We start from the raw sequence: 226,723 nt of genomic DNA, 5'->3' as shown, positions 1-226,723 counted from the left end.
ATGAAGCGAGATGCAGCAGCTACGGCTTCCGCCGCGGCACTGAGAATTTCGCCAACTGCCTGATGAATCAGGACCTAAGCCGGCGCGCCGATCAGCGTGCTTTCATGGAAAGCAATGATGATTTCTTCTGGGGGCCGTCCGTCGTGGTCGGGCCGGGATACTATCACCGCCGTTGGTATCATTGACCGCTTCGCTTCTCCCGGCGACGAAAGCTATGCCTTGCCTCTGATCGCCGCCTGCGCTGCCGCAAGCCTTGCGATCGGCACGCGGAAAGGCGAACAGGACACATAATCCAGCCCGATCTCCTCGCAAAAGTGGATCGAGGCCGGATCGCCGCCATGTTCGCCGCAAATGCCGAGCTTCATATCATTGCGCGTGCGGCGCCCGCGCTCCGCAGCGATACGGATCAGCTCTCCCACGCCATCGAAATCGAGCGAGATGAAGGGATCATGCTCTATGATCCCCTTGCGCTGATAGGTGGGGATGAAGGCGGCGGCATCGTCGCGCGACATGCCGAAGGTAGTCTGCGTCAGGTCGTTCGTGCCGAATGAGAAGAATTCGGCCGCCTCGGCGATGATGTGCGCGCGCAGGGCAGCGCGCGGCAGCTCGATCATCGTGCCTACGAGATAATCGATCTTCATCTTGGCTTCCGTCATGACAGCGCGGGCCACCTCATCGATACATGTCTTGACGTAATCAAGCTCCGAGCGCAGGCCGACCAGTGGCACCATGATCTCCGGCACAACCGCTGCACCTGTCTCCTTTGCCGCGGAGACCGCCGCCTCGAAGATGGCGCGAGCCTGCATTTCGACGATTTCGGGATAGGAAATCGCCAGGCGGCAGCCGCGATGACCGAGCATGGGATTGAATTCATGCAGCGCATCGACGCGCTGGCGCAGCATGGCCGGCTCCATACCCATGATGCCGGCCACTTCGGCGATTTCCTCGTCCGTCTTTGGCAGGAACTCGTGCAATGGCGGGTCCAGCAGACGGATGGTCACCGGCAAGCCGTGCATGATGGTGAACATGCCGGTGAAATCGAGGCGCTGCATCGGCAGGAGCTTGGCGAGTGCGGCACGCCGGCCCTCCTCGCCTTCCGCGAGGATCATCTCGCGCATGACATGGATACGGTCGCCTTCGAAGAACATATGTTCGGTGCGGCAAAGGCCGATGCCTTCGGCGCCGAAGGAACGGGCAGCACGGGCATCTGCCGGCGTATCCGCATTCGTGCGCACCGTCATGCGGCGCGAATGATCGGCCCAGGCCATGATACGGCCGAAATCGCCGGACAGTTCCGGCTGGATCATCGGCACCTCGCCCTTCAGCACCTGACCGGTGGAGCCATCGATCGTGACGATGTCTCCCTTTTTCAGGGTGACTCCGATGCCGATCAGCTTTTCGTTGCGCATGTCGATGCGCATGGTGCCGGCGCCGACGACGCAGGGAATGCCCATGCCGCGGGCAACCACCGCCGCATGGCTGGTCATGCCGCCGCGCGTGGTGAGAATCCCTTCCGCGGCATGCATGCCGTGAATATCTTCCGGGCTCGTCTCGATGCGCACGAGAATGACCTTGCGGCCTTCCTCTTCGGCAATGATCGCCTCCTCGGCGGTGAAGACGACCTCGCCGGTCGCTGCCCCCGGCGAGGCGGGCAAGCCGGAGCCGATGACCTCGCGGTGCACGCGCGGATCGATCGTCGGGTGAAGGAGCTGGTCAAGAGTCGAGGGTTCGATGCGCGAAACGGCCTCCTCCTGGGTGATCACACCTTCGTCGACCATGTCGACAGCGACCTTCATCGCCGCCTTGGTGGTGCGCTTGCCGGCGCGGGTCTGCAGCATCCAGAGCTTGCCGCGCTCGATGGTGAATTCCAGATCCTGCATATCGCGATAATGCGATTCCAGCTCAGCGCAGATGCGGCGGAATTCGCCGAAGGCTTCCGGCATCAGCTTTTCCATCGACGGTCGGTCGTAGCCGGAGGCGATGCGGGCCGCCTCTGTGATGCTCTGCGGGGTGCGAATGCCGGCGACGACATCCTCGCCTTGCGCATTGACCAGGAATTCGCCGTAGAGTTCCTTCTCGCCCGTCGAGGGATTGCGGGTGAAGGCAACGCCGGTGGCAGACGAATTGCCGAGATTGCCGAAGACCATGGCTTGGATATTGACCGCCGTGCCCCAGGCCTCCGGAATATTGTGCAAATGCCGATAGGTGACCGCGCGCGGGTTCATCCAACTGGAAAACACCGCACCGACGGCGCCCCAGAGCTGCACCTCAGGCTCCTGCGGAAAGGCCTCGTCCAACTCGTCTTCGATGACGGCCTTGTAGAGCGAGACAACATGCTGCCATTCGACGGCGGAAAGATCGGTATCGAACTCGTGGCCGAGGCGGGCCTTTTCATCCTCCAGGATTTCCTCAAAAATCTCGTTGTCGAGACCCATGACGACATCAGCATACATCTGGATGAAGCGGCGATAGCTGTCCCAGGCGAACCGGGCGTCGCCGGCATCATGGCCGAGCGCCTGAACCGTGTCGTCGTTGAGGCCGAGATTGAGGACGGTATCCATCATGCCGGGCATGGAGGCGCGTCCGCCGGAGCGCACGGAAACGAGCAACGGGCGAGCCGTATCGCCAAACTTGCGCCCGGTGATCGTCTCCATCTGCTTCAGCCCTTGCATTACCTGCGGCTTCAGATCTTCCGGAACGTTGCGACCGTTCTTGTAGTAGAAAGCGCAGGCTTCGCTGACGATCGTCAAGCCAGGGGGAACCGGCAGGCCTAAGCTGCACATTTCAGCAAGATTGGCGCCCTTCCCCCCGAGCCGCTCATAATCCTTGGCGCGACCCTCGGCCTTCCCGTCGCCGAATGTATAAACCCACTTCGTCATTTTCCCCCGTCCAACTCCCAAGGTTGAACTTAATTCATTGAGGCGGAAATGAAAATCGACAAATGCGGCAAAATGTTGCGTCGCACAATAAATATCGGATCACAGCGTTGAAAATCACGCCATCGCAATGGATGCGTAAAGCGGCACCTGACGCAAGACACCCGCCCCACTAACTAAAATCATGAAGATCAGAAACGTGATTCATAAGGGGCTGCGCCGGTTCATCGATGAGGATGATGCCTCCGGCTTGCAACCGGCGTTCGTGCCGAAACTGCGACGAATTATTTCGTTCCTCCAGGACATGGAACAGGAGGAGGAATTGCGGACGGTGCCGAGTTGGAAAGCGCATCTGCTCACCAGCGACCGCAAAGGCACCTGGAGCCTCTTGTCACGAAAAACTGGCGGCTGACGTTTCGGATAGACCGGATAGAAATTGAGATCATCGACCTCGATTATGAAGATTATCACTAGGAGGCGGCAATGAACGCTGCACAGGGCATCCGCATGAAAAATCCAGCCCATCCGGGCGGGTTCGTCAAAAGCGAGATTATTGAAGCTCTTGAGCTTTCCGTCACCGACGCGGCCAAGGCGCTAGGCGTTACACGCCCAGCCTTGTCCGCGCTTCTCAACGAAAGAGCCCACCTATCGCCAGAAATGGCGCTCAGAATCGAGAAGGCGTTTGGCGTATCTATGGATACCCTGATGCGGATGCAGAATAGCTACGACATTGCTCAAGCCCGCAAGCGGGAGGGAGAAATCAAGGTGGCACCATTCAAAGGCAAACCAAACGATCCGCCATCGACCGCGACCTAACGGCCGGATACAGGCGACTAAGCCCCCGCCTCCCGCTTTGCCAGAATCTTGTCAATCCGCATGCCGTCCAGATCGACGATCTCGAAGTGCCAGCCATCGAATATGAAGCTCTCGCCGACCTCCGGGATATGGCCAAGCTGGTAGAGGGCAAAGCCGGCGAAGGTATGGAAATTGCTGTCTTCGGAGCGCTCCCGCAGGCCGAGCCGCTGGAAGGCGTCATAGGCTGGCATCATGCCTTCGATCAGCAATGAGCCGTCGGCACGCTCGACGATATCCGGCCCCTCGTTCTCCATATTCGGCAAGTCGCCGGCGATGGCTTCCAACAGGTCCGTCTGCGTAACGATACCCTCCAGGCTGCCATATTCATCGATGACCATGGCGAGACGGACGGGCGCGCGCTTGAAGCTTTCGAGCACCTTGAAAACGGCCGTCGCTTCGTGAACGATAAGGGGCTGACGCATGACCGCTATCGGATCGAGCGATTGGCCGTTCAGGAGCTGATCGAGAAGATCCCTCTTCAGGATCATGCCGATCGGTTCGTCGATCGTCCCGCGACCGACGAGGAGCTGTTCGAACCGGCTTTCGCGAATGGCCTTCAGCATCTCCTCCGGCGTGTCTTCAGCGTCGATCCAATCGACCTCCAGCCTCGGCGTCATGATATCGGAGACATCGCGATCGCCGATGTTGAAGACACGTTCGACCAGTTCCTGCTGCGCCTGTTCCAACAGGCCTGCCTCCTGGCTTTCGGCCACCAGCATTTTAATTTCGGCAGGGGAATGCAGCGAGCCTTCGCCGGCGCCCGGCCGCAGCCCGAAGAGGCGCAGAACCAGATTACCGAGACCATTCAGCACCACAATCGCCGGGCGCAGCAGAAATAGGAACAGGCCAAGCGGCCGCACGACGCCGAGCGCGGTGCCTTCGCTGCGCTGCAATGCCAGGCTCTTCGGCGCCAGTTCGCCAAGAACGATGTGCAGGGCGGTGATGATAACAAAGGAAATCGCGACGGCGACGGCGTGCGACCCGGCAGCAGCCCAGGTGCCAGGCAGAAAATCGAGAAGCGGCTGCAACAGATGGGCAAGCGCCGGCTCACCCACCCAACCGAGAGCGAGCGAAGATATGGTGATGCCGAGCTGAGTGGCCGCGAGGTTGGCGTCGAGATTGTCGACCGCCCGTTGCAAGGCGGTTGCGTTCGTCCGCCCTTCGGAGACCAGTTCGGCCACGCGGCTGCGCCGAACGGAGACAAGCGAAAATTCGGCCGCAACGAAGAAACCATTGGCGGCGACGAGGAACAACACGGCGAATATTCCGAGGAAATCGAAAATACCGCCATCAAATCCAGACATGCTTCCCTTCCGGGCGGATTAGCGCCACGTATTATTGATCGAAAAGAAATCTAACACGCTTTCCGGCTGTGCGGCAGCCGAAGCAGCAATTTCTTGTCGATATGGAAATAGTTTTTCTTTTTTCCAATCGGAAAAAGGCGCCTCAAGCGATTTCCCGCAGCTGCTCCGCAGTCTGCAAATCAACGGAAACAAGCTGTGAGACACCCTGTTCGGCCATGGTCACGCCGAAGAGGCGGTCCATGCGCGCCATGGTAATGGGATTGTGGGTAATGACCACGAAACGCGTCTCGGTCGAGGCGGCCATCTCGTCCATGAGATTGCAATAGCGCTCGACATTGTGATCGTCGAGCGGCGCGTCCACTTCGTCCAGCACGCAGATCGGCGCCGGGTTGGTGAGGAAGACGGCAAAGATCAGCGCCATCGCCGTCAGCGCCTGTTCGCCACCGGAAAGCAGCGTCATGGTCTGCGGCTTCTTGCCCGGCGGGCGGGCGAGGATTTCGAGGCCCGCCTCCAGCGGATCGTCGGATTCGATCAGTTGCAGCTCGGCCGTGCCGCCGCTGAAGAGATGGGTAAACAGCCGCTGGAACTGCACATTGACCACGTCGAAAGCTGCGATCAGCCGCTCGCGGCCTTCGCGGTTGAGGCTCTGGATCGCACCGCGGAGCTTACGAATAGCGTCGATGACATCGTCGCGCTCCTTGATCAGGGCGCGCAGCCGCTCGGTCAGTTCCCTGCTTTCCTCCTCGGCACGCAGGTTGACGGCACCGAGGCGCTCGCGTTCGATCCTCAGCCGCTCCAGCTCGCGCTCGACCTCACGCAAATCAGGGACGTTTTGCCCCGCCGACAGGCCGGCAAGCCGCAACACCTCGTGCGGTTCGACATTCAGCGCCTGACGGATGCGCAACTCGCTTTCCTGGCGACGCTCGCGGGCAGAAACCAGCCGCTCCTCGATGCGGCCGCGCTTTTCACGGCTTTCCGCCAGTTCTGACAGTGCTGTGGCCGCCTGGCGATCGGCCTCGCGCTGAACGATTTCCGCCTCGACCAAGCGGTCGGCCGCGGCGCGGCGTGCCTCCTCGGCCCTCTGCAATTCATTCATCAGGCCACGACGCTTGTCATCAAATTCATCCGGAGCGAGGTCCAGCTCGGCGGCCTCATCACGCGCCTCTTCCTCGCGGTCGCGCAAGGTCTGGATATGCTCTTCGGCACTGGCGGCGCGCTGGCGCCAACCGTCACGCTCCTGCCGGATCGCCAGGATGCGGCGCTGCCGCGCCTCGTTTTCCCGATTCAGCCCTTCGTAACGGGCACGCGCCTCGGCGAGCGCGCCGCGATCTGTCGCGACATCCACCTGCTGATCGCGCAGCCTGAGATCGATGGCCGCCAGATCGGGTGCATCCTCCAGTTCGATGCGAGCATTTTCATCCCGCACCGTTACCTCTTCCATCTGCGCCTGCAGATGGCTGGCGGCTTCCGAAATGACGTCGCGACGGCGGATGAGATCGCCGGAGGCACGCTCCGCCATCGCCAATGCTTCGCGAGCCTCCGCGAGCTGGCGGGCAGCAAGCCGGCTGGTATCGCGAGCGGCAACAAGACGGCCTTCCTCGGCTCGGATCGCATCACCGGCAATCGCCAAGCGCTCCTCGGCCTCGGCCAGGACATCGCGCGCCATTTCGGCTTCGGCCTCGAGCTCAGCAAGACGATTTTTCTGTGCCAGCCGCAAAGCCGCCGCGCTGGGGGCGTCTGCCCCGGTCACATGCCCGTCCCAACGAAATACGGCGCCGTCCTTCGTCACCAGCCGCTGGCCCGGCTTCAACGCCGGCATGAGATGCAGGGCATCTTCGGCAGCGACAAGGCCAATCTGGCGAAGACGTCGCGTCAATGCCGCCGGTGCCCCAACATGCGAGATCAGCGGCACGACGCCTTCCGGCAAGGCGGGATCGGTTGCGCCGCTGCCATTGTCGGACCAATAGACCGGCGCCTGCGGATCCAGCGGCGATTCCAGATCGTCGCCAAGCGCTGCGCCGAGCGCGATCTCGAAGCCACGATCGACGCGCAGCTCTTCCGCAACAGGTGCAAATGTGGCCGCGGTAGCTCCCGCCGCCAGCATATTGGCGATCGTACGCGCTTCCGTCTCCAAGGCATTCAACCGCGAACGGGCTTGATCGACCGGCGTGCGCGACAAAGCTTCGGTTTCACGGGCCCTGGAAAGGGCCGCCTCGACGAGCTGGATCGCCGCCTCGGCATCGACCACGACGGTTTCGGCAGCTTCGACCACATCGCGCTTTTCGCCGGGGTCCGGCAGGGCAGCTATCTTTTCCTCGATCGCGTCAAGCTCGCGGCTGGCCTCGTCCATCTGGCGTTCCAGCCGCATCTTGCGGTCGGCGAGATCGCGGATGGCGCGCTCGAGCTGATTGCGGGCGGCAGCGGCCTCGGCGCGCTCGGCAGTCAGCGTGGCAAAGATACGCTCGCTGTCGGCCAGCTTGGCGGCTGCCTCATCGAAAGCCTCGCGTGTCTCCTCGGCAAGCCGACCGGAATCGGCGAGGATGTCGGCAATATCGGCTTCCTCCGCATCGAGCCCGCCCAGAATCTCCGCATTGTCGGCAACAAGGCGCTCTTCACGGCTGATATCTTCAGCCAGTTGCGCCAACCGCCGGGTCAGCTCGTCTCGACGGCGCAAAATGCGGTTGGCATCCTCTTCAAGCTGGGTGCGAGCGATCTGCAGACGCTGCAATGCGGCAGCGGCTTTCGCCTCCTCGTCGCGCAGATCCGGCAGCTTGAAGCTGGCGATACCCTGCGCCTTTGCCGCCTCCATCTGTATCTGCGCCTTTTCGGCGACCAGAACAGTTGCCTGGTTGAGGGCGCTGTCAGCCTCCGCTTCCGCTTCCTTGGCCTGTTTCCAGTGGATATGCAGGAGCATGGCCTCACGGGCACGGATGTCGGCGGAGAGCATCTTGAAGCGGTTGGCCTGACGCGCCTGGCGTTTCAGGCTCTCGATCTGGCTTTCAAGCTGCGAGGTTACGTCGTCGAGACGCTCGAGATTGCCCTCGGCAGCGCGCAAACGGAGTTCCGCCTCATGCCGGCGCGAATGCAGGCCGGAAATGCCGGCCGCTTCTTCAAGAAGCTGCCGGCGCGCCTGGGGCTTGGCCTGGATCAGCTCGCCGATACGCCCCTGCCCGACCATCGACGGCGAACGCGCTCCGGTCGAGGCATCGGCGAACAGCAGTTGCACATCCTTGGCGCGGGCCTCTTTGCCATTGATGCGATAGAGCGAGCCCTGCTCGCGCTCGATGCGACGGGTCACCTGGATTTCGTCGCTGTCATTAAAGGCGGCGGGCGCCGTGCGGTCGCTGTTGTCGAGATAGAGCCCGACTTCCGCGGTGTTGCGCGCCGGGCGATTGCCGGAACCGGAGAAGATGATATCATCCATGCCGGAAGCGCGCATGTTCTTGTAGGAATTCTCGCCCATCACCCAGCGCAGCGCTTCGACCAGGTTGGACTTGCCGCAGCCGTTCGGCCCGACGACGCCGGTCAAACCGCGCTCGATGACGAATTCCGCCGGCTCCACGAAGGACTTAAAGCCGACCAGACGAAGCCTGTTGAACTTCATGGGTCAGACCTCCTTCTCCCCGAGCGGGAGAAGGTAACAGGCGGGCACAAAAAGGCGGGCGCGCAGGTTTCCCCGCCGCCCGCCGTTTCTAAAAGGCGCGGATCAGAGAAGGCTATCGATGAGCTTCGACATGGCACCAACCGACATGTCCCCTGCATAACGCTTGCCGTTGATCAAGAAGGTCGGCGTAGCATTGACGCCGAAGTCTTTGGCTGCACGTTCCCTAACTGAGTTGACATCATCCAGAAGCTTCTGGTTCGTCAAGCATTTCGTAAAGCTATCCTCAGTAAAACCGGCAAGTTTCGACATTTGCAGCAGTGCGGCGCGACCATCGACATCCGGCGACGCCCAGGCGATCTGCTGCTTGAACAGCATATCGACCATCGGCAGGTACTGTTCCTGCGGCGCGCAACGGGCCAGCATGAAGGCAGCAGCAGCGCGCGGATCGAAGGGGAATTCGCGGATAATGAAGCGGGCCTTGCCGGTGTCGACGTATTTCTGCTTGATCGCATCGAAGGTGGTCGTGGCGAAATGCGCGCAGTGCGGGCAGGTCAGCGACATGTATTCCACGATCTTGACCGGGGCGTCTTCCTTGCCGAGCGCGATTTCCGGCAGCGGGCCGGGCTTCAGCACCTCGTTCATGTCGACGTTGCCTTCCGACGACGGAATTGCATCCTCCGGCGAAGCAGCGCTGTTGGTGGTCTCCTGGGCGCCGCCGACCGTAGTGGCATTGGCGGCGGATGCGGTGTCGGCAAAGGCAGCGAACGCCAGGGAGAGGGCTGTGACGGCGGTGCCGCCCAGCAAGTGGCGTTTGGTCAAGAGCATGTCAGACATCGGCATAAAGTCACCCGTCGTTTAAGAGGTCTTTGAATGGTTCACTGCGATATAACGGCTAGTTGCTACTAACAAGGCACGCTTGGCCAACTTTCTTCAAAGAATTGTGACCTACCGAAGACAAAGAGATTAAATTATCGTCAGAATTGACGGGGATGAGCGGTCGATCCTGAAGATGAACCGCTATGTGAGACTATCTTCGATAAACCTCGCGGCGATTTCCGACTCGGACAATCAGAATTCGTATGGCGCTATCTTCGATGTGCGCTATGACTCGGCAGTCTCCGACCCGATATTTCCAGAAATCACCGAGATCAGAACCCTTCAAAGCCTCTCCGATGGAGCGCGGATTGTCCAGCTTAGCAACACGCTCATGAAGAAATTTAAGAATGCGGCGCGCAGTCTCATGTCCAAGCTTTTCGAGTTCGCGCTCCGCAGATCGCTGAAACTCAATCGTCCACGCCATAGCGTGCCATTAACTCAGCCAGGGAAACGGTATCGCTCTCGCCCCGGCGAAACTCTTCCAAGCGCTTCTCCGCGAGATAGATATCCTCAAGGTCGTCCAGGTGCTCCAGGATCGCCTCACGGGCATAAAAGCTTTTACTACGCCCGGTACGCTTGGCGAGCTCATCGAGCCTTGCTTCAATTTCCGGCGGAAGCCGTAGGGCCAACATCATCTTCTCTCCAAAGTGCTATACAAATATAGCATTCCGGAACCCACCGACCAACCGCTTTCGTCATTACAATAGAACTATCTCTTGCCCCGCTTCCACGCCATCACGGTGCCCAACCTCTGAATTGCCGCACGCAGCTTGTCGTCCTCGATGCCGTCCATCATGTCTTCCAGCTTTCGCGCCGCCTCGCCCTTCAGCGGCGGCGGCGTGCGCGAGCGTTTGGAGGCAATGGAGACCGGCTTCTGAACGATGCGGATTTGGCTGACGGCGTGGAAGCCAAAGAAACCATTGATGCGCTGGATGAGTTCGCCCTGCGCATGGGTCAGAAACAAGGCGCGGGCGCCCTCGCAGGCTATGGTCAGCACACCGGGCTGGTAACCGCCATCGTCGCCCGAGCCGCCACGCTTGGCCCAGGCGATCTTTTCCGGCCGCGTACATTCGGCGAAATCCTCGCCGGCGATCTCGTCCCAGGAACCGAGCAGCGCGGTATTAATTCCCGCACGCTTCGCCAGAACGGGATCAATGATACCGTTGGTCAGCTCGGAAATCTGTTTTTCGCCGCGACGCGGCATTTTTGACAGACGATATTCGCTCATTTTGAGGTTATAGGTCGCTTCCCAGCGTCAGAACGAAGCATTGGCGCGGCAGGAATGTCAAAGAGAACTGCCTTTTCTGTTTTGCAAAAGAGCACGAAATAATCTCCACTCTTTCACTGCATTGTTGCGCATCAGTTGCGTTGCAACAAGACCAAGAAGGAAAAATCCCAAGGCCAGTAGCTGTAGGGGAAATGCGCCCTTCTCACCTGTGTGCCAAGCTGCAACGAGCAACACAACCGACGACGCGGCGTAGACGCTTAGCGCCATTACAAAGAAGATGAGCGCACCGAAAGCATGATAAAGCATTTAAGAGCGATCCGAGCGCTTCTCTTGCTGCGGCCGCAATTCTTGTTTGAGATAAGCGATGACAACCTTAAATGGTTGTGTGTGCGATAACTTCCACATCATACAATAGACGAGCGACAAGAAAAGAATTTCTAAGACGCAGATATTCAGAAGCCCCAGGTTGGGACTCGCATTCAATAGACGATCGAAAAGCTCGATAAGCATGGTGAATTCTCCTTCATCTCCAGCGTTTAGGGGGTCTCATATTTTCCGACTTTCACTTCTCGAGCAATTGCGTCTAGAGAGTTGGATGTAATCGCTTCACCGATAGGAAATTATGGATATTTTACCGCAGATATCGTCCCTGAGCGGAGAGCTTCTTTCCTGGTACGACCGTCATCACCGCGACCTGCCCTGGCGGATTTCGCCGCCGATGGCTGCGCGCGGCATCCGGCCCGATCCTTATCATATCTGGCTGTCGGAGGTGATGCTGCAGCAGACCACGGTGCCGGCGGTCAAAGCCTATTTCGCCAAATTCCTGAAACGCTGGCCGACGGTTCGTGATCTTGCGACGGCGCCTACCGACGATGTCATGGCCGCCTGGGCCGGGCTTGGCTATTATGCCCGCGCCCGCAATCTCAAGAAATGCGCGGAGGCCGTGGCGGCAGAGCATGGCGGGCAGTTTCCTGAAACCGAGGATGGGCTGCGGGCCTTGCCGGGGATCGGCGACTATACGGCTGCGGCGGTCGCGGCCATCGCATTCAACCGGCAAGTGGCTGTCATGGACGGCAATGTCGAGCGCGTCATCTCCCGCCTTTACGCCATCGCCACACCCTTGCCGGCCGCCAAACCATTGATGAAGCAGAAAGTGGCGCTGCTAACGCCAGCCGATCGCCCCGGTGATTTCGCGCAGGCGATGATGGATCTGGGCGCGACGATCTGCACCCCGAAACGGCCGGCCTGTTCGCTCTGTCCCTTCAACAATGCCTGCGAGGCATTGCGGCTGCATGATCCCGAACATTTTCCGGTCAAAGCGGCAAAGAAGGAAAGGCCGGTACGCCAGGGTGCCGCTTTCGTGGCGGTGAATGGCGATGGCGAGATTTACCTGCGCCGGCGCATCGCCAGCGGCCTTCTCGGCGGTATGACCGAAGTGCCGACGACCGGCTGGACGGCACGTATCGACGGCGAGACCAGCGCCACCGCCGCTCCCTTTCCGGCTGATTGGCAGGTAGCAGGCACCGTTACGCATGTCTTCACCCACTTCGAATTACGGCTATCGATCTATCGCGCCCAGGTGGCATCGAAGATTGCCAGCAATGACGGATGGTGGGAGCCGGTTACAAATCTTGAAGCGCAGGCCTTGCCGACCGTCATGAAAAAAGCGATCGCACAGGCTATTCCACGCGCATTCAGTAAAGCCAGCACTTACATATCAGGGCATAATTCATGACCACGGAAATCCGGCACATCGTCTTCGACATCGGCAAGGTGCTTGTTCACTACGATCCGAGCATCCCCTTTAACCGCATCATCCCGGATGACGCGGAGCGAGCCTGGTTCCTCGCCAATGTTTGCACAAATGAATGGAATATCGAGCAGGATCGTGGCCGGACGTGGGAAGAGGCCGAAGCGTTGCTGATTGCTGAGCATCCCGAGCGGGAAGAACATATCCGCGCCTTCCGCAAGAATTGGCACGATATGGTGCCGCATGCCTACGACGATAGCGTCGCCATCCTGGAGAAGCTGATTGCCGAGGGCCGTGACGTCACGATGCTCACCAATTTTGCCTCCGACACGTTTCGCGAAGCGCAGACACGCTTTGATTTCCTCTCCAAGCCGCGCGGCGTCACCGTGTCCGGCGACATTGGCCTGATCAAGCCGGATGTTGCAATCTACGAGGCGCATGTGAAAAGTTTCGGTCTGGACCCGGCCTCCACCATTTTTATCGACGATTCGCTCGCCAACGTCGAAGGTGCAAAAGCCGCGGGTTGGAATGCAGTCCATTTCACCGGCGCCGAGAAGTTGCGCGGCGATCTCGCCGCCTACGGCATCGAGGTTTGAGCTATGGTTTTCGATCCGGCAGAACGCATCACCCTCTTTCATGACGCGATCAACAGGCTCGACTACGAAGCAATCGAGAACTTCTTCGAGGAGAATGCCACCTATGTCTCCAACGGCGTCGGCAGCCTTGCCGGCCGCGAGGCGATCATGGAGGCATTTCGGGGATACTTCGACACCTATCCGGATCAAACCGCCGTCAATTCCTTGGTGGAAACGCTGACGCCGCTTTCCGGCCGCTCTGTCTGGTCCGTCCGGGCGACAAACAGCAAGACCGGCAAACCACTCATCCGCGAGGGCGAGGAGACGATCACTTTCGATGAAGACGGACGCGTCATCCGGGTCGAGGTGACGGACTATCAGGAATTCTGAGCCAGAAGGCCCAAAAAAGCGCCCAGAGTTCGTAAACTCTGGGCGTCTCGCCTTCCTCCCTAACTGGAGGTACTCGACGGAAGAAGGCGGATGTGCGGATCCGGCTGCGGCATGATTCCGAAAACCGGGAAAGGCTTTCGGATAAGATCATGCCGCGCAAATAGTTGGGATTATTCAGCCTTGGCCAGATCGTTGCGGACGATCGAACGCAGCTCGTCGATCGGGCGCAGAGACTGCCCGTCGTCGAAGTGCCAGAACGTCCATCCGTTGCATGCATCAAGGCCCTGGACTTTCGCACCGAGGCGATGAATGGAGCCGGCCTCGCCGCCGGAGGCGACCGTGCCGTCGGCGCGCACGATGGCGCTATAGCGGCGCCTCGCATCCGTCAGCACCTGGCCGGGCTTGATGAGGCCGCTTTCGATCAGCACGTTGAAGGCGACGCGAACTTCAGCCTTCTTGCCGGTCATGACGGTCAGTTCCGCCTTGCCGAGCGGCTCGACAGCGGCGATGCGGGCGCTGGCCGCATCGATGTAATCCTGCTCACGCTCGATGCCGACGAAGTGGCGGCCAAGACGCTTGGCAACGGCGCCGGTGGTGCCCGAGCCGAAGAAGGGATCGAGAATGATGTCACCGGGTTTGGAAGACGCCATGATGACGCGGGCAAGCAGGGCTTCCGGCTTCTGTGTCGGATGGGCCTTCTTGCCATCCTGATCCTTCAAGCGCTCGCCGCCGCTGCAGATCGGGAACAGCCAGTCGGAGCGCATCTGCACATCGTCATTGGCTGCTTTCATGGCATCGTAGTTGAAGGTGTAGCCCTTGGCCTTGGCGTTTGGGCTCGCCCAGATCATCGTTTCATGGGCGTTCTGGAAACGGCGGCCCTTGAAATTCGGCATCGGATTGGTCTTGCGCCAGACGATGTCGTTGAGGATCCAGAAGTTCAGATCCTGCATCGTCGCGCCGACGCGGAAGATATTGTGATAGGAGCCGATGACCCAGATCGTGCCCGTCGGCTTCAGCACGCGACGGCAGGCAAGCAGCCAGGCGCGGGTAAAGGCATCATAAGCTTCGAAGGAGGCAAACTGGTCCCATTCGTCATCGACGGCGTCGACCAGCGACTGGTCGGGACGATGCAGCGTGCCGCCGAGTTGCAGATTGTACGGCGGGTCCGCGAAGATAACGTCGACGGAATGGGTGGGCAGTGCTTCAAGAGCGGCCACGCAATCGCCCTTGATGATCGTGTCGACCCAAGAGCCCGGCGTTGCGGAAGTCCTGAGGTCGGCAAGCGGGAAAACTGACGCCATGTGATACTCGCTGTTACACTTACTCGATACGATTAACTGAGTGTTATGGTTACCTAAGTTGGTTACCAAAGGCTAAAGCGAGCACCACATTTTGCAAATTCTCAAGCTTGCGCCGATTGTCCGTCGTCGCTTACGGTCCCCGATCCGTCATGTACCGCCCTGCTGTCCGCCGGTGCCTCGTCCCGCTCATTCATCCCGTAATCGCGCACCACATGCGCTATGCGCAGCCGATAGTCGGCAAATATCGCCCCTCGCCCGGCCTTCTGTGCCGCACGATGAGCTTCGCGATTGCGCCACTCCTTCACCGCCGCCTCGTCGCGCCAGAAGGACAGCGAGAGAAGCTTGCCGCGTTGCGTCAGGCTCTCGAAGCGCTCGATGGAGATGAAACCGTCGATCGTTTCAAGCTCCGCGCGCAGCTTGCCGGCAAGATCGAGATAGTGATGACGCTCGCCGAGATAGGGAACGACCTCGAAAATGACAGCGATCATGGCGTCACCTTCGGACCGTGCGGCAGCGACACGTTTTTCAGGAAGATGCGATCTTCCCTGAGGATGAAGCGTTCGCGGCAGGAGAAATCGTAGTTCGCCTTGCCGAGCGGGTCGGCTGCGAGGCGCGCGCGATAGGCTTCGTAAGCAGCCAGGCTTTCGATGTTGTAGACGCCGTAAGCGGTCGTCGCCGAACCCTCATGTGGGGCGAAATAGCCGATGAGATCAGCGCCGTTGCGTGGAATGACCTGGCCCCAGGCCTTGGCGTATTCGGCAAAGGCCTCCTTCTTGAACGGATCGATTTCGTAGCGGATGAAACAGGTGATCATGGTTTTCTCCTTTCGTGATGAAGATGTTCTCGCATATTGCGTGACGTCGATGCTTCGGTTACGATCGAAGTATGAAGGAAGGTCCTGACATAGCGCAGATCGGCGCACTCATCGGCGACCCGGCGCGGGCGAACATGCTCACCGCGCTGATGGGCGGCCGTGCTCTGACGGCAACGGAGCTGGCGGAGGTCGGCGGCATCACGCTGCAGACGGCGAGCACGCATTTGTCGAAACTCGAAGCAGGCGGGTTGCTTGCGCAACGAAAGCAGGGCCGACACCGCTATTTCGCGCTGGCCGACGATGGCGTCGGCAAGCTGCTCGAAAATATCATGGGCTTCGCCGCCACGCGGGGACACCTGCGCCATCGCCCCGGTCCGAAAGAACCGGCGCTGCGCAAAGCGCGCATCTGCTACGACCATCTTGCCGGCGATTACGGCGTGCGCATGCTTGACAGCCTGATCGCATCCGGCGCGATCTCGGCGCTTGATGACGGCTTGAGCCTGACGGAACGCGGCGAAACACAGCTTACCTCGATCGGCATAGACGTGACCGGGCTGCGCTCGACGCGGCGTCCGCTCTGCCGCTCCTGCCTCGACTGGAGCGAACGCCGAGCCCATCTCGCCGGCAGCCTTGGCAAGGCGCTGCTTTCCAATTTCTTCGACAAGGGCTGGGCGCGACGAACGGAAAACAGCCGTTCGATCCTGTTTACCTCGGAGGGCGAACGCCGGTTTCTGGCGCTATTTCCGATCGAAGCCGGCGAGATGGATAGAGGATAGGACAGCGCCTGCCTCTAGCCGCCGGAATGGTCACGTACCGGCGCATGGCTGGCACCGAGGGCAAGTGCAACTGCAACTTGACTTAGTGCATATGCACAAGCATAGTGTACCCATGCAAACCGAAGACGATCTTGGTCCCCTTGCGTGCCATTGCCTGATGACTAGGCAACTGGCGAGGCACGTCTCGAAACTTTACGAGCGGCATATGGCGCCGACCGGCATAACCAGCACCCAGTTTTCGCTCCTGAATTTCCTCCACCAGAATGGCCACCTGACCATGAACGAACTGGCGGCCGCGATGCTGATGGACCGCACGACCCTGCTGCGGGCCGTGAAGCCGCTGCAGCGACAGGGACTGATCATCAGCGTGCCGGAAACGGAAGGGAGTCGTCGGCTGATGTTGGAGCTATCGCCGGCGGGGCAAGGCAAGATCGCGGAGGTAGAGCCTTTCTGGCAGGCGGCTCAAGAGGAATATGAGGCGCAGGTCGGCCCATTGCATGCCAAAAGCCTGCGCAGCGACTTTTTCAACATGACCCATCACGGCTGACTCATTCTCAGTGAGGCCGGATAGGCTGTCGGCGGAATTGGGAGCAGATTCGTCCCGATAACCTCCCCGGAAGCCGACTTCGGGCCTTAAACTTTGGCCTATCCCTTCCGTCAGCGCACTTCTGCCATGCCTGCTGATTGGTTGAGCTTTGCCGGAGCATCGTGTAAAGCCGCACGATCCTTTTCAGAGCAGGCCCCAAAAGCGCTAAGCGGCTTTTGGATAAGGCATGCCAAATCCAGAGCTCCTTCAAAGGCAGTGTATTCTTATGGGCAATGGCTTCGACCTCATCATCTTCGACTGCGACGGCGTTCTGGTCGATTCGGAAATCATCGCGGCGGAAGTTGAATCCAAGCTCCTGACGGAAGCGGGTTACCCGATCAGCGCCGAAGAAATGGGCGAGCGTTTTTCCGGCATGACCTGGCAGAACATTCTGTTCGAAGTCGAGCGTGAGGCGAGCATTCCGCTGTCGGCATCGCTGCTCGACAAGTCAGAGAAGCTTCTGGACCTGAGGCTCGCCAATGACGTCAAGGCTATCCCGGGCGTTCCCCTCGCCCTGTCGCGCCTGCCGATCCCGCGTTGCGTCTGCTCGAACTCCAGCTCCGCGCGGCTCGAGATGATGCTCACCAAGGTCGGCTACAAGGAACTCTTTGCACCGCATATCTATTCCGCCAAGGATCTCGGCGCCGATCGCGTCAAGCCGAAGCCGGATATTTTCCTGCATGGCGCCAAGCAGTCGAACGTTTCGCCGGCCAACGTTATCGTCGTCGAAGACTCGGTCCATGGCGTCCAGGCGGCGCGCGCCGCCGGCATGCGCGTCATCGGCTTCACCGGCGCTTCGCACACCTACCCTTCACATGCCGACCGGCTGACAGATGCGGGTGCGGAAACGGTCATCTCCCGGATGGCAGATCTGCCCGGCGTGGTCATGGCGCTGGCGGAGTGGGAAGGCGTTTTGTGAGGCAATAGGCTCGGTCTTGCCTAGCTTCGTGCGAACGACTTTTTGTCGTTTTGAATCCTTAACGAGGCCAAATGGTATAAGAACGCGGGTTTACCAAAGGTGTTTTCGCCCCTGCTAGAAACAGGCCCCGTACGCACCGTATAGCGAGCCAAGCCAATGGCACGTAGCCTGCAAAGGTGGTGAAGACCAACCAAGTCCGAAGGCTCGTTACTTCGGCGGAAATTTTTCCGTGCATTAGGAATAACGTCGCCGCCTTGATGCCGAATACAGCGGCTTCTATCACCAGATAGGCCGCTGCACTGCGATACTGCATTTGATAATGAGACCTTTCCCAGTCATCTCCTTCGTGGAGCCTCCTCTTGGCGAAGAGCATCGCGACTATCTGAATAGGAAAGAAAAGTAATCCGAACAATATGATAGCGTAGTTCGATGGGACTCCACCCGTTTTCTTGACTACCGCTTCGATCATAAGCAGGGAACTTTCTTAGTTTTGGTCAAGCAATGCAGTTCAATATAACTTCGAGATCAATTTTAAATATTGGTATCTAATTTCAGCGAAGTTGCCCTCGCTAAATCACAGCTCGCGGTATCTGTTGCCGAAATCCGCAGACTTGAAACCAAGCCTGCAATCCTACTGCCTAAATCTCAGCCTTACTTATGCTTCTTATGAACAGGCTTCTGGCCTTTTTCCGGCTTCTGCGGCCCTTGATCGAATCCGACCTGGACCACGGTGAAACCGCCGGAGCCGCCAGCGACGTTGATGTCGTCATCGGTGAAGAGGAATTGCGTCGTGGTTTCGCCCGGCGGGATTTCGGCGGTGAAATTGACGGTCTTGCTATAGAGCGCGGTGCTGTTGTCCATGACGGCGACATGGATCGGTATGGTCACCTTGCCAGGGCCGCCCATCGGGCCGGCAACAAGGCGGCCCTGCGCAACGATATGGATGCTAAGGCTGGTGCCATCGGTCGTGCACTGGCGCGTCGCCTGGGCGAGCGATGCCTGATAGGTCAACTGGTTCGGATCATCCTTGGCGCCCTTGGCGTAGGTGCGATAGCTGGATGCCTCGTCGCGGATTACGACTTGCGGGCATTTGCCGGCGATATAGGCCTGGCCACCGGTCACCTGTGGCGCGGGGCTGGCAGATGACGCGTTGGCCGCCGTTGCCTGCGGCGCTACCGTCACATCCGTTCCGGACGGCTTGTCGCTACCGCCAAAACCAAGAGAATTACAACCTGCCAACAATGCCATAAGCGAAGCGGAGAAAAGACGACGCGAAACCTTGCCAAACACTATTATTCCACCCTCTGCAATAATTTACATTATCGGCCTGCAGCCTGTTCGACGGGCCTTTTATGACACTTGGCGATGGTCTATACCAGCGGCGCAGCGAAAAATCGATTGGGTAGGCACCGTTTTGGCTCACTTTTCGACGTCCACAGATTGGCGCAAGCCGCCGCCCGCCAGACTGAGCTGGGCGGGCATTGCACAAACGCGAAAACCACGCGGCTGATCCGACGCAAAAAGACGGGCTGCCATCGCTTCGTTCTTTTATTCTCTCACCCCACCACTCCGGCAATTTTGCGACCAAAGGAATTATAGACCGTGGACTATATCTCAACGCGGGGAGAAGCCCCTGCCCTTGGCTTCTGCGATGCCCTTCTGGCCGGCCTTGCGCGCGATGGCGGGCTCTATGTGCCCCGTGAATGGCCGACTCTTACGAAAAAAGAGATCCGCGCCTTCCGCGGCAAGAGCTATCAGGACGTCGCCTTCGCCGTGCTGTCGCCTTTCACCAACGGCGAAATTCCGGACGATGTCTTCCGGGGCATGATCGACGAGGCCTATGCCACCTTCCGCCATCCGGCCGTCGCGCCGCTGGTGCAGACAGGTCCGAATAGCTTCGTGATTGAGCTGTTCCACGGCACGACGCTTGCCTTCAAAGATGTCGCCATGCAGTTGCTCGCCCGGCTGATGGATTATGCGCTGGAAAAGCGCGGGCAGAGGGCGACCATCGTCGGCGCGACCTCGGGCGATACCGGCGGCGCGGCGATCGACGCCTTTGCCGGACGCGGACGCACCGACATCTTCATCCTCTTCCCGCATGGCAAGGTCTCGCCGGTGCAGCAACGGCAGATGACCACCTCAACGGCGGCCAATGTGCATGCGCTGGCGCTCAACGGCAATTTCGATGATTGCCAGAACCTGGTCAAAGCCATGTTCAACGACACCGCTTTCCGCGACCGCGTCAAACTTTCGGGCGTCAATTCCATCAACTGGGCGCGCATCATGGCGCAGGTGGTCTATTACTTCACCACGGCCGTCGCCCTCGGCGGTCCGGACAGGAAGATTTCCTTCACCGTTCCGACCGGCAATTTCGGCGATATTTTCGCCGGCTACGTCGCCAAGCGCATGGGTCTGCCCATCGACCGGCTGGTGATCGCCACCAATGAAAACGACATTCTCGCACGCACCTTGAAGACCGGCCGCTACGAGATGCGCGAGGTCAAGGCCACTACCGCGCCGTCGATGGACATTCAGATCTCCTCCAACTTCGAGCGGCTGCTGTTCGAAGCCTATGGCCGTGACGCATCGAAGGTGCGCGCAGCGATGGAAAGCCTGAAACAATCGAAGGGTTTTTCGATCGGCGAAGATGCCCTGAAGTTCATCAAGAGGGATTTCCGCGCCGGCCGCGCCAGCGAGAAGCAGGTCGCTGCGACGATCCGCGAAACACTCGACAACACCGGCTATCTCATCGATCCGCACACGGCCATCGGCGTCTTCGTGGCGGAGAAAAACGAGAAGTCATCAAGCCCGATGGTGACGCTTGCGACCGCGCATCCGGCAAAATTCCCCGCGGCAGTAAAATCCGCATGTGGTATTGACCCGGCGCTTCCGACGTGGCTTGCTGGATTGATGAACAGGGAGGAGCGTTTCGATGTCCTCGATCCCGAGCTGAAAGCCGTTGAAACTTTTATCGGCAAGCATGCCCGGGCCGGGGAATGATAGACGCAGAAAGACAGACGATGACAGTGGAGTGCACCCGGCTTGCGTCCGGGCTGACAATAGCGACCCAGACGATGCCACACCTCGAAAGCGTGGCACTCGGCGTCTGGATCAAATCGGGTTCGCGCAACGAAACCGAAGCGGAACACGGCATCGCGCATCTGCTCGAACACATGGCGTTCAAGGGTACGGCCCGTCGCACGGCGCGTGAGATCGCCGAGGAAATCGAAAATGTCGGCGGCGAAGTCAATGCCGCCACATCGACCGAGACGACCTCCTATTATGCCCGCGTGCTGAAGGATCATGTGCCGCTCGCCGTCGATATCCTCGCTGATATCCTGACCGAATCCGCCTTCGACGAAGATGAGCTGCAGCGCGAAAAGCAGGTCATCCTGCAGGAAATCAACGCTGCGAACGACACGCCCGACGACGTGGTCTTCGACAAATTTTCCGAAGTCGCCTATCGCGGCCAGACGCTCGGCCGGGCGATTCTCGGCACGCCGGAGACCGTCGTCTCCTTCTCGCCCGATCAAATTCGCGGTTATCTCAGCCGGAATTACACGACCGACCGCATGTTCGTGGTGGCCGCCGGCGCCGTCGATCATGAAAGCTTCGTGCGCCAGGTCGAAGAGCGCTTCTCCTCCCTGCCGACCAAACCGTCGGCGCCGCCCGTCATCGAGCCAGCCCGCTATATCGGCGGCAATATCCGCGAGACGCGCGACCTGATGGATGCACAGATCCTGCTCGGCTTCGAGGGACGCGCCTATCACACCCGCGATTTCTATTGCTCGCAGATCCTCGCCAACATCCTCGGCGGCGGCATGTCCTCGCGGCTGTTTCAGGAAGTGCGCGAGTTCCGCGGCCTCTGCTATTCCGTCTATGCCTTCCATTGGGGCTTTTCCGACACCGGCATTTTCGGCATCCATGCCGCGACCGGTGGCGAGAACCTGCCGGAACTGCTGCCGGTCATCGTTGACGAGCTGCATAAGTCCTCGCACAAGATCGAACAGCAGGAAATCGAGCGTGCCCGCGCCCAGATCCGCGCGCAGTTGCTAATGGGGCAGGAAAGCCCGGCGGCCCGCGCCGGCCAGATCGCGCGGCAAATGATGCTTTACGGCCGGCCGATTCCAAATCAGGAGATGCTGGAACGGCTGCAGGGCATTACCATCGACCGGCTGACCGATCTTGCCGGCCGCCTGTTCTTCGACACGGTGCCGACGCTGTCGGCGATCGGTCCGCTGGAGCAGTTGGCGCCGATGGAAGATATCGTCACATCCTTGTCATCGTCGACCCCCGCCTCCAAAAGCGCGAGTGGCTAAGACCGCATCGCGAGCCGATGGGTTCAATCTTTTGGGGAGTACTGGGCGGAATGCAAAAATCGGTCTTTCGGTTTCTGTCACGTCATCCGGACGCGGTCGAACTCGAAAACGCGACCTATCTGCTGCGTCTGCCGCGCTATTCCGACTTCAATCAATGGCACCGGTTGCGGGCCGAAAGCCGGCGCTTCCTGGAACCCTGGGAGCCTACCTGGCGACATGACGAACTGACCGAGGGCGCCTATCGGGCCCGTGTCATCCGGGGAAAGCAGGAATACAGTTCCGGCCAGGCGATTCCCCTTTTCATTTTTCTTAAAGAGAATATGACCTTGCTCGGCGGCATTACCATCGGTTACATCCGTCGTGGTGCTGCACAAAGCTGCATGATTGGCTATTGGATGGGCGAGCGGCATTCGGGCCAGGGCCATATGTTCGCCGCACTTCAGTTGGTTATACCCTATATCTTTTCGGGACTTGAGTTGCACCGTATTGAAGCAGCCTGTATTCCGGATAATGAGCGTAGCATGCGGCTTTTGGAAAAGGCCGGTTTCCAACGGGAAGGTCATTTGCGCGGTTATCTAAAAATTAACGGTCAGTGGCGTGATCACGTGATGTTTTCCCGGTTGGCGTCCGACGTCGACCCGAGCAGAAAATCCGACAAACGATGACCGCCGATCTCACGCCGACCCCGCCATTGGCCAAATGGTTGTCCGCGATCCTCGCGACGCTCACGGCTGTGCTGTTGTTCTTCCTTGCCGGCATGGCGCACGCAGCCGAACCCGTGAAGATTTCGCGCGACGACACCGCGCTTGACCTGACAGCGACGACCGAGATCTACACCAATCAGGGCGAGGCCTTTCAGGTTTCCACCGCAGCCGGCGCCGACGGCATTCGCCGCCGTATTGAGGTACGCTCTTCTTCGCCGAACCATCAGGGCGACTGGGCCGTCTTTGCACTCGCCAATGTCTCGGAAGAGCAGCTCGAACGCGTCATCGTCGCGCCCCACTTCCGTCTGGTGAACTCGAAATTGTTCTGGCCGGATCTCGGCTCGCAACGCATTATCGCGATCACGCCGAGCGAAGGCTTTGCCCTCGACCGGCAGCCGAGCGACGAGGCGGATGTTTTCCGCATCACGCTGAACCCCGGCGCGGTCGTGACTTTCGTCGCCGAACTCTCCTCACCCAGCCTGCCGCAGCTCTATCTCTGGGAGCCGAATGCCTACAAGGATACGGTCAACGCCTTCACGCTCTATCGCGGCATCGTGCTTGGCATTGCCGGTCTGCTGGCGGTGTTCCTGACCATTCTCTTCGTCGTCAAAGGCACCTCGATGCTGCCGGCGACGGCCGCGCTTGCCTGGGCGGTGCTCGGCTATATCTGCGTCGACTTCGGTTTCCTCGGCAAACTTATCAGCATCACTTCCAGCGATCAGCGAATATGGCGCGCCTGTGCGGAGGTGGCGCTCGCTTCGAGCCTGGTGATCTTCCTATTCACCTATCTGAACCTCAATCGCTGGCATGCGCATCTGGGCTATGTGACCCTTGCCTGGGTACTCGGTCTCGCCCTTCTCTTCGGCGTCGCGATCTATGATCCGTCGATCGCGGCCGGTGTCGCGCGGCTGTCGTTGGCACTGACGGCAACCGCGGGCCTGCTGCTGATCATCTATCTCGGCTTCAGCCGCTATGACCGCGCCATTCTGCTGGTGCCCGCCTGGGCGCTGATCCTGGTCTGGCTGTTCGGCGCCTGGATGACGATCACCGGCAAGCTCGACAACGACATCATCCAGCCGGCGCTCGGCGGCGGCCTCGTTCTGATCGTGCTGCTGATCGGGTTTACGGTGATGCAGCACGCCTTTGCCGGCGGCGCATTTCAGCAGGGCCTGTTTTCCGATCTCGAGCGGCAATCCTTGGCGCTCACCGGCTCCGGCGATACGGTTTGGGATTGGGACGTGGCACGCGACCGCGTGGTGACGACACCGGATATCTCGATGAAACTCGGCCTGTCGCCCGGCACCATGCATGGCGCGGCGCGCAACTGGCTGCCGCGCTTGCACCCCGACGACCGCGACCGCTTCCGCGCGACGCTCGACGTGCTCCTCGAACACCGCCGAGGCCGGCTGAACCATGAGTTCCGGATTCGCGCCGAAGACGGGCATTTCCACTGGCTGTCGATCCGCGCCCGGCCGGTGCTCGGCTCGAACGGCGAAATCATCCGCTGCGTCGGCACCGTCGTCGACGTCACCGAGCAGAAGAATTCGATCGAGCGGCTGCTGCACGACGCGCTGCACGACAATCTGACTGGCCTGCCGAACCGCCAGGTCTTCATCGACCGCCTGCAGGCCGTTCTCACCTTGGCACCGGAAGGCAATCAGGTGCGTCCGACTGTGATGGTGATCGACATCGACCGCTATAAGCTGGTTAACGATACACTCGGTGTCGCTGCCGGCGACAATATCCTGATCGCGCTGACGCGGCGCCTGCGCCGCCTGATGAAGCCGCAGGACACGCTGGCGCGGCTTTCCGGCGATCAGTTCGGCCTTATTCTAGTTTCCGAACGCGACCCGGCGAAGGTTGCCGATTTCGCCGATGCGATCAGCAAGGCGATCATGGTGCCAATCAATTTCGCCAATCGCGAAATCATCCTGACGGCTTCGATCGGGCTGACCTCCTGGGTCGACCAGCAGGAGAGCGCGACCGGTCTCATGAGTGACGCCGAGCTTGCCATGTACCGCGCCAAGCGCGCTGGCGGCAATCGCGTCGAACCTTTCCAGCCTGCGTTCCGCAGCTTCGGTACCGACCGCCTGCAGCTTGAAACGGACCTTCGCCGCGCCGTCGAGCGCAAGGAACTGTCGCTGGTTTATCAACCGATCGTTCGGCTGGAAGATGCCGAAATCGCCGGTTTCGAGGCGCTGATGCGCTGGGAGCATCCGAAACGCGGCAATATTCCGCCGTCGGAATTCATCCCGATCGCCGAGGCTTCCGACATTATCGGCCCGCTCGGCATGTTTGCGATGGAGCAGGCGACCAATGACCTGATGGGCTGGCAGCGCCAGACCGGCGACCTGCCGCTCTTCGTTTCCATCAACCTGTCCAGCGTGCAGCTCCTCAACAATGAGCTCTATGACGATATCCGCGCCCTGCTCGCCAAAACCCATTGCGAGCCGAACCGCATCAAGCTCGAATTGACGGAATCGCAGGTGATGGAGAATCCGGAACAGGCCCGCCTTGTGCTGGGCAAGCTGCGCGAAGCAGGCATCGGCCTGGCGCTTGACGATTTCGGCACCGGTTACTCCTCGCTCTCCTATCTCACCCGCTTCCCGTTCGACACGATCAAGCTCGACAAGGCGATGGTGCGTGATGAAAGCGACAAGAAGGCCGTGCTTCTGCGCTCGGTGATTTCCATGGCGCGCGAGCTCAACATGCGTGTCGTCGCCGAAGGCATCGAGTCGGAAGAGGATGCGCTCGAACTCGCCAAGATGGGCTGTGCCTATGGCCAGAGCTTCATCTTCGGTCCGCCGATGGGCTCGGATTCAGTGGTGCGCCTGCTGAAGGAACGCTTTCCGCTGACGAAGCGGGCGTAGCCGGCGCCCTCGCCTATCAGTGAGAGGCCTGTACGGCGCTTGCGCTTCGGGCCTCCTTTCCTCGTTTGCAGAGAAGGCAGATCATGCCTCTGCAATCACCTGTCGGATATATTCCAGCTTGGTGACGACCGGCGGCGACAGGATGAAGGGATAGGAATCCGGCTGCCCCATGCTGCGCTGGATGGAATTGATCGCGACGCTCAGCGGAATCCAGGCGCTGACGAGTTGTTCGGCGCTCTCAGCTTTATAGGGATTGAAATCCACCTCCGCCGCCATTTCGTGATAGCCGCGAGGATCGACCGCAAGACCGAAGGAGCGGGCGGTCTCAAGCGTGTCGACGATGTGGAGGTAATGCGCGAAACACTCGGCAAAATCTTCCCAGGGGTGGGCACTCGCATAGGCGCTGATGAAATTGTCCTGCCAGTTTGGCGGCGGGCCGTTGTCGTAGTGTTGCTGTAGCGCCGCGCCGTATTCCACCCGCTCATCGCCGAACACGACGCGAAAGGCATCGAACCGATTGCGGTCGCGGATCAACTTGTTCCAGATGAAGTGGCCGGTCTCGTGGCGGAAATGGCCGAGCAGCGTGCGGTAGGGCTCGTTCATCGACGTGCGGGCCTGTTCGCGCGTCACATCATCGGCCTCGGCGGCGCGGATGGTGATCAGCCCCTCCTCGTGGCCGGTCCTGGCCGGCACAACAGTGCCGCCCTGCACCTCGTCCTCGAGGAAGTCGAAGACCAGGCCACCCTCGGGATCCTGCCGGCAATCGGGGTGCGGCAGATGCCAACGCAACAGCGAATAGAACAGATGCCGCTCGGCCTGGCCGATGCGCCGCCAGCGGTCTACGCCTTGCCGCGTGTCGGTATTCGGCACCAGCCGGTTGTGACGGCAGGCGATGCAAAAGGGTTCTGGGTCACCGGCCTCAACCATCCAATTGCAGATATCGAGTGCGGCATTGGCGCAGAAGCGGACGAGACGGGTCGGGTCGGCGACTAGGCGCCAATTCGATCCATCCGCCTCCAGCGCATACATCGCAAGACGTTCGGGAACAAAGCCGAGCTGATAGCCGCAGCGCACGCATTGCCGGTTATCGAAATGGACCGGCTGGCCACAATGGTCGCAGGCGAAAAGCCTCATGCAAAGCGCTCCAAAACTTGGCCATGACGAACAGAAAAAGAGCCCGTCGCGAGTTTCGTGACAGGCTCTTTCACTGCGCCGCGCATGCGACAGCACGCGAAAGGACGCAGCACTTAACTTGGCGCGTAGCGAACTATCGGATCAAATCCGGTGTGCCGCGCCCTTGGCTTTCTCCTTGGCCTTGCCAACGGCCACTTGGGCCTTACCTTTAGCCTTCTGGGCCGTGCCTTCGGCGTGCATGCTCTTGCTCTTCGTGGCCTTGCCGGCAACCTGTTTGGCCTTACCAGCGGCCTCGTTGGCTTTGCCGGATACCTTGTCACTCATGCTGCCCATAGCGAACGCCTCCTCATTCGGCACCGGCGGGCTTGCCGGTGCGGTGACAGGGAAACGTCACTATCAATATTTCGTTCCACAAGGGCGTGGACGGCTCAGGCGTGCCCCGCATGCGGCGACAGCATGGCGGCGTTGATGCCCATCAATGCCAGCGCTCGTTCATACTTGTCGTCGAGGCTGCGGTCGAAGATCAGCTCTTCATTGGCTGGGCAATTGAGCCAGCCGTTATTGCTGATTTCCGCCTCCAACTGACCTGCGCCCCAGCCGGCATAGCCGAGCAGCATGGTGGCGCGCTTCGGCCCGCCGCCCTTGGAAATGGCGCGCACGATATCCAATGTCGCCGTCAGGCTGATATCGTCGCTCACCGGAATACTGCTGTCGCTGATGTAGTCGTCGGAATGCAGGACGAAGCCACGGCCGCTTTCGACCGGCCCCCCCGTTTGGATCGGGAAATCACGGGCGACCGGCGGCAGAAGAATAGCATCGTCATCCTTGATCATTTCAAGATGCAGCAGCACATCGGTAAAGGTCAGGTTCTGCGCGCGGTTGATGACGAAGCCCATGGCGCCGGCAGCGGAATGAGCACAGATATAGATCACTGTGCGATGGAAATTCCGGTCTTCCATACCCGGCATGGCAATCAGGAACTGGCCGTCGAGAAAACCTCTTTCGCTCTTATTCTTCAGCGTCGATAGGGACATCGTACCTCCTGACTGCAGTCTGTAACTGCGCCCCTCGAAGAGAAGATGGGGCAATGTCATAAATCAATCAACTGAAAATGATCATTTCTTTTTCGCGTCGTTCTGGCACAGGCCTGCGCCATCCGGTAAATCCTTGTTCCATGATCGGAAAACTCTTTTTTATCCCACTGTTAACAACACTGGCCGCCGCAACACTGGCTGGAGGCACCGCCCATGCCGCCATGAGCGACTGGGCAAACAATGAGGGCGGTCGCATGCGGCTGGTGGCGCTGGCGCCGGATGCTCAGGGTCATATCCGCGCCGCTCTGCAGATCGAGCCTGCACCCGGCTGGATCACCTATTGGCGCGAGCCCGGCGAAAGCGGAATTCCGCCGCAGGTGAGCCCGACGCCCGATAGCGGCGTTGCGCTGGAAAAGACGAGCTTTCCCACGCCCAAACCGATCACCGTCGGCGCGATCCAGGAAATCGGCTATGATGCGCCAGTGACATTGCCGCTTGACTTCCGTCTCACCGGCAAACAGCCATCGACACTCCACCTCACCGCCTTTATCGGGCTCTGCAAGGACATCTGCATTCCCTTCCAGGCCGAATTTTCGCTGCCGCTATCGGCGGCCGGCCAATCGACGCCGCATGAACAAGCCTTGCTGGACGCTGCCAACGCCTCGCTGCCGCAGGCTCCTTCTGCGGATTTTGCCGTCGAAAATCACCGACTTTCGCCCGATGCGAAGACCCTTTCGCTGCGCCTGACGCTGCCGGAGACAACAGGAAGCGCTCCATCGATCTACGTGACCGGCCCGACCGGCTATGTCTTTTTCAAACAGGCCAACGGCACACGCGACGGCAAGACTTTTGCGACCGACATCGCGATTGGAAAGCTTCCTAAAAATTACGATATCAAGGGCAAAAGCTGGGGCATCCTTGTCATCGACGGTGAACGCGCCATGGAAACCACGCTTGCGTTCGAATAGCGCGGATCTATAGTTTCGCCCAACCATTTTCATTCAAAGGGCGGCGGTTCGGCCGCCTAAATTGTGACCCAAGGAGAATGCCATGACCATCGCTGTTGGCGATAAACTGCCTGCCGCCACCTTCAAGGAAAAGACCGCCGACGGCCCGGTCGAGATCAGCACCGAGCAGCTTTTTGCCGGCAAGCGCGTCGTGCTTTTCGCCGTTCCCGGCGCCTTTACGCCGACCTGCTCGCTGAACCATCTGCCGGGCTATCTGGAAAACCGTGACACCATTCTCGCCAAGGGTGTCGACGACATCGCTGTCGTTGCGGTCAATGATTGGCATGTCATGGGTGCCTGGGCGCAATCCTCAGGCGGCATGGGCAAGATCCACTTCCTTGCCGACTGGGACGCCTCTTTCGCCAAAGCCCTCGGCCTCGACATCGACCTCTCCGCCGGCGGCCTCGGCATCCGCTCCAAGCGCTATTCCATGCTGGTGGAAGACGGCGTGGTGAAGTCGCTCAACATCGAGGAAAGCCCCGGCCAGGCAACGGTTTCCGGCGCGGCAGCGATGATCGAGCAGCTTTAGGTTTCGACAGAGGGGCAAAGGAGTGCGAGGAGCGCTGCTTTGCCTCAATCATCATGATGAAAATGGCTGTCGAGATCGCGATGGCCTTCGAGTACCTTTAAGACCTCAAAAACATCGCCGACATAGTGAAAGAAGATTACGTAGCCCCGGAAGGCATAGCTACGTATGTCATGCCGGAGTTCTGGTCTGGGACGTCCCATATGGCCAGGTAGCGACGCAAGATCAGAGCACTTACCGCGCAACGCGGTCGTAAATTTCAGAGCTATTTTCTGACTGCCGCTCTCATGTGCGATGAATGTCAGGATATTGAGAATGTCGTTTTGCGCGTCTCTCGTGTAACGCAGCCGAGCCACTCAATACCCCTCTTTGGCGAGTTCTGCAGCTCTAGCATCCAAAGCGGCCCCGAGCTCCTCATCGGAGATGTCGCCGCCTGCAGCAATCGACGCCTCCAAAGTGCGGCGTAGCGAAGCAAGTTTTGCTTCGCGCTCCTCGACGAGTCGCAAACCTTCGCGCACCACCTCGCTCGCAGAACTGTAGCGCCCTTCTTTAACGGCTTTCTCCACGAACTTTTCCAAACGCTCTCCGATAGAGACATTCATGAGTTTGCTCCGGTAATCTCGATATCCGATAACAATATATGCCCTATATATAGCATTCCTGCCAGATTTCACAGTTTCGGATTGCGTTGCAACGGCTCGAACCCTGTCATCGCCACTTTTTTGCCGTATTCCCTTCGCAACAAGACGTAATGTTATTACATTATGCGAGTTGCCACATGCCTTTCCGAAATAATCCCTTTGCCTCCTCCTTAATTGGCCGTTCTGCAATGACGCGTCTCGCGTTCGTTGCGATCGGTATCGCAATCCTCTGGGCGACGATCGGCTGGGCGGTGGCGCTGGCATGAGTGCTTCGATCCGCCTCAACAATCTCACCGTGACCTATGATCGCCATCCCGCCGTGCATCACGTTTCCGGCGCCTTCCAGGCCGGCAGCCTGACGGCGATTGCTGGGCCGAACGGGGCCGGAAAATCGACGCTCTTGAAGGCGATCATCGGCGAATTGAGACCGGCGGAAGGGACTATCGATCGTGGTGGGCTGACGCGCAACGATTTCGGCTATCTGCCGCAGGCGGCTGACATCATCAGGCGTTTTCCGATCTCGGTCGCCGATACCATCATGCTCGGCGCCTGGAAAAATTCCGGCGCCTTCGGCCGCTTCTCGCGTGCGGATGCGGAGCACGCCCGGGATGCGCTCGCGGCGGTGGGGCTCACCGGCTTCGAGCGCCGGCATATCGGCTCGCTTTCGGCCGGGCAATTCCAGCGCGTACTCTTCGCGCGGCTGCTGCTGCAAGACGCCCGCGTCATCCTTCTCGACGAGCCCTTTACCGCCATCGACCAGCGCACGACACGCGACCTCCTCGACATTGTCCTGCGGTGGCATGGCGACGGGCGCACGGTGATTGCCGTGCTGCATGATTTTGATCAGGTGCGCGCGCATTTTCCGCAGACGCTGCTGATCGCGCGCGAACTCGTCGGCTGGGGCCAGACAGAGGACATCATGAGCCCTGACAATCTCATCAAGGCGCGAGCCATGGCCGAGCGTTGGGACGAGGATGCTGAGGATTGCCTGCCGGAGCGGGGGCTTATCCAGCGGGAATTGGCGAAGCGGGAGCCCGCCGAATGACGGCTTATGATATCTTCCTCGCGCCCTTCGCCGACTATGGCTTCATGCGGCGCGCACTCATCGCGTGCCTTTGCCTCGGGCTTGGCTCCGGACCGATCGGTGTCTTTCTGATGCTGAGGCGGATGAGCCTGATGGGCGACGCCATGAGCCATGCCGTACTGCCGGGGGCGGCCATCGGCTATCTGATCGCCGGTTCGCTGTCGCTGACGGCCATGGGGCTTGGCGGGCTTGTGGCCGGCCTGTCGGTGGCACTGCTCTCCGGGCTCGTCAGCCGCATGACGGTACTGCAGGAGGATGCGAGTTTCGCCAGCTTCTATCTGACCTCACTCGCGCTCGGCGTACTCATCGTATCGCTGCGCGGCTCCAATATCGATCTCCTGCATGTGCTCTTCGGCACCATCCTCGCGATCGATGCCCCTGCCCTCTTCCAGATCGGCGCGATCACCACGGCGACGCTCCTGGCGCTCGCCGTCATCTACCGGCCATTGGTGATGGAGTGCTTCGATCCCGGTTTTCTGCGCGCTGTGGGCGGTCGAGGCCCGGTCTATCATTTCCTCTTCCTGCTGCTGGTGGTGCTCAATCTCGTCGCCAGCTTCCAGGCGCTCGGGACGCTGATGGCAGTCGGGCTGATGATGCTGCCGGCGGCGATCGCGCAACTCTGGTCGCGCAGCCTGCCCGCAATGATGGCGATCGCGGCGGCAACCGCGACCGCGTCGGGCTATATCGGGCTCATCGCCTCCTATCACCTCGAATTTGCTTCCGGCCCGACCATCATCATCACGGCGAGCCTGATCTACGGCTTTTCCATTCTCTTCGCACCTTCGGGCCTGGCCCGACGGTTTATTCCCCATCCCCATCTTAGGGGCTAATTTGATCAAGGAGATTTTTATGATCAGACGCAGACTGCTTCTCTCGGCGGCGCTGCCGGCCTTCATCGCCTTCGGCATTGCGGCGCCCGCTTCGGCCGAAACCTTGGACGTCGTCGCCTCTTTCACCGTGCTGGCCGATGTCGTCAAACAGGTCGGAGGCGACCATGTGAAGGTGTCGAGCCTCGTCGGCCCGAACGGCGATCCCCATGAATTCGAGCCCTCGCCGACGGACGCCAAGAAGCTCAATACGGCCAAGGTCACCTTCGTTAGCGGCGAAGGTCTGGAAGGCTGGATGGATAGACTGATCAGCGCTTCCGGCTATAAGGGCACGCCGGTCGTCGTCTCCGAAGGCATCAATACCCGCACCATGGTCGACGACGGCAAGACCGTCACCGATCCGCATGTCTGGAACAGCCCGGTCAATGTGAAGATCTGGGTTGCCAATATCGAAAAAGCGCTTTCCGCCGCCGATCCGGCCGATGCCGCCGATTTCAAGGCCAATGCCGAGCGCTATACCAAGACGCTGACCGACCTCGACGCCTATGCGCACAGCAAGTTCGACAAGATCGCCGGGGATCGCCGCAAGATCCTGACCAGCCATGACGCTTTCGGCTATTTCGGCCGCGAATACGACGTCACCTTCCTGTCGCCGCTCGGCGTTTCCACCGAAACCGAAGCTTCGGCCGCCGGCGTCGCCAAGCTGATCGAGCAGATCAAGGCCGAGCATGTGAAGACTTATTTCTTCGAGAACTCGAACGATCCACGCCTGGTCAAGCAGGTCGCCAAGGCAACCGGCGCCGAGCCCGGCGGCGAACTCTATGTCGAGGCCCTCTCCAAGGCCAACGGCCCGGCTCCGACATATGAAAAAATGTTCCGTTATAACGTTGATCAGCTTGCCGCCGCGATGGCGAAGTCGAGCTGAGGAAGCCGTACAAATATGGCCGTGGGCATGTGCCTGCGGCCTTTTCATTTAGAGATCGAGAGCGAAAACCAGCGGGCAGAATTGACAGAATTTACATAATAAGTTATATAATGCATTATATAAACAAGGACTGGAAAGCGCTGTGGTTGAAGATATCGTGAAATCGCTTGGTTTCCTCTGCCTCGGCAGCCGCTTCCGCCGTATCGGCGAACGCCTTCAGGCCGATACACAGCAGATTATGGATGAGCTTGGCGTCTCTCTCCAGTCCGCTCAATATCCCTTCCTCGCGGCGATCGATCGCGCCGGTCCGCTGACCATCGGCGAACTTGCCCAGGCAGTCGGCATCACCCAGCCGGGTGCCACGCGCACTGTTTCGCAGCTTCTGGAACTGGGTTACGTCAACATGCAGGCCTCACCGGAGGATCAGCGGCGAAGACTGGTCTCGCTGACGCCGAAAGGGCAGGAACTCGTCGATTATTCGAAACGATCGGTCTGGCCGCGCGTCGAACGGGCGGTTATCGAACTCTGCGGCGAAATATCCGGGCCGATCCTGGAACAGCTCGCTGCAATCGAGAATGGGCTTGCCGAAGCGCCGCTTGCCCGTCGTGGCCGTCTCGACAAGGAGCAGACACCATGAGCCATATTCTCGACCGTCCCGCCTGGAACGCCCTTCGAACTGCCCACGCGACGTTGGCAGAAGGCAGCGAGCGCGCCCGCCGCTATCTGCCGTCCATCGTGCCCTTCGCAGCCCCCGCCGATGATACGGCTGAAAGCCTCGAGGCTCTGGCGAGCCTGCCGGTGGCCGACGAGGTCATGGCCCTCGTCGAAGTCAATCCTTTCTCGATCCCTGAAGGACTGGCGATCGTCACTGAAGGCAGACTGGTGCAGATGATCGCCGAACGGCCCTATGAGCGCATCTCGGACAGCCGGATCGAGCCGCTGACGGAAGCCGATGCAGCGGAAATGCTCGCGTTGGCTACGCTGACCAAACCCGGTCCCTTCACACTGCGCGCCCAGAGCCTCGGCACCTTTTGGGGCGTGAAGATCGATGGCCGCCTCGTCGCCATGGCCGGCCAGCGCATGCGGCAGCCCGGTTTTACCGAACTCAGCGGTCTCTGCACCCATCCCGATTTTCAGGGACGCGGCCTTGGCACCCTGCTCTTCCGCTTCGTTGCCGGCGAGATCTCGGCGAGAAACGAAACCGTCTACCTACACGCCTACGCCACGAACACACCGGCCATCTCGCTTTACAAGACGATGGGTTTCCGCTTGCGCTCGGAGATGAATCTCCGCGTCGTTACGCGCAGGCGACCAGTATAACGAGGCCTACGGGTGTATGTCAGCGGCCCTTTAAAGATTGAGATCGAAAACCAGCAGGCCGGCAAGGCCACCATCGGTCGAGGACACGATGCGCCCCCCAACGGCAACGTGTTCGGGATGCACGAGATAGGCATCGCGCACTTCAGGGCTCTCGAACGTCACCACGAAGCCATCGACGAAGCCACCATGCAGCCCCTCCGGCGAGACATTCGGCCCATATTTGACATCGATGATGCCGGGGATGACCTGCTGCAAGGCGGCGATGGATTCGAAAAGCGCTTTCTTCTCGTCCTGTGTCATGGCGGATTTCAGCCGCATGAAAACGCAATGCAGGATCATATTCATCTCCCTAGCTGTTTTGGCGCAGCATAGAGGGAAAGGGGGATGGGGCAAGATGCGGGGTTGCTATGTTTGGGCTTTTTGGTGAGCACCTACCATGACGCCTTTCGGCTCGAAGCGGTCCTCGCCGCAGCGCATTCTATCACGGGCTAGCAGGAACGGCAGTCGTTGCTACCGAATTGCGGACGCCTCGCGAGAAACGTGTTATGTTACCTTCCAGCAGCTATAGCGATCGGTCGCCGCAGTCCGCGTGGCTGCATATGGTGGTGGCTGAGCGCCTAATCGACTTCGTTAGGCCGTAAAGAGGCGATTTCCCGCATCTTTGGGTCAAGTCATGCGCTCAGCGCGTAATACTCCTTGGTAAATCGCATGCATCGTCCCGAGGGGGCGAACTTGACGTTGGTTGCGGATTTGAGGGACCGCGGTCCGGCTATCGGCGCTGGCGTATGTGGTGGCCATCACAGCGAGCATGCCCAATTCACAAACCATGCTCGCCCAACAGAGGGAGATTAACATGAACTGGAGTAGTTTGGCGCGCCAACTGCTTGGCGCTTCCTGTGTCGGATTATGTTTTGCGGCGTCGCCGGCAATCACGCCTTCGGCCTCCGCGCAGCAGCCACAAAAGCCCAATATCGTGTTCATCATGGGCGACGATATCGGTTGGTTCAATATCGGCGCCTACAATCAGGGCATCATGGCTGGCAGGACGCCGAACCTGGACCGACTGGCATCTGATGGCATGCGGTTTACCGACTATTACGCTGAGGCGAGCTGCACGGCGGGTCGAGCGAACTTCATCACCGGCGAGCTGCCGATCCGTACCGGGCTGACGACCGTCGGACAGGCCGGTGCTACCCTTGGCATGCCCGACGAGGCGCCGACAATTGCCACCGTGCTCAAATCGATGGGATACGCCACCGGCCAGTTCGGCAAGAACCACCTGGGGGACCTCAACCAGTTCCTGCCCACGGCGCATGGATTTGATGAATTCTTCGGCTACCTCTATCACCTCGATGCGATGGAGGACCCCTGCCATTCTACATACCCGCCGGCGGTGAAGGACATGGTCGGTCCCCGGAACATGGTTCATAGCTATGCGACCGACGGGGATGATCCAACCGTACAGCCGCGCTGGGGCAAGATCGGGAAGCAGAGAATCGAGGATGCCGGCGAGCTTTGCCCGGACCGCATGACGACAGTTGACGATGAGATACTGGCGAATGCCCTCAAGTTCGTCGACAAGGCAAGGCAGGACGATAAGCCGTTTTTCCTCTGGCTCAATCCCACGCGCATGCACGTGGTTACGCATCTCTCGGAGAAGTACGAGAAAATGCGAACACCCGAGAACGGCTGGTCTCTTGAGGAAGCCGGCATGGCGCAGCTTGACGACATCGTCGGTTCTGTCATGAAGTACCTGAAGGACAACGGACTCGAGAACAACACGATCCTTGCCTTCTCCACTGACAACGGCACCGAGAACTTCACTTGGCCTGACGGCGGGCAGACCCCGTTTGCGGGTGGCAAGGGAACTGTCATGGAAGGCGGCTTCCGCGTACCGATGATCATCCGCTGGCCCGGCCACGTACCGGCAGGCAAGGTGGAAAATTCGATTGTCTCAGGGCTGGATTGGTTTCCAACTTTCGTCGCTGCTGCCGGCGATCCGAACATCGTCGGCGAGCTCCAGAAGGGCAAGCAGATCGGTGATCGGACTTACAAGGTGCATCTCGATGGTTATGACCAGACCGACCTCATCACTGGCAAGGGCCCGTCGCAACGGCATGAAGTCTTCTATTTTGCCGAGTCCACGCTAGGTGCGGTGCGCATCGACGACTTCAAGTACCGGCTTACAGATCAGCCGAATGGCTGGTTCGGCGCCACCGTCAAGGTCGACTGGCCGATCCTCCTTAACCTCCGCTTGGACCCGTTCGAGCGCACGGGCCTCGGCCAGTCGCTCTTCGCGAAGGATTGGTGGGCTTACGAATTCTGGCGCTACGTCTTCCTGCAGCAGGAGATGGGAAAAGCCGCCCAGACCTTCCTCGAATTCCCGCCCATGCAGAAGGGCGCAAGCTTCAATCTGGAGGCTTTGAAAGAGGAGCTGGACAAGAAGATGGCCAGTCAAGCTGCTCATTAACTGGCGATTGTGCGCGCTAGATCGAGGCGGACGCCATTAAGGCGCCCGCCGTTGGCGTAGCGCGACCATCCAACCATCGGCCCACAGCCACCCCCTACTTCCTCTTAAACGGCTCCATGCCCTTGCGCGCCAGCTCGTCGGCGCGTTCGTTTTCCGGGTGTCCGGCATGGCCCTTGACCCAATGCAGGGTCACCTGATGCCGGCTGCGGGCTTCTTCCAGGGCTTGCCAGAGTTCGGCGTTTTTCACCGGCTTTTTGTCGGCAGTTTTCCAGCCGTTTTTCTTCCAGCCGAAAATCCACTTGGAGATGCCGTCCTTGACATAGACGCTGTCGGTATAGAGATCGACTTCGCAGGGCGTTTTCAGGGCGCCGAGCGCCGAGATCGCCGCCATCAGCTCCATACGATTGTTGGTCGTCTCCTGTTCGCCGCCGAAAAGCTCCTTTTCGACATCGCCATAGCGCAGCACCGCCCCCCAGCCGCCGGGACCGGGATTGCCGGAGCAAGCGCCGTCGGTAAAGATATCGACGTGTTTCATGCCTTCAGCCCATATTCGGCGCTAGAGGCGATCTGGCGATGGAAGCGCAGCTTGCGCAGATATTCGAGCGGGTCTTTCTTGGTGACCAAGGCGCCGGCTGGCGTCGTCAGCCAATCATAGAGGCGGGTCAGGAAGAAGCGCAGCGCCGAGCCGCGCGACAGTGTCGGCAGCGCGGCGATTTCGGCGGCGTCCAACGGCCGAACGCTCTGATAACCTTCCAGAAGCGCCATGCCCTTGGTGATGTTGTAGGCGCCGTCCTTCTCGAAGCACCAGGCGTTGAGGCAGATCGAGACATCATAGGCGAGCAGATCGTTGCAGGCGAAATAGAAGTCGATCAGCCCCGAAAGCGCGTCGCCGAGAAAGAAGACGTTGTCCGGAAACAGATCCGCATGGATGACGCCATCCGGCAAGCCCTTCGGCCAATGGCGCTTCAGGAAATCCAGTTCGCCGCGGATCTCGTCCTGCAAGCCTGGTTCAACCTCGTCGGCGCGCGCTTCGGATTTTTCCCAAAGCCCCTGCCAGCCTTCAAGCGACAGCGCGTTCGGCCGCTTGATGGCGAAGTCTTCGCCGGCGACATGCATCGCGGCCAGCGCCTTGCCGACTTCGCGGCAATGTTTTGCCTCGGGCTTGCGCAACCACATCCCTTCGAGAAAGGAAATCAGCGCGGCCGGACGGCCCGAGAGATGGCCGAGCAACGCGCCATCCTTGCGCGGCAATGGCAGCGGGCAGGAAAGGCCGCGGCTTGCCAGATGCTGCATCAGGCCGAGGAAAAACGGCAGGTCGCCCTTCTCGACGCGCTTCTCATAGAGCGTCAGGATCAAAGGCTCGCGCGACGTGTGCAGCAGGAAGTTGGAGTTTTCGACGCCCTCGGCGATGCCCTTGTAGGAGAGCAACGTGCCGACATCATATTCCGTCAGGAACCACTTGAGATCGTCTTCGGTAATATCGGTATAAACGGCCACGAATTATTCCCTTTGATACATGCCGGCCACCGCAACCACCCGCCCTCGCCCTTCGAGGGCCCTTTGGGCCACCTCAGGGTGGGGACTGATTTTTGGCACCTGGCGACGAAACTCTCTCCACCTCATCCTGAGGTGCCTTGTCGATGCAGCGTCAGCGCAAGCGGCAAGGCCTCGAAGGACGAGGTGGCCCTTCAATCTCCATTGACGAAGGCCATGTCGGCCACCGTCAGTTCGATATTGCGCAGCTCGCGATTGACGAGGAAATTCTCGGTCTCCTTGACCGTTTCGGCAAGCTCCACCACGGCATTGTAGCGCGCGCGGAAGGCTTCGATGATCTCGTTGACGATGACCTCCGGCGCCGATGCGCCGGCGGAGAGGCCGACGGTTTTGATATCGCCGATATCGTCCCAATCGATTTCCGAGGCGCGCTGGACAAGCACGGATTTCTTGGCCCCTGCTCTCAGCGCCACTTCGACGAGACGCTTGGAATTGGACGAATTCGGTGCGCCGACGACGATGAAAAGATCGCAGCCCGGAGCGGCTTCCTTTACCACTTCCTGGCGGTTGGTGGTGGCGTAGCAGATCGAGTCGGCGGCCGGCGCGGTGAGATTCGGGAATCTCTGCTGCAGCCGCGCGATGACGCCGGCGGTGTCGTCGACCGAGAGCGTCGTCTGCGTGACGAAACCGAGATTGTCCGGGTCAGCAGGTTCATAGGCGTCGACATCCTCCACCGTCTCGATCAACGACACCGAACCCTCCGGAAGCTGGCCCATGGTGCCGATCACTTCCGGGTGGCCGGCATGGCCGATGAGGATGACGTGGCGGCCGAGACGGTTATGCCGCATGGCCTGCTTATGCACCTTGGACACCAGCGGGCAGGTGGCATCGAGATAGAAGAGATTGCGCGCGTCGGCATCTGCCGGCACGGACTTCGGAACGCCATGGGCGGAAAAGACGACAGGCTGGGCGCGATGTTCCGCCGGGATCTCGTTGAGCTCCTCGACGAAGACGGCACCCTTGGCCTCCAGCCCTTCCACGACATAGCGATTATGCACGATCTCATGGCGGACATAGACCGGCGCACCATAGGCTTTCAACGCCAGCACGACGATCTGGATGGCGCGATCGACGCCGGCGCAGAAGCCGCGCGGGCCGCAGAGCCGGATGGTCAGGTCAGGTTTGGAAACCGCTATGTTCATGTCTCTTCCGAAATTCGGGGCGATGGCAAGGCTACAGATATAGGTTCGCCCCGCCGCTTGCTCCATTTAATGCATGTCGCGCAAAAGTGTGCGGCGGTTTTGCGAAAACGACATGCAAAAATAAAGAGCTAAAGCGTGGGAGCGAATCTGAAAGATCCCGACGAGCTTTAGTCCGCATGATCTTATCCAAAAACCGCTGCGCACTTTTTGGGACCATGCTCTAGCCGAATATTCCATCGAAATGAAGCTATTCTATTGCGCGAAACTATTGCCGGGGTGCGTCCGGATGACGTTTGCGCCACCAGGAGATAGCGACGATGGCAACCAGCGCCGCCGCAAGGCCATACCAGGTCACGGCATATTGCAGATGGTTGTTCGGCAGATCGACGATGGTGACGCCGCCGATCGGCAAGCCGGCAGGATTGAGCGTCTTGTCGGCATCGACGAAGAAGGGCAGCACCTTATCCCGTGGAAGCCCATCGCTGTCAGCCATGGCGTCCAGGTCTTTCCAATAGAATATGTTCTTCGCCAGATCATTGTCCGGCATGCCCGAGGGCTGGCCGGCGAGCTTGGCGCGGGCAAGGCCGGTGACGGTCTGTTCGTCCGTCAACTGCCCCTGCACGCGCATTTCCGGCTCCTTGGCGTCGTAGGGCACGAAGCCTCTGTTGACGAAGAGATAGCGCCCGTCCGCAAGCTGCAGCGGCGTATAAATATCGAAGCCGGAAGCGCCAGCGAAAGTCGCGAAGAAATGCCGTTCCTTGTTGTTGAGATATCGACCCGTCGCGGTGACGACGCGATATTCGATATCGCCGCCGGATGCGGCCATGGTCTCGATCGTCGATAGCGGCACGGGCGCAGCGGCCTGACGCTCGGCTATGTCGGCCAGCAAGCCTTCCTTCCAATGCAGCCGTTCGACCTGCCAAGTGCCGAGGACCAGCAGAATGCCGAGCGCCGTAAGCAGGATCAGCGCCTTGCCGATCTGCCAGAAAAGATTGGCGCGGCGAGCGGGCATGATCGCCTCAGTCACGATGAATGCGCCCTTCGCTGGCATTGTTGCGGTATTGCAGCGCGATCAGGATGCCCTTGCACCAGCGTAGCGACAGAAGCGACAGGATGATGGTCAGAGGGCCGAACAGCAGGATATGCACCCAGATCGGCGGCGCATAATTGACCTGCAGCCACAGCACCGAGCCAATCACGATAAAGCCGACGATGAGGATGACGAAGACCGCAGGCCCGTCACCGGCATCGGCAAAGGCATAATCGAGATTGCAGGCAGCGCAGCGCGGTTTCAGCGACAACAGCCCATCGAAGAGCTTGCCGTTGCCGCAGCGCGGGCAGCACCCCTGAATGCCGACCTTGAACGGATCGACGGGTGGAAAGAGGGCGTTGTCGCTGTTTGCCTCTTGATTCGGGCCTGTCCCGTGACCTTCGGGGCTGTCTTGCTCTGGGCTCAAAGTTTGATCTCGATCGATTACCATTCACGACGAGCGTCCGGATCTCGTCCTGTCATCATCAGTAGCCGCGATGCAGCCATCCGTCCAATCGAAAAGCATGGTGACCGCCGCGCCGCGAGCGAACATTGCCCGCAGCATGATGTCGCGGCCGATTTTTCCGTGCCGCTTGAAAATCGTGATCCCGGCCATAGAAAGAGGGTATGGACAATCATCAAGATACGAAGGTCGGTCAGATCATCATCCTGAACGGTGCACCGCGATCCGGAAAATCGAGCATTGTCGAAGCAATTCAGGCCAGTTTCGACGGGCCATGGATGAATCTGGGCGTCGACGCCTATGTGCGGCATATCACTCCGCAGCGTTACCGGCCGGGGATCGGTTTGCGGCCCGGTGGCGAGCGGCCTGATCTGGAGCCGCTGGTTCAGACATTCTATTCGGCGCTCTATGCCTCGATTGCGGCCCACAGCCGTCTTGGGCTCAACGTGGTAGCTGAATTCGGCCATCATGACGCCCATTCAAGGCCGCTCGGAATCCTAGCGGATTGCGCTCGCCAACTCGCGGGCCTGCCCGTTCTTTTCGTCGGGGTGCGCTGCCCGATCGAGACCGTCATTCAGCGGCGTTTGGCGGAAGGCGCTGAAAGGCGCAATGATTATGTCAGCGTTTCCGCCGATGCCCCGATTCCCGCACCGATATCAGCCTGGCAGGCGCAGGTGCATCGGCCCGGTATCTACGATCTCGAGGTCGATACCTCGGTCAAAACCGCGCAAGCCTGCGCCGAGGAGATCAGGCAGCTCATGGATCGGGGTGTTCCGCATCCGACGGCATTCGAGCGGCTTGCGGCAAGCGCTTGAGAGGCCCTTCTCACAATGAAAAAGGCGGGCGCCGAAGCACCCGCCTTTGATATTTCTGCGTCTGCCGCTTAGCCGGCCGCGACCGGCGCGCCCCAGCTTCCCCAGATGTAGATGCAGAAGAACAGGAAGAGCCAGACGACGTCGACGAAGTGCCAATACCAGGCGGCCGCTTCGAATCCGAAATGCTGCTTCGGCGTGAAGTCACCGCGAAGCGCGCGGATGAGGCAGACCAGCAGGAAAATCGTTCCGATCAACACATGGAAACCATGGAAGCCGGTCGCCATGAAAAAGGTTGCGCCGTAGATCGAGTTTTTGAACTCGAAGGGCGCATGCGCATATTCATAGGCCTGGACGCAGGAGAACAGCGCGCCGAGCAGTACCGTCAGGACCAACCCCTGGATCAGGCCCTTGCGGTCATTGTGCAGCAGCGCGTGGTGCGCCCAGGTGACTGTCGTGCCCGAGAGCAGCAGGATGATGGTGTTATAGATCGGCAAATGCCAGGGATTGAGGACTTCAATGCCCTTCGGCGGAAACTGGCCGCCAAGGAAGGCCGTTCGCGAAGCCTGTATCGCCTCGTTCGGAAAGAGGCTGACGTCGAAATAGGCCCAGAACCAGGCAACGAAGAACATCACCTCGGAGGCGATGAACATGATCATGCCATAGCGCAAGTGCAGCGAGACAACGCGGGTATGCGCGCCCTCATGCGCTTCCTTCACCGTATCCGACCACCAGCCGTACATGACATAGAGGATGATGGCCAAACCGATGAAGAACAGCCAAGGCTGCGCCCAATTCAGGCCGAACAGATGCACGGCGCCACCGTTCAGGTAGCGCATGAAGCAGACGCCGCCAAAGGTAATGACAAAGGCACCGAGGGCCGCTGTGATCGGCCACGGGCTGGGGTCGATGATGTGGTAATCGTGTTTCTTCGTATGCGCCTCTGCCATGTCAGCAATTCCCCGAATGACTTTTCCCATATCGCCTCCGGCTGAGCCGGAGGCACTCTCCATCAAAGTTTCTTTTCCGCCACCTTCGCTGCGTCGTTGGAAGCCACAGGCTTCGCGCCGTCGCGCGGATAGAAGGTGTAGGATAGTGTCAGCGCTGTGATCGTCTTGGTTTCTTCCGCCTTAGTGATCTCAGGATCGACGTAGAAAACCACCGGCATCTCGCGCTTTTCCCCCGGTGCCAGATCGGTCTCGTTGAAGCAGAAGCACTGCACCTTGTTGAAATAGGCGCCTGCTTCCACCGGCGAAACGTTGAAGATAGCCTGCCCGCGCGTCGGCTGGTCGGACTTATTTTCGACAAGGAACTTGATCTCGACCGTTTCACCGATCTTGGGGTCAACTTCCTTCTGCATCGGCTTGAAATCCCAGGGCACGCCCGGGGCAACATTGGCGTCGAAGGAGACCTTGATCGGCCTGTCGAGAATAACGCTGGACGCCTGATCGACGCGCTGCGTCGTGCCGTTGAAGCCGGTCACCTCACAGAAGATGCGGTAGAGCGGCACGGCAGCGGCGCACATGGCGCTCATGCCGATCACGAAGCTCAGGCACATGGCAACGACCAGACCGTTGTTGCGGCCGGCACTTCTTGCCTTGTTCGTTGTCCCCTCCTCCATCACGCCTCCTCAAACGTGTCCGGTGCCGACCTTGATGATGGTGATCGCGTAGAACAGGATCACCAGGCCGGCGAGCACCAAACCAAGCGCGATGTTGCGCCCTCGCCGTGATTTCTTTTGCGCTTCCGTGAGCTTGACGAGTTCGATCACAGCCAGCCTCCCGCACCGCCTGACATCAGCACTGCAACGAGCCGGTCGATCAGCAATGCCGAAAAGATTGCAAAGAGATAGAAGATCGAGAAGGCGAAGAGTTTCTTCGCCGGGATCATCTTGATATCGCCATCCGGCATGCGCCGAACAGCGATGGAACAGTATATGAAGACCGCGCCAAGCAGGGCGGCGACAACACCATAGCCGAAGCTTGCCAAACCGATGAACGCCGGCACGACGCCGATGAGGGCCGTCAATACGGCATAAGCGACAATCTGGTTCTTGGTGGTCGGCACGCCGGCGACATTCGGCATCATGGGTACGCCAACGGCTTCGTAGTCGCGCATTTTGAACAGCGCCAGCGCCCAGAAATGGGCCGGCGTCCAGAGGAAGATGATCAGGAAGAGCACGATGCTCTCCATCGTCACGCTACCGGTGACACAGGCCCAGCCGATGACCGGCGGGAAAGCGCCGGCAGCGCCGCCGATGACGATGTTCTGCGGCGTCGAGCGCTTCAGCCACATCGTGTAGATGACGGCGTAGAAGAAAATGGTAAAGGCGAGGATCGCGGCTGAAAGCCAGTTGACGGCCAGACCGAGGATCGTCACCGAAAAGCCCGACAGAACCAAGCCGAAGGCAAGCGCTTCGGAAGCCTTGACGCGGCCGGCGGGGATCGGACGGCGTGCCGTACGGCTCATGACCGCGTCGATATCGGCGTCGTACCACATATTCAGCGCACCGGACGCACCGGCGCCGACGGCAATACAGAGAATGGCGATCAGGCCGAGAACCGGGTTGATATGGCCCGGCGCCAGCACCAGTCCGGCAAAGGCGGTGAAGACGACCAGCGACATGACCCGCGGCTTCAAAAGCTCGAAATAATCGCGCGCACTCGCTTCCGACAGGCCAATTTCGCCTTTCTTCGCGAGCACTTCGTGATTGTCGATGACCGTCATTCTTTCATCCAATGTCCGTTAAGCCGGACGCCGCTTATCACGGCGTCCGGAAATAAGCTACTTGATGCGCGGCAGCTCTTCCCACTGATGGTACGGCGGCGGTGAAGGAAGCTGCCATTCCAGAGTGGTCGCACCCTCGCCCCAGGGATTGTTGCCAGCGACACGCTTCTTCACGAAAGCATCGATGACGCCCCAGAAGAAGAAGCAGAGGCCGACGGCTGCAACATAGGACCCGATGGAGGAAACATAGTTCCAGCCAGCAAAGGCATCCGGATAGTCGATGTAACGGCGCGGCATGCCGGCACGACCGAGGAAGTGCTGCGGGAAGAACACCATGTTGACGCCGACGAAGGTGATCCAGAAGTGCCAGTTGCCGATCTTCTCGCTGTACATGTAGCCGGTCATCTTCGGGAACCAGTAATACCAGGCAGCGAAGATGGCGAAGACGGCGCCGAGCGACAGAACGTAGTGGAAATGCGCGACAACGTAGTAGGTGTCCTGCCATACGCGGTCGAGACCGGCATTGGCGAGCTGCACGCCGGTAACGCCGCCCACCGTGAACAGGAAGATGAAGCCGATCGCCCAGATCATCGGCGTGCGGAACTCGATCGAGCCGCCCCACATCGTCGCGATCCAGGAGAAGACCTTCACGCCGGTCGGAACGGCGATGACCATCGTCGCGAAGACGAAGTAACGCTGCGTGTCGAGCGACAGGCCGACCGTGTACATGTGGTGGGCCCAGACGACGAAGCCGACGGCGCCGATTGCGACCATGGCATAGGCCATGCCGAGATAGCCGAAGATCGGCTTGCGCGAGAAGGTCGAGATGATGTGGCTGATCATGCCGAAGCCCGGCAGGATCAGGATGTAGACTTCCGGGTGACCGAAGAACCAGAACAGATGTTGGTAAAGGATCGGGTCACCGCCGCCTTCCGGCGCGAAGAAGGTCGTGCCGAAGTTGCGGTCGGTCAGCACCATGGTGATGGCACCGGCGAGAACCGGCAGCGACAGGAGCAGCAGGAAGGCCGTGATCAGCACTGACCAGGCAAACAGCGGCATCTTGTGCAGCGTCATGCCCGGAGCGCGCATGTTGAGGATGGTGGTGATGAAGTTGATCGCGCCGAGGATTGACGAGGCGCCGGCGATATGCAGCGCGAAGATCACCAGGTCGACCGCCGGGCCGGGATGGCCGACGATGCCCGACAGCGGCGGATACATCGTCCAGCCGCCGCCCGCGCCATAGGCACCAGCCGGGCCTTCGACGAACATCGACAGGATCAGCAGCAGGAAGGCGGGAACGATCAGCCAGAAGGAAATGTTGTTCAGGCGCGGGAAAGCCATGTCCGGCGCGCCGATCATGATCGGCACCATCCAGTTGGCAAAGCCGCCGATCATCGCCGGCATGACCATGAAGAAGATCATGATCAGCGCGTGGGCGGTGACGAAGACGTTGTACATCTGCTTGCCGCCATCGATGGAGGCGTCGCCCGAATAGCCGTAGACCATGGAGGCCAGACCGCTGAAGATCTGGATGCCCGGCTCCTGCAATTCCATGCGGATCGCGATAGAGAGCAGGAAGCCGACGATACCGGCAAAGATCGCAAAGATCAGATAGAGGGTGCCAATGTCCTTGTGGTTGGTCGAGAAGAACCAACGGTTCACAAAAGTGGGCGTATGAGAGTGATGGTCGTCATGCGCGTGAGCATCATGAAGAGCGTGCGAATGATCGTCGTGTGCCGTAGATCCAGCCATTATCCCTATCCCTCTTACTGAGCCGTGTTTTCAGCGACGTTGACAGTAGCCGGCTGATCGACGGCGGCCATCAGGGCCTTGTTTGCCTTGCTCAGGTCGCCGGCGGCGGTGGTCAGCCACTGCTGGTATTGATCCTGGGAGACGATGTGGATGGCGATCGGCATGAATGCATGGTCCTTGCCGCAAAGCTCGGAACACTGGCCGTAGTAGATGCCTTCATTGTCGGCCTTGAACCAGGTTTCGTTCAAACGGCCGGGAACGGCGTCGATCTTGATGCCGAAGGACGGCATCGCGAAGGAATGGATGACATCTGTCGGTGCGGCGGTAACAAGGACGCGCACGACCTTGCCGACGGGCAGCACCAGCTCGTTGTCGACGGCGAGAAGCCGCGGATATTTCGACCTGTCTTCCTTGCCGGCGGCGGCGCGGTCCTGATCCTTCAGCAGGAAGGAATCGAAGGCCAGCGGTGTGTTACCGCTGTTTTCATATTCATAGTTCCACTGCCACTGCGTGGCGGTCACCTTGACCGTAACGTCAGGATTTGGGGGGAACGTGAGCTGCGTGGTCAGAAGATCGAAGGACGGAACAGCCAGGAACAGAAGAATGAGAACCGGGCCGACGGTCCAGATAACCTCGATCAGCGTATTATGGCTCGTTCTGGAGGGCACCGGATTCTTCGATGCCCGGAACTTGACCATGACGACGATCAAAAGGACGAGCACCAGCAGCGTAATGGGAACGATAAACCAAAGCGTGTATGCTTCGAACCACCGTATTTGATGCATATTGCCGGTGGCTGCCTCTTGCAGGCCGGTTTCCCATGGTTTTGGCTGATCGGCATAGCTGCCGGTCGCAAAAAGCAGACAGGCGATAGCCGCCAGAGCTGCGTAAGCCCTCTTAATCACGATGTCTCTCCCTCCAGCGTTTGATCCCAGATCAATCTCAAACGCAGTATCCCTACATTCCATTGCGCTTCAAACCACAGTTTGGAGCACTCCGCAACAACTCACAACAGTTGTTCGTGCGGCATTTTTGCGCGAAGTGTAGTCCCCCGGCCCGCCGAAACATGGCAAGCATTTCATCATCATACGAAAAATTGCATCACGGTCCATCGCATTGCCGGGGCAAAATGGGATAGAGGTCGTATTTCCGCCGCAGTCGGTTGGAATTCAGCACGCGGGGCTTTTCATTTGCCGGCGTGGGCTTCAACAATAGCGGCACTGATTCGAATCTAGAGGTTTCCATGGGTTTTCGTTCCCTCGCCCGGCTTTGGTTTGTCAGCGCCAGCATCGCTGCCGCGGCCGCAGCACCCGTTCTGGCGCAGCAGGCACAGCAAACACAGCCGGCGCCGCAGGCTCAGCAACTGCAAACCCAGCAACCGCAGCAGCCGGGCCAACAACCGCCGGCGCATACCCAGCAGCTTCCGACCAGCCAGGTTCCACAACCGCCGGGTACGGTGCGTTCGAGCCATGGCGCATGGTCCGTGGTCTGCGACAAGCCGGCGGGCGCATCGACCGAACAATGCGCGCTGATGCAGAACGTCATCGCCGAGGACCGACCGGAAGTCGGTCTTTCGGTTGTTGTGCTGAAAACCGCCGATCGCAAGTCGAAGATTCTTCGCGTGCTGGCGCCGCTCGGAGTGCTGCTGCCGAATGGGCTCGGCCTCAATGTCGACGGCAAGGATATCGGCCGCGCCTATTTCGTGCGCTGCTTCTCGGACGGTTGCTATGCCGAAGTGGTGCTTGAGGACGAGTTGCTGAAAACGCTGCGCAGCGGTGCGACCGCCACCTTCATCGTCTTCCAGTCGCCGGAAGAAGGCATCGGCATTCCCGTCGATCTCAAAGGCTTCGCCGAAGGCTACGACGCGCTTCCGTAAATCGATAGGGCTTGCTCTCTCGTCATCCGAAACCTACATCGGCTCTGAACGGAGCACTTGATCCATGAATACCGATCTCCTTACCTTGTTCGATACCGACGAAACCAAGCTGCGCGGCATCGTCGCCGATGCGCTTTCCGGCGCCGACGACGGCGAGCTTTTCGTCGAGCATGTCCAGGCGGAATCGCTGACCTTCGACAATGGACGCATGAAGGGCGGCAGCTTCAACACCGAGCAGGGTTTTGGCCTGCGCGCCGTTGCCGGCGAAGCGGTGGGCTATGCGCATGCGGGCGATCTCTCCGAAGCGGCTCTCAAGCGCGCCGCCGATGCGGTGCGCGCCGTCACCAGTGGCTATGCCGGTTCCTACGCCGCCGCGCCTCAGCGCACCAACAAGGTGCTCTATAGCGACGAGAACCCGATCGGCAGCCCGAGCTTCGAGGACAAGGCGAAGCTTCTGCAGGAGATCGACAGCTATCTGCGCGACAAGGACAGCAAGGTCCGTCAGGTAACGGCTTCCATTGCTGCGAGCTGGCAGGTGGTCGATATCCTGCGTGCCGACGGTCACCGCGTCCGCGATATCCGGCCGATGACGCGCATCAATATCTCGGTGATGGTCGGCGAAGGTGACCGGCAGGAATCCGGTTCCTTCGGCACTGGCGGCCGCGTCGGCTTCGGCGATTTCGTCACGCAGGAAAATTGGCGCCGCGGTGCCGACGAAGCTTTGCGCCAGGCAATGGTCAATCTCGAGGCAATCGATGCGCCGGCCGGCACGATGGACGTCGTTCTCGGCTCCGGCTGGCCGGGCGTCATGCTGCACGAAGCTGTCGGCCACGGGCTGGAAGGCGATTTCAACCGCAAGAAGACCTCGGCTTTCGCCGGGCTTCTGGGCCAAATGGTGGCCGCTCCCGGCGTCACCGTCGTCGATGACGGGACGATCGAAAACCGCCGCGGTTCGATCACGGTCGACGACGAAGGCACGCCCTCGGCCTACAATGTGCTGATCGAAAATGGCAAGCTGGTCGGCTACATGCAGGACCGGCAGAATGCCCGCCTGATGGGCATGAAGGCAACCGGCAACGGCCGCCGCCAAGGCTATGCCCACACGCCGATGCCGCGCATGACCAACACTTATATGCTCGGCGGCGACAAAACGCCGGAAGAGATCATCGCCTCGGTGAAGAAGGGCATCTATGCCGTTTCCTTCGGTGGCGGCCAGGTGGACATCACCTCCGGCAAATTCGTCTTCGGCTGCACCGAAGCCTACCTGATAGAAGACGGCAAGGTCGGCGCGCCGATCAAGGGCGCCATGCTGATCGGCAATGGCCCGGATGCGATGAAGCGTGTCTCCATGATCGGCAACGACATGAAACTCGACACCGGCATCGGCAATTGCGGCAAGGGCGGCCAATGGGTCCCCGTCGGCGTCGGCCAGCCGCATCTGAGGATGGATCAGGTGACAGTCGGCGGGACGAAGGCGTAGCGGTTCCGACTACGTAGCGTTGCCTTCTTCCGGCCGGAACAGCCATTTCCGCTCTACCGCTGCAGCGAGATCGAGACCGTTGCGGTGGGCAAAGAGAAGGATATGGCCGAGCACGTCAGCCGTCTCGTCGGCGAGCGCGGTCGCCAATTCCTCATCGGTCATGCCCTTGCGTCTTCCCCGACCGGTCGTCTTGTTCCAGATCTGGGTGAGCTCGCCCATCTCTTCCTGCAGCTTCAGAACAAACCAGTCGGCGTCGCGCTCCAATCCATTGGCGGCGGCATAGGTGGCGGAAGCCTTTTCGAACTGCTGGATCAGACCTGACAACATCAATATCGTTCCCTGTATGTTCCTTACAGAAGTGAACGATTCTGCCGGAAATAGCAAGACGGCGGAGTTTATGGCCCCGCCGTCTTGATAGTTTCAAAACTTGATTTCCGCTCAGCCCTTGTTCGGCAGCAGCATGCAATTGAAATCCTTGCGCTTCAGTGCAGCACAGGCGGAATTCGCGTCATCGCGGCTGCCGAAGCCGACAAAGCGGGCGCGATAGACCGTGTTGCTGCCCTTGCCGACGGCTTCGGTATAGGGCGAAGCGTTGGCAAGCGCGCCGCCCGCCTTGGATTGAGCTTCAGACAGCAGGTCCTTGGCCGCCTGCGCCGTCGGAGTAGCCGCAATCTGCACCTGCCAACCGCCGGTCGCCGGCTTGCCGGCATTCTGGATTTCATCCATCGCCATCGGGCGATCCATCGGCACGGTCACATTTGTCGTGGCAGCATAGGCGAGTGGAGCTGAAGAGGGAGTGAACTCGGCCCGTTTGCGTGTCGTCGCCGTGGTTTGCGCATCGACGTCAACATCAACATCATCCTTCGCCGAAGCGACCTGCTTTGCACCGCCAACGCTTGCCATGAGACGCGACGATTCGGCGGAGGTCGCTTTCGGCACATAGCGATTGAGAAGCGAAGCCATGAAGGCATCGCGGCCGCGGGCAGTCGCTCCGCCCATCACAACGCCGATAACGCGGCGGTTACCCTGGCGCACGGCGCTGACGATGTTGAAACCGGAGGCATTGGTGTAGCCGGTCTTGATGCCGTCCATGCCCTCGTAGCGATACATCAGATTGTTATGACCACGAATTCGGCTGCCGCGATAGGTAAAGCCCGACTGTGAAAACAGCCGATATTCCTGCGGATAGTTGTTGATGAGCGCGACGGCGAGCGTGGACATGTCGCGCGCGGTCGTCACCTGCTCCATGCTCGGCAAGCCCGACGGATTGGTGAATACGGTGCGGCGCATACCGATTTCGCGTGCCTTCTGCGTCATCATGCGGGCAAAGCCGCTTTCGCTGCCGCCCAGCGCCTCGCCCATGGCAGTGGCGGCATCGTTGGCGGACTTGACGATCATGCCGTTGACGGCATCGCGGACGGTAATGGTGCTGCCCGGTTTCAGGCCGAGCTTGGTCGGGCTCTTACCGGAGGCGTTGCGCGAGACCGGAACCTCTGTGTTCCAACCGATCTTACCGCGATGGATCGCCTCGAAGGTCAGATACAGCGTCATCATCTTCGTCAGCGATGCGGGATGGTTGAGATCATCGGCATTATCGGAAGCCAAGACCTTGCCGGATTTCGCATCCATAATGAAATAGGCGCTGCCCGCAAAGCTCGCCACCGGTGCGCTCAACAGCAAGACGGCCGCAGAAAGGGCCATCAAAAGTTTTTTCATATTCGTCCCCAACTGAAACAAATGCCGATACACCGCATCAACCCAATGTACGCATTTGCGACAAAAGCCTGATTTCGGTGCGATATTGAGGCAACACCCTCGACAGAATTCCCAATTTTGCCTTTGCTGGTAAAATAACGGTTAACGTATTGAAAAGATGATGCAGATTCAGCAAGACTTAACGGCGGATGGGCTACAGCATGGTCATTCGTCAACCGGTTAAATCCCATGGAACAGGGCATCAGAATCCGTCTCAAGCGCGCGGTAATCTCCGGCGGGCTGGAAACCGCCGCAATTCTGAAAAACCTCGGCTTGATGCGCGACGTCGCCGGCCTAGGCGCCATTTTCACCCTGCATCATGTCCGTCCTCCCTTGTGCCGAACCTTCGCACCGAATGCGCATCTGGAAATTTCGCCAGAATTCCTTGACCGCGCGATCAGCCGGCTGAAACGGGATGGTTATGATTTCATCGCCCTCGATGCGCTGCCGGACCGTATCGCAAGTGATCGCAACAAGCCACCCTTTGCTGTTTTCACCCTCGACGACGGCAATCGCGACAATCTCGATCATGCGCTGCCGGTCTTTGCCCGGCACGGTATTCCCTTCACAATCTTCGTCACACAGGGCCTGTCGGAGCGGACACATAGTATTTGGTGGGAAACACTGGCCGACCTGCTCTGCCGGTTGGATCGCCTGACCTTCGATTTCGGGATAGGCCCGGAGAGCTTCGACCTCGACAAAGCCAGCCAGCGGCAAGCCGTCTTTGCCCGCTTCGCCGCCTATGTTCATGCCCATGATGAGACGGAGGCCGTTGGCCGGATCGACGAGCTCGCCCGAACGAACGGCCTGGAGCCACTCGATCTCGTGCGCTCAGCGATCATGGACCGGGAGGAATTGAAGCAGCTTGTCCGTCACCCGCTTGCCTCGCTCGGCGCCCATACGGTCAGCCACCGGGCGCTCGCTCGTCTGCCGGAAGCGGAAGCGGCTGCGGAAATGGCTTTGTCGGCGGATTATGTCGCTGACATCATCGGCGGGCGGCCAGCAGCGATCGCCTATCCCTACGGCACGGCCGATGCCGTCTCTCCTCGCGAAGCCCGGCTAGCGGCGGAACTCGGCTTTTCCGTCGGCGTTACGACCCGGCCTGGGACGATCGGAACGGCGAGTGCCGCTGCCCTCACCCATCTGCCACGACTGTCGTTGAACGGTCACTACCAGAAGGCCCGATATGCCTCGGCGCTTGCCTCCGGCATCCCCATGCGGCTGATGGGGCGCTAAAGCGCATCGCGATCTTTCAGAGTCGCTTGTTGCGCTTTAGATTCTTGAATTTGCGCATGTCGTTATCGCAAAACCGCTGAGCACTTTTGCGCGACATGCTTTGGGCATCGGCATAATCCGTTACGGATACATCCGCACCTTTTCCCAGGCGCCCTCCGGCACGTCACGGCGAAACTCGACGCGATCGTGCAGGCGGAACTGGCGATCGTGCCAGAATTCGATCGACAGCGGCCGGATGCGGAAGCCGGACCAATAGGCAGGGCGTGGAATTTCGCCGATGGCGTAGCGGGCCGTATATTCGGCGACGGCCTTTTCCAGGGCAAAGCGGCCTTCGAGCGGGCGCGACTGCTTCGACGCCCAGGCGCCGATGCGGCTGCCGCGGGCACGCGTCTTGAAATAGTCGTCGGCTTCCTTGTCGCTGACGACTTCAACCAGACCGCGCAGCCTGACCTGCCGGCGCAGCGATTTCCAGTGGAAGCACATCGCCGCTTTCTTTTGGGAAAGAATTTCTTGGCCTTTCCGGCTCTCGAAATTTGTATAGAATACGAATCCCTGGCTATCGAAACCTTTCAGAAGAACCATGCGGACATTTGGCAATCCATCCTTATCAACCGTTGCCAAGGCAACCGCATTCGGATCATTCGGCTCATTGGCTTCAGCGTCGCGCAGCCAGGAAGCGAAAAGCGCGAAGGGCTCGTTCTGCTCGGTGAAGTCACCGCTTGTTAACTCGTTTTCCGACATATTAGCTCAAATTCTCCGCATTTCCTAAAATCGCCAGCCCCAACACTGGCCAAGATACTCGGGTGGAAGTCATAGCAAAGTCGACGGTTCATACAAAGCGCAAGCTTGCAAAAGGCGCGACGATGGCGATTGCCATTCTCTCCCTTGGCGGCTGCGTCGGCGGCGGCATGGACATGCTGAGTTCGACGAAGGTGGATCGGAGCGTTTCAACCGGCACCATCCCGACTGCTCCTGTGACAACCGACAGCGTTTCCGACGAGACGACGGTGCGTAACGCGGTGACTTCGGCAGATCTCAACAAGTTGAACGGACGGTCCGTTCCTTGGGCGAACGCCTCGACGGGTAGCGCCGGCGTCATCGACACGATCGTTGAAAACAACGCCTCGGGACAGGTCTGCCGCCAGTTCCGCACCACTCGCCATTCCTATGACGGCATCGCCAACTTCTTCGGCAAGACCTGCCTCGTTGGCCAAGGCGAATGGCAATTGCTGAGTTTCCAGCAGGACGGCTGATAACCGTCTCTCTTTCTCATTTCATCGTCAAAAGCGGGCCGATCAGCGTGCCCGCCGCAATGCAATCGGCAAGCGCGTAGATATCGTTGCTGGGCGAACGGTCCACCTCGAGCGGCGGCACGATGGAGCGGATGACGGTAAATAGCGTCTCGGCCCTGTCGCCCAGCTTTATTGGACCACGCAGGTCGATGGCGCGGGCGGCTACGATCAGTTCGATCGCGGTGAGGTATCGTAGCTTCTCAACCAGCCGTCCGGTCTTGTCGATCACCGACATGGCAAGCGACGCATAGTCCTCCACACGATCGGCAACCGGCGTCACCGTAAAGGGCATGGGCATCGCCAGATGGCCGATCTCCGCCGTCAGCGCCGCGACGGTCTTTTGCAATGCGCCAAAACCGTTGGCGCCAGCACCTTCCGGTGCGAGGAAACGCGGCAGATCGGAAAAGCCCGGCGACAGCAGCTTCATGATCCGCTCGGCTGTCATGGCGGCAAGACGGGCGAGCGCGAGCGCCAACGTGTCGAAGGCCAGCACCATGTGGGTCGGATCGAAATTGCCCGTCGGCAGCACGACATCTTCATCGGCAAGAACCGATGGGTTGTCGTCACTGGAGTGCAGCTCGAGTTCGGTCGCCGACCACGCCGCTCTCAGCGCATGCAAGGCAGTGCCGGAGACCGATGGCACGCAGCGAAGGCTGAGCGGATCCTGAAGGCGCCGCGCGGCCCCTTGTTTCGTCAGATCGCCCCCTTCGAGCAGCGAGCGAACCGCCGCCGCGACATCGCCTTGTCCGGGGCCGGGCCGCAGGCGTATCGCCAGCGGGTCGAGCGGATCGAGGCTCGCGCGAAATCCTTCGTAGGACAGCGCTGCCGCACCGACATGCGCGTCGAAAATACGCCTGATGTCCTGCAGCAGCAGGCAGGCAAGGCCAACGGAAGCAGCGTTGGAAGAGATCAGCGACAATCCATCCTTAATACCGAAGGGCGGCTGTGCGAGCCCGGCGACCGCCAATGCTTCAGCGCCGGAGACCTCACGGCCGCCCGGCAGAATGGCTTTCCCCTCCCCGACCAATACCAGTGCAATATGTGCAAGCGGCGGAAGATCCGCCTCGCCGATCGAACCGGTCATCGGCACCTTCGGATGAACGGCGCAATTGAGCATGCCGGCAAGCGCTTGCGCCACCTCGGGCGAACCCCCCGAATAGCCTCGGCAGAAACGGGCCAAACGCGCCGCCATCATGGCGCGGACCTCGTCCGCTTCGGCAAAGCGCCCGACGCCGACGGCGCGGGGGCGTGGAATACGGTGTTGCCCTGAATCCTTCGTGGGATCGAGGCGCGTATCGACGGCCGCGCCCAAGCCGGTGCTAACCCCATAGATCGCCTTGCCCTCGCCGGCATGGCGGACGAGACAGGCATAGGCGGCTTCGATGCCGGCGAGCGCATCAGCACCGATTGTCACCTCTGCGCTGTCGCGGGCGATAGCGCAGATCGCATCGATATCCGCGCCGGACGCATCGAAGATCACCTTAGCGTCGGCACCCATCCGTCTGTCCATTTCTCAAACCGAACGTTTTCAGGCGAAGCGCAGGCGCTGGCCGATATTCATCCGCTTCGCCTTGTCGACCATGGCCGCGCCCAGCGCAACATCCGTGGTGCTGAGACCGCGATGCCAGAAGAGAATGGTCTCGTCGTCGCTCTCGCGGCCGGGCCGTGCGCCGCAGACGATCTGGCCGATTTCGGCATGCAGCGTCTCCGCCGTCACCTTGCCCTCATCGACATGCCGGCGCAATGCGCCATAGGGACGGCCGGGGCCGCATTGGCCCCAATCGTCGACGACAACCTTGTCCATGATGTCGGTCAGATCGAATTCCAACACGCTCATCGTGCCATAGGGAACGACGAAGGCGCCCTTCTTGACCCAGGCTGTCTTGAAGAGTGGCGTCGGCTCCGGCAGACGACTGGCCTCGACCATGATGTCGGCGTCCTTCAGGCAGTCTTCCCAATTGTCGGTGACGATGATCTTCTTGCCGAGATCCTTTTCCAGCCGGGCGGCGAAGGCGTCGCGGCTTTCCGGCCGGCGGGAATGGATACGGATTGCCTCGAAATCGAAGAGATGGTCGAGCAGGCGGACATTCCAATAGGCGGTGCCGCGCGCGCCGATATGGCCGAGCACCTTGCTGTCCTTGCGAGCCAGATGGCGAGCGCCGATGGCCGTGACCGCGCCGGTGCGCATATCGGTGATCGCCGTGGCGTCGATGATCGCCTTCGGCATGCCGGTGCGCGGATCGAAAAGGTTGAGCACCGCCATTTCAGAAGGAAGGCCCTGCTTGTAGTTATCGACGAAATCGCCAACCACTTTGACGCCGGCATAGTCGAGCGGCTTCACATAGCCGCGGAGCACGTTGAAATGGCCCTTGTCCGAACTTTCAGGCACGAGGTGCACGCGCGGTTCGATCACCGTTTCGCCACGTCCCTGTGCGTCGAGCGCCCTGCTGACGGCAGCGAGAATTTCGTCGTTGGTCAACGCCAGCGCCCTGGTATCGATGGCGTTCAGATAGTCGATCCAAATTTCCTGCATGGGATGCCCTGGCCTTCCGCTGGTCGCATGCTCGCGTCACTATGAAATGAGTTGTCTATACTTATTGTCAAGGCAAATCCCGCCTGGAAACCGTGCCGTTAGCTGGGCCGGGCGTGGCTTCCCAGGCGATATTTCGCATCAAAGTTTAGTGAACGGCTAACCATTGCGGTAGATCGAACCGTGCGGCCAGCCCGGCGTAACAACTGATTAGCAACTGCTCCCGCAGGATCACACCATATGCGCGTCAACCTTTCTTGCTTCCGGGGAGCGAAAGAGGCGGCGCGATCCATATGTTTTTCTTTCTTTTGGGGCGCCACAACGAGGCCGGGCACCCTTCAAAACGGTGGTTATGATGATGCGCGATCCTTACAAGGTGCTTGGCGTAAAGCGGGATGCCGGGGCGGACGAAATCAAGACGGCATGGCGCAGCCTGGCCAAGGCCGTGCATCCCGATCACAATATCGGCGATCCCACGGCAACGGAGCGTTTTGCCGAGATCGGCCGTGCCTATGAAACGCTGAAGGACCCGCAGAAGCGCAGCCGCTACGATCAGGTGGCGCGCATGGCCGAGGCGAAAGGCCAAAGCACCGAGCAGACCATCATGCAGCAGCGCCAGGCAGCCCGCGAAGCCGCGGAGCGCGCCAAGGCCGCACGCGCCAACGCCGAAAAGATTATGGAAGAACTCGCCCGCGCCAAGGCCCAGAAGGCGCAGAAGGCTGCCGCGGCCGCCAACCCACAGGCCGCCGGAAGCGAGTCACCCGAGGATATGGTCGAGCGCATTTTCGGCGCCAAGGCCGCCCGCGCCGCACCGAACCAGGCAGAGACTGCCGCCAGTGCCGCGGAGACGGAGAAGCAGCGCGAACAGAGCAGCGGCGAGACCGAAGAGACCTTTGCAGAGGAAGAGCAGCTTGCAACGGGGACCGGGCCGGCCGTCTTCCGCTCGCGCTTCGGCATTCTCGGCTCGCTTGTGCGTCGCATTACGGGCGGCAGCACTCAGGATAAGGCGCCGGAAAAGACGCCCGAGATCGCTGCCGAAGCGACTGTCACCCTCGAAGACATGCTGAAGGGAAACTGGATCACCGTACCGCTTTCCGACGGACGGGAAGCGCGCTTTCAGGCAACGACGGATATCAGCAACGGCCAGGTCGTGCATCTGAAGGGCCAGGGGCTGAAATTGCAGGGCATGCAGCGCGGCGATGTGGCGATCACCATCCATCTTTCCACCGACAGCCGCTTTACCCTCAATGGCCTCGACGTCCATACGACACTTCCCGTAACCATCGAAAATGCTGTGCTCGGTTATGAGACAATGGTCGAGGGATTGAACGGTCCGGTCAAGCTTACAGTCCCGCCCTGGTCCGGTTCGGATCAGGTCATCCGAATCTCCGATCAGGGACTGCCGGACGGGCACGGCGGAAAAGGCAATCTCGTGGTTGAATTGCGCTTAATGCTGTGGGAAAAACCGGACGACAAAGTTACCGATTTGATGCGCAGCATGCGCGAGGGGCTTTTTTTGTGAAATTTCAGTGACAACCGCACCCTTTGTTACGATCCCTAACAGTTGATGATCTTTCCAATGCTTGAACAGGGGATCGGCCTATGCCATAGGCAGGATCATTCGAAAGTTCAAGGGAGCAGAATATGGCTCAAGCCACTGGCCTCATGGCAGGCAAGCGCGGCGTCATCCTCGGCGTTGCAAACAACCGTTCCATAGCGTGGGGTATTGCCAAGGCCTGTTCCGAAGCCGGTGCCGAAATCGCGTTGACGTGGCAGGGCGACGCTTTGAAGAAGCGCGTCGAGCCGCTCGCCCAGGAGCTCGGCGCCTTCATGGCCGGCCATTGCGACGTTACGGAACTGGCAACGATCGATGCCGTCATCGACACGCTGGAAGCGAAATGGGGCAAGATCGATTTCGTCGTCCACGCCATTGCCTTCTCCGACAAGGATGAGCTGACCGGACGTTATGTCGACACCAGCCGCGATAATTTCGCGCGCACGATGGACATCTCCGTTTATTCGCTGATCGCCGTCGCCCAGCGCGCCGAGCGCATCATGAACGACGGCGGCTCGATCATCACGCTGACCTATTACGGTGCAGAGAAGGTCATGCCGAACTACAACGTCATGGGCGTTGCCAAGGCTGCTCTCGAAGCGAGTGTCCGCTACCTCTCCGTCGATCTCGGCGGCCGCGGCATTCGCGTCAACGCCATTTCCGCCGGCCCGATCAAGACGCTCGCCGCCGCCGGCATCGGCGACTTCCGCTACATCCTGAAATGGAATGAATATAACGCGCCGCTGAAGCGCACGGTTTCGATCGACGAAGTCGGCAACTCCGCGCTTTATCTGCTCTCCGATCTTTCCACGGCTGTCACCGGCGAAGTGCACCATGTCGATTCGGGTTATCATGCCATCGGCATGAAGGCCGTGGATGCGCCTGATATCGCCGTCGTCAAGGATTGATCAACAGGAAGCCTGACCGTGCCGCCTCTCTATGTGATACGCCACGGTCAGACGGACTGGAATGCCGAGCGCCGGCTGCAGGGGCAGAAGGATATCGATCTAAACGCTATCGGCCGCGCGCAGGCGCGGCAGAATGGCGTCGAGCTTGCTGAAATCCTCGCTTTCGAAAACCAGCCGTTCGACTTTGTCGCAAGCCCGCTCAGGCGCACCCGCGAGACCATGGAGATCGCGCGCGAAGCCATGGGCCTGCCGCCCAAGGACTATCGCACCGACGAGCGGCTGGTCGAAGTCTCCTTCGGCGCTTGGGAAGGTTTCACCCTTAAGGAATTGAAGGCGACCGAGGCCGATCGCCTCGCCGAGCGCAACGCCGGCAAGTGGGATTTCATCCCGCCCGGCGATGATGCAGAGAGCTACGAAATCCTCTCCTGGCGCGTCGGCTCCTGGCTGACTTCGGTCGATCGGCCGACCGTCTGCGTCACCCATGGCGGCGTCATCCGCTCCATGTTCCGGCTGATCGCCGATGTCTCGAAAGAGGATGCCGCTGAAGCGGAAATCCCGCAGGACCGCATCCTGAAGGTCGATCTGAGCTGGAAGACTATCGGCTGGCTGGAATAGGTCTTTGGTTCGAACCTATTTGGGATCGTCGATATCAGCAGTGGTGATGGCGTGCGATGTCAGCGTCCCGTTGGCTATCACCGCAACCGATGTCGCCCCTCCCGCCAAGCGCAGCCAGAATTCATAGTCCGCTGTCCGATCCCCAAAGGCCGAAGCTTCGTTGTCGGTGAGCCAACGCGCCAACTTCTCAGGTGTGGCGAAGGAAGGGGAGATCGGCGACCCCTCCGTCGTCGTCTCATACATCATGAGATGCGTGCATTCGTTGGCCGGCCAGACCGGCATGAAGTTTTTCGGATCGGGGCGTGGGCCAGCATAGTCGGCGAAAGATTTCTTTTCGCCCTCATAAGGTTTCCAACCGCCATTTCGAAGGTCTTCGACAAGCGGCCATTTTTCGGCGCGCTCGTCCCATCTTGCAACCGCCCCTGGGTAGTCCGCGAGCAAACAGCGTATGGTGCCGATCCAAGGCTCATCGGGCGCATCTTCGATTGTATATCGGGGATGCTCCCAGTTCGCCGGAACCCGTCTCACTTCCCGTCCCATCAAGTCGCCTCCTTGGACATTTTGGCAAGGGCGAAAATAGACTCTAACCGCGGTACTGTCTTGATGGGCGCCAGCCTACAACTCATTTGGGCACAACTTATTTGTGTCGTGCCAAATGACGAATTGAGGCCCTGCAACTCCTGAAAATGTTCGGCAGCGGGCAAGCCCGCAATCGACAATCAGTTGACGATATCGAGATCGTTGATGACGCGCTTGCCGTCGACCTCGGTATAGAAGACGACAACCTTCACGCCTGCCTTCAGACCAGTGAAATCGAAATCCTGGGGCGCCTGATAATTCTTGCCGTCGTCCAGCGTGATGCTGGAATTCTTCTCGTCGACCTTTTTGATCGTGGCCTCGACGTCGGCGCTTTCGGCAAAGCCGGCGACGGGGGCGAGGAGGCTTGCCGTGGCCAGGAGCGTCGCAACAAAGAAGCGCATCGGAGGACCCTTTTGATTTCATTATTGGTGCTGATTTGATTGGTCACAAGTAACGCTTTGAATATGGCGGAAGTTGCCCGCAACAATGGCTTTCGTCGCCCAATTGATGAATGTGTTTTCACAATCCACAGCATGGATTAATCTTCGTTTACCATAACAGGCGCTGGCAGGTTCCAGCCCGCGCGGCCACAACGGAAAGAAAGATTTGCCTCGGCAGCTTTTTGGCCTATGAGTGTGCCGCAATTCCAAGAGATAAAGGCGCGGCCGCCGCCGGGCCGCAGCAATCCGGTCGTTTCCCATGTCGTACAATACATTCGGTCATCTCTTCCGCGTCACCACCTGGGGCGAAAGCCATGGGCCGGCGCTCGGCTGCGTCGTCGATGGCTGCCCTCCAGGGCTGCGTTTCAAGCTCGAGGACATTCAGGTCTGGCTCGACAAGCGCAAGCCCGGTCAGTCGCGTTTCGTGACGCAGCGGCGCGAAGACGATCTCGTCAAGGTGCTGTCCGGCGTGATGCTGGATGAAGACGGCGAGACGATGATTTCAACGGGCACGCCGATCTCGATGCTGATCGAAAACACCGACCAGCGCTCCAAGGATTACGGCGAGATCGCGCGGCGCTATCGCCCCGGCCACGCCGATTATACCTATGATGTCAAATACGGCATCCGCGACTATCGCGGCGGCGGACGTTCATCTGCCCGCGAGACCGCAGCGCGCGTCGCTGCAGGGGGTATTGCCCGTCTCGTCGTGCCCGGCGTCACCGTGCGCGGCGCGCTGGTGCAGATCGGCAAGCATAAGATCAACCGCGCCAATTGGGATTGGGCACAGGTCGATCAGAACCCATTCTTCGCCCCGGATCCGGAAATCGTACCGGTCTGGGAGGAATATCTCGACGGCATCCGCAAGGCCGGCTCTTCGATCGGCGCCGTCGTCGAAGTCGTCGCCGAGGGTGTACCCGCCGGTCTCGGCGCACCGATCTATGGCAAGCTCGATCAGGATATCGCCTCGCTGCTGATGTCGATCAACGCCGTCAAGGGCGTCGAAATCGGTGAGGGCTTTGCTTCCGCTGAGCTGACCGGCGAGGAAAACGCCGATGCGATGCGCATGGGCAATGACGGCAACCGCATTTTCCTGTCCAACCATGCCGGCGGCATACTCGGCGGCATTTCCACCGGCGAGCCCATCGTCGCGCGCTTTGCCATCAAGCCGACCTCCTCGATCCTGACGGAACGCCAGTCCATCGACGCGGATGGCAACAATGTCGATGTGCGGACCAAGGGCCGCCACGACCCCTGCGTCGGCATCCGCGCCGTGCCGATCGGCGAGGCAATGGTGGCCTGCGCCGTTGCCGATCATTATCTCAGAGACCGTGGCCAGACCGGCCGGCTGAAATAAGGACGTTTTCATGCCCTATGACCAGAAGCGCGTCGTGGAAGCCATCCGAGCCTTCGAGGCCGGCGAGATCGTCGTTGTCATGGACGATAACGACCGTGAAAACGAGGGTGACCTGATCGTCGCCGCCGTCCATTGCACGCCCGAGAAGATGGCCTTCATCGTCCGCCACACGTCGGGCATCGTCTGCACGCCGATGCCGCGCGAGGAGGCGAAGCGCCTCAACCTCAACGCCATGGTGGCGGAAAACGATTCGGCACATACCACCGCATTTACCGTTTCGGTCGACTTCAAGCATGGCACGACCACAGGCATTTCCGCCGACGATCGCACGCTGACGGTGCGCAATCTCGCCAATCCGAATGTCGGCCCGACCGATTTCGTGCGTCCCGGCCATATCTTCCCGCTCGTCTCCCGCGAAGGCGGCGTGCTGATGCGCTCCGGCCATACGGAGGCCGCCGTCGACCTCTGCAGGCTCGCCGGCCTGCCACCAATCGGCGTCATCAGCGAGCTCGTCAATGACGACGGCACGGTGACGCGCGGCCAGCAGGTGGTGGAATTCGCAGAGCGGAACGGGCTGAAGCTCATCTCCGTCGCCGACCTCATCGCTTATCGCCAGCGCAAGGAAACACTGATCGAACTCGGCGACAGCTTCGATATCGAAACGCCGTTCGGCAAGGCGCGGGCGCATACCTATTCGCTGCCGTGGGACCCGATGCAGCATCTCGCCGTCGTCTTCGGCGACATCCGTGACGGCATCGACATTCCGGTGCGCCTGCATCCGGAAAGCGTGGCCGAAGACCTGTTCGGCAAGCGCCGCCCGGTCGATTTCTACATGAAGAAGATCGCCGATGAGGGCCGCGGCATCATCGTCTATCTCCGGGAAGGTTCCGTGGGCGTCGGCCATTTCGAAAATGGCCGCAAATCCCGCCAGGCCGGCCACGAGATCCATGCCGAGGCCCAGGCCCGCGACAGCGAATGGCTGGAAATCGGCCTCGGCGCGCAGATCCTGAAAGATCTCGGCGTCAGCTCGATCAAATTGCTCACCAGCCGCGAGCGGCACTATGTCGGCCTGGAAGGGTTCGGCATCAAAATCACCCAGACGGAGATTTGCTGATTTTCACCCTCCCCTTGAGGGGGAGGGTCGGAGCGAAGCTCCGGGGTGGGGTGATATCTCGCCGCACTCAGGGGCACCCCCACCCGCGCGTTCCGCGCGACCTCCCCCTCAAGGGGCGGTGACTAAGCTCGCCATCCCTCCAGAAATACCACCTTCTCGACCCCGGCGAATCGCGCCACCCTATCCAGCTCGGCTTCCAATTTTTCCAGCCGTCCGGCAGATGCCCGGACACCGGGCTCCAGCCATAGGCGTTTGACGTCCAGCGTACCCGCCTTGCGGTCGGCTTTCATATCGATCCGGCCGACCAGCCGGTCTCCTTCCAGAAGCGGGAAAACGTAATAGCCATATTCACGCTTCGGCTCCGGCACGAAGACCTCGATGCGGTAGAAAAAGCCGAAGAGGCGTTCGGTGCGGTTGCGGTCGCGTATCGTTGGATCGAAGGGGCTGAGCACGCGCATTCGAGCAGGTGCTTCGGGGAAGCTGTCGAGCGTAGACGGAAAATCGACGAAGGCGAAGGAAGGGCGTGGCTTGCCGTCCACGGCGGGCTCGATCAATATTTCCGTCAGTTCCGCGCGATGCGCCTCGACCCAGGCCTTTGCCTCCTGTGGCGTTACCAAATCCCAGAAGGCGCCGATTTCGCCTGATGTGGCGAATCCCAGGCGTTGCAGAGCGCTGCGGCAGGCCCAGTCGACGAATTCGTCATGGCCGACTTCGGGCGCATGGACATTTTCCGGCAATACGCGCTCGACCAGATCGTAGACCTTTTGGAAATTGGTGCGTCCAGCGATCGCGAATTTGCCGGTGCGCCAGAAATATTCGAGTGCCGTCTTGTTCGGATGCCAGTTCCACCAGCCGCCGGATGTATGATTTTCATCCTTGATCTCACGGGCCGTGATGGCGCCGTTTTTCAGGACGCGCTCATAGGTCTCGTCGAAAGCGGCTTCGAAACCCTCGCCCCGCCATTTGCGCCAGCGCTCGACGATCGCCAGTTCCTCGCGGCGAAACCGGTGCTTCCAATAAACGAAGAAGGCGCTCGGCAGGATGGAGGCATCATGCGTCCAGTTTTCGAACAGCGCGCCATCCTTTTCCAAGAGCTCGGTCAGATGCTCGCGCCGATAGGTCTGATTGCGGGAAAACAGAATCTGATGGTGCGCCCGCTCCACCGTCGAGATGCTGTCGACCTGCACGAAGCCGATATCGTGGATCAATTGCAACAGCCCCGCCTTGGTCAAGGCACGGTTCGGCGGATTGGAAAGTCCCTGCTTGGCGAGGAAGACGCGGCGAGCGTCGCGGTTTGAAAGCAGATTCGTCATGCATGGATCATAGGCATAAATTCCCATGCTTTCAAACGGGCGTTGATTTGATAATTCGCCGCGATGGGCTATAGGACCGCGATATCACAGAGGAACAGGGCCAGCAGCTTGGATATCCGCTTCGACAATGCCGGCGTGAATTTCGGCGCGCGGCTTGCGCTTTCGCCGCTCAGCCTAACGCTGAGCGAGCGGCGCATCGGCGTGATCGGGCTCAACGGTTCCGGCAAGACGACATTTGCACGGCTGATCAACGGGCTTGCCAAGCCGACGACCGGTCGGGTCACCGTCAACGGGCTCGACACCGTCACCGACGCCAAATCCGTGCTCGGCAAGGTCGGCTATATCTTCCAGTCGCCGCAGAACCAGATCATCCTGCCGATCATCCGCGACGATATCGCCTTCGGCCTCAAGGCGCGCGGCCTCGGCAAGAGCGACATCGAGGCGGCAGTGGATGGCATTCTCGATCGTTTCAACGTCCGCCACCTAGCGGAGCGACGGGCACACGAACTTTCCGGCGGCGAGCTGCAGATGGCGGCTCTCTGTTCGGTGCTCGTCACCGGCCCCGACATTCTCATCCTCGACGAACCGACCAATCAGCTCGATCTCAAGAACAGGGCTCTGGTGCAGACAACCATTGCCGGCCTGCCGGAACATGTCATCGTCATCAGCCATGACCTGCCGCTGGTAGAGGATTTCGACCGCGTGCTGCTGTTCGATCAAGGTCGCTTGATCGCCGACGCGCCACCGGCCGAGGCCATAGCCCGCTACAGGGAGTTGGCCGCCTGATGCAGACGCTGTACGTCGACGCCAGCACTTGGATGCACCGGATGGCGCCGCGCCTCAAGCTCGGCGCGCTGGTTGTCCTCGGCCTTCTCTTGTTCCTGACCGACAATCTCGCGCTGCTCGGCCTCGCCGTCGCCATCGGCGCCCTTCTTTTTTTCAGTACCGGTTTACCGGCGAGCGAAGCATTGAAGCGGCTGAGGCCGGTCATTCTCACCATTGTCGTGGTGGCGCTGTTCAGCCTGATCTTCAATCCCGTCCATGTCGCTGTCGTCACCGTGTTGCGGCTGACCGCGCTTATGCTTTTTGCAGCCGTGGTGACGGCGACGACGTCGATCGCCGCCTTCATCGACGAGATTACGGCGCTTGCTGCGCCATTGGAAAAGGCCGGACTGCTGAAGGCCGCCGATATTGGGCTTGCGGTCGGTCTCGTCGTGCGCTTCGTCCCGGAAATTCTCGACCGTTACCGCGCCATCCGAGAGGCGCATGAGGCGCGCGGGATCAAAATCCGTTTTACGACAGCGCTGGTGCCGCTGATCATCCTGACCCTGCGCGATGCCGATAATATTGCGGCTGCGATTGACGCCCGTGGCATTCGGCGGCATTGAAAAGACACTATTTTCGAATGGAGCCGTCATGACCACCCGCGACCTCGTCCTCTCTGCGCTTTTTGCCGCCATCATCGTGGCGCTCGGCCTGTTGCCGCCGATCTCGATCGGCATCATTCCGGTCCCGATCACTGCGCAGTCGCTCGGCGTGATGCTTGCGGGCGTGGTGCTCGGCGCGAAGCGTGGCGCAGTCGCGGTATTGATCGTCGTCGTGCTGGTGGCAATCGGCCTGCCGGTGCTATCGGGCGGCCGCGGTGGGCTTCCCGTCTTTGCCGGCCCGACGGCCGGCTTTTTCATCGGCTGGATCTTCGCCGCCTATGTCACCGGTTATCTCTCCGAGCGGCTGGTGAAAGGCGAGCAGACGGCCCTTGCCCAGGGCATCGGCTTCTTCATCGCTTCGGTGATCGGCGGCGTCGTGGTTCTCTACGCTTTCGGCATTGCCTGGCTCGCGATCGCGGCCAATCTTGGCTTCGCCAACGCGTTCAAAGGGTCGATGGGCTTCGTTCCCGGCGATCTCGTCAAGGCTGTTGTCGCCGCCCTCGTCGGCCGCGCTGTCATGGTTGGCTATCCCCTGCTGCCGCAGCGGAGCTGAGCCAAAAGGTCAATCCAGGTACTTATAGAGCCAGTCGCGGGTATCTTCGGGCAGCGGCACGGGATCGTGTTCCTCGCCGCGCACGGCGAGCCAGAGGATTTCCACCTCCGCAGCCAGCTCGTTGCCGGTTTCGACCAGAACCATGAAGCCAATCGACTTGCCGCCGATCTTGTTGACGCTGACCGAAAAGCGGGCGAGATCGTCATAACGTAGCGCCCGGTGCAGCGCGCATGACGCCTTGGTGGCGATGTAGACCGGCTCGTCGCTTACAAGTGGCCGCGCGCGCCAAAAATTCGACAACGCCGTTTCCGCCTGGGAAATGTAGGAGGCGATGAACATCTGCCCCTGCCTGTCGACATCGCGAGGCGGTATTCGCATCTCGATGACATCAGATCGTTCGATACCCATCATAACGCAAAACCTCGGCCGGCCCGGCTTGCACCTTAATGAAAGCTTAACATCGCCCCTCAAGAAGTAAACGGTTGGTAGCCCAACGTGGTTAAGATGGATTGTTGACATTATGGTGATACTGCCCATGTCCGGTAGCAGATGTCATATCTCGTCTGTAGATTGGTTTTATGAGCACACGTCTTTACGAGCACCCGATTTTTCTGGAACATCTTACCCCGCCGGGTCATCCGGAGAGGCCGGACCGGCTGCGGTCCCTGAATATCGCGCTGGAGCATCCGAACTTCGAGAGGCTGGACCGGCGCAAGGCGCCGCTCGCCAGTGAGGACGCCGTGCTGCTTGCCCATCCGGAAGAGCACCTGAGCTTTGTCCTGCGTTCGATCCCCGACGGGGGTGACGAGGACGAGATCAACCAGCTCGAAGCCGACACCTATGCCAGCCCGAAGACGTTGCAGGCGATCATGCATGGCGTCGGCGGCGCGATGGCGGCAGTCGATGATGTATTTTCCGGCGCGGCCGACAACGTCTTCGTCGCAGCCCGCCCGCCTGGCCACCACGCCGAGAAGAACAAGGCCATGGGCTTCTGCTTCTTCAACAATGTGGCGATCGCCGCCCGCCATGCGCAGAAAGCCCACGGAGCCGAGCGCGTTGCCATCGTCGACTGGGATGTGCATCACGGCAATGGCACGCAGGACATCTTCTGGGACGATCCCTCGGTGCTCTTCTGCTCCACGCACCAAATGCCGCTTTACCCCGGTACCGGCAAAAAGGACGAGCGCGGCACGCATAACACCATCGTCAACGCGCCGCTTTCGCCCAATACCGGCGGCGACCATTTCCGCGAGGCCTTCAAATCGCGTGTGCTGCCGGCGCTCGATGATTTCCGCCCCGACATCATCCTCATCTCGGCCGGCTTCGACGCCCATCATCGCGATCCCCTGGCGCAACTCAATCTCACCGGCGAGGATTTCGACTGGGCGACCGGGCGCATTCTGGAAATCGCCGACCGCAGCGCCAAGAACCGGGTCGTCAGCCTGCTCGAAGGCGGCTATGATCTGGAAGGCCTCGCCGAATCGGCTGGCCTGCACATTCTGCGCATGATGAAGGGTTGATGATGAGCGAAAGCGCCAAAGTGGATGTCTCCGGCTATTCCTTCGAAAAGGCTGTGGCGGAGCTCGAAAGCATCGTCGCGCGGCTGGAACGTGGCGACGTAGCGCTGGATGAATCCATCGCCATCTATGAGCGCGGCGAAGCGCTGAAGAAGCATTGCGAGACCCTGCTCTCGGCGGCGGAAAACCGCATCGAGAAGATCAGGCTCGACCGCGCCGGCAAGCCTCAGGGCACGGAGCCGCTGGACGGGCAATAGGGCTTACGCGCGCAAAATTTGAGTTTCCGACACATTGCCGTTAGGTTGTCTTCAACCGAATGGAGCGCTCGTCATGTCCTTCTTCCCTGGAAAAGATCCGCTGCCCGGCGATGCCTTCGCCTGCGACGCGATCGAGCATCTCATCATTCCGCGCACCAGCGATCTCGGCGGCTTCTTCGTGCGACGCGCGCTTCCGAGCAGCCGGCGGCGGCTGGTGGGACCGTTCATCTTTTTCGATCGCATGGGTCCGGCGGTGCTGCGGCCCGGCGAAGCGTTGGATGTCAGGCCGCATCCGCATATCGGCCTGTCGACCGTCACCTATCTCTTCGACGGCGAAATCCGCCACATGGATAGTCTCGGGACAGAAAAAGTCATTCGCCCCGGCGATATCAACCTGATGACGGCCGGGCGTGGCATCGTGCATTCCGAGCGCACGCCGGACAATCTGCGCGGCCATCCGCTGGCGATGTCCGGCCTGCAGACCTGGCTTGCCCTGCCGGACGACAAGGAAGAGATCGATCCGGCCTTTACCCATACGGAAATGAGCGATCTGCCGCTGATCAACGACGGCGGTGCGACGGGCCGCGTGGTCATCGGCAGTTTCGAGGGCGTGACGTCGCCGGTCAAAGTCTTCTCCGATACGCTCTATGTCGATCTTCAGCTTCAGCCTGGCGTGAAATTCCCCTTCGGCGCGGGACATGAGGAACGTGCGGTCTATATTCTCTCCGGCTCGCTTGTCGTTGCAGGCGACCGTTTCGAGCAGGATCAGCTCCTTGTCTTCCGTCCCGGCGACGCGATTGCCTTAGAGGCGACTGAAAAAGGCTGTCATCTTATGCTTTTTGGTGGTGCGGCGCTCAATTCGAAACGCTATATCTGGTGGAATTTCGTGTCTTCTTCCAAGGAGCGCATCGAAAAGGCCAAGGAAGAATGGCGCACCGGGCGTTTCGACATCGTGCCGGGAGACGAGGAAGAGTTTATTCCTTTGCCGGAAAGCTAACGGGTTCATAACAATGCCAAATGTTTCTTGTTCAGGCAGTCCTTGAATTCGTCGCCTTCTGACGCAATCTGTTTTGACATAAAGGCGGGCCGCCGCCCAAGAATATCAAGAAAGAGGCTTCAGCCTTGACACACATGCCAGAGACGCCCCTGCTGGACCAGGTCCACTATCCTTCCGACCTGCGAAAGCTGGAGGACCGGGATTTGCCGCAACTCGCCAGCGAGCTCCGCGAGGAGATGATCGACGCGGTATCGCGCACGGGTGGACATCTCGGTGCCGGCCTCGGCGTCGTCGAACTCACCATCGCCATCCACAACGTCTTTGATACGCCGAACGACCGTCTGATCTTCGATGTCGGCCATCAGTGTTATCCGCACAAGATCCTGACCGGCCGCCGCGACCGCATCCGCACGCTGCGCCAGGAGGACGGACTTTCCGGCTTCACCCGTCGCGCAGAGAGCGAATACGATCCCTTCGGTGCGGCACATTCCTCGACGTCGATCTCCGCCGGTCTCGGCATGGCGGTTGCCGCCGAACTCGACAAGAGCGACCGCCGCGTCATTGCGATCATCGGCGACGGCGCGATGTCGGCTGGGATGGCCTATGAGGCGCTGAACAATGCCGGTGCCCTCGACGCCCGGCTGATCGTCATCCTCAACGACAACGACATGTCGATCGCTCCGCCGACCGGGGCCATGAGCGCCTATCTCGCGCGCCTTGCCTCCGGCCGCACCTATATGGGCTTCCGCGATTTCGGCAAGAAGCTGACCGCCTATCTCGGCAAGAATGTCGACCGCGCCATTACACGCGCCGTGGAGCATGCGCGGGGTTATGTCACCGGCGGGACGATGTTCGAGGAGATGGGTTTCTACCATATCGGCCCGATCGACGGTCATTCCTTCGACCATCTGCTTCCGGTGCTGCGCAATGTGCGGGACCATGCACAGGGGCCGGTGCTGATCCACGTGGTAACGCAAAAAGGCAAGGGCTATGCCCCTGCCGAAGCGGCGGCGGATAAATATCACGGCGTCAACAAGTTCGACGTCATCACGGGTGCACAGGCCAAGGTGAAGCCGAACGCACCGAGCTATACCAGTGTTTTCGCCGATGCCCTCGTGCAGGAAGCGATGCTGGACGATAAGATCGTCGGCATTACCGCCGCCATGCCGAACGGCACCGGCCTCGATAAGCTGCAGGAATTTTTCCCGACCCGCTGTTTTGACGTCGGTATCGCCGAGCAGCACGCCGTCACTTTCGCGGCCGGCCTCGCGGCCGAGGGTTTCAAGCCCTTCGCAGCTCTCTATTCGACCTTCCTGCAGCGCGCCTATGACCAGGTGGTGCACGATGTGGCGATCCAGGGCCTGCCGGTGCGCTTCCCGATCGACCGCGCCGGCTTTGTCGGCGCCGACGGACCGACGCATGCCGGCTCCTTCGATACCGCTTTCCTCGCCAGCCTGCCCGGCTTCGTGGTCATGGCCGCCGCCGACGAAGCAGAACTGAAGCATATGGTGCGCACGGCCGCAGCCTACGATCTCGGCCCGATCTCCTTCCGCTATCCGCGCGGCGAAGGCGTCGGCATCGAGCTGCCGGAACGCGGCGAAATTCTGCAGATCGGCAAGGGCCGCATCGTCAAGCAGGGGTCGAAAGTGGCGCTGCTATCCTTCGGCACGCGGCTCGCCGACAGCCTCGCCGCCGCCGAAGATCTCGATGCTGCCGGCCTGCCGACAACGGTTGCCGATGCTCGCTTCGCCAAGCCGTTGGACCACGACCTCATCCGCCAGCTTGCCAGCCATCACGAGGTGCTGATCACCATCGAGGAAGGCTCGGTCGGCGGCTTCGGCAGCCAGGTCATGCAGTTCCTCGCAACCGAAGGCCTGCTCGACAACGGCCTGAAGATCCGTACGCTGGTCATGCCCGATATCTGGATGGAACAAGCCAAGCCCGAAGTCATGAACGCCAAAGCCGGCCTCGACCGGGCCGGCATCATACAGACGGTGTTCAAGGCGCTGGGCCGCAGCCGGATGATCGAGGTCGCCGGATAAGCTCGGCTACCTCGCCATCAATCTACCGCTTGTCGGGGCGTCAAGCTTCCGGCACTTCATGTGACATACCTATTGGGGTTAGCCTGGGGCTTCTAGGCGCCCTATCTGGCGTTTGGCGTCCTTTACCCTTCGTCTCGCTGCAATCATTCATCCGACTGTCATGAACAAAGCGGAACTTGCAGCAATGCAGGGGCAGGCATGTTCGCGTTTTTTAAGAGCGATCATGCATTCGACTGCTATCATTAGCTGTCATAGAGAAGCGGAGAGAACCTTGAGCAATCCAGACAAAGAAAACGAGTATTCCGACTGGCTTGAAGCGGAATTGGCCGATACGCTAGATGAAGACTATGAGTTGGAACTCTCGGAACCGGCTCTCTCCGAAGAGATCCGAAAGATCTACCAGAAGGCGCATCCGGCTGCGATGCCGCGCATCGACTACTTCCGCGCCTTGCTGTCGCTGCAAGCCGAACTGATCAAGCTGCAGGATTGGGTGACCTATCACAAGGAGAAGGTCGTCGTGATCTTCGAGGGTCGAGATTCGGCGGGCAAAGGCGGGGCAATCAAGCGAATCACCCAAAGGCTCAATCCACGCGTTGCCAGGGTCGTCGCGCTACCGGCACCATCCGATCGTGAAAAGACCCAATGGTATTTCCAGCGCTACGTGCCCCATCTGCCGGCGGGCGGCGAGATCGTTCTCTTCGACCGGTCTTGGTACAATCGCTCCGGCGTCGAGCGCGTGATGGGCTTTGCGACGGAAGATCAAGTCCAGCAGTTCTTCCACGATGTGCCCGAGTTCGAACGCATGCTGGTTCGCTCCGGGATTCGGCTTGTCAAATACTGGTTTTCGATCACCGACGAAGAGCAACAGCTTCGCTTCCTCGTGCGCATCCACGATCCCTTGAAGCAGTGGAAGCTGTCGCCAATGGATCTGCAGTCCCGCGTGCGGTGGGAAGCCTATACGAAGGCCAAGGAAGAAACCTTCGCGCGCACCAACATTCCGGAAGCGCCCTGGCATATCGTCGAAGGCAACGACAAGAAGCGCGCCCGCCTCAACTGCATGGATCATCTGCTCAAGCAAATTCCCTATGAGGACGTGCCTCACGAGGACATCACGCTGCCGGAGCGTGTCTTCAACCCCGACTATGAGCGCAAGGTGCTGCCGCCGGAGCTTTATGTTCCGCCGAAATATTAAGGAACGGAGCGGGCCAAGGGGGGCATAGTCACCCTTGGCCATTGCCGCCAACTAGTATCTGTCTCGCCGCGAAATGAGCGAGACAGATCACCGATCAAAATGGTTCTTCTGCCCGAGCCTCCGCTGCTCGGAAAAGCATCAGGGGTTCGGCGTCATAAAGACGCCTGGCTCAGAATTCCTCCCACTCATCCTGGGCAACGGCCGCCGCAGTGGCCTTGCCGCTGAACGCCTTGGCGACCGTGCGGCCCAATGCCCTTGCGGGCGAAGCAGCCGGGCGCGACTGGGCGGTGACGGCCGCCGGTCGCTTGGATTCGCGGGGCATGTCATTCAGGCGGAACTGGTTCAGGAGTTCATTAAGGGAGGCTGCCTCGCGGGCAAGAGCGTGGCTCGCCGCCGTCTGTTCCTCGACCATAGCGGCATTCTGCTGCGTGCCCTGGTCCATGTTGTTGACGGCGGTGTTGATCTCCTGCAGGCCCGTCGACTGTTCGCGGGTGGCGATGACGATGGCGCCGACGTGGCGATTGATCTCCTGCACTTCGGAAACGATCAGCTCCAATGCCTTGCCGGTCTCTCCGACCAGGGACACGCCGGTATTGACCTGATCGCTCGACGTGGTGATCAGCGCCTTGATCTCCTTCGCGGCATTGGCGGAACGCTGTGCCAGCTCGCGGACTTCCTGGGCGACGACCGCAAAACCCTTACCGGCATCGCCGGCACGGGCGGCTTCGACGCCAGCGTTCAGAGCCAGAAGATTGGTCTGGAAAGCAATATCGTCGATGACGCTGATGATGTTGCTGATCTCGCCCGAGGACTTTTCGATCTGCTGCATGGCGGAGACCGCCTTCCGGACCACGTCGCCGGACTTCTCAGCACCCTGACGAGCGCGTTCGACGAGATGGCCGACATCTTCGGCGCGCTTGGCCGAATCGCGAACGGTCGTCGTTACCTGTTCGAGGGCTGCTGCGGTCTCTTCGACGGCGGCGGCCTGTTGCTCGGTGCGGCGAGCAAGATCGTCGGCGGCCGAGCGAATTTCGCCTGCGCCCGCATTGATTGCCGAAGCATTGCGGCCGACCGACTGCAGGGCAGCTTCCAGCTTTTCGGCAGCATTGTTGAAGTCGGCGCGAACAGCGTCGAACTGCGACGCAAAGGTGCGGTCGAGGCGCGCGGTGATATTGCCGGAGGCAAGGGCGGCAAGTCCGCCGGCCAATCCCTCCATGGCGAAGCGGATCTCGCCCTCTTCGCGGGCCTTCTGCTCGTCGCTCATCTGACGTTGACGCTCGACATCGCCGCGCATGCGGTCGGTTTCGCCCGCAAGACGCAGTTTCTCGATCGCCGCATCCTTGAAGACGAGGACGGCATCGGCCATGCGGCCGACTTCATCGCCACGGCCGATGGCCGGTACGTCGATATTATGCTCGCCGCCGGCCAGGCGGCCCATGGCAGCGGTCATGCCGACGATCGGGCGAACGATGGTGCGTGCGAGCAGCCAGGCAAGCACGGCAGCGGCCAACGAGGCGATGATGCCGCCGGCGATCAGCGTCATGCGAAGATCGCTGTTCGCTTCGTCCTGCGTGGCTGACAAGGTATCAGCCTTGGCGCGGGCAGCCTGCTTGATCTTGGCTGCCGCCTCACGGAAACCATCGAGCTGGCCCTTCGTCTCGTTCTGGCCGATCTTGACGACCTGGTCGAGCGGCATGTCGGTTTCCTTGCGCGCCTTCATCTGCGGCTCGGCGAGCTGATGGAAATAGAGGTCGGCGGCCTTCTGCATGCCGTCGATCGCCGAAAGCAGGTCCGGCTGATCGGCGGCAACCGCCTTGGCGGCCGCCATGCTCTTCAGCATGCGATCACGATTGGTGCCGACGTCGCGATAGGTGCTGTCGCTACGCAGCAGCAGGAAGCCGCGCAAGTTGACGGCCTGCTCCAGCATGGCCTGCAGGGAATCGTCGATCAGATTGACGAGCTCCTGCGATTTGACCTGTTCGGCGGCCGCCCCGGTGGATACTTCTTCCTTGGCGTAAACGAATGCCGAAACGCAGGCGAAGATAGCGATAAGTGCGGCAAAGGTGATGGCGAGTTTGCCATTCAAAGAAAGGTTCTTCGCAAACATGGGCGAGCGCCTCCTGAGCGCTGGTCCTGGAGCACATCGACGAACCCCGCTGGGAGTGCGCGGCCGGATGCTCGAAAATTCAGGGAAGAGGCATGATTGGGCGCGAGAGGCGCAAAGCCGTCATGGCAGGCGATTATCCCTGAAGAAGACAATCGCAATCCTCTGCATAAGTAGATGCTACCGCTTTAAAATCATTTAACTCTGTGCGGCGCAAAAAGGTGCAGTAAAAGCCTAGTTCTGAGATACTGCGTTGAGGATCAGAATATCGAGATCGTGCTCGGGAGAAAAATCCTCTGCGCTCATCTGAAAGCTCGTGGGGCCGATCTTCTTGACGCCGCTGCCGCAGAAACTGACGTAGTTGTCCGGGCTGCCCTTATCGACCGTTAGTTGGAAATGCTTGATCGGGCCGGACCAGTTGGCGCCCGTGCTCAAAACATAGGAAATCCAGCTTTCGGTATAGCCGCGGCCACCCTTGTCGGAGGCATCGGATAGTTTGCCGGCGGTTTTGACGAAAGCATCATCCATGCAATATTTGGCCTGATAAGTCTTGAGCTGCTCTTTCTTGTAGTCGCCGTCGCCGGCAAAGGTGATCGCGACCGTGCCGCCGACACTCGGCTTATAGCGATGCTGCACGCTGATCTTGGCGCCGGCTGGAAACTTGGTGCGCCACCAGTAGGTGGTGTGCAGAAGCCACATCGGCGTCGGGTGATGCTTCATGCCCTGGCTGTCATTGTCGTATTCGTCATCGGCGATGAGGCCGCGAGCGGTCCAGTCCTCGAGCACATCGGCCGGCAGCTTCGCAACCGCATCCAGCGTGGCTTTGCTGAGCGGCAGTAGCGGAATATTGTGCGCCTTCAGCTCCGCCGTCATATCGATACCGGCGACAGTGACGCTCTGCTGCAATGTCGGCGTGATCGACTTGCCGTCCTGCGTGACGGTGAAATCGAGGAAATTGTCGGCATCGGAGTCGGCGATGGACACGATGCTGTCGATGTCGCCCTGAATATCTGGCATCGGAAAGGCGACGACGCTTTCGACATCCTTATCCGAGGTGTTCTGGAAGATATAGTCGACCCTCACCTCGGTCGGAGAGATGAAGAGCTTTTCGTCCTCCATGCTGATATCGCCGGTGCGGACATAGGCGAGGCCACCGGTCTTGAGTTCGGCCATGCTATCATTTGCCAAGGCCGGCGTGGCGAGCATCGCCAGAGCCGTCGCATAACCGCAAATCCCGCGCATTCGAGCCCCCATCTACCGCCGGTTTGCGGCGATTATGGTCAGATACCGCATAGCGTCAACGCCGACATTCGCCGCCATCAACACAAAACGCTTGCAACGCAGACCATTGCCCGGCATGGACAGCCCATGTCCGAACCGCAACGCCTCGACCAGCTCCTCGTCTCCCTCTCGCTTTTCGCCAGCCGCTCGCGGGCGCGCGACGCTATTCAGCGCGGCACGGTAACGGTTGACGGCAAGGTGGTGAGCAAGCCGGGGGCACTATTTACCGAAGATGCCGAGATCTCGATCGACGATCCTGCTCAAGACTATGTTTCGCGCGCCGCGCTGAAACTGGTGGCCGCGCTGGATCATTTCCAACTGGACCCCAAAGACCAGCACTGTCTCGATGTCGGCGCATCGACCGGCGGCTTCACCGAAGTGCTACTGCAGCGGGGTGCAGCGCATGTCACAGCTATCGATGTCGGCCATGGACAGATGCATCCGCGCATTTCAGCCGACCCGCGCGTCACCAATATCGAGGGCCTGAACGCCCGCAACCTGACGGCTGAGGATATCGGCAAGCCCACAACCTTCATCGTCTCTGACGTTTCCTTCATCTCGCTGAAGCTGGCGCTGGCACCCGCCCTTGCACTCGCAGAGCCGGGCTCGCACTGTGCGCTGCTCGTGAAGCCGCAATTCGAGGCCGGGCGCGAGGCGATCGGCAAGGCCGGCCTGTTGAAGGACCCCTCCTCCGCTCCGACGGTTGCAGCGGAGCTGGAACGCTGGCTCGTCGAGGACATGGGCTGGCAGAGCCTCGGCCTCATCCCCTCGCCGATCGCGGGTGGCGACGGCAATCAGGAATTTCTTCTCGCAGGGATCAAGCCATGAGCACCGAAACCGTGACCATCCAGAAGCTCGGCGCCCAGGGCGACGGCATTGCGCAAGGCACTGACGGACCGATTTATGTGCCGTTCACGCTGCCCGGCGAGACCATTGCTATTGCCCGGGTGAAGAGCCACGGCACATTGATGTCGATTGCAACGGCCTCGCCCGACCGGCAGGAGCCGCACTGTCGGCATTTCGGCCCCGAGGGCGTCAATGGCGCCTGCGGTGGCTGCACGCTGCAGCACTATGCGGATCAGCCGTATCGCGCCTTCAAGCGCCAGCTCGTGATCGATGCGCTGCGCTCCAAGGGGCTGACGCCCGAAGTAGACGACATCATCGCGGCCCATCCCGGCGAGCGTCGGCGTGTCGTCTTCGCCGCGCGTAAGACCGAGAAAGAGATGCTGATCGGCTTCAACCAGGCCGAAAGTCATCACATCGTCGCCATTCAGGAATGTCCGATTGCGTCGGCCGGGATCATGTCGCGGCTGCCGGCGATCAGGGCGGTCGGCGCGGCTCTCGCCGTCAGCGCGGAAGCGTTTCGCATCTCCGTTCTGGAGACGCTCTCCGGCCTCGACATCGCCGTCGACGACATCAAGAAGCTCTCCGACAAGCAGCGCCGCAGCGCCATCGAGACCGTTCTCACCCTTCGCGGCATCGCCCGGGTCTCGTTGAACGGCGAGATCCTGGTCGAGCCGATGAAGCCGATGGTCGAGTTCGGCGGCATCCAGGTTTCGCCACCGCCGGGCGCCTTTACCCAGGCGACGAAACCGGCGGAAGAGGCCATGGCCGAGCTGGTCGCCGCCCATGTCGGCAAGGCAAAGCGCATCGCCGATCTCTTCGCCGGCAGCGGCACGTTTGCGCTGCGCCTGGCGCGCACCGGCCGCGTGCATGCCGTCGAAGGCGAAGACAAGCCGCTGGCAGCGCTCGACCATGCAGCGCGCAACACGCCGGGGCTGAAACCAGTAACGACCGAACGCCGTGACCTTTTCCGTCGGCCGCTGATGGCGCAGGAGTTAAAAGCCTACGACGCCGTCGTCTTCGACCCGCCGCGCGCCGGTGCGGAATTCCAGAGCAAGGAACTGGCTCGCTCCACCGTCAAAAAAATCGTCGCCGTCTCCTGCAATCCGCTAACGCTCGCGCGCGATCTGGCCCTGCTTGTCGAAAGCGGCTATCGCATCACGAAAGTAACCCCGATCGACCAATTCCTCTGGAGTTCGCATGTCGAGGTGGTGGCGGCGCTGGAGAAGTGAGATTTCCCTGCCGAAAGCCTGTGGCCGACCCTCGTGGTTCGAGACGGCCCTATGGGCCTCCTCACCATGAGGGCGGAGGGACACCCTCATAGATCATCCTGCGACACTCTCGGGGCTTCGCGCCTCGCAATGGGCGTGGAACGAGAATCACCTCGTCCCGCTTCCTTCGAAAAAGTTAGGATGTGGGATCTGCTGAGTTTTGAAAGGCCAGGAGACTAGCCCTCATGGTGAGGCGGGAGCAAAGCGACCCTCGAACCACGAGGGCGGATGAGGGAAAAGATTTGCTCGCTCAATACACTTAATGGTAGCGAGCAACTCGTTCCAATTTGAAAGCTCTGCCATGGAAGCCACCGTCTACATCCTTCGCTGCAGCGATGGCTCTTATTATACTGGTCTCACCAAACAGGAGATCGAAGCGCGCGTCTGGGAACACAATGCGGGCATCTACGATGGCTACACCGCTAAACGCCGGCCGGTCGAATTGGTGTTCCATGAAATCTATGACCGTATCATTGATGCCATCGCCCGCGAACGGCAGATCAAGGGTTGGTCACGCCGAAAGAAGGAAGCGTTGATTGCCTTGAATTACGAAGCGTTGCCTGCCCTGTCGCGACGCGGACCCGCCGGGCATAAACCGAGTGGAAATGACCGGGATTAAGGGGCCAACCCTCGTGGTTCGAGACGGCCCTGTGGGCCTCCTCACCATGAGGGTGGAGTGACCCGTCGGTAAAACACCCTTCGATAAACTCAGGGTGCAGAGCGATTTTCCAGCTTATATCGAAATACCCCGCTCCGCCCCAAATGTGTGGAAGGGCCAGCTTAATCTTCTTCAGTCGAGCACAAAGCCCAGCCCTCATCGTGAGGAGGCCCACAGGGCCGTCTCGAACCACGAGGGCGGATGAGGGAAAAGAATATCCCTCACCGTTTCATGAACGCCTCGAATGCCGCCCGAGCCTCCGCGCTCTTCAGTTGCGCCGCAAAGTGCCTTGCCTCTTCCTCGATACGGGCGAGAACGTCTTCGGGGGAGCTTCGCATCAAGTCACGAGCGATCCGTAGGGCCTCCGGCGGTTTGGCCGCAAGTTTGGCGGCGAGCGACAGGGTTTCGGCTTCCAGCGCTTCCGGCGTGGTGATTTTCCAGATCAGGCCGGCCTCTTTTGCTTCCGCGGCGGAAAAGCCCTCGCCGAGAGCGAGTAGAGCGAAAGCGCGTTGGTGGCCCATGACACGGGGTGCGAGCAGGCTGGAGGCGGCTTCGGGGACGAGGGCGAGATCGACGAAGGGGGTCTTGAACAGGCTGCGGTCGGAGGCGATCGTCAGGTCGCAATGGAGATGAATCGTGGTGCCGATGCCAATCGCCAGGCCATCGACGCCGGAGACGACGGGCTTTTTCGCGGTCGCCAGTACGGCCAGGAAGTCCAGAACCTCGCGGCCCATGGTGCCGCTCATGGCGAAAGCCAGGAAATCGGCAAGGTCGTTGCCGGCGGAAAAACAGCCTTCGCTGCCGAGGAAGGCGATGGCGCGGATATCTGAGGTCTCATCCGCTGCCCGCAGCGCGTCGGTCATTGCCTGATACATGGCGCGGGTGAAGGCATTTTTCTTTTCTGGCCGGTTGAAGCGGATCACCTGCACATGCGACGCGGTCTCTGGGCGTTCGATCAGGATGTGGTCGGTCAAATCTATATCCTTAGGCAAGAGCGATGCGCGCAGCTTCGAGGCTGGAAGCGCCGGCGACGATGCGATCGGTGAGCGCGGTGGTTTCGGCCAGCATGTTTTCCGCAGCAAAGCGGCAGAGGGCGATGCGCTTTTCCCCCTCGCCGTCCGCAACATCAGCCAGACCGCCCTTGGCGAGATAGCAGGCCGTCAGCACGAGACCGAAAAGCCGCTGATAGGGTGTGGCGCCTGACAGGGCCTCGGCGATACGGCCCTCCGCCTGGCGTGCCAGCAGCCATTCGCTTGCCGCTTCGAGATCGGTTATGGCGGCGTAAAGCCGAGCCGCCGTCTCGCCGAAGCCGTCCAGATTGGATTTCTCGACAGCATCGGCGATCTCGCGCAGCTCGTGGGTGAAGCCACGCAGATGGTCCCCGCCGGCGATTGTCAGCTTGCGCGTCACAAGATCGATCGCCTGAATGCCGTTGGTACCTTCATAGATCGGCGCGATGCGGGCGTCGCGCAGCAGGCGGGCGGCGCCCGTCTCCTCGATGAAACCCATGCCGCCATGCACCTGGATGCCAAGCGAGGCGACATCGACGCCGGCGTCGGTGGAGAAGGATTTGGCGATCGGTGTCAGCAGAGCGGCACGCCCCTGCCAATACGATGCCCTGCCCTCATCGCGATGCGACATATCGATCGCCTCGGCGCAGGCGTAGCAGATGGCGCGCGAACCCTGCGTCAGCGCCTTCATCGTCAGCAGCATGCGGGCAATGTCGGGATGTTCGATGATTGGGCTCATGCCTGTGGTCGTCGTACCCGGCGCCCGACCTTGCGTGCGCTCTTTTGCGTAAGCGATGGCCTTCTGTGTCGCAGCCTCGGCGATGGCCACGCCCTGGATACCGACGGCGAGACGGGCATTGTTCATCATCGTGAACATGCAGGCCAGCCCCTTGTTCTCCTCGCCGATGAGCCAGCCAACAGCACCCTTCTCGGATCCGTATTTGCCGTCGCCATAGATCATCGTGCAGGTGGGCGAGCCATGGATGCCGAGCTTATGCTCCAGCGAATGGGCGAAATAATCATTGCGGGCGCCGAGCGAGCCATCGTCGCCGACAAGGAATTTCGGCACCAGGAACAAGGAAATGCCGCGCGTCCCCGCCGGAGCATCCGGAAGGCGGGCAAGCACGAAATGGACGATATTCTCCGCGGCCTCGTGATCGCCCCAGGTGATGAAAATCTTCTGGCCGAACAGGCGGTAGGTGCCGTCGTCACGGCGTTCGGCGCGAGTGCGTAGCGCGCCGACATCGGAGCCGGCATGCGGCTCGGTCAGGTTCATTGTGCCGGCCCATTCGCCGGAAACCAGTTTTGCCAGATATTTGCGCTTAAGGTCTTCGCTGCCGTGGGCGAGCAGTGCCTCGACTGCGCCCATGGTCAAGGTCGGTGCGAGACCAAAGGCCATGGACGCGGAATTCCACATTTCCAGCGTCGCGATATTCAGCATATGCGGCAGGCCCTGACCGCCAAATTCCTCCGGCGCCGTCAGCCCATTCCACCCGCCGGCAATCCAGTCGCGATAGAGCTGCTCCCAGCCAGGGGGTAGCACCACCTTGCCATCGACCAACTTCGTGCCCTGCCGATCGCCGATCTCGGCCAGCGGTTCCATCACATCGCCTGCAAAACGGCCGGCTTCGGTCAGGATGGCGTCGACGACATCGCCGCTGAGATCGCCAAGACGTCCGTCTTCCATCGCCCGCCCCATGCCGGCGACATGCTTCAGCGTAAACGCGATTTCCTCGACCGGCGCCTTGTACATGGTATCTTCCTCCGCAATGACGATGCCAACAGTCTACCTCACCCAGGCTATTGGCCACATGACGTTTATAGCTAATTGATTTTTACGTAAACGTCAATTTTGAGGTTTCGTTTGAAAGCAAAATTGCGGCATATCCGCCTCTCTATAATCGCAGCCGGGACTTGCATAAACAACTGTCATGAACAATGACTATGGCAATTGCCTTATGGATACGAACAACCCGGCCATGAACACGATCACGTCAGCCACCACGATACCCGGCCTCGTCTGGGCTTATCGCCTGCGTCCCGGCGCGAGTAAGCCGGAGCGGCTGTCCGAAGATACCGAACGCGCCGCGCTGTTTGCCGAGGACGGTTTCCTGTGGCTGCATCTTAGTCTTGTCGATGCCCGCGTGCCCGCCCTTTTGGAGGATGCGCCAGGTCTGAACGAAGCTGCCCGCATGGCGCTCACCACGCATGAGACGCATGCGACCCTCACCGTCGACGAGCAGATGCTCTATGGCACGCTGGTGGATTTTCAGCGAGAGTTCGATCAGGACACGCGCGACATCGGCTGGCTGCATTTCGTGCTCACCGACCGCATGCTCATCACCACCCGGCTGCAGCCGCTGCGCAGCGTCGAGCGGGCGCGCATGCTGATCGAAAAAAACGCCGCCAAATTCACGGGGCCGCTGGATATCTTCGAACTGCTGGTCATCGAGTTCCAGCGCAGCCTGATCTCGCTGGTCATGGAAATGACCGAGGAGCTCAACCTCATCGAGGATTTCGTCTACGAGAACGCCCCGCGGGACGAACGCCGGCGGCTCGCGCCCATCCGCCGGACGATCGTGCGCCTGCACCGGCATCTACGCACCGTTTTGTCACTGATGCGGCGCGCTGCAGCATCCGATGACGAAGAGATGCCGCTCGGCTTCGAGGATGTCGCCGGCCGCTTGACCGGCCGCCTGGAGGCGGTTGATCACGATGTTTACGCGCTGCAGGAGCGCGCCAGACTGCTGCACGAAGAAATCGACTCGAAGCTTTCCTCCGAGATCAACCGCCATCTCTACATTCTATCGATCATGACGGCTTTCCTGCTGCCGCCAACGCTGGTCACCGGCTTTTTCGGTATGAACACGTCAAATTTGCCATTTTCAACCGGCGGCGGCGGCACGGAATATGCCGTCGGCCTTATCATCGCATCGATGGTGTTATCCTGGTGGCTGCTTAAGCGGGTCAACATTCTCTGACGGCATCATATCCATTCATAAAAAACCGCCCGGCGAATGACCGGGCGGTTTTTTATGGATGGACCAAATCTCTTGCTCAGAAGTAGGGCGAATAGCACTGCTGCCGGGGGCCGCGATTGGGCTGGAACGTATTGTCGTAAGCCCGGTAGGAGCGGTAGCGCGCCTCGCACCATTCGACATGGCGCGGGTTGATGTCTCCAGCCGGGGCAACATAACGAGGCTGGCTGGCAATCGCGCCGCCGATGATGGCTCCGGCGCCAAAGGCTGCCAACGGGTACCAATAGCCATCGTAATAGCGATAGCCATAACGATAGCCGGGATAACCGCGATAGCCGCCATACCAGCCACGGCGATAATACGGATAGTACCCGCCATGATAACCGCCATAACGGCGCCACTGAACCTGCTGAACGTCTGTTGGGGCGGCCTTGTCTGCCGCCGCAGCGGGCGCGGCAGGCATCTGCATTGCGAAGGACGGGGTGAAGCTCGTCAGAGCCACCGCGGCCGAAACAGCAATGGTCGCAATTCTTGCACGGAAACCAAGCATTTACATCTCCATTCCTGGCTTATTTTGTGCTCAGCAAATAACGTTCCGTATTGGGGAAGGTTCCCCAAGACAGGGTTCGAGTTACCTGCCGCGCGGCGCCTCCAATAAGGACGCGCCAAGACGCAGCGGTGGCGCATAGTTCTTCCTTAAATCACGACCAATTTAAGGGCTATGCGCGGACCCCACGGAGGTCAATCTATAACGATTTCATTCTTAACCAAGGATTAACCAGCAATCCTTACCATTATTTCATGAAGGGATACCGGCAGACTCACCCTCTGATTTGCAGTTTCCTGATGGTTCTGGCGCTGCTGGGACCGGCTTCCCGCCTCGCGGCCGCTGAAAACCAGCCCTGGAACGATCCCCAGAACGCCCTCATCGTCGATGCCTACGAGCTGAACACCATCGATTGGGATCAGCTTTTGCAGGACAAGCGCATCGCCGCCTTCATCTCGAAGGCTTCCGACGGCCTGCCAGAAAGCTTTAGCTGCACGGGCGATCATGCCGGCGACACCTTTGCGCACTGCAAGACGATGTGGCGTAAATATGCTGTTAGCCGCGAGCTATTTCAGACGCGCCGGATGCTGGCGAAGACGAACGGCCTGCTCTGGGGCGCCTACCACCTTGGACGGCCCGGCAACCCCGTCGACCAGGCCAATCATTTTCTGGATTATGCCGATCCAAAACCGGACGAGTTGATGGTGCTCGATATCGACGGCATGGACACGACCCAATTCATGTCTCTGGATGACGCACAGGTCTTCGTCGGTCACATCAAGGTCAGAACCGGCCGCTATCCCATCCTCTACACCAATCACAACACCGCCCGGTATATCGCCGATCATCGAGAGGACTATCCGATCCTGTCGCGGTTGCCGCTCTGGTATGCCCGCTACAAGCCGGATGTGACAGGCACCTTTCCGCTCGGCAATTGGGACAATTATGCGCTCTGGCAATTCTCCTCATCCGACAATTGCTCGGAGAAGACCTGTCCTTACCGGGTGCCGGGGACACTTACCGATATCGATGTCAACGTCGTTCAGATGACGAAGGTGCAGCTCGCCAAGATATGGCCACAGGGCGATCTGCTGCCCGCCAAACCGGAGCCGGCCCCCATGATCATAGCCAAGGGACCGAGCTGTACCGCACCGCTGCAGACGCTCGTCTCGCTGATGGTCGATCCCATCGTCACCGCAGCGACCACCCAGCCGAAGCCGGTCGAGATCAACGAGTTGAATTATCAGGATTTTTAGAGCGGTTGGAGAGCGCCTTCAATGCCGCCACGGCACGCTCGGCATCGGCGGACGGCACGAAGATATGGTCATGATAATAGGCCGCAATGACATTGGCGCTGATGTCCTCGTTTCCGAGCGCCGTGGCGAAGGCGGCTGTCAGGCCGACCGCTTCCAGCAAGGAGTGGACGTCGAGGCTGATCATTCGCATCGCGGGTTCAGCAGGAAGCTTCGCCTGCCGGGCGGCGTCGATCGGAAGGATCAGCGTCATCCCTTCCTTTTCCTGAAACATCCCGATCGGCTTCAAATGGGCGTAGTCTGACAGCGCTGAAGGCGGCAGGCTGCAAAAAACGAATTCGCCTTCGATGAGATTCGGTTCCATGCTGGAAATCAGCAGTTTGAGATCGGTGATACCCGGTATGGTTCTGATCCTCCTCAAACCGTGAGCGCTGGGCGCGCTTAAGCCCGGCTCAAGCTAGGCGATCTATCAACTTGTATCCATACCCAGACGTGAGTGCCGCATGGCCAAGCTCAGATATTTCGACGCCAAGAAGCCCGCAGAGCCGGAACCGGAATTGCCGGCAGCCGCGCATAGCGAATTCCTGCGCACCGGCCGCATCACCCGCGACAGGGCGCATTGGCTGGCCGAAGAACGGCGCTATCTCAGTTATGAGGAAGTGGCCGAGCGCACGGCGAATAAGCTGCGGAATGCCGGCGAAAAGACCCATGACCGGCTGAACAGCTTTCACCAATCGATTCGTTTTCCGAAGCTCATCTTCCATCACACACTGAAGGACACGCCGCATCTCGGCTATTGCCATGTCACCGCGGCGCGAACCCAATTCGCGCAGTATGAAGAGGTGAGCTGGGCCTTCTACATCGCCAACTTCTTTGCCCGCATCGGCCAAAACGACAATTTCTTCGAGAATATCAGCCTGAAATATTCACGGATGTATTTTGCCGTCGCCGTCCACCCGGATCAGGAATCGCCGGAAAAGAAACTGACGATCAATCGCGAGATCCGAGGCAACGGCGTACTCTTCCACACGCATGATCCGCAGATCGCCGTTCGCAATGTACTGCTGCTTGGCGCGCGAAACGAACAGCTCCGCGACATCATTCGCCAGCTTTGATCATTGATCCCCAAACTTGAAAAGCATAAGAACGGCCTGAATTGCAACCGGTCAGGCCATGGCGCGACACATAGACATTCTCCAACACCCTGAAACAGCAATAGCGGTGGCGTCGGCAACGCTCGCCGAGGGGCTGCCGATCGGGTTGCCGACCGAGACGGTCTATGGGCTTGCCGCCGATGCCACCAATCCCGCCGCCATCACTCGCATCTACGAGACGAAGGGGCGGCCGCGCTTCAATCCGCTGATCTGCCACATGAGCGATCTCGCCATGGCGGAACGATATGCGATCTTCGACCCGATCTCGCGGAAGCTTGCGGAGGCCTTCTGGCCCGGTCCACTGACCCTGGTGTTGCCGCTGCGGCCGGAAAGCGATATCCATCCGCTGGCAACGGCGGGGCTCGATACCATCGGCATCCGCGTGCCGCAGGGTTTTGCTGGCGATCTGATCCGCGCCTTCGGCCGGCCGCTTGCCGCTCCCAGCGCCAATACGTCCGGCAAGATCAGCGCCACCAGCGCCGATCATGTTCACGACGATCTCGGCGAGCGGATTTCCCTGATCCTCGATGCCGGCGCTTCGATCGTCGGCGTCGAATCGACCATCGTCAAGGTCGAGGACGGAGAGATGCGCCTACTGAGACCCGGCGGCCTGGCGGCGGAAGAGATCGAGCGAGTCGCGGGTCAGCCGCTCCGGCGAAAGAACGGCGCTTCGCCTGCCATTGAGGCCCCGGGTATGCTTGCCTCTCATTATGCGCCGGGCGCCGCTGTGCGGCTGGATGCGACGACTATTTTGCCGGGCGAGGCGCTGATCCGTTTCGGCCGGCCGGACATTGCCGGGGTGGAGAACGCGGCCATGGTGCTTGATCTCAGCCCGTCCGGCGATCTCTCGGAAGCCGCCGCCAATCTGTTCGACTTCATGAAACGCGCCGATGGCAGCGGCGCGGCAACGATCGCCTTTTCCAGCATTCCCGACGAAGGCCTCGGCGAGGCCATCAACGACCGGCTGCGCCGCGCAGCCGCGCCCAGAGAGTAAATCCGGTCAAAGACAAATCGGCAAAGGACACGCTATGAGCAGCTCCGCCCCCTCCCCCGCCCTTCTGGATCGCTTTACCGCGATCGTCGGCGAAAAGCATGCGTTGCGGGAGGAGGCTGACATCGCGCCGCACCTCATCGAAAATCGCGGGCTCTATCATGGCGCATCGCCGCTGCTCGTGAAGCCCGGCTCGGTGGAAGAGGTTTCGGCCATCCTGAAGCTTGCCAGCGAGACCGGCACAGCGATCGTGCCGCAGACCGGCAATACCGGCCTTGTCGGTGGCCAGACGCCGCGCGAAGGCGGCTCCGACATTATCCTCTCGCTGGAGCGCATGAACCGCATCCGCGACATTGATCCGGTCGGCAATACCATGATCGTCGATGGCGGCTGCATTCTGGCCGACGTGCAGAAGGCGGCGGAAGAGCATGGCCGCCTGTTTCCGCTGTCGCTCGGCTCCGAGGGCTCCTGCCGCATCGCTGGCAATCTCTCTACCAATGCCGGCGGCACGGCCGTCCTCGCCTATGGCAATATGCGCCAGCTCTGCCTCGGCCTCGAAGTGGTGCTGCCGACCGGCGAGATCTGGAACGGCCTCCGGCGGCTGAAGAAGGATAATACCGGCTACGATCTGCGCGACCTCTTCATCGGCGCCGAGGGAACCCTCGGCGTCATCACCGGCGCGGTGCTGAAGCTCTTCCCGCAACCACTCGGTCATCAGGTGGCCTTTGCCGGCATTCAGTCCCTCGAGGACGCGCTGACGTTGTTCAAGAATGCTTCCAGTCTCTGCGGACCGGCGCTGACCGGTTTCGAGCTGATGCCGCGCATCGGCGTCGAGTTCACCGTCCGCAATATTCCCGGCGTGCGCGATCCGCTGGAAACAGTGCATCCCTGGTATCTGCTGATCGATATTTCCACATCGGATTCGGCTGAAACCGCCGAGCGGATGATGACGACGCTGCTGGAACAGGGGTACGAGGCCGGCTTGGTTCAGGGCGCGACCATCGCCAGCTCCGAGGCGCAGCAGAAGGCGCTGTGGCACATGCGCGAGAGCATGTCGGACGCGCAGAAGCCGGAGGGCGGCTCGATCAAGCACGATGTGTCCGTCCCGGTCGCGCAGATCCCGAAATTCATGCACGAGGCGGAGACGGCTGTGATGGCGGCCATACCCGGCGCCCGCATCTGCGCCTTTGGCCATATGGGCGACGGCAATATTCACTACAACATCTCGCAGCCTGTCGGAGCGGACAAAGCGGAGTTCATTGGCCGTTGGCACGAGATGAACGAGATCGTGCACGGGCTGGTGCTGCAACATGGCGGCTCGATCTCCGCTGAACATGGCATTGGCCAATTGAAGCGCGACGAACTGGCCTCGATCCGCCCAGAAATCGAGATGGACCTGATGCGTCGGATCAAGATGGCGTTTGATCCGGCGGGGGTTATGAATCCGGGGAAGGTTTTGCGGGTTTAGAAAGAGGGGCTTCCGTCTGAAGATCAGAAAGCTCTGTGTATGCCGAGCCTCTGATACCCCCCTCTGTCACTTTCGTGACATCTCCCCCAAGGGGGAGATTGGCAACTCGCGGCATATATTTGCCTCAGACAAACATCGCATCCGCGGAGACCAAAGCATGATGGCATGGTAAAGCGGTCAGCGCACTCCCAACGATCTCCCCACTTGTGGGGGAGATGTCACGACAGTGACAGAGGGGGGTGGCGGAGGCACGGCATATTCGAAACCCCGCGTCCACCCCCCACTGGATCAATCAAAGTCTTCCTGGCTCGCATTGCCGCCACCATTGCGGTTGCCCGAGATGATCTCACGCTTGCCTACATGGTTCGCCGGGCCGACCAGGCCGTCCTTTTCCATGCGTTCCACCAGGGATGCAGCCCTATTATAGCCGATACCGAGGCGGCGCTGGATGTAGGAGGTCGAGCACTTCTTGTCGCGCATGACGACCTTGATCGCCTGTTCGTAGAGATCGTCGCCGTCTTCCGAAGCGATGGCGCCCTTGTCGAAGACAGCCGTATCTTCTTCCTCGTCTTCTTCATCCTCGTCGGCGGTGACCGTATCGAGATATTCCGGACGGCCCTGCAGCTTCAGATGTGCGACGACCTTCTCGACTTCCTCGTCGGAGACGAAGGGACCGTGAACGCGGGAGATGCGCCCGCCGCCCGCCATATGGAGCATGTCACCCTGGCCGAGGAGCTGTTCGGCGCCCTGCTCACCCAGAATGGTACGGCTGTCGATCTTCGACGTCACCTGGAAGGAGATGCGGGTCGGGAAGTTCGCCTTGATCGTGCCGGTGATGACATCGACGGACGGACGCTGGGTCGCCATGATCAGGTGGATGCCGGCGGCACGCGCCATCTGCGCCAGACGCTGGATCGCCCCTTCGATTTCCTTGCCGGCGACCATCATCAGGTCGGCCATTTCGTCGACGATGACGACGATGTAGGGCATCGGCGTCAGGTCCATTTCCTGCTGTTCTTCGATCGGGGCACCGGTGCCCTTGTCGAAGCCGGTCTGAACCATGAGGTGGATCCTCTCGCCCTTTTCGCGGGCCAAAGCGACACGGCTGTTATAGCCGTCGATGTTGCGGACGCCGAGGCGCGACATCTTCTTGTAGCGATCCTCCATCTCGCGCACCGCCCATTTCAGCGCCATGACGGCCTTCTTGGGATCGGTCACGACCGGGGTGAGCAGATGCGGGATGCCGTCATAGACGGAGAGTTCCAGCATCTTCGGATCGACCATGATCAGGCGGCACTGCTCTGGTGTCATGCGATAGAGCAGCGACAGGATCATGGTGTTGATAGCGACCGATTTACCCGAACCGGTGGTGCCGGCAACGAGCAGATGCGGCATCTTGGCGAGTTCGGCGATGACGGGCTCGCCGCCGATCGTCTTGCCGAGGCCGAGCGCCAGCTTATAGCCGCTCTTCTCGAAATCCGCGGATTCGATCATTTCGCGGAAATAGACGGTCTCGCGGGTGACATTCGGCAGTTCGATACCGATGACGTTGCGGCCGGGAACGACGGCGACGCGGGCTGATAGAGCCGACATGGAACGGGCGATATCGTCGGCGAGATTGATGACGCGCGAGGATTTAACGCCAGGAGCCGGCTCGAATTCGTAGAGCGTCACGACCGGGCCGGGACGAACATGGATGATCTCGCCCTTGACGCCGAAGTCCTCGAGCACGCTTTCGAGAAGACCGGCATTCTGCTCCAGCGTTTCCTGCGTCATGATCACGCCGGTCCGGGCGACCGGCTCCTGCAGCAGTTCGCGAGGCGGCGGTTCATATTCACCCTCACCGCTGGGGGCGATCGGCCGCCACTCCGGAAGAGCCAGGGCGTTAGCCCTGCGCGGTGTAATCTGCGACGGCGGCGGATCGATCAGGCGCTGCTTGGCGGCTTCGACAGCGGGAATAACCGGCTTCGCTTCGACGACAGGAGCGGCGGCAGCCGGTGCCGATGTCCGAACCGGCATCGGCGCGACGACCATGACCGGGGCCGGTTTGGCTTCGGCGACAGCCTCGGGTGCGATGGCGAATACTGCGGTGACGAATGCGGGCGGGATGAACGCAGCGGGTTCAGTCGGCTTTGATTCCACGACGGCCGGCGCGGCAGCTTCGACCGGAGCCGGCGCGAAGGGCGCCAATGCCAAGGCTTCCAGCGCGGCAAGCTCGTCCATCACGAATGTGCCGGCAGGGGCAGGCTCGACAGCCGGAGCAGGCTCGGCGGAGGCAGCGGCCGCTATAGCAGGCGAAACCCCGGTTTCCGGTGATGAGGCCACGGCAGGCGATGGGCGGCGGCATTCGACGACGCGGAATTTTGCGATGATCGATTCGACCCGGGACTGGATCTCCGGAACGACTGCCGGCTGGACCGGCTTGCCTCTGACGGCGGCAAGAAATTCGCTTTCGAAGGGCATGGCATCCCAGAAGGCGAAATCGGAGAGATTGACGAGCCGCGACTCGACCACAGGCGCGGCAACGGATTCTGCAGTTTTCGGCAATGACGGCGAGGCATCCAGCGCGATCGCTGGAGCTTTATGAAATGCGGTAGCGATGACGGTCATCTCCAATGCGTCCGGCTCCATCGCCGGAGATTTCTGAATTACGGTAGGCTTGTAGGTTTCAGCCGCGAACGGCATGTCCTCCCATGGCGGCAGTTGGAAATCGGCCGCCTGCTCCGTCTGTGAATTATCGATCGAGACATGTGATTCGATGATGACCGGCGGCTCAACGACGCGCATGGCGGCGTGGTTCACCGCCGCAGGCGCCAGGACGGGCGCAGGTTCCGCAGGCGGGCGCCGGCTGATGATCTCGGTTTCGCGCGTGCGGGTGAAACGGACGTTCGGTCCCATCAGGAAGGCGTTTTGCCAGCCGGGTGAGGCAAGCTCCTCGGCCGAAATCCCATGCGGCGTAACGGGCATGATGGGGCCGCCTGCCGCCGTGCTGGCTTGCAAGGCTTCGACGACAGGCTTTGGCGCCGCGGCGATCCGCAGGCGTGCCTCTTCGGCGAGCCGCAATTCTTCCTTGCGGCGCTGTTCTTCAGCGCGCTGCTTTGCCTCGCGGGCATTGCGGATCTTTTCTTCCAGGAAAGCGCGGCGAGCGGCGATCTGCTCGGCCCGGCGGGCTTCTTCCGCGACCTGCTCCGGGTCGAGCTCTCCCTCCTGCAGGAAGCCCGTTGCCGCATTCGAAATGTTCGTTCGAGAAAGACGCATGAGACCTGCAACCCAGTCATTGATATTGCCGTTGGCTTCTCAAATCGAATAGGGCAAAGACGGTTAATAAGTTCCTTCCGATTGATGTCGAATGCGCTTATTCCACGTCTCCGGAGCCTGTAGGCGCCTCATGCTGGCACGACTGCAACAGGCGCATCGACGGCTTCGCGCCGCACATTGAAGCGGCGCGAACCAACCATCATTTTTTTCGAAACGGTTCGCTATTTATTGGAAAGCTGGGCGATCGACAGCAGCGTATCGGCGCTGATGCCGACGGTCGAGGAACCCGTTAAGATCGACAGTGCGGGCGATGTCGACGAGGTCGTATTGTTCTGCATGTCGTACATGGCGGAGAACCGCTGCAGAAGCTTGGTGACCTTGTCCGGGTCCTTCAGATCGCTGACATCGATAACTTTGCCCAACACCTTGGCCTGCTGATCGACATCCATCGACGAGATCGAACTCGGCAGGCTGAAGGTCGTCGTGACGACCTGATAGAGCGCGGTGTCGCCCATGATATCGTAGATGGAATTAATGTCCGGCGCCTTGCGCTGGAAATAGAGAGCCAAGCGTACGCCGGGGTTGCTCTCTCCCTGCTGATCCTCGAGGGTTTGATGCAGGAAGAGGTCGTTCGTCTGGTCGATCGCGCCCTGGTTTTGCGTAGTGCCCAGTTTCGAGTCAGTCAGGTTTCCGGCTGTATCGAAGTTGAACGCTTCGACGATGCTCTTGAACTGAGAGCCATCATCCGTGTTGATGAAACTCTTGGAGTTGCTCGGATCGGAAGCGAAAGCCTTCTTCAGCGTCGCGGTGGTGACGCTCTTCGGGTCGATGCCATTGGCAGTCAGGATGAAATTGGTGAGCTTGCTGTCGGCCAGAAGATCGGTGACGCTGGTGACCTTGACGATATTGGTCGCAAAATAGGTGGCGGCATCCTTTGCATCGCTTGCGGCCTTTGTCTCCTGAGCACCCGTCAGCCCTGCAGTCACGCTGCTGGAATATTTGGAGATGTAGCTATTGATCTGTGTCTGGGACAAAGACTGAACGGGCGGCTTCAACTTGCCTTTACTATCGAAATTGAAGGCTTTGGCGAGATTGGTGAAACGCGTGTCCTTGAGCGAGCTGACATAGCTTTTCGAATCGTAGGGATCGCTTTCGAGAATCTTCTTCATCTGCGTCTTCGACATCTCGTCCGAGCTGATACCGTAGGCGCGCAGCGCCATTTGGTAGATCTCGGGAAGATCGTCATTGGACGTGTTGCTGTCGGCGGTGGCGTTGGTTTTGAAGAAGTCGTCGATCGTCTTCACACTGGCGATGCGGGTCTTGTAGTTGCTGACCGCATCGGTGGTCAGTGACGACTGCGACGTCGCGTAATTTTTCATATAGGCGGTCGATGCGGCGGTGATCTCCGCCTGTGACTGCGCCACGTCGCCTGACGCCAGTGTGCCATCCGACTGAAAGTTGAACGCCGCAACAACATTACTCAGGCCGAAAATGGAGGCGGTGGTGGAGTCCGAGAACGCGTTTTTGAATACGACGGCGGGGGTGCTCGCATCGATCCCATAGGCCGTCTTGACGTAATCGAAGAGCCGGGTGTCCGATGTCAGTTCGTCGATCGAGGTGATGGAGCCGATGTGGTCCTTATAATAAAGATCGTTATCCGTGGCGCCGACATCGGTCGTGAATGAGGGAACGGTGGAATTGTAAGCGCTCATGACGTCGGCCGTCTGACCGAGTGTCTGCGGGCCGCCCGGATAATTCGTCGCATAGGCTGACGTCGTCGTGCTGAGCTGGGTGGCGGTCTGCGCCTGCTCGCCGCTAGCGACCGTGCCGTCGGACTGGAAATTGAACTGCGCCAGCACACTGGTCAGCCCGTTGGACTTTGCAACGCTCGCATCCTCGGCCGAGGCATTGAATTGGGCTGCGGTGATGTAGGACGGGATATCGAAGGCCGTTTTGACATAGTCGAACAGCTTGGGATTAGAGGTAAGCTCATCGACGGAGGTGATCGAGCTGATCTGGCTCTGATAGTAGGTCGTGTCGGCGTCCGCGGTCGTCGTCTTCACGCTTCCATCGGCATTGAAATTGAACTCGGCGACGATCGCCTTGTCGGCGGCGCTGCCGTTCTGATTTACGAAGCTGCTGGAATCGCTGAGGTCGCTCGTCAGCATCTGCTTCAGGAATGTGTTCGACACATTCGTCGGATCGATGCCATAGGCCTGCAGCACATAGTTTCTCAAGCGCGTGTTACCCAGGAGATCATCCACGGTCTTAACGTCGCTGATATGCTGGCTGTAATAACTTGTTTCAGTCTCGGCGTTGGTCTCCTCAGTCGTAAACGACTGCTTGTAAAGGCCGACCAGATCGTCTTCCTGTTCACTGGATTGCGCCGAAGAGGAGCTGCTCGTGCCGAAATTGAACGCCGCTGCGAATTCCTTGTAGCGCGAATCCGTCAGCTTGTTTGCGAAACTGCTGGAGTCGCTGAGGTCGCTGGTCAGCACCTGTTTCATAAAGGCCTTGGCATAGGTCATGTCCGAAAGACCGTAGGCTTCCATAGCGTAGCTATAGAGCTGATAGTCGTTCATGAAGTCGTCGACGCTGGTGACCTTGCCAATATTGGCGTTGTAATAATCGATCTCGCGCTTGTTCTCAGGCTGCGTTGCCACCTGTTTGAGCGTCGTCGCCATGCTCCGGGTCGCGATCGAATAGCCAAGATAGGTGGATATCATCAGCGTGAACCCCAATAAGTCTCTAATATATGCAGGCGAATCTATCGGCAATATCGCAGGTAAACCTTACCTGAGACTTACAATACTTCCTCTACCGCCTGCGTCAGATCGGGACACGGACGGCCAGCCAAGCATTCATCTAATAGAAACCCTGCCACATTCGATTTTGCTAACCATTTGAGGACGCAAAGTTTTCTTAACCGCGATTTTTAAGCTGTCTGGAAGGGGGGCCGCCTAATCTGCACCCAACGAGAGGACATGAGGTTCTCCGTAAGAAGACCGGAAAACCGGCTCTCAGGTAAAGCAAGGGTAGAGATTTAGATGACTAATACCGTCCTGAAGCCCGACTGGGCTGGAACCACACTGCGGCTTGATCCGACGCGCTTTCCGCAACAGGTCAGCTATGCCATGCGCGGTACCGCGGGTGATGTCACCATCACGATCGACGAGCGTGGCGCAGTGCTGCGCAAGATATTGCCGTCCAGCGGTCTGCCGCTGTCGGTCGCATTACCAAAGCGTGCCTTCAAGGGCGTCGCCGCCCGTGCCATCGACCATGGCGACGGCGAAGTCACTGTGACACTGGAATTGCATCATGAGGACCCGGATCTCTGCATCCCCCTCCTCGTCGCCCATGATTTGAGCGATATCGCCGCCGACTGGCGCTCATGGTCGGAAGCCTTCCGCATTCCGATGATGATGATCGAAGCCGATGGCGTTGCCCGTCCGCTGGAAGAGCATCTGGGCGGCGTCGCCACCCGTGACCTCCAGCCCCGTCGCCGTCACGCCTATTTCGCCAATCGCCGCCCGCGCTTCCTCGTGCGCCGCACGACCGGCAAGCTCGGCGTTAAGATGAAGATCGAAGGCCGCGAGATCATCGCGCGGAGTTAAAATACCCGAGATCAAAATCGCAGCATATTGCCCATGATCGGCCGCAGGCATTCAGCCATGCGGCCGATATGGCTATTGCTCCAGCGAACGCTCCATAATGATCGTCCGTTCATCCCCGTGGAAGTTATCCCTCACGGCCTGATAGCCCAACTTCGCATAGAAAGCCTGCGCCGTGACGGACGACGGCACGGCAAGGGTCGTGATACCCTTACCACGCGCTATCAACTCTATTTCGGCCATCAGTTGGGTTCCCACTCCCTGTCCCTGCATCGATGGGGATACGAACACGGTGCGGATTACCGCGCCGTCGAGACTGGCAGTGCCTACGACATTTTCGCCGTTCGTCGCCACGCAAACAATCCGGCTTGCCAAGAGCTTTCGCACCGCGGCGGGAGTGAAATTCTGTGCGACGCGGGAGATTATGTCCTGCGAATAATCCTTCGCATTGGTTTCGCGAAGAGCGGACAAGACCACTGCGCTGATGGCCTCCACATCCGCTTCCTGAGCCAATCGGATGCTATATCCCATGCTGAGCACCCACCGCTTATAGCAAAACCGTAACGCGGCCGTCTTTCACATCACGGAACGAGAAATAGAAACGACAGGAAGAGGCCGGCGAAGATGATGAGGCCGACCTTGCCGTTGGATCTGAACAGGATCAGGCATTGTTGCCCATCGTTGATGTCGAGCACGGCAATCTGATAGGCGAACATGCCGCCGGCGACGAGAAGGCCGATATAGGAGAGCCACCCTGCTCCCGCCAGTGCAAAGGACAACAGCAGCAGCAGCAGCGCCGTACCGTAGAGGCCAACCAGCCAGAGGCGCGTCTTGTCGCCGAAGAGCCGGGCGGTGGAGCGCACGCCGATCAGCTCGTCATCCTCCTTGTCCTGATGGGCATAGATCGTGTCATAACCGATCGTCCACAGGATGGCGGCGGCATAAAGTACGATGGGGGCGAGCGACAGGCTGCCGAACAGTCCGGCCCATCCCATCAGCGCACCCCAGGAGAAAGCCAGCCCCAGGAAAAACTGCGGCCAATCGGTAAAGCGCTTGGCAAAGGGATAGAGCGCGACGATGGCGAGCGACAACACGCCGAGAACGACGCTGAACCAATTGAACTGCAGCAGGACCAAAAGGCCGACCAGCGCCTGCAGCGCTATGAAAACCTTCGCCTGCCAGCGCGTGACGCGGCCGGAGGGCAGCGGGCGTGAGCGCGTGCGGGCCACTTCCATGTCGATCTCATGATCGACCAGATCATTATAGGCGCAGCCGGCGCCGCGCATGGCAACGGCGCCGACGAAATAGAGAAAGAGGTGGTAGATCAGCAAAAAGCCGGGCGAGGCCTTGCCCGCCGCCAGGGCGGCATTGGCCGCCAACGTGGCCGACCAGAAGCACGGCCACATCAAAAGCTCCCAGCCGATCGGCCGATCCCAGCGCGCGAGCTGCGCGTAAGGCCAAAGCGCCGGGGGCAGGACGCGGTAAACCCAGTTGCCGGAGGACGCGTCTGCGACGCGCCCATTGATGTCGCCTGTCTTTTGCATAGACGACTAGTAGTGATATCCAGCGCCTGCGGTCAAGCGGCGGGGCTGAAGCCCCGCTCTTTTCAGTTCATCGTGAAGTTGAACTTGTAGCTGGCGGAAACGCCCACCAGCAACTGGTTGCGGTCGCCGCGCTCGCGCACGAGGCTGCTGTCGGCTGCCGGGCCGGTCAGGCGGCTGTATTCGACAAAGGCGCTCGTGGTCCAGTTCTGCGTCGCCTTCCAGGTCAGCGCGCCGCCAGCGCCGACGGACTTTATACCGCCGCCCGGATTGTAGCGGCTGAGGCCGGATGCCGCCGACTCCTTGGCGTTAACGCCGTAATAGGTGTCGAAATAATCGGGGGAAGCGAGCGTCATGCGCGGGCCGCCGGAAAGGCGCAGTTCCGGCGTGATATCGGTGAAGGCGTCGACAGCGGCATCGGCGACAACGCCGCTATGGGCGCGAATACCCTGGCGGACTTCGACGCGGGCACGCAGCCAATCGGTCGGATAGGCTTCGACGAAACCGCCGGCTTCCGCGCCCCACTTGACCTTCTTCAGGCCCTTCAGTTCGTGACCATCGCTGGAATCTCGGCTCGGCACAAATTTGCCGACGATACCGGCCCGGATACCGTCATTGTCGATGAACGCAAAAGAGGGATTGTCGTTGCGGGAGGAAAAACGCGGGCCTGGGCCCTGTTTGCCAACCGAGATCAACGGCGACCATTGCAGCTTGTTGTGTTTGCTACCTTCGAATTTCGGCGCCGTGAAACCGGCTGCACCGACGCTTAGATACCAATCACCCGACCAGAAATGCTGGCCGTCTCCGGCGAAAGCGGCGCCCGCCGAGGCGGAAAACAGGCCGAGGGTGAAAAATAGACGCGATTTCGCAAACACAACGCAACTCCATAATACGCAATACAAAAGGCCATACACACCCTCAGAGTGGCCGCAAATTATCCCGATCACGTTACCGCTCTCTTAACCAAACGCGCCTGAATTCGGGGAATAACGGCGAAACTTTAAGGGCGATTTCTTCGGATTCTAGCCTGCGCCGATGTGTCGCGGTGATTTAATTCCGGCATAGGATACTCAATCATGGGTATTACCTAAGGCATTATTCAGGAATAGACCGGAATGAATACTATCTCTTTGATTTCTCTCAGCGCATTTATCGGTATCGGCATGACGCTTTCAGGCTGCGTTGGCACGCCGCTTGATGGCGCCAAACAAAACCAATACTCCCACAGAGTGATCTCCGGCAAAAAGACCGCTCTTGGCATGGCCGCTTCCGTGAAGCGAGACTGCACGTTCAACTCCTATCCCTATACGGGGATCATTAAGCAACCCAGCCACGGCAAGGTCACTTTCGAACATGGCCCGGTTCGCGTGAAATACGACAAGGACAGCGATGCTTATATCTGCAGCGGCAAACCGGTTGAGGGAACGACGGTCTATTACACGTCCGATCCCGGCTTCACCGGCACGGATCAATTCGGCCTGCGCATGACCGTGTTGTATGCCAATAAAGTCAATGACGAGAATCTGACCGTTCAAGTGGTCAAGTAATACATGCCCGGCAGGGCCGAAATGAATGCGCCGGGTTACGGAAACTCATGGCTCGGCGCAATCTCAAACAGCAGCGGTCGCTTTAGAACGTCACCTTTTCCAGCGGCGCTCTGGTCGCCTCGAATAGTCTGAGTTTCGCTTCCCGCTCGGCGATGTAATTGCGGTTGTCGGGAACAGCGAACTGGTTCTTGGTAATCTGGAGCTGCATGATGAAGAGTTCATCCCAGCGGAAGCCCATTTCCGAGCCGGCCAGATAGAATTCCCACATGCGGAAGAACTTCTCGTCGTAGAGCGCGACAGCCTCCGCCTTGCGCGCCACGAAACGATTGCGCCAGTGCCGCAGCGTATGGGCATAATGCATCGGCAGGACTTCGACATCCTTGACCATAAGCCCGGCCTTTTCCAGCGGCGCCGTTGCCTCTCCAACAGAGGGAATGTAGCCGCCAGGGAAAATGTACTTCTCGATGAAGGCGTTCGTGGCGAAGCTCGGCTTCGGACGGGCGATGGAGTGCAGCACCATGACGCCGTTGTCGTCGAGCAATTCGTGGACCTTGCGGAAGAACTTGCCATAGTCGCCGATGCCGACATGCTCGAACATGCCGACCGAGACGATGCGGTCGAACTTCCTGCCTGTCAGATAGCGGTAGTCCTGAAGCTCGAAGCGCATGCGGTCGGACAGCCCACGCTTGGCGGCGCGGCCGCGCGAAACTTTGAGCTGCTCTTCGCTGAGCGTGATGCCGGTGAAATCGAGGCCGGGATTGGCTTCGGCAAGATACATGCCCATGCCGCCCCAACCGGAGCCGATCTCAAGAACGCGCTGACCTGGCTCGACCAGCAGCTTGGCGGCGATATGGCGCTTCTTGGCCAGTTGCGCTTCGTCCAGACTGATGCCAGGCGGCACGAAATAGGCGCAGGAATACTGCCAGTCATCATCAAGGAAGAGATCGAACAGCTTGGCCGACAGGTCATAGTGATGCGCAACATTGTATCTGTTGCGGTTGATCGGCGAGCGGCTCTTGATCTGCTGCCAGGCAATGCGGCCGATCAGGAGCGCCGCCATGCGCAGGTCAAAAATCTCGTTGGTGGTATTCTGCTTCACGAGCGAGAGGAATTCATAGATATCCCCGTGCTCCAGAATGAAGCGCCCCTCCATGTACATTTCACCGAGCTTCAGGGTCGGATCGCGCGCAACCGCGTCCTCCGCCTGTTGGTCGGCGACGCGGACGGCAACCATTTCGCCGGACCCATCGCCGATCATATGCGTCTCGCCGGACGCGAGTGTAAGTTTCAGAGAGCCTTTACGGACGATTTTTTTGACAATCGAGAAGAGTGCCGACGCCATGGACGCCTCGCCTATGATGACATGACATTAGCGCTGACTTTAACGCGTCACATCAATGTGGCAAGCGCACCTTTTCGCACTCGTTAGCGCTCCGGCAACAACTCTGCCAGAGTGTGACATTCTTGCACTGAGTCTCGCTAAGTCCTTATTTTCGTTTGAGCGCGTCCGCCAGAGCGGCGCCGAAGCTGCCCTGCTGCTCCGGTTTCGGACCACTGTCACGCCTACCGCCTGCGTTGTGCCCGCTATTTTTTTCGCGTGACTGCTGCCCAGGCGTTGCTGCCACGGCGCTGACATCCTTGCGCATGGAGAGGCCGATTCGTTTGCGTTTGACGTCTACCTCCACAACTTTCACTTTCACGACGTCGCCGGCCTTGACCACTTCATGCGGGTCCTTCACGAAGCGGTCGGCGAGCTGCGAGACGTGGACAAGGCCGTCTTGGTGGACGCCGATATCGACGAAGGCGCCGAAGGCAGCGACGTTGGTCACCGTGCCCTCCAGCAGCATGCCGGGCTTGAGATCGCCGATCTCGTTAACCCCTTCGGCAAAGGTCGCGGTCTTGAAGCTCGGGCGCGGATCGCGGCCGGGTTTTTCGAGTTCGGCAAGGATGTCGCGCACTGTCGGCAGGCCGAATTTTTCGTCGATGAACTGGCGCGGATCGACCGCCTTCAGCACGGCGGCATCACCCATCAGGCTGCGCAGATCACGGCCGCAGGCGGCCACGATCCGCTTGGCCACGCCATAGGCTTCCGGATGCACCGATGAGGCGTCGAGCGGCTCCTTGCCATCGGGAATGCGCAGGAAGCCGGCACATTGTTCGAAGGTGCGCTGGCCGAGGCGCGCGACCTTCAGGAGGTCGCGGCGGGTCTCGAAGCGTCCCTCCCCGTCGCGATGCTTAACGATCGCGTCGGCAATCGACGGGCCGAGACCGGAGACGCGCGCAAGCAGCGGCGCCGATGCCGTGTTGAGATCGACACCGACCGCGTTCACCGCATCTTCCACGACCGCATCGAGCGAGCGTGACAGCTTCTGCTGATCGACATCGTGCTGATACTGGCCGACGCCGATCGACTTCGGCTCGATCTTCACGAGTTCCGCCAGCGGATCCTGCAGGCGACGGGCAATGGAGACGGCGCCGCGCAGCGACACGTCGAGACCAGGGAATTCCAGCGCGGCCGTTTCCGAGGCGGAATAGACGGATGCGCCTGCCTCCGAAACAATCACCTTAGTCGGTTTCGGTGCCGGCAGGTCGGCGAGCATATCGGCCACCAGTTTCTCCGTCTCGCGGCTGCCCGTGCCGTTGCCGATGGAAATCAGCTCGACCTTGTGCTTGCGTACGAGTGCAGCCAACGTCGCCTGCGTGCCGCGCACGTCGTTTTTCGGCGGGAAGGGATAGACCGTCGTCGTCTCCAGCAACTTGCCCGTGCCGTCGACTACGGCAACCTTGACGCCGGTGCGGATGCCCGGATCGAGACCCATGGTCGCGCGCGATCCCGCCGGTGCCGCGAGCAAAAGATCCTTCAGATTGCGGGCGAAGACGTGGATGGCCTCCTCTTCGGCGCGTTCGCGCAGCTCTCGCATCAGGTCGAGCGACAGCGACATGGAAAGCTTGACCCGCCAGGTCCAACTCGCGACATCCATCAACCAGCGGTCACCGGGTTTGCTCGTGCCGATCTCGTAAGCCGACACAATCATCCGCTCGACCGGCTTGTTCGGCGAGACGGCATCGACGTCGACCTCGATGGTCAGGGTCAGCACTTCCTCATTCCAGCCGCGCAGCATGGCAAGCGCGCGATGGCCGGGAGCGGTTGCCCAGCGCTCCTGATGTTCGAAATAGTCGGCGAATTTCGCGCCCGCCTCCTGCTTGCCGTCGACGACCCTGGCCTTCAGCACCGCATTCGTTTTCATATAGGTGCGCAGCTTGCCGAGCAGATCGGCATTTTCGGCAATGCCTTCGGCGATGATATCGCGCGCGCCTTCGAGCGCCGTCTTCACATCGGGCACGTCGGCGGTGATGAAACCCTCGGCAAGGACGGCCGGCTCCTTGGAGCGATCGGCAAGGATGGTATCGGCAAGCGGGCCGAGGCCGCGCTCCCTGGCGATTTCGGCGCGGGTGCGACGCTTCGGCTTGTAGGGCAGATAAAGATCTTCCAGCTCTGCCTTGGTGGCGACCACGGCGATCTTGCGCATCAGCTCGTCGGTCATCTTGCCCTGGCCGGTAATCGACTCGACGATCGCCGCACGGCGGGCCTCCAGCTCGCGCAGATAGACGAGGCGCTCCGCCAGCGTGCGCAACTGACCGTCGTCGAGACCGCCGGTCACTTCCTTGCGGTAGCGGGCGATGAATGGCACCGTCGCGCCTTCGTCGAGAAGCTCGATCGCGGCCTTGGCCTGATCCGCACGCGAATTGATCTCAGTGGCGATGGTTGCGGCAAGGGAGCGAATATCGGCGGCCATATGATTCTCTGAACTTGATAGAAGTGCGGGGACCATAGTGCCACAAAAAGGCGTGGCAATGTTGTAGCCTGGGCCTCCACAGGATTTGCCGCTTGACCTTTGGTCCAACGGCCCTTAACCGCGCAAGTGGACCTAAGAGCAGTTCCAGGAAAAGTGTGAAGCGGTTTTTCGTCCGGAATGCGGAAAACAAATGGATAGAGCGGGAAAGCGATTCCGTGAAACGCTGACCACTCTACAGAAGGGCAAGCCATGAAAGTTCTGTTGATCGGATCGGGCGGACGCGAGCATGCGCTGGCCTGGAAGCTGGCGCAATCGCCGCTGATGACGGAATTCTACGCCGCGCCCGGCAATCCCGGCATTGCCGAACATGCGACGCTTGCCGCCATCGATATCGAAGACCACGGCGCGATCGTTGTCTTCTGCAAAGAAAAGGCCATCGACTTCGTCGTCGTCGGCCCGGAAGCGCCGCTGGTCGCCGGGCTCGCCGATCGCTTGCGCGCCGAGGGCATCGCCGTGTTCGGGCCATCGGCTGCAGCCGCGCAGTTGGAAGGCTCCAAAGGGTTCACCAAGGATATCTGCGCTCGCTACGATATCCCGACCGGCGCCTATCAGCGTTTCAACAATGCGCCGAAAGCGAAAGCCTATATTCGCGCGCAGGGCGCCCCGATCGTCGTCAAGGCCGATGGGCTTGCCGCCGGTAAGGGTGTTACCGTCGCCATGACGGTCGAGGAGGCACTCGCCGCTGTCGATGATTGCTTCGAAGGTGCATTTGGCGCGGCCGGCGCCGAAGTCGTGATCGAAGCCTATCTCGATGGCGAAGAGGCGAGCTTCTTCTGCCTTTGCGACGGCAAGCATGCGCTGCCTCTCGCCACCGCCCAGGACCACAAGCGCGTCGGCGACGGCGATACCGGCCCGAACACCGGCGGCATGGGCGCTTATTCCCCAGCTCCGGTCATGACCACAGAGATGGTCGAGCGCACGATGAAGGAAATCATCGAGCCAACAATCCGCGGCATGGCGGAAAGCGGCCATCCCTTCTCGGGCGTCTTCTTCGCCGGGCTGATGATCACCGCCAAGGGACCGGAATTGATCGAATACAATGTCCGCTTCGGTGATCCGGAATGCCAGGTGCTGATGATGCGGCTGAAGAGCGACCTGCTGCCGCTGCTTCTTGCCTGCACCAACGGCACGCTGGATCAGGTCAGTGCCGAGTGGAGCGACGACGTGGCGCTGACTGTGGTCATGGCCTCGAAAGGCTATCCCGGCTCCTATGCAAAGAATACGCCGATATCAGCCCTGCCCGCCGACAGCGACGGCGCCAAGGTGTTTCATGCCGGCACAGCGCTGCAGGATGGCGCGCTGGTCGCGACCGGCGGGCGGGTGCTGAATGTCACCGCGACCGGCAAGACCGTCGGCGAGGCGCAAAAGCGTGCCTATGCCCTTGCTGCCGAGGTGCAATGGCCGAATGGCTTTAACCGCACCGATATCGGCTGGCGCGCAATCGGACGCGAAAAGATTTGAAGTAAAAACCGCTCGTCTGTCCCGATTTCTGCGGTTCCGCTAAACTTTTAGCAAATCTTCTGACGGGATGGAAACAAAGGAACACTAATCTCTCCATCATGTAAGACGGAGTGGTTTTTTATGCGTCTCTTGTTCCTGACTTTGGCATCTGTGCTGGCCGCCGGCTCGGCCATGGCGTCGTCGATCCAGCCCATCGACAGCAAGACGGAAACTGACGGCGACAGCATCATCCAGCAGGTTTGCACGGATTGCCCGGCGCTTAAGCCGCAAACGGTCAAAAAGGATTATGTGGTGCCGGACCTGACGCCGGGCACACAGTCCATCGTCGTGCGCGATATCGATGGCCAGAAGAAGGTGGTGCGCACCGAAGCCTGGATGGGCGGCTCGCCGGTCGTCTTCATCTCCAAGCCGACGCCCGAGGCTCTCCAAGCTGCCGGCATTTCGAACGACGGCATCGACCTCACAGCAAAAACGGCTGCCCTGCCCGAATCCGCCAAGACGAAGGCACCCGTGCCGCTCGATGTCTCCGGCTTTGAACTTCGCCAGTAACAATAGCCGTTCGACCCTGTTCCCTGCCCCGCCCGGCCAAAGTTTCGGTCGACGGGGTCTGCCGCGAGGCGGACCAATGCGCCCCTGAAGAGAAGCAGGGGCGCATTCGTTTTGTATAGCAAAGCATAAAACTTTGCCGCCAATTCTGGATAAACTTGAAAGCCAGTTAGTATTATTTATTGCGATGCAACTAAGCGCTTGATTAAATCCGCTTAAATTCTGATCGCGCGGTTTGATTAAAACTTTCTTAGACATAAAGCGCGACTTTGCTTGCACCGGACAGCAGCATGTCATTTCGAGCAGCGGCAAGCGTATTGGGGGTCTCCCAGGCGATCGCACAGGCGGTAGAATACCGCGCCGGTATTCACCGTACCCTGTTGCGAGGCATTATGAAGAATCTCAAGATCGCCCATCAACTCTTCGCGCTTCTGGGCGTGCTTATGGCCGCTTTTGCCGTGGCGACCTATTTCCAGATCCGGTCGCAGGCAGACTCCATCTATGACGACCGTTTCGACATGCTCCGCACGCAGGTCGAGTCCGGTATTTCGGTGCTGAATCAATATTATCAGCGCGAAAAATCCGGTGAGATGACGCATGAGGCCGCCCAGGCCGAGGCCTTCAAGATCCTCTCGCATGTCAGCTTCCAGCCGTCGGGCTATCTCTTCGGCTTTGACTACAGCGCCATTATGCGCATTCATCCGAACCCGGCCAATGTCGGCAAGGACATGTCCGGCCAGGTCGACAAGAACGGCACACATTTCAGCAAGGAAATGGTCGAAAAGGGCATCAAGGGCGGCGGCCGTACAGTCTACTACTGGGGCAAGCCCGGCCATCCCGACGGCGAGCTTTTCCTGAAGGGCAGCTATTCACTAGCCTTTGAACCCTGGCAGATCGTTCTCGGCTGCGGCGTCTACCTGGACGACCTCGAGGTCCAGATTCGCGCAACCATGTGGAATGCGCTGCTGATCTGCGGCATCGTCTTCCTGGTCGGCATCGGTTCTGCCCTCTATTTCATCCGTGGCATCACCAAGCCGCTCGCCGACGTCCATACCGCCCTCAAGGCGGTGGCCGATGATGACGTGAAGATCGTCATTCCGCATGCCGATATGCGTAACGAAATCGGCCTGATGGCCAAGGCCACCCTGGCGCTGCAGGAGAAGGTCCGCGAACGCCATGCGCTGGCGGATCGTCAGGCCGCACAAGAGCTGGAAATCAGCAATGAGCGCGAACAGAACCTTCGCCAGCAGCAAGACGAAGCGCATGAGCAGGCGCGTGTCGTTTCCACCATCGGCCGGGCGCTCGAAGCGCTGGCCGCGGGCGATCTGACCGTACGCTGCGGCGATATCGGCATCGGCTATGCCGGCCTGCGCAACAACTTCAACGAGGCGCTGTCGCATCTGGAAGCCGCCATGGGCCGGGTCAATGCCAAGGGCAATGACATCGGCGTTTCCAAGGAAGAGATCCGCCGCGCCTCCAACGAGCTGTCGCAGCGCACCGAACGCCAGGCCGCAAGCCTCGAGGAAACCTCGGCGGCGCTGGACGAATTGACCGTCGCCGTGCGCCAGACCGCCGAAGGCGCCCATGAGGCCAGCAAGCGCGTGCATGCCGTCTCGACCGAAGCCTCGCGCAGCGACGCCGTCGTCGCCCAGGCGATCGATGCGATGAGCGGCATCGAAAAGTCATCGGAAGAGATCAGCAAGATCATCGGCGTCATCGACGAGATCGCCTTCCAGACCAACCTTCTGGCGCTGAATGCCGGCGTCGAGGCCGCGCGTGCCGGCGAATCCGGCAAGGGTTTTGCCGTCGTTGCCCAGGAAGTGCGCGAACTGGCGCAGCGTTCTGCCGCCGCCGCCAAGGAGATCAAGGACCAGATCGCCCGCTCCTCCGGCCAGGTCGACCAGGGTGTCCGCCTTGTCGGCGAGGCCGGCGAAGCGCTGAAGCGCATCTCCGACCAGATCAAGGCGGCCAACGAGATCGTCTCGAAGATCGCCCACAGCGCCTCCGAACAGGATACGACGCTGCGCTCGATCTCGTCTTCGATGAACCAGCTCGACGCCGCCACGCAGCAGAACGCCGCCATGGCCGAAGAGACGACGGCATCGGCCGAAACGCTCGCTGCCGACACCGAAGATCTGCTCGGGCTCATCCGCGGCTTCCGCGTCAATGACGGCCGTCCGGCCACACAGAACCGCCGCGCCGCTTAAGGCGGCAAGACAACGGTTATCTCAAACCGCCGGGCGCAAACCCGGCGGTTTTTCTTTGTTGGCTATGAATGGTTGCCTCAGTCGGCCGTCGCCAGCCGCTCGACCAGCCTGTCGATCTCGCTGTCAGAATAGACTTCGATGCCCGCCTGCTTCAGCAGAGCCGCCGTGACGCCATGACCCGCATGCCGGTCGCCGGAGAATGCGCCATCATAGATGAAGCCCGAACCGCAGGATGGGCTTCCGTCGATCAGTAAAGCGTAGCGACAGCCGGTTTCCCGCGCGAGCGCCAGTGCATTTTCGGCGGCCTGGAGAAATCCCTGCGTGACATCGCCGCCGGTGATCTCCATCACGCTTGCGCGGCCGGCAAGCACGTCCTCGCCGGTGGCGCCATCGGCAATTTCGGCCGGCGGTCGCGGTACCACCATGCCAGCGGACATTTCCGGACAGATCGTCACCAGCCTGCCCTCCTCGCGCCAGCGATCGATGGCCGGATGGAGAAGCGGCTTGGAACGGCCGTCATAGCGGACGGCATGGCCCATGAGACAGGCGCTGACGAGAATTTTTCCAGTCATCGCGCCCTCGCCTTACCCCGCGATCTTCGAGAAGTCCGCGACCGTTCCCGTCGCCTCGCGGATCAGCCGCAACAGCGCCAGACGATTGGCGCGGATGGCGGCGTCTTCATCGTTGACGAGCACGTCTTCGAAGAAGCGGTCAACAGGCGCGCGCAGCTTGGAAAGTGCTGCCATGGCCGAGCGGAAATCTTCCTTGGCGATCGCATCGGAAGCCTCGGCGGAGGCTTTGGTGATGGCGGCAAAGAGGTCCTTTTCCGCATCGAGCTTCAAGAGGTTTTCGGAGACGCCATCGGCAACGACGGTGCCCTTCTTCTCCTCGGCAGCGAGAAGCTGCGTGGCGCGCTTGGTGCCTGCAAGCAGGTTCTTGCCGTCTTCCGAGGTGATAAAAGCGGTGAGCGCTTCGACACGGCGAGCGACCATCAGGAGGTCGTCGGCTTCCGGCGTCAGCACGGAGTCAATGAGGTCGTAACGAGCGCCCTGATCGCGGAGATAGACCTTGAGGCGATCGTGGAAGAAGGCGAGGAGATCGACGTCCTTTGTCGTCGCCAGAAGCGGTAGGCGTACCTTGCGTTCCAGCAAAATCCTCACCACGCCCAAAGCCGCGCGGCGCAGCGCAAACGGGTCCTTCGAACCCGTCGGCTTTTCATCGATCGCCCAGAAGCCGATTAGCGTGTCCAGCTTGTCGGCGAGAGCGACCGTGATCGCCACCTTATCCTCCGGCACGCGATCGGATGGGCCCTGCGGCTTGTAGTGGTCTTCGATCGCAGCAGCGACGGACGCGTCTTCGCCCTGCAGCGCTGCATATTTGCGGCCCATGAGGCCCTGAAGCTCGGGGAATTCGCCAACGGCTTCGGTGCGCAGATCGGCCTTGGCGAGGATCGCGGCGCGATCGACCTTGGCCGGATCGGCGCCGGTAATTTTCGCAAGCTCGGATGCCAACGCACGAATGCGGGCAACACGTTCGCCCTGGCTGCCGAGTTTGGCATGGAAGGTGACGTTCAGCGCGTCGAGCTTCGCCATGCGCTGGTCGAGCGGCTTTTTCAGATCGAGGCCGAATTTGACCGCGGAGGCTTCCAGCGTTTCGAGATCCGGCAGGTCACCCTGGTCGCGCTTCCAGAAATGCAGTGCGTCGGAAAGGCGGGCGCGCACGACCTTGCCATTGCCGTGGATGATCTCCTTGCCGCCATCCGTCGCCTGGATATTGGAGACGAGGATGAAACGGTTGGACAGCGTCTCGCCGACCTGCGGTCGGGTGACGAAGCACTTCTGGTTGGTCTTGATCGTGAGACGGATGATTTCTGAGGGGATCGACAGGTAATCCTCCTCGAAGGAGCCCATCAGCACCTGCGGCCATTCCACGAGGCCGGAAACCTCTTCCAGCAGGCCCTCGTCCTCGACAAGCTCCAGGCCATTGGCAAAGGCGACATCACGGGCATCGTGCAGAATGATGTCCTTGCGGCGCTCGGCATCGAGAATGACCTTCGCCTTCTCCAGGCTGGAGACGTAGTCATCGAAACGCTTGACGGTGATCGCCTGCGGCGCATGGAAACGGTGGCCGTAGGTCACATTCGAAGCGATGATACCGTCGATCTCGAAGGGGATGACTGCGGTTTCTTCATGCTCGGTGCCGAAGAGACAGACGATCGACTGCAGCGGGCGCACCCAGCGCAGCGAGCCGGGCTTGGCCGACGCCTTGCCCCAGCGCATCGACTTCGGCCAGGGGAAATCGCGGATGATACCGGGCATGACGTCGGCGACGATCTCCTCGGCGGCGCGGCCGGGCTTGGAAATGACCGCAACGTAGAAATCGCCCTTCTTCGGGTCGCTACTTACCTGCGCTTCCGAAATGGAAGACAGGCCGGCGCCGCGCAGAAAGCCCTCGATCGCCTTTTCATTGGCATCCGTGCGCGGTCCCTTGCGCTCCTCGCGCACATCAGCCGAGCGCGCCGTCAGGCCGCGAATGTCAAGCGTCAGCCGCCGCGGCGTCCAATATTCGCGCGCACCCTCATAGGACAAACCCGCTTCGACCAGCGCGTCGGTGACGAGCTTCTTCAGGTCGCCGGCAGCCTTGCGCTGCATACGGGCAGGAATTTCCTCGGAGCGGAGTTCGAGAAGGAGATCGGGCATGTCAAGGTTCCTCACCCTCCCCTTGAGAGAGAGGGTCGGCACGGCGTGCCGGAGTGGGGTGAAAATGGTCGGCCTCTGCTAGCAAAATTTGTCGCTGCTGCACAATGGCAAATATCGTGTCCAGAACAGCCTCGATCTCATCCATGACTTCAGCATTCCAGAATCGGATGACATGATAGCCTTGGCTTTCAAGATATGCCGTTCGCTGAGCATCATAACGTCTTGCCGCATCTTCTGCATGCTGGCTGCCGTCAAGCTCGATAATCAAACCTATCTGATGACAGGCGAAATCAGCAAAATAACGCCCAATTGGAACCTGCCGCCGAAAATGCGTGCCTTCAATGGGGATGCGCCACAAATGCTTCCAGAGCTTGGTTTCCGCATCAGTCGAACCTGCGCGCAAGCACCGGCTATTGGCAACTTTAAAGCGATCCAGTTTGGAGGGCTTTTTGGGCACGGGATCTCCGATCTGCTGAAATACCGAAACTAATACATCGCGACAGACACCCTCCCCTTGAGGGGGAGGGTCGGCCGCAGGCCGGGGTGGGGTGATCGCGGCTAGCTCCGCAGCCAAGCAATTGTCACCCCCACCCGCCGCTTCGCGGCGACCTCCCCCCTCAAGGGGGAGGTGATCAACTACCACCCACCCCCGCCTCCGCCGCCTCCACCGCCGCCGGAGGAGCCGCCGCCATCGCCGCCGCCCGAAAAGGCTGAGGACGAGCTGGAGACCGGCGCGGGAATGGTGGAGGCGATGGTGGATGCCATGGAGGAGGAAAAATCGCCGATCGTGCCGCCGATATTGCCTGGATGGAAATCACCGGAATACCAGGCCGGCGCATAGGCGGCCGCGGCCGCACCCGCAGCGGTGGCGAGCCAGGTCTCGAAGGCGCTCGACCAAGGCTTTTCGACGCCGAGCGCGACCGCATAGGGCAACAGCTTTTCGAAATGCTGCGGCGACATCTGCGGCGCGCCCTGCATGTTCATCCGGTCGCGTTCGGCAAGCGTCAGATATTGCCGTAGCCCCGCGATGCCATCCATCATCTTGCGCCCGAGCGGCGTCGGCGCCCCCATCAGGAAAAAGAAGACGACGTTGAGCGCGAAAATGCCGACGATGCCGGCGAGCAGAGGCAGTTCACCCGCCTCCCACAAGGGGACGACGGCGGCAGCCAAGCCGCCGACCGCAGCCGAGACGAACAGAAAGCCAAAGAAAGCTGCGATCAGAACGGAAAGAATTCGCCGTCCAAGACCGGCATCATGACGGCGAAACCTGCGGCCGATCGTGCCGGCAAAGATCGTCACCACAATCGACAGGAAGCCGGGCACGATGATGAGAGGCAGCGCATTCTCGTGCAAGCGACCGAAAATCACGATCGCAGCAAGGATGAGGACCGACAAGGCAATGCCGGCAATCACGTAGAGCGCATTAGCTTTGTAATATTCGCCGCGATGATCGCGCTCGATGGCGCTGCGGAATGTCGAGCCAAGCTGCTTTACCGCCTCGCCATTCGCCTTGTCGATGACAAGCGGGGAAAATGGGCCGACGGCCTGCATGAGCACTTTGTCGCCGCCGCTGAGATCGCTGCCTGCCTTGCCGGTCGGGCGAATGACCACCTTTTCCTTCAGATTGTCGAGAATAACATAGCCGTGCACAGCAAGATCGATCGCCGTCGCCGACAGCGCCGTCCAGCCCGCACCGGAAAAACCTCTGTTGTCGATGTAGTTGACCAACGCCGGCGAAATACCGTCCGGCGGGTCCCAGCGCGGGACCATCACACCGCGTGGGGGATCACGGCCGACGGCGATCCAACTGCGGAGATAGTAGGCGAATACCAATATCAAACCGCCGATGGCGATGATCGCGTCTATATGATCGGTTATGAACCAATGCCATTGTTGGCTGCTGCTCGGCGCCGCAATCGCGTCCTTCGGCAGCCTGATGGCGATCGTCAAACCTTCGGCCGGGGCCAAGGGCCGCGTGGTGACGAACATGACCTTGTCCGCCTGCGCGCTGGCGCTCGCGTCCTGGCCGGTCGCGCCGATCGGCCCGGTATAATAGGCAAGCTGTTGCGGCTTCACGCCGTCCGGCAGCGTAGCGGTGGCCGAGACGTGAAGGATCGGAAATTGCCAGCCATTACCGGTGACGTTCCAATAGAGCTCGTCGTGATCGTCAAAATAGCGGATCTGGCGATCGGTGGTGTAGACGATGCGGTAGACGTGCTGGCCACGGTTTATGATCCGATCGGCATTTCCGATATAAATGCGTTCCCCGCCCTCGATCTGCTCCTTGTGCCAATCTTCCGGCTGTCCATCGCGTTCGACAGAGACAACATTAAAATCCACCTGCGCCTGGCGGCCCGCAGAATCGACAAAAGTCAGCGGAAAATCCCGGAATATGCCGCGACGGATGGCGCGGCCTTCCGCGTTCACCGTAATTGTCTCGGTGACACGCATTGAGCCGTCGCGATCGAGAATAATCGCCTGATCGAAAGCGTTGATGACTTCGGCGGCTGACGCGATCGATGCGGAAAACAGCAGGAGCAAGGCGATAGAGAGTCCGGAAAGCCAACGCGTCATCACAGCTCCTGCGATCCGACGGCACCCCATTCAGGATGCCGCACATGCCGATATATTTACGCGCCTCCCGTTGGGGCGGCATCAGTCGTCGCAGGCAACTCCCAGTGACGCAAGGACGTTCCAATAGGCCGGGAAGGTCTTGGCGACGCAATCGGGGTCGAGAATGGTGATGCCGTCGATCTTCAGCCCGGCCAGCGCAAAGCTCATGGCGATGCGGTGATCGGCGAAGCTGTCGATCTCGGCCGGCAGCGTCTTGCCGGCAAGGCTCGGGTCGGAGGCGACAATCAGATCGTCGCCTTCCTCGGTGCCGAGGCCGGGAACGATGCGCGACAGGCCGCTCGACAGCGCCCGGACGCGATCGCACTCCTTGACCCGGAGATTGGCGATGCCGACGAAACGCACCGGCGTTTCGTTGAAAGCGGCAAGGACAGCGAGCGTCGGAATGGCGTCCTGCATCTGCGATCCGTCGATGACGGCGGGGAGATGCGGAAACTGCGAGATCATGTCATAGGCGCGGGCGTCCGGCTGCGAGAATTCGCTCGCCGGCGTGCCGAGATCGATCTTCCCGCCGGACAGCACTTCCGCCGCCCAGAGATAGGTCGCGGCCGATGCATCCGGCTCGATATGGAAATCGGCTGCGTGATAGCCAGTCGGCTGAACCCGCCAGGCAACGGCGCTGACGCGCTCCACCTTGGCGCCGAAGGCACGCATGGCGGCAACCGTCAGATCGATATAGCCGAGAGCGCCGATATGTTCGCCAAGCAGCACGACATCGACCGGGCGATCGCCGCCGGCCGCCATCATCAGCAGCGCCGAGACATACTGGCTGGAGAGGCCGCCATCGATCTCAACCCGGCTCGCCTCGAAACGGCCCGTGCCGTTGACGGTCACGGGCGGGCAGCCGGTCTCGGCCGAGGCATCAATGCCCAGGGAGCGCAGGGCGTCAACCAGCGGGCCGATCGGCCGCTTGCGCATATGTGCATCGCCATCGACCACGACCTTCCCGTCAACCAGAGCAGCGGCGGCGGTCAGGAAGCGGGTCGCGGTGCCGGCATTGCCGAGAAACAGCGGCGCGGCCGGCGACTTGAGTTTGCCATCGCCGGTGACGATGAACGTGGTGTCGTCGGGCTCGTCGATCGCAACGCCCATGGCCCGCAGCGCTTCGGCCATATAACGCGTATCGTCGCTCTTCAGCGCACCCGTCAGCCGGCTGGTTCCCTTGGCGAGGCCGGCGAGCAGCAGCGCGCGGTTGGTGATCGACTTCGACCCCGGCGGCATGGCGCGTCCGATAAGCGGCTTGCCGGGGGGGATAATCGTGAGTTTGGCTCTACCCATCATCAATCTCTTTGGTCAGTCCAGAAAGCGGCCAATGGCCTGCGGTCGGCTTCCTTTACCGCCTGGAATGCAAAACCGATAGAAGGAATCTTAGAACTTGACCGATGGAACAGCACGGTCCGTCTCGTTGGTGATTTCGAAGAAGGCGCGCTTGGTGAAACCGAAAGGGCCGGCGAGCAGATTGTTGGGAAAGCTCTCGACCTTGACGTTGAGATCGCGGGCTGCACCGTTGTAGTAGCGCCGCGACATCTGGATCTCGTTTTCCGTCGTTTCCAGGGATTGCTGCAACTCGACGAAGCCGACATTGGCCTTGAGGTCAGGATAGGCTTCGGAGACAACCATCAGGCGACCGAGCGCCTGCCCGAGCACACCTTCGGCAACAGCGCGGCCGGCAACATCCCCTGCAGGCACTGCCTGAGCTCTGCTGCGTGCCTCGACAACTTCCCTCAACGTCTGGTTCTCATGGCCGGCATAGCCTTTGACCGTCTCGACCAGATTCGGAATGAGATCAGCGCGGCGCTTGAGCTGCACATCGATGCCGGACCAAGCCTCCTCGGCCACCTGACGCGCGCGAACGAGGCCGTTATAGGTGAGGACGGCGTAAAGCGCGATCAGAACGATGATCGCCAAAATAATATACATCGCGAACCCCGTGGCAAATGCAACCACGAGGCACATTATGTGGCTTGACGGGCGTTGTCATCCGCTTTTCGCCGCCAGGCCAATACCTTAGAGATTAGGAATGTGCCTTAAGCCGCCTGCTTGCCCCAGTTCGCACCACCGGCATCCGTGAGCAGGAATGCCTCGCCACAGGCTTTCGCCAGCGTGCGGACGCGCAGGATATAGCTCTGGCGTTCGGTGACCGAGATCACGCCGCGCGCATCGAGCAGATTGAAGACGTGGCTGGCCTTGATGCACTGATCGTAGGCTGGAAAGACGCATTTGTGCAGGAGCTGATTGGCATTGTCGCCCGGCGCGCCGGCGGCAAGCAGCGCTTGGCATTCCCGTTCGGCATCGATGAAATGGCGATGCAGCATTTCCGTGTTGGCATATTCGAAATTATGCCGCGAATATTCCTGCTCTGCCTGCAGGAAGACATCGCCATAGGTGATCTTCTCGTCGCCTTCGAGACCGTTGAAATTCAGGTCGTAGACGCTGTCGACGCCCTGGACATAGGTTGCCAGACGTTCGAGACCGTAGGTCAATTCGCCAGCAACCGGCGCGCACTCGATGCCGCAAATCTGCTGGAAATAGGTGAACTGCGACACTTCCATGCCGTCGCACCAGCATTCCCAGCCAAGCCCCCAGGCACCAAGCGTCGGGCTTTCCCAATCGTCCTCGACGAAGCGGATGTCATGCAGAAGTGGGTCGAGGCCGATGGCCGCGAGAGAGCCGAGATAGAGCTCCTGCAGGTTCGGCGGGTTCGGCTTCAGGATGACCTGATATTGATAATAATGCTGCATACGGTTCGGGTTTTCGCCGTAACGACCGTCGGACGGACGGCGCGAGGGCTGCACATAGGCAGCCTTCCACGGCTTCGGTCCAAGCGCGCGCAAGGTCGTCGCCGGATGGAACGTGCCGGCGCCAACTTCCATGTCGTAGGGCTGCAGAACCGCACAACCTTTGTCGGCCCAGTAATTGTGCAGCGTCAGGATCAACGCCTGAAACGAGCGCTTCGGATTCATGTTATCGGGCGGGGTCGCGGTCATGGAGATTGATTTCTTCGGGTAATGGATTGTTTGGCGGACAGGTGCCACGGCAGAACGGAAGGGTCAAGGCTTTCAAGCGCAAACTGTCATAGTCACCTTTTCGTATTTCCACGATCTATCGGAGGCTACTCATCCTCCCGCTTCACCCTATACTCCCCTGTCTTCGGGTCTTTCACCAGTGTGCCGATGGCGCCCGTGCGCCGTTCGCTTTCGGCGCGGCGTGATTTCTCGGTGAGTTTTCGGGCGTCGCGCAGGAAGCGTCGATAGAGAAGCCAAATACCGCCGACAGCAACGATGAAGAAGATGATCTGCGGCATCACGCAGCGCTCCCGATTACAATCCGTACCGCCCCCACAATGCCTTTTCCTCTGCCACCTCTGCAAGTCCGGAGGCGAGGCCGGCGCCGATGCCGTCCATGCCCGAAAGGGAAATGCCGGGTGCGCGGCGGCCGAAGAGGCTACGTGGCGTGGTGACCAGCTCGAGCTTGATCTTGTCGCCGTAACGCTTCTTGAGTTCCTGGCGCATATCGCCGAGCCCGTCGATCAGGCCGAGTTCGAGACCACGCCCGCCGGTCCAGAAGAGGCCGGAGAACACGACCTCGTCCGCCGCCAGTTTACCCGCCCGACGCTCACGCACCATATCGATGAAGACCTTGTGGATCTCGACCTGCAGGCTCTTCAGATATTCGATGTCCTTTTCCTTCTCCGGCTGGAACGGATCGAGGATCACCTTGTTTTCGCCGGCAGTATAGACCCGGCGCTCGACCCCGAGCTTCTTCAAAAGCTCCGGAAAACCGAAGCCGCCGGAGACGACGCCGATGGAACCGACGATGGAGGTGGCATCGGCAATGATCTCATCGCCGGCGAGCGCGATCATGTAGCCGCCGGATGCCGCTACATCCTCGACGAACACCAGCACCTTCTTCTCTTTCTCGCGGGCAAGATCGCGGATGCGGTTATAGATCATCCGCGATTGCACCGGCGATCCGCCGGGCGAATTGATGACGACCGCGACTGCCGGGGCAGCCTTCATGCTGAAGGCCTTTTCCAGCGCTTGCGAGACGCCCGCAAGATTGAGCGACTGCCGGAGAGGACCGCCGCCGGAGGCGATGACACCGCTCAGCCGGACAACGGGAATGATCGCCTTTTCCTTGCGAAACCGCTTCGGAAGCATGCGCCTAAAAAATCCAGCCATTCGTCGTCCCTGATTCATGATGTTTGCTGCGTGTGATGTATGCACGGAAACGGCAAACGCAACATCCAGCATCGCATTTCGCGCCCGGATTCCTCGAGCCGGCATACATTTTCATCGATATGAAGAGGGGATGGGGTGACGGGAGGACTGCCTTTTGCCGTAAACACGGCACCCGGGAAAAACATTTCTCCGCGTCCATCAGGATTGGGCCGCCGCTCTCCCTCTGCTCCCAGCAGATCGGATCACCCGAGGCTCTTTCCGCTCGTCTATTCGTCTGGCGCATGCCAAAGTGACGGACTGAGGCGGGTTCGGCTGCAACCAAGGTGAAGGTGGTCCATGTCGGCAATACAGGTCCCAGGACTGCTATCGCTTACCATTGCGATCCTCGTGTTTTTCATTGGTGCAAACCTCAACCGTTTCATTCCCCTCCTTGTTCGGTGGAGCATACCCAAAGCGGTGACAGGTGGCCTGCTTGCCGCCCTGATAACGCTGATCGCGTACGAATACTTCGGTTTGGACTACTTCTTCACCGGGGTCGGCCTTAACGCCAGGCTCTCCGACCTCATGGCTGGAGGCAAGCCGTTTCTTATCTTGTTGGCTGTCACGCTTGTATTTCTCGTCATCCAGAACGCAATCGCCATCGGCGTCAGCGACATGCTCGGCCTCCCCGATGGCGTGGCAATCTTACTTGGCTCCACGTCGCTAATCGGCGGTCACGGCACAACGATTGCCTGGGCACCGATTATCACCGGACGTTTCGGACTGACGAATGCGCTTGAAATCGGTATTGCGAGCGCAACGCTTGGCCTTGTCATCGCCAGCCTCATCGGCGGACCAATTGCGCAATACCTGATCAAACGCCATGGCTTGAGCGGCCCCGCCACCGAAGAGTTGGTGATCGGTGTATCGCGTGCTGCAGTCAGCAGCCATGAAGATGATGTCAGCTATGTCAGCCTGCTGCGAGCCTTGCTGGTAACCAATATCGCTATTCTCACCGGGTACGCCTTGCATGAGATCATCGTGGAGGCTGGCATCAATCTTCCATTGTTCGTCGTCTGCTTGCTGGTCGCGATTGTGATGACGAATACCGTTCCGCTGCTCGCACCGCGCCTCCCTTGGCCGACACGCACGCGAGCGCTTTCGCTCATCTCCGATCTCTCGTTGAACATCTTTCTCGCAATGTCGCTGATGAGCATGCAATTGTGGGCCCTCAGCGGGCTTGGCGCCGCGCTTCTGATCGTCCTCGTCGTGCAGACTGTTGCGGTTGTCGTTTATGTCCTGTTCGTCGTTTTCCCCGCGATGGGGCGGACATATGATGCGGCGGTGATTTCCGCAGGCTTTTTTGGTATCTCGCTTGGAGCGACCCCGACGGCAATCGCCAATATGACGGCGGTAACCAAAACTCATGGGGCCGCAACCATCGCATTCATCATTCTGCCGCTCGTCTCTGCGTTCTTCATCGATCTGGCAAACGCAGCAGCGCTTGGGTTCCTTGTTCGGTAATTGGTCCTGTTCAGCGGCGTCCAAGAACGGCGATGTCCTGAGATGGAATGAAGCCGAGATTGTCTATCGAGAAAGCCCATCGCCACTAAAGCTCGTCGCGATCTTTCAGATTCGCTCCCGCGCTTTAGCTCCTTGTTTGTGCATGTCGTGTTCGCAAAACCGCCGCACACTTTTGCGCGACATGCATTAGAGGTCGCAGATATCCGCCGTTATTGCAGATTGCAGGAATGCCACAGCCGATGCGAACGAGAGCGGGAACGGCTTTTCTTGTTGCGAATGAATTGCATTATCATTCTAAACCGCTAACTTCTCGCGGTATTGAAGCCTGCGGAAGCCCCATGGATCTTATGAAACCCAAGCCCGATGCCGGCTGGCGCCATGACCGAGAAGAAGCCACTCTTTCCGATGTCTATCGCTCGGTCGAAACCGCAAAGGGCGGTTCGGTGCTGCGTCGCGTCGCTGCCTTCGCAGGTCCGGGCTATCTTGTCGCGGTCGGCTATATGGACCCCGGCAACTGGGCGACCTCGCTCGCCGGCGGATCGAAATTCGGCTATGCGCTGCTAACCGTTGCATTGTTGTCCAACATTATGGCCGTGGTGCTGCAGGCGCTTTGCGCGCGCCTCGCGATCGCCACCGGCCGCGATCTGGCCCAGGCCTGCCGGGACGCCTTTCCGAGCTTCGTCTCCGTGCCACTGTGGGCGATGGCGGAGATCGCCATTATCGCGACGGATATCGCAGAAGTCGTCGGCACCGCCATTGGCTTAAATCTCGTTTTCGGCCTGCCGCTCGAACTCGGCGTGCTGGTGACCGCCTTCGACGTGTTCCTCATTCTTTTCCTGCAGCGGCTGGGCTTTCGCTGGGTAGAGGCGCTGATCATCACCCTGCTCGGTGTGATCGCCTTCTGTTTCGGCATCCAGGTCTTCCTTGCCGATCCAAATTGGGGCGACGTCATCAAAGGCTTTTTCCCGACGACTGAGATCGTCAGGAATCCGGACATGCTCTATCTGGCGCTCGGCATCCTTGGCGCGACGGTCATGCCGCACAATCTCTATCTGCATTCCGGCATCGTGCAGACGCGCGCCTTCGGCCATACGCTCTCGGAAAAGAAAGAGGCGCTGACCTATGCCACGCTCGATTCGACGATAGCGCTGACCTTCGCTCTGCTCATCAACGCTTCCATCCTCATTCTTGCCGGCGCGGCGTTTCACGCGCATGGCCACACTGATGTCGTGGAACTCGCCCAGGCGGAATCGCTGCTGGCGCCGCTTCTCGGCCTGGCGATTGCGCCGACGCTCTTCGGGATCGCGCTTCTCTGTTGCGGCCTCAACTCAACTGTAACGGCGACGCTTGCCGGGCAGATCGTCATGGAGGGTTTTCTGCGGCTCAAGGTGAAACCTTGGCTGCGCCGCCTAGTGACGCGCGGACTGGCGATCACTCCCGCCGGGGTCGTCACCATATGGTACGGCGATTCCGGTACGGCGGATCTGCTGATCCTGACCCAGGTCGTGCTCAGCCTACAACTTTCTTTCGCTGTCTTCCCGCTGGTCATGTTCACCGCCGACAAGACCAAGATGGGCGCTCTAGTCGCGCCGCGCTGGCTGAGTACCGTCGCCTATATCATCGCCATCGTTATCGCCCTTCTGAACGTCAAGCTGATCTTAGATGCGTTCCAAGGCATACACTGAATTCGGATGATCTTCCTAAAAAGCGCGTCATGCGTTCGGGATGACGCGCTACTTTCGGAAATAGGCAGCGCGACCATTGTTGAGGTCGTCGACGAAGTCGGAGAATTTGTGCGTCCCCTCGCCATGCATGATCAGCGGCGCGCGCAGCGCCAGCCGTGCGCGTGAGCCCTTGATGGCCGTCACCAGGATGCGAACGGCATTTTCACCCTCGCGCGGATGGATGGGCGTGATCTCGATGCCGCCGAAACGGCGGCCGCAGGCTGCAATGATCTCAGCGATCGATTGCGGCCGAGCGATCAACGACAGTTGCCCGCCGGGGATCATGATTGCGCCTGCCGTTCGCACCCAGCTTTCGAACAGGCCGTCGGTCATGGCATGCGCCTGCGCTTTCAATGCATCCGGCGTCAGCCTGTCGCTGGCATCGTTGAACGGCGGGTTCATGATGACATGATGGAAACTGTCATCGACCAGACCGGCGTCATTGCGGGCCTTCGCGGTCAAGGCGACATCGGCCTCGACAACGGCGACACGGCTGGCGAAGCGGGCATTTTCCGAAAGTGCCAGGCTCTTGCGGGCGAACTCGGCCATTTCCGGCGAGCGTTCGAACAATACCACCTCCGCCTGCTCCAGCCGCGAGGCCACCGCCATGCCGGCGGCACCCGCTCCCGCACCGAGATCGGCCACCCTGATGCTACGGTCATCGGCCACAAGAGCAGCAAGCAACATGGCGTCCATGCCGGAGCGATGGCCCCTGCCCTTCGGCTGGACGATATGGAACGCGCCGCGATGGAAGGCGTCGATGGTTTCGGAATGGGTATCGGCCATGGCGGAACTCAGCCGCGCGCCGGGCGCAGCTCGTCGCCGAGACCGGCATCGATCAGAATGCGCCGGGCCTGATCGGCGCGCTCGTCCTCGACCATGAAACGGCGCGGCAGCATGCCGAGAGAACCCTCGAGAATGCTCATGGCTTGATCCGCGACGAAACAATGAATCCCGGCGTCCTTCATCAGACTCTCGGCGAAGGAGAGTAAAACGGGATCGTTTGTGCGGATCAGCTCGTGCATAAGCCTTGGGTTTCCTGTCAAATTTGCGAGACGAGACAAATCGCCTCTTGCCGCCTCTTTCGCCCCTTCTTATTGTGCTTTGCAGAAAATGAACAGGAGTCCGGATCGTTGGGCGTCGTGATACCGCTTGAAGAAAGCAAGAATAAACTGGCCTCCATCAAGCCATTGGTGGACCTGACCAAGGCGGATATGGAACGCGTCAACCAGCTCATCCTGTCGAAAGCCGGCTCCGATGTGCAGATGATCCCGGAAGTTGCCGAGCATTTGATCTCTTCCGGCGGCAAGCGTCTGCGGCCGATGCTGACCATCGCCTCTGCCGCACTCTACGGCTATCAGGGCGACAATCACATCAAGCTCGCGACCTCGGTCGAATTCCTGCACACGGCGACATTGTTGCACGATGACGTGGTGGATGAAAGCGATCTGCGCCGCGGCAAATCCACGGCCCGCATGATCTGGGGCAATCAGGCCAGCGTTCTTGTCGGCGACTTCCTGCTTGGACAGGCTTTCCGGATGATGGTCGAAGTCGGTTCGCTGGATGCGCTCGACGTTCTGTCATCGGCAGCTTGCGTCATCGCCGAGGGCGAAGTGCTGCAGCTTTCCGTCTCCAAGAACATGGAGACCACCGAAGACGATTATCTCTCCGTCATTCGCGCCAAGACGGCTGCGCTTTTCGCCGCCGCCGCCGAAGTCGGCCCGATCGTCGCCAATGCCGGCAAGGCCGAGCGCAATGCGCTGAAGTCCTACGGCACCAATCTCGGCCTCGCCTTCCAACTGGTGGACGACGCGCTGGATTACGGCGGCAAGGCTGCCGATCTCGGCAAGAATGTCGGCGACGACTTCCGCGAGGGCAAAATCACCCTGCCCGTTATTCTCGCCTATCGTCGCGGCACCGAGAAGGAGCGCGCTTTCTGGCGCGACGCCATCGAGACCGGCAACAACAGCGACGAGAACCTGGAAAAGGCGTTGGGTCTGATCACCAAATACGGTGCGCTCACCGACACCATCGCCCGTGCCGTTCACTACGGCACCATCGCCCGCGACGCACTGGCGCCGCTACCGGAAACGCCGTGGAAATCTGCGCTCATGGAAGTGATCGATTTCTGCATCGAACGTGTGAACTGATCACAGCCGCCCGAATTTCTTGCAGGAGCGCTTCAAAAAAGCCATCCTGTTGTGAATCAATTGACACGAACGTTTTGTGCCGCCGGCGCTCTTCCGGCAAATCCCTTGATGAAAGGCTTTCTAATGCGGCAGAGACTTGCCATTCGTTTCCTCTCGGGCGCAGCTCTGGCGGCGGTCCTCTCGATGGGCGCGCTGAACAGCGCGCGCGCAGAGGATGCCCCGGCAACGCCGGAGGCCAGCGCCCTGGTGACCTTCGATGCGGAAGGCGTCGACACCTTCGCAGGCGCCTTCCTTGCCGCCCGGACCGCCGATGTCGACCATGACTATGAAACTGCGATTTCGCTTTATAAAAAGGCGCTGATGATCGAGCCGGGCAACCCGGAGATTCGCCAGCGGCTGATGATCTCATTGCTGCTCAACGGCAATCTCGAAGAGGGCGTGAAATACGCCAACGAGCTGAAGAACGATCCCTCGGTCGAACGCGTCACCACGATCGTGCGTGGCATGGACGCCATCCGCCGGCATGACTACAAGGCCGCGCAGGACATCCTCAAATATGACGGTCCGAACGATCTCGACCGGATGATGGCCGGTCTTCTGCTTGCCTGGGCGCGCGCCGGCTCCAATCATGGCAAGGAAGCAATCGCCATGATCGACAAGATGAAGGGACCGGACTGGTTCAACATCTTCAAGAACTACCATGCCGGCGCCATTGCCATCACCATCGGCGATACGAAGTCTGCCCGCTCGCACCTGAACGACGCCATTCTCGACAAGGCGGGCGGCGCTACGGCCCCAGACACATTCATGCGCGCTGTCATGGCGCTGGCGCGGCTTGAAGCCAAGGCCGGCGACAAGCAGAAGGCTCTGGATGCCGTTTCGGTCGGCGACAACCTGATTAACAATTACGCGCCGCTGAACGCGCTGCGCGACAGCATCAACAAGGGCGAAACGCCGGACCAGCAAGTGACCGACAGCACGCAAGGTGCAGCCTCGGTGCTCTTTACCGTCGGCGCGGCGCTCAACCGCGACGGCGCCGAAGATGTCGTCTCGCTTTACCTGCAGATCGCCAACACGCTCGATCCCAAGAGTGCCGACACGCTGGTTCTGCTGGGTGGACTTGCGGAAAAGCAGGAGCAGATGGATCGTGCCATCTCCTTCTACAAAAAGGTGCCCAACAACTCGCCCATGGCCCGCATCTCCGAGCTGCAGCTCGGCCTTGCGCTTGCCCAGTCCGGCAAGGTCGACGATGCGCGCAAGCATCTGAAGGCGCTGATCGATTCCGACCCGAAGGATATCCGCAGCTATCTCGCCTATGGCAGCGTTCTCTCGGACGCCAAGGACTTTCAGGCCATGGCGGACAATTACGATAAGGCTGCTGAGGTTATCGGCGCCGTGCCGAACCGCGGCGACTGGGCCGTGTTCTTCCAGCGCGGCATCGCCTATGAGCGGCTGAAGCAATGGGACAAGGCAGAGCCGAATTTCAAGAAGGCCTTGGAGCTGAACCCCGACCAGCCGCAGGTCCTGAACTATCTCGGCTATTCCTGGGTCGACATGAACATGAACCTCGACCAGGGCCTGAACATGATCAAGAAGGCCGTCGATCTGAAGCCGGATGACGGCTACATCGTCGACTCGCTCGGCTGGGCCTATTTCCGCCTCAACCGCTTCGACGATGCGGTGAACGAACTGGAGCGTGCCGCACAGTTGAAGGCCGGCGATCCCACGATCAACGACCATCTGGGCGATGCCTATTGGCGCGTCAACCGCAAGCTGGAGGCGGTTTACCAATGGAACCGCGCGCTGGCTTCCAAGCCCGAGGACGCCGATATTCCGAAGATCAAGGAAAAGATCGCCAACGGTCTGCCGGCGCTCGACAACGACCCAAGGACGGTCGACAAGACCAAGCAGCCTGATCCGGCGCCCGCGGTCACTCCATCGCCCAACACGACAACGCCACCACCGGCCGATAAGAAGTCCTAAGACTTTCGATGAGCGTGATCTTAGCGGCTGACGATTTCGACGTCTCGGAGGAAGCACCCGCCAAGATCAACTTGGCACTGCATGTGACGGGCCGGCGGGCCGATGGGTATCATTTGCTCGACATGCTCGTCACGTTTGCGCGGCATGGCGATCGTCTCGGTTTTCGCGCAAGCGCCCGTGATGAATTCAGCCTGTCCGGGCGCTTCTCTCCTCTTCTTGCCGAGGAGGGTGCGGGCGGCAATCTGGTGCTAAAGACGCGCGATCTGCTGCGACAAGCGGCTCATGCGGCGGGTTTCGTGGCGACGCCAGTCCACATCCATCTCGAAAAGAACCTGCCCGTCGCCTCCGGCATCGGCGGCGGCTCGGCGGACGCCGCGGCGACCCTGCGTGGACTGACGCGGCTCTGGGGCCTCTCCCTGCCCGCCGACACGGTGATGGCGATTGCGCTGAAGCTCGGTGCCGATGTGCCGATGTGCCTTGCCAGCCGTCCGCTGATCGCACGCGGCATCGGCGAGGCGATCGAGTTGCTGCCGGATTTTCCGTCCTTCGCCATGGTGCTCGGCAATCCCCTCGTCGGCGTTTCGACGCCCGAGGTGTTTCGCTTGCTTGCCCGAAAGGACAATCCGCCGCTCGCACTTCCCTTGCAGCTAACAAACGGCCGCATGCAATGGATCAAGACCATTGAGGGATTGCGCAACGATCTGGAGCCGCCGGCGCGGGCGCTCTGCAACGAGATCGCCACGCTCTCGCAATTGATCGAAAGCCAAGGAGCGCTCACCATTCGCATGTCCGGCTCCGGTGCCACCTGCTTCGGCCTGTTCGATAATCTTGAGCAGGCGACGGCTGCGGCGGCATCGCTTCACAGCTTGAAGCCGGACTGGTATTTCCAGGCGACGGAAACGATAAAGGGAGACGCATGATGGCCGGTGCAAGCGAAGCAAGATCCTTTATCCCGGTGGGAATCGCGGTGTTGACTGTTTCCGATACGCGCACGCTCGCTGATGACAAATCCGGCGACACGCTGGTTACCCGCATTGCGGAAGCCGGTCACAACTTGATTGCCCGCGCTATTGTTACGGACGACAAGGAGCGTATTCGAAGCCAGGTGGAAGCCTGGACGCGCGATGACGCCATCGACGTCGTCATCACCACCGGCGGCACCGGCTTTACCGGCCGCGATGTGACGCCCGAAGCGCTGGAGCCCTTGTTCGAAAAGCGGATGGACGGGTTTTCCGAGGTGTTCCACCGTATCTCCTACGACAAGATTGGTACGGCGACGATCCAGTCGCGGGCAACCGGCGGCGTCGCCAACGCCACCTTCATCTTCGTGCTGCCGGGCTCTCCGGGCGCCTGCAAGGATGCCTGGGACGGCATTTTGAAGCCGCAGCTCGACTATCGGCATATGCCCTGCAATTTCGTGGAGATCATGCCGCGGCTCGACGAACATCTAAAGCGCGGTGCCGGCTCAAAATAAGCGGCGCTTTGCTGGGGAATATCCCGGCTTTCCAATTCCTATGCCTTCGATCCGGGCAAAGCAGGAATTGATTCCCAATTCTGGCCCGTGAGGATCACGCAGCTTCGGCCGGAGATACTGGTGATCATCATTGTCCAACTGCCGCTTTCGGCGGCGAAGATTTCGATGATATTCTTTGGATCAAGCTGACCAATGGCCGAGAGCTTTTCGGAATAGTGCGCTTCCAGGAAAGCGACAATATCGCCGCGCTCTGCGCATGCAAGCATCGCCTGCGAAGCTGCTGAGTTCGGATAAAGGATTGCCGTTGCCAGAAGGGCCGTTCCGATGAGGCGGTAGAGCATCGTGCGTCCCATGACGCACCTCCTTTCGCCGGAAACCGGCAGAAGAGGAGAGTTCTGCTGACCTGCTCTGCCGCATCCCGGCATCTTCATGGTCGGCCGCCCGACGCGACACGCGAGGCGCGCCGCCACATGAAAATTATGACAGTAATTCCCTTATTTTCAAATGGAATCTGGATTGATCACAAAGCCGCGCTACCGCGCCGCGCGCGCGACCCAGGAGGGAATCAGTTCGCTCGACAGTTGGCGGCTTTTCTGCCCCTTGGCGAATTCGGCGAGCCGCATGCCTGTTTTGGCGGCGGCGATGGCTTGTCGTTTGGAGAGGAGCAAACCCAGTTCCAGAGGCGGCAGACTGCGGCCGATGCGCTGCAGCAAAGGCCGGCGATAGCCGCGCGACGCGGTGAAGCGCGCCGGCACCTTGTTGAGCGAGACATATTCGGCAATCTCATCGATCCAACCGGCCTGCGGGCGGGCACCGGGTTCGACGAAAAGCAGCCATTCGCCGCGCGCCGAACTTAATATGTCTTTGATATCCCATTGCGAATAGAAACGGCAGCCGGCAGCGTCGGCAACATGTGAGGTGCCGTCACGCGAGCCGTGATCAAGCACGACAACATCGCACACGAGCCCCTCGATCGCGCCGGCCACCAATGCCGCCAATGTCTGCGCCAGTTCAGGTTCCTGGTCCTGGCATTCAATGATTACCGTCAACATTGCCCATTTATAGAGCGACGCACAAATTATTGCCAGCGCATAAGCTTTAAAACCGGAAGGTCTAAAGTAAGGCTTTGATGGGGTTCAAAATGTCCCCACGACCTCTCGGCCAGACGGCGTAGCGGTGCGCAATCGCGCATTTTGTTCTTGCATTGTTCTCATTTGTCGGATAGGAATTTAATCATCTTAGACGCGGCATGCGACGCCATGAACCGCCCCGGAGTTACCGATGAACGAGCAGTCCCTTGCAGGGCAGGCCGCATTCGCGCCTGCCAATACGGCAGATGTTGCCAATGCTTTGATCGCCGACACCGGTCTCAGAGTCGAGATCGACCGCAGGCGCGGCCGCGGTGCCGGGCTGAACCCCAGCGGCCGATTCGAGGCCCTGAAGCGTGAGACATTCGATGACGGCTGGCAGACGCTAGAAGAGCTGCCGCCTTTCAAAACCGAAGTGCAGGTGGAGAAGCCGCGCACGGCAATCACCCGCAACGACTCTCCCGATATAGGCTTCGATCGTTCCATCAATCCCTATCGCGGCTGCGAGCATGGCTGCATCTATTGTTTCGCGCGGCCGACGCATGCCTATATGGGCCTGTCGGCTGGGCTCGATTTCGAATCGAAACTCTTCGCCAAGCCAGACGCGGCTCGGCTGCTCGAACGGGAACTGGCAAGGCCGGGCTACAAGCCGCGCGTCATCGCCATCGGCACCAATACCGATCCCTATCAGCCGATCGAGAAGGAATGGCGCGTCATGCGCCAAATTCTCGAAGTCCTGAACAAGGCGAACCATCCGGTTGCGATCGTCACCAAGTCGGCGCTGATCATGCGCGATATCGACATTCTTAAGGAGATGGCCGCCAAGAACCTGGTTCGGGTCGGTATTTCCGTGACCACGCTCGACCGCAAGCTGGCGCGCACCATGGAACCGCGCGCAGCGACGCCACAGCGGCGGCTGGAGGCGATCCGGGCGCTCAGCGAGGCCGGCATCCAGACAGCCGTCATGGTGGCGCCGATCATTCCGGCGCTCAACGACCACGAAATCGAGCGCATCCTTGATGCCAGCAAGGCCGCCGGCGCCATAGAAGCGAGCTATGTCATTCTGCGCCTTCCGCTGGAGGTCAGCCCGCTCTTCCGCGACTGGCTGCTGCAGAACTATCCGGATCGCTACCGCCACGTCATGTCGTTGATCCGCTCGATGCGCGGCGGCAAGGATTATGATGCCGAGTTTGGCAAGCGCATGAAGGGCGCGGGTCCCTATGCCTGGCAGATCAGCCGCCGTTTCGAAATGGCGATCAAGCGGCTGGAGCTCACCCGTCGCAGTATCGCGCTGCGCGACGACCTGTTTGTGCCGCCAGATGGCAGCGGCGTGCAGCTTTCACTGCTCTGAGCGGCTCAGCTTTTCACGGAATCTTAGAACCGCTCTCTCTTTTTGTTTTTCCGCAATTCCGGACGGAAAGCGGCTCACGCACTTTTCCTGAAATTGCTCTGACCCTTTCCCGCGGGTTTCCCTGCCCGCCGGAAGAGCCCCCAGGTTCGCCGCCTTGATCCACCGGGGGCTTGCAGGAGATCGGGTGGTGTGCGAGCTTGCCGCATGCCACGCAGCACACCATCCGATTCTCCCATGCTTTTCGACGAAGGCCCGATCGTTCCGACTTTCGAACTGGAGCTGATTGCTCGCCGCGCAGGTCACTGGCCCGTTGCCGGTGCCGACGAAGCGGGACGCGGGCCTCTGGCAGGCCCGGTCGTTGCGGCGGCTGTCATTCTCGACCCGGAGCGCATTCCTGAGGGATTGAATGATTCCAAGCAGCTTTCGGCCATGAGGCGTGAGGCGCTGTTTGTCGAAATCCTCGCGACCGCCACCGTCTCCATTGCTTCCTCGAGCGCGGCCCGCATCGATATCACCGATATTCGCAAGGCTAGCCTGGATGCCATGCGCCGCGCCATCTGCAGCCTTGCCGTGCCGGCAAGCTATGTCCTGACGGATGGGCTGGATGTGCCTGGCGGTCTCGCCTGTCCGGGAAAAGCCGTGGTCAAGGGCGACGCTCGCTCCTTTTCCATCGCCGCCGCCTCGATCGTCGCCAAGGTGACACGCGACCGGATGATGGCCCGCGCTGGCGACGTCTTTCCGGCTTACGGTTTTGCGTCCCATGCCGGCTACGGTACGCCGGAGCATCGCGCCGGTATCAAGAAGCACGGCCCCTGTTCGCTGCATCGTATGAGCTTTCGCCCCCTTCGAAGGGAAGAGGTCTGACAGCGCCTTTCCCACCCTTCAATCCATAAGACCGGCTATAATCTCGTCCCGATGTTCGCTGATATAGGCGACATCGCGCCGGTAAATGCGATCGTGGCCCTCTTCGATGTTGCGGCGATACCGTTCCACGCCATTGGCCGCCTCGCGTTCCATGAAGCCGACCAAGGCATTCAGACGGTCAATGATCATGCCGGGCAATACCGGTCGTTCCTTGGCGGGTAAGCCGTAAGCATCAAGAAAAAGGCGAGTGCGGAGAATTTGCGTATCCAGTCCGCCGAGATCTTCGATTGCGACGCCGGCGGACAGAGGCGCCCAGCGATAGATGGCATAAGCAATGTCCCAGTCACGCGGGCCAGGATGGGCAGTCTCAAAGTCGATGATATCGGTCACCTCGCCGCTATTCAGAACAACATTATAGGGTGCGAAATCGCCATGGCAGATCACTTCGAACGGTGGTCTCGGCGGCAATTGCCATGTCTGATCTTTCTCCAGCATCGGCGGCATAAACAGCGCAGTGCAATCATGATAGCGCCGCAGCAGCCGCGCCGCCGACCGCAGAGCGGTCATCGACCTCATATTCTCATTCTCATCCAGGTCGCCGGTCTCGCCCGGAAGAAAGCTCACCCTCTCCCAAGCCGCGTCATATCCGCCAGAAAATGGCGCGTTCACAAAGCCATGTGATTGAAGTGTGGAGAGTAAGGCGTGAACGCTCGCTGTCCAGGGACGGGTGCGCCTATAGATAAGATCACCATGGCGGAATGGTCCTTCGCCGCCGTCCACGCTCGGTATCACCAGATCACTCCTTAAAACGAGGCGGAAATCTAGTTTGGATTCGGGACCATCGTCAAATGCTGCCGCAGATGAGTGTGCCACAAACGCAAAAAGCCCGGCTGAAGCCGGGCTTTTCCTAGAGATCGATTGCTTGCGCTTAGTTCAACCGCGCCTTCACTTCGCCAACGGCGTTGCTGAAGAGTTCGGATTGAACCTGGCCACCGGCCTTCTTGGCGAGCACGGATTCGGCGGCAGCGATAGCCAGATCGACGGCAGCGGAACGGACCGCCTTCATCGCATCGGCTTCCGCCTGCTTGATCTTCTGCTCGGAAAGCGCCGTACGATTGGCGACGAATTCTTCCGTCTTCTTGCGAGCTTCCGTCGTCAGCATTTCAGCTTCGCGCTCGGCTGCCGCAACGATATGAGCAGCTTCGGCTTCGGCTTCCTTCCGCTTGCGCTGGTACTCGGCCAGAAGATGCTGGGCCTCTTCGCGCAGACGCTTGGCTTCAGCCAGATCGTTGCGGATCTGATCGGCGCGGTCGTCCAGCGACTTGGCCATCATGCCCGGCACCTTCAGATAGACGACAAGGCCGAGGAAGAGGATGAGAGCGACGAAGGCAAAGAAAGTTTCGTCGAGACCGAATTCCATGGATCAACCCTCCCGCTTGGCGGATGCTTCGGCAACAGCCGATGCGACATCGGCCTGACCGGCAACGTTGCCGACGAGCTGCTCGACAACGGCAGCCGCCGTTTCTTCAGCAATGGCGCCGACATCACCAAAGGCCTTCGCCTTGATCTCGGCGATACGAACCTCAGCGGCCTTCAGCTTCTCGGAAAGACTTGCTTCGATCGTCTTGCGATCTTCCTCAGCCTTTGCCTTGGCGGCATCGCGGGCGGTGGCACCGATCGAATTCGCCTTGGCGCGCGCTGCAGCCAATTCGCTTTCGTAGGTCGCAACAGCAGCATCGGCTTCGGCCTTCAGACGCGAGGCTTCGTCGATATCCTGGGCGATGCGATCGTGCCGGCTTTCAATGATGCTGCCGACGCGCGGAATAACGATCTTCTGCATGGCCACGTAGAAGATGACGAAGGTGATCACCAGCCAAAGAAGCTGTGACGGATACGTCGTATGGTCAAACGGCGGGAATACGCCTGCGTGATGGCCCTGATCGGGCGCACCCGTCTCCGTATGCACCGCGCCGGCTGCCGGCGGTGCTTCTTCAGCATATGCCGGGGTCACAAACATGCTCACCTCCAGGTGGTCTGCAAATATAAAGAATCACGGCCCGCTGTCCCGCGAACCGTGATCTATCATGCCGTTGATATCAGACGGCGAAGAGCAGGAGGAGAGCGATGAGCAGCGAGAAGATGCCCAGAGCTTCCGTAACGGCGAAGCCGAATACCAGACGGCCGAACTGGCTGTCAGCGGCAGACGGATTGCGAAGCGCGCCGGACAGGTAGCTGCCGAAGATGTTGCCGAGGCCGAGAGCCGTACCGGCCATACCAAAGCAAGCCAGACCTGCGCCGATGAACTTTGCTGCTTCCGCTTCCATGTTGAACTCCTTTGAAATGGTTGTTGCGGCGAATGACTGACGCCCTGCAGACGTCAATGTCGGTAATCCTTAGTGGCCACCCGGATGGATTGCGTCATTGATGTACATGCAAGTCAGTACCGCAAAGACGTAAGCCTGAAGGAAGGCGACGAGGAACTCGAGACCGGTCAGGGCGACGGTCATGATCAGGGGAAGAATGGCGCCGCCGATGCCAATCGCGCCAAGGGCTCCGAGCGAGGCAACGAAGCCTGCGAACACCTTAAGCGTGATATGGCCTGCCAGCATGTTGGCGAAAAGACGAACAGAGAGCGAAATCGGCCGGGACAGGAAGGAGATGATCTCGATCGTCACCACCAGCGGCAACAATACGCCAGGCACGCCCTCCGGCACGAAGAGCTTCAGAAAGCCGAAGCCATGCTTGATGGCGCCGTAGAGGATGACCGTCAGGATGACCAGAAGCGCCAGCGCGAAGGTAACGATGATCTGGGCAGTGACGGTGAAGAAATAAGGAACCATGCCGAGCAGGTTCGCCGTCAGCACGAACATGAAGAGCGAGAAGACCAGCGGGAAGAATTTCATCCCCTTGGTTCCCGCCCCTTCTTTCAACATCGAGGCGATGAATTCGTAAGCCATTTCCGCGATGGATTGGGCGCGGTTCGGAATCACGCTGCGGGGCGCCGTGGCAAAATAGAGGAAGCCAGCGGAGATCACTGCGGAGGCAACCATGAACAAGGAAGCATTGGTGAACGAAAAATCAATTCCGCCGATGTCGATCGGGATAATCTTGAAGATCAGGAACTGATGGGTAGGTCCGTTTGCCACCGCTTGTTCTCTTTCATTTTCCCGCTCGTCAAAGCGGATGCCTCTCACCAGGAAACCGCGCCGCAGCGCTGCTTCCGCCTCACTTCTTATCAAGCCCGTGCTTTTCAAGCATCGGCGTCGCCACCTTGCCTGCAGAGCGCAGAACATTCAGAACGCCGGCACAAAATCCGAGAAGCAGAAAAACAATCATGCCCCACGGCGCCGTGCCGACAAAACGGTCCAACAGATAGCCCAGAACAGCGCCGACGATGATGGCAGCAATGAACTCACTGGAAAGCTTCATCGCCTGAGCATAGCCTTTGCGGCTTTCCTCGGCGCGAACCTCCCCTCGTTCATCCTCTCCCAACGCAGAGCGCTTGTTTGCCAGTTCGGCTCCCAGTTGCTCCCGTCGCTTTTCCAGACCTTCGTCGCGGTCATCCACCATGGCGACGTCCTCCTATTTTCGCTGCGCGCAGCCCCATTACCCCGGTCAACGCGTAAACGAACAGCAGGTTTCGTCACCTTTTCGGCCCGTTTTGAAGTCGCGCGCAACATAGTTTTAGGAAAAAGCATAGTCAAGGCGTAGACGTCATCTGTCCAGCCATAAATTAGCCGAATTAAATCATGATCTTAGGCTGAATATGCGATGCGGGCGGAAAACTGGGCCGAAGAATCCTCTTCAGGCCGGGTTTTTCTGTGGCCTTTTTGTCGCGCAGCCCGCGCTTACGAAATCGGATTAGTCCCGCCGCGCAACAGGCCGTCAGCTCCAGCCGCCGCCATAGGTGCGATAGAAGATGTGCATGCCAATGCGGCCGACCTTTACCATTTCGGCCGCCCATTTCGGCCGGACGTAGACGGCGTGATAGTGCGTGGCGGAGCCGACTTCCGGCAGCCAGATCCTGCCGGCGGTCACGGCCATGGCGACCTGGCGGGCGACCTTCCAATGTTCGGGTGAGTTGACCCGGTCCTTGACGTTGTCGCAGGCAAAGGAAAACTGGCATGCATTGTGCCAATCGTCGTTCTGATAAACGACGCCGCAGATGGTTTTCGGATAGGCCGGGTTGCGGACGCGATTGAGGATGACCTGGGCTACGGCCGCCTGTCCCTTTACCGATTCCCCGCGCGCTTCAAAATAGATACCGGTGGCGAGGCATTGCTGCTCGTCCGAGGAAAAGACTGAGGGCGGCAGGACATTGGCGGCCCAGGCGTGATCCTGTGGACCGATCTGCGGCACGAAACGGCCCTCACCGTCCTGATCCTTGGCGAGAATCGAATCGAAGGGTGAAACGCGGGCATAATCCGGCGGCGGCGACGCGTAGGCGGCAGCGAGGACATCGGCATCCTGGCTTGTTACCAAGCTCGCAAGATAGGACGGCACGCTATTGTCGGGTTTCGGTGGCTCTTTCTTATAGAAGGCCGTAGCGATCTGAATTTCCTTGCCGCCGATCTTCGGCTTCAGGAATGCCGTCTTGTCCTTGTTATCCAGTTCGGGACGGAACAACAGGCTCTCGCGCTGCAGCACAGAGCCAGCGGAAAAATCCTTGGGCGGCTGCATGGGCGCGACCGCAACCACCCTGCTCTTCTTATCCTGGCGATTGATGCGATCTTCGTCCGGCTTGGGATCGCTCCCCTTTTGCTGCGACAGGAAAGCGACGCGACGGCCGTCGGGCAGGACGAGACCGCCATCGCCAATGGCAGCAGCGGTCGATGCGTCGCCAAAGGCAAGTTCGGCCTGATGCGTCGAGCCTGCCGGCGAATTGGTGATGACCATGCGCCAGTTGCTGCTACCCCTGTCGATACCCGCAAGCAGACCTGCAAGATCGGCATAGGCCACCGCCGAAGGAAAGATCAGCCATGCGCAAAGCCCGAAGACGGCTGGCGAAGTCCAGTTTTTCGGCAAAAGACCAAATTTACGAGGGACACGACGCGGGCGAGACAATACCGGACTCCACGGCACTCTGGGTTAGGAGCCGAAATAATCTCGCATTAACCTTGATGGATGGTTAATTCTGGCGGCCGTGCCATCACCATCTATTCACGAAGACGCAAGCAAAAGGCCCGGCGGATATTCACCGGGCCTTTGATGTAAACAAGCTGAACTGAGCTGCGTCAGATGATGACGTGCGATCCCAGTTCGACGACGCGGTTGGCCGGCAGGCGGAAGTAGTCTGAAGGATCGGTCGCGGCGTTGGCGAGCGCGATGTAGAGCCGGTCCTGCCAGTGCGGCATGCCGGATTTCGCGTCCGGAACCAGCTTACGGCGGCCGAGATAGAAGGAAGTCGACATGATGTCGAACTTCAGGCCGGTCTTGCGCAAGGTCGCCAGTGCCTGCGAGACGTTCTGCGATTCCATGAAGCCGAAGCGCAGCTCGACGCGCGAGAAGCGGTCGGAGACCTTCTCGACCGAGTAGCGGTCCTCCTGCACAACGCGCGGCTTATTGATGGTGCGGATCGTCAGGATGACGTTTTTGTCGTGCAGGACGTGATTGTGCTTCAGATTGTGCAACAGCGCCGCGGGTGCCGATTCCGGATCGCTGGTGAGGAAGATCGCCGTACCGGGCACATGCGCCGGCGAATGGTCGCTCTTGCGCTCGATGGAGCTGACGAAGGACGACAACGGAATATCCGTATGGCGCGTCTTCTCCATCAGGATCGCCGTACCGCGGCGCCAGGTCCACATGATCACCGTGAAGGCAGTCGCGATCAGCACCGGAACGTAGCCGCCGTCGTGGATCTTCAGCAGGTTGGCGCCCAGGAAGACGAATTCCAGCAACAGCAGCGGCGTGAGCACGGCAATTGCCATGGGCAGCGTCCAGTTCCAGCGCACACGCACGAACTCGAAAGCCATGATCGAGGTGACGACCATCGCGCCGGTCACCGAGATGCCGTAGGCCGTTGCCAGCGCATCCGAGGTCTTGAAGCTCAAGACGAGGAAGATGACGCCGAAGAACAGCACCGTGTTAACCGACGGCAGGAAAATCTGGCCGGTATTGGTCTCGGAGGTGAAGAGGATTTCCATGCGCGGCAGGAAGCCGAGGTGAATGGCCTGGCGCGTGAGCGAGAAGGCGCCGGTGATAACCGCCTGACTGGCGATGATCGTCGCGAGCGTGGCAAGAATGACCACCGGCAGGATCGCCCAATGCGGATACATCAGGAAGAACGGGTCGGACATCGCGAGCGGCTGGCGCAGGACGAGAGCCCCCTGGCCCAGATAATTCAGCGTCAGCGACGGAAACACCAGGGCGAACCAGGCCCATTGAATCGGCCGACGGCCGAAATGACCCAGGTCGGCGTAGAGTGCTTCGGCACCGGTGACGGTCAGGAAGACCGCGCCAAGCACGACGACACCGAGGAAACCCTCGTTCATCAGGAAGGTGACTGCATACCAGGGGTTCAAGGCGGCCAGGATGCCGAAATCGTCCGAGATATGCATGATGCCGGCCACGCCCATGACGATGAACCAGATCGCCGTGATCGGGCCAAAGAACCGCGCGACCGCACCGGTGCCGTGCGACTGGATGGCAAAGAGCAGCGCCAGGATCGCGACCGAGATCGGCACGATATAATCCGAGAGCGTCGGTGTCACCAATTTCAGGCCTTCGACGGCCGAAAGAACCGACAGCGCCGGGGTGATCATCGCATCGCCAAGGAAGAGCGCGGCGCCCATCAGGCCCAACAGCATCAGAACGGCGGTATGGCCGTTCGCCGTCTTCATCAACAGCGCCAAAAGCGACAGCGTACCGCCTTCGCCATCGTTGTCCGCCCGCAGCAGAAAAAGGACATATTTGATGGTGACGATGATGGTGAGCGCCCAAAACATCAGCGAAACGAGGCTGATGACTTCGCCGCGCGTCAGGCCGTCGGCGGCCACCGGCTTCAGCGCCTCGCGAAAGGCGTAAAGCGGGCTCGTACCGATATCGCCGTAGACCACGCCAATCGACCCCAAAGCGAGGTAGAAGAGTTTGCGTGTATTCATTTTCCCGTCGGGAGAATGATGGGTTTCGTCAGACATTCAGGATCACTAGACTCTCAGAGCCAGCCTTTCCAGCGAAAAAAGAGAAACGGAACGACCGCAGACACCACCATCAATAGCAACGAGGCCGGGTACCCATAGGCGAAATGCAGCTCGGGTATGAACTCGAAGTTCATACCGTAGACCGAGGCGACAAGCGTCGGCGGCAAGAAGACTACGGAGGCGATCGAGAAAATCTTGATGATGGCATTCTGCTCGATATTGATCAGGCCGAGCGATGCATCCAGCAGGAAGGTAATGTTACCGGCGACGAAGGATGCATGTTCGGATAAAGACTGCACATCCCGCGAGACATTGCGGCACAATTCCTTGGCCTCACGGTCCTGCTGCATGGCGGGGATGGTTTGGAGGAAGGTCAAAACCCGCGACAATGAACTCAGGCTGTCGCGCACCTTGCTGACCGTGCGATGATAGCCTGCAACGTCCTTCAGCTTTTCTTCCAAATAGTTCGACGGACGGCGGATTTTCTTCACGCGATCGCCGAACACATGCACCGACAATATATCGATGCTGGAGACCGTCTGTTCAAGGATCTCGGCCGTGCGGTCGACTATTGTTTCGAGAAGTTTCGCCAGAAGCGCAACGCCCGTGCGCCGCTCCTGCGGAATGCGCTGCAGCGCCGCAATGAACAGCGCAAAGGATTTCGGCCGCGCATAGCGGATGGTGATCAGGCGGTGACCCGTCAGGATGAAGGCAACGTCGGTCAGCGTCGGCAGGTTGGTATCGGCCTTCCACAGCAGCGAAGCCGTCAGGAAAACCGCGCCGTCTTCGACATAGAGCCGGCTTGAAGGCTCGATGTCCTTCATATCCTCGCGCGTCGGCACCTCGAGCCCGAGCAGGCGCTCGATAGTCGTCTCTTCTTCACGCGATGGCTCGACCATGTCGATCCAGATGGCATTGTCCGGCAATTGGGCAATGGTCGACAGATCTGCCAATTCGAGCGGCTTGCAATCGGAGCAATAGGCCGTGATCAACGGATCGTCCTCGATGCAGCGAAGGCAAAGCTATGACTGCGGCGCTTTGTGCGCTCCCGCCGAGATCCTACCAATGGCCAATGAAAAAAATTCATAAAACTCCGGCCGTATCCCGCCGGTTTGGCAGGGAATCCGTGTCCATGCTCCATTGCGCTGCTGTACCAATCCTTCGTCCGTCATGACAAAGCCGATTGCTCAGGCGAGACGAAGTCACCATTTGGCGGATGGCCGTCATCGGATATGGCCGACCAAATTCACGCCGGCGGCGCATATGCAGCAAAGCTCGCAAAGAATCAAGTCACAACCCCTTCGATGCGCGCTTTCACCGCAGATTCAAATCGTGCGAAGTCATAGCACACGGCGCGGGCAAGGCAATCGCTGCGCAGCACACGCCCTTGTGAATTATTCGAAGACGATGGAGGGTGCGGCGCGCTGAGGCGTGTTGCTGACCTGTGCCCAGACTTTGGTCGCGATATCGCGATAGATGCCGGCGACAGTGCCATTGGGGTCAGAAGCGACCAGCGGCGTTCCGGCATCGGAAGTCTCGCGGATGCCCATGGTCAGCGGCACTTCGCCGAGGAAGGGTATGCCGATGCGCTCGGCCTCCTTCCGCGCCCCGCCGTGACCGAAGATGTCGTAACGGGCGCCCGTGTCCGGAGCGATGAAATAGCTCATGTTCTCGACAATGCCGAGAACGGGCACTTCCACCTTCCGGAACATGTTGAGGCCCTTGCGGGCGTCGATCAGCGCCAGATCCTGCGGCGTCGAAACGATGACGGCGCCGGCGAGCGGCACTTGCTGCGCCATGGTAAGCTGGGCATCGCCAGTGCCTGGCGGCATATCGACGACGAGCACATCGAGCTCACCCCAGGCGACTTCCCGCAGCATCTGCAGGAGTGCCGACTGCACCATCGGCCCACGCCAGATCATCGCCGTCTCCTCTTCGACGAGGAAACCCATGGACATAACCTTGAGGCCGTAATTCTGCATCGGGTTGATGATGCGGCCGTCGATCTGCGTCGGACGGCCGGAAATCTTCAGCAGGCGCGGCATGGAAGGCCCATAGATATCGGCATCCAGAATGCCGACGCGCAGGCCGTTGGCGAGCAGGCCGAGCGCGAGGTTGACGGCCGTGGTCGACTTGCCGACGCCGCCCTTGCCGGAGGCAACCGCGATGATGGCGCCAATGCCGGGTACACCGATCTTGCCAGCGCGTGGCGGCTGTTGCGGCGCATGGGTATGGGGATGGTTATGGGCATGCGGCTGAGCAGCCGGACGCGGAGCAGGCGTGCCAGCAGCGTTGGCCTTCTTATCCGCGGTCAATGTGACCAAGGCACCTTTGACGCCAGGTAATTCCTTGACCACACGTTCGGCAGCAAGTCGCAGCGGTTCCAGTTCCTTGGCGCGCTCTGCCGGAACCGTGATCGAGAAATAGACCTTGGCATCGGAAATGAAGACATCCGAGACCATGCCGAGCTCAATGATGTTGTGCTCCAGGTCCGGGCCACGAACGGTCCTCAGCGTTTCCAGAACCTGTTCCTTGGTGATGTCCGTCATTCCATCCTCACTGCACCATTTCCATTCGGATCGCCGCGCATGGACGCCCACGCAGCAAACGCGCCAAATCTCTCAGGCTTAGATAGTGGAGTGAGGGAACTTCGCCAAACGAAATTAAGGGAATATCGACACAGAACTCAGTCCGTTGCGGCCGGCAGGTCCGCCGGGCTTATAGCCCTACCAGCCGCAACGCTCCCTTGGAGACTGAAATGTCAGCGGCGGACATAAAGCAATGCTTTGAAAGAAGTAGGGCGAGGATGCGAAAAATCGCGCCTTGGACCCTGTTGATTTTGAGGACGTGCCAAATAAGCAACAGCCGCTGCCGATACCTGCCGCTGGGAAAAGCAACGGCTATAATATCGGCAGCGACGGCCGGATCCGCGCACGTTTGTCGGCGCTGTCATCAAAGTCCCCTCTGGACCTCTGACTATTGAAATGCAGAAAGCGTGCCAGTTCCCCGAAATCAAAAAAGGCCCTTTTTTTCAATTGATTAGCAGGCCATCGCCCGTTACGCCCGCAAATCGGCGCAAAAGAAGTCAGCAAATTTTATGGGCAGCGCACAAAATTCACGCAGAAAATTGCCGGGATTTCGCTCGCTCTATCCGTCTCTGCGGAGGATGCCCTACTTTATCAATCCGACGCGCAGCGCCTTGGCGACTGCCTGGGTGCGGTTGACGGTGTCCAGCTTCTTGGTGGCCCTGTTCAGGTAGTGATTGACCGTATGTTCGGAGAGGGTCAGGATTTCGGCGATTTCCGCGCTGGTCTTGCCGGCGGCCGTCCAGTTCAGGCAATCGATCTCCCGGTCCGTCAGCGCGTCGGTGACGCGGATGTCCATATTACGGATTTCGGCGAGCCGGTCGAAAACATAGATTGCGACATAGCAGAGGTCCTTGATCTCTTCTGCGGTGAAGAGTTCGCGATCGCCGGCAAGCGATATCGCGCCGCGAAGACCGGACGCGTCGTGGGTCGGCAGATAGAGGCACCTCGTCATGCGGAAGCGTTCGAACAGGGCAGCGATGAGTTGAGCCCTGGCATCGTCGCGATTGGTGTTCGCCGTTGTCTCATGGACGAAAGGCAGTGTGGAACCGCGCAGCCGCCGCAGCACGGGGCTGCTCGTCATCAGCCCTTCCTGGTCGTACGTCGCCAGGAGTTCGGCGGGCCAGTTGTTGATGACTGAATTGCTCTGCAGTTCGAAGGATGTCACCGGCGGCAGATTCAGGACCATGAAAGCCCGGCAGCGATAGGCTTCGGTCAGCCGCTTCATGAAACGAAAAACATCGAACTGTGTTTTCAGACCGGTAATTTCATCAATGTAATCTTCGCCCCGAGGGGGCTTTCCCGCCTGCACCAATGCTGCCATCATTAGTCTTCTTTGTATATTAAGGGAGGGGCACAAACGCGAAACCGCCGCCTCCAAGCCTCCGGGTCATTACATGAACGCCGACAAGCGGGCGTTTGATCAATTATAAATTTTTAAAAATTTCGCCTGCTGCGACACTGTTTACTGCGGCGCCGGGGTAACCGGGTCGCCAACCTCCTCCGGATGTAACAGCAGGTACTAAGGAGAACGGCAGTTTATCCGCGATTCTCACAAGCAAATCAGAATAAGCGTGCAAGTTGGCCAAGGTCCAGCGTACGAAAGGCCAAATTGGTGAATTTCACATGACAGTCGAGAAAAGCGGGCGCATTTAGCGCCGGGGACCGAGCCGACTTTGCATATCCTGCATGATCGCGGCCGCCGCTGCTCTCACCAAAGGCGCCCATTCCTGCAATTTTTCCGACGTAACGCGGTATGCGGGGCCGGTTACGGAGACGCCGGCCAGCATTTCGTTGTCGTCCGAGTGGATCGGCGCGGCGACGCAGCATATGCCGCTCTCATGCTCTTCACGGTCAAAGGCGCAGCCGCGCCTCCTGATGTCCTCGATGTCGGCCCGGAGACCTGCCACGCTGCGATGGGTATGTTCGGTGTAAGCGTGAAACTCGAGCCCGGCGACACGCGCCTCGAAACTGATATCGTCGAGCGCGGACAAAGCGGCCTTGCCGACGCCGGTACAATAGGCCGGCGAGGCATTGCCGATCTGCGAATACATCCGCACGGACTGCCGACCCTCGACCTTGTCGAGATAGATGACCTCGGTGCCGCGCAGGACGCCGAGATGCACGGTTTCGCCGGTCTGCGCCTGCAGCAGACGCAGATGCGGCTCGGCGACGGTGCGAAACTCGTTGCGCGCCCAACTGCGGGAGGCAAGGCTCAAGAGCCTGATGCCGGGCAGATAACATCCGTCGCGATCGGTCTCCAGCAGCCCTTCTTCGACGAGGTGAGACAATTGCCTATGCAGCGTGCCACGCGGCTGGTCAGAGAGGGACAGGATGTCGGTAAAACGCATTGGACGATCGGCCAGCGCAACGAGATCGACGAGCGCCATGAGCTTGCCGAGCGTGCCGGTCTCCCGGCCGCGACGGATTTCCTTCATGTCGTCGCCCTGCCTCGAATTCACGATTGCCTCCGCGCGCCTCTGACACACCCTCATGTCCTTGACACGACGGAATGGTAATCGGATAATTCCATATAGTCAAATTGAGTTCCAAATAATGGAACAAGAAGGTATTTTCAATTCCGGGAGGAAACGAACTTGACCGAGGCACAGGCACAATTTCCCGATCTTAAGGATCGCACCGTCCTGATCACCGGCGGTGGTTCCGGTATCGGCGCCGCACTTGTCGAAGCTTTTGCCCAACAGGGCGCCAAGGTCGCCTTCATCGACATAGCCGAGGAGCCGAGCAAGGCGCTTGCCGCCCGGCTTTCGGCGCAATCGGCGCATCCGGTCGCCTTCTATCATGCCGACCTGCGCGACATCAGTGCCGTGAAGAGCACGGTCGCCGCCGTCGAATCCGACCTCGGTGCGATTCGCGTCCTGGTCAACAACGCCGCCTGGGACGACCGGCACGAGATCGACACGACGACCGAGGAGTACTGGGACAACAACCAGGCGATCAACCTCAAGCAGGTTTTTTTCGTCTCGCAGGCGGCAGCGCCGGGCATGCGCGCAGCCGGCGGCGGGGCGATCATCAATTTCTCATCGATCGTCTTCAAGATGAACCCACCGCATCTTTCCGCCTACGCAACCGCAAAGGCGGGCATCATCGGCCTGACCAAGAGCCTTGCCGGCCGCTTTGGACCGGAAAATATCCGCGTCAACGCCGTTCTGCCGGGCATGGTCGTCACCGAGCGGCAGATGGAGCTTTGGCTGACGGAAGAAGCCATAGCCAGCACCGTCGCGCGCCAATGCCTCAAGCATGTTCTCAAGGCCGCCGATCTGGTCGGCCCGACGCTTTTTCTCGCATCCAACTGCTCAGGCAGCATCACGGCGCAGTCCATCATCGTCGATGGAGGTATTTTCTGATGAAAAACCGGCGGTATTTTCTGATGAAAAACCAGTGGCATTTTCTAGTGAAAAATCAGGGGTATTTTTAAATGACACGGCCCGCATACATAGCGGTCGATTGGGGCACCAGCAGTTTCCGGCTGTGGCTGATCGGCGAAGATGACAGCATTCTCGGCGAGCGCCGCAGCGGCGAAGGCATGACGTCGGCGGCTCAGACAGGTTTCGCCAAGGTGCTGCAGTCGCATCTCGATGCCCTTGCAGCTCCGGAAGACCTTCCCGTCATCGTCTGCGGCATGGCCGGAGCACGCCAGGGCTGGGTGGAAGCCGGCTATATCGATACGCCGACGTCGCTCTCTGCCATCCTGACCGGCGCCGTCTCCGTGCCGGGTCAATCGCGCGATGTCCGCATTTTGCCGGGCCTCGCGCAGCGCGCCAAGGAAGCGCCGGACGTCATGCGCGGCGAGGAGACGCAATTGCTCGGCGCGATCGCCGCCGACGCCAAGGGCGAACAGCTCGTCTGCATGCCCGGCACGCATTCGAAATGGGTGCGTGTCGTCGACGGCCAGGTCACCGGCTTTTCGACCTTCATGACCGGCGAACTCTTCGACGTCATCACCAAACACAGCATCCTGTCGCACGCCGTTGCCGGCGCAGCCGACATGCCCGCAGACGTCTCCGCCTTCGAAACCGCGGTCAAAGCCGCCTTCAACAAGCCGGCCCTCGCGACGAACATGCTCTTTACCTCCCGCGCCGGCCAACTTCTGCATGGCCTGACGGCAGCCGGGGCGCAAGCGTTGATCTCGGGCACACTGATCGGCGCCGAATTCGCGGGCGCGCTGTCATCCGCCGGACAAGGGGCTGCGATCACTCTGGTTGCCTCCGGACGCCTGCAGGCGCTCTATGAAGATGCGTTCCGCATCCTCTCCCTCAACTATACGACTGTTGATGCCGATGCTGCCGTTCGCCGCGGGCTTTCCGCCGCTGCGAAGGCGATCTGGCCGAATTAACGAAAGAAAAGATGATGACGACCCGCACTCCCTTCCCTGCCATGAAACGCCCGCTCATCGCCATTCTCCGCGGCATCAAGCCCGAGGAGACGGCTGATATCGTCGGTGCGCTCATCGACGCCGGCTTGACCGCGATCGAAATCCCGCTGAACTCGCCGGAACCCTTCCGCTCCATCGAAATCGCCGCCAAGATGGCACCTGCAGACTGCCTGATCGGTGCCGGCACGGTGCTGACCGTGGAGGATGTCGACCGGCTAGACGCCGCCGGCGGCAAACTGCTGGTGACGCCGAATGTCGAGCCCGCCGTCATCAGCCGCGCCCGCGACAAGGGCATGGTGACGATGCCTGGCGTGTTCACCGCGACGGAAGCGCTTTCAGCCGCCCGCGCCGGCGCGACAGGTCTTAAATTTTTCCCGGCCGGCGTGCTCGGCGCCTCCGGCATCACCGCCATCCGCGCCGTGTTGCCGCCCGAACTCGTCATCGCGGCGGTCGGCGGCGTTTCGGACAAGAATTTCGCCGATTACACCAAGGCTGGCATCCTAGCCTTCGGTCTCGGCACCAGCCTTTACAAGCCGGGAATGACGACAGCAGAGGTTGCCGAACGCGCCAAGGTGACCATTTACGCCTATGATGCTGCCGTAGGAGCCTGATCCATATGACCGACATTCATGATTTCCAGGGCAATATTCTCTGCAACACCGCATCTGTCCTGGGCGAAGGGCCGACCTATGATCCCGATACGGATACGGTCTGGTGGTTCAACATCCTCGGCAAGGAGCTGCATGAACTGCATTTGGCGACGGGCAAGAAGGAAGTTCACACCCTGCCGATGATGGCGAGCGTGCTCGCTCGCGTCGACGCCGAACGGCAATTGATTGCCACTGAAGAAGGGCTGTTTCTTCGCGATATCAAATCCGGCGAATTGACCTTCTACGCCGCGATCGAGGCGGATAAGCCGGAAAACCGCTCCAATGACGGGCGCACGCATATCTCCGGTTCGTTGTGGATCAGCACCATGGGCAAGCGCGCCGAATTGCAGGCCGGCGCGATCTATCACGTCGCCGCCGGCAAGGTGACGAAGATCTTCGATCAGCTCAGCATTCCGAACTCCATCTGCTTTTCACCTGACGGCACGATCGGCTATTTCACCGATACCCGCATCAGCCAGTTGATGCGGGTGCTGGTCGACCCGCTGACAGGGCTTCCGGTCGGCGAACCGATCGTCATGGTCGACAGCATGGACGACCCAGGCGGCCTCGACGGCTCCGTCTGCGATGGCGACGGCTATATCTGGAACGCCCGCTGGGGCTCTGGTTTTGTCGATCGCTACAGCCCCGACGGCTTGCGCATCGAGCGCTATCGTGTGCCCGCCATGCAACCCTCCTGCCCGGCCTTCATCGGCCAGAATGGTGATCGCCTGGCCGTGACCACCGCCTGGGAAGGTCTCGATGAAGACGCCCGCTCGATGCAGCCGCAAGCCGGTGCGCTTCTCGAACTCGGCCCCACGGTCAAGGGTGTTTTCGACCCAGTCTACAAGATCTGATTGTATTTTGTCGTCTTCCCACTCCGAGGGAGACCATGCGGCCGGCAAAAGACTTTGCCGGCCTGCACTGACAAAAGCGTCGTCTGGCGTTGAACTCAGCCCGCTCGTCGCTGCAACCGGCCCGGATAATCAATTGCTTCGGTTGTACAAAGTGGCACATCACCCGTTGATTTTTCGCGTTATTTCGCTCTAACCGCGACGATATACAGCCGTTTCCCGCAACTCTTGCCGGAACTAAACCCTCGTTCGACCATTTTTCCTTAACGAACCGGCACGGTGATGGTCAGCCAATGGAATGGCCCCGCCCGAGCTGGTGAACATGCCCATCTGAATGAAAGGTAGGTTCACGATGACCGGCAAATTGTTCACTTCCGCCGCTGCTGGCGCAATCTTTGCTACAGCATCGGTTCTTTCTCCGATGGCTTTGGCGCAGCAGCAGCCGTCAACCGACAATAACACTGCGCCGATGACGAAGACCGCTCCGGCAACGCCGGACACCACCAAGCCGGCTGTCAAGACGCCGCAAAATGATGCTAAGGCTCCGGCTCCTGCACCGACGACAACCACGGCGCAGGCCGGTAGCTATCTGACCGAGCAGTCGGCAGATCAGATCAGCGCCAAGACCTATATGGGCCAGTCGGTCTATAATGGTAAGAATGAAAGCATCGGCAGCATCAACGACCTCATCCTGATGAAGCAGGGCGGTGTTGTCGCTGCGGTCGTCGGCGTCGGCGGTTTCCTGGGCCTCGGCCAGAAGAATGTCGCCGTTCCCTTCGACAAGATCACTGCGACGCAGAACGCCCAGGACGGCAGCATCAAGCTGACGACCACCGAAACGGCCGACTCGCTGAAGGCCGCTCCGGAGTTCAAGACGCTTGCTATGCAGGCTTCTGAAAAGGCCGCCAAGACGCCGGCAACGGCGGCGGTGCCTGGAACGGACACCACGACGACCTCGTCGACCAACAAATGACGAAGCCTATCGCGTAACGTTGAAAACGGCGGTCTTCACAGACCGCCGTTTTTGTATCCGTCGCAGCCGTCAACGTTCAGGCGTTTTCGCGCTCGCCGGCCAGTTCAAAATAGTTTTCGTGGAGATATCGCAGCGTCGCGACGCTGTCGGCAGGTTTGCCGTAGTAGTAGCCCTGCCCCATGGCGCAGCCGAGCGACCGGAGCGCTGCCGCCTCGGCATAGTCCTCGATCCCCTCTGCAACCACTTGCAGATCAAGCCCTTCGCACATGGCAAGGATCGCCTTGATGATGTGTTCGGAGGCCCGATCGGAATTGATGCGCGAGACGAAGGCACGATCGATCTTCACCTTGTCGAAGATGAAGTCGCGCAGACGACCAAGGCTCGATTGGCCGGTACCGAAATCATCCAACGAGATGCGCACGCCGGCCGCCCTGAGATCGGCGATGATGCGGTGCGCCGTGTCGGCCGAACTCATGACGGCCGTTTCAGTGATTTCCAGTTCCAGCCGGTGCGGATCGAGGCCGACGCGGCCGAGAATAGCGAGAATGCTGCTGCTCGTGCCCGGGTCCATCAATTGCGCGGATGACAGATTGAAGGAAAGGAAAAGCTCGCGCGGCCAGGAGAGCGCAGCCTCCGCCGCCTTCCGCAGCAGAGTCTCGGAAAGAGCGTCGATAAAACCGCGCTCCTCGGCAAGCGGCACGAAGACGGCGGGCGAGACGAAGCCGAGATCGGCGTCGTTCCAGCGAGCCAGCGCCTCGAAACCGACGATCAGATTGTTGGCAAGCGAGACGATCGGCTGGAAATGTACGTCGATGGCGTTGGAAATGATGGCATTGCGCAGCGCCTGTTCGAGCTGCGTCGCGCGCTTCATCTCCTGGGCGATCTCTTTGGAATAGACGGTGATCTGGCCGCGGCCGCGCCGCTTGGAACGATAAAGTGCCGTTTCGGCGCTTTTCAGCAGATCTTCGAACTCCTCGCCGGCGAACGGATAGATGGCGAAGCCGAAGGAGGCGGAAAGGCGGACGTTGCGGTCGCCGAGATCATAAGGCGCCGACAGCACCTCGCGGATCATCTGCCCGAACTTCTCCGCACCGACACGCTCAAAGACCAGCGGCAGCACGAAGGCAAATTCGTCGCCGTCATGACGGGTGACGGTGGCGCCGTCGGGAATGCAGGCTTTCAGGCGATGCGCCACCTGGCAAAGGATCTCGTCGCCGGCTTCGACACCGAAGAGGTCGTTGATCGGCTTGAAGGAATCCAGATTGGCGATGCCGATGGTGAAGGGTGCAGGATCGCTTGCGCGTTCGACGGAAAGCACACGCGCGCGGTCGCGCATGCGATAGCGGTTCCCCAAGCCGGTCAGCGGATCGGTATAGGCCATCGCCTGCAATTCGTTGTGACTGACTGGCGCAAGCGGTATTTCAGCCGATTTCATATTCAGTCCCGACACTTTCCTCCACCCGCAAAAGAGCATGACGGCGAAGTCTTAACAAAGGATGGCCGGGCGACAGTCATTCGATGGGAGGTAAATCTATTCATTAGAAGTTACAAAACTATGAATCTTATTTGACTTGAGCTTTGCTGCTGCCGCGCATGTATTTCTGAAATACAGTCTCAAGAATATCCGGGCTGACGGGCTTCATGATGATATCGTCCATGCCGGCCTCGACGCATTCGTTGCGGTCCCGCTCGAAAGCCTGGGTGAGTACGCCGATGATCGGGGTGTGCGATCCGCCCCCTTGCTCCGTGCGGCGGATCAATCTTGCGGCTTCGAAACCGTTGAGACCCGGCAGGGAAATATCCATCAGGATCAATTGCGGGCGGTATTCGTTCCACAGCCGCACCGCCTCGTCGCCGCTAGTGGCGATCATGTAGCGATAACCGAGCCCTTCCAGGATCTGCGAGAAGACGATCTGATTGATATCATTGTCTTCGGCGACGAGGATCTGGAAGCCGCGATCCTCGCCGCCCGGCGCGATCTGCCAATCCTCCGCCCTGCCTTCGACGGGCTCGCCTGCTTTGCCGCGGATATTGCGGTTGAAATGCCGTGCAATCAGGAAGGTGAGCTCGGTGGAGAGCTGCGAGCCATCCAACGATAGAGCCGGCACACTCTGCCGTTCGGCCAATTCTAGGCCGCGGTTGCCGAGCTGATTGTCGACGATGACGAGATCGATCTTGATGCCGAGGGAGCTTGCGACATCCAGAAATGCCGCCTCCTCGTTTTCATTGTGGACCGAACATGCCTCGAAGCCGTATTTGGCGAGCATCTTCAACGCCGCCGATTCCGCGGCAAGATCCGCGGTAACCACGAGGATCTTGCGGCCAGAGAAATTCTCGGGAACGAAGGTCTCCATCGCCGGCGGACGACGCGAGGCGGTCTGAAGCGCTGCCATCGGCACGTAGGCGCGTCGATAGGACCGGTCGCCGTTCTCCTTGATCTGCGAGGCGAGAGCGAATTCATCGAAATCCGCGCCGTCTTTCGGCAGGTCCTGCATGGTGGCGACCAGGAAATAGCGGCCGGGCTTACCGATACGCTGTTTCCTGGTGACCACTTCGCGCTCGATACCGTCACGGGCGATCTGCCGCTGGCGCGAGATCGACATTTCGCCGGTTTCCAAGACATGCCGATCGCTCTCCTCGAAGCGGTTGGCAATATCCGTGGAAAAGAGATCGATACCCCTACGGCCCAGCACTGCATCCGCCGAGGTCTGGTATTTGTCGCAGAACGCCTTATTGACGGCGACATAGGCCATGTTGCGGTCTTTGACGAAGAGCGGAAACGGCAGATGGTCGAGTATGTCCTCGGTGAGCTGCACGCGCTCCATGTCGAGGCGCCATTGCTCCTCGCGCTTTTTCACCTCCGAAACATCCGAGAGGATGCAGACGCCGAAACCCGACGGCAGCCGGCGCTTGACGAAGCGGACCCAACGATCCCCGCCGCAATGTTCCGTCGTCTCAAAACGCTCGCGCCAGTGCGAGGCAATCCGCTGCGAGATCCAATCGTCGCGCGTTGCCGATTTCGCACGAGCGTCGTGATGCCGGACGCCGCTGTCGAACACAGCGCCGAGAAAATCGCGGAGCCGTGTCGACGGCTGCAGGAATTGTGACGGGATAGGGAAGAAATTCAGGACCTGGCGGCTGGCGAACAGCAGCAGATCGTTCTTGTCGTAGATGAGGAAAGCACTGGAGAGCCCATCGCAAACGGCATCGAACAGCGCCGCCTGCAGATTGCCATCAGACGGCACATCTTCGGTCATTGCTGTAAAAGCTGCCTTGTCAATCTCGGCAGTCATTCGTCCGATTCCTACATCTATCCGGTACTACGGCATATTGGCTTGAGAGCGACGACGGCTCCCGAGGAAAATTGATGGAAATATCATGCTGGCCTGAACACTTGAAACAAGCGGAAACCGACTGCTGCATGACGGCCGCCAACCTGCCGCCAAAAGCCGAAACGTGCGCACGAGCGCTCCACCTGCAATCATTTCAAGTTTTGTGAATGCAACCTGTCATCATTCCCTTAAGCTTTGATTAAATTTCTAAACAAAGCTCCCGCTGAATCGGGTGGATGACGAGAGATGGTATGCCTTTTCTCTTTCCACCTCGCCACGAATCCACGAAAATGCAGATATGGCCATCAAGCAACTCTCCGAAACCCTGATCAACCAGATCGCCGCCGGCGAAGTCATCGAGCGGCCGGCGAGTGCTGCCAAGGAGCTGATCGAAAACGCTCTGGATGCCGGCGCGACGCGCATCGAGATCGCGACCGCCGGGGGCGGCAAGGCGCTGTTGAGGGTCAGCGATAACGGTGCCGGCATGGAGCAGGCGGATCTGGAACTGGCCGTCAGGCGGCACTGCACCTCGAAGATATCGGACACGCTGGAGGATATCCGCACGCTGGGTTTCCGCGGCGAAGCCCTGCCCTCGATCGGCTCGGTGGCGAAGCTCTCGATCGCCAGCCGGAGGCCCGGCAGCGATGGCGGCGCTGAGATAGCCGTCGCCGGCGGCAGGGTGCTGCACCTGCGTCCGGCAGCGGCCAATCCCGGCACGATCGTCGAGGTGCGCGACCTGTTCTTCGCGACGCCGGCGCGATTGAAATTCCTGAAGACGGAGAAGGCCGAGGCTGCGGCGATCAGCGAAGTCGTCAAACGTATGGCGATCGCCTTTCCGCAGGTGCGTTTCGTGCTCTCCGGCAGTGACCGCTCGACACTCGAATTTCCGGCCACCGGCGACGATCACCTCGCCCGCATGGCGCAGGTGCTCGGCCATGAGTTCAAGGACAATGCCATCGAGCTCGACGCCGAGCGGGAGGATGTGAGCCTGACCGGCTTCATCGGCGTGCCGACCTTCAATCGCGGCAACTCGGCGCATCAATATGCCTTCGTCAACGGCAGGCCGGTGCAGGACAAGCTGATCCTGTCGGCGATCCGCGGCGCCTATGCCGAGACCATACCCTCCGGGCGCTATGCCGTCGCCGTTCTTTCCATCAGGCTCGACCCGGCCCTTGTCGACGTCAACGTGCATCCGGCGAAATCCGATGTCCGTTTCCGCGATCCCGGCCTGGTGCGCGGCCTGATCGTCGGCGCCATCCGCGAGGCTTTGGCGCGCGAAGGCGATCGCGCCGCGACGACGGGTGCCGACGGCATGCTTCGCGCCTTCAGCCCCGGCCGTTCCGGCTTCCAGCCTGCCTGGCGGCCGTCGACACCATCGGCACCATGGACACCACAGGCTTCGCCATCGCGGCCGTATCAGTCCTCGGCCACGAACGGATATAGCTTCGGCGAGCGACCGCAGGCCGCCTTCGATGGCCTCGCCATGCCAACCGCCCGCGCCGAACCCGCGCCTGTTGTCGAGCCCATACGCGCAGAGGAGCCGGCCCGCTTCCCCCTCGGTGCCGCCCGGGCCCAACTGCATGAGAACTATATCGTCGCCCAGACCGACGACGGCCTCGTCATTGTCGATCAGCATGCGGCACATGAGCGGCTGGTGTTCGAAGAAATGCGCAAAGCACTGCACTCGAAGCAACTGTCCTCGCAGGTCTTGTTGATCCCGGAGATCGTCGACCTGCCGGAGGAAGATTGCGACCGGCTGATGGTGTTTGCCGACGAGCTTGGCAAACTCGGCCTTGCCATCGAGCGTTTCGGTCCCGGAGCCATTGCGGTGCGTGAGACGCCTGCCATGCTCGGCGAAGTGGATGCGCAAGGGTTAATCCGGCAATTGGCCGACGAGATCGCCGAGTGGGAAACCGCCTCGGGTCTTGCCGCAAAGCTGGAATATGTCGCCGCCACCATGGCCTGCCATGGCTCGGTGCGCTCCGGCCGAAGGCTGAGGCCGGAGGAGATGAATGCGCTGCTGCGTCAAATGGAGGCAACGCCCGGCTCAGGCCAGTGCAATCACGGCCGGCCGACCTATATAGAACTGAAGCTCTCGGACATCGAACGGCTGTTCGGACGGAGCTGAGAACAGATACCACCGAAAGAACTGGAAAAGTCAGGCTTGCCGGGGTATGGCAAAGAGATGACAGAGATCGGGGACGGCATCAGATGAATCTTTTCGAGGGACACGGAAACCGCGAGGCGAAGATTCGCTATCTCGACGGCGATTTCCAAATCCTCATGCCCGGCTCCTACGTCATCTGCGCCATGACCGGCAAGCACATCGCGCTTGACGAGCTGCGCTACTGGAGCGTCGCCCGGCAGGAACCCTATGCCGACGTGATGTCTTCGCTGGAAGCCGAAAAACGCGCCGGCGCGCTTCCAAACCAGAAGCGCTGATAGCAGCGTTCCCTATTTCGCTTTCTGCCCTTCCCGTAACCGCCGTTCGCGGGCGGCGGCGATCGCTCGGTCGATGATCAAGGCCGCTGCGCGATGATCATCGAACACCATGTCGATCTCGATGACACGGCACGCCGCTAACAGCTCGTCAGCCCGGCCGTGATGGCCGATGAGGCGGACATAGTCCTTGGAGGTGGTGACGATCTCCAGGCCATCCCGAGCGGCGATATCGAGAATGTCGGCTATGTCGTCTTCGCCCAGATGTTCGTGATCGCCGAAGGTACGGCTGACGGCAATGCTGGCCCCCAATGACTCGACCGTGCGGAAGAATTTGGTGGGATCGGCGATGCCGGCAAAGGCGAGGACATTGCGCCCGCGCAGATCCTCCTGGCCGCGCACCTTGATCGATGCCGAGAAGAACGGTTTTCCGGCTCTTGCTGCCATGCGCACGAGCCGGTCGGCGGCGTTACCTTCGCCGACTTTCAACAGAGCCGAGGCATAGCGCAATTGCGTCCGCAGCGGCGCACGCACCGGGCCGCCGGGAACGAGATGGCCGTTGCCGATGCCTCTCGTCGCATCGATGACGACCAGAGCATAGTCGATGGCGACTTGCGCACTCTGGAAGCCGTCGTCCATGATGATGAGATCGGCGCCCTCGCGCACCAGCCGCTCCGCGCCCTCCAAACGGCGGCGCGAGATCACCGTCAATGCCTCACCGGCGAGCAGCAGCGGCTCGTCGCCGACTGCGGTGGCGTGATGGTGGTGCGGATCGACCACGGTCGTCACATCCAACGAACCACCATAACCGCGGCTAAGGAAGCCCGGCTTCAATCCCTTCGCCTTGGCGGCACGGGCGATCGTCAGCGCTGTCGGTGTCTTGCCGGCGCCGCCGACCGTGAAATTGCCGACGCAGATGACCGGTACCGGAACGGAAGCACGGCGACCATGCACCATGCGATGGCCGGCAATGCGGCCGTATAAGAAGGAAAAGGGCGAAAGGCCCCAAGCGCGCCAATCCGGCTTCCGCCACCAGAACGGCGGTGCTTCCGATACCATAATCTAATCCCGCCTTGCGCCCGCTCTTGCCCCTATATCTCAGCAAGGCCGCAAGAAAGGGCAGATCGGACGAAAAAGCAAGCCTTTGCGTTGGCTACACCGGTTGAGCAACCGGCAGCAGGCTTTCCAGCTCGGTGATGTCATTCAGGCAATAGTCGGAAGCCGCAAGCGATTCACGCGATCCGGTGCCGGTCAGCACGCCGACCGTCAGGCCCGCACCGGCATTGTGCCCCATGTGCAGATCGTGATTGTTGTCGCCGACGACGGCGATTTGCGAAGGCGAAAGGCCCGTCGCTGCGCAGAAGCCGAGCACCATGCCGGGCTCCGGCTTGGTGCCGAAACCGCTGTCGTAACCCGCGATAAAGTCGAGATAATCGAGAAAGCCGAAGCGGCGCGCCGTCTGGCGGATGGAGCGCTCATTGTCGCTGGAAGCAACGCCCAGCCTATAGCCGCGCTCGTGCAGGCGGCGGAAGAAACCGGCGAGATCAGTGACCGGCGCGGAGAAGTCGGCGGCATGGGAAAATAGCGCATCGAGCTTTTCCGTCAGCTCCATCACATCCACCATGGAGCCGGCGGCGACAAGACCCTCGGAAATCTGGCGGGTATTGCCGGCGGCGAGCAGGCTGTCGGGCACGATATGGCCGGTGACCGGGTCCATGCCGCAGGCCAGAAGCAAATGATCGGCAAGCGCGGCATCACCCTGGGCCGCAATGCTGGCAAGTTCGCGATTGACCGGCAGCCAGCTCGCATCATAGTCGAGCAGCGTGCCGTCCTTGTCGAAGAGAATGCCCGCGATCGCACCCAGCTTGATCGATGTCATGTAGAGCCCCTTATCCCTGCGCCATCGTCTTCGGCAGCAACCGCGCCTTCACCGTCAGCGGGTTGATGTAGGGTTCCAATCCCTTGATGGTCGCCGCCAGCGCCCCGCGCATCTCGTGCACGGCGACGTAGCCGGCATCGATCATGTCGCGTCGCACCGCATCGTTGGTCAACAGGTAATGCACGCCCCTCGCCAGCATCTCGGTGTCGCGCACCATGCGTGCGCTGCCGCGACGGGCGAGCAGTTGATAGGCGTCGCGGAAATTCTGGACGTGAGCGCCCGTCAGGATGGCGCAGCCGAGCATGGCCGGTTCCAGGGGGTTCTGTCCGCCCTCATTGAGCAGCGACTTGCCCATGAAGGCGACTTCGGTCATGCGCAAATAGAGGCCCATTTCGCCGATCGTGTCGCCAAGGAAGATATCGACATCGGGCGACAACACATCGTTGCGGGTGCGGCGCGCCACCTTCAGCCCCTGCTCGGTCAGCATCGCTTCGATTGCGTCGCAGCGTTCGGGATGGCGCGGCACGATGATGGTCAATTGGCCATTATGCTCCTTCAGCGTCTTGTGGACGATGGCGGCGGCATTCTCCTCGCCTTCGAAGGTCGAGACGGCAGCCCAGGTCTTGCGGGCGCCGATCTGCTTCATGTAGCTGGCAAGGGTCGGCGCGTCATAGGGTGGCGCGTCGGTATCTACCTTGAGATTGCCAGACTTGATCACCTGCCGCGCACTGAGATCGCGATAGCGCTCAGCGTCGAGATCGGATTGCGCGACGACCAGTGCGAGGTTTTCGAACAGCGCTTCCGACAGTGCCGGATGCCGGCTCCAGCGGGCAAAGGAGCGATCCGACAATCGGGCATTGACGAGGATCTGCGGGATGCGCCGGCGGCCGAGTTCCATGATGGTCATCGGCCAGATCTCGGATTCGGCGATGATGGTGCAATCGGGCTGCCAATATTCAAGGAAGCGACTGACGGCCGGCTGCAGGTCGAGCGGCACATATTGGTGGATGACCTCGTCGCCGAGACGCTCCTGCGTCACCTTGGCCGAGGTGATGGTTCCCGTGGTCAGAATGACGTGGATGTCGCGGCGGCGGATTTCGCGGATCAGCGGAATGACTGCCGAGGTCTCGCCGACGCTTGCGGCATGAAACCAGACGAGCGGCCCCTGCGGACGGTTGGCGCTCGCATAGCCGAAACGCTCCAACCGACGGGAACGGTCTTCCTTGCCCTTGGCGGCGCGGACGGTAAGGTACGTCCCGACGAGGGGATAGACTGCAATCCCGCCAAAGCGGTAGGCACCCAAAGCGAGGCGCGCCCTAAGGCTGCTCATCTCGATTGCCTCCGATCCAAGCTGATCGTCATCGATGCCAAATCCCACTCATTCCACGGCCGAAAGTTCGGCCGATTCTTCGTTCTGATTGCGTCAAAAATACTGCGCCATAGCCGGATTAAAAACGAGAACACCGTCCGGACGGGAACATCAAATATTAAATGGGCAAAACGCGACCTTAGGAGGAAGCCTTTTCCTGTGGATCGAGCAAACGATGCAGATGGACGATGAAATAACGCATGTGGGCGTTGTCGACTGTCTGCTGCGCCTTCGACTTCCAAGCTGTCAGCGCACTCGCATAGTCGGGATACATGCCGACAATATCGAGTTCGTTCAGATTGCGGAACTGTACTTCTTCGAGATTTTCCAGTTCCCCGCCGAATACGAGGTGCAGGAGTTGCTTTTTGTCGCTGGTAACAGTCATTTTCGTCTCTTTCTGCTGTCATCCCCCTCTACTCTTCCTCTGAGGGATTTTGACCAAAAGGTCAACCGTTTCGTCTGTGGGAGAGCTGGCGCAGGAATTCCGGTAGCCGTGCCGACGACGCGCCGCAGAGTTCGCCATGCGAGACATCGGCGCGATTGTAGTTGAGCGGATGGCCGAAGAGATCGACCAGCGCCCCGCCTGCCCGCTCCAAAATGAGATCGGCGGCGGCGACATCCCAGTCATGAGAATTGCGTTTGACGATCGTTCCTTCCAACCGGCCATCGGCAACCATAGCCAAACGATAGGCGAGCGAGGGCACATGCTTTGCCCGTTCGACCGTCTTGCGGAAATCCGGATCGAAGCCGCTCAACATATCCTCACCGGCGGCGAGCCTGTGGATATCATGTTCCGGCCTGTCGGACACTGCGATCGGCTTGCCATTTTTCAGCGCCGGGCCGTCAGCCGTTGCAACGAACAATTCCTCCAGTGCCGGCGCATAGAGTACACCCGCCGTCGGGCGCCCATTGGTCACCACCGCGACGCTGACGCACCAGAGTTCTAGCCCGGACAGAAACCCGCGCGTGCCGTCGATCGGATCGACGACGAAGAGGGTCTCATGCGACAGCCGCTCGGCATCGTCGTCGGTCTCTTCCGAAAGCCAGCCATAGTCCGGCCGTGCGGGACGCAGGATGGCGGCGAGCTTTTCGTTGGCCGCGAAATCGGCGGCGCTGACGGGGGAACGCCCCTCGTTCTTCCACCAGACTTCCGGCGATTGGCGGAAAAAGCTGAGAGCGATATCGCCCGCTTGGCGTGCCGCTTCAACGATCAGATCAAGATCGTTCAATTGGCCGACTGCGTCTCTATCGCTCATTGCGAAATTCCAATCTCCGTCTCAGCGCCCAGCGAGCGTCATGCCTTCGATGGCGAGCGTCGGAGCTGCGACGCCGAAATCGCGATCGATATCGCTTGCCGGCGTCACACGCATGAACATGTCCTTGAGGTTGGAGGCGATCGTCACCTCCGACACAGGGAACGTCAGTTCGCCGTTCTCGATCCAGAAACCGGTGGCGCCGCGGCTGTATTCGCCGGTAATCATATTGACGCCCTGGCCGATCAGCTCAGTGACGTAGAAGCCGTTGCCGACATTGCGGATCAGCTCTTCTGGGGAAATATCGCCCGGCTCCAGCGCCAGATTGGTCGAGGACGGGGAAACGGCCGTGCCGCCACGCGATCCGCGGCCATTGGTCTTGAGACCGCCGATCTCGCGCGCCGCCGACGTGGACAGGAACCAATGCTTCAGCACGCCGTCCTCGATCATCACCAGGCGCTTGCCCGAAACGCCTTCGCCGTCGAAGGGACGCGAGGCAGGGCCGCGCACGATCAAGGGATCGTCGGTGATCGACAGGCCGGCCTTCAGCACCTGCTCGCCCATCTTGTCACGCAGGAAACTGGTCTTGCGTGCGACGGAGGCACCGTTGATCGCACCGGCGATATGACCGACGAAGCCGCGCGCCACGCGCGGATCGAAAACGACGGTCACATTCTTGCCGGTCGGAACCTGGCGCGGATTGACGCGCTTGACCACCCGCTCGCCGGCACGGCGGCCAATCTCCTCGGCTGCGTCCAACTCGGCGAAATAGAGGCGGCTGTCGAAATCATAGTCACGCTCCATGCCGGTGCCTTCGCCGGCGATGACGCTGACGGAGCGGCTGAAGCGCGAGCCCATATAATGACCGGCAAAACCATGCGACGTCACAAGCACCATGCCGCCCATTCCGGCGGATGCGCCCGCACCCGAGGAATTGCTGACGCCGGGAACGGCGAGTGCCGCCTCTTCCATCGCAAGGGCTGCCTCGCGCAGTTGAACCGACGAGACCTCGGTCGGATCGAAGAGTTCGAGATCGGGATAGGTCTTGGCGAGATCGGCTTCGTCTGCGAGGCAAGCGAATGGATCTTCCGGCGAGACCTTTGCCATGGCGACGGCGCGTTCGGCCAGGGCCTGCAGGTCGAAGCCGGGATTGGCCGAGACATTGGCAACGCGGTTGCCGACAAACACCCTCAACGAAAAATCATCGCTTTCGGAGGATTCGGTGCCCTCGACCTTGCCGAGGCGGACGCTGACGGATTGCGCCCGCGAGCGCACAACAACGGCATCGGCCGCATCCGCACCGGCTTTCCGGGCGAGGTCTATCAATTGGCTGGCGCGGGAAAGCAGAGTGGCGGAATCGATTTCTGAAGACATGATTTGGCCTTTCCTTCGCGTTCCATTTATTGTGCACTACATAAAGCATCAAGGGCGGCCACGCCGATTCTTGTCCGAATGTCTTCACGCATGGTTGTTTCTGATGGCTATGCGCTGCAACACCGCCTGCCCCACAGAAAGAAACAGACGATGTCCGCGCCCAATGCCCTCTTTACCGAAACCCTGATGCTGCTCGGAGGCGCCGTCGTCACTGCGCCGATCTTCAAGAAACTGGGGCTCGGCACCGTGCTCGGCTATCTCGCCGCCGGCGTTGTGATCGGCCCGGTGCTGCATGGTATTGGCGATGGCGAATCCGTGCTGGCCGTCGCCGAACTCGGTGTCGTCTTCCTGCTGTTCATCATTGGCCTGGAGTTGAAGCCATCGCGCCTATGGCAGATGCGGCGCGACATTTTCGGCCTCGGCACGGCGCAGGTGATCTTGACCGGACTGGCGCTGACGCTCGCCGCCTATCTCGCAAACATTACCGGCTGGCGCGGCAGCATCATCGTCGGCTTCGGCTTGGCGTTGTCCTCCACGGCCTTTGCCATGCAGATCCTGGAGCAGGAGGGCGACGTCAACACGAAATACGGCCAGCGTTCCTTTTCCATGCTGTTACTGCAGGACCTGGCGATCGTGCCGCTGCTGGCGCTGATCACCGTTCTCGGCGGACCGACGCAGGTTTCCAATCCGATTCTAGACCTTGCCATCGCCCTCGGCGCCGTCGCGGCGATGATCATTGCGGGCCGTTATCTGCTGACGCCGCTGTTCCAGGTCATCGCCCGCACCGGCGCGCGCGAGGCGATGATTGCCGCCGCCCTGTTCGTCGTCATGGGATCGGCAACCCTGATGCAGCTTGCCGGCCTTTCCATGGCAATGGGCGCCTTTCTCTCCGGCGTGATGCTGGCCGAATCCTCCTATCGCCATGAGCTGGAGGCGGATATCGAGCCGTTCCGCGGCGTGCTGCTCGCTATCTTCTTCATCGCTGTCGGCCTGTCGCTGAAGCTGGATGTCATTGCCGACAATTGGCTGCTGATCGTGCTCGCCGTGCCGGTCGTCATGATCATCAAGGGCGTCATCATCTATGCGCTCTGCCGCGCGACCGGCTCCTCGCATAACGACGCCATTCGGATCGCCTGCCTGCTTCCTCAGGGCGGTGAATTCGGTTTCGTGCTCTTCAGCGCGGCCAGCATCGGCGGGGGGCTCTTTTCCGCCAGCACGGCATCGCTGCTGATCGCGATCGTGACGCTCTCCATGGCGCTGACGCCGCTCGGCGCTGCACTTTCGAAGCGCATGCTGACCGGCGATGCGCATGAGGAGCTGGACGAGGATTTCGAGGGGGCCGGCTCGGACGTGCTGATGATCGGCTTCTCGCGTTTCGGCCAGATCGCCGCGCAGATCCTGCTTGCCGGCGGCCGCGACGTCACCGTCATCGACTTTTCCGCCGACCGCATCCGCCAGGCCTCCAACTTCGGCTTCCGCATCTATTTCGGCGATGGCACCCGCAAGGATGTGTTGCGTTCGGCCGGCATCGATCGGGCCAAGCTCGTCGTGGTCAGCACGCATCAGCGCGAAATCACCGACAAGATCGTCGAACTGGTGCAGACGGACTATCCGCATGCCCGCATCTTCGTCCGCTCCTACGACCGCATTCACTCGATCGCGCTGCGCAACAAGGGCATCGATTACGAGCTGCGCGAAACGCTGGAATCCGGCCTGCTCTTCGGCCGCCGCACGCTGGAAGCCCTCGGCGTCAGCGAGGCCGAAGCTTTCGAGATCGGCGAGGATATCCGCAAGCGCGACGAGCAGCGGCTGGAACTGCAGGCAAGCGAAGGATTGCAGGCCGGGCGCGACATGCTCTACTCACGGCCTGTCAGGCCGGAGCCGCTGGTCAAACCGAAGCGCGCCGCCGATATTTTCAGCGACGACGACGATCTCTCCGCCATGCCGGCGGAGGAGCCGGAGCGGGCTTAGTTCTTCGCGGTCATCACGCGGTCGAGGGCGAATTTCAGTTCGTCCTTGACGCCGGCCGACATCGCGAGAATGTCGCGGGCCTTCAGGAAATCGAGCACGCCGGTGCGGCCGATAGTCGGGCGCAGGAAGATTTGGGGTGCAAGCAGCCGCAGCTTCAACGCGATGTTGGACTGCATCGTCAGTTGTCCGGCACCGAACAGGCTCTCGATGCGGTTCGGGATATGGGTGCCATCACCTTCCGGTCCGCCGACGACGTCGATGCCGATGAGGATATCGGCAAGTCCGGCCAGATGCTCGTAAGGAACCGGATTCATGATGCCGCCATCGATCATGACGCGCTCGCCGACCTTGACCGGCATGAAGACGGCGGGAATGGCGGCTGAGGCGGCCAGCACCGGAAAAAGCTCGCCTTTTTCGGTCACCACCTCGTTCTGATCATAATAATCCGTCGTCACCACCTTCAGCGGGATATGCAGCTCGGAGAAATCCTCCGGAAAGGTGGAGGGCAAGAAAGCGCGCAGGATGCGTTCCAGATTGAACTGGCCGATCCGGAAGCTACGCATGTTCGGGGGCCGCAGGCTCCAGATCTTGTTCAGCACAGCCGGGCGGTTGCCGACGGTGGCGAGCGTATAGTCGCGGATCTCCGCACCGCTCATGCCGGCTGCCATGGCAGCGCCCATGATCGAGCCGATGGAGGCGCCGGCGATCGCGACAGGACGGATGCCGAGCTCGTCCAAGGCTTCGATGATATGGATATGGGCAAGTCCACGGGCACCACCGCAGCCGAAGGCGACCGCGACGCTCGGCGTGCTCGATGTCGCGAGCGTATAGTCGCTCCCAACAAAATCGGCGTAGTCGCCCATGTTCCTCTCCCTCCGCCGCTAGGCTTGCCGCGGCTGATAACGGAAGAAATGCATTTTACTGTCGCCGAAAGTCCGCTCTTCGAGAAAAAGAAAATCCGGTGCGACGGCAACCGTGACATCGGCGCGTTCTTCCAGAATCGCCAAGGCTCCCGGCACCAGCCAGCCGCCGGCAGCGGCAGCGGCGAAGGCCTTCTCGCCCAGACCCTTGCCATAGGGCGGATCGGCGAAGAGAAAATCGAAAGGCTCCAGATTGCCGACGCTGCCCAGATCTGTCGCGTCGCGCCTCAACATGCGCGTGCGGCCGTGCAGGCCGAGGGCATCGATGTTTTCCCAGAGCAGACCACGACCCTCGACGCTGCTTTCGACGAAAAGCACATGGCGGCAACCGCGCGACGCAGCTTCGAGCCCGACCGCGCCGGTGCCGGCAAAGATATCCATCATCCGCGTGCCGTCGATGGCCGCAGAATAGGCATGGCTCAATATATTGAACAGACTTTCGCGCGTGCGGTCCGCCGTCGGACGAATGTCGTTCGACTTCGGCACCGCAAGCGACCGACCGCGAAATTCACCGCCGACGATCCGCACCGCGCGTTAACCTCTTCCGCCCTTGGGGCCGCCCTTGCCGGAACCGCCGCGATTTGGGCCGCCGCGGCTGGGACCGCCACGACCGGGACCGCCGGACGGACGACCGCCGCCACCGGGCTTACCCGAGAAGCCGCGTGCACCGCCGGGCTTTCCACCCGGCTTGCCGCCAAAGGACTTTCCTCCACCCGGCTTCTTGCCGAAGGGCTTACCTGCGGGGCGGTCACCGTAAGAACGCTCGCCCTGCGGACGGTCACTGCGAGGACGTTCGTCTCCCTCAGCGCGCGGTCGACGATCACCACGAGGTTTGTCGCCAAAAGGCCGATCACCACGCGGCGGACGATCACCGAAGGGGCGATCACCGCGAGGACGCTCGGAGCGCTGCTCACCATCGAAAGATCTGGCGCGCGGACGCTCGTCCCCTTCGGCGCGCGGGCGACGATCACCACGCGGTTTGTCACCAAAAGGCCGATCACCACGCGGCGGGCGATCACCGAAGGGACGATCACCGCGAGGACGTTCGGAGCGGGCTTCGCCCTGGAAGGATTTTGTGCGGGGGCGGTCACCGCCCTCCGACCGCGAGCCACGTTCGCCGCGCGGACGGTCACCAAACGACCGATCGCCGCGGGGTTTGTCGCCAAAAGATCTCTCGCCACGTGGACGGTCGGAGCGCTTGCGGTCAAAACCCTCATCATCGCCACGCGACCTGCGCGGAGCTTCTTCGCTCGAACGAATCCATTCGCCGTCACCCTCGTCGACGCGGTTGATCCGAACGCGCGGGCCTTCATCCGGGCGGTCGAAGCCGCTGCGCTGTGGGCGCTCCGTCTCGCCACGCTTGGCGGCGGTTTTTGCATTCTTGGCGGCCTTCAGCGCTGCCTTTTCGCCGAGCGGACGGGCGCCGGGCGCCATCCAGACATTGGCGCTGCGGCGCGGGGCGAGCGGCTGCCGCTTCGGACGGTCGTCCTCGCCATGGCGCGAACCTTCGCGACGATCGTCCATACGGCGGCCACTTTCGCGGCGGTCGTCGCGCTTGGTGTCGAGACGGCTCAGCGCACGCTCGCGCTTGTCCTCGGGCCGCTCGCGGCGCGGACGTTCCTCTTTCGCGGCGCGGGCTGGCTTAGCGTCCGCCTCGTCGTCGGCGGCGGCAGCGGCCGACGTATTGTAAAGCGGCGCATCGAAATTCGCCTTGGCGTCTTCCACCAGACGGGGGCCGAGCTGATCGCGCAATGTGCGGCCGCGCACTTCCAGCACCCGGCCTTCCGGCAGCTCGCCGAGCTGGAACGGGCCGTAGGAAATACGGATCAGGCGGTTGACCTCCAGGCCAAGCGCGCCGAGCACGTTCTTGATTTCGCGGTTCTTGCCTTCGCGCAGGCCCATCGTGATCCAGACGTTGGAGCCCTGCGTGCGGTCGAGCGTCGCCTCGATCGAGCCGTAGAGCACGCCATCGACGGCGATGCCTTCCTTCAGCTTGTCCAAAGCTTCCTGATCGATCTCGCCATGGGCGCGCACGCGGTAGCGGCGCAGCCAGCCGGTGGTCGGCAGTTCCAAAACGCGGGCAAGGCCGCCGTCATTGGTCAGCAACAGCAGGCCTTCGGTGTTGATGTCGAGACGACCGATCGACATGACGCGCGGCAGCTCTTCCGGCAGATTGTCGAAGACCGTCGGACGCCCTTCCGGATCGGCATTGGTGGTCACCAGGCCGGCCGGCTTGTGATAAAGCCACAGGCGCGTGCGCTCGATGCCGCGGATCGGTACGCCATCCACTTCGATCTTGTCGGCGAGCGTCACGTTGACGACCGGCGTATCCAGCAGCACGCCGTTCAGCGTCACGCGGCCGTCCATGATCATGCGCTCGATGTCGCGGCGCGATGCCACGCCGGCGCGCGCCATCACCTTGGAAATGCGCTCGGCTTTTCCATCTCCGCCGTCTGCCTCTGCCGCCACTTTGGCGGGCGCAGCCTTCATCGGCTTGGCGTCGTCGCGTGACTTCGCCGGCTTCGTCTTGGCATCGCGGGTAAAGGGTTTGGACCCAGGCCGCTTGGGCTTGTCATTCATTGTCATTTGTTGTTTGCCTGAATTTTTAAGGCGTGTTCCTATCAGGTCACGCCCCCGCGGTTAAGTGGAAAATCTTAAATGGTGAATACAAATCACTTCATGGAGCTGGCGCTCGCCGAAGCGCGAAGCGCCGGCGCGCGTGGTGAAGTGCCGATCGGGGCCGTCCTCGTGCTCGACCATGCCGTCGTCGCCAAGGCCGGCAACCGCACCCGGGAACTCAACGACGTCACCGCACATGCCGAAATCGCCGTGATCCGCATGGCCTGCGTGTCACTCGGCCAGGAGCGGCTGACGGGTGCCGATCTTTATGTGACGCTGGAGCCATGCACCATGTGCGCGGCCGCCATCTCATTTGCTCGCATCCGCCGCCTCTATTACGGCGCGGAAGATCCGAAGGGCGGCGGGGTCGATAACGGCGTGCGCTTCTATCGCCAGCCGACCTGCCACCACGCACCGGACGTCTATTCGGGCATGGCCGAGCAAGATGCGGCCGACATTCTCAGGGAATTCTTCCAGCAAAAGCGTATAGAAGACTAGAGTGGCTCAGCGTTTCGCGGAATCGCTTTCCCGCTCTATTCCTTTGCTTTTACGCATTCCGGACGGAAAACCGATTCGCACTTTTCCTGGAATTGTTCTAAAAAGCGGCGGTTTTGACCGCCGCCACAGCTAGAAAAGACTTATTGGAAAGGCTTCCACCAACTGCTGTTGTTGGACTGCTGCGCGGCCTCGGCGTCCTTCTTGCGCTGCTTTTCCTTCTTGCTCTCGGGTGTGCCGAGATCGTTCAGCGCTGCCTCATCGGTGACCTGACGATATTGCTGCGGCGGGTCGATCAGGTAGCGGCGCTGATCGATATAGGTGCCGTCCTGATCCTGGCGCGCGGCGCGATAGGCGGCCGTCTGCTGCGCTTCGCTCACACGGTTGCGGCCGCTGTCGGCCTGAGCGAGCGGAGAGCGATAGTTGACATTGTTCTTGTTCTGATCGGCTTCGTCCGCCAGACGCTTGCGCGAATCTTCCGGCGATTCCAGCCAGGCCGGATTATCCTTGCTGGCGAGCGACTGCTGCGGCGAGGTCAGGCTTTCCCTGTCCTTGTCGGCGGGAAGCACCAGGCCCGGACGGTTCGGATATTTTACACCCTTGTCCTTCGGCGTGGCGGCCGAAACGGAAGCGATGTCGCTGATGTCGTCGAAGAGCTGCTCGCCGGCCGTCTTGTCCGTGCCGTAACGCGGGCTGCTCATGCAGCCGGACATCAGACCGCAGCCAATCACGAGTGCCGCCAAGCTGACGCCGACACGAACCCTATGCATCGCTCTCATGAATACCCTTCCCAGCCAAGCCGGTACAACTATCGCAGAACCCCATTCACGGCAACTGCCGCCAAAATCGGGCCATTTTCAGGCAGCTTTTACCGGATGAACGCCCCAAAGGCAATTCATCCGGTAATTTTCTTCAGTTGACAGCCATCAACTCGCGCAAGGCGGCCGCATCGCGCGCCGAAACCTCGGGATATTCCGGGTCGGAACCGACATCGGTGGTGATGCGCCAGGAGCGTGCGCACTTGCGGCCTTCGGCCAGCTTCGGCACGACGGTCACCCTGGCGGCGTCATCCAGACGGAACGCATCGGAGGGGCCTTCGCCGCCCTTGATGGTGATATCGGAGGTGATGCAGATTTCCGCGAAATCCTGACCTTCCAGCACCTTCAGCAGCTCCGGATCGGCGATATGGACGACGGGCGCGGCTTCCAGCGAGGAGCCGATGCGCTTGTCCTTGCGCTCGATTTCCAGAGCGCCGGTGACGACGCTGCGCACGGCGCGGATCTTCTTCCACTTCTCGGCCAGCACCTCGTTCTTCCATTCGCTGGGAATGGTGACGAACTGTTCGAGATGCACCGAGACGGCCTGTGGATTACGCGACAGCCACGCTTCTTCCGTCGTGAACGGCAGCATCGGCGCCAACCAGGTCACCATGCAATCGAAGATCGTGCGGATGACGGCCAGCGCTGCACGGCGGCGCAGGCTCGACGGCGCGTCGCAATAAAGCGTATCCTTGCGGACATCGAAATAGAAGGCCGAAAGCTCGACATTCGAAAAATCGATGAGAGCACGGGCGATGCGCTTGAAGTCGAAGGCGTCATAGCTTTCGCGCACCAGCTCGTCGAGTTCCGCAAGACGGTGCAGCATGAGCTGTTCCAGCTCCGGCATATCGGCAGGGGCTATCACCTCGCCCTTATCATGCGCGAGTGTGCCGAGCATCCAGCGGATAGTGTTGCGCAGCTTGCGGTAGGCGTCGATGTTGGTCTGGATGATCGTCTTGCCGACGCGCAGATCCTCGGCATAGTCCGATGTCATGACCCACAGGCGCAGAATGTCGGCGCCGGCATCCTTCATCACCTCCTGCGGCGAGGTGACGTTGCCCTTGGACTTCGACATTTTCTCGCCCTTCTCGTCCATGGTGAAACCATGGGTGAGAACGGTGTCGTAAGGCGCGCGGCCGCGCGTTGCAGCGCTTTCGAGCAGCGACGAATGGAACCAGCCGCGATGCTGGTCCGAGCCTTCGAGATAGAGGTCCGCCGGCCATTTCAGGTCCGGACGGTCTTCCAGCGTGAAGGTGTGGGTCGAGCCCGAGTCGAACCAGACATCGAGGATGTCCATGACCTGCGTCCACGGCTCATTGGCCTTTTCGCCGAGGAAGCGCTCGCGCGCACCTTCGCCAAACCAGGCATCGGCGCCTTCCTTCTCGAAGGCCTCGAGGATGCGGACGTCGACGCCCTCGTCCTGCAGGATCTGGCCATCGTCATCGACGAAGATGCAGATCGGCACGCCCCAGGCGCGCTGGCGCGACAGAACCCAGTCCGGGCGCTGCTCAATCATAGCGCGCAGGCGATTCTGGCCGGCGGCGGGCACGAAACGCGTATCGTCGATCGCCTTGAGGGCGCGCGAACGCAGCGTCGTGCCATCGGCAAGGTCCTTGTCCATATAGACGAACCATTGCGGCGTGTTGCGGAAGATGACCGGCTTCTTCGAACGCCAGGAATGCGGATAGGAATGCTTCAGCCTCCCCCGCGCGAACAGCGTGTTCGTCTCGATCAGGGCCTTGGTGACCAGCTCGTTGGCATTGCCCTTCTTGCCATTGTCATCCATGACGCGGCCGCCTTCGAAGCCGGGGGCATCGGCGGTGTAGAAGCCGGCGTCATCGACCGGGAACGGGATGCGGGAGGAGATGCCACGCGCTTCAATCTGGCGGGCATGGCTCGTCCAAGCATCGAAGTCCTCGCGGCCGTGGCTGGGAGCCGTATGCACGAAACCAGTACCGGCATCGTCGGTGACATGATCGCCGTCGAGCAACGGAACTTTGAAGTCGTAGCCGAGCGAGGCCAGCGGATGGGCGCAGGTGATCGCAGCCAGATCGTCGGCAGTCACGTCGCGCAGGCGCTTGTACTGCAGCTTCGCCTTGGCAAAGGATTCCTCGGCAAGCTTGTCGGCAAAGATCAGCTTTTCGCCCGGACGCGGGCCGAAATCGTTCGCGGCTTCCGTCACTTCGTAGAGGCCGTAGGACACACGCGACGAATAGGAGATCGCCCGGTTGCCGGGGATCGTCCAGGGCGTGGTCGTCCAGATAACGACGAAAGCACCGGCAAGTGCGGCCGGACCTTCGACGACTGGGAACTTCACCCAGATCGTGTCGCTCTCGACATCGGCATATTCGACTTCGGCTTCCGCCAGCGCTGTACGCTCGACCACGGACCACATGATCGGCTTGGAGCCTCGATAGAGCTGGCCGCTGCGGGCGATCTTCAAGAGTTCGCCGGCGATGCGGGATTCCGCATGGAAGTTCATCGTCAGATAGGGATTGTCGAAATCCCCTGTGATGCCGAGGCGCCTGAACTCCTCGGACTGGATCTTGATCCAGCCGGCGGCGAAGTCACGGCATTCCTGGCGGAATTCGTTGACCGGAACCTCGTCCTTGTTCTTGCCCTTCTCGCGGTATTTTTCCTCGATCTTCCATTCGATCGGCAGACCGTGGCAGTCCCAACCCGGAACATAATTGCTGTCATAGCCGCGCATCTGGAACGAGCGGGTGATGACGTCCTTGAGGATCTTGTTGAGCGCGTGGCCGATGTGGATGTTGCCGTTGGCATAGGGCGGGCCGTCATGCAGCACGAATTTTTCGCGCCCGGCGGCCGAAGCGCGCAGCTTCTTGTAGAGGTCCATTTCCTGCCAGCGCTTGACCAGCTCCGGCTCCTTTTGCGGCAGGCCGGCGCGCATCGGGAAGTCGGTCTCGGGCAGGTAAAGGGTTTTCGAATAGTCGATCTTTTCAGCGGTATCGGTCATTGTTCTGACAATTGCCTCGGCGTCTCGGGCGTTTTGCGCCGGAAAGGCGCAGCCATATGGGGATTTTTCGGCGGCGGAAAGCGCCTCGGGAACAGGCGCCCAAAACCCGGACCTTCCGGCAACTTACAGCGCGCGGAAGGCCGGGCCAATAATTCGTATCGATGGGCTCAGCCGAAATTGGGTCATGGTTGGCGGTTCATAGGCGCTTTTTGCATGGAAAGAAAGAGGGATCAGCCGCCGCAAGGTATAGAAAAGCCGATCGGAGCTGGCCCAACAGGCTGTGCTGCTGCCCTGCGAACGTGGCGCTCAAGAAAAGGCGATGAACAGGTCGATGTCCCCAAGTGGCCGCACGCCGGCGAGGAGCGCCCTCGCCTCTTCCTCGTCCTTCCTGATCTGGGCGACCAGCGGGTCGAGGCCGTCGAACTTCAGTTCGGGCCGGAGATAGCCGAAGAAGGAGACGGAGCAGACCTGGCCATAGAGATCGCCGCTGAAGTCGAACACGAAGGTTTCGAGCAGCGGCGCGCCATTGTCGGTCACCGTCGGGCGCCGGCCATAGCTGGCTACTGCATCGCGAATGACGCCGTCGGCGGCGCGGAAGCGCACAGCGTAGATGCCGGCCTTTAACTGCACCTCGGGTGGCAACCGCATATTGGCAGTCGGGAAACCAAGCGAGCGGCCGAGTTTTTCGCCGCCGATGACCTCTGCTTCGACTGTGTAGCGATAGCCGAGCAGACCTGCGACCTCCGCCACCTCGCCTTCCGCCAGCAGTTCTCGGATGCGGCTTGACGAGACCACCTCGGCATTTTCATCGCGGTAAGCATCGATCAGCGTGACGCCGAAGCCGTTTTTGCTGCCGGCGTTCATCAGGAAAGCCGGGCCGCCCTGGCGGTCATGGCCGAAATGAAAATCGAAGCCGGTGACCACTTCCGACGCATGCAGCCAGTCGATCAGAATCGAATGGACAAATTCGTCGGCGGAACGCTGCGAAAAGGCACGGTCGAAGGGATATTCGATGACGGCATTGAAGCCGATTGCCTCCAGGAGGCGCGCCTTCAACGGCGCCGGCGTCAGGCGAAAAACAGGCTGATCGGGCTTGAAGACGGTTCGCGGATGCGGCTCGAAGGTCAGAACCAGCGCCGGCACGCCGCGCTCCCTGGCGATTTCCAGCGCGCGATCGAGTACGGATTGATGGCCGCGATGCACGCCGTCGAAATTGCCGATGGCAATGACGCCGCCTTTGAGATTATCCGGCAGCGGTTCGCGGGTCTCATTGCGATGGAAAACCGTCATCGGCTACCACTCTCCTCAGACAAGGCGCGGCATCCACCACTTCGGCGACGCCTGTTCGCGCGCCAGAAAGGCGCCAAGCGCTGCCTCGTCGGTGTGACCGTCGACAACATATTCGCGGGCATGAATGCCATGGCTTATATAAAGAAGATCGAGGCCGTAATCGAGCGCGCCGCGCACATCGGTCGGCATGCCGTCACCGATGGCGACAACGCGCGACAGCGGGAACTCGCCGCGCGCTTCGCGGGCGGCAGCAATCGAGGCATCGTAGATCGGCTGATGCGGTTTGCCGGCAATCCGCGTCTCGCCGCCGAGCCGATCGTAATAAGCGGCCATGGCGCCGGCGCAGGGGATCATGCGGTGGCCACGCTCGACAACGAGATCGGGATTGGCGCAGATCAACGGCACATTACGGGCCGACCAGGCCTTCAGCATGTCGGTATAGTCGTCGGGGGTCTCGGTTTCGTCATCGAAAAAGCCGGTGCAGACGATGCTCTCGGCCTCTTCAGCCTCGACGCGCACGACATCCAGCCCCTCGATGATGGCGATGTCGCGCTCGGGACCGAGCAGAAATACCTTTTTCGGACCCTCGGCAATTAGGCGGCGGGTAACGTCGCCGGAGGTGACGATGCGGTCATAGGCACTGTCGGGAACGCCGATCTCCCGCAGTTGCTGGACCACCTTCGGCGCCACGCGGGGAGAATTGGTGATGAGGACGACCGTCAGTCCTTCGGCCCGTGCAGCTTCCAGCGCAACCGGCGCGTCCTTATAGACGGAGACGCCGTTGTGCAGCACACCCCAGACATCGCAGAGCGCGACGTCATAAAGTTTGCCGATCTCGCGGAAGCTTTCGATACGCTGGCCCATGCAGTCCTCGTGGTCAAAGAAATCACGGGCTGACATCGCAAACCGGCCGGCAAATTACAAGAGCGGAGCTCAGGTTTTTGCATCGCACACAAACTGCGTTCGTTTCATCCCGCGAAGCGCAGCAGGCAACCGACCAAGGCAGATATGCCAAGCACGGTTGCCACCCCTGCCCGCTGACGGAAGACCAGCACAATGGCGAGAATGAAAAGCAAAAGCGCGGAAATATCCAAGGTAACCCAGGCTGGCCAGGCGACGGCAGCGATCGGAACATTCGCATAGTCGCCACCCTGAATCTTCACGCGATGGCTCAAAAGAATGAGCCGCCCGGTATCGGCGAAGAGCACATGCAGGCCGAACCAAACCGACAGATTGGCCATGACGCCGACGATCGCAGCCGTGATCGCGGCAAGAGCCGCCGACAGGCCAGAATGACCGCGCAGCCGCTCGATGAAAGGGGCGCCGGCGAAAATGAAAAGGAAGCTCGGCGTGAAAGTCGCCCATGCCGTGAGGCCGGCGCCGAGGAAGCCAGCGGTCAACGGATCGAAGCCGAAGGGGTTCCGGAAGCCGGCGATGAAGCCAACGAAACAGAGAACCAAGATCAGCGGTCCCGGCGTCGTCTCCGCCAGCGCCAAACCATCCAGCATCTCTCCCGGCCGCAGCCAGGCGTAATGCTGGACGGCGGTCTGCGCGACATAGGCAAGCACGGCATAGGCACCGCCGAAGGTAACGACGGCCATGCGGGAAAAAAAGGAGAAGATGGTGCCGAAGACATTGCTTCCGCCGCTGAGCGTTTCGGCGATGATGTCCCTCGGACCATCTATGGCTTGGATCAGCAACAGCGGCGCCTGCCAGATCACCAGCCAGCATAAGAGTGTGATAATGGCGGTCCGCAGGCGGTCACTTCGCAGCGCTCCAATGCCGATATTGGCGACGGCAGGCCGCGGCAACCGCGGCCGCCAGTGGTCATCCTGGTAAGCCCGATAGAGCACGCGGCTATAGCCCGAGAGGCCGGCCAAAAGCACCACCAACGGAAATGGCAGGTCAAAGACGAAGAGCAGAACGAAGCTTGCGATCGCGACCGCGATATGGAACCGCGTCTTCAAGGCCCGGCTGCTCAGCCGGATCAGCGCCTGCAGCACGATCGCCAGCACGCCGGCCTTGATGCCGAAAAAGACGGTCGCAAGCAGGGTTGTATCGTGAAACACGGCGTAGAAGGCCGATAGCGCCAGGATGACGGCGAAGCCCGGTAGGATGAACAGGAGCCCGGCTATCAGACCGCCGCGGATGCCGTGCTGCAGCCAGCCGATATAGGTGGCGAGCTGCTGTGCCTCGGGGCCCGGTAGCAGCATGCAATAGCTCAGCGCATGTAAAAAGCGCTCTTCATCGATCCAACGCTTCTCATCGACCAGGATGCGATGCATCAACGCGATCTGCCCGGCCGGGCCGCCGAAGCTCAATACGCCGATGCGCGCCCATATGCGTGTGGCCTCGCTGAGGGAGGGAGGCGCGGCGAGAGCGTCAACCAAAACGGTTTCGCTCACGATCTTTTAGCTCCATGCGAGACCCAATCATGCTTTTCCTGCGTCGCGTCGCGCGCCCAGCGATAAAGCGCGTCATAACACAACATGCCTGCATCCAACTGTTCGATGTCGTCAGCGTACATACGCGACAGTCCGAGCGAAATCGCAAGCAAGCCGGCCGCCTGCGGTTCGAGATCGGGCCGGTTGGTATCGGCGCCCCTGACGATGCGGGAAAGATGATGAAGCGCCGGGAGTTCGAGCCGGAATTCCTTGACCATCGTATCGAAAGTGCATTCCTCCTCGCGATGGCTCCAAAATACCCCCTCCACGTCGAAGGGCGTCGCGCCGAAACGTTCGGCAACACCGTCGACTTCCTGCGGCGTGACAAAGAGAAACGACGCGCCGGGATCAATGAAACGGCGGATCAGCCAAGGACAGGCGATGCGATCGATCTTCGGCCGGGCGCGGGTCACCCACACGGTTGCACCCGACGCATTGGCCCCGGGCAGGATCGAAACAGGGATCAATGGCAATCCGGCTGCCCGCCAGGCATCGAGGCCACCATCGAGGATTTCCGCCGCAGCGCCGGCCAACCGCAGCCAGGCGGCGACGCCTTCGCTGAGCTTGCCGCCATGCTGACAGAGGCAGACGACATTTCGGTCGCGAAATTCGGCGGCCCAAGCCTCGACGTTCTCATGATCCCGGCGTCGCGAGGCCGGCAGCAGATAAGGATCGGCATCGAAATCATCGGTGTCGCGAACGTCCAATATGGCGGGCGCTTTCGGCGTACCGAGCAGACGAAGAAGCTTTTCGGGGGTGATGGCGTTGAACGAAGTCATGTTACGTCCCTTCCAAAAGAGATGGACGCGAAACTCCGGCATGACGCCTCGTGGGGTATTCGCAAACCCCATACTTCAGATTTTCCGGCAAAAGCCGCGGCAAGTCAACGAAGAGCTGTCCGAAAAAATTCACGGACACATTCTTGACTCGTTTAGCGGCCAATCCTAAATCACCGTCCGCTAGCACTCGCTAAGGCAGAGTGCTAACAAAGCCCCATACGGATCCCCCGCTGATCCGTGAATGTCATTTGATCGAGGGATTAGACAATGGCAAGCACCAATTTCCGCCCCCTTCATGACCGTGTCGTCGTTCGTCGCGTCGAGTCGGAAGAAAAGACCAAGGGTGGCATCATCATTCCGGACACCGCCAAGGAAAAGCCGCAGGAAGGCGAAATCGTCGCCGTCGGCTCTGGCGCCCGCGATGAATCCGGCAAGGTCGTAGCACTCGACGTCAAGGTTGGCGATCGCGTTCTGTTCGGCAAGTGGTCCGGCACCGAAGTCAAGCTCAACGGCGAAGACCTTCTGATCATGAAGGAAGCCGACATCATGGGCATCATCGGCTAATCCGGCCGATTTCCCCTTTTCCGATAAAGCTGACGGGCCATAAACCCGGACAACGCGAATTCAGGAGTTTCAAACATGGCAGCTAAAGAAGTAAAATTCGGCCGCAGCGCCCGCGAAAAGATGCTTCGTGGCGTCGACATCCTCGCTGACGCAGTGAAGGTCACGCTCGGCCCGAAGGGTCGTAACGTCGTTATCGACAAGTCCTTCGGCGCTCCGCGCATCACCAAGGACGGCGTCACCGTCGCCAAGGAAATCGAACTCGAAGACAAGTTCGAAAACATGGGCGCTCAGATGGTCCGCGAAGTTGCTTCGAAGACCAATGACATCGCCGGCGACGGCACCACGACCGCAACCGTTCTCGCCCAGGCCATCGTTCGCGAAGGCGCCAAGGCTGTTGCAGCCGGCATGAATCCGATGGACCTGAAGCGCGGTATCGACCTCGCCGTTGCTGAAGTCGTCAAGGATCTCCAGGCCAAGGCCAAGAAGATCAACACTTCGGAAGAAGTCGCACAGGTCGGCACGATCTCGGCAAACGGCGAAAAGCAGATCGGTCTCGATATTGCTGAAGCCATGCAGAAGGTCGGCAACGAAGGCGTCATCACGGTTGAAGAAGCCAAGACCGCTGAAACCGAACTCGAAGTCGTCGAAGGCATGCAGTTCGACCGCGGCTACCTCAGCCCCTACTTCGTGACCAACCCGGAAAAGATGATCGCCGACCTCGAGGACGCGTTCATCCTCCTGCACGAGAAGAAGCTCTCGAACCTGCAGGCCATGCTCCCGGTTCTCGAAGCCGTCGTTCAGACCGGCAAGCCGCTGCTCATCATCGCTGAAGACGTCGAAGGCGAAGCTCTCGCAACGCTCGTCGTCAACAAGCTGCGCGGTGGTCTGAAGATTGCTGCCGTCAAGGCTCCGGGCTTCGGCGATCGCCGCAAGGCCATGCTGGAAGACATCGCCATCCTGACGGGCGGCACTGTCATCTCCGAAGATCTCGGCATCAAGCTCGAGTCTGTCACCCTCGACATGCTCGGCCGCGCCAAGAAGGTTTCGATCTCCAAGGAAAACACCACGATCGTCGACGGCGCTGGCGCCAAGTCCGACATCGAAGGCCGCGTTGCCCAGATCAAGGCTCAGATCGAAGAAACCACCTCCGACTACGACCGCGAAAAGCTGCAGGAACGTCTTGCCAAGCTCGCTGGCGGCGTTGCCGTTATCCGCGTTGGCGGTTCGACGGAAGTCGAAGTGAAGGAAAAGAAGGATCGCATCGACGACGCTCTCAACGCGACGCGCGCTGCTGTTCAGGAAGGCATCGTACCGGGCGGCGGCACAGCTCTGCTGCGTTCCTCCGTCAAGATCTCCGTCAAGGGTGAAAACGACGATCAGGAAGCCGGCGTCAACATCGTCCGTCGCGCTCTGCAGGCTCCTTGCCGCCAGATCGCTGAAAACGCTGGTGATGAAGCTTCCATCGTTGTCGGCAAGATCCTCGACAAGAACGAAGACAACTGGGGCTACAACGCTCAGACGGGCGTCTATGGCGACATGATCTCCATGGGCATCGTCGACCCGGTCAAGGTCGTTCGCACGGCTCTGCAGGACGCAGCTTCGGTTGCTTCGCTGCTGATCACCACCGAAGCCATGATCGCCGAGCTGCCGAAGAAGGACGCTCCGGCTATGCCGGGCGGCATGGGCGGCATGGGTGGAATGGACATGATGTGATAAGGCATTAGCCTTATTACGACTGTTCAATCCGGCATCCGGAATTGACGAAGGGCGGCTCTCGGGCCGCCCTTTTCATTTATGTTGAACCGGCTGCCACGCAAGTTTCAAAAGATATTGCAACTATGCAAATTTACGCAAATTGCCCCATTGCCGTTTTTATAAAAGCCCCTATAAATCGCAGCGCAATGATGTTCGAGGGATTGTTGCAGAGCACGTAAATTTTACTTGTTTTTGTTTCGCGTTAGCCGCAACAAAGCGTGATCCTAACCTTTTATATAGATTGCGCGCGTAGCTTCATTACTTGAAATGACTTGATAGATTGAATTGACGATCCGGAAGCACGCCTGGGCGTGAATGGATTCGGCGAAGGTGGGGTTTTGCCGGTCCATAGCTGTGCAACATGCAGAGCGGCGCTCCGCCCCATAATGCATGAAATTCGGTTGAAGCGCGCGCAGGGGAACCCGCGCCTCAGGGTGGGGAATATCTTGTTCAAGATCGCCAAAGCCAATCTTGCCGCGCCTTTCGCTCCGGGGTCGTTGGAGTTTAGCGGACATGGCCCTGATCTTCTGGCGCAGTTCTGCGTTTCCGAAGGTTGGACCGGCGATTTATCGAGCGGCGTCATCAAGCTTGGTCAATGGGGCACCATGCTGCATGGGTTGACCTCGTCCGAATGCGGCCTGTTGAGCCTGATGCATTGCTACGAAGCCCATGACCGCGCCCGCATCCTCGACCTGTTCGAGCAGGCAGCAACCGCATCCTCCAGCTTCTGCTACTCCACCACCGCACTCGGCGTCGGCGGGCATCGCCAACCTATCTTCTGCGTCGGTGAATCTATCGGCGCGGAAGGAAAACATGCCGGTAGCATGGTGGGCGTCTTCCTGTTTCCGCGCTTCAAACTCGAGCCGGGCAGCCAGTTGGCGAGCCGGCAATAGGGCATCGTTGTTGATGACAGTCAGGTGAGGTCTGTCACCGCCTCATCTCTGTGCCTGGCCCCTCACCCCCACCCCCTCCCCGCTCGTGCGGGGAGAGGGAGCCCATCGGCTTCGTATCTGTCGAAGAAACCCTATTGAAAATTCGGATCGATCCCCTCGCCCCGCAAGGCGGGGAGAGGGTTAGGGGCCAGGCACACAAGCGCGGCAAAGTTGGACGCGCCTGACCTGCCTTAAGCCCATCAATCCCGCTTCGGAATATTCAGCCCGCGCTGGCTCGCCGGGCGGGCGATGGCACGTTCAAGCCAATCCATGACCGCGGGGAAACTTGTGAGTTCGAGAACCTCCCGGCCGCCATAAAAGACGTCGACGCCCCGGACCCACGGGAAGGTGGCAATGTCGGCGATGGTGTATTCGTCGCCCATGATCCACTGGCGGCCCTGCAAGCGGCTTTCCAAGACGCTCAGCAGGCGCTTGGCTTCATCGCGATACCGTTCGACCGGATAGGGATTGTTGGCGACCTTGTCGGCGGCGAATTTGAAGAAGTGGCCGAACTGACCGAACATCGGACCAATGCCCGCCATCTGGAAGAATACCCATTGCAGCGTTTCATAACGCCCGGCCGCGTCCCTGGACATCAGCTTGCCGGTCTTTTCGGCGAGATAGACGAGGATCGCACCGGATTCGAACAGGCCGATCGGCTTGCCGTCAGGGCCGTTGGGATCGATGATCGCCGGGATGCGGCCGTTCGGGTTGAGCGAGATGAATTCCGGCGACTTCTGGTCGTTCGTGCTGAAGGAAATCAGATGCGGCTCATAGGGAAGGCCAAGTTCTTCGAGCGCAATCGATACTTTGACGCCGTTTGGTGTTGGCAGCGAGTAAAGCTGGACGATATCCGGATTGCTGGCAGGCCAGCGCTTCGTGATCGGAAATGAAGACAGATCGGCCATAGGGCTTCCTTCTGAAGATCATGATTTGGCGAATAAATTCGCGCCAACATAGCCGATATCGGGCATATGGGAAGAGTGCCAGCCGCAGGAGATTGTTCAACAATTGTGAACTAATCGTACGCTTTTGTTTATCTTTCCAATCTCACGAAAATCGCAAATAAGGGATCCCAGGAATTGTCACTCGGCACCCGCCACCTTTACTGGAGACCGTCATGTCCAACACCAATAACATCATCATCCTCGTGGCGCGCATCCTGCTCGCCTTCATGTTCATCTTCGCTGGCTTCGGCAAGCTGACCGATCCGACTGGCACCGCTGGCATGATCGCCGGCGCCGGCATGCCGGCCGCTACGCTGCTCACCTATCTTGCCGGCGCCTTCGAATTCGTCACCGGCGTCTGCGTTCTCATCGGCTTCCAGATCCGCATCGTCGGCTGGCTGCTCGCCGTTTTCTGTGTCTTCACCGGCATCGTCTTCCATCTGCCGACCGTCAACGTTCCGGATTTCCCGGCGGCCGCCAATGGCTGGATCAATGGCCTGAACTTCGTCAACTTCCTGAAGAACATCACGCTCGCCGGCGCCTACGTCATGCTCGCCACCAACGGCCCGGGCGTCTATTCGCTCGACGCACGCCGCGGTGCCTACGCAGCCGCCTGATTGCGCAAGACCTCCCAAGCATGAAAAGCCCGCCGGTTCCCCGGCGGGCTTTTTCGTATCATTGAACAGAGCAGGAGATATCAGAGCGCGGCGCGCACGGCATCGATGATGCGCTGAACCAAGGGATCGCTCTCGTGGCTCTCCTTGCGCGCGCGGACGAGGCAGGCCTCGGAGCGCAGGATCGTGCCGTCGGAAAGCACCTTCAAATGGTTCGCCTTCAGCGTCGAACCGGTCGAGGTGATATCGACGATGATATCTGCAGAGCCGGCGGCAGGCGCCCCTTCCGTGGCGCCGAGGCTTTCGACGATGCGATAGAGCTGGATACCGTGCTGGCTGGAGAAGAACTGCTGCGTCAGCCGCCAATATTTGGTGGCGATCGTCAGCCTGCGGCCGCGCCGCGCGCGGAAATCGGCAGCGACGTCGCCAAGATCGGCCATGGTATCGACATCGAGCCAGATATCCGGAACGGCAACCACGACGTCGGCATGACCGAAGCCGAGGCGGGCGCAGAACTCGACGCGCCGATCAGCATCGGCCAAGCCCTCACGCACCAGATCCTCGCCGGTGACGCCGAAATCGACGCTGCCATTGCCGATCTCGCGCGAGATTTCGGAAGCAGAGAGGAAAGCGACCTCGACATCGTCCCAGCCTTCGACACGACCGCGATAGGAGCGGTCATTGCCGACGGCAATGATGGGCATGCCGGCGCGTGCGAAGATATCGGAGCAGTCGTCCTTCATGCGACCCTTGGAGGGAAGCGCAATGGTGATGGTCATCAGGCGGCCCTCGCAGTTTCGATCCGGTCGAGCCAGAGCGCGAAGCCGACGGCTGGGATGTGGTCCTTCGCGCCGAGCAGTGTCAGCAATCGGTCAAAACGGCCGCCACCAGCGAGCACTGCCGGCGATCCTTCCACCATCACCTCGAAGACGAGACCGGTGTAATAGTCGAGCGGACGACCGAAGGCGGCGCGATACTCGATCCGGGAAGCATCGACGCCGGCATTGGCAAGAGCCGCGACGCGGGCATCGAAACGCTCAAGCGCCGTGCCCAGTTTCAGCCCGGCCGCATCGGCAAAGCCGGCCAGCGCCGAAGATGCATCGGCGAGCGGCAGGCTGAGCGACAGGAATTCCTCCAGGACACCGAAAGCCGCATCATCGAGATGGGTTTCCGAAAGGACCAGCTTTTCGCGGAGACGGCGAGCGATCTCCAATGGCGAGCGGCTGGCATTGGTGGAATAGCCGGTCGCCTTCATGGTGCTGTCGATATGCGTGACCAGCCCCTGCTCGTCGCCGCGCGTCAGAAAGTCCAGCACATGCGGATCAAGGCCGGTCACCGGCTGCGGGCTTGCGAGCCGTGCCAACAGCGTTTTGAGATGCGTCATATTGCCGAAAGCATGGATCAGCCGTTTCTGCCAGCCGGAGGGCAGACCGAGCGCCTGTACGACCGCCTCGAACACGGCTTGATCGCCGAGCGTCACGGAGAGCGCCTTGCCCGGCACAAGCCGGTTGAGAATGCCGATGGCATCGCCAATGAGGCGGGCGTCGGCGCCGGCGATATCGCGGTCGCCAAGATCCTCTATCCCCGCCTGATAGAATTCATTGCCGCCTTCGCGACGCTGGCGGAAGATTTCGCCGAGATAGGAATAGCGCTTCGGTGTGCCCGTCGCGGTCTCGATATGGCGCAGGCAGACGGGGATCGTAAATTCCGGACGCAGGCAAAGGCTGGCGCCGGTTTCGCTTTCTGTCATGAAGATACGCCGGCGAAGATCTTCGCCCGCCATGTCGAGGAACGGTTCGGCCGGCTGGATGATCGGCGTATCGACCCGTTCGGTCCGGCGGCCGGCAAACTCAGCCAGGAGATCGCCGGCGAAATCGGGGAGGTTGATCAGGGGCATTTATCCCGCCCTCTTCCGATCTTCCGCCTGCGCTGCCAAAATCTCTAGCACCTTGGCCACCAGATCGGCTTCCGGCACGGTCTCCTGCGCAACGCGGGCCTCGCGCCAGCTTGCATTGTCCTCGATCTCGCCGGAGAGACGCTTGCCTTCGATCAAGTCCTTGAGCTGTACGACGCCCTGGGCGCGCTCGTCGCCGCCCTGGATGATGGCAATCGGGCAGCCGCGGCGATCGGCGTATTTCAGTTGGTTGCCGAACTTCTTCCAATTGCCCTGGAACATTTCGGCACGGATGCCGGCGGCGCGCAGTTGCTGCGTGAAGCGCTGGTAGCGGCCCATGGCCTCGACATCGCCATCCATGACGGTGACGAGCACGGGTTCGATCACCTCTTCCGTGCCGAGCTTGCCGAGATTCTTCAGCGCCGTCATCAGGCGCGACACGCCGATGGAGAAGCCAGTGGCCGGCACCGGCTGGCCCATGAAGCGCGAGACGAGCCCGTCATAACGACCGCCGCCACCGACGGAGCCGAAGACGACCTTTTCGCCCTTCTCGTTGGTCACGTCGAACAACAGCTCGGCCTCATAGACCGGGCCGGTGTAATATTCGAGGCCACGCACGACGGACGGGTCGATCTTGATACGATCGGAATGATAGCCAGCGCTGGTGACCAGCGAACCGATCAGGTTCAGCTCCTCGACGCCTTCGCCGCCTTTGGATGTGCCGGCGACAAGCTCAGCGAGCCGGACAGCACTTTCGGCATAATCCTTGATGCCGACGAAGAAGAGCACTTTTTCGATCTGATCCGCGTCCAGCCCGGCACCCTTGGTGAAATCGCCGGACTCGTCCTTGCGCCCCGGTCCAAGCAGCAGTGCAACCCCTTCCGGGCCGAACTTGTCGAGCTTGTCGATGGCGCGCAGAACGTTCAGCCGCTGGGCGGCCTTGTCGTCGCCGCCAAGACCGATCGCTTCGAGCACGCCGTCGAGGACCTTGCGGTTGTTGACGCGGATCACATAGTCGCCGCGCTTGATGCCCAAGGCCTCCAGCGTGTCGGCCATCATCATGCACATTTCGGCATCGGCCTGCACGCCCGGCGCGCCGACCGTATCGGCATCAAACTGCATGAACTGGCGGAAACGGCCGGGACCCGGCTTCTCGTTGCGGAAAACATAGCCGGCACGATAGGTGCGGTAGGGAAGCTGGATCTCGTTGAAATTCTCCGCGACATGACGGGCGAGCGGCGCCGTCAGGTCGTAGCGCAGCGACATCCACTGCTCGTCATCGTCCTGCAGAGAAAACACGCCCTCGTTCGGCCGATCGCTGTCAGGCAGGAATTTGCCGAGCGCATCGGTATATTCAAACAGCGGCGTTTCGACGGGATCGAAACCATAATGCTCGTACACGGCCCGGATCTTGGCGGTCATTTCGTTGACGGCGCGAATATCGCTCGCCGAACGATCGACAAAGCCACGCGGCAGGCGGGCTTTGAGCTTTTGCGGTTTCTTTTGTTTATCGCTCATTTGCAGGATAATCCGGTACGAGAACAGTGGCGGTTAACTAGCGGATAGCGCGGGATGCGGCAAGGATTGTTGTATGCTGCTGTCCGTCAAAACCGACAAAAGCAACAGAAGCAGATGACTGGGACGTGGAAGCCATGCCCTACGCGATCAGCCTGAAATGCACCAACAACACGGCGCTGCCCGTCTTCGATCTGTGGCGGCAAGCCGGCGCCTTCGAAACTGTGCCGTCAATGCAAGGGCTGAGCTATCCTCCGCATCTGACTTTTGTCATCTACGAAGATATCTTGCCTGAGCACCTCTGCGAGGCCGTTGCCAAGGCTTTTCACAATATTCCGGCGATTTCGGTGGAGTTCTCAGGCATCCGGCACTTCAGGAACGATGTGCTGGTGCTTTGGGCGAGTCCGGTCGACGACAGCGCTTTGCGCCACGCCCACCATGCCATTCATCAGGAAATCGATCCCACCCTCTGTGATGAGCACTACCGGCCCGATCATTGGCAGCCTCATTGCACGATCGCGATGAAAATACCGATGGCATCGGCGGAAACAGCGCTGACATGGGCTGCGGAAACGCCGGCGAGATTTACCGTGACTTTCGACGCTGTCGATTGCGTGAGATTTCCTCCCGTCGAAATTCTGAGCGAGATCAAATTGGCGCCACGATATGCTGCCAACCATCGCTAAGCGCGATTTCCGCTTGCCTTTTGCGACCACAAATTTAGATTTTTGCTCATGCGCTTCTTCGCGATCCTGACAATGCTCATTGCCTGGCTGTTCTACGGCGCCATGCCGGCGCTGGCGAAATGTCCCATTTGCGATTCCGCGATGACGATGCCGGCTATTTCCAGCAAGAGCATGCATACCGCCATGGCTGATATGTCCGGCATGACGGATCACGGTTCCATGGCCATGCACACGGACAAGAAACCGGACAATCCCTGTGCCGACGGTATGGCGCATGTGCCTTCCTGCGCCGCCTGCCTTGCGGTCGCGCCGGCGCTTGCTGCGGATAATGGCAAGGCTCTGGCATTCTCCTATCCCGCGCCCACGCATGGCCAACGGCTGCATGATTCCCGACCGGCTCCCACAGCGCCGCCCCCCCCGTTTCGCCTGACGCTCCTGATTTCCATTCAACAACGCAGCGGACTTTTCCGCACACGACTTCAGATGCCGTTCAAAAACGGAAAGGAATTCTCATGCCTGTTTCAAAGTCCATCATTCTCGCCGGCGCTTTTGCTATCGCCCTTGCCATCCCCGCTTTCGCCGACGACATGTCCGGCATGGATATGAGCAAGCCCATGGGTAACCAAGGCGCATCCAGCAAGGCATTCAACGATGCCATGGGCAAGATGCATAAGGATATGATGATCACCTACAGCGGCGACGCCGACGCGGATTTCGTCCGCGGCATGATCCCGCATCATCAAGGCGCCATCGACATGGCCAAGATCGAACTCAAATACGGCAAGGACCCGGAACTGCGCAAATTGGCGGAAGGCGTCATTAAGGCGCAGGAGGCCGAAATCAAGGAGATGAACGCCTGGCTGAAGAAGCACGGTAAATAAGTCGGGTAAAAGCCGAGCCAGAGGCGACATCCATACCGCCTCTCGTCGCGATTAGAGCTTCTTGGACTGTGTCAATCGAGCCGCGATGAATGGCGCCACCGCCTCACCTATGCGAGACGGCGGCGTTTCATTCATGAACCGGCTCAAGCCTTCGGTTCGAAGGGCTGCGGCACGCGCTGGACACCCTGGCGGGCGAGCATCCAACCGGGATATTCCGCAGCCAGCGCGCTAACCTCGTCGAGCTTGGCGAGATCGTCTGCATCGAGCTTCAGCTTGACGGCGGCCAGGTTCTGATCGAGTTGGTCGAGACGCTTGGCGCCGATGATGATGCTGGTGACGAAAGGCTTTGTCAGGATCCAGGCGAGCGCCACGGTGGCGACGCTTGCACCGTGTTTCTCCGCCACGTCGCGCATGGCGGCAACGCAGGCCCAGGCGCGGTCCTTGTCAACCGGCGGGAAGTCGAAGCTGGCGCGGCGCCCCTCGCCATTACCGGGTGCGCCCGGGCCGTACTTGCCGGAAAGCAGACCGCCGGCGAGCGGCGACCAGACCATCAGGCCGAGCTTTTCTTCCGCCATCAGTGGCACGATTTCGCGCTCCAGATCACGGCCGGCGATGGAATAATAGGCCTGCACCGTCTCAAACCGAGCAAAGCCGCGGCGTTCGGAAACGCCAAGCGCCTTGGCGATGCGCCAGGCCTGCCAGTTGGACACGCCGACATACCGCACCAGTCCGCGAGAGACGAGATCGTCAAGCGCACGCAGCGTCTCGTCGATCGGCGTCACTGTGTCCGTGGCATGGATCTGATAGAGGTCGATGTGATCGGTCTGCAGCCGCTCCAGGCTGGCTTGGACCGAGTCCATGATATGGCCGCGCGACGCGCCGCGGTCGTTCGGCTTGTCGCCCATGACGCCATAGACCTTAGTGGCGATGACGACGTCCTTGCGTGGCACGCCGAGGTTCTTCAGGGCCTGGCCGAGCAGCTTTTCCGAATTGCCGAAGGAATAGACGTCGGCGGTGTCGATGAAGTTGACGCCGGCCGCGAGCGAGCCTTCTACGATCTTGTCGGCCAGCGCCTGATCGACGTCTGCTATCGAGCCCCAGAGGCTGTTGCTGGGATTGGCTTCGCCGAAGGTCATCGTACCCAGGCAAAGTTCTGAGACGAACATGCCGGTATTACCGAGTTGGTTATAACGCATTTGAAGAAATCCCTTGTGATCCGCCGGAAGCGGCTTCCGGCCGGTGAATTCTTGTCTCTTGGCTATTGGCCTCGGCATGACAGCCGCTCGTCCGCGCTGCCTTGGGAGGTCCGGAGAAGGTCATCGAAGAGCGATCTTGGCACCGCTTTCATCGAGACAACATCGACATAATGCACCGGAATTCGATTTCAACGCGATACCCGGCACCGATCACGATGCAGTTACCAGCGCTTCACCCTTGCCTCCGTTTCGGCGCGCGATAGACTCTCGCATCCATGCAATCCGCAAGAGCACGAAATGTCCATGACGCAACGCCCCTTGACCACCATCGGCTTCGATGCCGACGATACGCTCTGGCAAAACGAACAATTCTATCGTCTGACGGAACGACAGTTCATCGAACTGCTTGCCGATTATGCCGAGAGCGAGAACATTTCCCAAGGGCTGCTGGAAGCCGAGAAGCGCAACCTGCATCATTACGGCTTCGGCATCAAAGGTTTCACGCTGTCCATGATCGAGACGGCGATCGAGATCACCAAGGGCGAAGTGCCGACGACCGTGATTGCGCAAATTCTCGACATCGGCCGCGATCTGCTTGCCCATCCCGTCGAAACGCTTCCCAATGTACGGCAGACATTGGAAGCTCTGACGGGCAGCTACCTGCTGGTCCTGATCACCAAAGGCGATCTTTTCGATCAGGAGCGCAAGCTTGCGCAATCCGGCCTCGGCGACCTCTTCGATGCCATCGAAATCGTCTCCGACAAGAATGCCTCCACCTATCGCCGCATCTTCTCCAAAGTCGGCGACGGGCCGGAACGGGCGATGATGGTCGGCAACTCGCTGAAGTCAGACATCGTGCCCGCGCTCGCCGCCGGCAGCTACGGCGTCTTCGTACCGCACGAACTCACATGGGCCTTCGAACATGTCGCCGAACCGACCGAGGCGCCGAGATTTCGAAAGATCGAGCATCTGGGGGAGCTGCGAGGGGTAATCGACGGGTTGGGTTGAAGGTCTTCAAAACCTGCGAATGAAAAACTTACTGCGGTTGCGAAGATCTTTTGGGAAATAGCGACGGCGCCTGATCCGCCGGCTGGTTCGATTGCTGTGTGGCCGACGGATTGGGATCGATGAGGATTTCATAGGGTGCGCCGAGGCCGCGGCGGCGGGTGACGCGGGAGTAATAGGGCTTGATCAGCCATGTCGTGTCCTCATTGACGGTGACATCGGCGACCATGCCATCTTCGTCAGTGCCGAAGAAGGATTCGTCATCGTTCGAGGAGAGATCGAAGATCGCCATATAGGCGTATTTGCTCTTTGAGCTGAAGGTGATCCGCACATGCTGCCCCTTCTTGAGCGGCAGCGTGTAGACCTTGCCCTTGCCGAACTTCGTCCAGCCCGTCAATTTCTCCAGGACGGCCGGGAAACCAAGCTTTTCCACGGTCTCGCCGCGATCGACTTGCGGAAGCGCCGTCTGCTGGGCACCCTGGCTGCTGTCATCGTTCTGGGTGTCCTGCGCATGGGCGAACTGACCGCCGAGCAGGGCGAAAGTGAGCAGGGAAAAAGCAAGCACCAGACGTTTCATGGCCGTACCAATGCACTGCGCATCGCCTCCACCTCTTTCCGGCAATAGCAGCCTTCGATGTGATCGTTGACAAGGCCCATGGCCTGCATGAAGGCATAGACCGTGGTGGGGCCGACAAAGGTCCAGCCGCGTTTCTTCAGGTCCTTCGAGATGCGCACCGAGACCGGAGTCGTTGGATTGGCGACGAGGGTCGGATAGTCGACAAAGGCCGGCCGCTCCTCGGCTGATGGCTCGTGGCTCCAGAAATACCGGGCGAGCGAGCCGAATTCCTGGCGCAACTCGATGGCGCGGCGGGCATTGTTGATGGTGGAGACGATCTTGCCGCGATGCCGGATGATGCCGGCATCGCCCAGGCAGCGCTCGATGTCAGCCTCACCGAACTCCGCCACTTTCTCGAAATCGAAATCGGCAAAGGCCGCGCGGAAATTCTCGCGCTTGCGCAGGATCGTCAGCCAGGACAGGCCGGATTGAAATCCCTCCAGGCAGATCTTTTCGAAAAGCCTGATGTCGTCGATGACGGGCCGGCCCCATTCCTGATCGTGGTAGCGCTGATACTCCAGCAGATTGCCGTGCCAGAAGCAGCGGTCCTTGCCATCCTCACCGGTGATGATGCCTGTTCCGGCCATTGTTGCAGTTCGTCCCCTGTTTCAGAACCCAATCCCGAAAACTGGCGGGCAGCTTTCGGATAAGATCATGCCAATCAAATACTTAAGATCGAGAGAACGATTCGAAGGCAAGTCATCCCGATTCAAGGTTTACCACTTGCAAACCGTCTTTCCAAACCAAGCGGTAACCCTGACAAAGGTTTATCGGCTTCGCGGCATTTTGATGAATAGATGTTTACCATTCGCTGGCGCGCAAGTGGCACCATGTTCCTGACCGGGCGCAATTACGCCCATCCTCGGCCCGTTTGTAGAGAGTTTGTCCGATGATGAAACAATGCATTTTATTTGCTGTGGGCGCTTTGAGCCTGCTTGCTTCCAGCGCCTTCGCCGACGATCGTTACCAGTCGCGTCCGCCTGTCATCGTCAGCCCCGATCTGACCGCCCCTTGGGTGATGCAGCTCGGCGGGGCCAGCGTACAGCCGGCCGTCTATCCCGGTCGCCCCATGGCGCGTCAGGCCGTCAACCCGATGAACGATCCGGCGGATAGCCAGGCCGCCAATCCGCAGGTACGGCGGGTGGTCCAGCCGCGCGGCCTGTTTTCGCGTCCCGTCGTGCAGCAGGTCGCTGTCGTCCGGCCGCAATATCCGGCGGTCCACGGCCAAATCGACCCGCAGTTCCTGCCGCAGATCGTCGACTACCAGACAAAAGAGAGGCCGGGCACCATCGTCATCGACACCAACGATCGCTTCCTTTACCTGGTGATGGACGGCGGCAAGGCACGGCGCTACGGCGTCGGCGTCGGCAAACCCGGCTTCGAATGGGCCGGTGCCCATACCATTACCCGCAAGCAGGAATGGCCCGATTGGACGCCGCCATCGGAAATGTTGTCGCGTGAAGCCGCGAAGGGGCACTATCTGCCGGCCCACATGGAAGGCGGCGAAGCCAACCCGCTCGGCGCCCGAGCCATGTATCTCGGCTCTACCCTCTACCGTATCCACGGCACCAATGCGCCCTGGACGATCGGCAACGCCGTGTCTTCCGGCTGCATCCGTCTGCGCAATGAAGACGTGATCGATCTCTACAATCGTGTAAAAGTCGGGACACGCGTTATAGTGATGTGATTGCTACCAAGATTGCTGCGCACGGCATAATCGGGCGCAGCAACCCCATTGTAAGCATTGATATAAATCGACAATAACGCTCTTTTGGACGCGGAACAGACAGCCGCCCAACCGGCTCGATCTTTGTCTTTCAGCGATTTCATCTTGATCCTCTCGCAAGTTTCGTTAGTTTCTCGCCGAGTAAATCGAGAGGGGAATGACGGATGAAATCAATACTACCGGTCGCGGCGGCGGCGGGAATGGTGATGTCGTGCCTTTTGGCGGCATCGGATGCGGCAGCCTTCAGCGCTTCCGCACCTAACGCTGCGCAAGTTGCGCACACCGATGTGGTCCGCGTGGCAATGCAGCCGCAGGGACAGATCAAGCCGCAGTTTCAGCGACGGGTCGTGCGATTGGTGACCAATGAAGCACCAGGCACGATCATCATCGATACCAACAACAAATATCTTTACCTCATTGAAGGCGACGACCGGGCGCGGCGCTACGGCATCGGTGTTGGCCGCGAAGGCTACGGCTGGTCCGGCGTCGTCAAGATCGGCCGCAAGGCGGAATGGCCCGGCTGGACCCCGCCGCCGGAAATGATCGTTCGCGAAGCCAAGAAGGGCCACAAGCTGCCGGCCTATCAGGAAGGCGGTGAGGGCAATCCGCTCGGCGCGCGCGCCATGTATCTCTATCGCAACGGCAACGACACGGCGTTCCGCATCCACGGCACCAACCAGCCCTGGAGCATCGGCCTGAACATGTCGTCCGGCTGCATCCGCATGATGAACAAGGACGTGATCGATCTCTACGATCGCGCGCCCGTCGGCACCAAGGTCATCGTCGTCGGCCCCGGCAACAAGCAGGGTGAGGTCAGCTACCAGGATCGCGGCATCGACGTGCTGCGGACGATATTCGGCGGCTGAGAAACCGCAGGCTTTCCCGACCAGGACGTTCGACCATGACGAACGTCTGATACCTCTCTGTCGCTATCGCACCGTCTCCCCCATCTTGGGGGAGACAGATAATGTATGCCGCCTTCTTTATGGCTGCGGCGCATCTGTCTGACCATGCACTGTGGCGCAGGTGTAACATCTCCAAACTTATCGCATCTGGCGCCCGGCAAACTCCCCGTTTTATTCAGTTTCGTGTCAGCTTTCCCACCTAAGCCAGTCCAAACACGGAACGCTGCAATAGAACTGTCACAAAAGCACGCTTAGATAGCGACACTTTGCCATTTGGGGCCACTTGGGGATTTCATATGCATCGGGCATTTCGCATTAGGCAGCCGGCCGTCGCCGCGCTTGCGGTTTCAGCTTTTGTCTTTGCAGCCGGTTCGGCCTCAGCAGAGATGCAGTTTTCGGTTTACGGCGGCTTCCAGGGCGCGACCGGCGACAACGTCAAGACGTCTGACGGCGCTGACTTCGATCCCAACTGGTCAGGCAAATCCTTCAAGATGCCGCCCTATTTCGGCGTTCGCGGCATCTGGTGGCTGGACCAGTTCGACAAGTCGAACTGGGGCGTCTCGCTCGACTACACCCATGCCAAGGTCTATGGCGATCTTGGCAACACGCCCGGCTGGTCGCATTTCGAGTTCACCGACGGCCTGAATATGCTGACGCTGAATGCGCTCTATCGCTTCCAGGATCCGAGCCGCAAGTGGACGCCCTTTGTCGGCCTCGGCGCCGGCATCAACGTGCCCCACGTCGAAGTAACCCGCGCCTCAGGCCGCACCTTCGATTACGAATTCGGCGGCGCATCGCTGCAGGCGCAGGCTGGTGTCAGCTATCAGTTCAGCCAGCGCTGGTCGACCTTCGTCGAATACAAGGGCAACTACAACTTCGTGAACGTCCCGATCGATAGCGGCGCTAACCTGAAGACCGATGTCTTCACCCATGCCATCGATTTCGGCGTGTCATTCAGCTTCTAAGAGTCGCGGCCATTGTCGTTGCCGGTGCCCCTAAATCAGTTTCGATTTAGGGGGTTAGCCGCAAGACGGAACTGTTTCCTACTTTTCCCCGGACCGGCCTTAAGAGGCTGCCACCTTGAGCCGGCGCACCTTAGCCGGCATCTCGCCGCCATAGGCCCAATCCAGCAATTCGACCGTGTGCAGGATCGGCATGTCGGTTCCTGTCGCGATCTGCGTGATGCAGCCGATATTGCCGGTCGCGATGATATCGGCCTTCGTCGCCTCGAGATTCCTGACCTTACGCGCCCTCAGCTCGCCGGAAATTTCCGGCTGCATGATGTTGTAGGTGCCGGCCGAGCCGCAGCAAAGATGCCCCTCCGCCGGATCGCGCACGGTGAAGCCTGCCGCCTTCAACAGCAGTTTCGGCGCCATGGTGATCCTTTGGCCATGCTGCATCGAGCAGGCGGAATGATAGGCGACGGTGATGCCACGCGGCATATGCGATGGCAGATCGAGGCCGGCGAGATATTCGGTGATGTCCTTGGCGAGCGCCGAGATTTTTGCAGCCTTGTCCGCATAGGCCGGATCGAGCCGCAGCATATGGCCGTAGTCCTTGATCGTCGTGCCGCAACCCGATGCGGTGATAATGATCGCGTCGAGCCCTCCGGCTTCGATCTCGCGCATCCAGACATCGACATTGGCGCGGGCGCTGGCCAGCGCCTGTTCTTCCCTTCCCATGTGATGCACCAGCGAGCCGCAGCAGACCTCGCCTTCCGGCACCACCACTTCGACGCCCAAGCGGGTCAGTAGCCGGATGGTCGCCTCGTTGATGGCGGGATCGAGCACCGGCTGGGCGCAACCGGTCAGGATCGCTACCCGTCCACGCCGCTCCTCCTGCGGCTGATGCCGGCCGGGCTTGGCGAAGGACGACGGCGCCGGGATGGAGCGTGGCGCGAGATCCAGCATGGCAACAAAGGGGTTCAACGCCGGAATGCGCTTCATCAAACCCTTAAAAGGCTGCCCCCAGCGAGCAAGGTTGAGCGCAAAGCGAAACCGGCCGGGATAAGGCAGGACCGCAGCCAGCACGCTGCGTGTCAACCGGTTCATCAGGGGTCGTTTGTAGGTCTCTTCGATATGGATGCGGGCGTGATCGACCAGATGCATATAGTCGACGCCGGAGGGACAGGTGGTCACGCAGGCGAGACAGGAAAGGCAGCGATCGATATGCGTCACCACCTCCGCGTCGGCAGGCCTGCCGTTTTCCAGCATGTCCTTGATCAGATAGATCCGTCCGCGCGGACTGTCGAGCTCATTACCGAGCGTTACATAGGTCGGACAGGTGGCGGTGCAGAAGCCACAATGGACACATTTGCGCAAAATCGCCTCGGATTCCGCAACGTGCGGATCGGCAAGCTGGGCTGGGGTGAAGTTGGTTTGCATCAGGCTCTCCCTACCTTCGCCACAGCAGGGCCCGGCGCTTTGCGCCACCCCCTCATCCGCCCTGTCGGGCACCTTCTCCCCCTCGGGGAGAGGGTGAGCGTGAGGGGGGCCTGAGCAAAAGATTCCATCCGCATCACCCCATCTTCCCCGGATTGAGAATCCCAGCAGGATCGAACTTTTCCTTCACGCGCGCCGACAGCAAAGCCACGGCCTCGGGCTGCGGCTGGAAGGCGGACGTCGTGGCGCGAGCGGCGGGCGTAGCACGCAGCAAAGTGGCGTGACCGCCGCCAAGCACATGGATATAGCGACGCAGCAATTCACCCTCCGGCTCTGCCTCCATGCGCATCCAGACCAGGCCGCCCTGCCAATCATAATAGGCGTCGACGCCAGCCTCGAGGCGCAGCGCTGCGACGAGCTGGTGACCAATGCTAGGGGCGACGGAAACGCGCCAGACAGGGCGCATCGTGTCGTCGGCGTAGGGCTTCACATTGCGGATTTCACGCCAGAGACGGTGGCTTTCGGCTTCGGCAAGTCGCGCGACTGGGCCAAGTCGACGCATCGCGGCGGCCAGCTTCTCCGCCCTCACCGAGACGGAGCCAGCCAAACCTTCGACGCGCAACGCCGTCGCCGCTCCGTCCGGCAACCCGCCGTCCAGAAGCGTCCAAGTGACGGTCAGCGGCAAATGCGCAGCACCCGACACATCGACAGGCAACGCCATGGCGGCCGCCATGACATTTGCCGCCTCGGCATCGTTGAGGCCGGAAACGATGATCGTCTCCTCCGTCTTCGGTCGCGGCGGCACCCGGAAGGTGACTTCCGTCAGGAGACCGAGCGTACCGTGCGAACCGGCCATCAGCTTGACAAGATCAAGGCCGGTGACATTTTTCATCACGCGCCCGCCGGCCTTGATGATTTCGCCCTTGCCGTTGACGAAGCGAACGCCGAGCAGGCTGTCGCGTGCGGCGCCGCTTACGAAACGCCGCGATCCGGAGATATTTGCAGCGAAAACGCCGCCAATCGTCGGCTCGCCATCGGTCGCCATCAACGGCCGGTGGTCCATCGGTTCGAAGGCCATCATCTGACCGTTCTCAGCCAACACCGCTTCGATATCGGCAAGCGGCGTCCCCGCTCGCGCGGTCATCACCATCTCGCCCGGATTATAGGCGATGATACCGGTAAGTTCACACGAACATAGCGTGGCCTCCGCGGCAACGGCATTGCCGAAACCGGCACGGGTGTTACCGCCGACTATGGCCAATGCCGCGCGGCGCGCAGCGTGATCGCGGATGATGGCGGCCGCCTCGTCTTCCGTCTTCGGCAAAAATTCTCTCATACGGCGTTGCGACCATCCAGCGGGAAGACTTTAGAGGGATTGAGGATCCAGCCGGGATCGAAGGCAGCGCGCACCGACATCATCTGGGCGAGATCGGCCTCGGCATATTGGTGCCGCATCAGGTCGCGCTTCTCGATACCGACGCCATGCTCGCCCGTCAGGCAGCCGCCGGCATCGACACAGAGCCGGAGAATATCGTTGCCGGCTGCTTCCGCCTTGGCGGCATCCTCGGGATCATTGGCGTTGAACAGGATCAGCGGATGCATATTGCCGTCGCCGGCATGGAAGACATTGGCGACACGCAGGCCGTAGCGATCGACGATTTCGGACGTCTTCTTCAGGACATAGGAGAGCTGGCTGAGCGGCACCGTGCCGTCCATGCAGATATAGTCGGCAATGCGGCCGGTGGCGCCAAAGGCGGATTTACGTCCCTTCCAGATCAGCGCCGCTTCAGTCGCCGACTGGCATTCGCGCACCGTCTTCACCTGATGAGTACGGGCGATCTCGACGATACTTTTCAGCATGTCGTCCATCTCCGCTTCCGACCCCTCGACCTCGACGATCAGCAGCGCGCCGACATCCAGCGGATAGCCAGCATGGGCGAAAGCCTCGCAGATTTCGATCGCCGGCTTATCCATGAACTCGATGGCGACGGGGATGATGCCGGCGGCAATGACATCGGCAACACAGGCGCCCGCTTGCTCCGATGTGTCGAAACCGAAGAGAACTGGCCGCGCGCCTTCCGGCTTGGCGATCAACCGCACTGTCGCCTCAGTGATGATGCCAAGTTGCCCCTCAGAGCCGCAGACGAGCCCCAGCAGGTCATAACCCGCCGTATCCAGGGCCTTGCCGCCGAGATCGATCACCGTGCCATCGGTCAATACCAGCTTGACGCCCAGCAGATTGTTGGTGGTGACGCCGTATTTCAGGCAGTGCGCGCCGCCGGAATTCATCCCGATATTGCCGCCGATGGTGCAGGCGAGCTGCGAGCTCGGGTCGGGCGCGTAGAAAAATCCGTCCGCTGAGACGCTTTCGGAAATATGCAGATTGGTGACACCGGCCTGCACGGTCGCCGTGCGGTTGGCGAGATCGACGTCGAGAATGCGGTTCATCTTGGAAAGGCCGAGCACGACGGCATCTTCCTGCGGAATGGCGCCGCCGGAGAGCGACGTGCCGGCACCACGCGGCACGACGGGAATGCCGTAGCGATGGCAATATTTCATCACAGCCGCGACTTCGGCCGTCGAGCGCGGCAAGGCGACGGCGAGCGGCATGCGGCGATAGGAAATGAAAGCGTCCGTCTCGAAGGGCATGAGTTCGCGCGGCTCATGAACCAGACATTCCGGGGGCAAGAGATCAATAAGATCTGCGACGATCTCACGGCGGCGGGCAAGGACATCGGCGCGCGGCGCCAGAAATGAAATGGCCTCTGCCATGGCGTTCTCCTCTTGCACCCGAATATGGACGCCCCTCTTTTTAACGCCATATCATGCTTACCACTTTCCCGAAATTGGCGTAAATGACAAGCATTTATGCCAAAATAGGAATAAATTGCACCATGACCAATCTTGGGGATCTCGAAATCTTTGCCAGTGTCGTTACGACCGGCAGCATGTCGCTCGCCGGCCGCATACTCGGCTTTTCGCCGGCGGTGATTTCCAAGCGAATCAAACGGTTGGAAGATCGGCTCGGCACACGGCTTTTGCAGCGCACGACGCGGCAGATTTCGCTTACGGAGGCTGGCCAGGGCTTTTATGACCGGGTGCTTGCCATCCTCGCGGGACTGGAAGAGGCTGAGGCCTATATTGCCGGCCGGTCCGCGCAGATGCAGGGCACGCTGAAGATTTCCGCCCCCACATCGTTCGGCCGGCTGCACATCGCCCCGCACCTCAAGACGTTCATGCAGGCGCATCCGGATCTGGCGATCAATCTGACGCTGACCGACGAATTCACCGACATCGTCGGCGGTGGCTACGATCTCGCCATCCGCATTGCGGAGCTCACCGATTCCAGCCTTGTTGCCCGGCGCCTGGCGCTGGTGCGCCGCGTGCTCTGCGCCTCGCCAGCCTATATCGCTGCCCATGGCATGCCGGAGGATATCGATGATTTGCGGCGCCACACCTGCTTGCCGCCGCACAATCATGACCCCTGGCGGCTGGACGGACCGAAGGGCCCGCTGACCTTTCGGCCGGAAGGCAAGCTGATCACCAATTCCAGCGAGGTGATCCGCGAAGCCGTCATTGCCGGCCTCGGCATTGCGCTGCGCTCCACCTGGGATGTCGGCCCCGAACTCAAGGACGGGCGTCTGGTGCAGGTGCTGCCGGCCTATGAAGGCTCGCACAGCGTCACGCTCTCGGCCGTCTATCCCAGCCGCCAGTTCCTGCCGGCAAAGGTGCGCGTCTTTATCGATTTCCTGGCGGAACTTTATGGACCGGTTCCCTATTGGGAACGATAGCCGGCCACAACCTCACCCTAGAGATTGGAGAGTGTCATCATGCCCGCTTTTGAAACCATCCGCTCCGATCTTTCCGCGGTCTCGAATACACGCTTCACCATCATCCTCGGCGACATCACCAAGCTGGACGTCGATGCCATCGTTAATGCAGCAAACAGCAGCTTGCTTGGCGGCGGCGGCGTGGATGGCGCCATCCATCGTGCCGCCGGGCCGGAACTGGTGGCGGAATGCCGGATGCTGAATGGCTGCAAGACCGGACAGGCCAAGATCACTAGGGGATATCGCCTGCCGGCAAAACATGTGATCCATACGGTCGGCCCCGTCTGGAATGGCGGCGGGCGTGGCGAGCAGGATTTGCTCACAAGCTGCTATCGCAACAGCCTCAGCCTTGCCATGGATCACGGTCTCAAGACCATCGCCTTTTCGGCCATCTCTACCGGCATCTATCGTTTCCCTGTCGAGCCCGCAGCGATGATCGCGACACGCACCGCTGTTGCCGAGAGCATGCGCGGCGGTTTTAGTGAGATCATTTTCTGCTGCTTTGGCGATGAAATGGCTGGCATCTACGACCGGCTACTACCTGGGGCGCTGGCGAAGGCTTAGTCAGTTCGCCAACCGTTCAATCACCAGATCCAACAGTGCCCGCAGCCGTGCGAGCCGCTTGAGATCGCGGTGATAGCCGACCCAGGTATCGCGACCGGGCGGGGTTTCGCCGATGTCCACCCGCTCGATACCGGCGATCGCGTCGCCGAGAGGGCGGGGCAAGACGGCGAGGCCTGCGCCCCGGGCACAAAGTGTTGCCTGGACATCCCTGTTGTTGCTGCGCATCGCCACTTCTGCCTTTGGAAGCACGCGCTTCAACCAGGCAACATCGGGCATGCCGCCGAAGGCTTCATCCATGGTCACCAGCCTTGCGCCCCCGCCATCGCCTCGACGCGGATGCTCGGACCCGCTCGGCCGGCAAGATCGTGCCCAGGCTCGATCCCCACCGTTTCACGCTCGCCGATGTCGACAAGGCGCATGCCCTGATCGAGAACCGCCAGGCGCACGGGAAAATCGTTGTAGATGTGAATGGTTGATGCGGGAGGTGCCGTGTGTCGGCGAGATCACATGCGTCCTTGCCTACCCCGCCCTTGCGAAATCTAGCACTTAGCCTGCCGGCCAAATGCTGATTTCGCTTTCCCACTCGCCAAGGGCGGGATCGGCTTCGGGCTCATCTCGCCAGATCGAGATAGGCCGATGCCACCATGGCGTCGATATCCGCCGGTACGGGAATGACGCAGGACTCTTTGCCGAGACCGCCCTTTGCCACACGCTCCAGGCAGCGGGATTGCAGCGCAAAGCCGAGATCCATGGATTCAACGGTATTGCCGAGCGGGCGCGGGCCGGCGAGGTTGGCCATGTGGCCGGCGCCGAGGATGTGGAAAGAGCGTCCGTCCCGCATGCGGATGGTCTCGATATGCTCGGCCTCATAGCGATCGATGCCTGCAACATCCGGACTGTTTCGGAAGGCGGCGACATCGATCTCATGCGGGAAATGGCCGCCGTTCATCAGGATCGCGCCATCCTTGATCAGCGGCAGGTCCGCCGTGGTCACGATACCGGGATAGCCGGTGACAGTAATGAGGATATCGGCGGAGCGGATCGCCTCGGCGCGCAGCGGCGTGACGAAGCCGTCCAGATGCGCCTCCAGCGTCGTCACGGGATCGATGTCGACCACGCTGACCGTCGCATAAGCGTTGCGGAAACAGGCCGCCGTGCCCTTGCCGCAGGCGCCATAGCCGAAGACGGTGACGCGCTTGCCGTTGGTGGAGCGGTTGGTGAAGCGTAGATAGCTCTCGAACAGGCTTTGGCCGACCGCGTGCTTGTTTTCGGCGAACTGCTTGATCGGACTGTCATTGATGACGAGGATCGGCATGGCCAGCCTGTCGCGCATCTGCAGCAACCGCGTGCGGCCCGAGGTCGTCTCTTCGGTGCCGCCCAAGAGGTTGGCATAGGGCCTTTCGGCGGCGCGCGCAAAGAGATCGCCGCCATTATCGAGCAGCAGATCCGGCTTTTCCGCCAGGATGGCATCGAGGCTGGCGCCGTGCTCGGCGGCATCGGTGGTCTGGGTGGCGAAAACGGCGATGCCCTGCGCTCGCAAATAAGAGACGGTTTCCGGCTGGGTGCTGTTGAGATTGCCGGTGCAGACGAGGCGTGCGCCGCCGGCCCGCAGCGTCGTCAACAGCGCCACCGTCTTCGGCTCGAGGTGAATGCCGGTTCCGATCGTCAGACCGTCAAAGGGTCTGGTCTCGCGGAATTCCGCTGCCGTCGCCGCCAGCAGTCGGCAGCTTCGGGCAACCCAATCAATGCGGGAAAGAGAGGAAGGCTGGTCCATAACGCACTCCTGGCGGCGGTCTGTCATGCCTTGATCTCACATAGGAAATGACAGGCCGTCTATGGACATTAAAATGAGCGATAGGGCAGAAAAAGTGCCATAGGCACGAGGCTTATCTCGCCCTTGGCGGGATAGGCTCAGCGCCTGCCTTGACTAGCCAATCGGCCAGCCTGACAAAAGCCGCGTCCTTCGCATCGCCGCTGCGGATGCTGAGGCTGTATCCGGCGGGTCTTTGGATGAAGCCAAAGGGCGCCACCAGCAGGCCGCGATCGATATCGTCACCGATGGCCGTGCGTGGGACGATGGCGACGCCGACGCCGGAGCGGGCGGCGCCGATCGCCAGAAGCAGATCCTCGAATTCGCGAGTACGGGCGAAGCGGATGGGCGCGTGGCCGCTCTCGGCAAACCAATCATCCCATAGGCGGGGGGCGGAACGGCTGGTGAGGGCGACGGCGGTCGCAAGGGCCTCCACCCCTGCGGCAAGGCCGAGACGGGCGGCGAGGTCCGGCGTCGCCACCGGGCCGAATTCGTCTTCCATGAAACGGATAGCAGTGATGTCAGGCGTTGGCCGATATTCTCCGCCCATGATCACGGCGTCGAGATCGGGATGGCGCTCCAGTGGCTCAACCACCGCCATCGGGATGATATCGACATCGACGTCGGGAAGCGCTGCTTGCAAATCCGCAACACGCGGCATCAGCCACCAGACGGCGAAGGCGGAAGGGACGCCGAGGCGCAGTGTCCGGCGCTCACCGGCCACAAGCTCGGCCGAAGCTCGCGCCAAGATGCCGAAAGCGATTCCGACTGAGTCGGCGAAGGCCCTGCCCTTCTTCGTCAGGACGAGGCGGCGGCCATCGCGTTGGAACAAAATTATACCGAAAAATGTTTCAAGCACGGCAAGTTGCTGGCGTACGGCGCCACGCGCGACGCCCAGTTCGTCAGCCGCTTTTAAAATGCTACCACGACGGGCAACGGCATCAAAGGCGCGCAGTGCGTTCATCGGCGGAAGGCGTAGCAGCGGAGAACGTTCGGACATAACGGAGATTTAGCTTATTTTCCGGTAAGATAGGAAGAAGGTATAGGGTGACTGCGCTATCTGCGGCATATTGAAAGCATTCGATGTCGCTATCAGCATAGTCGCTGGCGAATATCAGAGACCGCTTCCTCACATTTTTATCTATTGAGCACTGAACGAAAGTGTGTGGAAATACCATATAAAGTCATATGGAATGCACAATTTTTCCATGTAATGCTAATATGAGACTGATTCTAAACTCGAACTTTTAAAGGTGACCCGACCCTTGGCCATTCTCGCCCGTATCGCAAATGATGTGCAGCTCATGTTTCGGCGCCCGCCGCGACAGCAATATGCAGCGCTCTGCTATCGAGTGAGAAAGAAGACGGATGAGTTGGAAGTGCTGCTGCTGACCAGCCGCGATACCGGCCGCTGGGTCATTCCCAAGGGCTGGCCGATGCCGGGCAAGCTGTCGCATGAAGTGGCCGCCCGGGAAGCCTTCGAAGAGGCCGGCGTACGCGGCACCGTGGAAACCGATCCGCTTGGCGCCTTCAGCTACGACAAGGTGCTGAAGGACGGCATCCAGGTGCCTTGCCGGGTTCAGGTCTATGCGCTCGACGTCAGCGATCTCGCCAAGAATTTCAAGGAAAAGGGCGAGCGCACGATCGAGTGGGTTTCCTGCAATGAAGCGGTCAAACGCGTCCGTGAGCCGGAGTTGCGCGACATCATCCTCGCCTTCGAGCTGCGGATGACGACAAGACTTGTGACAGCAGCGGCCAAATAGGCCGTAACATACTCCCATCACACTATACTGAAATAATTACCAGACATTGCGCGGCCTGCCGGGCAGCGTAAAATTATATATTTCGACTCAGAGAATGGCATGCCCGACCGACCGGCGAAACTGACAAAAAGGACGCTAGACAAGGATCTCGACAAACTCACCTATGTCGAGGATGCGGCCTATCATGTCACGAAACGGCTGGTCGCTCCCGGTATCGGCCTGGTCTTCCTTGGCCTTGCAATGATCTTCGCCGGCATCAACGTGCTGAACCAGACGGGCGCGACGCTGGCAATCGCCGCCGTGGCACTCGCCGGCTACATGGCCATGAATATCGGCGCCAAGGACGTCGCCAACAATGTCGGCGCGGCGGTGGGGGCGCGTGCCATCACCATGACGCAGGCCCTGGTCATGGCGGCGATCTTCGAAATTCTCGGCGCCGTCATCGCGGGCGGACCGGTCATCAAGACCATCTCCTCGCATATCATCGATACCGACCGCATCATCACCAGCGGCAAGCTCGCCTGGCTGATGATGGCGGCACTGCTGGCCGCCGCGCTCTGGATCAACTTCGCGACTTGGCTGAAAGCACCGGTTTCGACCACGCACACGATCGTCGGCGCCGTCGTCGGCGCAGGGGCTGCTGCCGTCGGGCCGGAGATGGTCAATTGGCGCGTATTGGGAGCCATCTCCGCCGGCTGGGTCGTCACCCCTTTCCTCGGCGGCACGATCGCCGCCGGCATTCTGTTTTTCATCAAGACCTTCATCATCTATCGCAACGACAAGATCGCGGCCGCCAAATACTGGATTCCCATTCTGATCGGCCTGATGGCCGGCGCCTTTACCGCTTATCTGGTTCTGCAACTCGCGCCCAAAGACACCGTCGCGGGCTTCTCGACCATCGCGATCGGCGTCGTAGTCGGTTTGGCGATCTGGTTTGCTGCCAGGCCGCTGGTGGCGGCGCAGTCTGTCGGTTGCGAAAACAAGAATAGCTCGCTGCGTAAGCTGTTCCGCCTGCCGCTGATCTGTTCGGCGGCGCTGATGTCCTTTGCGCATGGCGCCAACGACGTCGCCAACGCCATCGGCCCGCTGGCGGCGATCATACGCAGCGTCAGCCTGGGAAGCAGTCTCAGTGTCGTTGGCGGTGCAGCGGGATATACCGCGCCCTATTGGGTCGTACTGATCGGCGGCTGCGGCATTTCCGTCGGGGTGCTGCTTTACGGTCCGCGCCTCATCCGCCTCGTCGGCGAGCAGATCACCAAGCTCAATCCGATGCGGGCCTATTGCGTGGCGCTCTCGGCGGCTCTCACCGTCATCGTCGCCTCCTGGTTCGGCCTTCCCGTCAGCTCCACCCATATCGCCATCGGCGCGGTCTTCGGCGTCGGCTTCTTCCGCGAATGGTACACCAGCCACTCGAAGCGCCGCCTCGCCTATATGCGGATGAAAGCCGAGGCTTCAGGCATAACATGGGCCGAGATGGTGGAAGCCGACGAGCACAATCCGGACGAAATCCATCGCCGACGCCTCGTACGCCGCTCGCATTTCATGACCATCATCGCCGCCTGGGCCATCACCGTGCCGGTCTCGGCCATGCTTGCAGCCGCGGTATATTGGGCTATGGTCGCGCTCTTCATTTAAGGGATTACCCATGCGCGCCAATTTCCGCATGCAGCGGCTGTTCGTGGTTTCGGATATCAAAGCGAATATCGGCATCGAGGCCGATCGCGATCAATTCAACTATCTCGCCAATGTGCTGCGCATGGAGGACGGCGCCGAGCTGTTGATCTTCAACGGCCGTGACGGCGAATGGAAAGCCAGCGTCTCCTTTCCCTCCCGCAAGCGCATCCTGCTGACGCCTAACGAGGAGACGCGGCCGCAGCCCGCCCCTTCCGATCTGCACTATCTCTTCGCGCCGCTGAAGGTCGGACGGCTCGACTATCTCGTGCAGAAGGCGGTGGAGATGGGCGCCGGCCTACTGCAGCCGGTGATGACGCAGCACGTGCAGGGCAAGATCACCAATCTCGACAAGCTCAAGGCCAATGTCATCGAGGCGGCCGAGCAATGCGGCATTCTCGGCGTCCCCGACGTGGCGGAGCCCGTAAGGCTTGCCGATCTCCTGGCACGCTGGCCGAAGGAGCGCCGCATCATCTATTGCGACGAAGGCGATGCCGGCCAGAACCCTCTGCCGCTCCTGGCAAAGGTCAAAGAGAAACATCTGGCGCTGCTGGTCGGTCCGGAGGGCGGGTTTTCGGAAGAGGAACGCGCTCTGCTGCACAGCCTCGATTTCGTCACCGCCATTCCCTTGGGGCCACGGATATTGCGCGCCGATACGGCAGCGGTGGCGGCCATGGCCGTCATTCAAGCGGCGATTGGCGACTGGAACTAGCTCGCTCGCCTGTATGACTGTGAACGTGCGCCGTCTGTTTTTCAACCCGCTAGCGCGAGCGCGGTCGTGATGACCAGCATAGCCGCCAGGGCAACGTTTACGATGCGCGAAATGGTTGGGTTCTGGAGGAAGCGGGACAGCGAGGTCCCGACCAGAAGCCAGCATAGGTGAATGACGACAATCATCCCGCTGAGCAGCGTTATCTTGATGACCGCATCCAGCGTGCGCTGATCCTTGAAAAGGCTGACCCCCGCGAAGACGGCAGCGATCGCCAGATAGGCCTTGGGATTGGTGACCGCCAATAGGAAACCGCCGGTAAAGGCGGGCGTCGCGACTTGATCACCGCGGCCAGCGAGCGGCGGAGCCGTGGCGATCCTCAAGGCCAGGTAGGCGATATAGGCTGTAGAGACGGCGGTAAGCGCCGACGCGCCGTACGGCACTGACAACAGGATTGCGACGACGCCGACCGCAACAGCCAGCAGCACGACAACCGTACCGGCGATGAGCCCGCAGACGTAGCCGATCGACCTACGGAAACCATAGGCGGCGCCAACCGCCGTGGCGCTGATGGTGGATGGACCGGGGCTGCCCATGATGACCAGAGATGCCAGAAGCAGCGTCAGGATCGGATAAAATACGGTCTGCTCGAACATCGATATGCCCTTCCGTCATCAGTGGAACGGCAAGACTATTTCGAACGCCGGTTGGGCGTCTTGAACGCTTGTGCAAGCGTGCAGGCATCAGCCGCCACTACAGCGTCGCTTCCAGGTCCCAAATCCTATTTTTTTGAACTGCTCTTGAAAGAAATTCACTTGCACCGTACCTCATTCCGCGTCAATCACGCTTCCTATTGGCTTGCGGCTTGCGCGGGCCTCCTTCCGAGATCAAGGTAATACCATGGCGCGCGATACCACCGACCAGACTCCGCTCTCTTCGGTCTCGGACATGACGGCCTATTTGGCGGCCGGCAGCAAGCCGAACGAGCAATTCCGCATCGGCACGGAACACGAAAAATTCGTGTTCTTCCGGGCCGACAACCGCCCTGTGCCTTATTTCGGCGATGCCAGCATTTCCGCGCTCTTGAAGGGCCTGCAGGAAAAGTCCCACTGGGAGCCGATCATGGATGGCGACAACATTATCGGGCTGGGCGAGCCGACCGGTATGGGCGCGATCTCGATCGAACCCGGCGGCCAGTTCGAACTGTCGGGCGCGCCGCTCGAAACCATTCATCAGACCTGCAAGGAATCGAACCAGCATCTGGCGACATTGCGCGAAATCGCCGAGCCGATGGGCATCCGCTTCCTCGGCATCGGCGGCAGCCCGAAATGGACGCTGGCCGAGACGCCGCGCATGCCGAAATCGCGTTACGACATCATGAGCCGCTATATGCCAAAGGTTGGCACAAAGGGCCTCGACATGATGTACCGCACCTGCACCATCCAGGTGAACCTCGACTTCTCTTCGGAAGACGACATGCGCCGCAAGATGCGCGTGTCGATGAAGCTGCAATCGCTGGCGACCGCGTTGTTTGCCTCCTCGCCCTTTACCGAAGGCAAGCCGAACGGCCTCTCCTCCTGGCGCGGCGACATCTGGCGCGATACCGACAACCGCCGCAGCGGCCTGCTCGACTTCACCTTCCGCGACGATTTCGGCTTTGAAGACTATGTGAAGTGGGCACTCGACGTTCCCATGTATTTCGTCGTCCGCGACGGCCGTTATCACGACTGCACTCACGTCACTTTCCGCCAGTTCATGAATGGCGCGCTGAAGGGCGAGATCGCCGCCTGGGAGCCGACGATGGGCGACTGGACGAACCATCTCTCCACCCTCTTCCCCGATGTGCGCCTCAAGCGCTTCCTGGAGATGCGCGGTGCGGACGGCGGCCCCTGGCGCCGCATCTGTGCACTGCCGGCCTTCTGGGTCGGCCTGCTCTATGACGACGCTGCACTTGCCGCGGCCGACGAGTTGACCAAGGATTGGACCTTCGATGAGGTCAACGCACTGCGCGATATCGTGCCGGTGCAGGGCCTGAAGGCGGACATCAAGGGCCATAAGCTGCTCGACGTGGCGCGCGAGGTTGTCGGCATTTCCCGCGATGGCCTGAAGAACCGCGCCCGTGTGAATGGCGACGGCCAGGACGAAAGCGTCTTCCTGGCGCCGCTCGACGAAGTGCTCGCCAAGAAGGGAACGCTCGCCGACGATCTGCTGATGCTCTATCACGGCCGCTGGAATGGATCGGTCGAGCCGGTCTTCGAGGAATATCAATACTGACAGCCGGCTTCGGCCTGGATTGTTGCGGCGCACACTGTCAGAAACCGGTATGCGCCGTTTTTTTTCCCGCTATACTACCAGAATTGCACGCTTTCTGATTCCAAAGCGGCATGATTGCGGGGAAAGGAACTTCGATGCTGCCACTCTTCGACATGATGATGCAGGCACAGAACGGTGCTGCCACGGAGGCGATGGCCAAGCAGTTCAACCTCGCGCAGGAACAGGCGACGAAAGCCATGGCGGCGCTGATGCCCGCCTTTTCCTCGGGGTTCAAGCGCAGCGCGACGAACCCCTATAATTTTATGGGCGTGATGCAGGACATCACCTCCGGCAACTATGCCAAATATTTCGAGGATATGAGCAAGGCCTTCACGCCCGAGGGCATTGCCGACGGCAATACCGTACTGGCCCGTCTGTTCGGCTCCAAGGACATGTCTCGCGCCATTGCCGCGCAAGCAGCGCAGATGACCGGCATCGGCCAGGAAATCTACCAGCGCATGCTGCCCGTCATGGCCGATACGCTGATGGGCGGCCTGTTCAAGGAAACCAGCGGCCAGATGCCTCAGATGGCCAATCCTTTCCTCAACACCGCAATGGGCGAGATGATGCAGAATTGGCTGCAGACCATCGGCTTTGCGCCGAAACAGCAGCCGACGCCGCAGGCGAGCATCTTCGATAACCCGTTCACCCAGGCGATGGAACTGATGTTCGGCACGCAGCCGGTCGAGCGCGAAAAGCCCGCTGCTGCCAATCCTTTCCTCGACAATCCCTTCGCCAAGGCGTTCCAGGATATGATGCGCAACTTCCCCATGCCCGCCGAGCCGCCGAAGGAAGCACCGAAAGCCAAACCCGCCGCTGCGCCTGGTGTCGATATGGCCGCCTATACCGAGATGTTCAACGCCATGTTCGACAGCGGCCTGGAAGTGCAGAAGAGCTATCAGAAGAACATGGAATCGATCTTCGATAGTTATATGCCGACGGGCGATAAGCCCGCTCCGAAAAAGGGCTGACCGGGACATATTTCCCGAGCCGCGAGCCGGTCCGCGCGATTTTGCCAACAAGTCGACTGTTCGTGATTCCGCACAACCCGTGCGGATTACACCCCGTTTTCATACACTCCGACGGCCTCTATCTCTATTTCATCTTCAAAGGAGATAGTCATGTCCAACATCGATCAATCCAGCAGCTTTACCCTCGGCGATCGCCGCGTCAAACGGCTCGGCTACGGCGCCATGCAGCTCGCAGGTCCCGGTGTGTTCGGCCCGCCAAGGGATCATGATACAGCCATCGCGGTGCTGCGGGCAGCGGTTGCGGCCGGCGTCGACCATATCGACACCAGCGATTTCTATGGTCCACATGTCACCAACCGGCTGATCCGCGAGGCGCTCCATCCTTACAGCGACGATCTCGTCATCGTCACCAAGATCGGCGCCCGCCGCGGCACTGACGCGTCATGGCTTCCGGCCTTCTCCCGCGAAGAGCTGATCCAGGCCGTGCACGACAATCTCCGCAATCTTGGTCTGGACGTGCTCGACGTCGTCAACCTTCGCATCATGCTCAATCCACATCATCCCACCGAAGGGTCGATCGAAGCGCCTTTGACGATCCTGGCTGACCTGCAGCGGCAGGGCCTGATCCGTCATATCGGGCTGAGCAACGTCACGGCCAAACAGGTGGCGGAAGGCCGGAGGATCGCCAAGATCGTCTGCGTGCAAAACCAATATAATCTGGCGCATCGGGCCGACGACGCCCTGATAGATGAGCTTGCCCGCGACGGGATCGCCTATGTGCCGTTCTTTCCGCTTGGCGGGTTCACCCCGTTGCAATCCTCCACCCTCTCGGATGTCGCCGCCCGCCTCGGTGCCACGCCCATGCAGGTGGCGCTCGCCTGGCTCCTACATCGTGCCCCGAACATCCTGCTGATCCCCGGCACCTCCTCTATCGAGCACCTGCAGCAGAACCTTGCCGCCGCCGGGCTCGGGCTGCCCGATCACGAGATCGCGGAGCTCGACCGGATCGCAGACGCCAGCGCCGACTGAACTGATATGCCCGCTCTTGGAAGGGAACTTTAGAGAGCGTCGAGAAAGCGGATGACGCGGCTCCATGTGAGATCGGTCGCCTTGGCATCGTAATCGGGCAGGCTGGCGTCGGTATAGAGGTGTCCGGCGCCTGGATAGGTAAAGACATCGGCTGCGATCTTCGACCGTACGGCTGCCGATCGCCATGCGGCGACATCTTCCGCAGGCTCGAAACGATCCGGATCGGCAAGATGGACCTGCACGGGCAAGCCCTCACGAGGGTTTTCCGGGATTTGGGCAATGCTGTGAAGGAAGAGCACGCCGGCGGTCTGGGGCCGCTTCGGCCAAAGACTTGCCGCAACCGCCGCGCCCATGGAAAATCCACCCAGGACCGTTGATGGCGGCAGGCCGGCCATCGCCCATTCCGCCCGCTCGCAGATGGTCGGCCAACCGATCTCATCCTTCAGTTCGAAGCCTTCGTCGATCGAGCTTGCAACCCAACCATCATAAAGATCGGGCGCGAACGCCTTGTGACCCGCCGCCTGCAAGCGCTCGACAGCGTCCAGTTCGAGAGGACTCAACCCATAAACGGAATGGAAGAGGATCACCGTCGCCATTGTCACAGACCTCGCATCTCAGCCAGGTGCTAACATAAGGCATTTGAAAGACATGGCAATTTCCCGGCCGTCCTTCGTCTCCCAAAAAGAAAAAACCCGGTGTCGGTTGGGAACCGAACACCGGGTAAGAGGCAGGGCTTATTGGCTATCACCCTGCGGGGAAACGTTTAGTCGGCCTCAAAGACGGAAGCTGGTAAGGCCGAAGGAGCGCGTACGGCGACGCGCAGAGTTGGTCAGATGGCTGGACGGGTCCTCGAAGAAGGTCGAAGTATTGAGCGCCGCCGTGACGTCGAGGCGGGTCAAGCCGATGTCCTTCAATTGGCTGTCATTCAGCTCATGCAGATAATTGATCTCGCGGCGGTTGCGGAGTGCTCGCCAGACGGATGCCATCTTATCGAAAGCAAGCGTCAGACGTGCCGTCAAGGGCAACGACGGCCTTGCGTGGCCGAGATGTAGTGTCCGATCTGTCGTGCGCATTTCAATGGTCCTTTCTTTCAGGCACACGCTGGCCAAGCCCCTTCCCGGAAGTCCGGAGAAGGAGCGTGGTTTGGGAGGAATTCGGCAGGAGTTCTGTCGATTGGTATGCTGATTTGCATTAGGAAGATGCCAAAGCCCTATTGATCAGTCCAACGAATGTTTCTAATGATAATTATCAAACTCCTTTATAGGTGAGATCATGGCCGCGCCGCTTGATATCGATCAGTTGCAGACCTTCATCGCCATCGTGGATTCGGGCAGCTTCACCAAGGCCGCCGACCGGGTCTTCAAGACGCAGTCGGCGGTCTCCATGCAGATGCGCCGGCTGGAGGAACGCGTCGGCAAACAGCTTTTCATCAAGGACGGCCGTGGCAACCGGCTGACGGCGGAAGGCGAAAAGCTGCTCAACTATGCGCGCCGCATCATCCGCCTGAACAATGAGGCGATTGCCGCCTTCGACGACAACAGGCTGGAAGGCACGCTGCGCATCGGCACGCCAGACGATTATGCCGATCGCTACATGCCAGAAATCATCGGCCGCTTCGCCAAGACGCATCCGAACGTCGAGCTCTATATCGTCTGCGAACCCTCGGTCGATCTCGCCGAACGCATGCATCGCGGCGAGCTCGATATCGCGCTGGTCACCCACAATCCGCGCGAAAGAATGTCCGATGTCGTGCGCACCGAGCCGCTCTGCTGGGTCGGTTCGGCCAATCATCCACTGCGCGACGATGCGCCGATTCCGCTCGCCGTCGGGCGGCGCGACTGTCAGTGGCGGCAGCTTGCCTGCGCAGCACTCGACGCCGGCGGCCGCGACTACCAGATCCTGTTCACCAGTTGGTCCTGCACGGTGGTTGCCGCTGCGGTGCTTGCCGGCATGGCGGTATCGGTCATGCCGGAATCGGCGCTCCGCACCGGCATGAAGGTGCTGAGCCAGGCGGATGGCTTCCCGCCACTGCCGCCAGTGCAGATCGGCATCATGAAGCGGCCGGGCCTCTCGGTATCGCTGATGAACGCTATCACCGCCCACATCTCCGCGTGCCTCGACAACATCACGCCGGCTGTGGTCGACGACGATCTCGACGGCGATGTAAAGACCTTCGCGCGCTACCATCCGCGCCTGCGCGCGGGGCATATCCTGCCGGGTTGGTGATTTCAGAAGTCGGGCGCGAACCCTGCGCTCGGCTTAGCCCATGGAACGGATGTCTCGCGCGACGTCGCTCATATCGTTGTTGAGCTGGTGATCCCTGTGGTCGAACACGCGGATCACAGCGTGCGGAATTGCTTTCGCATAGAGCTGAACATGGGCAGTCGGCACCACGTCGTCATCAGCGCCATGATAGAAATAGATGGGAACGCTGGGCGGAAGGCGTTCTGAAAAGTCCTTGCGACCACCGATGTCATCGCTCGGCCAGCCACCTTCACCGATGAAGGGTGCAGCGATGATAAACAGCCCTCCGAGCCCGGCTTTCGGTGGATGTTCGGCAAGCACATGGAGCAAAATAGTCCCGCCGATCGAGTGGCCGACGAGGAGCACCCCGTCCTCCAGCGAACCGAACTCCCTTATCAGCGCAGCCCTCCAAGCCGAATAGTGGGGATCGTCCTCGCCGGGCATTTGGGGATAGCGGACGGCATAGGTTTCGCCGAGTTCGCGCTCAAGGCACGCCACAAGCTTGCTGTCCCAGCGGGCGTGAGCGCCTTCGCCGGCTCCTTGAACGAAGAGGACCTGCTTAGCCATGGAGGCATTTTATTCTATGGATAGAGACCGGTGCAAGACCAGCGCTGTTCTAGGCGCACCTAGTGCCTGTTGCCGATTGCCACGCTGCTCGGCTCGGCAAACAGCGTCGTGCGGATCACCTGTTTCCATTCATTGAGCATGCGGATGGCAAGGCTCCTCTCGCTCATGATCGCGAGGCGGACGGAGGCGCCGATGAGGTGGCTGAAGAATTGGGCGCGAGCCTGCAGGTCTATTTGACTGTCGGCGGGAATGTGGGCTTCGATGCCCTGCAAGAAGATTTCGGCGACGCGATTGCTGTGCTGAATGTTCAGCTTCATAAGATCCTGATCCATCTCCGTCCCCAGCCACACGCCCATATAGGTCGGATCGCCGCGGAATTCGCGATAGTACCAGTCGACCATGCCGCAGACGAGATCGATGGCATGATCGAGGGATTTGACGGCGACGAAGACTTCCGCCGTCTTTTCCTGGACGAGAACGGCGTGGCGGTCGAACAGCGCAGTGACGATCGCAGCTTTCTCAGGAAAATATTGGTACACGGAACCAATCGGCACGCCCGCCACCGCGGCGAGTTCCGTCATCTTCATGGCGCTGACGCCTTTTTCGGCGATTAGTCGCGCGGCAGCCGATAAGATGACATCGACACGGTGGATGCTGCGTTCCTGCTGGGGCTCCTTGCGGAATTTGATGCGGTCGGGTTTGTCCGGGCTCATGAATTTCCCATTTTATTGTTCACTCGGAGCGACGCCGGGGCGTAAGGCAGCTTATGTCATAGGCATATTCAATGCGCGTAAAAGGGAAAAGTTCAATTTTAAGTGTTAAGTATTGTTAAGGTCGCAATAGAGCAACAACGGCTGGAGGATACCTTCCGCCGTTGTCACGTCCAGTCCTTGCTACCCGCGCTCTAGGCTAGATACTTTTTCAGGAAATCAACCGTCCGGCCCCAGGCGAGATCGGCGGCCTTCTTGTCGTAGCGGGCAGCCGAGGTGTCATTGTTGAACGCGTGGTTGGCGCCGTCATAGACGAAGATTTCGAAGGTCTTGCCGCCGGCCTGCAGCTCTTTCCGATAGGCGTCGATGCCGGCATTGGTGCGATCGTCGAGGCCGGCATAATGCAGCATCAGGGCGGCTTTGATGTCGGGCACATCGGCCGCGGCGGGCTGCATGCCGTAATAGGCAACGCCGGCCTTCAGCTCCGGTGATTTGGTGGCGAAACGGTTGATGACACCGCCGCCCCAGCAGAAGCCGACCGCGCCGACCTTGCCGCTGGAGCCGTCGAGCTTGGCGAGATAGGTTAGGCTTGCTTCGGCATTGGCAACCGTTTGCGCGGCGTCGAGTTTGGTGAACATCTCGCGCGCCTTGTCCTCATTTTCCGGCGTTCCGCCGAGCGGCGACAGGAAGTCCGGCGCCAGGGCGATGAAACCTTCCAACGCCATGCGGCGGGCGACATCGCGGATATGCGGGTTGAGGCCACGATTTTCATGAATGACGATCACGCCGCCGAGCTTTTCGCCCTCGCCCTTAGGTCGGGCGAGATAGCCCTTCATTTCACCGCCGTTGCCAGCATAGGTGACGTCTTTCGTCTCCAGACGGCTATCATCGGCGGCAATGATCTCGGCGCTTGCCTTGTTGGCCGCAAGCAACGGCGCGATCACGGCTGCGGCCCCCGCCGAGCCTGCGAGCTTCGTCAGCTTTTCCATGAAACCACGGCGATCGAGCGTCAGATGCGTGTATTCGTCATAGGCATTGATCATCGCCTGCGTCACGATGGGCTTATCTATGCTCATGGTGTGTTCCTCCTTATCTTTCCCCGGCAGCCAGCGTCCCAAGGCTCGGCTTCCGAGGACAAGATAGGTCAGCGGAGCGAGGTACGAGGGTCAAGGAAGAACACAAATACGTTATCGCAGGTTGCTTTCCGCGACAATGCAAGTCCGATCAGGAGAACACCATCCAGACGGCAAGCCAGGCCCACATGCCGGCAAGGGCAATATAGCCGAGCGCGAAGAGCGGGCTGCGGTAGCGCAGATCGTTGCTGGTGACATGGACATAGGCATGAGCATAGCGCGAGGCGACGAAGATCCAGGCCAGGATGACCGCAGGCAGATTATCGGCTTGGGCGACGAACAGCGCGATCGAGCAGGCATGGAAAAGGACGGGGAGTTCGAACTGATTGGCGATGCTGTTGCGCACAACCAGGCTTTCGGCCGGCTCATCGGCGGCATGGTTCTCGCGAAACTGCGAGCGTTTGATCTTGCCCGCTTTCACCGCACTTTGGCGGCGCAGGCCTAGCAGCGCATAGAGAATATAGACAAGCACCGCATGGGCCACCATGGGCCAGAACATTTCATAGCCGGTCACGCCGCCAACTCCTTAGAGCAATTCCCGGAAAAGGGCGAAGCGGCTTTCCGTCCGGAATTGCGTAAAAACAAAGGGATAGAGCGGGAAAGCGATTCCGTGAAACGCTGAAACCGCTCTAGGGATTGCTGAACGGCAGAACGCCCGCTCAGGACGGCTTGGAACCGTCCGCAGACAGGTAGCGAAGAATCGCGAAACGGGCCAGTAGAATGATAGTGATGACCAGCGAGAGGAACTTTAGCCGCACGACGATCGGCAGCAGGCCGGCGAGCAACGTCACTGTGGCATCCGATGGCGCGGCCGGCGGATAGAGCAACAGGCCGGCGATATTTTCGGCATAGTCCATGACGCCGTAGAAGACCGGCAGGCAAAAGATCAGGGCAATCACCGCAGGCGAGATCGGCCGCTTGAAGAAAGTGCCGCCGGGGCCAACCAGCCGCAACAGGCAAAAGAGCAGACCGGCCAGCACCAGCGGAAAGATGAGTTCCGGCCCGAGATACATGGAATGCAGGATAGCGGCCGGATCGGGATGATCCTTGAGGTAGCGCTGCATGGCGATGACATCATCGCGCTCATAGCCGCCGATGCGCGCATCGAGCATCTGCTCGCCGGCCGCGGCATCCCTGAAGGCTCTCACGAAGCCGGCATAGATCCAGGCAAAAAGCGCCAGGGAAAGAGCCGCAAGGATCGCCGTCAGGCCCTGCAAGGACCTGACGTCACCCTGAGCGTGATCGGCCATCGATCAGCCGCCAGCGCCCGGATAGTTCGGGCTTTCGCGCGTGATCGTGACGTCGTGGGCATGGCTTTCGCGCAGGCCCGCGCCGGAGATGCGTACGAAGGTGGCGCGCTCCTGGAACTCCTTGAGATCGGCGCCGCCGACATAGCCCATGGCAGCCTTGAGGCCGCCCGCGAGCTGATGCAGCACGCCCGAGACAGAGCCCTTGTAGGGCACTTGGCCTTCGATGCCTTCCGGCACCAGCTTCAGGGTGTCGCGCACCTCGGCCTGGAAGTAGCGATCGGCCGAGCCGCGCGCCATGGCGCCGACGGAGCCCATGCCGCGATAGGCCTTGAAGGAGCGGCCCTGGTAGAGATAGACCTCGCCCGGGCTTTCATCCGTGCCGGCGAGAAGCGAGCCGACCATGGCGGCCGATGCGCCGGCGGCGATCGCCTTAGCGAGGTCGCCCGAGAACTTGATGCCGCCATCGGCGATGACCGGGATGTTCTGGTCCTGCGCGGCCTGAACTGCCGACATGATGGCGGCAAGTTGCGGCACACCGACGCCGGCGACGATACGGGTCGTGCAGATGGAACCCGGGCCGATGCCAACCTTGACGGCATCCGCACCGGCATCGATCAGCGCCCGCGTGCCGTCATAGGTGGCGACATTGCCGGCCATGACGCGGACGGAATTGGAGAGCTTCTTGACGCGCGTGACAGCGTCGAGAACACGCTGCGAATGGCCATGGGCGGTATCGACAACCAAAAGGTCGACGCCGGCCTCGATCAGGCGCTCGGCGCGCTCATAGCCGTCGTCACCGACGCTGATGGCGGCAGCGGCGCGAAGGCGGCCCTGCGCATCCTTCGAGGCGTGCGGGTTGAGCTGCGACTTCTCGATATCCTTGACCGTGATCAGGCCGACAAGACGGCTATCGCCATCGATGACCAGCAGCTTTTCGATGCGGTGCTTGTGCAGCAGGCGCTTGGCCTCCTGCTGCTGGACGCCGTCCTTGACCGTGACCAGGTTTTCGCGGGTCATCAGCTCGTAGATCTTTTGCGAAGGATCGGAGGCGAAGCGGACGTCGCGGTTGGTGAGGATGCCGACGAGGCGGTGCGACTTTTCGACGACCGGGATGCCGGAAATGCCGTGCGCCTTCATCAGGCTGAGTGCTTCGGCAAGCGTCGCATCGGGGCCGATCGTGACCGGATTGACCACCATGCCGCTTTCGAACTTCTTGACCTGCCGGACCTCTTCCGCCTGTTCGATCGGCGTCAGATTGCGGTGGATAACGCCCATGCCGCCGGCCTGGGCCATGGCGATAGCGAGACGGCTTTCCGTCACCGTGTCCATGGCAGCGGAGAGGATCGGCAGGTTGAGTTCGATGTCCTGGGCGATGCGGGTGGCGATATTCGTCTGGCCCGGCATGACCTCGGAGTGCCCCGGCTGCAGGAGCACGTCGTCGAATGTCAGAGCATCCAACCCGGTTGACGTTTCAATGATGCGTGCCATGGCCAATTCCTTCGTCTGTGAAAAACAGGAAAGCCCGGAACGAATCGTCTACCGGGCGATCTTGCAAGTGTTGCTTGGAAGTTGGCGAGGGCTGGTAACACGTCTATGACAGGAAGGGAATAGGGAAAACGCGCCCGGCCAAGATGCCAACGCTTTCAGAAAGAGATGACCGGATGCCATTCATCCCGCTTTCCTTTGTCGTCGCCATCCTGCTCCTCATCTTGTTCGTCACAGTGATGAAAAGCAGCGATGAGTCAGCGTCGATTGGGAGAGCACCTAACGCCCCCTTTCTTGTATTGATCCTGCTGAGCGCTTTCCAAGCCTTTCTCTCAGGGTTGCGCTGGGGATACGGCATCGAGGAAGTGATGTATGTCGCCCCGGTGGGCGCCGCCCTCGTGCCACCATTGGTCTATTGCGGTGTAGCCAAGCTGGTCCAGAAAAGCGGCGTCTCCTCCGGCGCCCGTCTCGGCCTGCATGCGATCCCTGCCATCCTTGTCGTTTTGCTGATGACTGTCTGGCGAAGTGCGATTGACGTGGTGCTGCCTGCAATCTTCATCGGGTATGCCGGAGCGATCCTGCTTTTGATGCGATCAGGACCAGACGCTCTGAGGCGAACCCCGTTCGAGAGTGCGACATCAGTCTATCGGGCGCTGATTTTCGCCGCTGTGACGCTACTTCTGTCGGCCGCCCTGGATCTGTTGGTGTTCCTGGATTTTTCCTGGACCCAGGGCAGGCATGCCCCAGCCATGGTGGCGATCGGCAACCTCCTCGCGCTGATCATACTGTCGATCGCCAGCGCCGTGGCCGTACGCGGCCGGGCACCCGCCGAAACCGACGACGTGAAGCCTCCTGTCGACGAGCCGACCGACAAAGAAACACTCGGCGCAATTCGGTCTCTGATGGAGACAAAGCGGGTCTACCGCGACCCAGATCTCAATCTCGATCGCCTGGCGCGCAAAGCTGTCCTTCCGGCCCGGCAGATTTCGACGGCGATCAATCGCACCACCGGCAAGAACGTTTCCCAGTTCGTCAACGATTTCCGCATCGCCGATGCATGCCGGCTACTTGCCGACACGGACAAATCCGTAACCGAGGTGATGTTTGAAGTCGGTTTCCAGACCAAATCCAATTTTAATCGCGAATTCCGCCGAGTGACTGACATGACACCGGTGCAGTGGCGACAGACCCGGCCAAATCCCACCTGAGCCGGCCATCCTGACGTACAAGATCGCGATTCGGTACGACCAGAAACGTGTTCGAGGTCGAGATCAGGGCCGAAGCCGCCCTTGGTGACGCTATGAAAGCGCTCACAAAGGAGATTTCGATGAGAGTCCGGGCCATGCTTTGCGTTGTTGCAATCCCCATGATGATGCAACACGCAGCCGGCGCCAACGAATACGTTGGTGTACATCAAATCGTGGTGCCATCCAAAGAACGCGGCAACAATCTCAACGTAACAGTTTGGTACCCGGCAAAGTCGGGTGGTGAGCCCGTCGTGCTTGGCGAGAGCGTGTTCTTTGCAGGAACGCCGGCCATGCGCGATGCGCCAATCTCCGACGGAAAATTTCCGCTCATCCTTCTTTCCCATGGTGCTGGCCTGGCCGGAAACCCGCAAGCTATGAGTTGGATTGCAACGCCCTTGGCTCAGCAGGGCTTCGTGGTGGCAGGTCCGACGCATCCGGGAAATTCGGGTGAGAACAGGTCCGCAGCCGAAACGATGAAGATCTGGTTGCGACCTGGCGATCTCACCGAAACCTTGAATGCAATGGAGACGGATTCGTTTTTCAAAGCCCACCTTGACCAAGGCAAGATCGGTGCGCTCGGTCTTTCCATGGGTGGCAACACGGCTTTGGCAATAGCGGGTGCCCGCATAGACCCAAAACTCCTGGCAAGCTATTGCGATACGGACGCGCTCAATTCCTCTCTTTGCGAGTGGGTCAGGCAAAGCGGCGTTGATCTTCACACCATGAATTTACAATCCGCCGGTCGCGACAATGAAGACAAGCGCATTCGCTTCGCAATGGCGATCGATCCTGCCCCGATCGATATCTTCGAATTCAAAAGTTTTTCTGGCATTTCTATCCCGGTCGACATCGTAAATCTCGGTCAGCCAGGGAAAATTCCGCCGACAGCAGAGGCTTCCGAGGTGGCGAAAGCCATTCCAACGGCGAGTTATACGGCGATCGGGGATGCGAGCCATTACAGCATGTTTGCCGAATGCAAACCCGGTGCGTCAGAGATCGCGGCATCTGAAAAGATCGGTGATCCAATCTGTACAGACGGCGGAGGGCGGTCACGAAACGAGATTCATGCGCAACTGATTGACATGACCACCGTTGCTTTCAGCCACGCGCTAAAGACAGACCCGTAAAGCCGCGCAGTCGTTTCACAAATCGAACTGATAGGTTTTCGGGACATAGCGGAGCCCTTCCGGCTGCTTCTCGACGAAGCCGACGGCGGGGAATGGCATGTGGAAGCCGAGGAAAGGGATGCGGTCCGTGGCGATCATGTCGAAGATGCGGCGGCGGGTCTTGGCGGCCTGCGCCTTATCGATATCAAAACGTACTTCCCAATCCGGACGTCCGAGCGAGAGGATGTAGTGATTGGCCGTATCGCCGGTCATGACCAGCTGCTTGCCGTCCGATTCGAGATGGAAGACGAGATGACCGGGCGTGTGGCCGGGAGCGAGCATGGCGGTCATGCCGCTGACGATCTGATCGCCATCTCTGAGGAAAGTCATCTTTTCGGCAAAGGGCACGACATTGGCTAGCACGGCTTTGTGACCGCCTTCGGCGGGCGTTCCTTCGCGTGACTTGTCAGTCCAGAACTCATATTCGATCGCGCCTGTGACATAGCGCGCATTCGGGAAGGCCGGAGCGCCGTCCTCCATCAGGCCGTTGATATGGTCGCCATGCAGATGTGTCAGGGCGACGACGGTCACCTGCTCCGGCGTGTAGCCGACAGCCTTCAGGCCTTCGCGAAAGCGGCCCAAACCGCGGGGGCGGCCGGCAGCGCCAAAGCCGGTGTCGACGACGATCACGTCTGAACCGGTATCGATGATCGCAGGTGCATAGCTGTTGACTAGCTTTTCGGTCGGCAGGAAGTTCTGCGCCAGAAGCTTCCGCACCGTTTCCGGAGCCTGGTTCGACCCGAAGGTTTCCCAGGGATTATCCAGAATGCTTGCGCCATCCTTGACAACGGTGATGGTGCAGGACCCCAGCTTGAACTGATGGGTCTCGGGCGGCAGAACAACGGCTGTCATGATCTCATTTTCTCCAATGGTGGCAGCGTAAGCTGCGCCTGTCACCGTCTTCGGCGGCGGCAATACGAGCTTTCATGGCCGATAATTCGCCATGACATCTCGATCCAAATCCGCTAATACGCCAAACGACGTTTTATGCGCTTAGCATTTCTATGCGTTTAGCATATGTCGAACTTGGTAGCCTATACCGTGCGGCAACGGCATCACCAAGACGTGATCTCCAGGAAGCCAAAGGGCGGAATCGGAGATTGGCAGAGGCCGCACATAGGACTACAGAGCGGGTGCCCGTCTCATGCGGACCCCTTCCCCGAAGACACGACTCACCCAAGGCATATGCCTATGAATCGCATCGTTCCCCTGATCCTTGCCGTCGCGCTTTTCATGGAGCAGATGGATTCCACCGTGATTGCGACCGCCTTGCCGGCCATCGCGGCGGATCTCCATGTTGGTCCGATCACGCTGAAACTGGCGCTGACATCCTATATGGTGTCGTTGGCGGTGTTCATTCCGATCAGCGGCTGGATGGCGGATCGCTTCGGCGCGAAGAACATCTTCCGGCTCGCCATCTGCGTCTTCGTCATCGGTTCGATCATGTGCGCCTTCTCGGGCGGCCTCCTGGAATTCGTCGCCGCCCGCTTCCTGCAAGGTCTTGGCGGCTCGATGATGACGCCGGTCGGGCGCCTTGTGCTGGTGCGCACGACGCAGAAAAGCGATCTGGTCTCGGCCATGGCGCTGCTTTCCATTCCCGCCCTCGTCGGTCCTCTCGCCGGGCCGCCGCTCGGCGGTTTCATCACCACTTACGCATCCTGGCACTGGATCTTCCTGATCAATGTGCCCGTCGGCGTTCTCGGCGTCATCCTGTCATCGATCTTCCTGCCGGATGTCGAGGCGACCATGCCGCCGAAACTTGATTTCATCGGCTTCCTGCTGACATCCTTCGCCGCCGCCGGCGTCGTCTTCGGTATGTCGGTCATCAGCTTGCCGGCCCTGCCGCCGTTCATCGGCATATCGGCCATCGCTATCGGCTTCCTCTGCGGCTTCCTTTACGTCGGCCATGCCCGCCGCCATCCGGCGCCGATCCTCAACCTGTCGCTTCTGAAGAATGCCACCTTCCGCGCTTCCGTCACGGGCGGCACGCTGTTTCGCATCTGCATCGGCGCCATGCCGTTCCTGACGCCGCTGATGCTGCAGCTCGGCTTCGGCCTCAATCCGTTCCAATCGGGCCTCATCACCTTCGCCGGTGCTATCGGCGCCATCAGTACCAAGTTCATCGCCCGCCGCGTCTTCACTGCCGTCGGCTTCAAGACGGCGCTGCTGTCGGCGGCAGGCATCACGACGCTGACGACGATCTGCACCGGCCTGTTCCAGCCCTGGACGCCGCATCTCATCATCATCGGCGTGCTGCTGATCGGCGGTTTCTCACGCTCGTTCTTCTTCACGGGGATCAATGCGCTCGCCTACGCCGATATCAGCGACAAAGAGGCAAGTCAGGCCACATCGATGAGCTCGGTCATGCAGCAGATCAGCCTGGCGCTCGGCGTTGCTGTCGCCGCCATGATCCTGGAAACGTCGACCTTCTTCAACGGCACGGAGCTGCAGGTCCGCGATTTCCACATCGCCTTCTTCTGCATCTCGGTCCTGACCGTGCTTGCCACCATCCCGTTTATCCGCATGGACCGCAGCGCCGGCGCCTTGGTCTCCGGCCACAAGGCCAGCCTGAAGCGCGTGGCCGCGACGCAGCCGCAGGTGCCGATGGTGAAATGATGCGATCCTACCTTCTCCCCAGCGAGGAGAAGGCAAAAAACCTACTCAGGCCGCTCGCAGACGGCGCTGAGCTTGTTGCCGTCGGGATCGCGCACGTAGGCCGCATAGAAATTGGCATGGAAAGAGCGCAGGCCCGGCTTACCCTCATCGGTGCCGCCATGGGCAAGGGCTGCGGCATAAAAGGCGTCGACATCGGCGCGGCTTTCTGCGTGGAGAGCCACCATGGAGCCGTTGCCGATCGTGGCCTTGCGGTGATTGTAGGGAACCACGACCCAGAAACGGCATCGTGTATCGCCATCGGCCGCATAGCCGATTTCCTCATCCGATTCGCGTTGGCGCCGGTAGCCGATGACCGGCAGAACCGCGTCATAGAAGCTGCGTGCACGCGGAATATCGTTCGAGCCGAGAGTGACGTAGAGAAGCATGAAGAATGCGCTGCCTGCTGCCGATGGGACTGTATCATCGGACAAAAGCGATGGCTAAATCAAGCACTCGTTGCTTCGTCGTCTGTCTTGCGGCCCTTGAAGCCCTTCGCCAACAGGAACATCTCCACCGATTCGGCCCTGGATGCGCCCGGCTTCACATGAACGACCTGGCGGAAATTCTGCTTCAGGAAGGCCAGCAGGTCACGCTCCGTACCGCCCTGGAAGGTCTTGGCAAGGAAATGCCCGCCTTCGGCCAGGACTTCGACGGCGAAACGCGCCGCGACTTCGCAGAGATGCATGGTCCGCAGGTGGTCGGTGCGATGATGGCCGGTGGTCGGCGCTGCCATATCGGATATCACGAGATTCGGCGTGCCGCCGACGGCATCGATCAGCCGCTGCGGCGCTTGCGGATCAAGGAAATCGAGCTGCAGGATGCTGACCCCCGGGATCGGCGCCATTTCGAGAAAGTCGATGGCGGCAACGCGGATATCCTCTTCGGTCGAATCGGTCACCTTGGCGGCGATCTGCGACCAGCTCCCCGGCGCCGCACCCAGATCGATGATGCGGCGTGCGCCCTTGAGGATCTGGTGCTTCTCGTCGATTTCCAGCAGCTTGAAGGCAGCACGGGCGCGATAGCCCTCAAGCTGCGCACGCTGCACATAGGGATCGTTGATATGCCGCTCCAGCCATTGCCGCGAGGAGGCCTTCAGCTTCTTTTTCTTGACGCGTTGGCCGAGTTTGCGGCCCGTACGGTTACCGGCGATGGTTGGCTTGGTCACGTCTGCGGCCCCTTCATATCCCTCGGTCGATGACCCCGGCGCGAGCGGCCCCGCCGCCACACGCCATCGTCTGCCATCATGTCGGTCAGCAATCCTTCACGCAGGCCGCGATCGGCGACGCGCATGCGCGGGCTCGGCCAGCGGCGGCGGATCGCCTCGAGAATGGCACAGCCCGCCAAAACGAGATCGGCGCGGTCCGGCCCAATGCAGGGATTGGCGGCGCGGCCGGCGAAATCCCAGGAAAGCAGCTTCGCCTGCATCGCGGTCACTTCGTCGTCTGACAGCCAGACACCATCGACACGGCGCCGATCGTAGCGCGGCAGATCGAGGTGAACGCCAGCAAGCGTCGTCACCGTGCCGGACGTGCCGATGAGATGGAAATCGCCGCTGTCGCGGGCAGCGCCCTGAACCGGCGGGCAATCGAAGCGTTCGAGCATGCCTTCGACTTCACGCACCATGGTCTCGAATAGATCCGGCGTGACGTCGCGGCCGCCATGGCGTTCCGAAAGCGTCACGACGCCAACCGGCAGCGAGGTCCAGTGGGTGATGTGATTGGCGAGCCGACTGGAGCGGTTTTCGCCAATGCGGATGACGGCGATTTCCGACGAGCCGCCGCCGATATCGAAGAGCACAACCGAGCGCGCCTCGGGACCGACCAGCGACGAGCAGCCGGAGACGGCAAGCCGCGCCTCGGTCTCCCGATCGATGATTTCCAGCCGCAGGCCGGTTTCTTCCGTCACGCGGGAGAGGAACGCTTCGCCGTTCTCCGCCGCACGGCAGGCTTCGGTGGCGATCAACCGCATGCGGCGGATCTCACGCGTCTTCAGCTTGCCGGCGCAGATGCGCAAAGCCTCGACGGCCCGATCCATGGCATCGCTCGACAGCCGGCCGCTGGCGCCAAGTCCCTCGCCGAGACGAACGATGCGGGAAAAAGCGTCGACAACGCGGAACTGGCCAGGCCTCGTCGGCTGCGCGATCAGCAGACGGCAATTGTTGGTGCCGAGATCGAGTGCCGCGTAGAGATCGACGGGACGGTAGTCACCATCGGCATGATGATGCGGCGCGTGGCCGTCACGGCGCTGCTGGGGTGGATGCCGATTATCATGTTCATTGCGGGCAGGCGCCTGTTCGGCGGTAGCAGCAGCGGCCGGGGCGACGATCTGCGCCGTCTTCTCATGCACCAGCGGGCGACCCTGCAAACCGCGCTTGCTACGATGCTTGCGCCTGTTCTTGCCGTTCTTGTGCGACGGCCCGGCCGCAGCGCGCTGTTCCGGCGCTGAAGAAGCCTGTTGCTGCTGGGTTGAGGAAGCGTGCTGCGCACCATCATGCGCCCCGCCACGGGAACGCCGGCGACGCTTGCGCTTTTTGCCCGGAGAACCGGTGTCGTTGTCTATCGGGCGTGTCGCCGCCGGGCCGGACGTGCCGGTCTGGTTGGCCTCCGCAGAAAAAGCGTTCGGACGGGCGGGACCGCCACGCTTACGCTTACCGCGCCGGGAGGATTTACCCTTCCTGCGCTCTGCTACCGACGCCCCGTTTGCCTGCGGCGCTCTGCCGCTGTCGGGGTCACTCACGTATCTTTTCCACCGCGCCGCGCAAGGCCCCAGGGCATGCTGCAGGCGCTCATTCGATTTTCGTTGGGCGGAGAATATCAGCAGGAAGAGTTTTCGCCAAATTCTTTTTGAATCGCGCGATTTACGGAGCGCTAACTCTTCCTACGCGTTGGGAAAAAGGCTCGATCTCAAACCGCCAGGCTTCCCCGAACGCCATCCGCCAGCGCCTTCATCCGGTCGATCGGCAGATGGCCGATCAGCATGAAGGCGTGGGTGGCGTTCGACCAATAGACGACATTCATGCCGCGGCGGTTTTCCATGTCCGGTGCGGCAGCGCCTTTGGTCGAGGGGATGATGCAGAGCGCCATCGGACCGCTTTCGGGATCGAGATAAGCGATCTGCGCCAAGGGTTTACTGTCGTAATTCAATAGCTGGGCGCGCTTGAAATCGATGCCCGGCAGAGCAACGGTTTCGGGCGTCAGCGTGAGGCCGAGCTTGGAGCCTACTTCGCTCAATTGCGCGGCTTGTTCTGCATGATCGCCAGCCGGTGCGCTGAGCGTATCCGGCGTATAGAGCGAAAGATATTCGGCGACGACGGCGCGCCAGTCACTGCCCTCTTCCGGTTTGTCGATGCTGCGGCGGATACCGATCGCGGCGCGGTCGATGGCGACGCCCACGACAAGGCACGCCGCGATTGCGGACAGGAAACCACGGCGGCTAACGCCGGAAACGGCCTTCTTTTGCTCGTTTGTGAAAGGAATCGCGGCAAGCATGGCGGTAAGCTTGGCGCTTGGGGCGGCGGCAAGCACGGGCTCGAATGCCTCACGGAAGGGCAGATCACCGCGCGACAAAAAATCGAAGCGTTCCGCCACCTGGGCGTCGCTGGTGATCAGCTTTTCGATCTTTCCGCTCTCGGCGGCATCCAGCTCGCCGTCGATGAAGGCGGTGAGCAGCTCGTCCGAGGGCATGTTGCTGTTGTCCAATTCACTCATTCCCGTTCCCCAGTCGCCCACCCCCAGAAAGTCGCGCGCCATCCGCCGATCCCGCACCATCGGCAAGCTTCGCCCGCGCCGCCGCCAGCCGGCTCATCACCGTTCCGATCGGCACATCCAAAACCTCCGCCACCTCGCGATAGGAAAGCCCTTCCACATAGGCGAGGAACACGGCGGTGCGCTGCGCTTCCGGCAGCGCCTGCACCTGCTTCAGCACCTGACCGGCGAGAATATGCGTCTCCGTCTCGCGGGCGCCGTCAAAGACCAACGTCTCGTCGGCATCGACAAAACCCTGGCCCATGCGCACGCGGCGCGCCCGGATCTCGTTCAGCCAGATCGAATGCAGGATCGAAAACAACCATCGATCGAGCCGCGTACCGGCTGCGAACTGACCAGCCCGCTCCAGTGCTCTAACGCAGGTCGCCTGCACCAGATCGTCCGCGACGTCGCGTTGGTGCGACAGCACCACCGCATAGCGCCAGAGCCGCGTCAGATGCTGCGACAGACCGGCCCTGATATCCTCTTCGCTGGCTATGGCACCCTCCGCGAGGTTCGCGTTTTTGGGAATCGCCGGTCGTGCCGGCGGTTCCGATCTTACCCGACTATAAGCAGAAATTGTGGAATGAGCGACTGACACTCGTATATCCCTCTAAATGCTGACTGCTTATAGATCCGACGCCTGAAATCAGAGGCTCGACGGATGCTGGATGGCCTGGTTCAGGTCCTGGTATTCCTCACAGGACGTGTTGCCGCAGAGCGTCTTGATCGTGCTCAACTGATCCTTGGCGAGGTCGATCTGGCCCTTGATGACGTAGGCTTCGCCGAGATATTCGCGAACAAGCGAATATTTCGGGTCCATTGCGACCGACTTCAGGTAATAGGAAATGCCTTCATCCGTGCGGCCGAGCTTGCGGGTGGCGTAGCCGCGATAGTTCAGTGCTTCCGCCGTGTTCGGGTTCTGCATGGTGTCTAGAACTGCCAGCGCTTCTTCATAGCGGTGGTCCTCCTTAGCGAGCGAATAAGCATAGTCGGCGCGGTTTTCGTCGGTGATATTGGCGCCCTGCTGTTTCACGCACTTCTTTGTCTTCGTGTCGTAGATTTCGCCCTTCTTGCAGGTCGGCGTCGTGCTGCTGTTGTCGCCAGCCGCGAAAACCGGAACGGTGAAGGCACCGAGGGTGAGGCAGGCGCCGAGAGCGACAGAGGCCAGGCGGAAAGCGGTAGTCGTCATGGGATTGCTCCTTGGCAAATGAACGTTGCGATGGGAGAACACGCCATCCGTTCATTTTATTCGCGGGCGACAAAGATTTTTCTCGCGCTCTCACCCGCAACCTGCCGTCACTCTTTCGTGACCGCTGCCACGCCGAATAATTTCTGGTGCTGGCGTGTTTCTACCTGCGTACCCGCCGAGGGTCGCAAGGAGAAACAAGTGACCGATACCGTCAAGCTTGTCAGTCTGGCTGTCGCTACGCCCGACAACATCATCTACCAATCGGAGGCCGCCGAGACCGCCGGCCGCCTGTTTTCCGATCGCTTCCGCGATTTCAAGCATCTCGCCCGCGTTTTCGAAAGCGCCGGCATCCGCAAACGCTATGTTGCCCGACCGCTCTCCTGGTTCGAGCAATCGCATGGTTGGCAGGACCGCATGGAAGCCTATGCCGAGGTCGCAAGCCAGCTCTTCACGAAGACCGCGACTAGCGCGCTGGATCGCGCCGGCCTGAGGGCGGAAGAGGTTGATTGCATCGTAACGGTGTCGTCAACCGGCATGACCACGCCGAGCCTGGAGGCTCGGCTCTCGCGCGAGCTGGGCTTCCGCTCCGATATCGAGCGCGTGCCGGTCTTCGGCCTTGGCTGTGCGGCCGGCGTTTCCGGCCTTGGCATCGCCTCGCGCATGGCAAAGAGCCGGCCCGGCGCTGTCGTGCTCTTTGTTGCCCTCGAACTCTGCTCGCTTGCCTTCCGGCTGGACGAGCTGACGCGGCCGAACATTGTTGCGACAGCATTGTTCGGCGATGGCGCGGCCGCCTGTGTCCTGCGCGCCGGCAAGGATGGTCTCGCGGAGATCGAATCGACGGGCGAGCATCTCTTTCCCGATACGCTCGGCATCATGGGTTGGAAGATCGACGATACCGGTTTCGGCATCATCCTGGACCAAGCGCTGCCGCCCTTTGCCGAAGCGAATATCAAGCCCGCCGTCGCCGGCATTCTCGAACGCGCCGGCCTAACGATATCCGATGTCGATCGCTTCATCTGCCATCCCGGCGGCGCCAAGGTGCTGGTGGCGCTCGAGACCGCCTTCGGTCTCGAACCCGGCTCGCTGGATATAGAACGCGAGGTGATCAGCGATTACGGCAACATGTCGTCGCCGACCGTACTCTTCGTGCTGGAGCGAGCGATCAATGCCGGCCTGCCACCGCGTTCGGCTCTCGTCGCCATGGGTCCCGGCTTTGCGGCAAGTTGCGTCACGCTGAAGAGGGCAGCCTGATGGTCTGGCCATCGATCGCACTTTTGACCTTCGTCACCCTGCAGCGGCTGGCCGAGCTGCTGCATGCCCGGCGCAACACCGCCGCCCTCCTTGCGCAAGGCGCCCGGGAGATTGCCCCGGAACACTATCCCTATATGGTCGCGATGCACGCGGCCTGGCTCGTCGGTCTGTGGCTTCTGGCCGCAGACCGACCGGTCAGCCTGATTTGGTTTCTCGTCTTCATGGTGCTGCAGAGCTTACGCGTCTGGGTGCTGGCGACCCTGAAAGGGCGCTGGACGACGCGGATCATCGTGTTGCCGAGCGCAGCCTTGGTAACACGCGGACCCTATCGTTTCCTCAGCCATCCGAACTATGCGGTGGTCATCGGTGAGATCGCCGTGCTGCCGCTGGCGTTCGGCCTTCCGCTCTTCGCCTTGATCTTCTCCCTGCTCAATGCCGCCATTCTCACCATACGCATTCGCGCTGAAAATGCGGCTTTGAAACAGGTCGTGGCTTGATTGCATTTTTCATTTGCGCCGCAGCATTTTGGCAGGCATTTTCGATGCTTGAAGCGTGGTTCTTGAATAAGATCATGCGCAAATACAAGAAGCACGCGGATAGCAGGGAACATGACAAAAGACGCAATCGTGCTCGGTGCAGGCATCGTCGGCATCTCGACGGCCATCCATCTCCAGCGGCGCGGGCGCCAGGTCATCCTCGTCGACCGCAAAGCCCCAGGTGGAGAGACCTCCTTCGGCAATGCCGGACTGATCCAGCGCGAAGGCGTCGTGCCCTACGGCTTTCCGCAGCAGTTCGGTCTGCTCCTGCGCTATGCCTTCAACAACCGCATCGACGCGCATTATCACCTGCGCGCGCTGCCGGGGCAGATTGCCTTTCTCGCCCGCTATTGGTGGAATTCCAATACCAAGCGGCATGAGATGATCTCACGCGCCTATGCGCCGCTGATCGAGCATTCGATCAGCGAGCACAACGACCTCATAGAAGCGTCTCACGCCGAGGAACTGATCCGCAAGAACGGCTGGATGGAGATTTTCCGCACGAACGAGAAACGCGATGCGGAATTCGCCGAAGCCGAACGTCTCAATCGCGAATTTGGCGTTACTTACGATGCGCTGACCGGCGCCGATATCGCGACATTGGAGCCGCATATCAGGGGCAGCTTCTCCGGCGGCCTGCGCTGGCGCGATCCCTGGTCCGTACTCGATCCGCATGGGCTGACCGCTGCTTACCGCGCTTATTTCGAGAGCATTGGCGGGCGTTTTGCGATCGGAGACGCCGCCTCGCTCGGCCGGTCCGGCTCCCACTGGAAGATGGTGACGTCGGAGGGTTCGATCGAAGCCGAGGATGCGGTCGTCGCTCTCGGCCCCTGGGCCGATCTCGTGACGAAGCGTTTCGGCTATGCGTTTCCGCTGGGCGTCAAGCGCGGTTATCACATGCATTACGGCGCCGAGGGCAACGCCATCCTCAACAATTGGACGCTTGATGCCGAGCGCGGCTATTTTCTGGCGCCGATGAACCGCGGTATCAGGCTGACGACCGGGGCGGAATTCGCCCTGCGCGATGCGCCGAAAACACCGATCCAGCTCGACCGTGCCGAAGCCGTCGCCCGCACCGTCTTCCCGCTCGGCGAGAGGCTCGATCCGGAGCCCTGGATGGGCGCCCGCCCCTGCACCCCGGATATGATGCCGATCATCGGCAAGGCGCCGCGTCACGACGGCCTGTGGTTCGCCTTCGGCCACGCCCATCATGGGCTGACGCTGGGGCCTGTGACCGGGCGCGTGCTCGCCGAGCTGATTACCGGAGAAAAGCCGTTCATCGACATCTCGGCCTACGCACCGAACCGGTTCGCACCCTGATACATTGAATTTAGCGGATTGCGTCGAGACCCTTGAGCGCGGCCTCGACGATGCCGTCGACCGTGTCATCGATGCCGACCGTCACGACGCCGGGTTCGCCGGTCGGCACTTCCAGCGTTTGCAGTTGGCTTTCCAGCAGTGAGGCCGGCATGAAATGGCCCTTGCGCTCGCCCATGCGCTTGGTCAGCAGTTCCTTCGAGCCATCGAGATAGACGAAATAGAGGTGCCCGCCGGCGGCGGCGCGCAGACGCTCACGATAGCTACGCTTCAAAGCGGAACATGACACGGCGATCGCTTGGCCTTTCGCAAGACTGGCGGCGATCTGCTGGCCGATCAGGTCGAGCCAGGGCCAACGATCCTCATCCGTCAGCGGAATGCCCTTGCTCATCTTCTCGACATTGGCCGCGGGATGCAGCGCATCACCCTCGACAAAATACTGACCCCGCAGCGCCGCCATCTTTTCGCCGATGGACGACTTGCCGCTGCCGCTGACGCCCATGATGATGACGGCGATCGGGGCTTTTGACATATCGCTCATGGTGCTTCCAGCCATCAATCGAGCGGATAGAAACAGGAGAATTTATGCGTTCCCTCGCCGAACAATTCCGGCGTCACCTGGCGGCATTTATCCTGCGCACGCCAGCAACGCGGATTGAAGTGACAGCCGGTCGGCGGATTGAGCGGAGACGGCAATTCACCCTGCAGGCGGATGCGGTTCTTCTCGCGCTCGGGATCGGCGATCGGCGTCGCCGACAATAGCGCGGCGGTATAGGGATGGCGCGGGCGGGTGAACACCTCTTCCGCCGTACCGGTCTCGACCGGCCGGCCGAGATACATCACCATCACGTCGTCGGCGATATGGCGAACGACCGAAAGACCGTGGGAGATGAAGAGATAGGCTAGCCCCATTTCCTTCTGCAGGTCCATCAGAAGGTTCAGCACCTGCGCCTGGATCGACAGGTCGAGCGCGGAGACCGGCTCGTCGAGCACCAGCACCTTCGGCCGCAGCATCAGCGCACGGGCAATGGCGATGCGCTGGCGCTGGCCGCCGGAGAACATGTGCGGATAACGGTCGTAATGTTCCGGGCGCAGGCCGACACGCGCCATCATCTCCTCAGCCTTGCGGCGGCGGGTGGCGGCATCATCGTCGGTATTGATCTTCAGCGGCTCCTCGAGAATGGAGCCGACCTTCTGGCGCGGATTGAGCGAGCCATAAGGATTCTGGAAGACGATCTGCACGGCGCTGCGCAGGCTGCGGTCGCCGAGCTTCGCCGGCTTACCATCGATCAGCAGTTCGCCCGCCGTCGGGTCCTCGATCATCGTCACCAGGCGGGCGAGCGTCGACTTGCCGCAACCGGATTCGCCGACGACAGCAAGCGTGCGGCCGGATTGGAGGCTGAAGCTGACGCCGTTCAACGCCTTGACGGTCGCCTCCGGCTTGAAGGCGCCGCGCTTGACGGTGTAGAAACGGGCGAGATCGCGCCCTTCGAGAACAGCGCCCGTCATTAACGGCCTCCTGCTGCTTGCGTGGCGGCAAGGCCGGGATGGCCGTGCGGCTTGCCGTGTTCCAATGGATAATTGCAGAGTGCCACGCCGAGTTCCGCGCCCTGACGCTTGACGCCACGGTCGCATTCCGGCGTCGCAAACGAGCAGCGCGGCGCGAAAAGACAGCCCGTGGGGCGATCGTGCTGGCCGGGCACGACGCCGGCGATCGACGGCAGGCGCTCGCCGACCACGGCGCGTTCTGGCAGAGCTGAAAGAAGTGCTGCCGTATAGGGATGATGCGGATCGCGGAACAGGGCCTTCACCGGCTGCTCCTCGACCTTCTGGCCAGCATATTGCACCTGCACGCGCTCGGCGGTTTCTGCTACCACGCCCATGTCGTGGGTGATCAGCACCAGCGCCATGCCCTGCTCTTTCTGCAGCCGCGCAAGCAGATCGAGGATCTGTGCCTGGATGGTCACGTCGAGCGCGGTGGTCGGCTCGTCGGCGATCAGAAGCTTCGGATTGCAGGCAAGCGCCATGGCAATCATGACGCGCTGGCTCATGCCGCCGGACATCTGGTGCGGGAAGTTCGACAAGCGATCCGCAGGCGCCGGGATACCGACAAGATTCAAGAGCTCGATCGAGCGCTCACGGCGCGCCTTGCGGTCGAGACCCATGTGGATGCGCAGGGTCTCGCCGAGCTGAAAGCCGACCGTGAAGCACGGATTGAGGCTCGACATCGGCTCCTGGAAGATCATCGCCATGTCCTTGCCGATGATCTTGCGGCGCTGGCGCGAGGAGATGCCACGCAGGTCCTTCCCATCGAACGTCATGCGGTCGGCGGTGATCTTCGCCGTCCAGGGCAGAAGCCCCATCATGGCCAGCATGGACACAGACTTGCCGGAACCGGATTCGCCGACGATCGAGAGTATTTCTCCCTTATCGCAGGTGAGAGAGACGCCATCCACCGCACGGAACAGGCCGGATGCGGTCTGGAATTCAACGGTGAGGTTTTCAATATCGAGAAGCGGCATCACGACCTCTTCAGCTTCGGGTCGAAAGCATCGCGCAGGCCATCGCCCATCAGATTGATGGCGAGAACCGTGATCAGGATGCAAAGACCGGGAAAAGTGACGAGCCAGGGATTGCTCTGGAAGAATTCACGCGAATCCGCGAGCATCGTTCCCCATTCCGGCGTCGGCGGCTGCGCGCCCTGGCCGAGAAAGCCGAGGGCGGCGGCATCGAGAATCGCGGCCGAGAAGGCCAGCGTCGCCTGCACGATCAACGGCCCCAGACAGTTCGGCAGGATGGTTTTGAACATCAGGCGAAGCGAAGTGGCGCCGGAAACCCGCGAGGCGATGACATATTCCTTGTCGCGCTCGGCCATCACCGAGGCGCGCGTCAGGCGAACGAAGTGCGGCTGGTTGACGATGGAGATCGCGATCATGGCGTTGGTCAGGCCAGGTCCCAGGATCGCCACCAGCACCAGGGCGAGCAGCAGCGAGGGAATGGCAAGGATGATGTCCATGATGCGCATGATGATCGTATCGGTGCGGCCACGAACATAGCCGGCGACGAGGCCGATCAGGACACCGGCGAGCGCCGAAAGCGAAGCAACCACCAGGCCGATGAACAGCGAAAACCGCGTGCCATAGATCAGGCGCGAGAGAAGATCGCGGCCATTGGCATCGGTGCCGAGGAGAAAGTCGCTATTGCCGCCTTGGGCCCAAGCCGGCGGCAGGCGCTGCATGGTGCCGCCATAGGCGTAGTTCGGATCATGTGGGGCGACCACACCGGCGAAGATCGCCAGGAACAGAACGAAGACGAAGATCACCAGCCCGATGACCGCGCCCTTGTTACGCGAGAAATAGTACCAGAACTCCGCGAGAGCGGAGGGGCGGTCGGATTTGAGACTTACCGTGCTCATGGGCCGCTCCTAGTGACGAATGCGTGGATTGATGAAGCCGTAGAGCAGGTCGACGGCGAGATTGACGAGCATGACGATGCCCGCGATCAGCAGCAGACCGCCCTGCACCACAGGATAATCGCGCTTGAAGACGGCGTCGATCATCCACTTGCCGATGCCCGGCCAGGAAAAGATGCTTTCCGTCAGGATGGCGCCGCCGAGCAGCACGCCGACCTGCAGGCCGATGGTGGTGACGACTGGGATCATGGCATTGCGGAGCGCATGCACGGAGACGACGCGCAGCGGCGCGAGGCCTTTGGAGCGGGCGGTGCGGACATAATCCTCACCCAGAACTTCCAGCATGGCCGAGCGCGTCTGCCGGGCGATGACGGCGAGCGGAATGGTGCCGAGCACGATGGTCGGCAGGATCAGCGAATTCAGCGCCGAGGCGAAGGCGCCCTTTTGACCGGACAGGAGGCTGTCGATCAGCATGAAGCCGGTGACCGGCTTGAAGAAATAGATGAGCCCGATGCGGCCGG

Annotated in this window: 222 protein-coding genes and 1 pseudogene (2 of these 223 running past the window's edge); 95 read left to right on the top strand and 128 right to left on the bottom strand. The window is 60.5% G+C overall.

Annotated elements, in window-relative coordinates; genetic code table 11:
• Positions 1-185, top strand: the 3' portion of a protein-coding gene (locus tag GGD50_RS01635) for a hypothetical protein (protein WP_107107390.1). The gene continues 85 nt to the left of window position 1, outside the view; 185 of the gene's 270 nt are visible here — the last part of the coding sequence; its start codon lies beyond the left edge, outside the window; the stop codon is at positions 183-185.
• Between the two features lie 27 nt (positions 186-212).
• Here GGD50_RS01635 and ppdK read toward each other — a convergent pair whose 3' ends face one another.
• Positions 213-2,879 carry a pyruvate, phosphate dikinase gene (ppdK, locus tag GGD50_RS01630; protein ID WP_107107389.1) on the bottom strand — a complete coding sequence of 889 codons (2,667 nt, stop codon included), beginning with the start codon at positions 2,877-2,879 and terminating at the stop codon, positions 213-215.
• 181 nt (positions 2,880-3,060) lie between these two features.
• Here ppdK and GGD50_RS01625 point away from each other — a divergent pair, with 181 nt between their 5' ends.
• Entirely contained in the window at positions 3,061-3,288 is a 228-nt protein-coding gene (locus GGD50_RS01625; RefSeq protein WP_245407432.1) for a type II toxin-antitoxin system RelE/ParE family toxin, read from the top strand.
• Positions 3,289-3,359: 71 nt separating this feature from the next.
• Complete coding sequence (locus GGD50_RS01620; RefSeq protein WP_107107388.1) at positions 3,360-3,692, top strand: HigA family addiction module antitoxin; 333 nt, start codon at positions 3,360-3,362, stop codon at positions 3,690-3,692.
• Positions 3,693-3,709: 17 nt separating this feature from the next.
• Here the strand turns inward: GGD50_RS01620 and GGD50_RS01615 are convergent, their stop codons facing one another.
• The 7 genes from GGD50_RS01615 to GGD50_RS01585 all read right to left on the bottom strand — a co-directional run bounded on the left by GGD50_RS01615 (position 3,710) and on the right by GGD50_RS01585 (position 11,049).
• A complete protein-coding gene (locus GGD50_RS01615) occupies positions 3,710-5,035 on the bottom strand; it encodes a hemolysin family protein (protein WP_107107387.1) in 1,326 nt (441 codons plus the stop codon).
• 142 nt (positions 5,036-5,177) lie between these two features.
• Positions 5,178-8,639, bottom strand: coding sequence for a chromosome segregation SMC family protein (locus GGD50_RS01610; RefSeq protein WP_107107386.1), 3,462 nt, complete (start codon positions 8,637-8,639; stop codon positions 5,178-5,180).
• Positions 8,640-8,741: 102 nt separating this feature from the next.
• Positions 8,742-9,479, bottom strand: a complete 738-nt coding sequence (locus GGD50_RS01605; RefSeq protein ID WP_107107385.1) for a DsbA family protein — start codon at positions 9,477-9,479, stop codon at positions 8,742-8,744.
• A gap of 187 nt (positions 9,480-9,666) precedes the next feature.
• Positions 9,667-9,939 carry a type II toxin-antitoxin system RelE family toxin gene (locus tag GGD50_RS01600; protein WP_107107384.1) on the bottom strand — a complete coding sequence of 91 codons (273 nt, stop codon included), beginning with the start codon at positions 9,937-9,939 and terminating at the stop codon, positions 9,667-9,669.
• Positions 9,923-10,147: a type II toxin-antitoxin system RelB family antitoxin gene (gene relB / locus GGD50_RS01595; RefSeq protein WP_028750684.1), complete on the bottom strand. Its 225-nt coding sequence runs from the start codon at positions 10,145-10,147 to the stop codon at positions 9,923-9,925. The genes GGD50_RS01600 and relB overlap by 17 nt, the downstream gene beginning before the upstream one ends.
• Before the next feature lie 77 nt (positions 10,148-10,224).
• Complete coding sequence (locus tag GGD50_RS01590) at positions 10,225-10,743, bottom strand: DUF721 domain-containing protein (RefSeq protein WP_245407431.1); 519 nt, start codon at positions 10,741-10,743, stop codon at positions 10,225-10,227.
• 57 nt (positions 10,744-10,800) lie between these two features.
• The gene (locus GGD50_RS01585; protein ID WP_107107383.1) at positions 10,801-11,049 is read right to left on the bottom strand and encodes a hypothetical protein; all 249 of its coding nucleotides are present in this window, start codon (positions 11,047-11,049) and stop codon (positions 10,801-10,803) included.
• Positions 11,050-11,365: 316 nt separating this feature from the next.
• On the opposite strand from GGD50_RS01585, the gene mutY reads away from it, so the two are divergent.
• From mutY to GGD50_RS01570, 3 genes are read left to right on the top strand one after another with little or no spacing between them, the layout of a single operon-like run.
• Positions 11,366-12,478 (top strand): A/G-specific adenine glycosylase, encoded by a 1,113-nt coding sequence (gene mutY / locus GGD50_RS01580; RefSeq protein WP_107107381.1) that lies wholly within the window; start codon positions 11,366-11,368, stop codon positions 12,476-12,478.
• Positions 12,475-13,089 (top strand): HAD family hydrolase, encoded by a 615-nt coding sequence (locus GGD50_RS01575; protein ID WP_107107380.1) that lies wholly within the window; start codon positions 12,475-12,477, stop codon positions 13,087-13,089. Before mutY ends, GGD50_RS01575 begins: the two co-directional genes overlap by 4 nt.
• Before the next feature lie 3 nt (positions 13,090-13,092).
• Positions 13,093-13,458 carry a YybH family protein gene (locus GGD50_RS01570; RefSeq protein ID WP_107107379.1) on the top strand — a complete coding sequence of 122 codons (366 nt, stop codon included), beginning with the start codon at positions 13,093-13,095 and terminating at the stop codon, positions 13,456-13,458.
• A 170-nt stretch (positions 13,459-13,628) separates the two neighbouring features.
• Here GGD50_RS01570 and GGD50_RS01565 read toward each other — a convergent pair whose 3' ends face one another.
• The 3 genes from GGD50_RS01565 to GGD50_RS01555 all read right to left on the bottom strand — a co-directional run bounded on the left by GGD50_RS01565 (position 13,629) and on the right by GGD50_RS01555 (position 15,573).
• Complete coding sequence (locus GGD50_RS01565) at positions 13,629-14,759, bottom strand: site-specific DNA-methyltransferase (RefSeq protein ID WP_107107378.1); 1,131 nt, start codon at positions 14,757-14,759, stop codon at positions 13,629-13,631.
• Between the two features lie 101 nt (positions 14,760-14,860).
• Entirely contained in the window at positions 14,861-15,247 is a 387-nt protein-coding gene (locus GGD50_RS01560) for an antibiotic biosynthesis monooxygenase family protein (protein WP_107107377.1), read from the bottom strand.
• On the bottom strand, positions 15,244-15,573 hold the full coding sequence (locus tag GGD50_RS01555) for an NIPSNAP family protein (protein ID WP_107107376.1): 330 nt from the start codon (positions 15,571-15,573) through the stop codon (positions 15,244-15,246). Before GGD50_RS01555 ends, GGD50_RS01560 begins: the two co-directional genes overlap by 4 nt.
• A 71-nt stretch (positions 15,574-15,644) precedes the next feature.
• Between GGD50_RS01555 and GGD50_RS01550 the strand changes: the two genes are divergently transcribed.
• The 3 genes from GGD50_RS01550 (at position 15,645) to GGD50_RS01540 (ending at position 17,854) form a co-directional block, all read left to right on the top strand.
• Complete coding sequence (locus tag GGD50_RS01550; RefSeq protein WP_107107375.1) at positions 15,645-16,349, top strand: ArsR/SmtB family transcription factor; 705 nt, start codon at positions 15,645-15,647, stop codon at positions 16,347-16,349.
• 205 nt (positions 16,350-16,554) lie between these two features.
• The gene (locus GGD50_RS01545; protein WP_181316018.1) at positions 16,555-16,896 is read left to right on the top strand and encodes a MarR family winged helix-turn-helix transcriptional regulator; all 342 of its coding nucleotides are present in this window, start codon (positions 16,555-16,557) and stop codon (positions 16,894-16,896) included.
• A gap of 265 nt (positions 16,897-17,161) precedes the next feature.
• Positions 17,162-17,854, top strand: coding sequence for an HAD family hydrolase (locus GGD50_RS01540; protein ID WP_107107373.1), 693 nt, complete (start codon positions 17,162-17,164; stop codon positions 17,852-17,854).
• Positions 17,855-17,912: 58 nt separating this feature from the next.
• Here the strand turns inward: GGD50_RS01540 and GGD50_RS01535 are convergent, their stop codons facing one another.
• Together GGD50_RS01535 and GGD50_RS01530 are read right to left on the bottom strand one after the other, a co-directional pair.
• Positions 17,913-18,323, bottom strand: coding sequence for a hypothetical protein (locus GGD50_RS01535; protein ID WP_107107372.1), 411 nt, complete (start codon positions 18,321-18,323; stop codon positions 17,913-17,915).
• A gap of 182 nt (positions 18,324-18,505) precedes the next feature.
• The gene (locus GGD50_RS01530) at positions 18,506-19,036 is read right to left on the bottom strand and encodes a hypothetical protein (RefSeq protein WP_245407430.1); all 531 of its coding nucleotides are present in this window, start codon (positions 19,034-19,036) and stop codon (positions 18,506-18,508) included.
• A gap of 420 nt (positions 19,037-19,456) precedes the next feature.
• Here GGD50_RS01530 and thrC point away from each other — a divergent pair, with 420 nt between their 5' ends.
• Genes thrC through GGD50_RS01510 form a run of 4 tightly spaced genes read left to right on the top strand, consistent with a single transcriptional unit; the run spans position 19,457 to position 25,747 of the window.
• On the top strand, positions 19,457-20,854 hold the full coding sequence (gene thrC / locus GGD50_RS01525) for a threonine synthase (protein ID WP_107107370.1): 1,398 nt from the start codon (positions 19,457-19,459) through the stop codon (positions 20,852-20,854).
• 20 nt (positions 20,855-20,874) lie between these two features.
• Positions 20,875-22,173 carry a M16 family metallopeptidase gene (locus GGD50_RS01520; RefSeq protein WP_107107493.1) on the top strand — a complete coding sequence of 433 codons (1,299 nt, stop codon included), beginning with the start codon at positions 20,875-20,877 and terminating at the stop codon, positions 22,171-22,173.
• Positions 22,174-22,223: 50 nt separating this feature from the next.
• The gene (locus tag GGD50_RS01515) at positions 22,224-22,838 is read left to right on the top strand and encodes a GNAT family N-acetyltransferase (protein ID WP_107107369.1); all 615 of its coding nucleotides are present in this window, start codon (positions 22,224-22,226) and stop codon (positions 22,836-22,838) included.
• Positions 22,835-25,747, top strand: a complete 2,913-nt coding sequence (locus tag GGD50_RS01510; RefSeq protein ID WP_107107368.1) for a sensor domain-containing phosphodiesterase — start codon at positions 22,835-22,837, stop codon at positions 25,745-25,747. The genes GGD50_RS01515 and GGD50_RS01510 overlap by 4 nt, the downstream gene beginning before the upstream one ends.
• A gap of 81 nt (positions 25,748-25,828) precedes the next feature.
• Here GGD50_RS01510 and GGD50_RS01505 read toward each other — a convergent pair whose 3' ends face one another.
• The 3 genes from GGD50_RS01505 to GGD50_RS01495 all read right to left on the bottom strand — a co-directional run bounded on the left by GGD50_RS01505 (position 25,829) and on the right by GGD50_RS01495 (position 27,915).
• Positions 25,829-26,881: a zinc-binding metallopeptidase family protein gene (locus GGD50_RS01505; protein WP_107107367.1), complete on the bottom strand. Its 1,053-nt coding sequence runs from the start codon at positions 26,879-26,881 to the stop codon at positions 25,829-25,831.
• 141 nt (positions 26,882-27,022) lie between these two features.
• The gene (locus tag GGD50_RS01500) at positions 27,023-27,214 is read right to left on the bottom strand and encodes a CsbD family protein (RefSeq protein ID WP_107107366.1); all 192 of its coding nucleotides are present in this window, start codon (positions 27,212-27,214) and stop codon (positions 27,023-27,025) included.
• A gap of 95 nt (positions 27,215-27,309) precedes the next feature.
• On the bottom strand, positions 27,310-27,915 hold the full coding sequence (locus GGD50_RS01495; protein ID WP_107107365.1) for a YqgE/AlgH family protein: 606 nt from the start codon (positions 27,913-27,915) through the stop codon (positions 27,310-27,312).
• 140 nt (positions 27,916-28,055) lie between these two features.
• Between GGD50_RS01495 and GGD50_RS01490 the strand changes: the two genes are divergently transcribed.
• Together GGD50_RS01490 and GGD50_RS01485 are read left to right on the top strand one after the other, a co-directional pair.
• Positions 28,056-28,883 (top strand): protein-disulfide reductase DsbD domain-containing protein, encoded by an 828-nt coding sequence (locus tag GGD50_RS01490; RefSeq protein WP_414124606.1) that lies wholly within the window; start codon positions 28,056-28,058, stop codon positions 28,881-28,883.
• 82 nt (positions 28,884-28,965) lie between these two features.
• Positions 28,966-29,451 (top strand): peroxiredoxin, encoded by a 486-nt coding sequence (locus GGD50_RS01485; RefSeq protein WP_107107363.1) that lies wholly within the window; start codon positions 28,966-28,968, stop codon positions 29,449-29,451.
• 44 nt (positions 29,452-29,495) lie between these two features.
• On the opposite strand, the gene GGD50_RS01480 is transcribed toward GGD50_RS01485, so the two are convergent.
• Both GGD50_RS01480 and GGD50_RS01475 read right to left on the bottom strand, forming a co-directional pair.
• Entirely contained in the window at positions 29,496-29,804 is a 309-nt protein-coding gene (locus tag GGD50_RS01480; RefSeq protein WP_107107362.1) for a type II toxin-antitoxin system RelE/ParE family toxin, read from the bottom strand.
• Positions 29,805-30,050 (bottom strand): type II toxin-antitoxin system ParD family antitoxin, encoded by a 246-nt coding sequence (locus GGD50_RS01475; RefSeq protein ID WP_107107361.1) that lies wholly within the window; start codon positions 30,048-30,050, stop codon positions 29,805-29,807.
• A gap of 301 nt (positions 30,051-30,351) precedes the next feature.
• Between GGD50_RS01475 and GGD50_RS01470 the strand changes: the two genes are divergently transcribed.
• The 5 genes from GGD50_RS01470 to GGD50_RS01450 all read left to right on the top strand — a co-directional run bounded on the left by GGD50_RS01470 (position 30,352) and on the right by GGD50_RS01450 (position 34,245).
• Entirely contained in the window at positions 30,352-31,134 is a 783-nt protein-coding gene (locus tag GGD50_RS01470; RefSeq protein ID WP_107107360.1) for a metal ABC transporter ATP-binding protein, read from the top strand.
• Positions 31,131-32,003, top strand: coding sequence for a metal ABC transporter permease (locus tag GGD50_RS01465; protein ID WP_107107359.1), 873 nt, complete (start codon positions 31,131-31,133; stop codon positions 32,001-32,003). Before GGD50_RS01470 ends, GGD50_RS01465 begins: the two co-directional genes overlap by 4 nt.
• A gap of 19 nt (positions 32,004-32,022) precedes the next feature.
• Complete coding sequence (locus GGD50_RS01460; RefSeq protein WP_107107358.1) at positions 32,023-32,925, top strand: metal ABC transporter solute-binding protein, Zn/Mn family; 903 nt, start codon at positions 32,023-32,025, stop codon at positions 32,923-32,925.
• 142 nt (positions 32,926-33,067) lie between these two features.
• A complete protein-coding gene (locus tag GGD50_RS01455; protein ID WP_107107357.1) occupies positions 33,068-33,562 on the top strand; it encodes a MarR family winged helix-turn-helix transcriptional regulator in 495 nt (164 codons plus the stop codon).
• Positions 33,559-34,245 carry a GNAT family N-acetyltransferase gene (locus GGD50_RS01450; RefSeq protein WP_107107356.1) on the top strand — a complete coding sequence of 229 codons (687 nt, stop codon included), beginning with the start codon at positions 33,559-33,561 and terminating at the stop codon, positions 34,243-34,245. The genes GGD50_RS01455 and GGD50_RS01450 overlap by 4 nt, the downstream gene beginning before the upstream one ends.
• Positions 34,246-34,275: 30 nt before the next feature.
• On the opposite strand, the gene GGD50_RS01445 is transcribed toward GGD50_RS01450, so the two are convergent.
• Complete coding sequence (locus GGD50_RS01445; RefSeq protein ID WP_107107355.1) at positions 34,276-34,584, bottom strand: Dabb family protein; 309 nt, start codon at positions 34,582-34,584, stop codon at positions 34,276-34,278.
• Between the two features lie 514 nt (positions 34,585-35,098).
• Between GGD50_RS01445 and GGD50_RS01440 the strand changes: the two genes are divergently transcribed.
• Entirely contained in the window at positions 35,099-36,715 is a 1,617-nt protein-coding gene (locus GGD50_RS01440; RefSeq protein ID WP_181316021.1) for an arylsulfatase, read from the top strand.
• Positions 36,716-36,809: 94 nt separating this feature from the next.
• Here GGD50_RS01440 and rnhA read toward each other — a convergent pair whose 3' ends face one another.
• The 5 genes from rnhA to GGD50_RS01415 form a co-directional block, all read right to left on the bottom strand.
• Entirely contained in the window at positions 36,810-37,250 is a 441-nt protein-coding gene (gene rnhA / locus GGD50_RS01435; protein WP_107107354.1) for a ribonuclease HI, read from the bottom strand.
• Positions 37,247-38,212 (bottom strand): homoserine kinase, encoded by a 966-nt coding sequence (locus tag GGD50_RS01430; RefSeq protein WP_107107353.1) that lies wholly within the window; start codon positions 38,210-38,212, stop codon positions 37,247-37,249. Before GGD50_RS01430 ends, rnhA begins: the two co-directional genes overlap by 4 nt.
• Positions 38,213-38,403: 191 nt before the next feature.
• Positions 38,404-39,411, bottom strand: coding sequence for a 4-hydroxy-3-methylbut-2-enyl diphosphate reductase (gene ispH, locus GGD50_RS01425; RefSeq protein ID WP_107107352.1), 1,008 nt, complete (start codon positions 39,409-39,411; stop codon positions 38,404-38,406).
• A 265-nt stretch (positions 39,412-39,676) separates the two neighbouring features.
• Entirely contained in the window at positions 39,677-40,423 is a 747-nt protein-coding gene (locus GGD50_RS01420; protein ID WP_107107351.1) for an SURF1 family protein, read from the bottom strand.
• Between the two features lie 7 nt (positions 40,424-40,430).
• Positions 40,431-40,868: a DUF983 domain-containing protein gene (locus GGD50_RS01415; protein ID WP_107107491.1), complete on the bottom strand. Its 438-nt coding sequence runs from the start codon at positions 40,866-40,868 to the stop codon at positions 40,431-40,433.
• 200 nt (positions 40,869-41,068) lie between these two features.
• Here GGD50_RS01415 and GGD50_RS01410 point away from each other — a divergent pair, with 200 nt between their 5' ends.
• On the top strand, positions 41,069-41,719 hold the full coding sequence (locus tag GGD50_RS01410) for a chloramphenicol phosphotransferase CPT family protein (RefSeq protein ID WP_107107350.1): 651 nt from the start codon (positions 41,069-41,071) through the stop codon (positions 41,717-41,719).
• A gap of 68 nt (positions 41,720-41,787) precedes the next feature.
• Here GGD50_RS01410 and GGD50_RS01405 read toward each other — a convergent pair whose 3' ends face one another.
• From GGD50_RS01405 to coxB, 6 genes are all read right to left on the bottom strand, one after another.
• On the bottom strand, positions 41,788-42,666 hold the full coding sequence (locus GGD50_RS01405; RefSeq protein ID WP_107107349.1) for a cytochrome c oxidase subunit 3: 879 nt from the start codon (positions 42,664-42,666) through the stop codon (positions 41,788-41,790).
• Positions 42,667-42,728: 62 nt separating this feature from the next.
• A complete protein-coding gene (locus GGD50_RS01400; protein ID WP_107107348.1) occupies positions 42,729-43,337 on the bottom strand; it encodes a cytochrome c oxidase assembly protein in 609 nt (202 codons plus the stop codon).
• A 9-nt stretch (positions 43,338-43,346) separates the two neighbouring features.
• On the bottom strand, positions 43,347-43,487 hold the full coding sequence (locus GGD50_RS01395) for a hypothetical protein (protein WP_034488087.1): 141 nt from the start codon (positions 43,485-43,487) through the stop codon (positions 43,347-43,349).
• A complete protein-coding gene (locus GGD50_RS01390) occupies positions 43,484-44,443 on the bottom strand; it encodes a heme o synthase (protein WP_107107347.1) in 960 nt (319 codons plus the stop codon). Before GGD50_RS01390 ends, GGD50_RS01395 begins: the two co-directional genes overlap by 4 nt.
• Positions 44,444-44,500: 57 nt before the next feature.
• Positions 44,501-46,195 (bottom strand): cytochrome c oxidase subunit I, encoded by a 1,695-nt coding sequence (ctaD, locus tag GGD50_RS01385; protein ID WP_107107346.1) that lies wholly within the window; start codon positions 46,193-46,195, stop codon positions 44,501-44,503.
• Positions 46,196-46,209: 14 nt separating this feature from the next.
• The gene (coxB, locus tag GGD50_RS01380) at positions 46,210-47,100 is read right to left on the bottom strand and encodes a cytochrome c oxidase subunit II (protein WP_107107345.1); all 891 of its coding nucleotides are present in this window, start codon (positions 47,098-47,100) and stop codon (positions 46,210-46,212) included.
• Between the two features lie 338 nt (positions 47,101-47,438).
• Between coxB and GGD50_RS01375 the strand changes: the two genes are divergently transcribed.
• Both GGD50_RS01375 and tldD read left to right on the top strand, forming a co-directional pair.
• Entirely contained in the window at positions 47,439-48,071 is a 633-nt protein-coding gene (locus tag GGD50_RS01375) for an invasion associated locus B family protein (RefSeq protein WP_107107490.1), read from the top strand.
• A 64-nt stretch (positions 48,072-48,135) separates the two neighbouring features.
• On the top strand, positions 48,136-49,551 hold the full coding sequence (gene tldD / locus GGD50_RS01370; protein ID WP_107107344.1) for a metalloprotease TldD: 1,416 nt from the start codon (positions 48,136-48,138) through the stop codon (positions 49,549-49,551).
• A gap of 9 nt (positions 49,552-49,560) precedes the next feature.
• Here the strand turns inward: tldD and GGD50_RS01365 are convergent, their stop codons facing one another.
• Positions 49,561-49,878 carry a nucleoside triphosphate pyrophosphohydrolase family protein gene (locus GGD50_RS01365; RefSeq protein ID WP_107107343.1) on the bottom strand — a complete coding sequence of 106 codons (318 nt, stop codon included), beginning with the start codon at positions 49,876-49,878 and terminating at the stop codon, positions 49,561-49,563.
• Between the two features lie 111 nt (positions 49,879-49,989).
• Positions 49,990-51,267 (bottom strand): D-alanyl-D-alanine carboxypeptidase family protein, encoded by a 1,278-nt coding sequence (locus GGD50_RS01360; protein WP_183937591.1) that lies wholly within the window; start codon positions 51,265-51,267, stop codon positions 49,990-49,992.
• Positions 51,268-51,495: 228 nt separating this feature from the next.
• On the opposite strand from GGD50_RS01360, the gene GGD50_RS01355 reads away from it, so the two are divergent.
• Positions 51,496-52,542 (top strand): polysaccharide deacetylase family protein, encoded by a 1,047-nt coding sequence (locus GGD50_RS01355; protein WP_107107231.1) that lies wholly within the window; start codon positions 51,496-51,498, stop codon positions 52,540-52,542.
• Between the two features lie 120 nt (positions 52,543-52,662).
• On the opposite strand, the gene pdxH is transcribed toward GGD50_RS01355, so the two are convergent.
• Positions 52,663-53,283 (bottom strand): pyridoxamine 5'-phosphate oxidase, encoded by a 621-nt coding sequence (gene pdxH, locus GGD50_RS01350; protein ID WP_107107230.1) that lies wholly within the window; start codon positions 53,281-53,283, stop codon positions 52,663-52,665.
• 62 nt (positions 53,284-53,345) lie between these two features.
• Between pdxH and GGD50_RS01345 the strand changes: the two genes are divergently transcribed.
• Complete coding sequence (locus GGD50_RS01345; protein WP_107107229.1) at positions 53,346-53,795, top strand: RT0821/Lpp0805 family surface protein; 450 nt, start codon at positions 53,346-53,348, stop codon at positions 53,793-53,795.
• Between the two features lie 16 nt (positions 53,796-53,811).
• Here GGD50_RS01345 and GGD50_RS01340 read toward each other — a convergent pair whose 3' ends face one another.
• Together GGD50_RS01340 and GGD50_RS01335 are read right to left on the bottom strand one after the other, a co-directional pair.
• Positions 53,812-55,332, bottom strand: a complete 1,521-nt coding sequence (locus GGD50_RS01340; protein WP_107107228.1) for an HAL/PAL/TAL family ammonia-lyase — start codon at positions 55,330-55,332, stop codon at positions 53,812-53,814.
• A gap of 30 nt (positions 55,333-55,362) precedes the next feature.
• Complete coding sequence (locus GGD50_RS01335; RefSeq protein ID WP_107107227.1) at positions 55,363-56,367, bottom strand: ornithine cyclodeaminase family protein; 1,005 nt, start codon at positions 56,365-56,367, stop codon at positions 55,363-55,365.
• Positions 56,368-56,722: 355 nt separating this feature from the next.
• Between GGD50_RS01335 and GGD50_RS01330 the strand changes: the two genes are divergently transcribed.
• The 3 genes from GGD50_RS01330 (at position 56,723) to GGD50_RS01320 (ending at position 59,442) form a co-directional block, all read left to right on the top strand.
• Complete coding sequence (locus GGD50_RS01330; protein WP_107107258.1) at positions 56,723-57,886, top strand: DnaJ domain-containing protein; 1,164 nt, start codon at positions 56,723-56,725, stop codon at positions 57,884-57,886.
• A gap of 122 nt (positions 57,887-58,008) precedes the next feature.
• Positions 58,009-58,827 (top strand): enoyl-ACP reductase FabI, encoded by an 819-nt coding sequence (gene fabI / locus GGD50_RS01325; RefSeq protein ID WP_107107226.1) that lies wholly within the window; start codon positions 58,009-58,011, stop codon positions 58,825-58,827.
• A gap of 18 nt (positions 58,828-58,845) precedes the next feature.
• On the top strand, positions 58,846-59,442 hold the full coding sequence (locus GGD50_RS01320) for a histidine phosphatase family protein (RefSeq protein ID WP_107107225.1): 597 nt from the start codon (positions 58,846-58,848) through the stop codon (positions 59,440-59,442).
• Between the two features lie 15 nt (positions 59,443-59,457).
• Here the strand turns inward: GGD50_RS01320 and GGD50_RS01315 are convergent, their stop codons facing one another.
• Together GGD50_RS01315 and GGD50_RS01310 are read right to left on the bottom strand one after the other, a co-directional pair.
• A complete protein-coding gene (locus tag GGD50_RS01315) occupies positions 59,458-59,982 on the bottom strand; it encodes a hypothetical protein (protein ID WP_107107224.1) in 525 nt (174 codons plus the stop codon).
• Between the two features lie 179 nt (positions 59,983-60,161).
• Complete coding sequence (locus GGD50_RS01310; RefSeq protein ID WP_107107223.1) at positions 60,162-60,422, bottom strand: DUF1344 domain-containing protein; 261 nt, start codon at positions 60,420-60,422, stop codon at positions 60,162-60,164.
• A gap of 298 nt (positions 60,423-60,720) precedes the next feature.
• Here GGD50_RS01310 and aroC point away from each other — a divergent pair, with 298 nt between their 5' ends.
• Together aroC and ribB are read left to right on the top strand one after the other, a co-directional pair.
• Complete coding sequence (gene aroC, locus GGD50_RS01305) at positions 60,721-61,818, top strand: chorismate synthase (RefSeq protein ID WP_107107221.1); 1,098 nt, start codon at positions 60,721-60,723, stop codon at positions 61,816-61,818.
• Between the two features lie 10 nt (positions 61,819-61,828).
• A complete protein-coding gene (gene ribB, locus GGD50_RS01300; RefSeq protein WP_107107220.1) occupies positions 61,829-62,932 on the top strand; it encodes a 3,4-dihydroxy-2-butanone-4-phosphate synthase in 1,104 nt (367 codons plus the stop codon).
• Positions 62,933-63,054: 122 nt separating this feature from the next.
• Here the strand turns inward: ribB and GGD50_RS01295 are convergent, their stop codons facing one another.
• The gene (locus GGD50_RS01295; protein ID WP_107107257.1) at positions 63,055-64,245 is read right to left on the bottom strand and encodes a winged helix-turn-helix domain-containing protein; all 1,191 of its coding nucleotides are present in this window, start codon (positions 64,243-64,245) and stop codon (positions 63,055-63,057) included.
• 108 nt (positions 64,246-64,353) lie between these two features.
• On the opposite strand from GGD50_RS01295, the gene GGD50_RS01290 reads away from it, so the two are divergent.
• From GGD50_RS01290 to GGD50_RS01280, 3 genes are read left to right on the top strand one after another with little or no spacing between them, the layout of a single operon-like run.
• Positions 64,354-65,031 (top strand): energy-coupling factor ABC transporter ATP-binding protein, encoded by a 678-nt coding sequence (locus GGD50_RS01290; protein ID WP_107107219.1) that lies wholly within the window; start codon positions 64,354-64,356, stop codon positions 65,029-65,031.
• A complete protein-coding gene (locus tag GGD50_RS01285) occupies positions 65,031-65,633 on the top strand; it encodes an energy-coupling factor transporter transmembrane component T family protein (protein WP_107107218.1) in 603 nt (200 codons plus the stop codon). The genes GGD50_RS01290 and GGD50_RS01285 overlap by 1 nt, the downstream gene beginning before the upstream one ends.
• Positions 65,634-65,661: 28 nt before the next feature.
• On the top strand, positions 65,662-66,225 hold the full coding sequence (locus tag GGD50_RS01280; protein ID WP_107107256.1) for a biotin transporter BioY: 564 nt from the start codon (positions 65,662-65,664) through the stop codon (positions 66,223-66,225).
• Between the two features lie 9 nt (positions 66,226-66,234).
• Here the strand turns inward: GGD50_RS01280 and GGD50_RS01275 are convergent, their stop codons facing one another.
• Complete coding sequence (locus GGD50_RS01275; protein ID WP_107107217.1) at positions 66,235-66,636, bottom strand: acyl-CoA thioesterase; 402 nt, start codon at positions 66,634-66,636, stop codon at positions 66,235-66,237.
• A 167-nt stretch (positions 66,637-66,803) separates the two neighbouring features.
• On the opposite strand from GGD50_RS01275, the gene GGD50_RS01270 reads away from it, so the two are divergent.
• The 5 genes from GGD50_RS01270 (at position 66,804) to ppk2 (ending at position 72,230) form a co-directional block, all read left to right on the top strand.
• On the top strand, positions 66,804-67,745 hold the full coding sequence (locus GGD50_RS01270; RefSeq protein WP_107107216.1) for a histone deacetylase family protein: 942 nt from the start codon (positions 66,804-66,806) through the stop codon (positions 67,743-67,745).
• Between the two features lie 2 nt (positions 67,746-67,747).
• Positions 67,748-67,999, top strand: coding sequence for an exodeoxyribonuclease VII small subunit (locus tag GGD50_RS01265; RefSeq protein ID WP_028750625.1), 252 nt, complete (start codon positions 67,748-67,750; stop codon positions 67,997-67,999).
• 73 nt (positions 68,000-68,072) lie between these two features.
• On the top strand, positions 68,073-68,996 hold the full coding sequence (locus GGD50_RS01260; RefSeq protein WP_107107215.1) for a pirin family protein: 924 nt from the start codon (positions 68,073-68,075) through the stop codon (positions 68,994-68,996).
• A gap of 125 nt (positions 68,997-69,121) precedes the next feature.
• On the top strand, positions 69,122-71,038 hold the full coding sequence (dxs, locus tag GGD50_RS01255; RefSeq protein ID WP_107107214.1) for a 1-deoxy-D-xylulose-5-phosphate synthase: 1,917 nt from the start codon (positions 69,122-69,124) through the stop codon (positions 71,036-71,038).
• A gap of 271 nt (positions 71,039-71,309) precedes the next feature.
• Positions 71,310-72,230 carry a polyphosphate kinase 2 gene (gene ppk2, locus GGD50_RS01250; RefSeq protein WP_107107213.1) on the top strand — a complete coding sequence of 307 codons (921 nt, stop codon included), beginning with the start codon at positions 71,310-71,312 and terminating at the stop codon, positions 72,228-72,230.
• 169 nt (positions 72,231-72,399) lie between these two features.
• Here the strand turns inward: ppk2 and GGD50_RS01245 are convergent, their stop codons facing one another.
• The gene (locus GGD50_RS01245; RefSeq protein ID WP_107107212.1) at positions 72,400-74,337 is read right to left on the bottom strand and encodes a methyl-accepting chemotaxis protein; all 1,938 of its coding nucleotides are present in this window, start codon (positions 74,335-74,337) and stop codon (positions 72,400-72,402) included.
• A gap of 231 nt (positions 74,338-74,568) precedes the next feature.
• Positions 74,569-75,576: a DUF4424 domain-containing protein gene (locus GGD50_RS01240; RefSeq protein ID WP_107107211.1), complete on the bottom strand. Its 1,008-nt coding sequence runs from the start codon at positions 75,574-75,576 to the stop codon at positions 74,569-74,571.
• Between the two features lie 126 nt (positions 75,577-75,702).
• On the opposite strand from GGD50_RS01240, the gene GGD50_RS01235 reads away from it, so the two are divergent.
• The 3 genes from GGD50_RS01235 (at position 75,703) to GGD50_RS01225 (ending at position 78,348) form a co-directional block, all read left to right on the top strand.
• Positions 75,703-76,443, top strand: a complete 741-nt coding sequence (locus GGD50_RS01235; protein ID WP_107107210.1) for a TlyA family RNA methyltransferase — start codon at positions 75,703-75,705, stop codon at positions 76,441-76,443.
• Complete coding sequence (locus tag GGD50_RS01230; RefSeq protein WP_107107209.1) at positions 76,440-77,690, top strand: class I SAM-dependent RNA methyltransferase; 1,251 nt, start codon at positions 76,440-76,442, stop codon at positions 77,688-77,690. Before GGD50_RS01235 ends, GGD50_RS01230 begins: the two co-directional genes overlap by 4 nt.
• Positions 77,691-78,030: 340 nt before the next feature.
• Entirely contained in the window at positions 78,031-78,348 is a 318-nt protein-coding gene (locus tag GGD50_RS01225; protein ID WP_107107208.1) for a GIY-YIG nuclease family protein, read from the top strand.
• A 260-nt stretch (positions 78,349-78,608) separates the two neighbouring features.
• Here the strand turns inward: GGD50_RS01225 and GGD50_RS01220 are convergent, their stop codons facing one another.
• Complete coding sequence (locus GGD50_RS01220) at positions 78,609-79,361, bottom strand: crotonase/enoyl-CoA hydratase family protein (RefSeq protein ID WP_107107207.1); 753 nt, start codon at positions 79,359-79,361, stop codon at positions 78,609-78,611.
• A 10-nt stretch (positions 79,362-79,371) separates the two neighbouring features.
• Positions 79,372-81,150 (bottom strand): acyl-CoA dehydrogenase family protein, encoded by a 1,779-nt coding sequence (locus GGD50_RS01215; RefSeq protein ID WP_107107206.1) that lies wholly within the window; start codon positions 81,148-81,150, stop codon positions 79,372-79,374.
• A 226-nt stretch (positions 81,151-81,376) separates the two neighbouring features.
• Here GGD50_RS01215 and GGD50_RS01210 point away from each other — a divergent pair, with 226 nt between their 5' ends.
• Positions 81,377-82,378, top strand: a complete 1,002-nt coding sequence (locus GGD50_RS01210) for a transporter (RefSeq protein ID WP_107107255.1) — start codon at positions 81,377-81,379, stop codon at positions 82,376-82,378.
• 76 nt (positions 82,379-82,454) lie between these two features.
• On the opposite strand, the gene GGD50_RS01205 is transcribed toward GGD50_RS01210, so the two are convergent.
• On the bottom strand, positions 82,455-82,925 hold the full coding sequence (locus GGD50_RS01205) for a BA14K family protein (protein WP_107107205.1): 471 nt from the start codon (positions 82,923-82,925) through the stop codon (positions 82,455-82,457).
• A 296-nt stretch (positions 82,926-83,221) separates the two neighbouring features.
• Between GGD50_RS01205 and GGD50_RS01200 the strand changes: the two genes are divergently transcribed.
• Positions 83,222-84,178 carry a glycoside hydrolase family 25 protein gene (locus tag GGD50_RS01200; RefSeq protein ID WP_245407418.1) on the top strand — a complete coding sequence of 319 codons (957 nt, stop codon included), beginning with the start codon at positions 83,222-83,224 and terminating at the stop codon, positions 84,176-84,178.
• On the opposite strand, the gene GGD50_RS01195 is transcribed toward GGD50_RS01200, so the two are convergent.
• Complete coding sequence (locus GGD50_RS01195) at positions 84,150-84,578, bottom strand: ACT domain-containing protein (RefSeq protein WP_107107254.1); 429 nt, start codon at positions 84,576-84,578, stop codon at positions 84,150-84,152. The genes GGD50_RS01200 and GGD50_RS01195 overlap by 29 nt on opposite strands.
• A gap of 100 nt (positions 84,579-84,678) precedes the next feature.
• On the opposite strand from GGD50_RS01195, the gene GGD50_RS01190 reads away from it, so the two are divergent.
• Genes GGD50_RS01190 through GGD50_RS01180 form a run of 3 tightly spaced genes read left to right on the top strand, consistent with a single transcriptional unit; the run spans position 84,679 to position 87,788 of the window.
• Positions 84,679-85,290, top strand: coding sequence for a DUF6656 family protein (locus GGD50_RS01190; RefSeq protein ID WP_107107203.1), 612 nt, complete (start codon positions 84,679-84,681; stop codon positions 85,288-85,290).
• A 58-nt stretch (positions 85,291-85,348) separates the two neighbouring features.
• On the top strand, positions 85,349-86,323 hold the full coding sequence (locus GGD50_RS01185; RefSeq protein ID WP_107107202.1) for an L-threonylcarbamoyladenylate synthase: 975 nt from the start codon (positions 85,349-85,351) through the stop codon (positions 86,321-86,323).
• A gap of 34 nt (positions 86,324-86,357) precedes the next feature.
• Positions 86,358-87,788, top strand: a complete 1,431-nt coding sequence (locus GGD50_RS01180) for an FAD-binding oxidoreductase (RefSeq protein ID WP_107107201.1) — start codon at positions 86,358-86,360, stop codon at positions 87,786-87,788.
• Positions 87,789-88,076: 288 nt separating this feature from the next.
• Here GGD50_RS01180 and GGD50_RS01175 read toward each other — a convergent pair whose 3' ends face one another.
• Together GGD50_RS01175 and GGD50_RS01170 are read right to left on the bottom strand one after the other, a co-directional pair.
• Entirely contained in the window at positions 88,077-91,046 is a 2,970-nt protein-coding gene (locus GGD50_RS01175) for a DNA translocase FtsK (protein WP_107107200.1), read from the bottom strand.
• A gap of 221 nt (positions 91,047-91,267) precedes the next feature.
• The gene (locus tag GGD50_RS01170; protein WP_107107253.1) at positions 91,268-93,772 is read right to left on the bottom strand and encodes a DUF1217 domain-containing protein; all 2,505 of its coding nucleotides are present in this window, start codon (positions 93,770-93,772) and stop codon (positions 91,268-91,270) included.
• Positions 93,773-94,093: 321 nt separating this feature from the next.
• On the opposite strand from GGD50_RS01170, the gene GGD50_RS01165 reads away from it, so the two are divergent.
• Positions 94,094-94,660 (top strand): DUF6101 family protein, encoded by a 567-nt coding sequence (locus tag GGD50_RS01165; protein ID WP_107107199.1) that lies wholly within the window; start codon positions 94,094-94,096, stop codon positions 94,658-94,660.
• 72 nt (positions 94,661-94,732) lie between these two features.
• On the opposite strand, the gene GGD50_RS01160 is transcribed toward GGD50_RS01165, so the two are convergent.
• The 3 genes from GGD50_RS01160 to GGD50_RS01150 all read right to left on the bottom strand — a co-directional run bounded on the left by GGD50_RS01160 (position 94,733) and on the right by GGD50_RS01150 (position 97,037).
• Positions 94,733-95,152, bottom strand: a complete 420-nt coding sequence (locus GGD50_RS01160) for a GNAT family N-acetyltransferase (RefSeq protein ID WP_343069871.1) — start codon at positions 95,150-95,152, stop codon at positions 94,733-94,735.
• A gap of 86 nt (positions 95,153-95,238) precedes the next feature.
• On the bottom strand, positions 95,239-96,201 hold the full coding sequence (gene ubiA / locus GGD50_RS01155; RefSeq protein ID WP_107107198.1) for a 4-hydroxybenzoate octaprenyltransferase: 963 nt from the start codon (positions 96,199-96,201) through the stop codon (positions 95,239-95,241).
• Positions 96,202-96,263: 62 nt separating this feature from the next.
• Positions 96,264-97,037, bottom strand: coding sequence for a MipA/OmpV family protein (locus tag GGD50_RS01150; protein ID WP_246451057.1), 774 nt, complete (start codon positions 97,035-97,037; stop codon positions 96,264-96,266).
• 276 nt (positions 97,038-97,313) lie between these two features.
• Between GGD50_RS01150 and GGD50_RS01145 the strand changes: the two genes are divergently transcribed.
• Positions 97,314-97,745 (top strand): hypothetical protein, encoded by a 432-nt coding sequence (locus tag GGD50_RS01145; RefSeq protein ID WP_107107196.1) that lies wholly within the window; start codon positions 97,314-97,316, stop codon positions 97,743-97,745.
• 82 nt (positions 97,746-97,827) lie between these two features.
• On the opposite strand, the gene GGD50_RS01140 is transcribed toward GGD50_RS01145, so the two are convergent.
• Positions 97,828-99,087 (bottom strand): cyclopropane fatty acid synthase, encoded by a 1,260-nt coding sequence (locus GGD50_RS01140; RefSeq protein WP_107107195.1) that lies wholly within the window; start codon positions 99,085-99,087, stop codon positions 97,828-97,830.
• Positions 99,088-99,232: 145 nt separating this feature from the next.
• Positions 99,233-101,542 (bottom strand): Tex family protein, encoded by a 2,310-nt coding sequence (locus GGD50_RS01135; protein WP_107107194.1) that lies wholly within the window; start codon positions 101,540-101,542, stop codon positions 99,233-99,235.
• A 249-nt stretch (positions 101,543-101,791) separates the two neighbouring features.
• Between GGD50_RS01135 and purD the strand changes: the two genes are divergently transcribed.
• The 3 genes from purD to GGD50_RS01120 all read left to right on the top strand — a co-directional run bounded on the left by purD (position 101,792) and on the right by GGD50_RS01120 (position 105,816).
• Positions 101,792-103,063 (top strand): phosphoribosylamine--glycine ligase, encoded by a 1,272-nt coding sequence (gene purD, locus GGD50_RS01130; protein WP_107107193.1) that lies wholly within the window; start codon positions 101,792-101,794, stop codon positions 103,061-103,063.
• Positions 103,064-103,183: 120 nt separating this feature from the next.
• The gene (locus GGD50_RS01125; protein WP_107107192.1) at positions 103,184-103,612 is read left to right on the top strand and encodes a plant virulence effector HPE1-like domain-containing protein; all 429 of its coding nucleotides are present in this window, start codon (positions 103,184-103,186) and stop codon (positions 103,610-103,612) included.
• A gap of 389 nt (positions 103,613-104,001) precedes the next feature.
• Positions 104,002-105,816 (top strand): methyl-accepting chemotaxis protein, encoded by a 1,815-nt coding sequence (locus GGD50_RS01120; RefSeq protein ID WP_107107191.1) that lies wholly within the window; start codon positions 104,002-104,004, stop codon positions 105,814-105,816.
• A gap of 77 nt (positions 105,817-105,893) precedes the next feature.
• Here GGD50_RS01120 and GGD50_RS01115 read toward each other — a convergent pair whose 3' ends face one another.
• From GGD50_RS01115 to GGD50_RS01075, 9 genes are all read right to left on the bottom strand, one after another.
• Positions 105,894-106,388, bottom strand: a complete 495-nt coding sequence (locus GGD50_RS01115) for a 2-thiouracil desulfurase family protein (protein ID WP_107107190.1) — start codon at positions 106,386-106,388, stop codon at positions 105,894-105,896.
• Between the two features lie 12 nt (positions 106,389-106,400).
• A complete protein-coding gene (gene glyS, locus GGD50_RS01110; RefSeq protein ID WP_107107189.1) occupies positions 106,401-108,515 on the bottom strand; it encodes a glycine--tRNA ligase subunit beta in 2,115 nt (704 codons plus the stop codon).
• Position 108,516: 1 nt separating this feature from the next.
• Positions 108,517-108,972 carry an endonuclease domain-containing protein gene (locus GGD50_RS01105; RefSeq protein ID WP_245407417.1) on the bottom strand — a complete coding sequence of 152 codons (456 nt, stop codon included), beginning with the start codon at positions 108,970-108,972 and terminating at the stop codon, positions 108,517-108,519.
• 179 nt (positions 108,973-109,151) lie between these two features.
• On the bottom strand, positions 109,152-111,089 hold the full coding sequence (locus GGD50_RS01100) for a DUF2207 domain-containing protein (RefSeq protein ID WP_107107188.1): 1,938 nt from the start codon (positions 111,087-111,089) through the stop codon (positions 109,152-109,154).
• An 81-nt stretch (positions 111,090-111,170) separates the two neighbouring features.
• Positions 111,171-112,427 (bottom strand): 3-phosphoshikimate 1-carboxyvinyltransferase, encoded by a 1,257-nt coding sequence (locus tag GGD50_RS01095; RefSeq protein ID WP_107107187.1) that lies wholly within the window; start codon positions 112,425-112,427, stop codon positions 111,171-111,173.
• Positions 112,428-112,514: 87 nt separating this feature from the next.
• A complete protein-coding gene (locus GGD50_RS01090) occupies positions 112,515-113,066 on the bottom strand; it encodes a LemA family protein (RefSeq protein WP_107107250.1) in 552 nt (183 codons plus the stop codon).
• A gap of 107 nt (positions 113,067-113,173) precedes the next feature.
• A complete protein-coding gene (locus GGD50_RS01085) occupies positions 113,174-114,133 on the bottom strand; it encodes a glycine--tRNA ligase subunit alpha (RefSeq protein ID WP_107107186.1) in 960 nt (319 codons plus the stop codon).
• Between the two features lie 125 nt (positions 114,134-114,258).
• On the bottom strand, positions 114,259-114,450 hold the full coding sequence (locus GGD50_RS01080; protein ID WP_104822173.1) for a hypothetical protein: 192 nt from the start codon (positions 114,448-114,450) through the stop codon (positions 114,259-114,261).
• A 16-nt stretch (positions 114,451-114,466) separates the two neighbouring features.
• A complete protein-coding gene (locus GGD50_RS01075) occupies positions 114,467-115,327 on the bottom strand; it encodes a S49 family peptidase (protein ID WP_107107185.1) in 861 nt (286 codons plus the stop codon).
• Between the two features lie 336 nt (positions 115,328-115,663).
• Between GGD50_RS01075 and gltS the strand changes: the two genes are divergently transcribed.
• Positions 115,664-116,830 (top strand): sodium/glutamate symporter, encoded by a 1,167-nt coding sequence (gltS, locus tag GGD50_RS01070; protein ID WP_107107184.1) that lies wholly within the window; start codon positions 115,664-115,666, stop codon positions 116,828-116,830.
• 338 nt (positions 116,831-117,168) lie between these two features.
• A complete protein-coding gene (locus GGD50_RS01065; RefSeq protein ID WP_107107183.1) occupies positions 117,169-118,515 on the top strand; it encodes an Nramp family divalent metal transporter in 1,347 nt (448 codons plus the stop codon).
• Between the two features lie 48 nt (positions 118,516-118,563).
• On the opposite strand, the gene GGD50_RS01060 is transcribed toward GGD50_RS01065, so the two are convergent.
• A complete protein-coding gene (locus GGD50_RS01060; RefSeq protein ID WP_107107182.1) occupies positions 118,564-119,340 on the bottom strand; it encodes a tRNA1(Val) (adenine(37)-N6)-methyltransferase in 777 nt (258 codons plus the stop codon).
• A gap of 8 nt (positions 119,341-119,348) precedes the next feature.
• Positions 119,349-119,579, bottom strand: a complete 231-nt coding sequence (locus GGD50_RS01055) for a putative signal transducing protein (protein ID WP_028750583.1) — start codon at positions 119,577-119,579, stop codon at positions 119,349-119,351.
• A 108-nt stretch (positions 119,580-119,687) separates the two neighbouring features.
• On the opposite strand from GGD50_RS01055, the gene GGD50_RS01050 reads away from it, so the two are divergent.
• The 4 genes from GGD50_RS01050 to moaB all read left to right on the top strand — a co-directional run bounded on the left by GGD50_RS01050 (position 119,688) and on the right by moaB (position 124,161).
• Positions 119,688-120,704 carry a polyprenyl synthetase family protein gene (locus GGD50_RS01050; protein ID WP_028750582.1) on the top strand — a complete coding sequence of 339 codons (1,017 nt, stop codon included), beginning with the start codon at positions 119,688-119,690 and terminating at the stop codon, positions 120,702-120,704.
• Positions 120,705-120,827: 123 nt separating this feature from the next.
• On the top strand, positions 120,828-122,687 hold the full coding sequence (locus GGD50_RS01045; RefSeq protein WP_107107181.1) for a tetratricopeptide repeat protein: 1,860 nt from the start codon (positions 120,828-120,830) through the stop codon (positions 122,685-122,687).
• A gap of 8 nt (positions 122,688-122,695) precedes the next feature.
• Entirely contained in the window at positions 122,696-123,607 is a 912-nt protein-coding gene (locus GGD50_RS01040) for a 4-(cytidine 5'-diphospho)-2-C-methyl-D-erythritol kinase (RefSeq protein ID WP_107107180.1), read from the top strand.
• Positions 123,607-124,161, top strand: a complete 555-nt coding sequence (gene moaB, locus GGD50_RS01035; protein WP_107107179.1) for a molybdenum cofactor biosynthesis protein B — start codon at positions 123,607-123,609, stop codon at positions 124,159-124,161. The genes GGD50_RS01040 and moaB overlap by 1 nt, the downstream gene beginning before the upstream one ends.
• Before the next feature lie 38 nt (positions 124,162-124,199).
• On the opposite strand, the gene GGD50_RS01030 is transcribed toward moaB, so the two are convergent.
• Positions 124,200-124,514, bottom strand: a complete 315-nt coding sequence (locus GGD50_RS01030; protein WP_107107178.1) for a hypothetical protein — start codon at positions 124,512-124,514, stop codon at positions 124,200-124,202.
• Positions 124,515-124,694: 180 nt separating this feature from the next.
• Positions 124,695-125,213: a glycosyltransferase family protein gene (locus GGD50_RS01025; protein WP_107107177.1), complete on the bottom strand. Its 519-nt coding sequence runs from the start codon at positions 125,211-125,213 to the stop codon at positions 124,695-124,697.
• 229 nt (positions 125,214-125,442) lie between these two features.
• On the opposite strand from GGD50_RS01025, the gene GGD50_RS01020 reads away from it, so the two are divergent.
• Together GGD50_RS01020 and GGD50_RS01015 are read left to right on the top strand one after the other, a co-directional pair.
• Complete coding sequence (locus GGD50_RS01020) at positions 125,443-126,600, top strand: PA0069 family radical SAM protein (protein WP_107107176.1); 1,158 nt, start codon at positions 125,443-125,445, stop codon at positions 126,598-126,600.
• Positions 126,601-126,804: 204 nt separating this feature from the next.
• Positions 126,805-127,464 carry a ribonuclease HII gene (locus tag GGD50_RS01015; RefSeq protein ID WP_107107175.1) on the top strand — a complete coding sequence of 220 codons (660 nt, stop codon included), beginning with the start codon at positions 126,805-126,807 and terminating at the stop codon, positions 127,462-127,464.
• An 18-nt stretch (positions 127,465-127,482) separates the two neighbouring features.
• Here GGD50_RS01015 and GGD50_RS01010 read toward each other — a convergent pair whose 3' ends face one another.
• The 12 genes from GGD50_RS01010 to GGD50_RS00955 form a co-directional block, all read right to left on the bottom strand.
• Entirely contained in the window at positions 127,483-128,031 is a 549-nt protein-coding gene (locus GGD50_RS01010) for an aminoglycoside phosphotransferase family protein (protein ID WP_246451034.1), read from the bottom strand.
• A 361-nt stretch (positions 128,032-128,392) separates the two neighbouring features.
• The gene (locus GGD50_RS01005) at positions 128,393-128,884 is read right to left on the bottom strand and encodes a F0F1 ATP synthase subunit B (protein WP_107107174.1); all 492 of its coding nucleotides are present in this window, start codon (positions 128,882-128,884) and stop codon (positions 128,393-128,395) included.
• A 3-nt stretch (positions 128,885-128,887) separates the two neighbouring features.
• On the bottom strand, positions 128,888-129,481 hold the full coding sequence (locus tag GGD50_RS01000; protein ID WP_107107173.1) for a F0F1 ATP synthase subunit B: 594 nt from the start codon (positions 129,479-129,481) through the stop codon (positions 128,888-128,890).
• Positions 129,482-129,560: 79 nt separating this feature from the next.
• Positions 129,561-129,788, bottom strand: a complete 228-nt coding sequence (locus GGD50_RS00995) for a F0F1 ATP synthase subunit C (protein WP_028750571.1) — start codon at positions 129,786-129,788, stop codon at positions 129,561-129,563.
• 69 nt (positions 129,789-129,857) lie between these two features.
• Positions 129,858-130,610 carry a F0F1 ATP synthase subunit A gene (locus tag GGD50_RS00990; protein ID WP_107107172.1) on the bottom strand — a complete coding sequence of 251 codons (753 nt, stop codon included), beginning with the start codon at positions 130,608-130,610 and terminating at the stop codon, positions 129,858-129,860.
• 79 nt (positions 130,611-130,689) lie between these two features.
• Positions 130,690-131,034 carry an AtpZ/AtpI family protein gene (locus tag GGD50_RS00985; protein ID WP_107107171.1) on the bottom strand — a complete coding sequence of 115 codons (345 nt, stop codon included), beginning with the start codon at positions 131,032-131,034 and terminating at the stop codon, positions 130,690-130,692.
• Between the two features lie 315 nt (positions 131,035-131,349).
• Positions 131,350-132,528: a cell wall hydrolase gene (locus GGD50_RS00980; RefSeq protein ID WP_107107170.1), complete on the bottom strand. Its 1,179-nt coding sequence runs from the start codon at positions 132,526-132,528 to the stop codon at positions 131,350-131,352.
• 170 nt (positions 132,529-132,698) lie between these two features.
• Positions 132,699-134,564, bottom strand: coding sequence for a potassium transporter Kup (locus GGD50_RS00975; protein WP_425503975.1), 1,866 nt, complete (start codon positions 134,562-134,564; stop codon positions 132,699-132,701).
• Between the two features lie 53 nt (positions 134,565-134,617).
• Positions 134,618-135,595 carry a magnesium transporter CorA family protein gene (locus GGD50_RS00970; protein ID WP_107107168.1) on the bottom strand — a complete coding sequence of 326 codons (978 nt, stop codon included), beginning with the start codon at positions 135,593-135,595 and terminating at the stop codon, positions 134,618-134,620.
• 402 nt (positions 135,596-135,997) lie between these two features.
• Positions 135,998-137,152, bottom strand: a complete 1,155-nt coding sequence (locus GGD50_RS00965) for an Mrp/NBP35 family ATP-binding protein (protein ID WP_107107167.1) — start codon at positions 137,150-137,152, stop codon at positions 135,998-136,000.
• A 622-nt stretch (positions 137,153-137,774) separates the two neighbouring features.
• Positions 137,775-138,515, bottom strand: a complete 741-nt coding sequence (locus GGD50_RS00960) for a helix-turn-helix transcriptional regulator (RefSeq protein ID WP_414125037.1) — start codon at positions 138,513-138,515, stop codon at positions 137,775-137,777.
• Between the two features lie 325 nt (positions 138,516-138,840).
• Positions 138,841-139,626: an IclR family transcriptional regulator gene (locus tag GGD50_RS00955; protein WP_107107247.1), complete on the bottom strand. Its 786-nt coding sequence runs from the start codon at positions 139,624-139,626 to the stop codon at positions 138,841-138,843.
• A 159-nt stretch (positions 139,627-139,785) separates the two neighbouring features.
• On the opposite strand from GGD50_RS00955, the gene GGD50_RS00950 reads away from it, so the two are divergent.
• The 5 genes from GGD50_RS00950 to GGD50_RS00930 all read left to right on the top strand — a co-directional run bounded on the left by GGD50_RS00950 (position 139,786) and on the right by GGD50_RS00930 (position 144,058).
• Positions 139,786-140,556 (top strand): SDR family NAD(P)-dependent oxidoreductase, encoded by a 771-nt coding sequence (locus GGD50_RS00950; RefSeq protein WP_107107166.1) that lies wholly within the window; start codon positions 139,786-139,788, stop codon positions 140,554-140,556.
• Positions 140,557-140,627: 71 nt separating this feature from the next.
• Positions 140,628-141,545, top strand: coding sequence for a 2-dehydro-3-deoxygalactonokinase (locus GGD50_RS00945; RefSeq protein ID WP_107107165.1), 918 nt, complete (start codon positions 140,628-140,630; stop codon positions 141,543-141,545).
• Positions 141,546-141,559: 14 nt separating this feature from the next.
• Positions 141,560-142,195, top strand: coding sequence for a 2-dehydro-3-deoxy-6-phosphogalactonate aldolase (locus GGD50_RS00940; RefSeq protein WP_107107246.1), 636 nt, complete (start codon positions 141,560-141,562; stop codon positions 142,193-142,195).
• A 5-nt stretch (positions 142,196-142,200) separates the two neighbouring features.
• The gene (locus GGD50_RS00935) at positions 142,201-143,088 is read left to right on the top strand and encodes an SMP-30/gluconolactonase/LRE family protein (RefSeq protein ID WP_107107164.1); all 888 of its coding nucleotides are present in this window, start codon (positions 142,201-142,203) and stop codon (positions 143,086-143,088) included.
• Between the two features lie 349 nt (positions 143,089-143,437).
• A complete protein-coding gene (locus GGD50_RS00930; RefSeq protein ID WP_107107163.1) occupies positions 143,438-144,058 on the top strand; it encodes a PRC-barrel domain-containing protein in 621 nt (206 codons plus the stop codon).
• A gap of 76 nt (positions 144,059-144,134) precedes the next feature.
• On the opposite strand, the gene GGD50_RS00925 is transcribed toward GGD50_RS00930, so the two are convergent.
• Both GGD50_RS00925 and GGD50_RS00920 read right to left on the bottom strand, forming a co-directional pair.
• Positions 144,135-145,493, bottom strand: a complete 1,359-nt coding sequence (locus tag GGD50_RS00925) for a putative bifunctional diguanylate cyclase/phosphodiesterase (RefSeq protein WP_107107162.1) — start codon at positions 145,491-145,493, stop codon at positions 144,135-144,137.
• A gap of 127 nt (positions 145,494-145,620) precedes the next feature.
• Positions 145,621-147,351, bottom strand: a complete 1,731-nt coding sequence (locus GGD50_RS00920) for a response regulator (protein WP_107107161.1) — start codon at positions 147,349-147,351, stop codon at positions 145,621-145,623.
• 337 nt (positions 147,352-147,688) lie between these two features.
• Between GGD50_RS00920 and mutL the strand changes: the two genes are divergently transcribed.
• Entirely contained in the window at positions 147,689-149,518 is a 1,830-nt protein-coding gene (mutL, locus tag GGD50_RS00915) for a DNA mismatch repair endonuclease MutL (RefSeq protein WP_107107160.1), read from the top strand.
• 83 nt (positions 149,519-149,601) lie between these two features.
• Positions 149,602-149,832, top strand: coding sequence for a DUF2093 domain-containing protein (locus GGD50_RS00910; protein ID WP_107107159.1), 231 nt, complete (start codon positions 149,602-149,604; stop codon positions 149,830-149,832).
• Between the two features lie 12 nt (positions 149,833-149,844).
• Here GGD50_RS00910 and lpxK read toward each other — a convergent pair whose 3' ends face one another.
• The 6 genes from lpxK to GGD50_RS00880 all read right to left on the bottom strand — a co-directional run bounded on the left by lpxK (position 149,845) and on the right by GGD50_RS00880 (position 155,704).
• Complete coding sequence (gene lpxK / locus GGD50_RS00905; protein ID WP_107107158.1) at positions 149,845-150,888, bottom strand: tetraacyldisaccharide 4'-kinase; 1,044 nt, start codon at positions 150,886-150,888, stop codon at positions 149,845-149,847.
• A gap of 94 nt (positions 150,889-150,982) precedes the next feature.
• Positions 150,983-151,708: an HAD family hydrolase gene (locus GGD50_RS00900; protein WP_107107157.1), complete on the bottom strand. Its 726-nt coding sequence runs from the start codon at positions 151,706-151,708 to the stop codon at positions 150,983-150,985.
• A 10-nt stretch (positions 151,709-151,718) separates the two neighbouring features.
• Complete coding sequence (gene waaA / locus GGD50_RS00895) at positions 151,719-153,038, bottom strand: lipid IV(A) 3-deoxy-D-manno-octulosonic acid transferase (protein WP_107107245.1); 1,320 nt, start codon at positions 153,036-153,038, stop codon at positions 151,719-151,721.
• 178 nt (positions 153,039-153,216) lie between these two features.
• Positions 153,217-153,462 (bottom strand): DUF4170 domain-containing protein, encoded by a 246-nt coding sequence (locus GGD50_RS00890; protein ID WP_107107156.1) that lies wholly within the window; start codon positions 153,460-153,462, stop codon positions 153,217-153,219.
• Positions 153,463-153,523: 61 nt separating this feature from the next.
• On the bottom strand, positions 153,524-154,333 hold the full coding sequence (locus GGD50_RS00885; protein WP_107107155.1) for a 3'(2'),5'-bisphosphate nucleotidase CysQ: 810 nt from the start codon (positions 154,331-154,333) through the stop codon (positions 153,524-153,526).
• Between the two features lie 21 nt (positions 154,334-154,354).
• On the bottom strand, positions 154,355-155,704 hold the full coding sequence (locus tag GGD50_RS00880) for a TldD/PmbA family protein (RefSeq protein ID WP_107107154.1): 1,350 nt from the start codon (positions 155,702-155,704) through the stop codon (positions 154,355-154,357).
• A 150-nt stretch (positions 155,705-155,854) separates the two neighbouring features.
• Between GGD50_RS00880 and GGD50_RS00875 the strand changes: the two genes are divergently transcribed.
• Positions 155,855-157,675: a monovalent cation:proton antiporter-2 (CPA2) family protein gene (locus tag GGD50_RS00875; protein ID WP_107107153.1), complete on the top strand. Its 1,821-nt coding sequence runs from the start codon at positions 155,855-155,857 to the stop codon at positions 157,673-157,675.
• On the opposite strand, the gene GGD50_RS00870 is transcribed toward GGD50_RS00875, so the two are convergent.
• From GGD50_RS00870 to GGD50_RS00860, 3 genes are read right to left on the bottom strand one after another with little or no spacing between them, the layout of a single operon-like run.
• Positions 157,672-158,538: a patatin-like phospholipase family protein gene (locus GGD50_RS00870; RefSeq protein ID WP_107107152.1), complete on the bottom strand. Its 867-nt coding sequence runs from the start codon at positions 158,536-158,538 to the stop codon at positions 157,672-157,674. The two genes, GGD50_RS00875 and GGD50_RS00870, sit on opposite strands and share 4 nt — an antisense overlap.
• 18 nt (positions 158,539-158,556) lie before the next feature.
• Entirely contained in the window at positions 158,557-159,123 is a 567-nt protein-coding gene (gene rsmD / locus GGD50_RS00865) for a 16S rRNA (guanine(966)-N(2))-methyltransferase RsmD (protein ID WP_107107151.1), read from the bottom strand.
• Positions 159,124-159,129: 6 nt separating this feature from the next.
• Positions 159,130-161,181, bottom strand: a complete 2,052-nt coding sequence (locus GGD50_RS00860) for a pseudouridine synthase (protein ID WP_107107150.1) — start codon at positions 161,179-161,181, stop codon at positions 159,130-159,132.
• A 72-nt stretch (positions 161,182-161,253) separates the two neighbouring features.
• Here GGD50_RS00860 and GGD50_RS00855 point away from each other — a divergent pair, with 72 nt between their 5' ends.
• Positions 161,254-161,712, top strand: a complete 459-nt coding sequence (locus GGD50_RS00855) for a nucleoside deaminase (protein WP_107107149.1) — start codon at positions 161,254-161,256, stop codon at positions 161,710-161,712.
• Between the two features lie 140 nt (positions 161,713-161,852).
• Here the strand turns inward: GGD50_RS00855 and GGD50_RS00850 are convergent, their stop codons facing one another.
• From GGD50_RS00850 to GGD50_RS00825, 6 genes are all read right to left on the bottom strand, one after another.
• Complete coding sequence (locus GGD50_RS00850; protein ID WP_107107148.1) at positions 161,853-162,488, bottom strand: hypothetical protein; 636 nt, start codon at positions 162,486-162,488, stop codon at positions 161,853-161,855.
• Positions 162,489-162,621: 133 nt separating this feature from the next.
• A complete protein-coding gene (ileS, locus tag GGD50_RS00845) occupies positions 162,622-165,504 on the bottom strand; it encodes an isoleucine--tRNA ligase (RefSeq protein WP_107107147.1) in 2,883 nt (960 codons plus the stop codon).
• Between the two features lie 306 nt (positions 165,505-165,810).
• Positions 165,811-166,794, bottom strand: coding sequence for a bifunctional riboflavin kinase/FAD synthetase (locus GGD50_RS00840; RefSeq protein ID WP_107107146.1), 984 nt, complete (start codon positions 166,792-166,794; stop codon positions 165,811-165,813).
• Positions 166,795-166,809: 15 nt separating this feature from the next.
• Positions 166,810-167,658, bottom strand: coding sequence for a TIGR01459 family HAD-type hydrolase (locus tag GGD50_RS00835; protein WP_107107145.1), 849 nt, complete (start codon positions 167,656-167,658; stop codon positions 166,810-166,812).
• A gap of 104 nt (positions 167,659-167,762) precedes the next feature.
• Complete coding sequence (gene chrA, locus GGD50_RS00830; protein WP_181316008.1) at positions 167,763-169,199, bottom strand: chromate efflux transporter; 1,437 nt, start codon at positions 169,197-169,199, stop codon at positions 167,763-167,765.
• Positions 169,196-170,017: a chromate resistance protein ChrB domain-containing protein gene (locus tag GGD50_RS00825; protein WP_107107143.1), complete on the bottom strand. Its 822-nt coding sequence runs from the start codon at positions 170,015-170,017 to the stop codon at positions 169,196-169,198. Before GGD50_RS00825 ends, chrA begins: the two co-directional genes overlap by 4 nt.
• A 267-nt stretch (positions 170,018-170,284) precedes the next feature.
• On the opposite strand from GGD50_RS00825, the gene groES reads away from it, so the two are divergent.
• The 3 genes from groES to GGD50_RS00810 all read left to right on the top strand — a co-directional run bounded on the left by groES (position 170,285) and on the right by GGD50_RS00810 (position 173,229).
• The gene (gene groES / locus GGD50_RS00820; RefSeq protein ID WP_004109735.1) at positions 170,285-170,581 is read left to right on the top strand and encodes a co-chaperone GroES; all 297 of its coding nucleotides are present in this window, start codon (positions 170,285-170,287) and stop codon (positions 170,579-170,581) included.
• A 75-nt stretch (positions 170,582-170,656) separates the two neighbouring features.
• The gene (groL, locus tag GGD50_RS00815; protein ID WP_107107142.1) at positions 170,657-172,294 is read left to right on the top strand and encodes a chaperonin GroEL; all 1,638 of its coding nucleotides are present in this window, start codon (positions 170,657-170,659) and stop codon (positions 172,292-172,294) included.
• A gap of 428 nt (positions 172,295-172,722) precedes the next feature.
• Entirely contained in the window at positions 172,723-173,229 is a 507-nt protein-coding gene (locus tag GGD50_RS00810) for a hypothetical protein (RefSeq protein WP_107107141.1), read from the top strand.
• Positions 173,230-173,468: 239 nt separating this feature from the next.
• On the opposite strand, the gene GGD50_RS00805 is transcribed toward GGD50_RS00810, so the two are convergent.
• Positions 173,469-174,176, bottom strand: coding sequence for a glutathione binding-like protein (locus GGD50_RS00805; RefSeq protein ID WP_107107140.1), 708 nt, complete (start codon positions 174,174-174,176; stop codon positions 173,469-173,471).
• 212 nt (positions 174,177-174,388) lie between these two features.
• On the opposite strand from GGD50_RS00805, the gene GGD50_RS00800 reads away from it, so the two are divergent.
• On the top strand, positions 174,389-174,832 hold the full coding sequence (locus GGD50_RS00800; RefSeq protein WP_107107139.1) for a DoxX family protein: 444 nt from the start codon (positions 174,389-174,391) through the stop codon (positions 174,830-174,832).
• Positions 174,833-174,912: 80 nt separating this feature from the next.
• Here GGD50_RS00800 and hisG read toward each other — a convergent pair whose 3' ends face one another.
• From hisG to hisS, 3 genes are read right to left on the bottom strand one after another with little or no spacing between them, the layout of a single operon-like run.
• The gene (gene hisG, locus GGD50_RS00795; RefSeq protein ID WP_107107138.1) at positions 174,913-175,608 is read right to left on the bottom strand and encodes an ATP phosphoribosyltransferase; all 696 of its coding nucleotides are present in this window, start codon (positions 175,606-175,608) and stop codon (positions 174,913-174,915) included.
• Complete coding sequence (locus GGD50_RS00790) at positions 175,608-176,726, bottom strand: ATP phosphoribosyltransferase regulatory subunit (RefSeq protein ID WP_107107137.1); 1,119 nt, start codon at positions 176,724-176,726, stop codon at positions 175,608-175,610. Before GGD50_RS00790 ends, hisG begins: the two co-directional genes overlap by 1 nt.
• Positions 176,727-178,241 (bottom strand): histidine--tRNA ligase, encoded by a 1,515-nt coding sequence (gene hisS, locus GGD50_RS00785; RefSeq protein WP_107107136.1) that lies wholly within the window; start codon positions 178,239-178,241, stop codon positions 176,727-176,729.
• 134 nt (positions 178,242-178,375) lie between these two features.
• Here hisS and GGD50_RS00780 point away from each other — a divergent pair, with 134 nt between their 5' ends.
• A complete protein-coding gene (locus GGD50_RS00780) occupies positions 178,376-178,924 on the top strand; it encodes a 2'-5' RNA ligase family protein (protein ID WP_107107135.1) in 549 nt (182 codons plus the stop codon).
• 512 nt (positions 178,925-179,436) lie between these two features.
• Positions 179,437-179,805, top strand: a complete 369-nt coding sequence (gene copM, locus GGD50_RS00775; protein ID WP_107107134.1) for a CopM family metallochaperone — start codon at positions 179,437-179,439, stop codon at positions 179,803-179,805.
• Positions 179,806-179,948: 143 nt separating this feature from the next.
• On the opposite strand, the gene GGD50_RS00770 is transcribed toward copM, so the two are convergent.
• Positions 179,949-181,001, bottom strand: a complete 1,053-nt coding sequence (locus tag GGD50_RS00770) for an aldo/keto reductase (protein ID WP_107107133.1) — start codon at positions 180,999-181,001, stop codon at positions 179,949-179,951.
• Positions 181,002-181,304: 303 nt separating this feature from the next.
• Here GGD50_RS00770 and GGD50_RS00765 point away from each other — a divergent pair, with 303 nt between their 5' ends.
• Positions 181,305-182,009, top strand: a complete 705-nt coding sequence (locus GGD50_RS00765; protein ID WP_107107132.1) for an HAD family hydrolase — start codon at positions 181,305-181,307, stop codon at positions 182,007-182,009.
• Positions 182,010-182,037: 28 nt separating this feature from the next.
• On the opposite strand, the gene GGD50_RS00760 is transcribed toward GGD50_RS00765, so the two are convergent.
• Complete coding sequence (locus GGD50_RS00760) at positions 182,038-182,583, bottom strand: hypothetical protein (protein ID WP_107107131.1); 546 nt, start codon at positions 182,581-182,583, stop codon at positions 182,038-182,040.
• The gene (locus GGD50_RS00755) at positions 182,580-183,209 is read right to left on the bottom strand and encodes a DNA-3-methyladenine glycosylase I (RefSeq protein ID WP_107107130.1); all 630 of its coding nucleotides are present in this window, start codon (positions 183,207-183,209) and stop codon (positions 182,580-182,582) included. The genes GGD50_RS00760 and GGD50_RS00755 overlap by 4 nt, the downstream gene beginning before the upstream one ends.
• 302 nt (positions 183,210-183,511) lie before the next feature.
• Here GGD50_RS00755 and GGD50_RS00750 point away from each other — a divergent pair, with 302 nt between their 5' ends.
• The 3 genes from GGD50_RS00750 (at position 183,512) to GGD50_RS00740 (ending at position 186,218) form a co-directional block, all read left to right on the top strand.
• Positions 183,512-184,309, top strand: coding sequence for a L,D-transpeptidase (locus GGD50_RS00750; RefSeq protein WP_107107129.1), 798 nt, complete (start codon positions 183,512-183,514; stop codon positions 184,307-184,309).
• Between the two features lie 203 nt (positions 184,310-184,512).
• Entirely contained in the window at positions 184,513-185,214 is a 702-nt protein-coding gene (locus GGD50_RS00745; protein WP_107107128.1) for a L,D-transpeptidase, read from the top strand.
• Between the two features lie 335 nt (positions 185,215-185,549).
• Positions 185,550-186,218 (top strand): outer membrane protein, encoded by a 669-nt coding sequence (locus GGD50_RS00740; protein ID WP_107107127.1) that lies wholly within the window; start codon positions 185,550-185,552, stop codon positions 186,216-186,218.
• 99 nt (positions 186,219-186,317) lie between these two features.
• Here the strand turns inward: GGD50_RS00740 and glcF are convergent, their stop codons facing one another.
• The 3 genes from glcF to GGD50_RS00725 all read right to left on the bottom strand — a co-directional run bounded on the left by glcF (position 186,318) and on the right by GGD50_RS00725 (position 190,406).
• The gene (glcF, locus tag GGD50_RS00735) at positions 186,318-187,637 is read right to left on the bottom strand and encodes a glycolate oxidase subunit GlcF (RefSeq protein WP_107107126.1); all 1,320 of its coding nucleotides are present in this window, start codon (positions 187,635-187,637) and stop codon (positions 186,318-186,320) included.
• A 133-nt stretch (positions 187,638-187,770) separates the two neighbouring features.
• A complete protein-coding gene (locus tag GGD50_RS00730) occupies positions 187,771-188,970 on the bottom strand; it encodes an FAD-binding protein (protein ID WP_107107125.1) in 1,200 nt (399 codons plus the stop codon).
• The gene (locus tag GGD50_RS00725) at positions 188,967-190,406 is read right to left on the bottom strand and encodes an FAD-binding oxidoreductase (RefSeq protein ID WP_107107124.1); all 1,440 of its coding nucleotides are present in this window, start codon (positions 190,404-190,406) and stop codon (positions 188,967-188,969) included. Before GGD50_RS00725 ends, GGD50_RS00730 begins: the two co-directional genes overlap by 4 nt.
• Before the next feature lie 122 nt (positions 190,407-190,528).
• Between GGD50_RS00725 and GGD50_RS00720 the strand changes: the two genes are divergently transcribed.
• Both GGD50_RS00720 and GGD50_RS00715 read left to right on the top strand, forming a co-directional pair.
• The gene (locus GGD50_RS00720) at positions 190,529-191,425 is read left to right on the top strand and encodes a LysR family transcriptional regulator (protein ID WP_107107123.1); all 897 of its coding nucleotides are present in this window, start codon (positions 190,529-190,531) and stop codon (positions 191,423-191,425) included.
• A gap of 39 nt (positions 191,426-191,464) precedes the next feature.
• Positions 191,465-192,028 carry an O-acetyl-ADP-ribose deacetylase gene (locus tag GGD50_RS00715; protein WP_107107122.1) on the top strand — a complete coding sequence of 188 codons (564 nt, stop codon included), beginning with the start codon at positions 191,465-191,467 and terminating at the stop codon, positions 192,026-192,028.
• Here GGD50_RS00715 and GGD50_RS00710 read toward each other — a convergent pair.
• Positions 192,029-192,376 (bottom strand): annotated as a pseudogene (locus GGD50_RS00710) (LysR substrate-binding domain-containing protein); the annotation flags it as partial.
• Between GGD50_RS00710 and GGD50_RS33460 the strand changes: the two are divergent.
• Positions 192,268-192,504, top strand: coding sequence for a zinc-binding dehydrogenase (locus GGD50_RS33460; protein ID WP_107107244.1), 237 nt, complete (start codon positions 192,268-192,270; stop codon positions 192,502-192,504). The pseudogene GGD50_RS00710 and the gene GGD50_RS33460 overlap by 109 nt on opposite strands.
• A 134-nt stretch (positions 192,505-192,638) precedes the next feature.
• Here the strand turns inward: GGD50_RS33460 and GGD50_RS00705 are convergent, their stop codons facing one another.
• Complete coding sequence (locus GGD50_RS00705; RefSeq protein WP_107107121.1) at positions 192,639-193,802, bottom strand: adenosylhomocysteinase; 1,164 nt, start codon at positions 193,800-193,802, stop codon at positions 192,639-192,641.
• 112 nt (positions 193,803-193,914) lie between these two features.
• On the bottom strand, positions 193,915-194,838 hold the full coding sequence (locus GGD50_RS00700) for a LysR substrate-binding domain-containing protein (protein ID WP_107107120.1): 924 nt from the start codon (positions 194,836-194,838) through the stop codon (positions 193,915-193,917).
• A gap of 265 nt (positions 194,839-195,103) precedes the next feature.
• On the opposite strand from GGD50_RS00700, the gene GGD50_RS00695 reads away from it, so the two are divergent.
• The 3 genes from GGD50_RS00695 to GGD50_RS00685 all read left to right on the top strand — a co-directional run bounded on the left by GGD50_RS00695 (position 195,104) and on the right by GGD50_RS00685 (position 197,984).
• Complete coding sequence (locus GGD50_RS00695) at positions 195,104-195,601, top strand: NUDIX hydrolase (protein WP_181316009.1); 498 nt, start codon at positions 195,104-195,106, stop codon at positions 195,599-195,601.
• Positions 195,602-195,700: 99 nt separating this feature from the next.
• The gene (locus tag GGD50_RS00690) at positions 195,701-197,236 is read left to right on the top strand and encodes an inorganic phosphate transporter (RefSeq protein ID WP_107107119.1); all 1,536 of its coding nucleotides are present in this window, start codon (positions 195,701-195,703) and stop codon (positions 197,234-197,236) included.
• A 10-nt stretch (positions 197,237-197,246) separates the two neighbouring features.
• A complete protein-coding gene (locus GGD50_RS00685; protein WP_107107118.1) occupies positions 197,247-197,984 on the top strand; it encodes a 16S rRNA (uracil(1498)-N(3))-methyltransferase in 738 nt (245 codons plus the stop codon).
• A gap of 41 nt (positions 197,985-198,025) precedes the next feature.
• Here GGD50_RS00685 and GGD50_RS00680 read toward each other — a convergent pair whose 3' ends face one another.
• Positions 198,026-198,637: a LysE family translocator gene (locus tag GGD50_RS00680; RefSeq protein ID WP_107107117.1), complete on the bottom strand. Its 612-nt coding sequence runs from the start codon at positions 198,635-198,637 to the stop codon at positions 198,026-198,028.
• Positions 198,638-198,881: 244 nt separating this feature from the next.
• On the opposite strand from GGD50_RS00680, the gene GGD50_RS00675 reads away from it, so the two are divergent.
• From GGD50_RS00675 to GGD50_RS00665, 3 genes are all read left to right on the top strand, one after another.
• Positions 198,882-200,255: a glutamate--cysteine ligase gene (locus GGD50_RS00675; RefSeq protein WP_107107116.1), complete on the top strand. Its 1,374-nt coding sequence runs from the start codon at positions 198,882-198,884 to the stop codon at positions 200,253-200,255.
• A 134-nt stretch (positions 200,256-200,389) separates the two neighbouring features.
• The gene (locus GGD50_RS00670; protein WP_107107115.1) at positions 200,390-201,265 is read left to right on the top strand and encodes a DUF937 domain-containing protein; all 876 of its coding nucleotides are present in this window, start codon (positions 200,390-200,392) and stop codon (positions 201,263-201,265) included.
• A 150-nt stretch (positions 201,266-201,415) separates the two neighbouring features.
• Positions 201,416-202,294: an aldo/keto reductase family oxidoreductase gene (locus GGD50_RS00665; RefSeq protein ID WP_107107114.1), complete on the top strand. Its 879-nt coding sequence runs from the start codon at positions 201,416-201,418 to the stop codon at positions 202,292-202,294.
• A 29-nt stretch (positions 202,295-202,323) separates the two neighbouring features.
• Here the strand turns inward: GGD50_RS00665 and GGD50_RS00660 are convergent, their stop codons facing one another.
• Both GGD50_RS00660 and GGD50_RS00655 read right to left on the bottom strand, forming a co-directional pair.
• Positions 202,324-202,890, bottom strand: a complete 567-nt coding sequence (locus tag GGD50_RS00660) for a dienelactone hydrolase family protein (protein ID WP_107107113.1) — start codon at positions 202,888-202,890, stop codon at positions 202,324-202,326.
• Between the two features lie 177 nt (positions 202,891-203,067).
• On the bottom strand, positions 203,068-203,367 hold the full coding sequence (locus tag GGD50_RS00655) for a DUF1127 domain-containing protein (RefSeq protein ID WP_107107112.1): 300 nt from the start codon (positions 203,365-203,367) through the stop codon (positions 203,068-203,070).
• A 199-nt stretch (positions 203,368-203,566) separates the two neighbouring features.
• Here GGD50_RS00655 and GGD50_RS00650 point away from each other — a divergent pair, with 199 nt between their 5' ends.
• On the top strand, positions 203,567-204,520 hold the full coding sequence (locus GGD50_RS00650; RefSeq protein WP_107107111.1) for a LysR substrate-binding domain-containing protein: 954 nt from the start codon (positions 203,567-203,569) through the stop codon (positions 204,518-204,520).
• A gap of 33 nt (positions 204,521-204,553) precedes the next feature.
• On the opposite strand, the gene GGD50_RS00645 is transcribed toward GGD50_RS00650, so the two are convergent.
• The 6 genes from GGD50_RS00645 to guaB all read right to left on the bottom strand — a co-directional run bounded on the left by GGD50_RS00645 (position 204,554) and on the right by guaB (position 209,686).
• Entirely contained in the window at positions 204,554-205,105 is a 552-nt protein-coding gene (locus GGD50_RS00645) for an alpha/beta fold hydrolase (protein ID WP_107107110.1), read from the bottom strand.
• 59 nt (positions 205,106-205,164) lie between these two features.
• On the bottom strand, positions 205,165-205,818 hold the full coding sequence (locus tag GGD50_RS00640) for a TetR/AcrR family transcriptional regulator (protein ID WP_107107109.1): 654 nt from the start codon (positions 205,816-205,818) through the stop codon (positions 205,165-205,167).
• A gap of 191 nt (positions 205,819-206,009) precedes the next feature.
• Positions 206,010-206,891 carry a dienelactone hydrolase family protein gene (locus GGD50_RS00635; protein WP_181316007.1) on the bottom strand — a complete coding sequence of 294 codons (882 nt, stop codon included), beginning with the start codon at positions 206,889-206,891 and terminating at the stop codon, positions 206,010-206,012.
• Positions 206,892-207,039: 148 nt separating this feature from the next.
• Positions 207,040-207,462, bottom strand: coding sequence for an MAPEG family protein (locus GGD50_RS00630; protein ID WP_107107108.1), 423 nt, complete (start codon positions 207,460-207,462; stop codon positions 207,040-207,042).
• A gap of 145 nt (positions 207,463-207,607) precedes the next feature.
• A complete protein-coding gene (locus tag GGD50_RS00625) occupies positions 207,608-208,198 on the bottom strand; it encodes a hypothetical protein (protein ID WP_107107107.1) in 591 nt (196 codons plus the stop codon).
• A 3-nt stretch (positions 208,199-208,201) separates the two neighbouring features.
• Entirely contained in the window at positions 208,202-209,686 is a 1,485-nt protein-coding gene (gene guaB, locus GGD50_RS00620; RefSeq protein ID WP_107107106.1) for an IMP dehydrogenase, read from the bottom strand.
• 173 nt (positions 209,687-209,859) lie between these two features.
• Between guaB and GGD50_RS00615 the strand changes: the two genes are divergently transcribed.
• Both GGD50_RS00615 and GGD50_RS00610 read left to right on the top strand, forming a co-directional pair.
• Entirely contained in the window at positions 209,860-210,891 is a 1,032-nt protein-coding gene (locus GGD50_RS00615; RefSeq protein WP_107107105.1) for a helix-turn-helix domain-containing protein, read from the top strand.
• Between the two features lie 119 nt (positions 210,892-211,010).
• A complete protein-coding gene (locus tag GGD50_RS00610; RefSeq protein ID WP_107107241.1) occupies positions 211,011-212,057 on the top strand; it encodes an alpha/beta hydrolase family protein in 1,047 nt (348 codons plus the stop codon).
• Positions 212,058-212,072: 15 nt separating this feature from the next.
• Here GGD50_RS00610 and GGD50_RS00605 read toward each other — a convergent pair whose 3' ends face one another.
• Positions 212,073-212,948, bottom strand: coding sequence for an MBL fold metallo-hydrolase (locus GGD50_RS00605; protein WP_107107240.1), 876 nt, complete (start codon positions 212,946-212,948; stop codon positions 212,073-212,075).
• A 339-nt stretch (positions 212,949-213,287) separates the two neighbouring features.
• On the opposite strand from GGD50_RS00605, the gene GGD50_RS00600 reads away from it, so the two are divergent.
• Positions 213,288-214,712: an MFS transporter gene (locus tag GGD50_RS00600; RefSeq protein ID WP_107107104.1), complete on the top strand. Its 1,425-nt coding sequence runs from the start codon at positions 213,288-213,290 to the stop codon at positions 214,710-214,712.
• A gap of 41 nt (positions 214,713-214,753) precedes the next feature.
• Here the strand turns inward: GGD50_RS00600 and GGD50_RS00595 are convergent, their stop codons facing one another.
• The 6 genes from GGD50_RS00595 to GGD50_RS00570 all read right to left on the bottom strand — a co-directional run bounded on the left by GGD50_RS00595 (position 214,754) and on the right by GGD50_RS00570 (position 219,686).
• A complete protein-coding gene (locus GGD50_RS00595; protein WP_107107103.1) occupies positions 214,754-215,137 on the bottom strand; it encodes a VOC family protein in 384 nt (127 codons plus the stop codon).
• 59 nt (positions 215,138-215,196) lie between these two features.
• Positions 215,197-215,916, bottom strand: a complete 720-nt coding sequence (locus tag GGD50_RS00590; protein WP_107107102.1) for an RlmE family RNA methyltransferase — start codon at positions 215,914-215,916, stop codon at positions 215,197-215,199.
• Entirely contained in the window at positions 215,913-217,487 is a 1,575-nt protein-coding gene (locus GGD50_RS00585) for a Ppx/GppA phosphatase family protein (RefSeq protein WP_107107101.1), read from the bottom strand. Before GGD50_RS00585 ends, GGD50_RS00590 begins: the two co-directional genes overlap by 4 nt.
• Before the next feature lie 167 nt (positions 217,488-217,654).
• The gene (locus GGD50_RS00580; protein ID WP_107107239.1) at positions 217,655-218,434 is read right to left on the bottom strand and encodes an anti-sigma factor family protein; all 780 of its coding nucleotides are present in this window, start codon (positions 218,432-218,434) and stop codon (positions 217,655-217,657) included.
• A gap of 16 nt (positions 218,435-218,450) precedes the next feature.
• Positions 218,451-219,095 carry an RNA polymerase sigma factor gene (locus tag GGD50_RS00575; RefSeq protein ID WP_107107100.1) on the bottom strand — a complete coding sequence of 215 codons (645 nt, stop codon included), beginning with the start codon at positions 219,093-219,095 and terminating at the stop codon, positions 218,451-218,453.
• Positions 219,096-219,143: 48 nt separating this feature from the next.
• Positions 219,144-219,686 carry a tetratricopeptide repeat protein gene (locus GGD50_RS00570; protein WP_107107099.1) on the bottom strand — a complete coding sequence of 181 codons (543 nt, stop codon included), beginning with the start codon at positions 219,684-219,686 and terminating at the stop codon, positions 219,144-219,146.
• Positions 219,687-219,704: 18 nt separating this feature from the next.
• On the opposite strand from GGD50_RS00570, the gene GGD50_RS00565 reads away from it, so the two are divergent.
• The 3 genes from GGD50_RS00565 (at position 219,705) to GGD50_RS00555 (ending at position 222,793) form a co-directional block, all read left to right on the top strand.
• The gene (locus GGD50_RS00565; protein WP_331371071.1) at positions 219,705-220,937 is read left to right on the top strand and encodes a type III polyketide synthase; all 1,233 of its coding nucleotides are present in this window, start codon (positions 219,705-219,707) and stop codon (positions 220,935-220,937) included.
• Positions 220,937-221,434: an isoprenylcysteine carboxyl methyltransferase family protein gene (locus GGD50_RS00560; protein ID WP_107107097.1), complete on the top strand. Its 498-nt coding sequence runs from the start codon at positions 220,937-220,939 to the stop codon at positions 221,432-221,434. Before GGD50_RS00565 ends, GGD50_RS00560 begins: the two co-directional genes overlap by 1 nt.
• Positions 221,435-221,545: 111 nt before the next feature.
• Positions 221,546-222,793, top strand: coding sequence for an NAD(P)/FAD-dependent oxidoreductase (locus GGD50_RS00555; protein ID WP_107107096.1), 1,248 nt, complete (start codon positions 221,546-221,548; stop codon positions 222,791-222,793).
• A gap of 10 nt (positions 222,794-222,803) precedes the next feature.
• Here GGD50_RS00555 and GGD50_RS00550 read toward each other — a convergent pair whose 3' ends face one another.
• The 5 genes in view from GGD50_RS00550 to GGD50_RS00530 are tightly spaced (at most 14 nt apart) and all read right to left on the bottom strand, a layout consistent with a single transcriptional unit that may run on beyond the window.
• Positions 222,804-223,331 carry a gluconokinase gene (locus GGD50_RS00550; protein ID WP_107107095.1) on the bottom strand — a complete coding sequence of 176 codons (528 nt, stop codon included), beginning with the start codon at positions 223,329-223,331 and terminating at the stop codon, positions 222,804-222,806.
• 14 nt (positions 223,332-223,345) lie between these two features.
• Positions 223,346-224,299, bottom strand: coding sequence for a peptide ABC transporter ATP-binding protein (locus GGD50_RS00545; RefSeq protein ID WP_107107094.1), 954 nt, complete (start codon positions 224,297-224,299; stop codon positions 223,346-223,348).
• Positions 224,299-225,312, bottom strand: coding sequence for an ABC transporter ATP-binding protein (locus GGD50_RS00540; protein ID WP_107107093.1), 1,014 nt, complete (start codon positions 225,310-225,312; stop codon positions 224,299-224,301). The genes GGD50_RS00545 and GGD50_RS00540 overlap by 1 nt, the downstream gene beginning before the upstream one ends.
• Positions 225,312-226,205 (bottom strand): ABC transporter permease subunit, encoded by an 894-nt coding sequence (locus GGD50_RS00535; protein WP_107107092.1) that lies wholly within the window; start codon positions 226,203-226,205, stop codon positions 225,312-225,314. Before GGD50_RS00535 ends, GGD50_RS00540 begins: the two co-directional genes overlap by 1 nt.
• Positions 226,206-226,214: 9 nt before the next feature.
• A protein-coding gene (locus GGD50_RS00530) for an ABC transporter permease subunit (protein ID WP_107107091.1) crosses the window boundary here: on the bottom strand, positions 226,215-226,723 show its 3' portion. The gene runs 496 nt beyond the window's last position; only the last 509 of its 1,005 coding nucleotides appear in the window; the start codon falls outside the window, past its right edge; it ends in the stop codon at positions 226,215-226,217.

This window comes from Martinezella paranaensis, assembly GCF_014200235.1.
In the GTDB taxonomy this organism is placed as follows: Bacteria; Pseudomonadota; Alphaproteobacteria; order Rhizobiales; family Rhizobiaceae; genus Rhizobium; species Rhizobium paranaense.
Note: the sequence above shows the minus strand (reverse complement) of the source record. Positions and strands in the feature narration are given on the sequence as shown.

Bases quoted from the DNA above. Each gene is read 5' to 3' on its own strand.
- ppdK (WP_107107389.1), bottom strand. From the start codon at position 2,879: ATGACGAAGTGGGTTTATACATTCGGCGACGGGAAGGCCGAGGGTCGC.
- GGD50_RS01625 (WP_245407432.1), top strand. From the start codon at position 3,061: ATGAAGATCAGAAACGTGATTCATAAGGGGCTGCGCCGGTTCATCGAT.
- GGD50_RS01620 (WP_107107388.1), top strand. From the start codon at position 3,360: ATGAACGCTGCACAGGGCATCCGCATGAAAAATCCAGCCCATCCGGGC.
- GGD50_RS01615 (WP_107107387.1), bottom strand. From the start codon at position 5,035: ATGTCTGGATTTGATGGCGGTATTTTCGATTTCCTCGGAATATTCGCC.
- GGD50_RS01610 (WP_107107386.1), bottom strand. From the start codon at position 8,639: ATGAAGTTCAACAGGCTTCGTCTGGTCGGCTTTAAGTCCTTCGTGGAG.
- GGD50_RS01605 (WP_107107385.1), bottom strand. From the start codon at position 9,479: ATGCCGATGTCTGACATGCTCTTGACCAAACGCCACTTGCTGGGCGGC.
- GGD50_RS01600 (WP_107107384.1), bottom strand. From the start codon at position 9,939: ATGGCGTGGACGATTGAGTTTCAGCGATCTGCGGAGCGCGAACTCGAA.
- relB (WP_028750684.1), bottom strand. From the start codon at position 10,147: ATGTTGGCCCTACGGCTTCCGCCGGAAATTGAAGCAAGGCTCGATGAG.
- GGD50_RS01590 (WP_245407431.1), bottom strand. From the start codon at position 10,743: ATGAGCGAATATCGTCTGTCAAAAATGCCGCGTCGCGGCGAAAAACAG.
- GGD50_RS01585 (WP_107107383.1), bottom strand. From the start codon at position 11,049: ATGCTTTATCATGCTTTCGGTGCGCTCATCTTCTTTGTAATGGCGCTA.
- mutY (WP_107107381.1), top strand. From the start codon at position 11,366: ATGGATATTTTACCGCAGATATCGTCCCTGAGCGGAGAGCTTCTTTCC.
- GGD50_RS01575 (WP_107107380.1), top strand. From the start codon at position 12,475: ATGACCACGGAAATCCGGCACATCGTCTTCGACATCGGCAAGGTGCTT.
- GGD50_RS01570 (WP_107107379.1), top strand. From the start codon at position 13,093: ATGGTTTTCGATCCGGCAGAACGCATCACCCTCTTTCATGACGCGATC.
- GGD50_RS01565 (WP_107107378.1), bottom strand. From the start codon at position 14,759: ATGGCGTCAGTTTTCCCGCTTGCCGACCTCAGGACTTCCGCAACGCCG.
- GGD50_RS01560 (WP_107107377.1), bottom strand. From the start codon at position 15,247: ATGATCGCTGTCATTTTCGAGGTCGTTCCCTATCTCGGCGAGCGTCAT.
- GGD50_RS01555 (WP_107107376.1), bottom strand. From the start codon at position 15,573: ATGATCACCTGTTTCATCCGCTACGAAATCGATCCGTTCAAGAAGGAG.
- GGD50_RS01550 (WP_107107375.1), top strand. From the start codon at position 15,645: ATGAAGGAAGGTCCTGACATAGCGCAGATCGGCGCACTCATCGGCGAC.
- GGD50_RS01545 (WP_181316018.1), top strand. From the start codon at position 16,555: ATGGCGCCGACCGGCATAACCAGCACCCAGTTTTCGCTCCTGAATTTC.
- GGD50_RS01540 (WP_107107373.1), top strand. From the start codon at position 17,162: ATGGGCAATGGCTTCGACCTCATCATCTTCGACTGCGACGGCGTTCTG.
- GGD50_RS01535 (WP_107107372.1), bottom strand. From the start codon at position 18,323: ATGATCGAAGCGGTAGTCAAGAAAACGGGTGGAGTCCCATCGAACTAC.
- GGD50_RS01520 (WP_107107493.1), top strand. From the start codon at position 20,875: ATGACAGTGGAGTGCACCCGGCTTGCGTCCGGGCTGACAATAGCGACC.
- GGD50_RS01515 (WP_107107369.1), top strand. From the start codon at position 22,224: ATGCAAAAATCGGTCTTTCGGTTTCTGTCACGTCATCCGGACGCGGTC.
- GGD50_RS01510 (WP_107107368.1), top strand. From the start codon at position 22,835: ATGACCGCCGATCTCACGCCGACCCCGCCATTGGCCAAATGGTTGTCC.
- GGD50_RS01505 (WP_107107367.1), bottom strand. From the start codon at position 26,881: ATGAGGCTTTTCGCCTGCGACCATTGTGGCCAGCCGGTCCATTTCGAT.
- GGD50_RS01500 (WP_107107366.1), bottom strand. From the start codon at position 27,214: ATGGGCAGCATGAGTGACAAGGTATCCGGCAAAGCCAACGAGGCCGCT.
- GGD50_RS01495 (WP_107107365.1), bottom strand. From the start codon at position 27,915: ATGTCCCTATCGACGCTGAAGAATAAGAGCGAAAGAGGTTTTCTCGAC.
- GGD50_RS01490 (WP_414124606.1), top strand. From the start codon at position 28,056: ATGATCGGAAAACTCTTTTTTATCCCACTGTTAACAACACTGGCCGCC.
- GGD50_RS01485 (WP_107107363.1), top strand. From the start codon at position 28,966: ATGACCATCGCTGTTGGCGATAAACTGCCTGCCGCCACCTTCAAGGAA.
- GGD50_RS01475 (WP_107107361.1), bottom strand. From the start codon at position 30,050: ATGAATGTCTCTATCGGAGAGCGTTTGGAAAAGTTCGTGGAGAAAGCC.
- GGD50_RS01470 (WP_107107360.1), top strand. From the start codon at position 30,352: ATGAGTGCTTCGATCCGCCTCAACAATCTCACCGTGACCTATGATCGC.
- GGD50_RS01465 (WP_107107359.1), top strand. From the start codon at position 31,131: ATGACGGCTTATGATATCTTCCTCGCGCCCTTCGCCGACTATGGCTTC.
- GGD50_RS01460 (WP_107107358.1), top strand. From the start codon at position 32,023: ATGATCAGACGCAGACTGCTTCTCTCGGCGGCGCTGCCGGCCTTCATC.
- GGD50_RS01450 (WP_107107356.1), top strand. From the start codon at position 33,559: ATGAGCCATATTCTCGACCGTCCCGCCTGGAACGCCCTTCGAACTGCC.
- GGD50_RS01445 (WP_107107355.1), bottom strand. From the start codon at position 34,584: ATGATCCTGCATTGCGTTTTCATGCGGCTGAAATCCGCCATGACACAG.
- GGD50_RS01440 (WP_181316021.1), top strand. From the start codon at position 35,099: ATGAACTGGAGTAGTTTGGCGCGCCAACTGCTTGGCGCTTCCTGTGTC.
- rnhA (WP_107107354.1), bottom strand. From the start codon at position 37,250: ATGAAACACGTCGATATCTTTACCGACGGCGCTTGCTCCGGCAATCCC.
- ispH (WP_107107352.1), bottom strand. From the start codon at position 39,411: ATGAACATAGCGGTTTCCAAACCTGACCTGACCATCCGGCTCTGCGGC.
- GGD50_RS01420 (WP_107107351.1), bottom strand. From the start codon at position 40,423: ATGCCCGCTCGCCGCGCCAATCTTTTCTGGCAGATCGGCAAGGCGCTG.
- GGD50_RS01410 (WP_107107350.1), top strand. From the start codon at position 41,069: ATGGACAATCATCAAGATACGAAGGTCGGTCAGATCATCATCCTGAAC.
- GGD50_RS01405 (WP_107107349.1), bottom strand. From the start codon at position 42,666: ATGGCAGAGGCGCATACGAAGAAACACGATTACCACATCATCGACCCC.
- GGD50_RS01400 (WP_107107348.1), bottom strand. From the start codon at position 43,337: ATGGAGGAGGGGACAACGAACAAGGCAAGAAGTGCCGGCCGCAACAAC.
- GGD50_RS01390 (WP_107107347.1), bottom strand. From the start codon at position 44,443: ATGACGGTCATCGACAATCACGAAGTGCTCGCGAAGAAAGGCGAAATT.
- ctaD (WP_107107346.1), bottom strand. From the start codon at position 46,195: ATGGCTGGATCTACGGCACACGACGATCATTCGCACGCTCTTCATGAT.
- GGD50_RS01375 (WP_107107490.1), top strand. From the start codon at position 47,439: ATGGGTTTTCGTTCCCTCGCCCGGCTTTGGTTTGTCAGCGCCAGCATC.
- tldD (WP_107107344.1), top strand. From the start codon at position 48,136: ATGAATACCGATCTCCTTACCTTGTTCGATACCGACGAAACCAAGCTG.
- GGD50_RS01365 (WP_107107343.1), bottom strand. From the start codon at position 49,878: ATGTTGTCAGGTCTGATCCAGCAGTTCGAAAAGGCTTCCGCCACCTAT.
- GGD50_RS01360 (WP_183937591.1), bottom strand. From the start codon at position 51,267: ATGAAAAAACTTTTGATGGCCCTTTCTGCGGCCGTCTTGCTGTTGAGC.
- GGD50_RS01355 (WP_107107231.1), top strand. From the start codon at position 51,496: ATGGAACAGGGCATCAGAATCCGTCTCAAGCGCGCGGTAATCTCCGGC.
- pdxH (WP_107107230.1), bottom strand. From the start codon at position 53,283: ATGTCGGAAAACGAGTTAACAAGCGGTGACTTCACCGAGCAGAACGAG.
- GGD50_RS01340 (WP_107107228.1), bottom strand. From the start codon at position 55,332: ATGGGTGCCGACGCTAAGGTGATCTTCGATGCGTCCGGCGCGGATATC.
- GGD50_RS01335 (WP_107107227.1), bottom strand. From the start codon at position 56,367: ATGCAGGAAATTTGGATCGACTATCTGAACGCCATCGATACCAGGGCG.
- GGD50_RS01330 (WP_107107258.1), top strand. From the start codon at position 56,723: ATGCGCGATCCTTACAAGGTGCTTGGCGTAAAGCGGGATGCCGGGGCG.
- fabI (WP_107107226.1), top strand. From the start codon at position 58,009: ATGGCTCAAGCCACTGGCCTCATGGCAGGCAAGCGCGGCGTCATCCTC.
- GGD50_RS01315 (WP_107107224.1), bottom strand. From the start codon at position 59,982: ATGGGACGGGAAGTGAGACGGGTTCCGGCGAACTGGGAGCATCCCCGA.
- GGD50_RS01310 (WP_107107223.1), bottom strand. From the start codon at position 60,422: ATGCGCTTCTTTGTTGCGACGCTCCTGGCCACGGCAAGCCTCCTCGCC.
- aroC (WP_107107221.1), top strand. From the start codon at position 60,721: ATGTCGTACAATACATTCGGTCATCTCTTCCGCGTCACCACCTGGGGC.
- ribB (WP_107107220.1), top strand. From the start codon at position 61,829: ATGCCCTATGACCAGAAGCGCGTCGTGGAAGCCATCCGAGCCTTCGAG.
- GGD50_RS01295 (WP_107107257.1), bottom strand. From the start codon at position 64,245: ATGACGAATCTGCTTTCAAACCGCGACGCTCGCCGCGTCTTCCTCGCC.
- GGD50_RS01285 (WP_107107218.1), top strand. From the start codon at position 65,031: ATGCAGACGCTGTACGTCGACGCCAGCACTTGGATGCACCGGATGGCG.
- GGD50_RS01280 (WP_107107256.1), top strand. From the start codon at position 65,662: ATGACCACCCGCGACCTCGTCCTCTCTGCGCTTTTTGCCGCCATCATC.
- GGD50_RS01275 (WP_107107217.1), bottom strand. From the start codon at position 66,636: ATGATGGGTATCGAACGATCTGATGTCATCGAGATGCGAATACCGCCT.
- GGD50_RS01270 (WP_107107216.1), top strand. From the start codon at position 66,804: ATGAGCACACGTCTTTACGAGCACCCGATTTTTCTGGAACATCTTACC.
- GGD50_RS01265 (WP_028750625.1), top strand. From the start codon at position 67,748: ATGAGCGAAAGCGCCAAAGTGGATGTCTCCGGCTATTCCTTCGAAAAG.
- GGD50_RS01260 (WP_107107215.1), top strand. From the start codon at position 68,073: ATGTCCTTCTTCCCTGGAAAAGATCCGCTGCCCGGCGATGCCTTCGCC.
- GGD50_RS01245 (WP_107107212.1), bottom strand. From the start codon at position 74,337: ATGTTTGCGAAGAACCTTTCTTTGAATGGCAAACTCGCCATCACCTTT.
- GGD50_RS01240 (WP_107107211.1), bottom strand. From the start codon at position 75,576: ATGCGCGGGATTTGCGGTTATGCGACGGCTCTGGCGATGCTCGCCACG.
- GGD50_RS01235 (WP_107107210.1), top strand. From the start codon at position 75,703: ATGTCCGAACCGCAACGCCTCGACCAGCTCCTCGTCTCCCTCTCGCTT.
- GGD50_RS01230 (WP_107107209.1), top strand. From the start codon at position 76,440: ATGAGCACCGAAACCGTGACCATCCAGAAGCTCGGCGCCCAGGGCGAC.
- GGD50_RS01225 (WP_107107208.1), top strand. From the start codon at position 78,031: ATGGAAGCCACCGTCTACATCCTTCGCTGCAGCGATGGCTCTTATTAT.
- GGD50_RS01215 (WP_107107206.1), bottom strand. From the start codon at position 81,150: ATGTACAAGGCGCCGGTCGAGGAAATCGCGTTTACGCTGAAGCATGTC.
- GGD50_RS01210 (WP_107107255.1), top strand. From the start codon at position 81,377: ATGAACACGATCACGTCAGCCACCACGATACCCGGCCTCGTCTGGGCT.
- GGD50_RS01205 (WP_107107205.1), bottom strand. From the start codon at position 82,925: ATGCTTGGTTTCCGTGCAAGAATTGCGACCATTGCTGTTTCGGCCGCG.
- GGD50_RS01200 (WP_245407418.1), top strand. From the start codon at position 83,222: ATGGTTCTGGCGCTGCTGGGACCGGCTTCCCGCCTCGCGGCCGCTGAA.
- GGD50_RS01190 (WP_107107203.1), top strand. From the start codon at position 84,679: ATGGCCAAGCTCAGATATTTCGACGCCAAGAAGCCCGCAGAGCCGGAA.
- GGD50_RS01185 (WP_107107202.1), top strand. From the start codon at position 85,349: ATGGCGCGACACATAGACATTCTCCAACACCCTGAAACAGCAATAGCG.
- GGD50_RS01180 (WP_107107201.1), top strand. From the start codon at position 86,358: ATGAGCAGCTCCGCCCCCTCCCCCGCCCTTCTGGATCGCTTTACCGCG.
- GGD50_RS01175 (WP_107107200.1), bottom strand. From the start codon at position 91,046: ATGCGTCTTTCTCGAACGAACATTTCGAATGCGGCAACGGGCTTCCTG.
- GGD50_RS01170 (WP_107107253.1), bottom strand. From the start codon at position 93,772: ATGATATCCACCTATCTTGGCTATTCGATCGCGACCCGGAGCATGGCG.
- GGD50_RS01165 (WP_107107199.1), top strand. From the start codon at position 94,094: ATGACTAATACCGTCCTGAAGCCCGACTGGGCTGGAACCACACTGCGG.
- ubiA (WP_107107198.1), bottom strand. From the start codon at position 96,201: ATGCAAAAGACAGGCGACATCAATGGGCGCGTCGCAGACGCGTCCTCC.
- GGD50_RS01145 (WP_107107196.1), top strand. From the start codon at position 97,314: ATGAATACTATCTCTTTGATTTCTCTCAGCGCATTTATCGGTATCGGC.
- GGD50_RS01140 (WP_107107195.1), bottom strand. From the start codon at position 99,087: ATGGCGTCGGCACTCTTCTCGATTGTCAAAAAAATCGTCCGTAAAGGC.
- GGD50_RS01135 (WP_107107194.1), bottom strand. From the start codon at position 101,542: ATGGCCGCCGATATTCGCTCCCTTGCCGCAACCATCGCCACTGAGATC.
- purD (WP_107107193.1), top strand. From the start codon at position 101,792: ATGAAAGTTCTGTTGATCGGATCGGGCGGACGCGAGCATGCGCTGGCC.
- GGD50_RS01125 (WP_107107192.1), top strand. From the start codon at position 103,184: ATGCGTCTCTTGTTCCTGACTTTGGCATCTGTGCTGGCCGCCGGCTCG.
- GGD50_RS01120 (WP_107107191.1), top strand. From the start codon at position 104,002: ATGAAGAATCTCAAGATCGCCCATCAACTCTTCGCGCTTCTGGGCGTG.
- GGD50_RS01115 (WP_107107190.1), bottom strand. From the start codon at position 106,388: ATGACTGGAAAAATTCTCGTCAGCGCCTGTCTCATGGGCCATGCCGTC.
- glyS (WP_107107189.1), bottom strand. From the start codon at position 108,515: ATGCCCGATCTCCTTCTCGAACTCCGCTCCGAGGAAATTCCTGCCCGT.
- GGD50_RS01100 (WP_107107188.1), bottom strand. From the start codon at position 111,089: ATGACGCGTTGGCTTTCCGGACTCTCTATCGCCTTGCTCCTGCTGTTT.
- GGD50_RS01095 (WP_107107187.1), bottom strand. From the start codon at position 112,427: ATGATGGGTAGAGCCAAACTCACGATTATCCCCCCCGGCAAGCCGCTT.
- GGD50_RS01090 (WP_107107250.1), bottom strand. From the start codon at position 113,066: ATGTATATTATTTTGGCGATCATCGTTCTGATCGCGCTTTACGCCGTC.
- GGD50_RS01085 (WP_107107186.1), bottom strand. From the start codon at position 114,133: ATGACCGCGACCCCGCCCGATAACATGAATCCGAAGCGCTCGTTTCAG.
- GGD50_RS01080 (WP_104822173.1), bottom strand. From the start codon at position 114,450: ATGCCGCAGATCATCTTCTTCATCGTTGCTGTCGGCGGTATTTGGCTT.
- GGD50_RS01075 (WP_107107185.1), bottom strand. From the start codon at position 115,327: ATGGCTGGATTTTTTAGGCGCATGCTTCCGAAGCGGTTTCGCAAGGAA.
- gltS (WP_107107184.1), top strand. From the start codon at position 115,664: ATGTCGGCAATACAGGTCCCAGGACTGCTATCGCTTACCATTGCGATC.
- GGD50_RS01065 (WP_107107183.1), top strand. From the start codon at position 117,169: ATGGATCTTATGAAACCCAAGCCCGATGCCGGCTGGCGCCATGACCGA.
- GGD50_RS01060 (WP_107107182.1), bottom strand. From the start codon at position 119,340: ATGGCCGATACCCATTCCGAAACCATCGACGCCTTCCATCGCGGCGCG.
- GGD50_RS01055 (WP_028750583.1), bottom strand. From the start codon at position 119,579: ATGCACGAGCTGATCCGCACAAACGATCCCGTTTTACTCTCCTTCGCC.
- GGD50_RS01045 (WP_107107181.1), top strand. From the start codon at position 120,828: ATGCGGCAGAGACTTGCCATTCGTTTCCTCTCGGGCGCAGCTCTGGCG.
- GGD50_RS01040 (WP_107107180.1), top strand. From the start codon at position 122,696: ATGAGCGTGATCTTAGCGGCTGACGATTTCGACGTCTCGGAGGAAGCA.
- moaB (WP_107107179.1), top strand. From the start codon at position 123,607: ATGGCCGGTGCAAGCGAAGCAAGATCCTTTATCCCGGTGGGAATCGCG.
- GGD50_RS01030 (WP_107107178.1), bottom strand. From the start codon at position 124,514: ATGGGACGCACGATGCTCTACCGCCTCATCGGAACGGCCCTTCTGGCA.
- GGD50_RS01025 (WP_107107177.1), bottom strand. From the start codon at position 125,213: ATGTTGACGGTAATCATTGAATGCCAGGACCAGGAACCTGAACTGGCG.
- GGD50_RS01020 (WP_107107176.1), top strand. From the start codon at position 125,443: ATGAACGAGCAGTCCCTTGCAGGGCAGGCCGCATTCGCGCCTGCCAAT.
- GGD50_RS01015 (WP_107107175.1), top strand. From the start codon at position 126,805: ATGCCACGCAGCACACCATCCGATTCTCCCATGCTTTTCGACGAAGGC.
- GGD50_RS01010 (WP_246451034.1), bottom strand. From the start codon at position 128,031: ATGACCGCTCTGCGGTCGGCGGCGCGGCTGCTGCGGCGCTATCATGAT.
- GGD50_RS01005 (WP_107107174.1), bottom strand. From the start codon at position 128,884: ATGGAATTCGGTCTCGACGAAACTTTCTTTGCCTTCGTCGCTCTCATC.
- GGD50_RS01000 (WP_107107173.1), bottom strand. From the start codon at position 129,481: ATGTTTGTGACCCCGGCATATGCTGAAGAAGCACCGCCGGCAGCCGGC.
- GGD50_RS00995 (WP_028750571.1), bottom strand. From the start codon at position 129,788: ATGGAAGCGGAAGCAGCAAAGTTCATCGGCGCAGGTCTGGCTTGCTTT.
- GGD50_RS00985 (WP_107107171.1), bottom strand. From the start codon at position 131,034: ATGGTGGATGACCGCGACGAAGGTCTGGAAAAGCGACGGGAGCAACTG.
- GGD50_RS00975 (WP_425503975.1), bottom strand. From the start codon at position 134,564: ATGAATACACGCAAACTCTTCTACCTCGCTTTGGGGTCGATTGGCGTG.
- GGD50_RS00965 (WP_107107167.1), bottom strand. From the start codon at position 137,152: ATGACGGACATCACCAAGGAACAGGTTCTGGAAACGCTGAGGACCGTT.
- GGD50_RS00960 (WP_414125037.1), bottom strand. From the start codon at position 138,515: ATGATGGCAGCATTGGTGCAGGCGGGAAAGCCCCCTCGGGGCGAAGAT.
- GGD50_RS00955 (WP_107107247.1), bottom strand. From the start codon at position 139,626: ATGAAGGAAATCCGTCGCGGCCGGGAGACCGGCACGCTCGGCAAGCTC.
- GGD50_RS00945 (WP_107107165.1), top strand. From the start codon at position 140,628: ATGACACGGCCCGCATACATAGCGGTCGATTGGGGCACCAGCAGTTTC.
- GGD50_RS00940 (WP_107107246.1), top strand. From the start codon at position 141,560: ATGACGACCCGCACTCCCTTCCCTGCCATGAAACGCCCGCTCATCGCC.
- GGD50_RS00935 (WP_107107164.1), top strand. From the start codon at position 142,201: ATGACCGACATTCATGATTTCCAGGGCAATATTCTCTGCAACACCGCA.
- GGD50_RS00930 (WP_107107163.1), top strand. From the start codon at position 143,438: ATGACCGGCAAATTGTTCACTTCCGCCGCTGCTGGCGCAATCTTTGCT.
- GGD50_RS00925 (WP_107107162.1), bottom strand. From the start codon at position 145,493: ATGAAATCGGCTGAAATACCGCTTGCGCCAGTCAGTCACAACGAATTG.
- GGD50_RS00920 (WP_107107161.1), bottom strand. From the start codon at position 147,351: ATGACTGCCGAGATTGACAAGGCAGCTTTTACAGCAATGACCGAAGAT.
- mutL (WP_107107160.1), top strand. From the start codon at position 147,689: ATGGCCATCAAGCAACTCTCCGAAACCCTGATCAACCAGATCGCCGCC.
- GGD50_RS00910 (WP_107107159.1), top strand. From the start codon at position 149,602: ATGAATCTTTTCGAGGGACACGGAAACCGCGAGGCGAAGATTCGCTAT.
- lpxK (WP_107107158.1), bottom strand. From the start codon at position 150,888: ATGGTATCGGAAGCACCGCCGTTCTGGTGGCGGAAGCCGGATTGGCGC.
- GGD50_RS00900 (WP_107107157.1), bottom strand. From the start codon at position 151,708: ATGACATCGATCAAGCTGGGTGCGATCGCGGGCATTCTCTTCGACAAG.
- waaA (WP_107107245.1), bottom strand. From the start codon at position 153,038: ATGAGCAGCCTTAGGGCGCGCCTCGCTTTGGGTGCCTACCGCTTTGGC.
- GGD50_RS00890 (WP_107107156.1), bottom strand. From the start codon at position 153,462: ATGACTGTTACCAGCGACAAAAAGCAACTCCTGCACCTCGTATTCGGC.
- GGD50_RS00885 (WP_107107155.1), bottom strand. From the start codon at position 154,333: ATGAGCGATAGAGACGCAGTCGGCCAATTGAACGATCTTGATCTGATC.
- GGD50_RS00880 (WP_107107154.1), bottom strand. From the start codon at position 155,704: ATGTCTTCAGAAATCGATTCCGCCACTCTGCTTTCCCGCGCCAGCCAA.
- GGD50_RS00875 (WP_107107153.1), top strand. From the start codon at position 155,855: ATGTCCGCGCCCAATGCCCTCTTTACCGAAACCCTGATGCTGCTCGGA.
- GGD50_RS00870 (WP_107107152.1), bottom strand. From the start codon at position 158,538: ATGGGCGACTACGCCGATTTTGTTGGGAGCGACTATACGCTCGCGACA.
- GGD50_RS00860 (WP_107107150.1), bottom strand. From the start codon at position 161,181: ATGACAATGAATGACAAGCCCAAGCGGCCTGGGTCCAAACCCTTTACC.
- GGD50_RS00855 (WP_107107149.1), top strand. From the start codon at position 161,254: ATGGTGAATACAAATCACTTCATGGAGCTGGCGCTCGCCGAAGCGCGA.
- GGD50_RS00850 (WP_107107148.1), bottom strand. From the start codon at position 162,488: ATGAGAGCGATGCATAGGGTTCGTGTCGGCGTCAGCTTGGCGGCACTC.
- ileS (WP_107107147.1), bottom strand. From the start codon at position 165,504: ATGACCGATACCGCTGAAAAGATCGACTATTCGAAAACCCTTTACCTG.
- GGD50_RS00840 (WP_107107146.1), bottom strand. From the start codon at position 166,794: ATGACGGTTTTCCATCGCAATGAGACCCGCGAACCGCTGCCGGATAAT.
- GGD50_RS00835 (WP_107107145.1), bottom strand. From the start codon at position 167,658: ATGGGCCAGCGTATCGAAAGCTTCCGCGAGATCGGCAAACTTTATGAC.
- GGD50_RS00825 (WP_107107143.1), bottom strand. From the start codon at position 170,017: ATGACTTCGTTCAACGCCATCACCCCCGAAAAGCTTCTTCGTCTGCTC.
- groES (WP_004109735.1), top strand. From the start codon at position 170,285: ATGGCAAGCACCAATTTCCGCCCCCTTCATGACCGTGTCGTCGTTCGT.
- groL (WP_107107142.1), top strand. From the start codon at position 170,657: ATGGCAGCTAAAGAAGTAAAATTCGGCCGCAGCGCCCGCGAAAAGATG.
- GGD50_RS00810 (WP_107107141.1), top strand. From the start codon at position 172,723: ATGCATGAAATTCGGTTGAAGCGCGCGCAGGGGAACCCGCGCCTCAGG.
- GGD50_RS00805 (WP_107107140.1), bottom strand. From the start codon at position 174,176: ATGGCCGATCTGTCTTCATTTCCGATCACGAAGCGCTGGCCTGCCAGC.
- GGD50_RS00800 (WP_107107139.1), top strand. From the start codon at position 174,389: ATGTCCAACACCAATAACATCATCATCCTCGTGGCGCGCATCCTGCTC.
- hisG (WP_107107138.1), bottom strand. From the start codon at position 175,608: ATGACCATCACCATTGCGCTTCCCTCCAAGGGTCGCATGAAGGACGAC.
- GGD50_RS00790 (WP_107107137.1), bottom strand. From the start codon at position 176,726: ATGCCCCTGATCAACCTCCCCGATTTCGCCGGCGATCTCCTGGCTGAG.
- hisS (WP_107107136.1), bottom strand. From the start codon at position 178,241: ATGAGCGATAAACAAAAGAAACCGCAAAAGCTCAAAGCCCGCCTGCCG.
- GGD50_RS00780 (WP_107107135.1), top strand. From the start codon at position 178,376: ATGCCCTACGCGATCAGCCTGAAATGCACCAACAACACGGCGCTGCCC.
- copM (WP_107107134.1), top strand. From the start codon at position 179,437: ATGCCTGTTTCAAAGTCCATCATTCTCGCCGGCGCTTTTGCTATCGCC.
- GGD50_RS00770 (WP_107107133.1), bottom strand. From the start codon at position 181,001: ATGCGTTATAACCAACTCGGTAATACCGGCATGTTCGTCTCAGAACTT.
- GGD50_RS00765 (WP_107107132.1), top strand. From the start codon at position 181,305: ATGACGCAACGCCCCTTGACCACCATCGGCTTCGATGCCGACGATACG.
- GGD50_RS00760 (WP_107107131.1), bottom strand. From the start codon at position 182,583: ATGAAACGTCTGGTGCTTGCTTTTTCCCTGCTCACTTTCGCCCTGCTC.
- GGD50_RS00755 (WP_107107130.1), bottom strand. From the start codon at position 183,209: ATGGCCGGAACAGGCATCATCACCGGTGAGGATGGCAAGGACCGCTGC.
- GGD50_RS00750 (WP_107107129.1), top strand. From the start codon at position 183,512: ATGATGAAACAATGCATTTTATTTGCTGTGGGCGCTTTGAGCCTGCTT.
- GGD50_RS00745 (WP_107107128.1), top strand. From the start codon at position 184,513: ATGAAATCAATACTACCGGTCGCGGCGGCGGCGGGAATGGTGATGTCG.
- GGD50_RS00740 (WP_107107127.1), top strand. From the start codon at position 185,550: ATGCATCGGGCATTTCGCATTAGGCAGCCGGCCGTCGCCGCGCTTGCG.
- glcF (WP_107107126.1), bottom strand. From the start codon at position 187,637: ATGCAAACCAACTTCACCCCAGCCCAGCTTGCCGATCCGCACGTTGCG.
- GGD50_RS00730 (WP_107107125.1), bottom strand. From the start codon at position 188,970: ATGAGAGAATTTTTGCCGAAGACGGAAGACGAGGCGGCCGCCATCATC.
- GGD50_RS00725 (WP_107107124.1), bottom strand. From the start codon at position 190,406: ATGGCAGAGGCCATTTCATTTCTGGCGCCGCGCGCCGATGTCCTTGCC.
- GGD50_RS00720 (WP_107107123.1), top strand. From the start codon at position 190,529: ATGACCAATCTTGGGGATCTCGAAATCTTTGCCAGTGTCGTTACGACC.
- GGD50_RS00715 (WP_107107122.1), top strand. From the start codon at position 191,465: ATGCCCGCTTTTGAAACCATCCGCTCCGATCTTTCCGCGGTCTCGAAT.
- GGD50_RS00705 (WP_107107121.1), bottom strand. From the start codon at position 193,802: ATGGACCAGCCTTCCTCTCTTTCCCGCATTGATTGGGTTGCCCGAAGC.
- GGD50_RS00700 (WP_107107120.1), bottom strand. From the start codon at position 194,838: ATGTCCGAACGTTCTCCGCTGCTACGCCTTCCGCCGATGAACGCACTG.
- GGD50_RS00690 (WP_107107119.1), top strand. From the start codon at position 195,701: ATGCCCGACCGACCGGCGAAACTGACAAAAAGGACGCTAGACAAGGAT.
- GGD50_RS00685 (WP_107107118.1), top strand. From the start codon at position 197,247: ATGCGCGCCAATTTCCGCATGCAGCGGCTGTTCGTGGTTTCGGATATC.
- GGD50_RS00680 (WP_107107117.1), bottom strand. From the start codon at position 198,637: ATGTTCGAGCAGACCGTATTTTATCCGATCCTGACGCTGCTTCTGGCA.
- GGD50_RS00675 (WP_107107116.1), top strand. From the start codon at position 198,882: ATGGCGCGCGATACCACCGACCAGACTCCGCTCTCTTCGGTCTCGGAC.
- GGD50_RS00670 (WP_107107115.1), top strand. From the start codon at position 200,390: ATGCTGCCACTCTTCGACATGATGATGCAGGCACAGAACGGTGCTGCC.
- GGD50_RS00665 (WP_107107114.1), top strand. From the start codon at position 201,416: ATGTCCAACATCGATCAATCCAGCAGCTTTACCCTCGGCGATCGCCGC.
- GGD50_RS00660 (WP_107107113.1), bottom strand. From the start codon at position 202,890: ATGGCGACGGTGATCCTCTTCCATTCCGTTTATGGGTTGAGTCCTCTC.
- GGD50_RS00655 (WP_107107112.1), bottom strand. From the start codon at position 203,367: ATGCGCACGACAGATCGGACACTACATCTCGGCCACGCAAGGCCGTCG.
- GGD50_RS00650 (WP_107107111.1), top strand. From the start codon at position 203,567: ATGGCCGCGCCGCTTGATATCGATCAGTTGCAGACCTTCATCGCCATC.
- GGD50_RS00645 (WP_107107110.1), bottom strand. From the start codon at position 205,105: ATGGCTAAGCAGGTCCTCTTCGTTCAAGGAGCCGGCGAAGGCGCTCAC.
- GGD50_RS00640 (WP_107107109.1), bottom strand. From the start codon at position 205,818: ATGAGCCCGGACAAACCCGACCGCATCAAATTCCGCAAGGAGCCCCAG.
- GGD50_RS00635 (WP_181316007.1), bottom strand. From the start codon at position 206,891: ATGAGCATAGATAAGCCCATCGTGACGCAGGCGATGATCAATGCCTAT.
- GGD50_RS00625 (WP_107107107.1), bottom strand. From the start codon at position 208,198: ATGGCCGATCACGCTCAGGGTGACGTCAGGTCCTTGCAGGGCCTGACG.
- guaB (WP_107107106.1), bottom strand. From the start codon at position 209,686: ATGGCACGCATCATTGAAACGTCAACCGGGTTGGATGCTCTGACATTC.
- GGD50_RS00615 (WP_107107105.1), top strand. From the start codon at position 209,860: ATGCCATTCATCCCGCTTTCCTTTGTCGTCGCCATCCTGCTCCTCATC.
- GGD50_RS00610 (WP_107107241.1), top strand. From the start codon at position 211,011: ATGAGAGTCCGGGCCATGCTTTGCGTTGTTGCAATCCCCATGATGATG.
- GGD50_RS00605 (WP_107107240.1), bottom strand. From the start codon at position 212,948: ATGACAGCCGTTGTTCTGCCGCCCGAGACCCATCAGTTCAAGCTGGGG.
- GGD50_RS00600 (WP_107107104.1), top strand. From the start codon at position 213,288: ATGAATCGCATCGTTCCCCTGATCCTTGCCGTCGCGCTTTTCATGGAG.
- GGD50_RS00595 (WP_107107103.1), bottom strand. From the start codon at position 215,137: ATGCTTCTCTACGTCACTCTCGGCTCGAACGATATTCCGCGTGCACGC.
- GGD50_RS00580 (WP_107107239.1), bottom strand. From the start codon at position 218,434: ATGCCCTCGGACGAGCTGCTCACCGCCTTCATCGACGGCGAGCTGGAT.
- GGD50_RS00570 (WP_107107099.1), bottom strand. From the start codon at position 219,686: ATGACGACTACCGCTTTCCGCCTGGCCTCTGTCGCTCTCGGCGCCTGC.
- GGD50_RS00565 (WP_331371071.1), top strand. From the start codon at position 219,705: ATGAACGTTGCGATGGGAGAACACGCCATCCGTTCATTTTATTCGCGG.
- GGD50_RS00560 (WP_107107097.1), top strand. From the start codon at position 220,937: ATGGTCTGGCCATCGATCGCACTTTTGACCTTCGTCACCCTGCAGCGG.
- GGD50_RS00555 (WP_107107096.1), top strand. From the start codon at position 221,546: ATGACAAAAGACGCAATCGTGCTCGGTGCAGGCATCGTCGGCATCTCG.
- GGD50_RS00550 (WP_107107095.1), bottom strand. From the start codon at position 223,331: ATGAGCGATATGTCAAAAGCCCCGATCGCCGTCATCATCATGGGCGTC.
- GGD50_RS00545 (WP_107107094.1), bottom strand. From the start codon at position 224,299: ATGACGGGCGCTGTTCTCGAAGGGCGCGATCTCGCCCGTTTCTACACC.
- GGD50_RS00540 (WP_107107093.1), bottom strand. From the start codon at position 225,312: ATGCCGCTTCTCGATATTGAAAACCTCACCGTTGAATTCCAGACCGCA.
- GGD50_RS00535 (WP_107107092.1), bottom strand. From the start codon at position 226,205: ATGAGCACGGTAAGTCTCAAATCCGACCGCCCCTCCGCTCTCGCGGAG.